Origin of the sequence: Pseudomonas sp. BNK-7, from assembly GCF_048072025.1 — a bacterium.
In the GTDB taxonomy this organism is placed as follows: domain Bacteria; phylum Pseudomonadota; class Gammaproteobacteria; order Pseudomonadales; family Pseudomonadaceae; genus Aquipseudomonas; species Aquipseudomonas danubii.
The window spans coordinates 6,558,811-6,783,543 of record NZ_CP182252.1 but is presented as its reverse complement, the minus strand read 5'-3'; the positions used below and the strand labels follow the sequence as shown (position 1 = coordinate 6,783,543).

The window sequence follows — 224,733 nt, the reverse complement described above, 5'->3', positions numbered from 1 at the left end:
CGGCTTTCCTTGCCGGGAATGTTGGAGGCGACGATCCGCCCGTGCACCCGGCTGGGCAGGCTGGCGGCCTCGACGATGATGGCGCGGGCCGCGCCCCATTCGATCTGCGCCTTGATCCGCGTGCTGCCGGATTCGCGGATCAGCCAACCGATGATTTCTTCACGGCGTTCATCGAAGATCCGCGCGGCGTTGAGCAATACCTCGCTGCGTTGCGCCGGGCTGCTGGCGGCCCATTGGCCCTGGGTCTGGCGGGCCTTGGCATAGGCCTGATCCAGGTCCTGGCGGTTGGCCAGGCTGATCTGCAGCAGGCATTGCCCGGTGAACGGGTCGTAGACGGGTAGCTCCCGGCCGCTGCTGCCGGCTCGCCAGTCTGCGGCGATGGGTTGCAGTTCCAGGTGTTGATAGGCAGGTCGAGTCGCAGTCATGGGGTTCTCTCTGGTTCGTGGCCATGGCTCGGCTGTCAGCAATCAAGCCGATGGCGCGTGAGGGTAGGGATGGGGGCCCGCTACGGCGGCGTTTCAGCCGAGGCGGGCAAGGTTGCGCAAGGAGCGCTCGTCCAGGGCAGAGGGGTAGGGCAGAGGAGGCGCAAGGCGGGCGGAAGGCATGGCAAGGTCACCTGTTGTGTTGTTATGGATGAGCATCTGCCTGTGCATAACAACTATCGTGCCACGCGCTTTGTTTTGAAAAATATCCTTTAAAAACAATTGGTTATTTGTTTGTTTCGGATTTTTTAGCGAGCCCGCCACGCGGCATCAGGCGCGGACTGCGGAAATTTATGCAGAGAAGTCGCGAGGTTGTCGAAAGCTCGGCACTCTGTGGGCGCTCGTGGAAACTGTGCGGTTATCGGCCAGAACTTGCGCAGCACCGACGGCGACGGGGGATGGCGATTGACCCGGAAAAGCGCCGGGGCATACTGCAAGGCCCCTGAACTGCCTGTTGATTGCCCATGACCCGTTCTCCTTCCAGCCAGCCCGGCCGTCCTGCGGATGAAGATTTCCTCAAGCAGATGCTGGGGCGGCACAAGCGCTTGATCGTCGATCGCGCCAGCCAGTTCGAGGCCAGCGGCCTGCCTTCGGCCGAGCAACTGGCCGAGACCGTGGCCTTTGCGCCCCAGGACGGCAGCATCTGGCTGTGCGGGCAGCGGATGATGCTGATGCAGGGTTCGGCGTTCGGCTCCATCCGGCGCGAATTGATCGAAGCCCTGGGCTTGGACAAAGCCCGTGGCCTTATCACCCGCATCGGCTGGCAGGCCGGCGCCCGGGACGCGGCCCAGGTCAGCGAGCAGTGGCCGGACGGCGACCACGCCAGCCTTTACAGCGCCGGGCCGCGTCTGCACATGCTCGAAGGCATGGTCAATGTCGAGGTGGTGCGCTTCGAGATCGACTCCAGCATCGGGCATTTCTATTCGGAGTTTCTGTGGCACAACTCGCTGGAGGATGACGAGCATATCGCCGCCTATGGCCTGGGCGGCGAGCCGGCATGCTGGATGGAGATCGGCTATGCCAGCGGCTACGCTTCGTCGCTGTTGGGGCGGCTGGTGGTGTTTCGCGAGCTGGAGTGCCGCTCGATGGGCCAGCCGGCCTGCCGGATTGTCGGCAAACCGGCCCAGCAGTGGGACGACATCGATATCGACCTGATGTACCTCGACCCTGGGGATTTTCTCAGCCGCAGTGCCTATGCCACAGGCCAGGAGACTCAGGTCGCCGAGCTGCCGGTACCGTTGGGCGAGGGGCAACGAGTGGGCATCTCGGCGGCGTTCGTGGCCGCCAGCCAGTTGTTGCAGCGGGTGGCGCCGACCCAGGCCACGGTGTTGCTGACCGGGGAGTCGGGGGTAGGCAAGGAGTTGTTCGCGCGCCATCTGCACCAGGCCAGCGCCCGCCGGCACAAGCCTCTGGTGGCGCTGAACTGCGCGACCCTGCCGGAAAACCTGGTGGAGGCCGAACTGTTCGGGGTGGAGCGGGGGGCCTTTACCGGTGCCGATCGTTCGCGGCCCGGACGTTTTGAGCGGGCCCATGGCGGCACCCTGTTCCTCGATGAGATCGCCACCCTCAGCCTCTCGGCCCAGAGCAAGATCCTGCGTGCCTTGCAGGAAGGCGAGATCGAGCGGGTGGGCGGTACTGAGCCGATGCAGGTGGATGTGCGGGTCATTGCCGCGACCAACCTCGACCTGCGGCGCGAGGTGGAAGCCGGACGCTTTCGTGAGGACCTGTTCTATCGGCTGAATGTGTTTCCCATTCACCTGCCACCCCTGCGTGAGCGACGCGAAGACATTCCGCTGTTGATGAGTTACTTCCTGCACCGCTTCAGCCAGCGTCACGGCCGTCAGTTGGCGGGTTTCAGCACGCGGCTGGTGAATGCGCTGCTGACCTACCGCTTCCCGGGCAATATCCGCGAGTTGCAGAACCTGATCGAGCGTGGCGTGATCGCCGCCAGCGACGGTGAAGTCATGGACGTGGTGCATCTGAGCGAGGCGGGGACGTCGCTGGCGGGCGCCGCCATCGGCCTCAACGCCGACGGCCGCCTGTCGCCAGCGGCGCTACGGGAGGCGGCCCAGCCCGAGGCCCCGGCCCGGGCAGATGAAGCCCCGGTCGACGAGCCGGAACTGGCCAGCCTGCACGCGTTTCTCACCGGGCGGGCGCCGGCCCTGGGCACTTCGCTGGAAGAGATCGAACGGCGCCTGGTGCGTCTGGCCCTGGAGCGCTCCGGGGGCAATATCACCGCGGCGGCGCAGATGCTCGGCATGAGCCGGGCCCAGGTCAGCTATCGCCTCAAGGGCCGTTGAGCGGGCCCTCTCCTGCGCTTGGGCACGAGTGGGCCCGCCCCTCGGCGGTTCAGAGTGCGCTGGTGAATTTCAGCCAGTAGGTCTGGCCTTCAGCGCGATTGCGCACCGCCGATTCATCCTGCCATTTGGCGCTCAGCGACCAGCCCTGTTTGCTGCTGAACTGCACTGCCGGACCGATGGAGAACGAGCGGCCGCGATGGCCGTCGCTGGCCTGCACCTGGGCCGCGGCGGCGCAATCGGTGACGTTGCACTTGTCGTCGCTGATCTGCTGATAGGCGTGCCCGCCGACGCCGATCACCCAGCCATTGCCCACGCCCCAGCCGAGGCTGTAGTCGGCGTGTAGCTCGCGCCCGGACTGATAGTGGGTGGCGCGGTTTTCGAAGTTGTAGTCGTGCATCAGGCGCACGTCGGCGTTGAACCCCTGCGGGTCGGTGTAGGTCATGGCATACACCGCCTGCACGGTGTAGTAGTGGTTACCCAGGTTGATCAGGTCGTTCTTGTCGTATTCGCCGCCGCTGGGCAGGACGAAATCGATCCCGAGGGCACTGTGGAATTTGTCGCTGTGATGAAAGCCCAGTACCGGGCCGAGGTGGGCGTCGCCGATGCCGCGCTTGTGATCGTGGGGGCCGTTCTGGATGTTCAGGCGCATGTCGTTCAGCGGCAGCAGGGCGTGGAAACCGAGTTGCGCCCCCAGCACCTGTTGCTCGGTGACCCAGACAAAGCGTGGCACCACGCTGGTGACCCGCAAATCGATGCGGGCGCTACGGCGGCCGGCATCGTCCCGCAGGCTGTCGGCCAGGTAGTTGCCGACGAAGACCTGGGCGTAGGTGCCGGGCGGCGGCAGGATGCCCATGCCGTAGAGTTCGATGCCCATGGGCCAGGAGGAAACGCCGCCCTCGCTGGCCTGGAGCCAGGGGGCGTGGGCGGTCAGCAGCAGGCTTGAAGTGAGTGCAAGGGCGCGCAGGCGCGAGGAGGTCGGGTGCATGAGAAGGTCTGCCTTATTGTTATGGGGGGCGCTGGCAGGAGGTGGCTCCTGGCGCGCCGGCTGAGCTTCTCAACTAGCGTGCCAAACCTTTTATTCGAAAATTTTCTTTTTGAATCAATAAGATGGATATGTGACGTGGCCCGCAAGACCGCCGCTCCGGCCAGCGCGTGGCGAGATTTGTTAAGAGAAATCGGCTACCTGCACAAAACTCGTGGCGCCTCAGGGGCTGTTGGCGTCTTGCCCGGCACTCTGGCGGAAGGCATTGGGCGACTGGCCGCTGAGGCGCTTGAAGAAGCGTGAGAAGTAGGTGGGGTCGCTGAACCCCAGGTTGTCCGACAGCTGGCTGATGCTGATGTTGGTGTAGATCAGGCCGCGCTTGGCTTCCAGCATCAGGCGCTGGTGCAGGATCTGCAGTGCGCTCTGCCCGGCCAGCTCCCGGCACAGGGTGTTGAGGTGCACGCTGGACAGGCCGATGCGGTGGGCCAGGGATTCCACCGTGGGGTGTTGCTGATAGTGGCGCTCCACCAGCTTGATGAAGTGCCCCAACAGTTGCTGATTGCGCTCGCCGCGATTGCTCGGCGGGGTGTTCTGCTGGCCGCGGCGACTGATCCACACCACCAGCACGTTGACCAGCGAGTGCAGCAACAAATCGCGAGCGGCGGCGCTGCCTTCGTATTCGTCCATCAGCGCCTTGAACAGGGTGTTGAGGCTGTGGCGGTCGCGGCCCACGGGGTAGCAGCCGGCGCTGGCCAGCACCGCCAGCGGCGCACCCAGTTGCGCTTCCAGCTGGGCTACCAGGGGCGCGCCCAGGGTCAGCACGTAACCCTGAATGTTTTCCGAGAACTGAAAGCCGTGGACCATCAGCGGCGGCACCACCTGGATCGTCGCCTCGCGCACGTCCTGGCGCCGTCCCTCGACCTCCACCAGGGCCTGGCCGCGTTGCACGTAGAGCAGTTGGTAGAGGTCGGCATGACGGTGTGGCTTGATCTCCCAGTGGTGCAGGCTGCTGCGCTTGGGGATGGATTCGCAGTGCAGCAGGTCCGGAGTCGGCCAGGCCTGGTTTTCCCCATAGAGCTTGAATACCGGGATGCTGGAGCGGCTGGCTTTCATCGGACGCGACCTTGGCAAGGGCTTGGCTGGAATGCTCGATAATCGAACGTTGTTTTCAAAAGTGCATTTTTAGCGTGGCTTATCACCATTTTTCCGCGTTTCTGTCGGCAAAAATGCAGGGGTACAACAATAACCATAAATTCCAGTCTGCGCCTGTCGGCCCACTGGAATGCCCTAATGAGACGACAATAATGAAAACTCAGGTTGCGATTATCGGTGCCGGACCTTCCGGCCTGCTGCTGGGCCAACTGCTGCACAAGGCCGGCATCGACACAGTGATTGTCGAGCGCCAGACCCCGGAATACGTACTCGGCCGCATCCGCGCCGGGGTGCTGGAACAGGGCACGGTGGACATGTTGCGCGAGGCTGGAGTGGCGCAGCGCATGGACGCCGAAGGCCTGGTCCACGAAGGGGTGGAACTGTTGATGGGCGGCAAGCGCGTGCGCATCGACCTCAAGGCCCTGACCGGGGGCAAGACGGTGATGGTCTACGGCCAGACCGAAGTCACCCGTGACCTGATGCAAGCCCGCGCGGCCTGCGGGGCACCGATCATCTACTCGGCGGACCAGGTGCAGCCCCACGACATGAAGGGCGCACGGCCCTACATCACCTATGAAAAGGACGGCCAGCAGCACCGCATCGATTGCGACTACATCGCCGGTTGCGACGGTTTTCATGGCGTGGCGCGCAAGAGCATTCCCGAGGCGGTGCTGACCCACTACGAGCGCGAGTACCCCTTCGGCTGGCTGGGGCTGTTGTCCGATACCCCGCCGGTCAACCACGAGCTGATCTATGGCCAGCATGAGCGCGGCTTTGTGCTGTGCAGCCAGCGCTCCCTGACTCGCAGCCGCTACTACCTGCAAGTGCCGCTGAGCGACCAGGTCGAGGACTGGCCCGACGAGCGCTTCTGGAACGAGCTCAAGGCCCGTCTGCCGGCGCAGGTGGCGGCGGATCTGGTCACCGGGCCGGCGCTGGAGAAAAGCATCGCGCCGCTGCGCAGCTATGTGGTCGAGCCCATGCAGTACGGCAAGCTGTTCCTGGTGGGGGACGCTGCGCACATTGTGCCGCCCACCGGGGCCAAGGGCCTGAATCTTGCGGCTTCAGACGTATGTTACCTGTACCGGATCCTGGTCAAGGTGTACCGCGAGGGGCGCAGCGATCTGTTGGAAAAATACTCCGAGCTAGCCTTGCGCCGGGTGTGGAAGGGCGAGCGTTTCAGCTGGTTCATGACCAACCTGCTGCACGATTTCGGCGAGCACCAGGACGCCTGGGAGCACAAGATGCAGCAGGCCGACCGCGAGTATTTCCTCAACTCCCACGCGGGACTGGTGAACATTGCCGAGAACTATGTGGGCCTGCCTTACGAAGACATCTGCTGAGCCTTCGGCATTGGAAGCATTGGCCCTGGAACCGCTCGCGAACGGGGGTGGTTACGGGGCCGTGTTTGCACATGGCATGGGCCGAAAGGTGCCTTTCGAGAAATATTCCTATTTATAAATGATATTTATTAGCATTACACTTCGATCCCCTCTCCCTTGATGCACCACCAAGGTGCATTGAATCGACAAGGATCGTTTGTCATGAAAGTCAGCTCCTGCCTGTTCCATTCGCTTCTGCTCAGCGCCGGTGTCGGCCTGCTGCCACCGCTGGCGCAGGCCGGCGCGACGCCAGAAGAGACCAAGCCGGCGCCGTTGGAACTGGACACCGCGTTTGTCACCGCTACCGGCGGCGCCACGGACCTCAAGGATGCCCCAGCCAGCGTTAGCGTCATCACCCGTGAGGAAATCGAGCGCCAGCCGGTCTACGACCTCAACACCCTGTTGCGTCGGGTGCCGGGGGTGACCGGTGGTTTCGGCCCGGTGGGCGAGCAGTCGAAGATCAAGCTGCGGGGCCTGGACGACAAGTACACGCTGATTCTGGTGGACGGCAAGCGCGTCGGTAGCTCCGCGGACCTGAGTTATCGTCGTGACCTGGCGCGTCAGGACTTGAACTGGATCTCGCCGAACATGATCGAGCGCATCGAGATCGTCCGTGGACCGATGTCGTCGCTCTACGGCTCGGACGCCATGGGCGGGGTGATCAACATTATCACCCGCAAGGTCTCACGGACCTGGACCGGTTCGGCCAGCACCCACATCACCGTGCCCAAGGACTCCGATCGCGGCCAGACCACCCAGTACAGTGCGAATGCCTCGGGGCCGTTGACCGAGTCCCTGGGATTGCGCCTGGGGGCCAACGTCACGCGTCGGGCGGCGGATGAAGTCGAGGCGCGGCGCGATGCCCAAGGCGATTTCATGTACGACGACGGTGCAGGCGGTTCCAAGAATCAGAGCGTAAATGCGCTGCTGGACTGGCAGATCAACGAAGAACAGAGCTTGTCCTTCGAGGCGGTACATGGCGTTGAGCGTTCCTGGGCATCAAAGAAAACCTTTGGTGATTGGGGCGATACCATTGGTGATGCCTTTGGCCCCAGCCGACTGACTCGCGATAGCTACATCCTGTCCCACACCGGTGACTGGAGCTTTGGTACCACGAAGCTCGATGCCTACCTGAACAAGTACCGCAACGACCTTGATACAGGCAAAGCCAACTCCGAAGAGAAGATCGTCGAGGGCAGTCTCAATCTGCCCTTCGAACTGCTGGTGGATCAGCGCCTGACGCTGGGTGGGCAATGGAAGCGCGAGGAGCTGACCAACACCAGTACCCTCGGCACCGTACCGGTGGATTACCAAGGTACGCCGGTTAGCGGCTCGACCTTGAAGGGCGATTACTCGGCGGCCTTTATCGAGGATGAACTGTTCCTGCTGGACAACCTGTCCCTGACCCTGGGCAACCGTTTCGACCACAGCGACAAGTACGGCAACCACAACAGTCCACGGGCTTATGTGGTCTATCACCCGCACCCGGACTGGACCGTGCGTGGGGGTGTTTCCAAGGGCTTTCGTGCGCCGAGCCTGAAGGAAGGCAGTGCGGGGGCGGCGACCGAGTCCGGAGGCCGTGGTTGTGGTTCGTTGCGTCCGTTGGGTTATGTCACCGGCAGTTGCTGGATGGCCGGCAATCCGAACCTGATGCCGGAAACCAGCACCAACAAGGAAATCGGCCTGTCCTTCGATCATGACGGCTGGGAAGCGGGCCTGACCTACTTCCACACCGACTTCACCGACAAGATCGAATACGGCCCGCTGGGCCAGTACCAGGGCCGCTGGTGGACCATGCTGGAAAACGTCGACAAGGCCCGCACCCGTGGTTGGGAAGGCACCGCCCGGGTGCCGCTGGGTGATTCGCTGACGTGGCGCACCAACGCCACCTACATGCTGGAAAGCCGGAACCTGAGCACGGGTGAAGATCTGATCAGCTCACCCAAACTGTCGGCATTCAGCGCGTTGGACTGGCAGATCAATGACCGTTTGAGCACCGAACTGTCGGCGCAGCACGTCGGCAAGCAGCGGGGCCTGGGCAATGATTTCGTGCAGTCCTACACCACCTATGACCTGACGGCGAACCTGGCGTTGACCAAATGGCTGACGTTGAACGGTGGGGTACAGAACCTGATGGACAAGGACCTGCGGGACGGATCGACCAACTTCTATGTGCCCGGACGGGCATTCTTCGCGGGGGCGACCACCTATTTCTAGGGGCGCTGGATAGAGCGGGGGAGGTCAGCCCCATTGCGCGGCAATGGGGCTGAAGGGGTTACACGTTGAAGCGGAAGTGCATCACGTCGCCGTCCTTGACGATGTATTCCTTGCCTTCCAGGCGCCATTTACCGGCTTCCTTGGCACCGGCTTCACCCTTGAACTGAATGAAGTCGTTGTAGGCGATGACCTCGGCACGGATGAAGCCTTTTTCGAAGTCGGTGTGGATCACTGCGGCCGCTTGAGGCGCGGTGGCGCCGACACGCACGGTCCAGGCGCGAACCTCCTTCACACCCGCAGTGAAGTAGGTTTGCAGGTTGAGCATTTCGTAGCCGGCGCGGATCACCCGGTTCAGGCCAGGTTCTTCCAGGCCCAGGGCCTCGAGGAACATGTCCTTTTCTTCGCCGTCTTCGAGCTCGGCGATTTCCGCTTCGATCTTGTTGCACACCGGCACCACGATCGCGCCTTCTTCTTCGGCGATGGCCTTGACCACGTCCAGCAGCGGGTTGTTCTCGAAGCCGTCTTCGGCAACGTTGGCGATGTACATCACCGGCTTGGTGGTCAGCAGGTGGAAGCCGCGGATGATCAGCTTCTCATCGCTGCTCATGTCCTTCATCAGGCTACGGGCCGGCTTGCCTTCGGTGAAGTGGGCGATCAACTGCTCCAGCAGGGCTTTCTGGGCCACGGCATCCTTGTCACCGCCCTTGGCGTTGCGGGCGACTTTCTGCAGCTGTTTTTCGCAGCTGTCGAGGTCGGCAAAGATCAGTTCCAGATCGATGATTTCGATGTCGCGCTTGGGGTCGACGCTGTTGGACACGTGGATCACGTTGTCGTCTTCGAAGCAGCGGACCACGTGGGCAATGGCATCGGTTTCGCGGATGTTGGCCAGGAACTTGTTACCCAGGCCTTCACCTTTCGAGGCACCGGCCACCAGGCCGGCGATGTCGACGAACTCCATGGTGGTCGGCAGCACGCGCTCCGGCACGACGATCGCCGCCAGGGCGTCCAGGCGCGGGTCGGGCATCGGCACGATACCGCTGTTGGGCTCGATGGTGCAGAAGGGGAAGTTCTCGGCCGCGATCCCGGACTTGGTCAGGGCGTTGAACAGGGTGGACTTGCCGACGTTAGGCAGGCCGACGATGCCGCAATTGAATCCCATGGTGTATTCCCCGAGGAGTAGAGTCAGGCCTTCTGGCTGTGCAGGTTTTTCATCGCGCGGTTCCATTCACCGGCGAAGATATCCGGCAGCACGCCGAGGGCAAAATCGATGCTGGCATCGAGTTTTTCCTGTTCGGCGCGTGGCGCACGACCCAGGACAAAGTTTGAAACCATACTGGCAACACCTGGGTGGCCGATGCCGAGCCGCAGGCGGTGAAAGGTATTCTGATTGCCGAGCTGCGCGATGATGTCCCGCAGTCCGTTGTGCCCGCCATGCCCGCCGCCGGTCTTGAGCTTGGCGACGCCGGGAGGCAAGTCGAGTTCGTCGTGGGCCACCAGGATTTCTTCCGGCTTGATGCGGAAGAAGCCGGCAAGCGCCGCCACGGCCTGGCCGCTGCGGTTCATGTAGGTGGTGGGAATCAACAGACGAATGTCCTGACCCTGGTGACTGAAGCGCCCGGTCAGGCCGAAATATTTGCGATCGGCGACAAGGTTGACACCTTGTTTCTCGGCGATGCGCTCAACAAAAAGGGCCCCTGCGTTATGCCGGGTCTGTTCGTATTCGGCGCCTGGATTACCCAGGCCAACGATCAGTTTGATGGCAGTCACGATAGGGGCCCTTCTTTGGAGTGGTGGATAACATCGCCGCAACCGGTGCTACGGCGAAAGGGGACGACAAAAGCTTGGTTGCCTTGCGGCAAACTTCGCGTTCTCGCCCGCTTTCTCGCTACGTTCCAGTCCGCGATGTGTTCCGCTCAACTCCGGCGTCAGAGTGAATTACTCTGCTGCGCCTTCTTCTTTCTCAGAAGCAACACGTGGTGCGTAGACGTTGGCTACTGCCAGGTCGTTGCCGTGTGCCAGAGCAACAAACTCAACGCCTTTAGGAGCGGTGAGGTTGGACAGGTGGATCACGGTGCCGATGTCGGTCTCGGTCATGTCGACTTCGATGAACTCAGGCAGGTCTTTTGGCAGGCAGGAAACTTCGATCTCGGTGGTAGCGCGGAAGATCTCGCCGCCTTTCTTGATCGGTGCAGCTTCGTTGATCAGGTGCACTGGAACCATGGCGGTCAGTTTCTGACCAGCAACTACGCGAACGAAGTCAGCGTGCAGCACGTGGCCTTTGGCCGGGTGACGTTGCAGGGCCTTGATCACGACGTTCTGCTTGGTGCCACCCACGTTCAGTTCGATGATGTGGCTGTAGGCAGCTTCGTTTTCCAGCAGCTTGGCCACTTCTTTGGCCAGCATGCTGATGGATTCAGGGGCTTTGTCGCCACCGTAGACTACAGCTGGAACCAGGCTTGCGAGACGACGCAGGCGGCGGCTCGCACCTTTCCCCAGGTCGGAACGCAGTTCAGCATTCAGAGTAAAATCGTTCATGTTGTATCTCCAAAATAACCACACTCGCCCCAGCGTTTGCGACCAGCGCTAAAGGCGATATGGGCAAAAAAGCCCCGTCCCAACAGAGGTTGGGACGGGGCGCTTTTCGTCATCGGGATGTTTTGCCAGGGACTAGCCCTTAGCGGAACATCGCGCTGATCGATTCTTCATTGCTGATGCGGCGGACCGCCTCGGCAACTACCGGTGCGATATCCAGTTGGCGGATACGCGCACAGGCTTGTGCTGCAGCGGACAGCGGGATGGTGTTGGTCACCACCAGCTCGTCCAGCATGGAATTTTCAATGTTCTCGATGGCCCGACCCGACAGCACAGGGTGTGTGCAGTAGGCAAAGACCTTGGCTGCGCCATGCTCTTTCAGGGCCTTGGCCGCGTGGCACAGAGTGCCGGCGGTATCGACCATGTCATCGACCAGAATGCAGGTGCGTCCTTCGACGTCGCCGATGATATGCATCACTTCGGAGTGATTGGCTTTCTCACGACGCTTGTCGATGATCCCGAGATCCACGCCCAGGGACTTGGCCACGGCACGTGCACGCACGACGCCGCCAATGTCCGGGGACACGATCATCAGGTTTTCGAAACGCTGGTCTTCGATGTCATCCACCAGAACCGGGGAGCCGTAGATGTTATCTACCGGGATATCGAAGAAACCCTGAATCTGGTCAGCATGCAGATCAACCGTGAGGACACGGTCGATGCCGACTACGGTGAGCATGTCAGCCACGACTTTCGCGCTGATAGCCACACGTGCGGAACGCGGACGGCGATCCTGACGGGCATAACCAAAATAAGGAATAACAGCAGTGATACGAGTCGCTGAGGAGCGGCGGAAGGCATCAGCCATCACGACGAGTTCCATCAGGTTGTCGTTGGTCGGAGCGCAAGTCGGCTGAATAATGAAGACGTCTTTACCGCGGACATTTTCATTGATCTCGGCAGTAATTTCGCCGTCGGAGAATTTTCCAACAGAGATGTCACCGAGAGGGATATGCAGCTGACGTACTACACGCCGAGCCAGATCGGGGTTAGCGTTCCCCGTAAAGACCATCATCTTGGACACGCGCAGTACCTGAAGGCTGAGGGTATACCTGGATGAGTATAAGGAAAATGGCAGGGGCGGCTGGATTCGAACCAACGCATGGCAGGATCAAAACCTGCTGCCTTACCGCTTGGCGACGCCCCTGTATCTGTTGCTTCGAGTACCTGATACTCGATTCCTTTAGAGCAGACCTTGCAGCTTGCGATGCAACATCGAAACGTTGCTTCCTTTTGCCACAAACCCTGTAAGGGTCTCTGTAAGAAGGGCCGAGACTTTATCAGCTTCAGCTTTGCTTGGGAAGCCCCCAAACACACAACTTCCAGTTCCAGTCAGTTTTGCTTCGGTAAATTTACCTAGCAAATTCAATGCGTTACGTACTTCTGGATAACGCCTTGCGACTACCGGAAGGCAGTCATTTCTGCTGTTTCCCTTGGGAACGGGGCGCACTTTAATGGGCGGAGTGTCACGTGTCAACAGCGGATCGGAAAAAATTTCTGCTGTACTTACAGACACTTGCGGAACCAGCACCAGGTACCAGGGTTCTTCGGGGTATTCGGGGGTGAGTTTTTCACCCACGCCCTCAGCGAACGCAGCGTGCCCGCGTACGAAAACTGGAACGTCAGCCCCCAGGGTCAGCCCCAATGCAGCCAGTCGATCTTCATCCCAGCCCAGTTGCCAGAGATGATTGAGGCCCAGCAGGGTAGTGGCGGCATTGGAACTGCCGCCGCCGATGCCGCCGCCCATGGGCAGGATCTTGTCGATCCAGATATCGATGCCCTGGGTGCAGTCGGACTGTTCCTGGAGTTTTTTCGCCGCCTTGACGATCAGATTGCTGTCGTGAGGCACGCCGTCGAACTCGGTGTGCAGGCAAATCTCTGCGTCATCGCGGAGAGCGAAGGTGATTTCATCGCCATAGTCGAGAAATTGAAACAGCGTCTGCAACTCGTGGTAGCCGTCTTCACGGCGACCCAGAATGTGCAGCATCAGATTAAGTTTGGCTGGGGAGGGCAGGGTCAGCTTTTCCATGGACATGTCATTGCCCCAGCTTGCGTGGCAGCCATTCCTTGATCACCAGGGTGACGTCAAGGTTGCTGCCATGCAGTTTGATGCGCTCGGGCAGCCAGTAGCCGTTCTGTTCGGAGTAATTGCTGTATTCCACTTGCCAGCCATCCTGTTCCAGGCTCGCCAGGTGGCTGTCGCCATCCAGGGTCAGGCGGCTTTTGCTGTCTGGGGCAGGCAGACCGCGAACCCACCAGGCCAGGTGGGAGACCGGCAGTTTCCAGCCCATTTGCTCTTCAAGCAGAGTTTCCGGGCTGGCCGCTTCGTAACGACCCTGATTGGCCACTTCCAGGCTGACCTGGCCGGGGCGGCCGGTCAGGCGTGCAGCACCACGACCCAGCGGACCGGACAGGCGAATGTCGTAATAGTCCTGGCGTTGCAGCCAGAACAGCGTGCCGCTGCCGGAATCCTTGGGCGCGCGAATACCGATTTTGCCGTTGATCTGCCAGCCATCGAGGCCGGTCAACTGGTCCTTGTGCTGACGCCATTGGGCAGGGTTGCCCTGGCCCTGGACTGACTCGCGGGCGCCAAAACCGGCACAGCCGGCAAGCAGGGCGATAAGGCTGAAAACAATTACGTGGCGCAAAAACATAGTCTTAAAGAGTCTCTGATCCGGTCAGGCGTTTGATGGTGTCGCGCAATACGGGGCTATCGGGCTGATCCTTGATGAACTTGCTCCAGATCTGTTTGGCCTCGCGCTGCTTGCCGTTGTTCCACAGCACTTCGCCCAGATGCGCCGCAACTTCCTGGTCGGGGAAGCGCTCAAGGGCCTGGCGCAGCAGGCGCTCGGCCTCGTCGAGGTTGCCCAGGCGGAAGTTTACCCAGCCCAGGCTGTCCAGCACCGCCGGGTCTTCCGGGGTCAGTTGGTGGGCTTGCTCGATCAGTGCCTTGGCTTCGGTGTAGCGGGTCGTGCGGTCCGACAAGGTGTAGCCCAGGGCATTCAAGGCCATGGCGTTATCCGGCTCGCGCTGGATGATCAGGCGCAGGTCTTTTTCCAGCTGTGCCAGGTCATTGCGTTTTTCCGCCTGCATGGCACGGGTATAGAGCAGGTTCACGTCATCGGGATACTGTTGCAGCGCCTGCTGAATAACGTTCCAGGCGCGATCGCCCTGATTGTTCGCCGACAGGGTTTCGACTTCGACCAGATACAGCTGGATGGCGTAGTCGGGCTGGGCATCGCGGGCTGCCACCAGGCGCTTTTGCGCCTCGTCGGTACGGCCGTTGTTCATCAGGATATCGGCCTGACGCAGTTGCGCTGGCAGGTAATCGTTACCCGGTCCGACTTGGGCGTATTCGATCAGGGCCCCTTGCGGATCATTGAGTTCTTCGGCGATTCGTCCCAGGTTCAGGTGTGCGGAGTCTTCGTGGCTTTCCCGGGCGATCAGGTCTTCCAGGTAACCCTTGGCCTCTTCCCAGGCCTTGGCCTCCAGGCACACCAGCGCCAGTGAATAGCGCAGTTCATCGTCTTCCGGGTACTGCTGGACCAGGCTGGAGAACTGGGTCTTGGCGTCCTCCATGCGGTCCTGTTCCACCAGCATGCGGGCGTAGGTCAGGCGCAGACGCTTGTCGTCCGGGTATTTGCGGATGCTTTTTTCCAGCAGCGGCAGGGCTTCCTTGCCGCGGTTCAGGCTCTGCAGCAGACGGGCGCGCAACAGCAGCGGCGCCACCTCGCCGTCTTCCGGCGGATTCTGCTCCAGCAAGCTCAGGGCATCCTTGGCGTCGCCATCCTGCTGCATCAACAGGGCCTTGCCGAAGATCAGTTGACTGTTGTGCGGGTGCTTTTGCAGCAGGCGATCGAAGCTTTTCATCAGGCCATTGCGGGTGTCCTGGTCGGTATCGGCAGCCGACAGCGCAAGAAAGTCGAAATGGGTGTCGCCCTTGCCCTGCAGAACTTTCTCCATATAGAGCATGGAGTCGTCATAACGACCGGCGCGGGCCAGCTGGATAGCGGCAGCCCGTTGTGCTTCCAGATCGTCTGGAGCGTTCTTGGCCCAGATCAGCGAAGTGTCCAGGGCTGCCTGGTCGGCTCCCAGGTACTCGGCAATGCGAAAGGCGCGCTCGGAGATGCCCGGATCCTGGGTGTTGATGGCCTGGGTCACGTAGTTGTCCAGGGCAATGTCGAAACGATTGCGCTGGCCCGCCAGTTCAGCGCTCAGCAGACTGAAGATGGTGTCTTCGCTGAACGATGAATAGACCTTGGGCTTTTCAGGGGCTGGGGTGCTGTCTTCCACCGGCGACGTAGCGTCCGATGAAACGGGGGCCAGTGACTGGCAACCACTGAGGAAGACAAAGGCGAGGAGCAACGCGGAAGATCTATTCATATAGGAAGAGGGCGACTAACCTGCGGTCGGATCATCATGACACAAGCCTTCGGTCAAACATAACCGAGACTCAACGGGATGCCAGAACAGAGGCAGTCTATTAGTTTCTGCGCGAAAACTGCCTGCGCTTCGATCATGCTGCGTTGAAAACAGGCTCGGAATGCTCATTTAGGCCCCTAAACTCCGCTTCCTCGCCTGTTTTCGCCTTGCCTGATCTTCGCTCGGCGAGTTTTGGCACAAAACTAGGACAATAGTCGGCGGTAGTTGTTCTGCGTCGGTCGAAGTAGGACAATTGCCGGCTTCTCGACATCATCAGCGACCTTGAATGGCCTTCCTTGCACTCGGTATTAACCACAAGACTGCTTCTGTAGACGTCCGCGAGCGCGTGGCCTTTACCCCTGAGCAGTTGGTTGAGGCCTTGCAGCAGCTCTGCCGACTCACCGACAGCCGCGAAGCTGCGATCCTCTCCACCTGCAATCGCAGTGAGCTCTATGTAGAACAGGATCATCTTTCTGCGGATGTGGTGCTGCGCTGGCTGGCGGAATATCACCACCTGAGCCTAGACGAGCTTCGTGCCAGTGCCTATGTGCATGAAGATGATGCGGCAGTTCGTCACATGATGCGGGTGGCGTCGGGGCTGGATTCGCTGGTGCTGGGCGAGCCGCAGATTCTCGGGCAGATGAAGTCCGCCTACGCCGTGGCCCGTGAGGCCGGCACTGTCGGCCCGCTGCTGGGTCGGCTGTTCCAGGCTACCTTCAGCGCCGCCAAGCAAGTACGCACCGATACCGCCATTGGCGAGAACCCGGTGTCCGTGGCCTTTGCTGCGGTGAGCCTGGCGAAACAGATTTTCAGCGATCTGCAGCGCAGTCAGGCGTTGCTGATCGGTGCCGGCGAGACCATTACCCTGGTGGCCCGCCATCTGCACGACCTTGGGGTCAAGCGCATCGTCGTGGCCAACCGCACCCTGGAGCGGGCCAGCCTCCTGGCCGAGCAGTTCGGCGCCCACGCCGTGCTGTTGTCGGATATTCCCCAGGAGCTGGTGCACAGCGATATCGTTATCAGTTCCACCGCCAGCCAGTTGCCGATCCTTGGCAAGGGGGCGGTGGAAAGCGCGCTGAAGCTGCGCAAGCACAAGCCGATTTTCATGGTGGATATCGCCGTTCCCCGGGATATCGAACCTGAAGTCGGCGAATTGGACGACGTTTACCTCTACACCGTCGATGACCTGCACGAAGTGGTCGCGGAAAACCTCAAGAGCCGTCAGGGCGCGGCCCAGGCAGCCGAGGAGCTGGTGAACATCGGCGCCGAGGATTTCATGGTGCGCCTGCGTGAGTTGGCGGCGGTGGACGTGCTCAAGGCCTATCGTCAGCAGAGCGAGCGCCTGCGTGATGAAGAACTGCAGAAGGCTCTGCGCCTGCTGAGCAATGGCTCCAGCGCCGAGGATGTACTGGCCCAACTGGCCCGTGGCCTGACCAACAAACTGCTGCACGCGCCGAGCGTACAGCTGAAAAAGCTGTCCGCCGAAGGCCGCCTCGATGCGTTGGCCATGGCTCAAGAACTCTTTGCCCTCGGTGAGGGCTCATCGGATAAAACCCCGTAATGAAAGCGTCACTGCTCAGTAAGCTGGACATTCTCCAGGATCGTTTCGAGGAACTGACCGCCTTGCTCGGCGATGCTGAGGTCATTTCCGATCAGGCCAAGTTCCGCGCCTATTCCAAGGAATACGCGGAGGTCGAGCCGATCGTCGCCTCCTACAAACAGGTGCTCAAGGTCCAGGCCGATCTCGAAGGTGCCCAGGCGCTGCTCAAGGACAATGACCCGGACCTGCGGGAAATGGCCGCCGAGGAAGTGCGCGAGGCCAAGGAGCAATTGGCCGAGCTGGAAAGCGCCTTGCAACGCATGTTGCTGCCCAAGGACCCCAACGACGGGCGCAACGTGTTCCTGGAAATCCGCGCCGGCACCGGCGGTGACGAAGCGGCGATCTTTTCCGGCGACCTGTTCCGCATGTATTCGCGCTACGCCGAGCGGCGTGGTTGGCGGCTGGAGATCCTCTCGGAAAACGAGGGTGAGCACGGCGGCTATAAAGAAGTCATTGCCCGGGTCGAAGGCGAGAACGTCTACGGCAAGCTCAAGTTCGAGTCCGGCGCGCACCGTGTGCAGCGGGTACCGGCCACCGAATCACAGGGTCGCATCCACACCTCTGCGTGCACCGTGGCGGTGCTGCCCGAGCCGGACGAACAGGAAGCCATCGAGATCAACCCGGCGGACCTGCGCATCGATACCTACCGCTCTTCGGGCGCCGGCGGCCAGCATGTGAACAAGACCGACTCGGCGATCCGCATCACCCACATTCCCTCGGGCATCGTGGTGGAGTGCCAGGAAGAGCGTTCCCAGCACAAGAACCGGGCCCGGGCCATGTCCTGGCTGTCGGCCAAGCTCAACGACCAGCAGACCAGCGCCGCGGCCAATGCCATCGCCAGCGAGCGCAAGCTGCTGGTGGGCTCGGGGGATCGCTCCGAGCGCATCCGCACCTACAACTTCCCCCAGGGCCGGGTCACCGATCACCGGATCAACCTGACCCTGTATTCCCTGGACGAAATCCTCGCCGGAGGCGTCGAGGCCGTGATTGAACCGCTGCTGGCTGAGTATCAGGCCGATCAACTTGCGGCATTGGGTGAGTAAATGACCATCATCGCCAGCCTGCTGCGCGCAGCTCAATTACCCGATTCGCCGACGCCGCGCCTGGATGCCGAACTGCTCCTGGCAGCGGCCCTGGGCAAGCCGCGGAGTTTTCTCCATACCTGGCCAGAGCGCATCGTGCCCAGCGAGGCGGTGTTGCTGTTCACTGAATACCTGCAACGGCGCCGTTCCGGCGAGCCGGTGGCCTACATCCTCGGGCAACAGGGCTTCTGGAAGCTGGATCTGGAAGTGGCACCGCACACCCTGATTCCGCGCCCCGACACGGAGCTGCTGGTGGAGGCGGCGTTGGAACTGTTGCCAGCGACCCCGGCCAAGGTCCTCGACCTAGGCACCGGTAGCGGCGCGATCGCCCTGGCCCTGGCCAGCGAGCGTCCGGCCTGGAAGGTCACTGCCGTGGATCGGGTGCTGGAAGCCGTGGCCCTGGCCGAGCGCAACCGCCAGCGCCTGCAACTGGACAACGTCACCGTGCTCAGCAGCCACTGGTTCAGCGCGGTCGAGTCCCAGCGCTTCCACTTGATCGTCAGTAATCCCCCCTACATCGCCGAGGCCGATCCTCATCTGGCGGCCGGCGATGTGCGTTTCGAACCCGAAAGCGCCCTGGTGGCGGGCAAGGACGGTCTGGACGACCTGCGCCTGATCGTCGACCAGGCCCCGCAGCACCTGGAAGCCGGTGGCTGGCTGATGCTCGAGCATGGCTACGATCAGGCTGGCGCGGTGCGCGAATTGTTGACAGCCCGGGGGTTCATCGAAGTCCACAGCCGCATCGACCTGGGTGGTCATGAACGCATCAGCCTCGGGTGCCTGCCGTGCTGACCGATCAGGAGCTGTTGCGCTATAGCCGGCAGATTCTGTTGCAGCACGTCGACATCGATGGCCAGTTGCGCCTCAAGCAGAGCCGGGTACTGATTGTCGGCCTCGGTGGCCTTGGTGCCCCGGCGGCGCTGTACCTGGCGGCGGCCGGGGTCGGCGAGCTGCACCTGGCCGACTTCGACAGCGTGGACCTGACCAACCTGCAGCGCCAGATCATCCACGACAGCCAGAGTGTCGGGGTCAGCAAGGTGGATTCGGCCATCGGCCGGCTGTCCGCCCTCAACCCGGAAATCCGCCTGGTGCCCCATCGCCAGGCGCTGGACGTCGACAGCCTGGCCGCCGCCGTGGCCGCGGTGGACCTGGTGCTTGATTGCTCCGACAACTTCAGTACCCGCGAGGCGGTGAACGCCGCGTGCGTGGCGGCTGGCAAGCCCCTGGTCAGCGGCGCGGCGATTCGCTTGGAAGGGCAGTTGTCGGTGTTCGACCCGCGCCGCCCGGAAAGCCCTTGCTACCACTGCCTGTACGGGCATGGCAGCGAAGCCGAGCTGACCTGCAGTGAAGCCGGGGTACTGGGTCCGCTGGTGGGCACCGTGGGCAGCCTGCAGGCGCTGGAAGCCCTGAAGCTGCTGGCCGGGTTTGGCGAGCCTCTGGTGGGTCGACTGTTATTGATCGATGCCCTGGGGACGCGCTTTCGTGAGCTGCGGGTCAAGCGTGATCCCGGTTGCAGCGTTTGCGGAGTTCAGCATGAGTGAAGCGCCCGTTGCGGTGTTCGATTCCGGTGTTGGCGGTCTGTCGGTACTGGCGGAAATACAGCGCCTGCTGCCCAACGAATCACTGCTGTACTTTGGCGATTGCGGGCATATTCCCTACGGCGAAAAGACCCCGGAGTTCATTCGCCAGCGTTGTGCCCTGATGGCGCGCTACTTCCGCGAACAGGGCGCCAAGGCCCTGGTCCTGGCCTGCAACACCGCCACCGTGGCTGGCGTGGCCGATCTGCGCCGCGATTACCCGGACTGGCCCATCGTCGGCATGGAGCCTGCGGTCAAGCCCGCCGCGGCGGCGACCCGCAGCGGGGTGGTCGGGGTGCTGGCCACCACCGGCACCTTGCAGAGTGCCAAGTTCGCTGCCCTGCTCGATCGCTTCGCCGCGGATGTGAAGGTGGTCACCCAGCCCTGTCCCGGCCTGGTGGAAATGATCGAAAACGGCGACCTCGACAGCAGCGCCCTACGGCAACTGTTGCAGGGCTATGTCGAACCGCTGCTGGCGGCCGGCTGCGACACCATCATCCTGGGGTGCACCCACTATCCGTTTCTCAAGCCGGTGCTGCTGCAGATGCTGCCGGCCCACATCAGCCTGATCGACACGGGCGGCGCCGTTGCCCGGCAGTTGCAACGCCTCTTGGACGAGGGCGAGCTACGGGCCCGGGGTCCGGCCCGGGAGACTCGTTTCTGGACCAGCGGCGACGTCCCGCACTTTGTTCAGGTGTTGCCGCTTTTGTGGAAAGGCCCTGCCAGCGTTCAGCGTTTCGAGTTGTGAAAAAACCTGAAAATCCCTCGACCGTAGCTGAACTTCCGAGCGCGCGCGGGCTTCTATAACTTTTCCAGAAGGTTGTACAAGACCATAGGTAACCGTTGAAAAAGGACGTTCCTGATGAAACGACTGTTGTGTTTGGCCGCGCTGGCGGCCGGGTTGTTGGGGCACAGTTTTTCCGCGCAGGCGGCCGGAGTCGAGTTCTCCGTGGGACAAACCGGCGATTCGACCCAGACCTACCGCCTGGGTATGCAATGGGATTGGGACAAGAGCTGGCTGCAGAGTGATGTCGGTCGCCTGACCGGGTACTGGAGCGGCGCCTACACCTATTGGGATGGCGACAAGAAATCGAGCAATCACAGCCTGTCGTTCTCGCCGGTGCTGGTCTATGAGTTCGCCGGGGCCAGCGTCAAGCCTTACATCGAGGCGGGGATCGGGGTGGCGGCCTTTGCCCACACCGAGGTCGAGGACAACAAGCTCGGCTCATCCTTCCAGTTCGAAGACCGCATCGGTTTCGGCCTGCGTTTCGCTGGCGGGCATGAAGTCGGGATCCGCGCCACCCATTACTCCAACGCCGGGATTCAAACCCCCAACGACGGTATCGAAAGCTACGCGCTGCATTACACGATGCCGCTCTGAGACCGGTATCAGCGATACGCCGTGGCGATTCCCCGGCGTTCGCTCAGGCAATCGGCCTCTCCCAGCTCGAACTCGCGACAGATCAGTGGCCGCAGCTCATAGATGCTGCAGCGCATGCTGTCGCGGTCCAGGGCCGCGCACCAGCCGTCGTCCAGGCGGCGCATGACCTCGCCGCCCCAGTCGTCGGTGTCGATGAAGCGTTCGGGCACCCCGGTGTCGGTGATCAGCATCACTTCCAGCTGGCAGCAGCAGGCGGCGCAGGTCGAGCAACTGATGGCCGGTTCGGGGATGGGGGTAACGGGGATGTTAGTCATAGGCGCGCAGTGTAAGGCAGTGGGCCAGGGCTGTGTGAGAGCCCTGACGGACGCTCAGTCCTGAGGGGCCGGTTGCGGTGCTTCTTCAGTGGGACGCGCAAGCACGTGAAACAGCGGTAGCAGTACTCCCCAGAGCAGGCCCAGCCCCAGCATGGTCGGCCACAGGCCATAGGCAAAGGTCACTCCGGCCAAGCGGCCGCCGGCGTAATAGGACAGTGGTCCGCACAGCGCCCCGAGCACACTGGCCAGCCACCAGGGACGTGCCGTCCATGCCAGGCAGTGGCGCAGGGTGGTGCCCAGCAAGATCCAGAGCAGCATCAGCCATAGGGGAATCAGCAGGCTTACTTGCTGGAACTGAAACACCCCCAGCCAGTGCAGGAAGCTGTCCAGCGTGATGCCGATCAGGGCGACGCCGACAATCATCCGACTTTCTCCGGCCCAACTGCCGATCCAGCGAAAATGCGCCAGCAGGATCGCCACCCCCAGCAGCAGCCAGGCGCTGTCGCCAGACAGCACGCAGATGAACCAGCCCAGCTGGAACAGCAGGGCGTTGGCCAGTTGCTTACGCATCGAAACGGCCCAGCAAAGGTTGTGGCACTGCCGAGGGTTTGGCCAGGAGCATCTGCGCGGTGCCGATGCTGCGCTCCAGGAAGCCGCCTTCGCAGTAGCACAGGTAGAACTCCCACAGGCGCAGGAAGTACGCGTCATAGCCCAGCTCGCTCAGGCGGCCGTGGGCGCGGCGGAAGTTCTCGTGCCACAGGCGCAGGGTGCGGGCGTAGTGCAGGCCGAAATCCTCCATGTGCAGCAGGTTCATGTCGGTGTCGCGGCTGACCACTTCGAGCATCTTGTGCACGCTGGGCAGGGCGCCGCCGGGGAAGATGTAGCGCTGGATGAAGTCCACGCCGTTCTTCGCCTGTTCATAGCGCTGGTCACGGATGGTGATGGCTTGCAGCAGCATCAGGCCGTTGCTTTTGAGCAACTTCGCGCACTGCTGGAAGTAGGTGGGCAGGAAGCGGTGGCCCACGGCTTCGATCATTTCGATGGACACCAGCTTGTCGTAATGCCCGTCCAGGTCGCGATAGTCCTCCAGCAACAGGGTCACCCGGTCCTGCAGGCCGGCGGCGTCGATGCGCTGGCGGGTATAGGCGAACTGTTCCTTGGACAAGGTGGTGGTGGTCACGCGGCACCCGTAGTTCTGCGCCGCATACAGCGCCATGCTGCCCCAGCCGGTGCCGATCTCCAGCAGGTGATCCTCGGGCTTGAGCGCGAGTTTCTGGCAGATGCGCTCCAGTTTGTTCAACTGGGCCTGCTCCAGGCTGTCGTCCTCGCTGCGAAATTGCGCGGCCGAATACATCATCGTGGGGTCGAGAAACTGCTCGAACAGCTCATTGCCGAGGTCGTAATGGGCGGCGATGTTCTTCTGCGAGCCCTTGCGCGTGTTGCGATTGAGCCAGTGCAGGCCGCGTACCAACGGCCGGCCGAGTCGCGCCAGGCCGCCTTCCATGGCATCCAGCACGTCCAGGTTGCTGACGAAGACGCGGATCACCGCCGTCAGGTCCGGGGTGCTCCAGTAGCCGTGGATGAACGCTTCGCCGGCACCTATCGAGCCGCTGCTGGCCACCAGGCCCCAGGCGCTGCTGTCGTGGATATGGATCTCACCCACCAAGGCTGCCGTGCGGTCGCCGAAGACCAGGCGCTCGGCGTTTTCGATGACCAGCAGTTGGCCGTGCTTGAGGTGCGCCAATTGCCGCAGCACGCCGCGACGCAACAGGTTGGCGGTCAGGCTGTGGGTGCTGAACAGGGTAGTTCTGGCCGATACGCTAGAGGATTTCATGGCGGCGATCCTTGGGTTGTACAGCGGCTGTGCGATAGGCGCCGTCGGCGGCCTCATGGGGAAAGAAGGTGATGCCCTTGGCGGTCAGGCGCAGGGCCTGCCAGTAGATGGCCAGGCAGGTCTTGGCGGTCATCCATGGAAAACTGCGCAGGTACTGGTGCAGGCTGCGGCGATCCAGGGCTTGGCGCTGTAGGCTGAGGGTGGCGTCGAATACCTTCAGATCGCCCTGCCAGTCGGCCATGTGCACCCCGAGCCGCTCGGCTGGTGGGCTGAAGCTCATGCGGTACTCAAGGTCCCGGGGCAGGAACGGTGACACGTGAAAGGCCTTGGCCACGGCGAAGTGCTGGTGCTCGGGCGCCGAGGCACTGTCTGGGCGGGCTGGCAGTACATAGTGGTAGCGCTCGCGCCAGGGGGTGTTGGTGACCTCGCAGAGAATCGCCGCCAGTTGCCCGTCGGCCTCGAAGCAGTAGAAGAAACTCACCGGATTGAACGCCAGGCCCCAGCTGCGCACCTGGGTCAACAGGCGCACCGCGCCGCCCGGCACATGGCCGATGGCCGCGGCCACTTGCTGGCGTACCGCGTCGATCAGGCGCATGCCCTGGCCGGTGAAGTCTTTCAGGTAATCGCTTTCGCGGAAGGCGAAGGGGGCGAAACGGCTGCGGCCCGCCAGGGGCGAGAGTCCCAGCACCGATTCCTGCTCGTCCAGGTCCAGGTACAAGAGGCCGATCCGATAGCGGAAGGCATGGCCCTTGGGGGCAAAGCGCCGGTGGCTGATCCAGCCGCTGTAAAGGGCACTGTTCACAGTTGTTCACCAAAGGCCTGGGCCACGCGCAAGGCGCTGACCACGCCGTCTTCGTGGAAGCCGTTGGCCCAGTAGGCGCCGCAGTAGAAGCTGTGCTGGGCGCCTTGCAGTTCATTCCAGCGGCCCTGGGCCGCCACCGCATCGAGGCTGTATTGCGGGTGGGCGTAAGTGAAGCGGGCCAGGATCTGCGTCGGATCGATGGCTGCGGTCTGGTTGAGGCTGACGCAGAAGGTGGTGTCGCTCTTCAGGCCTTGCAGGATGTTCATGTCGTAGGTCACGGCGGCGGCTTTCTCGCCGCTGGCGTCCAGGCGGTAGTTCCAGCTGGCCCAGGCCAGGCGCCGGCGGGGCAGCAGCCGGGTGTCGGTGTGCAGCACCACGTCGTTGTCGGCGTAGGGCAGGGCCTGGAGAATCTCTCGCTCGGCCTGGCTGGGGCTGGCCAGCAGTTGCAGGGCCTGGTCGCTGTGGCAGGCGAACACCACCTTGTCGAAGCGCTCGCTGCCGGCGGCGCTGTGGATCAGCACGCCAGCCTCGTCGCGCTCGACTCGTTGCACCGGGCAGTTGAGGCGGATGTGCTGGCGGAACGGGGCGGTCAGCGGTTCGATGTAGCGGCTTGAGCCACCTTCGATCACGCACCACTGCGGACGGTTATTCACCGACAGCAAGCCATGGTTCTTGAAGAAGCGCACAAAGAACTGCAGGGGAAAGCCCAACATCTGCACCCGTGACATCGACCAGATCGCCGAGCCCATGGGCACGATGTAGTGCTGGATGAAACGCTCGCCGTAGCCCTGGCTTTTCAGGTAGTCGCCGAGTGTGGTGTCGGCGGCGATCCGCTGTTGCTGCAAATCGAGCAGCGACGCTTTGTTAAAGCGCAGGATGTCCCGCAGCATGCCCCAGAACCCGGGCGATAGCAGATTGCGTCGCTGGGCGAACAGACTGTTGAGGTTGTTGCCGTTGTATTCCAGGCCCGAGGCGGGATCGCACACCGAGAAACTCATCTCGGTGGGTTTGAACTTGACCCCGATCTGTCCCAGCAGGCGGATGAAGTTGGGGTAAGTCCAGTCGTTGAAGACGATGAAACCGGTGTCCACAGACTGGGTCTCGCCGTTCAGGCTGACATCCACGGTGTGGGTGTGGCCGCCGATCCAGCTGCCGGCCTCATAAACCCGAATGTCATGGCGACGGTTCAGGACGTAGGCGCAGGTCAGGCCGGCAATGCCGCTACCGATAATGGCGATTTTCACGATGCACTCCCTGTGCGGGCCAGGCGTTTGGCGATGGCCAGTTGCAGGCGGCCGGGCAGCCAGGACAGCAGCTTGAGGCCGAAGATGAACGGGGCGGGGAAAGCGATCTCCAGATCCCGGTGTGACAGGCGTTTGTGGATATGCCGCGCAGCCTTGGCGGCGGGCCAGCTCATGGGCATGGCAAAGTCATTGCGCGCGGTGAGCGGGGTATCGACGAAGCCGGGACTGACCACGGTGACGTCAATGCCCTCGGCAGCCAGGTCGATGCGCAAGGATTGCAGCAGATAACGCAAGGCTGCCTTGGAAGCGCCATAGGCGCCGGCCCGAGGCAGCGGCAGGTAGGTCACGGAGCTGGCCACCCCTACCAGATGCGGGCGATTGCCGGCGCGCAACAGCGGTAGAGCAGCCTCGATGCAATAGCTGGCGGACAGCAGGTTGCTGCTCAGCACGCGCTCGATCAGCGTCGCGTCAAATTGCTGCACCTCGATGTATTCACAGGTCCCGGCATTGAGGATCGCGGTGTCCAGTGCGCCCCAGGCCTGGGCGATACGCTTGCCGATCTCGCGCACCTGCAGGGCGTCGGTGAGATCGCCGGGCACCACCAGCACCCGGCCCGGATAACGCAGGGCCAGCGCTTCCAGGGGCTCGCGCGAGCGAGCGCTGACGGCCACTTGGGCGCCAGTCTTGAGCAGTTCTTCGGCCAGCGCCGCACCGATGCCGCTGCTGGCGCCGGTGAGCCAGATCCGCCGTGGCATTGCAGGGTTCATCCGAGCCTCCTTTTCAACCAGGCAATCACCGCACCGAGTAGCGGCAGATGTTCATAGAGCAAGGCACCGGCGTCGAAATAGTCCCGATGACGGTAGACCTTGCCGTCGCGCCAGTGCAGGTGCGAGCAGCCGGGAACCCGGATCATCTGGCCGCCCTTGAGGCGCGGGTGGCGGTAGCTCATGGTCCAGCGCAGATAGCCTTGGCCTTCGGTGCAGGTGTCGACACCGTGGAATTCGAAACGCAGTTCGCTGACGTTGGCGTACAGCTCTGCAAAGTAATGCCGCAAGCGTGGCAGACCATTGACCTCGTGCAGCGGGTCGGTGAACTGGATGTCCTCGCTGTAGAGCTGGTCCAGGCGTTGCAGGCTGTGCTTGTCGAGGCTGGCGAAATCCCGGGCGAAGCGGTCGAGGAAGTCACTCATGGGCGCCTCCCGCATCCTGGCGCGAAGGCAGCGCCTTGAACGCCGCCAATGCCCGGTCCCGGGACATCGACAGGTTGACCATAGGCGCCGGGTAATCGGCGACAGCGAACAGGCCGCCCATGGCTCCGGGGTTGTGGATATCTTTTTTGTTCAACCCCGCCAGTTGTGGCAGCCAGTGCTTGATGAAGCGTCCTTCGGCGTCGAAGCGTTCCGACTGGCTTACAGGGTTGAAGATGCGGAAGTAGGGCGCGGCGTCGGTGCCGGTGGAGGAGCTCCACTGCCAGCCGCCATTGTTCGCTGCCAGGTCGCCGTCGATCAGGTGGCGCATGAAGAAGCGCTCGCCTTCACGCCAGTCGATCAGCAGGTTCTTGGTCAGGAACATCGCCACCACCATCCGCAGGCGATTGTGCATCCAGCCGGTTTCCAGCAGTTGGCGCATGGCGGCGTCGATGATCGGCAGGCCGGTGCGGCCTTCCTGCCAGGCGGCGAGTTCCTCTGGGGCGTCGCGCCAGGCCACCGCTTCGGTTTCCGGGCGAAAGGCACGGTGCCGGGAAACCCGTGGGTAGCCCACCAGGATGTGTTTGTAGAACTCGCGCCACAGCAGTTCGTTGATCCAGGTGACGGCCCCGGGATTACCGCTTTCGAACTCTCCCTGGTTACAGCGCAAGGCAGCGTGCAGGCACTGGCGGGGCGAGATCACCCCGGCGGCGAGGTAGGGTGAAAGCTGACTGGTGCCGGGCTTGGCCGGGAAGTCGCGTTCGCTCTGGTAGTAGTCGATCTGCTCGTCGGTGAACTGTTGCAGACGGCCCAGGGCTTGATCTTCACCTGCAGGCCACAGGTCACGCAGTGACTGGCTGGGGCGTGGGAAGCCATCGATATGGCGGGGTACAGGATCGGCCTGGATCGACAGCGGCGATTGCGCCTTGGGGCTGGCGACCAGGGCCGGCAGTGCGCTGTGCAGGCGGCTGTAGCAGACCTTGCGGAACTGGCTGAATACCTGGAAGTAGCCGCCGCTCTGGGTCAGCACGCTGCCGGGCTGGAACAGTAACTGATCGAGGTAACCCTGGACGCTGATGTCAGCTTCTTCCAGGACCCTGGTCACGGCGGCATCGCGGCGGCTCTCGTGAATGCCGTACTCCTGGTTGAAGTGCAGCATGCGTACCTGCAGTTGCCGGCACAGTTCCAGCAGGACGTGGGGCGCCTGGTCCCAGGTGGCTGCGCTGCGAATCAGCAGAGGAATGTTCAGCCGGCCCAGGGCAGTGCTCAGGTGCTGCAGGTTGCGCAGCCAGAAGTCGACCTTGCAGGGGGCATCGTCATGGACTTGCCATTGTTCCGGGCTCAGCAGGTACACGGCCACGGTGGGGCCACGCTGGGTGGCGGCGCAGAGGGCGGTGTTGTCATGTAGGCGCAGGTCGCTGCGCAGCCAGATCAATTGCATGCTGATTCCCGGTTCAAAAGAGTCCTCGCTCAAGCAGCGCCTGGCAGGCCGAGATCGGGTCCTGGGCCAGGTACAGATCAGCGATTTCAGTGATACATACGGACCAGTCGTCGGGGTGGATGCACACCGCGGGTCCGGCGATGATTTTTTTGCAGGCAATGCCGTTGAGCAGCCTGGGCAACAGCGCAGGATTGAGCGCCTTGCTGGAATACAGCAGCAGGCCGCGGGCTTGCAGGCGTTCGATGGCCAGGGCCAGTTCGGCGCCGGGCAGCGGCCAGTCGAAGACCTCCACCGGGCAATCGGCGCTGCTGGCCAGCCAGGCGGTCAGCCACAGATGGGGTTCCAGGGCCAGGTCCGACTGGTTGACCAGCAGCAGCGGTGGGCCCTGCAGTTGGCGGTTGTTGTGGTAGATCCGCGCGCCCAGCTTGCTGCGCAGCCAGGAGTAGAAAAACACCTGTTCCATCTGGCTGCCGAACTGGCCCTGCCAGTGTTGCTCCAGCTCCGCCAGCAGCGGCATCAGCAGGTGTTCGCACAGCGTGCGGGGTGGGTACAGCGCCATGGCCTGGTTGAAGGTGTCGTCGACCTTGCGTTCGGCCAATTGGCTGATGGCCAGGCTCAGGGTCTGACGCAGGCGCTGCCAGTCATTCTCGGCCGGTGCGCTGGCGGTGGGGGCACTGTCCAGCAGGTGCTTGACCTGGCTGACCGCGACCCCGCGATTGAGCCAGGTAAGGATGGTCTGGATCTCTAGCACCTGATCCTGGGAATACAGGCGATGACCCTTGGGCGTACGCAAGGGCACGATCAATCCGTAGCGGCGCTCCCAGGCCCGCAGGGTGACGGCGTTGACCCCGGTCTGGCGCGCCACTTCGCGAATCGGCAGCCAACCCTGATCCAGGGCGCGGCGGTACTGGGCGCTGTTGTCGGCTTCTTGAGCGGGTTGTTTCATGGCTCAGATCGCGTTGCGCAGGCTGAGGTTTTCCGGGTGTGGCTGCAGGTACAGCTGCTGGGCGATGTAGGGATCGGGGTGCTGGCGAAAGTGGTGCTTGAGCAGGGTCAGCGGCACGACTAGAGGCACGATGCCGTGGCGGTACTGGCCGATCACGTGTTGCACTTCCTGCTTGTCTTCGGCGCTGATGGACTGCTTGAGATAGCCGCTCAGGTGCTGCAGCACATTGCTGTGAGTGCCCCGGGTCGCGCATTTGCTCAAGGCCGCCATCAGTTCGCTGAAATAGCGCGGGCCGATCAGGTTCGGATCGCCCTTGCCCATGCTGCCCAGCAGATTGCCCAGGGTCTTGTACTGCACGGGATGGTGAGCCATCAGCAGATATTTGCAGCGCGAGTGGAAGTCGGTGAGGGCGCGGCGGGTCAGGCCTTGCTTGAGCAGTGCCTGCCAGTCGCGATAGACGTAGACCCGGGTCAGGAAGTTTTCCCGCAGGACCGGGTCGTTCAGGCGTCCGGCTTCTTCCACCGGCAGATCGGGGTGCTGTGCGCAGAATGCCTGGGCGTAGATGCCCCGGCCGCCGTTTCTATGGGGAATGCCATTGGCCTGGTACACCTTGACCCGCTCCAGACCACAGGATGGCGAGTTTTGCATGAAGATGTAGCCACAGATGTCATCTACCTGGGCCGCCATGCGCTCGCCGTATTCCGCCAGGGGCAAGGTGACATCCAGGCTGGCGTCCACGGTGCCCACGGCCCGAGGTTGCTCAGGGTCGCCGACCAGCCGAATAGGTTCGCGGGGGGTGCCCATGCCGATCGCGACTTCCGGGCACAGGGGCACGAAGTCAAAGTATTCGCTGAGTACTCGGCTGCACAGGCGAGACTCCTTGTGCCCACCGTTGTAGCGGACCTCGACGCCCATCAGGCAGGCGCTGATGGCAATTTTCGGCTTGGCGGACATGATGCAACCTCCGGGGTTTACCTGTACAAAAACGAAACGTTGTACAACTTGTCTTCATCATAGAATTAAAGTTGTACAAGTCAATTTATTTGTACAGGTATTGCCCGGCAGGTTGTCGAATTACTGCCAGCCCATTCGCCAGTCGCTGTCGTTGAGCAGGGTTTGCCAGCTCAGGCGCTGGCTGCGCCGGGTGAGTACGGCTTGCAGTTCGATGTCCAGCACGGTGCCTTCTTCGTCGCAGAAAAGCTCAGTGACCAGAAAGTGTTTCTCGCGGTGTTGCGGGTGGGCTGCTGTCCATTTCGACAGCAGCAGTTTGCGCGGGTTGAGTCGATTCACTGCAGGCTCTCGTGCAAACGGCGTGCGGCTTCCTGGCCACTGAGCCAAGCGCCTTCGACCCGGCCGGACAGGCACCAGTCGCCACATACGTACAGCCCCAGGTCGGCATCGGCCAGGGCACCCCATTCATGGCTGGCGGCCGGTCTGGCGTAGAGCCAGCGATGGGCCAGGCTAAAGGTTGGGGCGGGCATGACGCTGTGCAGCAATTCGGCGAAGGCCCCATGCAATTGCTCGATCACGGCCTCTTTGCTGAGGTCGATGTGTTGCCGGCTCCAGGCACTGGTGGCGTGCAGTATCCAGGTGTCGAGATGGCTGTCGCGTCCGGGCTTGCTGCGGTTGCGGGCCAGCCAGTCCAGCGGGCTGTCCTGGACGAAGCAGCCTTCCATGGGGGTTTCCAGGGGCGTATCGAAGGCCAGTGCGACAGCCCAGGTCGGGTCCATTTTCACCCCGGCGGCGACTCCGGCGAGCTTCGGTGCGGCGGCCAGCAAAGCGGTGGCTTGCGGTGCCGGCGTGGCGATCACTACGTGGCTGAAGGGGCCGTGGGTAAAGCCTTCGGCGTCCTGCAGGTGCCAGTGCTGTTCGCCACGGAAGACTTCAGTGATGCGGCAGGCGAAGTGCACTTCGAGGTCGCCGATCAGGGCGCGGGTGATGGCGCTCATGCGTGGCGTGCCGACCCAGCGGGTCTGTTCATCGGGAGAAGGGCTGAGTTGTCCGCCGTGGGAGTTGTAGAGTTGCGGCGCCCATTCGGCGACCCAGCCCTTGGCTTGCCAGCGCTGGACTTCGGTAACGAAACGGCGGTCGCGAGCGGTAAAATACTGGGCCCCCAGGTCCAGGCTGCCGGCATCGCTGCGTTTGCTCGACATGCGCCCACCGCTGCCGCGGCTCTTGTCGAAGAGTTGGACGCTGTGCCCGGCATCTCGAAGTGCCTGGGCGGCGGAGAGTCCGGCGATGCCGGTACCAATGATTGCGATGGGTACTGTCATAGGGGCCTCGTTTACCAGTCTGTACAGATTACGCCGCTACTAAAACCTGTACAATATTGTTTTTTGGTATAGCTTTCGGCGTCATCGGTTGTGCAAGTTGTCTATCGTTAAGTCACAGCCTGTCCGATTGAAAAGATCCCTGCCTATAAAAATAGACTAGTGATTCGGGTAAAACGCCACGCGAGGAAGATGTCATGCATATATTGCTGACCGGCGGTACTGGTTTGATCGGGCGTGCGCTGTGTCGTTACTGGCAGGCCCAGGGTCACCAATTGAGTGTATGGACGCGCCATCCCGAAAAAGTGGCCGCTCTGTGCGGTCCCCAAGTGCGGGCCATCAGAACTTTGCAAGAGCTGGACCAGGCGCCGCTGGATGCGGTGATCAATCTGGCCGGAGCCCCGATTGCCGATCGGCCCTGGACCCACAAGCGCAAGGCGCTGCTGTGGAGCAGCCGTATTGCCCTCACCGAAACCCTGTTGGCCTGGCTCGAAACTCGCGAGCATAAACCGCGGGTGCTGGTTTCTGGCTCGGCAGTAGGTTGGTATGGCGACGGTGGCGAGCGGGAGCTGAGCGAGGATTCACCTCCGGTCAGCGAGGATTTTGCCAGCCAGTTGTGCATTGCCTGGGAAGAAACCGCTCAGCGGGCCGAGGCCTTGGGCGTGCGCGTCGTGCTGGTGCGCACCGGTTTGGTGCTGTCGTCCGAGGGCGGCTTTTTGTCGCGCCTGCTGCTGCCGTTCAAGCTGGGGCTGGGCGGGCCGATCGGTAGCGGTCGGCAATGGATGCCGTGGATTCATATCGATGACCAAATCGCCCTGATTGATTTTCTTGTGCATCAGGATGAGGCACGGGGTCCTTATAATGCCTGCGCGCCGAAGCCGGTGCGCAACCGCGAGTTCGCCAAGAGCCTGGGGCGGGTGCTGCGCCGGCCGGCGTTGATACCGCTGCCGGCCTTTGTCTTGCGTCTGGCGCTGGGTGAACTGTCGTTGCTGTTGCTGGGCGGCCAGCGTGCCGTTCCCGCGCGTTTGCTGGAGACGGGATTCACTTTCCAGTTCACTGATTTGTCCGCGGCCCTGGACGATGTGTCCAGCCGCCTTTGAAATAGGACGTTGCATGACCGATCACGCGTTGCTCCTGGTCAATCTCGGTTCGCCGGCCTCCACTTCGGTGGCGGATGTGCGCAGCTACCTCAACCAATTTCTCATGGACCCTTATGTCATCGACCTGCCATGGCCGGTGCGGCGCTTGCTGGTGTCGCTGATCCTGATCAAGCGCCCGGAGCAGTCCGCCCACGCCTATGCATCGATCTGGTGGGAGGACGGTTCGCCGTTGGTGGTGCTCAGCCGCCGCTTGCAACAGGTGATGAGCGAGCAGTGGAAACAGGGGCCGGTGGAGCTGGCAATGCGTTATGGCCAGCCTTCGATCGAGTCGGCGCTGCTCAAGTTGGTGGCCCAGGGGCAGAAGAAAATCACCCTGGCACCGCTCTATCCACAGTTCGCCGACAGTACCGTGACCACGGTGATCGAAGAGGCCAAGCGTGTGGTGCGCGAGCACAAGCTGGATGTGCAGTTCAGCGTGCTGCAACCCTTCTACGATCAGCCGGAGTACATCGAGGCCCTGGCGGCCAGCGCCAGACCCTACCTGGCCCAGGAGCATGATCATCTGCTACTGAGCTTTCACGGTCTGCCGGAGCGGCACCTGACCAAACTGGACCCGACCGGCCAGCATTGTTTCAAGGATGCCGACTGTTGCCGCAACGCCTCTGCGCAGGTGCTGGCCACCTGTTACCGCGCTCAGTGCATGCGGACGGCCTCGGCCCTGGCCGAGCATCTGGGGTTGGCGCAAGGCTCCTGGTCGGTGTCGTTCCAGTCGCGTTTGGGGCGGGCCAAATGGATCGAGCCCTACACCGAGGCACGGCTTGATGAGTTGGCCAAGCAGGGGGTGAAGAAGGTCATGGTGATGTGCCCGGCTTTTGTTGCCGATTGCATCGAGACCCTGGAGGAAATTGGTGATCGCGGTCGTGAGCAGTTCCGCGAAGCCGGAGGTGAGGATCTGGTGTTGATCCCATGCCTGAATGACGACCCGCAATGGGCGCAGGCCTTGAACACCTTGTGCGCCAGGGCGCCGTTGGCGTTGTAAACAGCTTCGCCGGCAAGCCAGCTCCTGCGGAGCGGACTTGCCGGCGAACGCGTCTTCAGATCAGAGGCTCGTCGGCCTTCTTGTTCTTCCAGCCGTCATTACCCGGCAGCACCAGATTCAGCACGATGGCGACAATGGCGCATAGGGCGATGCCCTTGAGGCCGAAGTCGTCCGGACCGGTGCCGGTTCCTACCAGTACGCCGCCGATGCCGAACACCAGGGTCACCGAAACGATCACCAGGTTGCGGGCTTCGCCCAGATCGATCTTGTGACGGATCAGGGTGTTCATACCCACCGCTGCAATCGAACCGAACAGCAGGCAGAGAATCCCGCCCATGACTGGCACCGGGATGCTTTGCAGCAGCGCGCCGAACTTGCCGATAAAGGCCAGGGTGATGGCGAAGACCGCCGCCCAGGTCATGATTTTCGGGTTGTAGTTCTTGGTCAGCATCACCGCGCCAGTCACTTCGGCATAGGTGGTGTTGGGCGGACCGCCGAACAGGCCGGCAGCAGTGGTGGCGATGCCGTCACCGAACAGGGTGCGATGCAGGCCGGGCTTCTTCAGGTAGTCGCGACCGGTCACGCTGCCGACGGCAATCACCCCGCCGATGTGTTCAATGGCCGGCGCCAGGGCCACCGGGACAATGAACAGGATCGCCTGCCAGTTAAACTCCGGGGCGGTGAAGTGCGGCAGTGCCAGCCAGGGCGCGGCGGCGATCTTCGCGGTGTCCACCACGCCGAAGTAGAAGGACAGGGCAAAGCCCACCAGCACCCCGGAAATAATCGGCACCAGGCGGAAGATGCCTTTGCCGAACACCGCGACAATCAGCGTGGTGAGCAGCGCCGGCATCGAGATCATCATCGCCGTCTGGTAATGAATCAGCTCGCTGCCGTCGCCAGCCTTGCCCATGGCCATGTTGGCGGCGATCGGGGCCATGGCCAGGCCGATGGAGATGATCACCGGGCCGATGACCACGGGTGGCAGCAGGCGGTCGATGAAACCGGTGCCCTTGATCTTCACCGCCAGGCCCAGAAAGGTGTAGACGAAGCCTGCCGCCATCACCCCGCCCATGGTCGCCGCAAGGCCGAACTGGCCCTTGGCGAGAATGATCGGAGTGATGAAGGCAAAGCTTGACGCCAGGAAGACCGGCACCTGGCGGCCGGTCACTACCTGGAACAACAGAGTCCCGAGACCCGCCGTGAACAGCGCCACGTTCGGGTCAAGACCGGTAATCAGCGGCATCAACACCAGGGCGCCAAAGGCCACGAAGAGCATCTGCGCGCCAGACAGTACCTGGCGCCAGAGCGGATCGTTGAACTCATCCTGCATGATCAGGAGTCCTTCTGCTTGGTGCCGAAGATCTTGTCACCGGCATCACCCAGGCCAGGAATGATGTAGCCATGCTCGTTGAGCTTCTGATCGATGGAAGCGGTGTAGATGGTCACATCCGGGTGCGCCTGCTCGACGGCGGCGATGCCTTCGGGGGCGGCCACCAGGACCATGGCTCGGATGTCACGGCAGCCGGCTTTTTTCAGCAGGTCGATGGTGGCAACCATGGAACTGCCGGTGGCCAGCATCGGGTCAATGATCATCGCCAGACGTTCGTCGATTTCCGGAACCAGTTTTTCCAGGTAGGTGTGGGCCTGCAGGGTTTCTTCGTTGCGGGCCACGCCCACGGCGCTGACCTTGGCGCCTGGAATCAGGCTCAGCACGCCTTCGAGCATGCCGATACCGGCGCGCAGGATCGGCACCACGGTAATCTTCTTGCCGGCGATTTTCTCGACCTGGACAGGGCCGCACCAGCCTGGAATTTCATAGCTTTCCAGGGGCAGGTCTTTGGTGGCTTCGTACGTCAGCAGGGCACCGACTTCCTGAGCGAGCTCGCGAAAGTTCTTCGTGCTAATGTCTGCGCGGCGCATAAGGCCAAGTTTGTGTCGGATCAGCGGATGGCGGATCTCACGGATGGGCATAGGGAAAGGCTCCGGCGGCGGGCAAAAAAAACGGCCTAGATTAATCTATCCGGGGTTGTTGTCCTATAGACATAAAGTACGTTAGTCCAGAAACGCTTGATCTGATCGGGCCGGATGCGTACCTTTGCCCGCTTTTCCGAAACTGCCACCCCCTTGGAGAGCGCCATGTCCGCTGATCTCGAGCATATCCGTCAAATCATGCGCGAGGCTGACTGCCTGTACACCGAAGCTGAAGTCGAGGCGGCCATCGCCCGGGTCGGTGCACAAATCACTGAAGAACTGGCTGAGCGCAATCCGGTGGTGTTCTGCGTCATGAACGGCGGCCTGATCTTCGCTGGCAAGCTGCTGACCCACCTGCAGTTCCCCCTGGAAGCTTCCTACCTGCACGCCACGCGCTATCGCAACGAAACCAGCGGCGGCGAGCTGTTCTGGAAGTCCAAGCCGGAAGTCTCCTTTATCGACCGTGACGTGCTGATCATCGACGACATTCTCGATGAGGGGCACACCCTGGGCGCCATCATCGACTTCTGCAAACATGCCGGTGCCCGTGCGGTGCACACCGCGGTGCTGATCGACAAGGAGCACGATCGCAAGGCCCGTCCGGACCTCAAGGCTGACTACATGGGCCTGCCTTGCGTCGACCGTTACGTTTTCGGCTACGGCATGGACTACAAGGGCTACTGGCGTAACGCCGCCGGCATCTATGCCGTGAAGGGGATGTAAGACATGAGCGTGCCGAGCTTTCTCGATCAAGCCTTGTTCAGCGACCTGGCTGAGAAGGCGGCGGCCAATCCCCGTGGTCGTCAGCACCACAACTTCCACGCCATGGAAGAGCCTTGCCATCGCATGGCGGTGGCGCTGCAACCCTCGACCTATGTTCCCCCGCACCGGCACCTGAGCGCCGACAAGGCCGAGACCCTGTTGGTGCTCAAGGGGCGGTTGGGCGTGCTGATCTTCGATGAGGCGGGCCAGGTCCAGGGCAAGCGCGTCTTGCAGGCCGGTGGTGACTGCATCGGTGTCGATCTGCCGGCCGGGGTGTTCCATGGCTTGGTGGTGCTTGAAGCCGACAGCCTGATGTTCGAATGCAAGGCCGGTCCTTATCGTCCGGTGAGTGACGGCGAGCTGGCCGCTTGGGCGCCCCGGGAAGGTGAGCCCGGGGTCGCCGAATACCAGGCCTGGATGCGTGCTCAGTTCGACTGAGGGCCTGTGCGCTGCCTGTGGTTGCGATTGCAGGTGGTGAAGATCTGCGGCAAAAACCCATGCTAGAGTGCTCAGCCCTTGATTGGAGCCTGTCATGAGCCTGTTGATTCGCACTAGCGCGGCCCTTCTTCTGAGCTTGAGCCTGCCCCTGGCAGCCGCTCCGGCGCCTCTGCACGGGCAATTCTTGCCGCCTGACGACCTGACCCTGCGCGACTCGGTCCCTGAACAGCAGCAGCTGTTGCAGGTGACCGAGTATTCCGTGGTGATCGGCAGCCAGCGCCAATCCAATCAGCAGCCGATTCCGGTGACATCGCCGGTGTGGGTGCGCCTCAAGGGCAAGCCGCTGAACAAGGGGGCCACCATCAGCCAGGTACTGGTGAATTTCGACGGTGAAAGCAAAAGCCTGAAAAAGCCCCAGTACGACGCCAAGTCCAGGACCTTGACCCTGTATTACCCCCTGGCCCAGTACCGGGCAGTGATGGACCTGCTGCGTAACGACACGGTGTATTGCCAGTTTCTCAGTTATGCCAATGGTCATATCTGGGCTGACTTGCACACCGGCAGCGTGCGTCCGCGTTGAGGCCCGAGGTGGGCTGAGGGTAAACTGCCCGCCCCGTGAAATGTCTGCGAGCTGGAGTCGGCGATGCGTAAAGATAAGAAACAAGTGATTGGTGACGAGATCAGCGACGAGCAGATCAAGTTGTTCCTCGATTTCGAGCCGGTCGACGCCACTTCGCCGTCCCTGCACAAACTGATCAAGGCCTACCGTGGCCTGCGCATCGACGATTTCGAGCGCTTCCTGACCTTCTTCGTAGCAGCCGGTCTGGATCTGGATGGCAAGGATGAGCACGGCCAGACCTTTGTTGATCTGATCAAGGATCAGCGCAACGCCGCCGACTACATCGAGCTGATGGACAACGCCCGCGGCTGACCCGTTCGGAAGGCATAAAAAAACGCCCCGTCCTTTGCAGGCCGGGGCGTTTTTTATGGGCGTCAGATCAGGCGCAGCTTTCGGTTTCCTTGCTGGGCTCGACCAGTTCCAGGCTCAGGTTATTTTCGCTGTTGATCTTGTGATACAGCGCTGCGTCGGTTTCCAGGGCCTTCTCCCGCGCCGGGAAAATTTCCTTGAGCTTGGTAGCCCATTCGCCGCTGGCCTTGGCCGGGAAGCAGCGTTCGATCAGTTCCAGCATGATCGACACGGTCACCGATGCACCTGGCGAAGCGCCGAGCAGGGCGGCCAGAGAACCGTCCTTGGCCGCCACCAGCTCGGTACCGAACTGCAGGATGCCGCCTTTCTTCGGGTCTTTCTTGATGATCTGCACCCGTTGCCCAGCCACTTCCAGGCGCCAGTCTTCCGCCTTGGCTTGTGGATAGAAGCGGCGCAGGGACTCCAGGCGCTGCTCCATGGACTGCATGACTTCGCTGACCAGGTATTTGGTCAGGTCCATGTTGTCCCGGGCTACGGCCAGCATTGGACCGATGTTGCCGGCGCGAACCGACATTGGCAGGTCGAGGAACGAGCCGTGCTTGAGGAACTTGGTGGTGAAGCCGGCATAAGGCCCGAACAGCAGGGATTTCTTGCCGTCGACCACGCGGGTGTCCAGGTGCGGCACCGACATCGGTGGCGAACCCACGGCGGCCTGGCTGTAGACCTTGGCCTGGTGCTGCTTGACCACTTCCGGGTTGTCGCAACGCAGCCATTGGCCGCTCACCGGGAAGCCGCCGAAGCCCTTGCTTTCTTCAATGCCGGAAGCCTGCAGCAGCGGCAGGGCCGCGCCACCGGCACCGAGGAACACGAACTTGGCGTCGACTTCGCGGCTGTTGCCGCTGTTGACGTCCTTGATGCTCACAGTCCAGCCGTTGTCCTTGTTGCGCTTGAGACCGGTCACGCGCTTGCAGTACTTGACCTGGGCATCGGGTGCGCTGGTCAGGTGCTTGAGCAACTGGTTGGTCAGGGCGCCGAAGTTGACGTCGGTGCCGTTGATCACCCGGGTCGCGGCGATGGTTTCATCTGCAGGACGGCCCGGCATCATCAGCGGCATCCACTCGGCCATCTTGGCCTTGTCTTCGGTGTATTCCATGTCCGCGAAGGCATGGTGCTGGCTCAGCACTTCAAAACGCTTCTTGAGGAAGGACACACCCTTGTCGCCCTGCACGAAGCTCAGGTGCGGCACTGGGCTGATGAAGGACTTGGACGAGCCGAACGTGCCTTTCTTGGTCAGGTAGGACCAGAACTGTTTCGACACTTCGAACTGGGTATTGATGTGTACGGCTTTCTTGATGTCGATGCTGCCATCGGCGGCCTGTGGCGTGTAGTTCAGCTCACAGAGGCCAGCGTGGCCGGTACCGGCGTTGTTCCACGGGTTGGAACTCTCCGCGGCACCCGAATCCATCAGCTCGACGACTTCCAGCTTGATTGCGGGGTCGAGCTCCTTGAGCAGTACAGCGAGGGTGGCACTCATGATGCCGGCCCCAACCAATACGACGTCTACTGCTTCGTTATGCGCCATTAACGCGTCTCCAAAATCTGCAGCACCAAATTGACGGCATGGCTGCCAGGAGTGACGGGGCGGTTCACGTAATGCCCCAGGTTACCCATGGCCAGGATCGCCATGTCCGAATCTTCGCAATTCTTTGCAACTACTGCGGACGCTGCCAACCGGGCCTCAAGGTGCATATGAACGCATCTCGGGGCGCCTCAGGCAATTCGACTTATGGTCGATACATCCGCTCGTGCAACCAAATCCGTCAGCGGACAGGCTTCAAGCACCAGTTCTTGAGGAGTGCTCGGTCCTGTGTAATCGGGCTGTTGTAGAGGCCAATGGTGCCAGTTCAGACGCAAAACTATTCATTTGCTCGCCACACTCTTGTGAAGTTGTGAAAACCCGTTTTTTCACGCTCTTTTGAAGACGTGAACCTCAAAAAAGGGCTGCCTCGGCCTGGCACCTGGCCCGAGCGGTGTTGCCGGCATGCAAGGCACGCGGGCACAACGGGCAAAATTCAGTGGCCGAGCAATGGCAGCTCTGCAGATTCGCGAAAAGTGGAGGTTTGCAAGGTGGTACAGCAAGCACGCCAGCTTCACTCGATCTGTGTGGGCGGCTCTCTGTGGGCGGTGCGGGGTGCCAATGCAGTGGCGTTGGCGGTACTGCGAGGCCCGATCAGGAGACGTCCTTATAATCGGGGGGAGATTGTAACGAAGAAATGCGCAGAAATGATCCTGTTTCGTGACTTTTATTAGGCTGTTGGTCAGGTGGCCAGTATCGGTCGCACCAAGGAGCTGGCGCAGCGTGGGCTGATCCGGGCGCTGGCGGGTAATACCTGGTGCAACCAGTTCAGGCGAATCTCCTGGATTTCCACCCAACCGTCACCCACGGGAGCCGCCGGGCAGTGTTTGAAGGCGCGGCAACGGCCTTGGCCATCGAGCAGGGCAAAGCTGCGGAACTGCTGACGCGGGGCGAACAGGGAGCGAAGGAAGTTCATAACCGAACACCTGTGAGTGGGTCATTGACGATAAGAGTGCCCTTGAGCCGTTACATCATGATGTATTGCGAGTGAACGGCAGGTTACAGGAACCTGGTTGTACGGCACCTGTCTGAGACTTGACTAACTCTTGCCTGACGCTGGTTCGTCGCGGTTATGCACCGCTATACTGCGGCCCTGTTTGTGCCTGATTCCTGGAGAGATGAGCATGTTGCAACGCCTGTTGTTCGGTTTGATCACTGTGACCAGCCTGTCGCTGGTGGGTTGCGCCCACAGCCCGCAACAACTGAGCCCGGAGCCGAAGCTCACGACCCAGTTGGCCCCCGTCGGCCATGGCCAGCCGGTGGTGGTGAAAGTGGTTGATGGACGTCCATCGCCGACCCTGGGTACCCGTGGCGGTCTGTACCCGGAAACCAGCGCCATTACTGTGCAGAGCGCGCAGATCCTGCCGAAACTGCAGGCCCAGGCCGAAGCCGCGGTACGTCTGTTGGGCTTCACCCCGACCGCTGGCGGCAGCAATGCTCCGCAGTTGACCGTGACCCTGGCCGAGCTCAAGTACCAGTCGCCCAAAGAGGGCCTGTACGTGACCGAGGCCACCATTGGCGCCACTTTCCGTTCCGATGTGCAGAACGCCAACCGTCGCTACAGCGGTCGCTATGGCGCCTCCCTTGACCAGCGTTTCGGCATGGCGCCGAACCAGGACACCAATACCAAGCTGGTGAGCGACGTACTGAGCGATGCGCTGACCCGTCTGTTCAAGGACCCGACCGTCGGCCAGATCCTCGGCGAGTAAGGCGCCGCTGCGGCTTCATGCCCGCTACTGGCTCCGTCACTAAAAAGCCCGGCTGCCCATCAGGCAGCCGGGCTTTTTGCTGTTCGCGTGTCAGGCCGCCTCGACGTAGAAGTCCAGCATGCTGACGCCGGTCAGCAGATCGGTTTCCGGCAAGTCCGCATGCTGATGTCCGCCCAGGGCGCAATACACCAGCCAATGCCGGTCCTGAACGTTGAAGGCCAGGGCGCCCACTAGCGCTTGCTGTTCTTCACTGGGGGCTATCAGGTAAAGGCGATCCTGGTTTTCTGCGTGCAGCATGACAAGCTCCGTGGGGCATCGAGGGGCAACAGACTGGCTTGTTTAGATGACGAAAAGATGACGTTTCAAATTAATTGGTCGACACCTCGTTACTGGTCGGAAAGCCCCCGCGTTTATCCGGGGATTGAGTAGAATCCGCGCCGCGGGTGCACTCGACGACCCGAATACAGGTTTCATTCGAGGTTCATGATGTCGCTGCAACTGATCTGGTCGATGTTCAACGCCCACCCTGCCAAATTGATCAACCTGCTGGCCCTGCTGTTTGCTTGCCCGGGCAGTTGGCTGCTGCACGCCACTCGTTGCCGTGAACGGCGGGCCCTGGCCAACCTGGCCGTCCAGAGTGAAGACCGGGGGCTGGGTCAACCCATGCTGGACCCCGCTACTTTACGAATGAACCGATTCTTCTACCGCTTCGGTTTCGCTTGCCTGGGGCTGGCATTGCTGGTGTCCTGGATCAGTACGCGTTTCTGACCGATCCTTGAACCGCAGACATGACAACGGCGCCCGCGGGCGCCGTTGTGCGTTGCAGTGCCGCGATTACAGCGCCAGGCCTGCCTTGACCCGGTACTGATTGCGCACCGGATTGGCATATTGCAGCACCAGGTAAGGGCGGTGCTCCGGTGGGCAGGCGTCCAGCCGGCGCTGCCATTCTTCCTCGGCCTTGGCCAGTTCCTGTGGCGCGAAGACCTCGGCGGCGCTCGGTACCTGCAGTTGCGGGTCGGCATCGCTCCACTGGGCATACGCCAGGTAATGCACCGGGAACAGGCGGTAGCCGCCGAGAATCTGCCGGTCCATTTCCATGGCCAATTGCTTGGTGTCTTCGAACAGTTCGCTGATGGGGGCGGCGAAGTTCACGTGGACCCGGCCCTTATAGCCAGTGATGCCTTTGGCGATGCTCACGTCATCCTCCCCTGGCGCTTTGGTGTAGCTGCCGGTGGTGGCGCGGATGTACAGCTCCCGGGCCTTGGCCTGGTCGCAGGGGTCATATTCGTAGCTGATGGACACCGGGGTCAGGTTCAGCGATTGGATGACCTCGCCAAACGGCTCGTCCTTGCGGCTCATGTGGAACATCTTGAGGATCGCTGACTCGGTGCGGTCGTCGCCATCCTTGGCCCGGCCTTCGGCCTGGGCGATCCAGATCGACTGGACGTCGTTGCGGATCGAATGGTTGATATAGGCCGAGAGCAGTTGATAGGCCGCGAGTTTTTCCCGGCGCCCGCTGATGGAGCGATGGACGATGAAACTCTTGTTCAGGCGCATCAGGTCGCTGACGAACGGCTTCTGCAGCAGGTTGTCGCCAATGGCGATGCGCGGTGTCGGCAGTCCGGCGTGATACACCGCGTAATTGACGAAGGCCGGGTCCATGACGATGTCGCGATGGTTGGCCAGGAAGACATAGGCGGTGCCGGATTTGAACTGCTCGACGCCGGTATAGGTCACGCCGTCGGTGGCACGTTCAATGGTGTGGTCGACGTAGAACTCGACCTTGTCCTGCAGGGTCGCCACCGAAGTGACCCCGGCGAATTCGCGGCGCAGGCGATGGGCAATCAGGGGTTTGAGCAGCCAGCCGAACGTATTGGCAAAACGCGGGAAGCGGAAGTGGGTGAGGATATCTAGAAACGCCTTGTCGCTGAGCAGCCGGGCCAGCACCGCTGGTACTTCGCTGTCGTGGTAAGGTCGGATGGCATCGAATTCGCCCATCATGCTCTCTTGTTAGAAACGGCTAGGGTAAGAAAAGGTCTGTATCGAAAAAAGCCGGGCATGGTCTGAAAGTTCAGCTCAAACAAAAAAAGCCCTGCAAATAGACCGGCGATTATACGCATAAGTCACTCTGGAGACGGCGATGCTGGAAACCGACCATTATCAATGCCCTTACTGTGGCGAACAGGCAGAAGCTGTATTGGACCTGTCCGCCGGCGACCAGACCTATATCGAAGACTGCCCGGTGTGCTGCCGGCCCATTGTCTTCACGCTGCAAACCGATGGTCGGGAGTGGATGCTCGATGTCCACAGTGAAAATGACTGAGTGGGGCGTGGTTCTTATGCAGCGCATCTATGAGCCGGAAAATCTGATGGAAGGCGAGTTGCTCCAGTGCATGCTGGCGAGCGAGGGTATCGAGGCACACCTGCAAGGGCGCGATTTGTTGGGCGGGGCGGGGGAGTTACCGCTGTTCGGACTGCTGGGGCTGACGGTGGAGAATGATCAGGCGCAGCAGGCGCTGGAACTGATCGCTGCGTACAATGCGGCCCAGCCATTGCCCTTTGAAGAACCGGATAGTTTTACCGGGGTGCTGGTCTGTTAGGCTGAGCGCCGATTTGCCGAGAGTTGTATTGCCCCATGTGTGGACGTTATGCCCTGTTTCGTTGGAACCCCGCTTTTGCCGCCTTGCCGGGATTTCCCGAGGATCAGCGCGCGCAGTGGAATATATCGCCCAATGATTCGGTGCTGATCCAGCGGGTCGAAAACGGCCAGCGCATGCTGGCCCGGGCCCGTTGGGGGCTGACCCCGCCCTGGCTGACGGACCTGTCGCGTACCCCGGCTCATGCCCGGGCGGAAACCCTGGCGGAGCAGCCGATGTTTCGTCAGGCGTTCCGTGAACGCCGCTGTCTGTTACCGGCCAACGGCTTCTATGAATGGCGCGGCGGAAGTCGTAAACGGCCTTATTGGCTGACGCCGGGTGAGGGTTCGTCGATATTCTTTGCCGCGATCTGGGAGGCCTATCCGGTACAGGAACAGGTCTGGTTGAGTACTGCGGTGGTGACTCAGGCGGCTGCCAATCTGCGTCGTCCGTTGATCCTGGATGCCGCTGCCCAGGAAGTCTGGCTCGATCCCGAGACGCCGCTACCTGCCTTGCAAGCTTTGCTCGCTCAACCGCCCGCCGTGTTGCGCGAGCGGGTCCTGGCCAACCTGGTCAACGACCCCAAGCTCAACGGCCCCGAGTGCCTGACCCCCGCCTGATTGGCTGGCAATAGAAGCTGGCTTGCCGGCGCAAGGGCCTTGAGCCACCTTCGCCGAAAAGCCGGCTTCCAAGAGGGATGGAGCGGCGGCGTGCTGCCGGATTAAACCTTGAACTGATTGATCAGGCGCCGTTGCTGTTCGGCGAGCTTGGTCAGCCCGGCGCTGGCGGCGCTGGACTCATCGGCACCGCTTGCTACCTCGTTGGCCACCTGGCCGATGTTGATCACGTTGCGGTTGATGTCCTCGGCCACTGCGCTCTGCTCCTCGGCGGCGCTGGCGATCTGGGTGTTCATGTCGTTGATCACCGATACCGCCTGAGTGATGGTTTCCAGAGCCTGGGCTGCCTTGGCCGCATGCTCCACGCTTTGGTCGGTCTTGTGCTGGCTGTCTTCCATGACCCGCACCACTTCCCGGGTGCCCTGCTGCAGCTGCTGGATCATCGACTGGATTTCTTCCGTGGCCTGCTGGGTCTTCTGGGCCAGATTGCGCACTTCGTCGGCGACCACGGCAAAGCCGCGGCCCTGTTCGCCTGCTCGTGCTGCCTCGATCGCTGCGTTAAGGGCCAGAAGATTGGTCTGCTCGGCAATCCCACGGATGGCAATAAGAATCGCGTTGATGTTCTCGCTGTCCTTGGCCAGGGTCTGCACCACGCCCACTGCGCGACCGATTTCCTCGGCCAGGGCGCCAATCGAGCTGGAGGTGTCGCGCACGATCTGCATGCCCTGGCTGGCGGCCTGATCGGCATGACTGGCCGCTTGCGCGGCCTGTGTCGCATTGCGGGCCACGTCCTGGGCGGTGGCGGTCATTTCATGCACTGCCGTGGCCACTTGGTCGATTTCCACCATCTGTTTATGTACGCCCTGGTTGGTGCGAATGGCGATATCGGCGGTATGTTCCGAGGAATCGCTGACGCTCTGTACCGAGGTCACCACTTGGCTGATCATTGCCTGCAGCTTGGCCAGGAAGGTGTTGAACCCTTTGGCGATGGAGCCCAGCTCGTCGGCCCGGTCGCTGGTCAGGCGCCGAGTCAGGTCACCTTCGCCCTGGGCGATATCATCGAGCATGGCCACCATCTGCCGCAGTGGACGTGCGATGCCGTGCCCCACCAACCAGATCACCAGCAGGCCGAGGCCAGCAATCACCAAGCCGACCATGGCCATGCCGAAGGTGTCGGCCTTGCGCTGTTCGGCCAGGTCGCCTTGCAGCTTGTCCAGATCGGCCATCACCGCCCCCAGGGGCAGTTGCAGCATCAGTGTCCAGTTGGCATCGGTCTGACCGATACCGAACGGCAGGTACAGGGCAATCTGGCCGTTGGCCTGGTCGACGTTGTAGGTCACTTCGCCGCGCTTGAGGTTGGACAGTCTGGCCACGGTGTCTTGGCGCAGCACGTCGCTGACTTTCTCGCCGAACTTGCTCGAATCCTTGGTGTAGGCCACCAGACGGCCGTTGCCGCCGATCAGGGCCATTTCCCCGGCACCGTTGTAGAGCTTCTGATTGGCAGCGACCAGCATGTCCTGAATGAAGTTCACCGACAGGTCAGCGCCGACGATGCCCTGGAATTTGCCGTTGAGCAGGATGGGCTGGATAAAGGAGGCGAGCATCACCACCTTGTCGCCGACCTTGTACGGAGCGGGGTCGATGACGCAGGACTTGAGGCTGTCCTGGGAGCACAGGTAGTACTCGCTGGTACGCACGCCAGTGGAGAGCAGGGTCCGGTCGTTGACGTCGGCCAGCTTGTCCAGGCCCAGGCTGCCGTCTTCGTTGCGGAACCACCAGGGCAGGAAGCGCCCGTTGGCGGCGTCCATGCCTACCACCGAGGTGCCGATGTAGGCCGCGTCGTTGTGGTCGATGGCACCCGGCTCCCAGGCGATGTAGGCGCCGAGGATCTTCGGATTCTGGGTGACGTTCTCCTTGATCAGGGCGATCAGCTGTTCACGGTTCAGGCTGAGTCCGGCATGGCCTTGGGAGTCCTGGGTGCCCATCAGGGCATTGACCCGCACCAGGCCGCCGGCAATCAGCAGTGGCGCTTCCAGTTCCCGTTGGATCTGGCTGACCTGAGTCTGCGCCAGGCCGCTCAGGCGCTGTTCGATGACTTGCTCGAATTGGGCCTGGGTCCGCTCTTGCACCATTTGCTGGGTCTTGGCCCCGGAGAACAGGGCGTACAGCACCAGGGCTACAACCACGCTGAGGACAATGGCACCGGCCAGGGCGGCGACGGAAAACTGGATCGACTTGAACTTCATAGAGGCTCCGGGCGCAGGAATTTAGGTCTGCCGTGCTGTATCGGCCGCAGCCTCGCCGGTCATTAGCCTGGAGAGGAGAAATGACTGTTTCAGATGGTTAAAGGTCGTTATTGGCGGGGGCCTGTTGCAGGCCGTTGGCGGCCTCGGGCGAAATGTGAAGTTTTTTCGTCTGGATCTGGATGTATCTGAATTGCGACTGAATGCGTGTTTTGCATCTGGCGCGGACACAGTTCCGCCCTTAGGATACGCGCCATGTTTTCAGGGAGGTTTCATGATGAAGAAGTCGTTACTCGTATGTGCATTGAGCGCTGCTGTGCTGCTGACCGGCTGTGAAACGGTCAATACCACCAGCGGTGGCGTGGTGGGTGTGGATCGCAAGCAGTCGATGTTCAGCATGCTATCCAGTGCTGAAGTCAACCAGTCCTACGCCCAGTCTTATCAACAGACTCTGGGTGAGGCCAGCAGCCAAGGCGTACTGGACAAGACCAGTGCCAATGCCAAGCGCCTGCAGGTCATTGCCAATCGCCTGATTGCCCAGGCACCGACCTTCCGTCCCGACTGCGCGCAGTGGAAATGGGAAGTCAACCTGATCAAGAGCGACGAGCTCAACGCCAACTGCGGTCCTGGCGGCAAGATCATTTTCTACTCCGGGCTGATCGAAAAGCTGAAACTGACCGACGATGAAATCGCTGCGGTCATGGGTCATGAAATTGCCCACGCCCTGCGCGAGCATGGTCGTGAAGCGATGTCCAAGCAGTACGCGGTCGGTGCAGGCAAGCAGATCGCTACCCTGTTCGGTGTCTCGCAGGAAACCGTAGCCCTGGGCGACAACGGGGTGAGCCTGCTGATGACTCTGCCCAACAGCCGCGAGAATGAAAACGAAGCGGACCTGATTGGTCTGGAGCTGGCTGCCCGCGCCGGTTACAACCCGAACGCGGCCATCAGCTTGTGGAACAAGATGGGCCAGGCTGCCGGTGGTTCTGCGCCGCCCGAGTTCATGAGTACTCACCCGGCTTCCACCAGCCGTATCGCCTCCTTGCAGGCGGCGATTCCAAAGGTGATGCCGTTGTATGAGCAGGCCAAGAAGTCCTGATCCATTGCTTCATTTGCGCTGATGCTTTCGCCGGCAAGCCGGCTCCTGCAGGTTGTGTAGGAGTCGACTTGCCGGCGATTTCATTTACAGCCAGCCACTGATCTGCATGGCCTTGTACACCGCCACTACGGCGAGGATGAAGAAGGCCGTCGCCGCCAGGCGACGAATCAGGGTCAGGGGCAGCTTGTCCGCGGCGAAGTTACCCGCCAGAACCACCGGCACGTTGGCAATCAGCATGCCCAGGGTGGTGCCGATGATCACCAGCCACAGATCCGGATATTGCGCCGCCAGCATGACGGTAGCGACTTGGGTCTTGTCACCGATTTCAGCCAGGAAGAACGCGATCAGGGTCGTGAGGAAAGGCCCGAACTTGCGCGCGGTAGTGGCTTCATCGTCATCCATCTTGTCTGGAACCAGGGTCCACAGGGCGGTGGCGGTGAAGCTGGCGGCGAGAATCCAGTGCAGGGTCGCGTCCGAGAAGAAGCTGCCGAACCAGGCACCTACCGCGCCGGCGGCCGCATGGTTGGCCAGGGTCGCGGCGACGATGCCGGCGATGATGGGCCAGGGTTTGCGAAAGCGCGCGGCAAGAATCAGGGCGAGCAGTTGCGTCTTGTCGCCGATTTCGGCCAAGGCAACGATTGCGGTGGGAACGAGGAGAGAATCCAGCATCATCAGGGTTTTCCTAAGGGGCGGGTCGACACGGCTATGACACGTACAGCCTTCCCGCCCCGGGTAAGGTGTGCGTGTCATAGGTCTTGTCAAACCCTGCGGTCCGTCTGTGCGGACTCTTGGGTCGCATGCGCCATGGTCTGAGGACCAAGTATGTTGACGCATGCCGGACGAGCGTGGCGCTCGTGGGAGACTACTCCCCTAGGACGGAGCGGATTCTGCCTAGGCAAACTCCATTCGGCAAGCCTTGTTTGCGAAAAGAAGGTCAGCCGCGTTTGGCCCGATAAATCCGAAATCCCTGGCCTTCGGCCTTGATTGCGCAGGGTCCGAGGTGCTCTTCGATCAGGGGTTGGTAGCGCAGGAAACTGTTGGCCACTACCCGTAGTTCGCCGCCTTTTTGCAGATGTTTGGTCGCTTTTCGCAGCAGGTTTTCTGTGGCTTGGTAATCGGTGTGGACCCCGGTATGGAAGGGGGGGTTGGTCAGAATGCAGTTCAATTCCATGGGCGCGGCATCAATTCCGTCGCCGGTCAGCACCTCGGCTTCAAGACCGTTGGCGGCCAGGGTCAGGCGACTGCTGGCGGCGGCAAAGGCGTCCACATCCAGCAAGGTCACGCTGTTGTCCGGGTAGCGGCGCTTCACTGTGGCCCCCAGCACCCCGGCGCCACAGCCGAAGTCCAGCAGGTGGCCGGCGGGCAAGTGATCCAGATGCTCCAGCAACAGCGCGGTGCCGCGGTCCAGGCGCCCGTGGCTGAACACGCCCGGCAGGCTGACGACCGTCAATGGACCTTCGGCCAGGGGCAGTTCGTATTCCTGGGCCAGACTCTCCAGCGCCACCGGTTCGGGAGCGTTGGCGACCGTGACCTGCCACAGCTGGCAGTGGCGCGCGCTGTCGAGCTTGCGCGGTTTGCCGAAAGGGTTGAGTTGCTTGGCGGCGCTCTCCACGCCGCTGCGCTTCTCGCCCACCAGATACAGCTCGCGTCCGGCCAGGCGTGAGGCCAGGGCGTTGAGCAGGTAGTCGGTGAGGTCCTTGGACTTGGGCAGGAACAGCACGGCGCTGTCGAAGGGTTCTGCCGGTGCTTCTACGCCAAAGTGGCTGCGGCCTGGAAAGCGTGCCTCCAGGGCCGCGTGGTCACCGGCGTGCCAGCTCCAGCCACGGGCATTGGGCAGACGCCCGAGCAGGTCATCCGCGGTCAGGCCGGCCAGCAGCAGTGAGCCTTGAAACAATTGAGCCTGGCGTAACAGTACTTCACTGCGTGTGTCCATGATCCGCACCCGAAAAAAGTGGCGAAGTTTATCAACTCACGACATGCAGTGGGGCGCCACTGAAGAAGGCTTGGGCATTTTCCGTCAGTTGCCCGACGATTCGCTGGCGAGCTTCGCGGCTGCCCCAGGCATTGTGCGGCGTGACGATCAGGCGTGGGATATCACCGGCCAGCAGTGGATTGCCGTTCACCGGCGGCTCGACGCTCAGGACGTCGGTGGCCGCCCCACCCAGATGACCACTGCGCAGCGCATCGGCCAGGGCCTGTTCATCAATCAGGCCGCCGCGGGCGGTGTTGACCACCAGGGCGCCGGGCTTGAGCAGGGCCAGTTCCCGGGCACCGATGAAGTTTCGGGTGTGTTCGTTGAGTGGACAGTGCAGGGTCAGGGCATCCACTTGTGGCAGCAGTTCCTCCAGCGGCAGGCGATCGGCTCGAGCCGGGCGTCCGGGGATCTGCCCCAATACCACGCGCATGCCAAAGGCTTCGGCCAGGCGTGCCACGGCGCTGCCTAGCTCGCCATTGCCCAGCAGACCCAGGGTCTTGCCCGCCAGTTCGATGATGGGGAAGTCCAGCAGGCAGAACTGCTTGGCCTGTTGCCAGCGGCCGGCGGCTACGGCTTGTTGGTAGTCGGCAACCCGAGTGGCGAGATTGAGCAGCAGCATCAGGGTGTGCTGGGCCACCGACGGAGTGCCATAACCCTGGCAGTTGCTGACGCTGATGCCTTGTTGGCGGGCAGCGGCCAGATCGACATTGTTGGTGCCGGTGGCGGCCACCAGGATCAGTTGCAGATCAGGGCAGGCCGCCAGGGTCTCGGCGCTCAGGGCCACCTTGTTGCTGATGGCGACCTGGGCACCCTGCAAGCGCTCGGTCACTTGCTCCGCGGGGGTGTGGGCATGCACTTGCAGGGGGCTGAAGCACTCATGCAGCGCACTCAGATCCAGGTCGCCCAGGTCCAGTGAGCTGTGATCGAGGAAGACGGCGCGGCGATTGTTGATCATGAACTGTACCTTTTGCACGAGGGATCTAAGGCGTAATCTGCCGAGCCTAACAGATGAAATAATTAGACATACACAGGAGCCTGCATGTACCTCACCGAGTTCTTGACCGTTGCCCTGATCCACTTGCTGGCGGTGGCCAGCCCCGGCCCGGACTTTGCCGTGGTGGTGCGCGAAAGCGTCACCCACGGCCGTCGCGCCGGTACCTGGACTGCCCTGGGAGTGGGCTGTGCGATCTTCCTGCACGTGGGTTACTCGCTGCTGGGGATTGGCCTGATCGTTTCCCAGTCCATCGTGCTGTTCAACGCCCTGAAGTGGTTGGCGGCGGCGTATCTGCTGTACATCGGCTACAAGGCCCTGCGTGCTCAGCCGGCCAAGCCGGCGGCGGACGACCTGCACAAGGAAGCCGGAGAGCGTACCGCGCGCGGTGCCTTTACTTCCGGTTTTGTCACCAATGGCTTGAACCCCAAGGCGACCCTGTTCTTCCTCTCGCTGTTCACCGTGGTGATCAACCCGCACACGCCCCTGGCGATCCAGGCCGGTTATGGCGTGTATCTGGCGGCGGCCACAGCAGTCTGGTTCTGCCTGGTAGCCATGCTCTTCAGCCAGCAACGGGTGCGTGCCGGCTTCGCCCGCATGGGCCACTGGTTCGACCGCACCATGGGCGCGGTGCTGATCGCCATCGGCGTGAAACTGGCCTTCACCGAGATGCATTGAACACTCTCCCCGGACAGGGCACGCAGGATCTCCTGAACCGCGCGAATACTGGCCTGGAGCTAGTATTGGTGCGGCCCTGCAAATCATCCCTTTGGCTGATTTAGCCGGCGCACGGGAACTTTAGAGTGGTCATCCTCCAGTCACGACCGAGCCGTCAGAAAAGGGATTCTTATGTTGCAGACTCGTGTTATTCCCCCCGCCGAAGGTGCTTATCAATACCCGCTTCTGATCAAGCGGTTGCTGATGTCCGGCGCGCGCTACGAGAAAACCCGCGAAATCATCTATCGCGACCAGTTGCGCTACACCTATCCGACCCTGATCGAGCGGGTGGCGCGTCTGGCCAATGTGTTGACTGCGGCCGGGGTCAAGGCCGGAGATACCGTGGCGGTGATGGACTGGGACAGCCATCGCTACCTGGAGTGCATGTTCGCTATCCCGATGATCGGTGCGGTGATCCACACCATCAACGTGCGCCTGTCACCGGAGCAGATCCTCTACACCATGAACCACGCCGAGGACCGCTTCGTGCTGGTCAACAGCGAGTTCGTCGGTCTGTACCAGGCCATCGCCGGGCACTTGACCACGGTGGAGAAAACCCTGCTGCTCACCGACGCACCGCAGAAGACTGCCGAACTGCCGAATCTGGTGGGCGAGTATGAGACCTTGCTGGCCGCCGCCAGCCCCCAGTATCAGTTCGAGGACTTTGACGAGAATTCGGTGGCCACCACCTTTTACACCACCGGCACCACCGGCAATCCCAAGGGGGTGTATTTCACCCATCGGCAACTGGTGCTGCACACCATGGGCGTCTCCACCATCATGGGCTCCATCGATAGTGTGCGCCTGCTAGGCACCAACGATGTGTACATGCCCATTACGCCGATGTTCCATGTGCATGCCTGGGGGCTGCCTTATGTGGCCACCATGCTTGGGCTCAAGCAGGTCTATCCCGGGCGTTACGACCCGGAGTACCTGGTGGAGCTGTGGCGCCGGGAGAAGGTCACCTTCTCCCACTGTGTGCCGACCATCCTGCAGATGGTGCTCAATGCCAAGGCGGCCCAGAACACCGATTTCGGTGGCTGGAAGATCGTCATCGGCGGCAGTGCGCTGAACCGTGCGCTGTACGAGGCGGCCAAGGCCAAGGGGATTCAACTGACGGCCGCCTATGGCATGTCGGAGACTGGTCCGCTGGTGTCTTGTGCTCACCTCAACGATGAACTGATGGCGGGCAGCGAAGACGAGCGCACCACTTACCGGATCAAGGCCGGGGTGCCAGGGCCCTTGGTGGAGGCAGCGATCATCGATGCCGAGGGCAACTTCCTGCCGGCTGACGGTGAGTCCCAGGGCGAGCTGGTGCTGCGTGCGCCCTGGCTGACTGAAGGCTATTTCAACGAGCCGCAGAAGGGCGCCGAGCTCTGGGACGGCGGCTGGTTGCACACCGGCGACGTGGCGACCCTGGACAGCATGGGGGTGATCGACATCCGTGACCGGATCAAGGACGTGATCAAGACCGGTGGCGAGTGGATCTCCTCCCTGGACCTGGAAGACCTCATCAGTCGCCATGCGGCGGTACGTGAAGTAGCAGTGGTGGGCATCGCCGATCCACAGTGGGGCGAGCGCCCGTTTGCCTTGCTGGTGATCCGCGAAGGCCATGAGATTGGTGCCCGTGAGCTCAAGGAACACCTCAAGCCGTTCGTGGAGCTGGGGCACCTGAGCAAGTGGGCGATTCCCAGCCAGATCGCCCTTGTTACTGAAATTCCCAAGACCAGCGTTGGCAAGCTCGACAAGAAGCGCATCCGCGTCGACATCAGCGAATGGCAAGCCAGTAACAGCACCTTCCTCTCCACGCTTTGAGCGTCCTCTGCCGTGCCCGTCCGGGCACGGCATGCCCATCCGACAAGCCTTTGCCTTGTGCTCACGAGATTTTCAGCCATCCTTACCGCGCCGTCTTTCAACGGTTGTGGCAAAGGACTGTTCCAATGCGGTGGTCGGCTGCAAATCACACTTTAGAGGGATCAAGCAGTAATCCCTGCTGGATATAGTCCGCCTACGGATTTTTCTGAACAACGGAGCACTGTGGGGTGCTCGCGCCATGCAACTTCGGAATCGGGCAAGTGTTCATCCAACCGGTATTCGAAGCGTTTTCAGAAGAGCGTACTGCCATAAAAATAATGCACATGGAGTAGCGTCGATGACATCAGCAAACCAGTTCTGGCGCCGGGCGAAACTGCCCCTGGCCGTCGGTCTCGCCTCCACGCTCGCCGGGCCTGCATTCGGCGTCAGCTTCAATATCGGTGAAATCGAAGGCAGCTTCGATTCGTCCCTGTCGGTGGGGGCCAGTTGGTCGACCGCCGGACGCAACAAGGACCTGATCGGGGTCAACAATGGCGGCAAGGGGCTGTCCCAGACCACCGATGACGGCCACTTGAACTTCAACAAGGGGCAGACCTTCTCGAAGATCTTCAAGGGCATTCATGACCTGGAATTGAAGTACGGCGATACCGGTGTGTTTGTGCGGGGCAAGTACTGGTATGACTTCAAGCTCAAAGACGAAGACATGGACTTCAAGAACATCAGTGACAACAACCGCAAGGAAGGCGCCAAGTCCTCCGGCGGTCAGATCCTCGATGCCTTTGTCTATCACAACTACTCCATCGCCGATGAGCCGGGCTCGGTGCGTTTGGGCAAGCAGGTAGTGAGTTGGGGTGAAAGTACCTTCATTGGCGGCGGTATCAACTCGATCAACCCGATCGACGTGTCGGCGTTCCGCCGTCCCGGTGCCGAGGTCAAGGAAGGTCTGATCCCGGTCAACATGTTCTACATTTCCCAGAACCTGACCGAGAACCTGTCGGCCGAAGCTTTCTATCAATTGGAATGGGACCAGACCGTTACCGACAACTGCGGGACCTTCTTCTCGCAGCCGGACAACATTTCCGATGGCTGTGACGACAATCTGCGTCTGCTCGCCAAGCGTTCGACCATCACCGCCACGGCCCCGGGCCGGGCGGCCCTGGCGGCGATGCAGGCGCGTGGCGTCGATGTCAATGAAGAGGGTGCGCTGGTGCGTCGCAGTGGCGACCGCGATGCCCGTGACAGCGGCCAGTTCGGTGTGGCTTTCCGTTACAACTTCGAGCCGCTGGACACCGAGTTCGGCGCCTACTTCATGAACTATCACAGCCGTGCGCCGATCTTCAGCGCCACCGGTGCACCTCAGTCGGCCTATACCATCGCCCCGGGCTTTGGCACGTTGGCACCGGTGTGGATTGCCGGTAACTCGAAGTACTTTGTCGAGTATCCGGAAGACATCCGCCTGTACGGGCTGAGCTTCTCCACCACCTTGCCTACAGGGACCGCCTGGAGCGGCGAACTGAGTTATCGGCCGAATGCGCCGGTTCAGTTGAACAGCACCGATATCCTCTACTCCGCTGTCCGGCCTCTGGGAGGCAACTTCACCAATGCTTCCTTGCTCGATGGGATTCCTGGACAAGACCTTCATGGCTATCGCCGTAAAGAGATTACCCAGTTCCAGACCACCTTCACGCACTTCTTCGACCAGGTCATGGGTGCCAGCCGCCTGACCCTGGTAGGCGAACTCGGGATCACTCGTGTGGGTGGCCTGGAGAGCAAATCGGATGTGCGTTATGGCCGTGATCCCGTGTTCGGTCCTGGTGCCCTGCCTGCCACTCCCGGTGGACAGAACAGTTGCCGGGTGCTCAATGCCGCCACCATTGCCGGCGCAGGCCCAGGAGCCGATGCCAGTAACCTCACTTCCAACTGCAACAACGACGGCTTCACCACCGCCACCTCTTGGGGTTACCGCGGCCGGGCGATCTGGGAATACCCGGATGTATTCGCCGGTGTGAACCTCAAGCCGAACGTGGCCTGGTCCCATGACGTCAAGGGCTACTCGCCAGGTCCTGGCGCCAACTTCGAGGAAGGCCGCAAGGCCATCAGCCTGGGTCTGGATGCCGAGTACCAGAACACCTACACCGCGAGCCTGGCCTACACCAACTTCTTTGGTGGCGACTACAGCACCGTGGATGACCGGGACTTCCTCGCCTTGAGCGTTGGCGTGAACTTCTAAGCACACTGCATTTTCAGGAAGAACAACAATATGAACATCACCAAGAGTCTGTTGCACATCGGTGTGCTGGGACTGTCACTGCTGGCCACCGGGGTCATGGCCGCGGTCTCGGCCGATGAAGCGGCCAAGCTGGGCACCAGCCTGACGCCGATGGGCGCGGAGATGGCCGGTAACGCTGCCGGTACCATTCCCGCCTGGAAACCCCTGGCAACCAACGCCGGTACCGTGGACAGCAAGGGTTTCCTGTCCAACCCATACGGCAGCGAGCAGCCGCTGTTCACGATCACTGCGCAGAACGTCGAGCAGTACAAGGACAAGTTGGCCCCCGGGCAGTACGCGATGTTCAAGCGCTACCCGGAAACCTTCAAGATGCCGGTTTACCCGTCTCATCGCGGGGCCACGGTGCCTGCTGAGGTGTTCGCCGCCATCAAACGCAATGCCACCAGCACCAACCTGGTGTCCGGCGGCAACGGCCTGGAGAACTTCGAAACCGCGATTCCGTTCCCGATCCCGAAAAGCGGTGTGGAAGTCATCTGGAACCACATCACCCGCTATCGCGGTGGCAGCGTGACCCGTCTGGTTACCCAGGCCACGCCACAGGCCAACGGCTCCTACAGTCTGGTGTACTTCCAGGACCAGTTCGTGTTCCGCGACAAGATGAAGGACTACGACCCGAAAAACCCGGGCAACATCCTGTTCTACTTCAAGCAGAAGGTGACGGCCCCGGCGCGTCTGGCCGGTGGCGTGCTGCTGGTCCACGAGACCCTCGACCAAGTGAAGGAGCCGCGTTCGGCCTGGGTCTACAACGCTGGCCAGCGTCGTGTGCGCCGTGCCCCGCAAGTCTCCTATGACGGCCCGGGTACCGCCGCCGATGGCCTGCGGACTTCCGACAACCTGGACATGTACAACGGTGCGCCGGATCGCTACGACTGGAAACTGGAAGGCAAGAAGGAGATGTACATCGCCTCCGACAGCTACAAGCTCGACTCGCCGAGCCTGAAGTACGCCGACATCATCAAGGCCGGGCACATCAACCAGGACCTGGCTCGCTACGAGCTGCGTCGGGTCTGGCATGTGGTCGCCACCTTGAAGGAAGGTCAGCGGCACATCTATGCCAAACGTGACTTCTATATCGACGAAGACACCTGGCAGGCCGCGGTGATCGACCACTATGACGGTCGTGGTCAACTGTGGCGTGTGGCCGAGGCCCACGCCGAGAACTACTACGACAAGCAAGTGCCGTGGTATGCCCTGGAAACCCTCTACGACCTGCAGTCCGGCCGCTACCTGGCACTGGGCATGAAGAACGAAGAGAAGCAGGCGTATGACTTCGGCTTCACCGCGACCACCAGCGACTTCACTCCAGCCGCCTTGCGTCAGGACGGGGTTCGCTGATCCGCTGCAAATAGAGGCCGCATCCTCGGAAATTGCCCCGACTGGCTCGGGGCTTTTTTTTGCCTGGACGATTGTGGATTCGCAGATATGCACAACAATCTAGGCTGTTCCGGCAGGCTTTCTCCAGATGAATTAGTAGGTTGCCGGATAAACAACCGAAATAACGACTGATCAATCAGCTGTATCTGACCCATTTGGTCATAGTCTTTTTCACTCGAATGGTCGCAAAAATCTTCAACAGGTCGCTTTTTACCGCTAGTCTGCGGGCATCTGCTACGCCGACAACCCTACATCAATAAGAGTTGGCCATGACTGAGCTGTCCCCCCTTCAACGGTCTGCCAGCGCGGTGATTCCTGCGTTGGAAGGGCGTTTCTATCGACCCCCTCTGCCCGACGGATACGTGCAGCGGCCGCGTCTTTGCGAACGCTTGAGTGCCGGGTTGAAGGGCAGGCTGTTGCTGGTCAGTGCGCCGGCCGGGTTTGGTAAGAGCTCGTTGGCGGTGGAGTTTTGCCAGGGCTTGCCGGGCAACTGGCAGAGCCTATGGCTGGGGTTGAGCCGCCGGGACAGCGATCCCGGGCGTTTCCTCGAACGCTTGCTGGCCGGTTTGCAGCAGTACTTTCCCCAATTGGGCCGGCAGTCTCTCGGTCTGTTGAAAATGCGCCAGCGCCATCAGCCTTTCGCCTTTGAAGAGTGGCTGGATGGCTTGCTGGACGAGCTGGCGCTTCACCTGTCTAGCAGCAGGCCGTTGTTGCTGGTCCTGGACGACTATCACCTGGCCCAGGGGCCGGTGCTTGATCGTTGCTTGCAGTTTTTCCTCAATCACCTGCCCGACGGCCTGCTGGTGCTGGTCACCAGCCGCCAGCGTCCGGATTGGCATCTGGCGCGGCTGCGGCTTTCACGACAGTTGCTGGAGCTGCATGAGCAGGATTTGCGCCTGACCCATGACGAGTCCCTGAGCTTGTTGGACCGCCACAGCAGTTCCTTGCGCGGCGAGGCTCTGGAAAGCCTGATCCAGCGCAGCGAGGGCTGGGTTGCCGGGCTGCGTTTCTGGCTGTTGGCAGCGTCCGAGGCTGGTGCGCTGGGCACCTTGCCTCAGGGACTGCATGGGGGCGAAGGGCTGATCCGCGACTACCTGCTGGAAGAGGTCATCGACTGCCTGCCCGCCGAGGTCCAGGCTTTCCTCTATGACACGGCGCCCCAGGAGCGCTTCTGCGCCGAGCTCTGCGACGCCCTGCGCGAAGCGCATGACAGTGCCGAGATCCTGGGTTTCCTGCAGGCTCACCAAGTGTTCCTGGTGCCATTGGACGAACACGGGCACTGGTATCGCTATCACCATCTGTTTTCCGATCTGCTGCGTACCCGACCCACGGCCAATACCCTGGTGCCGGCCGCCAGCCTGCATTTGCGTGCCTGTCGTTGGTTCAACGCTCAGGGGCTGCTGGATGAAGCCGTGGAGCAGGCGCTGCGTGCCGGACACCTGGATGTGGCGGCCAACCTGGTGCAGAACCTGTCGGAGGAGCAACTGCTGGCGGAGCAGAATGTCGGCATGCTGCTGCGCTGGAAGATGGACCTGCCCGACAGCCTGCTGATCAGCACACCGCGGCTGATCGTGCTCTACAGCTGGGCCCTGGGCCTGGCCTGCCAGTTGGACGCGGCAGAGGAACTGGCGGATCACCTGAGTCGTTTCCTGCCGGCGCCTTCGGCTACTGCGCAAAAGTCGATGCTGGCGCAATGGCTGGCCTTGAGCGGGATCATCGCTCGTGGGCGGGGCCAGCGGGAACGGACCCTGGCCTACTGCGGCGAGGCTCTGGAAAGCCTGCCGCACAAGCGTTACGGACAGCGCCTGATGTGTCTGTCGACCTTGTCCAACCTGGCGATCACCGACGCCGACCTGTGGCGCGCCCGCAGTCTCAATCGCGAATCCCTGGAGTTGGCGCAGCGGGTCGGCAATCCGCTGTTCGAGGCCCTGGCCCATTACGATCGGGCCCGGGTTCTGCAGGCGCGGGGCGAGGTGCTCAGAGCGCTGGAGGAGGTGCACCAAGGGCTGCGACGGCTGCAGGGACTGTCGGCTCAGCGGCTGTACGCGGTGCGGGCCCGGCTGACCCTGTATGAAGGTTATCTGTTGACGCTGCGTGCCCAGCCTGAGGCCGGCCTGGTGCGTTTACAGGCCGGGTTGCTGGAGGCGCGGGCCTGTCGCGACATCAGCGTGTTGATCGCTCATTGCGTGATCGCCAAGCAGGAAGGCCTGCGGAGCGAGTTTTCCCGGGCCTTTGCCGAGTTGGCCGAGGCCGAGCGCCTGATGCATATCTGGGACGTGCCGCCGATCTACTACTTGGCGATGATCACTCTGGTGAAGTGCGAGCTCTGGCTGGCCCAGGGCCGCATCGACCTGGCCGAGGCCTGGCTGGCGCGTCTGGGCCAGACCTACACTGGAGAACAGGCTGCGGCGCCGCCGGAGTTCCATCCGCAGTTGCCCTTGCACATCGAATTGCAGCAAGCCCAACTGGAAACCATCAAGGGCGACTCCTCCCGGGCCGAACAGCGCTTGAGTCGATTGGTGGAGCATGGCCAGCAAAGCGGTCGGCAGTTGTTGAGCGTTATGGCCCTGACCCAGAAAACCCTGCTGTTGCTGGCGTCCGGGCGCGGCGCAGAGGCACGACGGGACTTTGCCCAGGCCCTGGAAGCAGCGGTGGGGGGCGCAGTGCAACCTTTCGAGAGCTTGATCCGCAGTCACCCCTGCTGGATGCGCGAGCAATTGCAGCACTGTGTGTCGACCGCTTTGACTCAGGCTCTGTTGCAGCGTTTGCCTGCTGCTCCCCGTGAGCTTCCCGAGGCGGCTCATAGTGAGTCGTTGAGTTCCCGGGAGCTGTCGGTGCTGCAATTGATTGCTCAGGGGTGTTCCAATCAGGAAATCAGCGAGCGCTTGTTCATTTCGCTGCATACGGTGAAAACCCACGCCAGCCATATCAACAGCAAACTGGGGGTTGAGCGACGTACACAGGCAGTGGCACGGGCCCAGGAGTTGGGGTTGCTGGGGTAGGCGCTACCCCGCCGGCCAGGGCTTTTGGCGGCCGCGTCGAGGTCGGCCGACCGGCTGCAGCTGCGCCGTGATACAGCGCCGGGCCCGGGGTTATCGGGCCAGGTGCTGTTTGCAGTAATCGGCGAACAGGCGCGCCGGCTTGGTCAACTGGCCACGCTTGAGCCAGGCCGCCACCAGGCCGGAGCCGGTCACGTCCTCGACAATATCCACGCACACCACCGGCTTGCCGTCGTAGGAGCACTGGGAGTGGGGGCGGGTTACCAGAATCGAAAAGCCGAAGCCCTGGCCCACCATGCCCCGCACCATCTCGATGGAGGGCGAGCTGAAGGCGATCTGTGGCGTCAATCCCAGTTCCTCGAACAGGCTGACGAAGTAGGTCCGGCTCGGTTGCACATCCAGCAGGATCATTGGTTCCAGGCTCAGGTCACGCAGTGAAACCTGGGCCTGCTGGGCGTAGCGGTGGTCGGCGGGAAGCAACGCATAGGGCCGTTGCGGTGGCATCAGTGGTTCGGTTTCGATGGTGCCGTCCAGTTCGTGCTCGTACAGGATCACCAAGTCGAACGCACCGCCGGTCAAGCCCTGTACCAGTTCCTGCTGTTCGCCATCGCGGATGCGGATTTCCACCCCGGGATACAGGGCACTGAAGCCGGCGATCAACTGCGGCAGGTACAGCGGTGCCACGGTTTCAAAGCAACCGATGTCGATCTGTCCGGCCACCACGTCGTTGTCCGCCAGGGCGTTCTGCTCGAACTCCTTGGCCATGCGCAGCAGTTCCTGAGCCTTGCGGTAGAAGCGTGCACCACTTGGGGTCAGGGACACCCCCAGGGCGTGGTGGCGGATCAGCAATTGCACGCCGAAGCTGTCCTCCAGGCCCTTGATGGCGGTGGAGATCGACGGCTGGGCGATATACAGCTTGCGTGACGCTTCAGCGACGCTGCCGCATTCGACGGTGGTGATGAAGTACTTGAGTTGACGCAGATTGTAGGCGGCCACAGCGAACCTCGTTCTGATTCGGCTCTAGAGTGCACTGCGAAAGATGCAGCCCGCTTCCTGCAAGCAAGTTATGCACCGACAAGCCTCCCGGGCTTGGTTTCTTGTCCGTCAACGATACTCACAAACGCTGTCGGAAAGGGCGGGGTCTAGGCAGTTTTTTCATCGCTTGTGAACAGGTATTTCCTGGCCTTGAGCGATCTCGACCAGGACGATGGTTTTCAACTTTACGCCTCTGGAGCGCTCTGCGGTGCAGGCAGCTCCTCGGCGGGCGGGGCGGCATTGAAGTCCAGGGTGACCGTGAAGAGTTGCTGTTCCATCAGCACCTCAATGCGCCAGCCGAGCCGGGCGCTGAGTTGCCGCATCAGTTCCAGGCCCAGGCCATAGCCAAAGTCGTTGGATGGCTCCAACTGCTTGGCTTCCCGGATGCGGTTGACGATGCGCAGTTGTGGGTAGTCGAAATTGATCTCGACACTGCCCTCATCGGCGTATTGCAAGGCATTGCGCAGGAAGTTGCCCACCACGATGCGGCAGGCGGTCAGAGGCAAGCGGCAAGGGGTGCTGCTGATGTCCAGCAGCAGTTCGATATCCCGTGTACCGATCAGGTAGCGGTGTTCCTCGATCAGTTCAGTGACCAGGCCGCTCATGTCGATGGGTTCCTCGGGCAAGGGTTCTGGCAGTTCCCGGCTCATCCACAGCAAGGTTTCGGCGATGCGCTGCATGTTCAATACCGAGCGCTCGATACGTTGCAGGGGCGGCGGCAGGACGCCGCCGGATTGCAAGGTCAGCAGTTCGATATTGGCCTTGAGCACCGCCAATGGGGTGCGCAGTTCATGGCTGGTGTAGCGCAGCAGGCGGCCTTCGCGCAGGCTGGCGGCCTGCACCTGCTGCACGCTTTGGGCCAGGGCATCGGCGAGCACGTTGAACTCCTTGAAACCAAAATTAGGTCGCTGGCCGGACACCGCGTCCGCATCCTTGAGGGTCGAGGACCACTGGGCCAGGCGCTCCAGGGGCCTTACCAGCCACCAGACCAGCAGGACAATGATGATCAGCGCCGGGACGAACACCGCCAGGCTGATGAGGTTGACGCCGCGCAACTGGCGCTCGATGTAGGCGTCGGACAGTGGCGTCTCCACTTCGCCGCCTTCTTCCTTGTCGTGGTCGACGTCGAACATGTACAGGGTCTTGCCGTCGCTAAGGGGCTGGGCCAGGACCGCCCGCCCTTCATCCTCGTCATCGGAGTCCAGGTCGCCGAAGGCCTGCAGCGCGCCGAAGGACAGGCTGGGCGGAGTGTCCAGCAACTGACGGATTTTCTCCGGCAGCGCCTCTTTGCCTATGACGCTGGTATAGAAGTAGTTGTGCGGCGGTGGGGTGTTTGGATCTTTCTTGTAATGCCTGGCGAAGTACTGGGCTTCCTCTTCCATCATGGCGCTGGCGGTATAGAGCAGGCCACGGATACTGTACTCGGGCAGCAGCAGGCTGTAGATCAGCAACACCACGGCAATCAGCAGCAGGAAGCTGCCGCTGATCACCCATTTCAGACCCAGACCGTTACGCATGTGACCTCATCTGAATGCCAATACCAGGGAGGGTGTGGATCAACGGTTGGCCGAAGGATTTGTCCACGGTCTTGCGCAATCGGTGCATGTGCACCTTGAGGGTATTGCTGTCCGGTGGCTCGTCGCCCCAGATCATGGTCTCCAGGCGTTCCCGGGTTACCGGTTCCGGACTGGCACGCATCAGGCATTCCAGCAGGGTCCAGCAAATGGGTGACAGATGCAGTTCTTGCCCGGCGCGGCTGACCTTGCGGGTAGACAGCTCCATCACCAGGTCGGCCACTTGCAGGCGGCTTGCCTGGCCGCTGCGGCGCATGCTCAGGGCTCGGATACGGGCCACCAGTTCCGCCATTTCAAAGGGCTTGACCAGATAGTCGTCAGCCCCGGCGGCGAAGCTGGCGAGTTTGTCGGAAAGGGCATCCAGCGAGGTGAGCATCAGGATCGGCGTCTGGCTGCCTTGCTGGCGCAACTGTTGGCACAGCTGCTGGCCGTCCAGTCGCGGCAACATGATGTCCAGCAGGATGACGTCGTAGTGCTGGCTTAAAGCCAGGTTAAGGCCGGTCTGGCCATTGCTGGCGTGGTCGCAGACGATGCCGCTGATTTCCAGGTACTCGATGACGGTGTTGGCCAGGTCGAGGTTGTCCTCGACCAATAGCAGTTGAATATGCACGGAAACGTCCCCTTGGACCCTTGGCGCTTGATGGGCCGAAGGATAGCGGAGTCAGGCCGGTTTCTGCCGATGTTTACCCGGTGTTAACCCGGCCGTCTCTAAGCTCGGGCTCTTCTTAACTCCAGAGCGTGGCACAGCCATGAACCTGATTTCGGTAGTCAAAGGAATCCTGCTGGTCCTGATACTTCTCGTCCTGATGGCCTGCGTCCTGCCTTCCCAGGCACCTTTGGGGCGCCTGGGAGGGGGCGGCCCCCTGAGTTGGTTACTGATTGGCCACAGTGTTGAGCGGGCGGGATCCGAGCATGTCATCAGTGCATGCTGATAAGACCGGCGCCAGCTACACCGATCAGTTGGTCCTGTGCCTGGTGCTGATTCTCTGTGTATCGATCTCCCTGGGGATCTACATCATGCGCTTCAATGCGCAGATCGACCGGCAGCGCGAATTGTCCCCGGTGCACTTGCTCGAATGCGGCCAGGGGCGCGGGGCCTTCATTGTCGACCCTCATGGACAGCGCAGTAGCAGTGACAACTGTTTCCTGGTGGATGAGGACAACTAGTTTCGGGTCTGCTCGGCACTCAGAACGATTCGCCGTCGAATTCAAGCACAAGAAACGTGGTTCTTGCGCTTGAATCTCGTTTTACAGTGTCGGCGTACTGAGAAGACGGCCATGGACCACTGGGTTCCGGGTCCGATTCCACTGGCGGATTGAAGGAGACCTGAGATGTCCTGCGTATTCAAACTGATGCCGTCCCCCGTTGGCCAACTGACCCTGGTGGCCAGAGGGACCAAGCTGGCGGCGATTCTCTGGGAGCACGAACGGCAGAACCGGGTACGTCTCGGGCCGTTGCAGGAGTCGGTTGATCATCCCCTGCTGCTGGAAGCCGAGCGCCAGCTTCGGGAATACTTTGCAGGCAGCCGTGAGCGCTTCGAGCTTGAGCTGGATTTCGTCGGTACCGAGTTTCAGTGCAAGGTCTGGCAGGCCTTGCTGACCATCCCTTTCGGTGAGACCCGCAGCTACAGCCAGATCGCCCAGCAGATTGGCAGTCCCAAGGCGGTGCGGGCGGTGGGTGCAGCCAATGGCCGGAACCCGATCTCGATTGTGGCCCCCTGTCATCGAGTGATCGGTGCATCGGGGAGCCTGACCGGCTTTGCCGGAGGGCTTGAAGCCAAGCAGTTCCTGCTGGCACTGGAGGGGGAGGAGACGCTGCAACTGGCGTTCTGAGTGAGTGTTGGCGGTGAGCTGTGCCAGAATGCGCCATCGATTTTTCTGGAACGCTTCCATGGACGCCGCCAAACCCAGCCTTATCCGCGAAACCTTCCCCGTCGGCCCTTTGCAGTGCAACTGCACCATCATTGGCGACCCGCTGACCAAGAAAGCCATAGTTGTCGATCCGGGAGGCAATCCCGATTTGATCATGGCTCGCCTCGATGCCCTCGGGTTGAAGGTGGTGAGCATCATTCATACCCATGCGCACCTGGATCATTTTCTTGCCTCCGGGCAGATGAAGGAAAAGACCGGCGCCACTTTGCATCTGCATAAGGACGACCAGTTCCTGTGGGACAACCTTGAGATGCAGTGCAGCATGTTCGGCGTGCCCTACACCCCGGTCCCGTCCCCGGACCGCTGGCTGGGCGACGATGAGGAACTGGCCTGCGGTTGCGGCGTGGCCCTGCATACTCCCGGGCACACTCCGGGTTCCATGAGTTTTTGGTTTTCCGAGGCTAAGCTTCTGATTGCCGGCGACACGCTGTTCAAGCGCGGGGTCGGGCGCACGGACTTGTGGGGCGGGGATCAGGCCACCCTGGTGCGTTCGATCAAGCAGCGTCTGTATACCCTTGATGAAGATGCCACAGTGGTTGCCGGGCACGGTCCAGACACTCGATTGGGCGATGAGATGCGCCAGAATCCGTTTGTGAGGGCCTGACTTTTAGCCAGGCTGCTGACGGAATTTTTGCCACTCTGTGTGTTCCAACGCTAGCTAAGGTCTGTTGCCAACGTCCGCTGCACCACAGAATGCAAAATGTAGGAGTTTTCCATGTTCACCTCGCGTCGTTTGATTGTTGTCGCTACTGCTGTGGCCTTGTTGTCCGGCTGCGCTTCGCCTAACCCCTATGACAATCAGGGGCAGGCCGACGGCGGCTCGTCGGGCATGAGCAAAACTGCAAAATACGGTGGCCTGGGTGCCCTGGCTGGTGCATTGGCCGGTGCTGCCATTGACCACAATAACCGTGGCAAGGGCGCGTTGATCGGTGCCGCGGTGGTGGGGGCATCCGCTGCCGGTTACGGTTACTACGCCGATCAGCAGGAGAAAAAACTGCGCGCCAGCATGGCCAATACCGGGGTTGAAGTGCAGCGTCAGGGTGATCAGATCAAGCTGATCATGCCGGGCAACATCACGTTTGCCACTGATTCGGCGAATATCGCCCCAAGCTTCTACCAACCGCTGAACAACCTGGCCAACTCCCTGCGCGAGTTCAACCAGAACCAGATCGAGATCGTCGGCTACACCGACAGCACTGGCAGCCGTCAGCACAACATGGACCTTTCCCAGCGTCGTGCCCAGAGCGTGGCGACCTACCTCACGTCCCAGGGGGTGAGCAGTGCCAACCTGTCCGCTCGCGGTGCTGGTCCGGACAATCCGATTGCCAGCAACGCCGACGTCAATGGCCGTGCGCAGAACCGTCGTGTAGAGGTCAACCTCAAGGCGATTCCGGGCCAGCAGTATCAGCAGCAAGGTCAGCAGTACCAGCAGCCCTACCAGCAGTACTGATCGACTCGACTGCAATCCCAGGTACAAAAAAGCCCGCCCGATGCAAATCGGGCGGGCTTTTTAATGACTGAAGCGGTTACTTCTTCAGGCCGTAGTGCTCGTCGAGCATACCCGGAGCGTTTGGCGTCTTCGGCGCGTAGTCCCGTGGTGGCTCCTGATCCCGCGGTGGAGTCAGGCGCTCCCGTGGAGTTTGTGCCGACTCGGAATGCAGTGCAGCCAGCAGGCGTTGCCGGGTCAGTTCGTCCAGGGCCAGGCGGTTGGCACCCTCGGCGAGATGGTCCTGCACTTCCTGATAGCTCTGGGTGAGCTTTTTCACCAGGGTGGCAGTGCTGTTGAAATGGGTGACCACTTCATTTTGATAATTGTCGAAACGTTCCTGAATATCGTCCAACTGACGCTGCGTGCGGTTAGGCGCGGCATTGGGCAGCAGGCGAGCAACCAGGAATCCAATGGCGACACCCGCGACCAGGGCAAGAGTCGGCAACAACCAAACTAAGAGCGAGTGTTCCACGAGTCCTTCCTCTATAAACGGCTTTGCTTTACGTTAACGGCTCGAACCTGCGCTGTATACCGCGATTCACTCGCAATAGATTGGCACAGACCATTTGCTAGACGAGTCGACCCCCTTCGAGGTCACGGAGTTCCTTCCTTGCTAATGCGTGAAACCCCTGTAGTGATTGCCGGCCCGGTGGGCCAATTGGAAGCCCTGTATCTGGAGGTGCCCGATCCTCGTGGCGTGGCACTGATCTGCCACCCCAACCCGGTGCAGGGCGGCACCATGCTCAACAAGGTGGTGTCCACCTTGCAGCGCACCGCGCGTGATGCCGGCCTGATCACCTTGCGCTTCAACTACCGGGGCGTTGGTGCCAGTGAAGGCAGTCACGACATGGGCAGTGGCGAAGTCGATGACGCCCAGGCTGCCGCCCAGTGGTTGCAGGCCAAACATCCTGAACTGCCATTGACCCTGCTGGGGTTCTCCTTCGGCGGTTTTGTCGCCGCCAGCCTTGGCGGGCGCCTGGAGGCCCAGGGCGTGCAGCTCAAGCACCTGTTCATGGTGGCGGCGGCGGTGACCCGTCTGCGGGATACCGACCAGTTGCCGGAAAACTGCCCGCTGACCCTGATCCAGCCGGAAACCGATGAAGTCATTGACCCTCAAGCGGTCTATGACTGGTCCGACGCGCTTGTTCGCCCCCATGAGCTGCTGAAAGTGGCAGAATGCGGGCACTTTTTTCATGGCAAGCTCACTGATCTCAAGGATCTGGTGCTGCCGCGACTTTCGAATTGATAGCAGTCTGATAAGCGATTACCCATGACTACTCGTACGCGTATCCTCACCGGCATCACCACCACCGGTACCCCGCACCTGGGCAACTACGCTGGCGCGATTCGCCCGGCGATCCTTGCCAGCCGTGACAGTAATGCCGATTCCTTCTACTTCCTGGCCGACTATCACGCGCTGATCAAATGCGATGACCCGTTGCGCATTCAGCGTTCGCGCCAGGAAATCGCGGCGACCTGGCTGGCGGGCGGCCTGGATGTGGAACGTGTGACCTTCTATCGTCAGTCGGACATTCCGGAGATTCCGGAACTGACCTGGCTGCTGACCTGCGTAGCCGCCAAGGGCCTGCTCAATCGTGCCCATGCGTACAAAGCATCGGTGGACAAGAATCTCGAGGCCGGTGAAGACCCGGATGCCGGCATCACCATGGGGCTCTACAGCTATCCGGTGCTGATGGCCGCAGACATCCTGATGTTCAACGCGCACAAGGTGCCGGTGGGCCGTGATCAGATCCAGCACGTGGAAATGGCTCGGGACATCGGCCAGCGTTTCAACCATCTGTTTGGCCAGGGCAAGGAGTTCTTCACCATGCCCGAGGCACTGATCGAGGAGAGTGTCGCGACCCTGCCTGGCCTGGACGGTCGCAAGATGTCCAAGAGCTACGACAACACCATCCCTTTGTTCACCAGTGCCAAGGACATGAAGGACGCGATCTCGCGGATCGTCACTGACTCCAAGGCGCCGGGTGAGGCCAAGGACCCGGACAACTCCCATCTGTTCACTCTGTTCCAGGCATTTTCTACTCCGGCACAGGCCGCCGAGTTCCGTACTGAGCTGTTGCAGGGGCTGGGCTGGGGCGAAGCCAAGAACCGCCTGTTCCAGTTGCTGGATGGTGAATTGGGCGAGGCTCGTGAGCGTTACCATCAGTTGATCGCCCGTCCCGGGGATCTTGAAGACATTCTGCGTGCCGGCGCCGCCAAAGCTCGGGCTGTGGCCACGCCGTTCCTTGCCGAGCTGCGTGAGGCCGTGGGCCTGCGCTCCTTTGCCAGTCAGGTGCAAGTTGCCGCCACGACCAAGAAAAAGGCCGCCAAGGCCGCGCGCTTCATCAGCTTCCGTGAAGACGATGGTAGTTTCCGTTTCCGCTTGCTGTCCGCCGATGGCGAGCAGTTGCTGCTGTCGCGTCACTTCGCCGATGGCAAGGCTGCTGGTGCGGTGACCAAACGACTGCAATCGGGGCAGGAGCTGGATCTGCGTAGCGAAGCCGGCAGTTTCAGTGTTTGGCTGGATGGTGCCTGCGTGGCTGACAGCCCAGCCTTCGCTGACGCTGCCGCGCGTGACGCAGCCATTGATGCGCTGCGGATTGCGCTGACCCCAGCGCAGGACTAATCGGAATCTTCCCGACCAAGGGCTGATTGCCATTCCCCAGGGCCGTCGCTAAAGTGACGGCCCGTTTTTGTTGCCTTGCTAACGAATTATGACGCCCCTAGAACGATACCAAGCAGATCTGAAACGCCCGGACTTCTTTCATGACGCGGCACAGGAAACCGCTGTGCGTCATTTGCAGCGCCTGTATGAGGATCTGATTGCAGCCGAGCAAAACAAGCCGGGCTTGCTCGGCAAGCTCTTTGGCAAGAAGGATCAGGCGCCGGTCAAGGGGCTGTACTTCTGGGGCGGAGTAGGGCGTGGAAAGACTTATCTGGTAGACACCTTCTTCGAAGCCTTGCCGTTCAAGGAAAAGGTTCGTACGCACTTTCACCGCTTTATGAAGCGCGTACACGAAGAAATGAAAACCCTGGGTGGCGAAAAGAATCCGCTGACCATCATTGCCAAGCGTTTCTCACAAGAGGCGCGGGTGATCTGCTTCGATGAATTCTTCGTGTCTGATATTACCGATGCGATGATTCTCGGCACCCTGATGGAAGAGTTGTTCAAGAACGGTGTGACCCTGGTGGCGACGTCGAACATCGTTCCGGATGGCTTGTACAAGGACGGTCTGCAGCGTGCGCGCTTCTTGCCGGCCATTGCCCTGATCAAGCAGAACACCGAGATCGTCAACGTCGACAGCGGCGTCGACTACCGTCTGCGGCATCTGGAGCAGGCGGAGCTGTTTCACTATCCATTGGATGAAGCTGCCCATGAAAGCCTGCGCAAGAGCTTCCGTGCGCTGACGCCAGAGTGCACTCAGGCGGTGGAAAACGATGTTTTGATCATCGAGAACCGAGAAATTCGTGCGCTGCGCACCTGTGATGATGTGGCCTGGTTCGACTTCCGTGAGCTGTGCGATGGCCCTCGTAGCCAGAACGACTACATCGAACTGGGCAAGATCTTTCATGCCGTGCTGCTCAGTGGCGTGGAGCAGATGAGTGTCACCACGGATGATATTGCTCGGCGTTTCATCAACATGGTCGACGAGTTCTATGACCGCAACGTCAAGCTGATCATCTCCGCCGAGGTCGAGCTCAAGGACCTCTATACCGGAGGGCGCTTGACGTTCGAGTTCCAGCGCACTCTCAGCCGGTTGCTGGAGATGCAGTCCCACGAGTTTCTGTCGCGGGCGCACAAGCCATAATCTCGAGTCGATGAAAAAGGGCCTGCATTGCAGGCCCTTTTTTTATGCCGCCTGCTGCTGGAACTGCTGGCGGTACTGATTGGGTGAGAGTTCGGTGTGTTGGCGGAACAGGCGGGCGAAGAAGCTGGCGTCGTCGTAGCCGACTTCATAGCTGATGGTCTTGATGCTCTTGCGCGTTCCCGAAAGCAGGCCCTTGGCGGTTTCGATGCGTAGACGCTGCAGGTAGTGCAGGGGCTTGTCGCCGGTAGCCGTCTGAAAGCGGCGCATGAAATTGCGAATGCTCATGCCATGTTCGCGAGCCACGTCCTCGAAGCGGAACTTGTCGGCGAAGTGCTCTTCAAGCCAATGCTGGATCTGCAGGATGATTACATCCTGATGCAGTTTCTGGCCGCCGAAGCCGATGCGTCCGGGGGCGTAGCTGCGCTGCACTTCATAGAGGATGTCCCGAGCCACGGCCTGGGCCACGTTGGCTCCACAGAAGCGTTCGATCAGGTAAATGTACAGGTCGCAGGCCGAGGTGGTGCCGCCGGCGCAATAGAGATTGTCGGCGTCTGTCAGGTGCTTGTCCTGGTTGAGCTGGACCTTGGGGAAGCGCTCGCTGAAGGCGTTGAAGAAGCGCCAGTAAGTGGTGGCTTCCTTGCCGTCGAGCAGTCCGGCTTCAGCCAGCCAGAAAACCCCGGTGGCTTCACCGCAAAGCACTGCACCGCGGGCGTGCTGGGCGCGCAGCCAGGGCAGTATCTGTGGGTAACGCTGGCACAGGGTGTCGAAGTCATCCCAGAAGGCCGGGAGAATGATCACATCGGTATCTTCCAGCGCACCGTCCACTGGCATGATCACATTGCTGAAGCTGCAGACTGGCTGGCCGTCGGGGCTGACCAGGCGAGTTTCGAATGCCGGAGTCAGGCCTTGGCCCAGCTGTTTGCCGTAACGCAGGCTGGCCAGATGGAAAAAATCCTTGGCCTGCATGAGGGTGGAAGCGAAAACCCGGTCGATAGCCAGGATGCTGACGCGCCGCAAGGGCGTGGAGGTTTGGTTAGACATAATTCAATTGTTCTTATAGGGGAAAGTGGTCACCAGACGGCTGGATCGTCTTATTTTTTGTCGGATGTGTCCAGTGTCCCGTGCAGGTGCCTGGGCTTAGGCTCTGGCAGCCAACCCATGATCAATCAACATCACAGGTGCCTGCATGATCCCTAGAACCTTGTTCAGTTCCGAGCATGAACTCTTTCGTGACAGCGTGCGTACGTTCCTTGAAAAAGAGGCTGTGCCTTTCCATGGTGAGTGGGAAAAACAGGGCTTCATCGACCGTCAGTTGTGGAGCAAGGCTGGGGAGGCGGGGATGCTGTGTTCGCACATTCCCGAGGAGTACGGCGGTCTGGGGGCGGATTTTCTCTACAGTGCGGTGGTGATCGAGGAGATCGGCCGTCTGGGGCTGACCGGCATTGGTTTTTCTCTGCATTCAGACATTGTTGCGCCCTACATCCTGCACTACGGCAGTGAGGCGCTGAAGCGCAAATACCTGCCCCGTCTGGTGTCGGGGGATATGGTCACGGCCATTGCCATGACCGAGCCGGGTGCGGGCTCTGACTTGCAAGGGGTGAAGACCACGGCAGTGCTCGACGGCGACGAGTATGTGATCAATGGGTCCAAGACCTTTATTACCAACGGCTACCTGGCGGACCTGGTGATAGTCGTGGCCAAGACCGATCCCAAGGCTGGAGCTAAGGGCACCAGCCTGTTTCTGGTTGAGGCCGATACTCCCGGGTTCTCCAAGGGCAAGCGCCTGGAAAAGGTTGGAATGAAGGCTCAGGACACCTCCGAGCTGTTCTTCCAGGATGTGCGAGTGCCCAAGGAAAATCTGCTGGGGCAGGCTGGGGCAGGCTTTGCCTACTTGATGCAGGAGTTGCCCCAGGAGCGCCTGACCGTGGCCATTGGTGGCCTGGCCAGTGCCGAGGCCGCGTTGCAGTGGACACTGGAATACACCCGCGAACGCAAGGCCTTTGGCAAGGCAATTGCCGATTTCCAGAATAGCCGCTTCAAGCTGGCTGAAATGGCCACGGAAATTCAGATCGGCCGGGTCTTTGTCGATCGCTGCCTGGAGTTGCATTTGCAGGACAAACTCGATGTGCCGACGGCGGCCATGGCCAAGTACTGGGGCACCGATCTGCAGTGCAAGGTACTCGATGAGTGCGTGCAACTGCACGGCGGCTACGGCTTCATGTGGGAGTACCCGGTGGCCCGGGCCTGGGCCGATGCGCGGGTGCAGCGCATTTATGCCGGGACCAACGAGATCATGAAGGAAATTATCGCCCGTTCACTGTAGGAACCGGCTTGCAGGCAAATGGTGCGACGTGTCCATTCGTTGGCAAGCCAGCTCCTGTAGACCAGTTAAGGCGCAGGGTTGGGGTGATCCTTGTGGATTGCCTCGATCCCGGCGAGGACTTCTTCCGACAACTTCAAGGTGGCGCTGGCGATGTTGCTGTCCAGCTGTTCCAGTGTGGTGGCGCCGATGATGTTGCTGGTCACGAACGGCTGTTGAGTGACGAAGGCCAAGGCCATCTGTGCCGGGTCCAGACCATGCTCGCGGGCCAGCGCCACATAACGGCTGCAGGCCGCTTCCGACTGAGGGTTGAAGTAGCGGCTGAAGCGGCTGTAGAGGCTCAGTCGAGCCTTGGCTGGTCGGGCGCCTCCCTCGTACTTGCCGGACAGGTAGCCAAAGGCTAATGGAGAGTAAGCCAGCAGGCCGCATTGTTCGCGAATGGCGATTTCCGCCAGGCCCACCTCAAAGCTGCGGTTGAGCAGGTTGTAGGGGTTCTGGATCGAAACTGCGCGAGGCCAGCCACGACTTTCGGCCAGGGCGAGGAACTTCATGGTGCCCCAGGGCGTTTCGTTGGACAGGCCGATATGGCGGATCTTGCCGGCCTTGACCTGTTCGTCCAGCGCTTCGAGGGTTTCTTCCAGCGGTGTGAAGTCTTCGTCGGCCTGGTGCCTGTAACCCAGTTGACCGAAGAAGTTGGTGCTGCGCTCGGGCCAGTGCAATTGATAAAGGTCGATCCAGTCGGTCTGCAGGCGCTTGAGGCTGGCATCCACGGCTTCGACTATGTGTTTGCGGTTGTGCTTGAGTTGTTTGTCGCGGATGTAATCGATGGTGTTGCCTGGGCCGGCGATCTTGCTGGCCAGGATCCAGTCGGCGCGATCGCCGTGTTGCTTGAACCAGTTGCCTATGTAGCGTTCGGTGGTGGCATAGGTTTCGGCCTTGGGTGGCACCGGGTACATTTCGGCGGTGTCGATAAAGTTGATTCCGGCGTTCTTGGCTCGCTCGATTTGAGCGAAGGCTTCAGCCTCGGTGTTCTGCTCGCCCCAAGTCATGGTGCCCAGGCAAATCGCACTCACATTCAGATCGGTTCGGCCCAGCTGGCGGTAGTCCATCGGGTACTCCCTTGGCAAAACAATCATAAAAGCAGGTTGAATTTTTTTTCGCAATCTGCATAATTCGGCAGCTCTTTCTGCAGTGGAAGTGATGCGCCGCCTGCCGAAGAATCTTGCCGTATATCAGACGCGCTGACCCGAGCCCCCGATAGCGTCTGTGTCCGGCTGCCTTTGACCTTGTCAAAGTACGCACTATTCAGTAAGATCCGCCGTCTATTTTGCTGGGCGGCCCCTGAGGCTATAAAGAATGAAAACTTTTACTGCTAAACCGGAAACAGTAAAGCGCGACTGGTTCGTCGTCGACGCTGCTGGTCAGACCCTGGGTCGTCTGGCCACCGAAATCGCGAGCCGTCTGCGTGGCAAGCACAAGCCTGAGTACACTCCTCACGTTGATACCGGCGACTACATCGTCGTAATCAATGCCGAGCAGGTACGTGTTACTGGCGCTAAAACCACTGACAAAATGTACTACTCCCACTCCGGTTTCCCGGGCGGCATCAAGTCGATCAACTTCGAAAAGCTGATCGCTAAAGCCCCTGAGCGCGTGATCGAGACCGCGGTAAAAGGCATGCTGCCTAAGAACCCGCTGGGTCGCGACATGTACCGTAAGCTGAAAGTCTATGCGGGCGCTGCTCACCCTCATACTGCTCAGCAGCCCCAAGAACTGAAGATTTAACGGAATAGTTCATTATGTCGGCGACTCAAAATTACGGCACTGGCCGTCGCAAGACTGCAACCGCACGCGTTTTCCTGCGTCCGGGCACTGGCAACATCTCGATCAACAACCGCTCCCTGGATAACTTCTTCGGTCGCGAAACTGCCCGCATGGTAGTTCGTCAGCCGCTGGAGCTGACCGAGACTGTTGAGAAGTTCGATATCTACGTTACCGTTATCGGCGGCGGTGTAAGTGGTCAAGCTGGCGCAATCCGCCACGGTATCACTCGCGCTCTGATGGATTACGACGAAACTCTGCGCAGCGCTCTGCGTAAAGCTGGCTTCGTAACCCGTGACGCACGTGAAGTTGAGCGTAAGAAAGTGGGTCTGCGTAAAGCGCGTAAGCGTCCGCAATACTCCAAGCGTTAATTCGCTACTGCGTTCAAAAGCGCCCAGTCTCCTCGCGGAGCTGGGCGTTTTTTATTGTCTGAAATTTGCGCTGTGACAACTTGCCACATCCACGCAGGCCCTATACTACAAGGCTTCGGGCTGGGTCGGCTTGGTAATTACCTTGTCAGAATAGGGGCTTTTCATTACCATTCGGCAAAATTTTTATAAGTTCAGATTTTTACTTAGTAGATGCCTGATTTAACAGGCCACAAAGCTGATGGGAGAGGACTGAATGAGCAATGACGGCGTGAATGCAGGCCGGCGTCGCTTCCTAGTAGCAGCCACATCCGTGGTGGGTGCTGCTGGAGCGGTGGGGGCTGCGGTCCCGTTCGTGGGGTCATGGTTTCCCAGTGCCAAGGCGAAAGCCGCAGGTGCACCGGTGAAAGTGAATATCAGCAAGATCGAACCAGGTCAGCAGATGATTGCTGAGTGGCGTGGTCAACCGGTATTCATCGTCCGCCGTACAGAGGAAATCCTGGGGAATCTTAAAAAGATCGAGGGCCAGCTGTCTGACCCTGACTCCAAGAACTCGGTACAACCAACCTACGTCGATCCGGAAGTGCGTTCGATCAAGCCAGAGATTTTGCTGCTGATCGGGATCTGTACTCACCTGGGTTGTTCTCCGACCTTCCGTCCTGAAGTGGCGCCCGCTGATTTGGGCAAGGACTGGGTAGGTGGCTATTTCTGCCCTTGCCACGGCTCCCACTACGACCTGGCTGGTCGCGTCTATAAAGCGCAGCCTGCGCCCCTGAACCTGCCAGTACCCCCGCATTCCTATGAGTCGGATGACATCATCGTCATTGGCGTCGACACGGAGAAAGCGTGATGAGCAAGTTCATGGATTGGGTTGATGCGCGCTTCCCGGCGACCAAGATGTGGGAAGACCATCTCAGCAAGTATTACGCTCCGAAGAACTTCAACTTCTTCTATTTCTTTGGCTCCCTGGCACTGCTGGTTCTGGTTAACCAGATCGTTACTGGTGTCTGGTTGACCATGAGCTACACCCCTTCGGCGGAAGAAGCCTTTGCTTCCGTTGAATACATCATGCGCGACGTCGAGTACGGCGCGATCCTGCGTTTGCTTCACTCCACCGGCGCTTCGGCGTTCTTCATCGTGGTCTATCTGCACATGTTCCGTGGCTTGCTCTACGGTTCCTACCAGAAGCCTCGTGAGCTGGTGTGGCTGTTCGGCATGCTGATCTACCTGGCGCTGATGGCCGAGGCCTTCATGGGCTATCTGCTGCCTTGGGGGCAGATGTCCTACTGGGGTGCCCAGGTGATCATCTCGCTGTTCGGTGCGATCCCCGTTATTGGTGACGACCTGACTCAGTGGATCCGTGGTGATTACCTGATTTCCGGGATTACCCTGAACCGCTTCTTCGCTCTGCACGTGGTAGCCCTGCCGATCGTGATTCTCGGTCTGGTGGTGCTGCACATTCTGGCGTTGCACGAGGTGGGTTCGAATAACCCGGATGGCGTAGACATCAAGAAGAACAAGGATGAGAACGGTATCCCGCTGGATGGCATTCCTTTCCACCCTTACTACACCGTGAAGGATATCGTCGGTGTAGTTGTGTTCCTGTTCATCTTCTGCTCGATCGTGTTTTTCTTCCCTGAGATGGGTGGTTACTTCCTCGAGAAGCCGAACTTCGAACCGGCCAACCCATTCAAGACACCTGAGCATATTGCTCCTGTTTGGTACTTCACTCCGTTCTACGCGATTCTGCGTGCGGTGCCGGACAAGCTCTTGGGTGTTATCGCCATGGGCGCTGCAATTGCGGTCCTGTTCGTGCTGCCTTGGCTCGACCGTAGTCCGGTCAAGTCCATGCGCTATAAAGGCTGGCTGAGCAAGATCTGGCTGCTGGTGTTCTGCGTCTCGTTCGTGATTCTGGGTGTGTTGGGTGTGTTGGCGCCGACTCCAGGCCGTACGCTGTTGTCGCAGGTGTGTACCTTCCTGTACTTCGCCTACTTCATTCTGATGCCGTTCTATACCAGGCTCGAGAAGACCAAACCGGTTCCGGAAAGGGTGACTGGCTGATGAAAAAGCTATTTGCTGTACTGATTCTTGCTGCTATGCCTGTGTTGTCTTTCGCGAATACCGCGGGTCCTGAGTTGGAGAAGGTTGATATCGACCTGTCCGACAAGGCTGCCCTGCAAGATGGTGCGCGTACTTTCGCCAACTACTGCATGGGTTGCCACAGCGCCAAGTTCCAGCGTTATGAGCGGGTCGCCGATGACCTGGGCATTCCTCACGACTTGATGTTGAGCAAGCTGGTTTTCACCGGTGCCAAGATCGGTGACCACATGAACATCGGCATGCAGCCGGCTGATGCCAAGACCTGGTTCGGCGCTGCGCCGCCAGACTTGACCCTGGTGGCTCGCGTTCGTGGTACCGATTGGCTTTATGGCTACCTCAAGTCCTTCTATGAAGATCCTGCGCGCCCTTGGGGCGTGAACAACAAGGTCTTCCCGAACGTTGGTATGCCTAACGTCCTGGTCGGTCTGCAAGGGCGTCAAGTTGTCGGTTGCAAGCAGGTGCAAATCGTTGAAGGCGGTAAGAAACAATACGATCCGCTGACTGGTACGCCCCTGACTCACGAGGCGTGCGACCAGCTGACAGTCAAAGAGGGTACCGGTACTCTCAATGAGGCTCAGTTCGACGAGAAGGTCAAGAATCTGGTGACCTTCCTGGCTTACTCGGCCAACCCTGTCAAACTGCAGCACCAGCGCATCGGTACTTACGTGCTCTTGTATCTGGCCTTCTTCTTCGTGTTCGCCTATCTGCTCAAGCGCGAATACTGGAAGGATGTGCATTAATAGCGTTTTAAGCATCAGTTGTTGAACATGCGCGCCTAGGGGCGTCTCTGAAACTGTAACAACCCTGTATCATTCGGGGGTTACCAGAGGCGCCCTGAGGGCGCGCTTGTTTTTTCTGCTTCCGATAATTTCAACAAGCGAGGAGGATCGCCATGGGCGTGACCAATCGGTTGGCCTGTTACTCCGACCCCGCCGACCACTATTCCCACCGGGTGCGCATTGTGCTTGCGGAGAAGGGTGTCAGCGCCGAGATCATCAGTGTGGAGGCGGGGCGTCAGCCGCCGAAACTGATCGAAGTGAACCCTTACGGGAGCTTGCCGACGCTGGTCGATCGGGACCTGGCGTTGTGGGAATCGACAGTGGTGATGGAATACCTGGATGAGCGTTACCCTCATCCTCCATTGCTGCCGGTTTACCCTGTTGCGCGTGCCAATAGTCGCTTGCTCATCCATCGGATCCAGCGTGATTGGTGCGGGCAGGTGGATCTGATTCTGGATTCGCGGACCAAGGAGGCGGTCCGGGTGCAGGCGCGTAAGGAGTTACGCGAAAGTCTGACAGGGGTTTCCCCGCTGTTCGCCGATAAGCCATTTTTCCTCAGTGAGGAACAAAGCCTGGTGGACTGCTGCCTACTGCCCATACTCTGGAGGTTGCCAATCCTGGGTATCGAACTGCCGCGGCAGGCCAAGCCGCTGCTTGATTATATGGACCGCCAATTTGCGCGTGAGGCTTTCCAGGCAAGTTTGTCTGGTGTCGAACGTGATATGCGCTGAGGCTTAAGGAGCCGCTATGAACTCCAGTCGACCTTATCTGGTCCGCGCGCTCTATGAGTGGATTGTGGACAACGATTGCACCCCGCACATGCTGGTCAACTCCGATTACCCGGCTGTACAGGTGCCTCAGGGTTTCGCCAGCGATGGGCAAATTGTTCTGAATATTTCTCCCAGTGCCGTGCGCCATCTGCATATGGATAACGATGCAGTAACTTTCGAGGGGCGCTTCGGCGGTGTGCCTCACAGCCTGCACGTACCGGTTGCTGCGATCCTTGGGATCTATGCGCGCGAGAATGGGCAGGGCATGGTCTTTGATCTGGAATCGCCTCTGGATGAGGAGGACGATATTGAGCCGGATGATGACCTGCCTCCACCGGGCAGTGAGCCGCCGCGACCTAGCGGCCGGCCGAGCCTGAAAGTGGTCAAGTAATAAAAAAGGCGATCCGGATGGATCGCCTTTTTTGTATCTGCTGCAGTGCTTTTTCAGTCGATGTATTCGAACAGCTTAACGATTTTCTGTACGCCAGAGACGCCCTGTACCAAATTGGTGGCTTGGGCGGCTTCCTGTTGGGTCAGCAAGCCCAGCAAGTAGACAATGCCGTTCTCGGTCACCACCTTGATCCGTGAAGCGGGAATGCTGGCGTCGGTGAGCATCTGTGTCTTGATCTTGGTGGTCAGCCAGCCATCGTTCTGCCGTGCCAGGAATCCTGATGGTGGCAGCACCTGTAGTTCGTTATGCACCTTCTTGACTCGTTGTACCTCGCTGGCGGCCTGTTCGGCTGTCGCCTTGAGGTCGGGGCGCGGTGTCTGGCCGGCCAACAGGACGATACCGTTGAAGCTGGTGACGACAATGTGCGAGTTGTTTTCCAGGTCCGGGTTGGCCTTGGCAACGTTGACGGCGACTTTGGTCTCTATCAGCGAATCGTCGATCTTGCTGCCGAAGGTGCGGGTGCCGCGATCGTCATCGATTGGTTTGTCGCGGGTGGCGGTAATCACCGAGCTGCAACCAGTGATGCCGAGGCACAAGGTCAAGGCCAGAAGGCCAAGGCGATTAAGGGTCATTCTTCACTCCCGAACAATTGGCTGTCGATCAAGTCGCAAAGGCAATGGATCGCCAGCAGGTGGACTTCTTGAATACGTGCAGTGACGGTGGCCGGTACGCGAATTTCCACGTCTTCAGGCAGTAGCAGTGAGGCCATGCCGCCGCCGTCGCGACCAGTCAATGCTACGACAATCATTTCACGATCATGTGCGGCCTGGATGGCTTGAATAATGTTCGCCGAGTTGCCGCTGGTGGAAATTGCCAGCAACACATCGCCAGGTTGGCCTAGAGCGCGAATCTGCTTGGAGAAGACTTCGTTGTAGCTGTAGTCGTTGGCAATCGACGTGATGGTCGAGCTGTCGGTGGTCAGGGCGATGGCGGGCAAGCTGGGGCGTTCACGCTCGAAGCGGTTGAGCAATTCGGAGGAGAAGTGCTGGGCGTCGCCGGCGGAGCCACCGTTGCCACAGGAGAGCATTTTGCCCTCATTGAGCAAGGCGTTGACCATGACCTGGCTGGCTTGCTCGATGTGCGGTGCAAGTACGTCCATCGCCTGTTGCTTGGTGTCGATGCTGGCCTGAAAAAGCTGGCGAATTCGGGATTGCATGTCCATCTGTGTGACCTTAAGTGGCGCGGCTTGGTGGCACGTGAATGTGCAGCCCGCAAAGCAAAGAGCAAAAAAGTTGAGTGAAAATGGGTGCGGCCTGAAGGCGTCTTTCAGCTATCAAAGGCATTGCGTAGCCAGTTCAAACGGGCTTCTGCACCCGGGGCGCCTTCAATGGCGACCACGTCGAAACGGCAGGGGTGGTTGGACCAGCATGATTCGCGTTGCAGGAAAATCTGCGCGGCAAGAATCAGTTTTTGACGCTTGCGTCCATCGATACTGCCCAGAGCTCCACCCCATTGCGTGTGTTGTCTGTAGCGGACTTCGACGAATACTACTGTATCGCCGTCAAGCATGACCAGATCAAGCTCGCCGCGTTTGCACAGCCAGTTCTGCGCCAATAGGCGCAGCCCGTGCTGTTGGAGATGCCGGAGTGCTTGGCTCTCGGCATCTCTTCCGCTTTGCTGGCGTGATCCTTGAGTCATTAGCGCGGTGTGTCGGGCAGGCGGGTGACCTGGCCGTTGACGAACTTGGCCCAGGGTAGCTGACGCTCAATGCGCTGACCGGCGGCCATGCCCAGGCTTCCGGATTCGCCTTCGATACGGCTGTCGGGCAGAGCCTTGAGCTGACCCAGGCGTGGCGCCAGGCGATAGGCGTCGACACCCATTGCGTACAGGCGACCGAGGCTGCCTCCAGCTTGTGGCCATTGTGCAGTGACCTGGCGACGCAGAAGGCCGTTGGCATCCAGCAGCCAAGGCGTTTCGCAGAACATTACACCGTTCATGTCGTTGTATTGATTCTGATCGCCGCTGGCGCTGAACACGTTGGAAGTTGCGTACACCGGAACATCGCCAGCGTACTGGAAGTTCAGGGTCGGCTTGATCTGCTGTGCTTGCTGTGGAGTGGAGGCGAGAAAAATGAACTCGATATCCTGGCGGCGCGACGGTTGTGCGGCGACTTGAGTACCTACAGTGCTCTGCAGGCTCTTGGCGCGGCTCTCGCTTTGGCGCAGTCGGAATAGGTCGGCAATTTGCTGAGCTAAGGCGACAGGCTGGTCAACGCGTTCGATGCCGATCACGCTGCCACCGTTGGCTTCCCAATCCTGGCGGAACGCCTTGAGCACGCGATCGCCCCACTCGCCCTTGGGGACCAGTACCGCGGCGCGATGCAGGCCATCGGCGCGGGCACGACGAGAGACTTCACGGGCTTCGTCCTCGGCAGCCAGGCCGAACTGGAACAGTTGCGCCGGGCCTTGTTCGCCTTCGCTGTAGTTCAGTGCGAGGGTGGTAATCGGCAGTTGCGAGCGTGTGGCCAGTTGCTTGACCAATGGTTTTTCCAGGGGGCCGACTACCAGTTGCACGCCTGCGGCCTGGGCTTTGCGGTAGAAGTCGTCCAGGGAGCTCAAGCGCGAGCTGTCGTAAAACTCAATGCTGGGCGGCTTTTGCCCTGCTTGCTGAGCCTGGTAGTGAGCGGCCATGAAGCCTTCACGCAGGGCCTTGGAAACCGAAGCCAAGGGACCATCTTGTGGCAGAAGCAGGGCGATTTTCGAAACGGGTTGGCTAGCCAGCTCTTTGAGCTGGGTCAGCGGTTGTGGCAGTTGAATGGCCGCAGGATGCTTTGGGTTCTGCGCGCGCCAGTTATCAATGGCCGACTGTTGCTGCTCCAGAGTGCCGGCGGTCTTGACTGCCAGGGCCAGGCTCAACCATCCGGCCAGGTCATCGTTGCCTGCAGGTTGCAGTTGGTCGGTGGGCAGGGCAGCAATCAGTGCCCAGATGGCCTCATGGTTTTTTGCCGCGGCATCATCTTTCAGCAGGGGGGCGATAAGAATTCGCTGCTTGGCGGCAGAGAGCGTTTGGCCGTCTGCTTCCAGGGCGCGAGCATAAACGGTGCCGGTGCGGATCTGCTGAGTTGCAGGTAGTTCGCTGAGATGCTGCAGGCTCTGATGGCTCAGCGCAGTCAGCGCGGCTTTCGGCTGATTGCGGATCATGGCCAGCTCTGCGGCCAGGGTGCTGGCGAAGATCTGCTGGGCAGGTTTGAGTTGATCCAGCGACACTTGCTGAAGGATTTGTCCGGCGCGTCCTGCGTTGCCCTGGCGATATGCCAGGTCTGCAGCGCTCAAGCGCAGCAGGGCTGCCTTGTCCGGGCTTTTGCTGGTGGCGGCCTGTTCGAGCAATTGCTCGATGCTGGCATCCGGTGTCCGTGGAAGTTCGCCAAGGCTGGAAGAGGGCGAGCTGGCGCAAGCCACCAAAAGGGTAGCCAGGCAGAGGGCAAGAAACAGCCGCAGGCAAGCGATCATGTAAGTGTTCCTGATACTCGATCAAATGAGCGTGGAATTGTACCCAAGCGCTGGCCGGGGCGCGATGTTGCTGGTGATAAACCGTCTATTTAGCTGGTGCAAATGTTGCCGTAGTGCCTAAAAGGCCCCAAAGGGCTGGGTTGTTGAGTGATCGTCAGGCGTATTGATAGGGCTTCAACGCGTTACAATGGTGCTTTTGTCGATCTCGAGGTGTGCCCTTTGACTGCTCCAGGTGCTTTGAATACCGCTGCTGGTTCGCTTTATGTGGTGGCGACGCCCATCGGCAACCTGGACGACATCAGTGCCCGGGCCCTTAAGTTGTTGCGCGAAGTGTCTTTGATCGCTGCCGAGGATACTCGGCACTCTCAGCGCCTCATGCAGCACTTTGGCATTTCCACGCCCTTGGCGGCTTGCCATGAGCATAACGAGCGTGATGAAGGCTCTCGTTTCATTACTCGTTTATTGGCAGGTGATGATGTCGCCTTGATTTCCGATGCCGGCACGCCGCTGATTTCCGACCCGGGTTATCACTTGGTACGGCAGGCTCGAGCTGCAGGCATCAATGTGGTTCCTGTGCCGGGGGCTTGTGCATTGATCGCGGCACTGTCGGCGGCAGGTTTGCCGTCGGATCGGTTTATCTTCGAGGGGTTTCTGCCGGCCAAGGCCGTTGGGCGGCGTGGGCGCCTGGAGTTGGTCAAGGAAGAGCCCCGCACGTTGATTTTTTATGAGGCGCCGCATCGCATTCTTGAGTGTCTGCAAGACATGGAAGCGGTATTCGGTGGTGAGCGGCCGGCACTGTTGGCTCGAGAGCTGACCAAGACCTTTGAGACCCTCAAGGGGCTGCCTCTTTCCGAGTTGCGCCAGTTCGTAGAGGCTGACAGCAACCAGCAGCGTGGTGAGTGCGTGGTGCTGGTGGCGGGATGGACTGCACCGGAAAGTGATGAAGCGATCAGTAGTGAGTCGATGCGCATTCTTGATCTGTTGCTTAAGGAGATGCCTCTCAAAAGGGCGGCGGCGCTGGCAGCCGAGATCACGGGTGAGCGCAAGAATATCCTGTATCAGGTAGCACTGAATAAGCAGAAAGAACAATAAATTGCGTGGCAGGGTGGCCAAAGGCTTTTAGCGCTTGTTCTTGGGGCGCTCTGCCGTTAACCTGCGCGGCGGAGAGTCGATTGGACAGTCGCTGCCCTCTATGAAAATTAGAGGGGGGAGGAAAGTCCGGGCTCCATAGGGCGGAGTGCCAGGTAATGCCTGGGGGGCGTGAGCCTACGGAAAGTGCCACAGAAAATAACCGCCTAAGCACTTCGGTGCCGGTAAGGGTGAAAAGGTGCGGTAAGAGCGCACCGCACGTCTGGTAACAGTTCGTGGCTAGGTAAACCCCACTCGGAGCAAGACCAAATAGGGTTCCAAGGCGTGGCCCGCGCTGGAACCGGGTAGGTTGCTAAAGATGTCCAGTGATGGCCATCGTAGAGGAATGACTGTCCTCGACAGAACCCGGCTTACAGATCGACTCTCCACCTTTTCCCTCCCTGCTTGAATCAATAGCAGAAGCGTTTCTGTAATACCGAAAAAATCTTACTCTTAATAAATTACTTTAACTTCATGCTGCAGCTTATTGAGCTGTTTGAAGTTGATGCCCTGGAATGCCCTCCGAATTCTCGTTATCTCTCCTCTTAGTCTCCTAAATCTCCGTTCTATAAGGCTTTTCCGTCGCTGCGCGCCTTGACGGTGGTGTGGGCGCATTCCTATAGTGTGCGCAAGTGGCAGAAAGTGGCATGAAGTGGGTTTTTTGAGAGCAAAACGCTAAAATTTGGAGAAACGCTGACGTGTTTCGCGGAGCTAACGCTATCAGTCTCGATGCGAAGGGCCGTCTCGCCATGCCGAGCCGGTATCGTGACGAGCTCGTTTCGCGAAGTTCCGGGCAATTAATCGTCACTATCGACGCTGTTGATCCTTGTTTGTGTGTTTACCCCCTCGATGAGTGGGAGCTGATAGAAACCAAACTGCGCGCATTGCCTTCGCTTCGCGAAGAAAACCGTCGTTTGCAGCGTTTGCTGATTGGTAATGCCGTCGATCTTGAACTCGATGGCAGTGGTCGTTTTCTGGTGCCGCCGCGCCTGCGTGAATATGCCAAGTTGGATAAGCGCGCGATGCTGGTGGGCCAACTGAACAAGTTCCAATTGTGGGACGAGGATGCCTGGGATGCTGTTTCGGCGGCTGACCTGGCGGCTATTCAACAACCGGGCGCGATGCCTGATGAACTGCGTGATTTGATCCTGTGACTATTGATAGCGGCTTTAACCACATCACCGTGCTGCTTGACGAAGCCGTCGAGGCTCTCGCCGTGCGCCCTGATGGCTGCTATCTGGATGGCACCTTCGGCCGTGGCGGGCATAGCCGCTTGATTCTCAGCAAGCTCGGAACGGAGGGCCGGCTCCTCGGATTCGATAAGGACCCCCAAGCGATTGCCACCGGGCAAGCGCTAGCGGCCGAAGACGGCCGCTTTGTCGTTGTACAGCGCAGTTTTGCCGAGTTGGGTTCGGAGGTCGCGGAGCGCGGCCTGGCAGGCAAGGTCAGTGGTGTTCTGCTGGATCTTGGTGTGTCTTCTCCACAGCTGGACGATCCTGAGCGCGGCTTCAGCTTTCTCAATGATGGCCCTCTGGACATGCGCATGGACCCGACTCGTGGCATCAGCGCTGCGCAGTTCATTGCCACCGCGCCCGTCGAGGAAATTGCCCGTGTGTTCAAGGAGTACGGCGAAGAGCGCTTCTCCGGGCGCATGGCGCGGGCCGTGGTCGAGCGTCGTGAAATCCAGCCCTTCGAACGCACCGCCGATCTGGCCGAAGTGTTGAAAGTCGCCAATCCTGCCTGGGAGAAGGGCAAGAATCCTGCTACCCGGGCTTTCCAGGGATTGCGCATCCATGTGAATAACGAACTGGGCGATCTTGAGGCCGGCCTTGAAGCGGCGCTGGAGTCGCTGGAAGTGGGTGGTCGCCTGGTGGTGATCAGCTTCCACTCCCTGGAAGATCGCATCGTCAAATTGTTCATGCGACGCCTGGTGAAGGGCGAGTCCGACAATCTGCCGCGCAACCTGCCGGTACGTTTCGAAGCCTTCGTGCCGAAAATCAAGATTCATGGCAAAGCGCAGTTCGCCTCCGAGGCCGAGCTCAAAGCCAATCCCCGTTCTCGTAGTGCGGTCATGCGTGTTGCGGAGAAGCTTCGGTGAGCAAGCTCTTCGCCAAGCCTCTTCCAGGCGGAAGCTTTTTCATGCTTCTGCTATTCGTTGGCGTTTTGGTCTCCGCGATTGCGGTTACCTACAGCGCCCACTGGAATCGTCAGTTACTCAATACGCTGTATGGCGAGTTGAGCGTACGCGACAAGGCCCAGGCCGAATGGGGACGGTTGATTCTCGAGCAAAGCACCTGGACCGCTCATAGCCGGATCGAAGTGCTGGCCACCGAACAGCTGAAGATGCATATCCCTGGCGCGGCTGAAGTCCGCATGGTGGCGCCATGAAACTTGAAGGCGCTCTCTACCCCTGGCGTTTCCGTGTGGTGCTGGGTCTGCTGGCGATCATGGTGTCGGCGATTGGCTGGCGCATTATCGATCTGCAGGTGGTCGACCGTGACTTCCTTAAGGGGCAGGGCGATGCGCGCAGTGTCCGGCACATCCCTATTCCAGCTCATCGTGGCCTGATCACCGACCGCAATGGCGAGCCTCTGGCCGTGAGTACGCCAGTGACCACGCTTTGGGCCAATGCCAAGGAAATGCAGTTGGCCAAGGACCGCTGGCCAGCATTGGCCATGGCCCTTGGTCAGGACCCCAAGGCGTTGGCCGAGCGTCTTGAAGCTCAGGCCAATAAAGAATTCATCTATCTGGTCCGGGGCCTGACTCCGGAGCAGGGCCAGGCGGTGCTCGATCTGAAGGTGCCGGGCGTCTATGGCATTGAGGAGTTCCGGCGCTTCTATCCGGCCGGCGAAGTGACCGCGCACATGGTTGGTTTTACCGACATTGACGACCGTGGCCGCGAAGGGGTCGAGCTGGCCTATGACGAATGGCTCGCCGGTGTTCCCGGCAAGCGCCAGGTGATCAAGGACCGGCGCGGCAGATTGATCAAGGATGTCCAGGTCACCAAGAACGCCAAGGCCGGCAAGCCCTTGGCGTTGTCGATTGATCTGCGCCTGCAGTACCTGGCCAACCGTGAGCTGCGCAATGCCATTGTCGAAAACGGCGCCAAGGCCGGCAGCCTGGTGATCATGGACGTGAAGACCGGCGAGATCCTGGCCATGGTCAACCAGCCGACCTACAACCCGAACAACCGCCGCAACTTGCAGCCGGCGATGATGCGTAACCGCGCGATGATCGACGTGTTCGAGCCTGGCTCGACCATGAAGGCGATCTCCATGAGTGCCGCTCTGGAAACCGGGCGCTGGAAGCCCAGCGATACTGTCGAGGTCTATCCGGGCACCCTGCAATTGGGTAAATACACCATTCGTGACGTGTCGAAGACCGAAGGGCCGGTGCTCGATCTGACCGGCATCCTGATCAACTCCAGTAACGTCGGCATGAGCAAGATCGCCTTCGATATCGGTGGTGAAGCCATTTTTCGTCTGGCACAGAAGATTGGCCTGGGTCAGGACACCGGCCTGGGCTTCCCTGGCGAGCGAGTCGGCAACCTGCCGAACTACCGTGAGTGGCGCAAGGCTGAAACCGCGACCCTGTCTTATGGCTACGGCCTCTCGGTGACCGCGATCCAGCTGGTCCACGCGTTTTCCGCGTTGGCCAACAATGGTCGGATCGCTCCACTGACGCTGATCAAATCCGACAAGACCCCGCAAACCGCCCAGGTGATTCCGGAAAACGTCGCCAAGACCATGCAGGGCATGCTGCAGCAGGTGATCGAGGCGCCCCGGGGCGTGTTCCGTGCCCAGGTTCCGGCCTATCACGTGGCTGGCAAGAGCGGTACCGCGCGCAAGACTTCGGTCGGCACCAAAGGCTATGCCGAGAATTCCTATCGTTCGCTGTTTGCCGGTTTCGGCCCGATGAGCGATCCGCGTTATGCCATCGTGGTGGTGATCGACGAGCCGAGCAAGGCCGGTTACTTCGGTGGTCTGGTATCGGCTCCGGTGTTCAGCAAAGTGATGTCCGGCACCCTGCGCCTGATGAACATCACTCCGGATAATCTGCCGGCCACGCAACAGGCCAATGCGGTGCCCGGTACCCCAGTACGAGCTAATGGAGGGCGCGGCTAATGTCTCTTAGCCTGAACAAGATTTTCGCCCACGCTGGTCGCGATCTGCTGATCCGCGAGTTGACGCTGGACAGCCGCAATGTACGTGCCGGTGATTTGTTCCTGGCGGTACCCGGCGCCAAGTTTGACGGCCGTGCGCATATTGCCGACGCCTTGCAGCGCGGTGCTGCTGCAGTGGCCTATGAGGTGGAAGGCGCAACCGTATTGCCGCTGACTGATGTGCCGCTGATTCCAGTCAAGGGCCTGGCGGCGCAGCTGTCGGATATTGCCGGACGCTTTTATGGTGATCCAAGCCGCCAGCTGAATCTGCTGGGCGTGACCGGTACCAACGGCAAGACCAGTGTTACCCAGTTGGTCGCCCAAGCGCTGGATCTGTTGGGCCAGCGTTGTGGTTTGGTGGGCACGCTGGGCACTGGTTTCTATGGCGCGCTGGAAAGTGGCTTGCACACCACGCCTAACCCTATCGCTGTGCAGGCGAGCCTGGCTGACCTGAAAAACGCCGGCGCCAAGGCGGTGGCCATGGAGGTCTCGTCCCATGGCCTGGATCAGGGGCGCGTGGCGGCCCTGGCATTCGATGTTGCGGTGCTGACCAATCTGTCCCGTGACCATCTGGATTACCACGGAACCATGCAAGCCTATGGCGCAGCCAAGGCGAAGCTCTTCAACTGGACTGACCTGCGTTGCCGGGTGATCAATCTCGATGATGAGTTCGGCCGGCAGCTGGCAGCGGACAAGCACGAGTCACGGCTGATTACCTACAGTCTCGAGGATGCCTCTGCTTATCTGTATTGCCGTGAGGCGACCTTCGACGACGACGGCGTTCGCGCAACCCTGGTGACTCCGCAGGGCGAGCACCATCTGCGCAGCGCTCTGCTCGGGCGCTTCAACCTGAGCAATGTGCTGGCTGCGGTCGGTGCTTTGTTGGGCCTGGAGTATGCGCTGGACGAAATTCTCGCCGTGCTGCCCAAGCTCGAAGGTCCTGCCGGACGCATGCAACGCCTGGGTGGTGGTACTCAGCCCCTGGTGGTCGTGGATTACGCCCACACTCCGGATGCCCTGGAAAAAGTATTGCTGGCCCTGCGCCCTCACGCCAAGGGGCGTCTGCTCTGCCTGTTCGGCTGCGGCGGTGACCGCGATCGTGGCAAGCGTCCGCTGATGGCCGAGGTGGTCGAGCGCCTGGCAGATGGTGTGCTGGTCACCGATGACAACCCACGCAGCGAAGACCCTGCGCAGATCTTCGACGACATCCGTGCTGGTTTCAGCGCGGTAGACAAGGTCGATTTTGTTGCCGGTCGTGGCCTCGCCATTGCTCGATTGATCGCCGCCGCATCGGCAGACGATGTGGTGGTTCTGGCGGGTAAGGGCCATGAGGATTATCAGGAGATCAATGGCCAGCGCCATGACTTCTCCGACCTTGCTGAAGCCGACAAGGCCTTGACCGCATGGGAGGTGGCACATGCTTAAAGCCTTGCTGCTCAGTGAAGTATCGGCCCCATTGGATGCCCGCTTGATCGCGGGCGACGTGCGTTTCAGTGGTGTCAGTATCGATAGTCGGGTGATTCAGGCGGGCCAGTTGTTCGTTGCCTTGACGGGCCCCCGTTTTGACGGCCATGACTACTTGAACGAAGTGGCAGGCAAAGGTGCCGTAGCCGCGTTGGTTGAACGTGAAGTTCCCGACAGCACCCTGCCTCAGTTGCTGGTCAAGGATACCCGTCTGGCCCTCGGCCAATTGGGCGCTCTGAATCGTGGCGCCTTTACCCAGCCTGTGGCTGCGGTGACGGGTTCCAGCGGCAAGACCACGGTCAAGGAGATGCTGGCCAGCATCCTGCGTACCCGTGGTCCAGTGCTGGCAACCCGGGGCAACCTGAACAATGATCTGGGCGCGCCGCTGACACTGCTGGAGCTGGCCCCCGAACATACCGCTGCGGTGATCGAGCTGGGTGCGTCACGCATCGGCGAAATCGCCTACACCGTAGCCATGACTCGCCCCCATGTGGCGATCATCAATAATGCAGGTACCGCTCACGTCGGTGAGTTCGGCGGGCCGGAGAAAATCGTCGAAGCCAAGGGCGAGATTCTCGAGGGGCTCGATAGCGCCGGGATCGCGGTGCTCAATCTGGACGACAAGGCCTTCCCAATCTGGAAGACCCGAGCCGCCGGTCGCCAGGTGCTGAGCTTTGCCCTGGACAACAGCGCAGCAGATTTCCATGCCTCGGATATCGGTCGTGATGCCCGTGGTTGCCCGTCCTTCACATTGCACAGCCCAAAGGGCGTGGATAGGGTGCAACTGAACCTGCTTGGCACCCATAACGTGGCCAACGCCCTGGCTGCTGCCGCCGCAGCCCATGCCATGGGCGTCTCGCTGTTCGGCATCGTCACTGGCCTGAACGCTGTGCAGCCGGTCAAGGGCCGCACCGTTGCCCAACTGGCCAAGAACGGCCTGCGGGTGATCGATGACACTTACAACGCAAACCCCACCTCAATGTGTGCCGCCGTTGATATACTCGCCGGCTTTTCCGGCCGCACCGTCCTGGTGCTCGGAGACATTGGCGAGTTGGGCGAGTGGGCGGAGCAGGGGCACCGCGAAGTAGGTGCATATGCCGCTGGCAAGGTTTCGGCCCTCTACGCCGTAGGCCCGATGATGGCTCATGCCGTTGCCGCCTTCGGCGAACACGCGCGCCACTTCGCCAGCCAGGCTGATCTGATTGCCGCCCTGAACGTCGAGCAAGACCCAAATACCACCATTTTGATCAAGGGATCGCGCAGCGCGGTGATGGAAAACATCGTCGCGGCTTTGTGCGGCTCGAGCACGGAGAAACATTGATGCTGCTGCTGCTAGCGGAGTACCTGCAACAGTTCTACAAAGGCTTCGCGGTCTTTCAGTACCTGACCCTGCGCGGGATTCTCGGGGTACTGACTGCGTTGTCTTTGGCGCTGTGCTTGGGTCCGTGGATGATCCGTACTCTGCAAAACCGGCAGATCGGCCAGGCCGTGCGTAATGACGGTCCGCAGTCCCACCTTTCCAAGTCCGGTACACCGACCATGGGGGGCGCGCTGATTCTTTCCGCCATCGGTATCAGCACCCTGCTCTGGGCCGACCTGCGCAACCACTATGTGTGGGTAGTGCTGGTGGTCACCCTGGCGTTTGGCGCCATCGGTTGGGTCGATGACTACCGCAAGGTGATCGAGAAGAACTCCCGTGGCCTGCCGAGTCGCTGGAAGTATTTCTGGCAGTCGGTGTTCGGCCTGGGCGCTGCGATCTTCCTTTATATGACCGCACAGAGTCCGGTGGAAACCACCCTGCTGATTCCGATGCTCAAGGACGTGAGTATTCCTCTGGGCATCGGTTTCGTGGTCCTGACCTACTTCGTCATCGTCGGTTCGAGTAACGCGGTCAACCTGACCGACGGCCTCGATGGCCTGGCGATCATGCCGACCGTGATGGTTGGCGGCGCGCTGGGGATCTTCTGCTACCTGTCGGGTAACGTGAAGTTCGCCGAATACCTGCTGATTCCTTACGTACCAGGAGCGGGCGAGCTGATCGTCTTCTGCGGTGCGCTGATCGGTGCCGGCCTGGGTTTCTTGTGGTTCAACACCTATCCGGCACAAGTCTTCATGGGCGACGTCGGCGCACTGGCGCTGGGCGCGGCCCTGGGCACCATTGCGGTGATCGTCCGTCAGGAAATCGTCCTGTTCATCATGGGCGGCGTGTTCGTGATGGAGACCCTGTCGGTGGTGATCCAGGTCGCTTCCTTCAAATTGACCGGTCGCCGTGTGTTCCGCATGGCACCGATCCACCACCACTTTGAACTCAAGGGCTGGCCCGAGCCTCGCGTGATTGTCCGCTTCTGGATCATCACCGTGATCCTCGTGTTGATCGGCCTTGCCACCCTGAAGCTGAGGTAGAACGAGTGTCTCTGATCGCTTCTGACCACTTCCGCATCGTTGTCGGCCTCGGCAAGAGCGGCATGTCCCTGGTTCGCTTCCTGGCGAACCGGGGCGTGGCTTTTGCGGTGGCCGATACGCGGGAGAATCCACCTGAGCTGGCCACGTTGCGTCGTGACTACCCGCAGGTGGAGGTGCGTTGTGGCGAGCTGGACGTCGAATTCCTGTGCCGTGCCGACGAGCTCTATGTGAGCCCCGGCCTGGCCCTAGCGACCCCGGCCCTGCAGGCCGCTGCTGCCCGTGGCGTGAAATTGTCCGGTGACATCGAGCTGTTCGCGCGTAACGCGAAGGCGCCGATTGTCGCCATCAGCGGTTCCAACGCGAAAAGCACCGTGACCACCCTGGTGGGCGAGATGGCCGCTGCGGCGGGCAAGCGGGTCGCCGTGGGCGGCAACCTGGGCACTCCGGCCCTGGATCTGCTCAGCGACGATGTCGAGCTGTACGTGATGGAACTGTCCAGCTTCCAGCTGGAAACCACCGACCAGCTGGGCGCTGAAGTGGCCACTGTGCTCAACATCAGCGAAGACCACATGGACCGTTACAGCGGTCTGCCGGCCTATCACCTGGCCAAGCACCGGATCTTCCGGGGCGCGCGGCAAGTGGTGGTCAATCGCCAGGATGCGCTGTCCCGGCCGTTGTTGAGCGAGAACCTGCCGTGCTGGACCTTTGGCCTGGGCAAGCCCGATTTCAAGGGCTTTGGCCTGCGGGAAGAGAACGGCGAGAAGTACCTGGCCTTCGAGTTCCAGAACCTGATGCCGGTGCGCGAACTGAAGATCCGCGGTGCCCATAACCAGTCCAACGCCCTGGCGGCATTGGCCCTGGGGCATGCAGTCGGCTTGCCGTTCGACGCGATGCTCTCGGCCCTGCGCACCTTCGCCGGCCTCGAGCACCGTTGCCAATGGGTTCGCGACGTGGATGGCGTGGGCTATTACAACGATTCCAAAGCCACCAACGTCGGCGCCGCACTGGCTGCCATCGAAGGCCTGGGTGCGGACATCGCTGGCAAGATCGTGCTGATCGCCGGTGGCGACGGCAAGGGCGCCGAGTTCAAGGATCTGCGGGACCCGGTGGCGGCCAACTGCCGCGCGGTGATCTTGATGGGCCGTGACTCCGACAAGATCGGTGAGGCCATCGGCGATGCCGTGCCGCTGATTCGTGCCGATTCGCTGGCCGACGCTGTGGCTCAATGCCGCGCAGCCGCGCAGCCTGGCGACGTGGTGTTGCTATCTCCCGCCTGTGCCAGTTTCGACATGTTCAAGAATTACGAAGACCGTGGTCACCAGTTCGTCCGTGTCGTGGAGGAGCTGGCATGAACCTGAGAAACATCATCAAGCCTTATCCGTCCCCGCTGATCACCGGGCGCGGCATCGACCTTGATTTCCCGATGCTCGCCGGCTGTCTGACCCTGCTGGGCCTGGGGCTGGTGATGATTGCCTCGGCCTCCACCGAAGTGGCGGCGGCGCAGTCGGGCAGTGCCCTGTACTACATGATTCGCCACCTGATCTACATCGTGCTGGGGCTGGGTGCCTGCATTGTCACCATGATGATTCCCATCGCCACCTGGCAGCGCCTGGGCTGGATGATGTTGATTGGTGCCTTCGGCTTGCTGGTGATGGTGATCATTCCGGGGATTGGCCGTGAAGTGAACGGTTCGATGCGCTGGATCGGTTTCAGCTTCTTTAACGTTCAGCCCTCCGAGATTGCCAAGGTGTTCGTGGTGATTTACCTCGCCGGCTACCTGGTGCGGCGGCAGAAGGAAGTGCGTGAAAGCTGGATGGGCTTCTTCAAGCCGTTCATCGTTCTGCTGCCAATGGCGGGCCTGCTACTGATGGAGCCGGACTTCGGTGCCACCGTGGTGATGATGGGCGCCGCGGCGGCGATGCTGTTCCTCGGCGGTGTCGGGCTGTTCCGGTTTTCCCTGATGGTGCTCCTGGCGGTGGCGGCGGTGGTCTTGCTGATTCAGATGCAGCCCTATCGAATGGCCCGTCTGACCAACTTTGCCGACCCCTGGGCGGACCAGTTCGGTGCCGGTTACCAGCTGTCCCAGGCCTTGATCGCCTTCGGTCGTGGCGAGTGGCTGGGCGTGGGCCTGGGCAACAGTGTGCAGAAACAGTTCTATCTGCCGGAGGCTCACACCGACTTCGTGTTCTCGGTGCTGGCCGAAGAGCTGGGTGCCGTGGGCTCCTTGTGCACAGTGGCGCTGTTCGTATTCGTCTGTATACGCGGCATGTACATCGGCCTGTGGGCCGAGAAAGCCAAGCAGTATTTTGCCGCTTATGTGGCTTATGGCTTGTCGTTCCTGTGGATTGGTCAGTTCTTGATCAATATCGGGGTGAACGTCGGTCTGCTGCCAACCAAGGGGCTGACCCTGCCGTTCCTCAGTTATGGCGGTAGTTCGTTGGTGATCTGCTGCGCCTGCCTCGGATTGTTGCTGCGTATCGAATGGGAGAGCAGGACCCACCTGGGCAGTGAAGAGATGGAGTTCAGTGAGAGTGACTTTGCCGAGGAGCCGATCCATGGGCGCTAACGTGCTGATCATGGCGGGCGGCACCGGTGGCCACGTGTTCCCGGCGCTGGCTTGTGCCCGCGAGTTCCAGGCCCGTGGCTACAGCGTGCACTGGCTGGGTACTCCCCGCGGGATCGAGAACGAATTGGTACCGGCGGCTGGCCTGCCGCTGCATTTGATCAACGTCACCGGGCTGCGGGGCAAGGGCAAGCTGTCCCTGCTCAAGGCGCCGTTCGTCCTGATCAAGGCGGTACTCCAGGCCCGGCGGATCATTCGGCAACTCAAGCCGGTGTGTGTGCTCGGTTTTGGTGGTTATGTGACCGGCCCTGGTGGTGTTGCCGCCAAGTTGTCGGGGGTGCCGGTGATCGTTCACGAGCAGAATGCTGTGGCCGGTACCGCCAATCGGCTGCTGGTGCCGTTGGCCGCCCGAGTCTGCGAAGCTTTCCCGGACACCTTCGGAGCCTCCGACAGCCGCCGCACCACGGGCAATCCGGTGCGCACCGAACTGTTCCTCGACACACCGCGCGAGGCCCTGGCCGGACGCAAGGCGCGTTTACTGATCCTGGGCGGAAGCCTGGGGGCAGAGCCGTTGAACAAGTTATTGCCGGAAGCCCTGGCACAGGTCGCCCCCGAGCTGCGTCCGGAGGTGTTCCATCAGGCTGGTAAAAACCACGATGAAGTCACTGCAGAGCGCTATCGCGCCGCCGGCGTCGAGGCGCAGGTGCAGCCCTTTATCAAAGACATGGCTCAAGCCTATGGCTGGGCCGACCTGGTGGTCTGTCGCGCAGGCGCGTTGACTGTCAGCGAACTGGCTGCTGCCGGTCTGCCTTCGATGCTGGTGCCTTTGCCCCATGCGATCGACGATCACCAGACCCGCAATGCCGAATATTTGGCTCGTGAAGGTGCTGCCTTCCTGATGCCGCAAAGAACGACTGGTGCAGCGGACCTTGCCGCTCGCCTGACAGAGGTTTTGATGCAACCAGAACGACTCGACAACATGGCCCAGGCTGCGCGCCGCCTGGCCAAACCCGATGCCACCCGCGATGTGGTGAATATCTGCCTGGAGGTGGCCCATGGTTGAGAATCAAAAAGCCATGCCGCAACCGGAAATGCGCCGTATCCGTCGTATCCATTTCGTTGGTATTGGCGGCGTGGGCATGTGCGGGATTGCCGAGGTGCTGCTGAACCTGGGTTACCAGGTCTCCGGTTCCGATCTCAAGGCGTCGCCGGTCACCGAGCGCCTGGAGTCGTTCGGTGCACAGATTTTTATCGGCCACCGCGCCGAGAACGCTGCGAACGCCGATGTACTGGTGGTTTCCAGCGCCGTGAACACCTCCAACCCGGAAGTCGCCACTGCACTGGAACGGCGCATTCCGGTGGTGCCGCGGGCGGAAATGCTCGCCGAGCTGATGCGCTACCGTCACGGTGTTGCCGTGGCTGGTACGCACGGCAAGACCACCACTACCAGCCTGCTGGCTTCGGTGTTCGCCGCGGGCGGTCTGGACCCGACCTTTGTCATCGGTGGTCGGCTCAATGCAGCGGGCACCAATGCCCAGCTGGGCACCAGCCGTTACCTGATTGCCGAAGCCGACGAAAGCGACGCCAGCTTCCTGCATCTGCAGCCGCTGGTGGCCGTGGTCACCAACATCGACGCCGACCATATGGCGACCTACGACGGTGACTTCAATAAACTGAAGAAAACCTTCGTCGACTTCCTGCATAACCTGCCGTTCTACGGGCTGGCGGTGATGTGCCTGGACGATCCGGTGGTGCGCGATATCCTGCCGCAGGTCAAGCGTCCGACCGTGACCTACGGCTTCAGCGAAGAAGCCGACGTGCGTGCCATCAATGTACGCCAGCAAGGCATGCAGACCTTCTTCACCGTGCTGCGTCGTGACCGCGAGCCGCTGGACGTGTCGGTGAACATGCCGGGCAACCACAACGTGCTGAACTCCCTGGCGACCATCTGCATCGCCACCGACGAAGGCATCAGCGACGAAGCCATTGTCCAGGGGCTGTCGGGCTTCCAGGGTGTGGGCCGGCGCTTCCAGGTCTACGGCGAACTGCCGGTGGAAGGCGGCAACGTCATGCTGGTGGACGACTACGGGCACCACCCGACCGAGGTCGCGGCAGTGATCAAGGCCGTGCGTGGCGGTTGGCCGGAGCGCCGCCTGGTGATGGTCTACCAGCCGCACCGTTTCAGCCGTACCCGCGATCTGTACGACGACTTCGTGCAGGTGCTGGCCGATGCCAACGTGCTGCTGTTGATGGAGGTCTACCCGGCCGGTGAAGAGCCGATTCCGGGCGCTGACAGCCGCCAGTTGTGCCACAGCATTCGGCAGCGGGGCCAGTTGGACCCGATCTACATCGAGCGAGGCGTCGACCTGGCACCGCTGGTCAAGCCACTGCTGCGTGCCGGTGACATCCTGTTGTGCCAAGGCGCCGGTGATATCGGTGGCCTGGCGCCAAAACTGCTCAACAGCCCGCTGTTCGCCGGTGCTGTGGCCGCTGGCAAGGGGGCGAAATGACGGCTGCCTACGCCAACCTGTTCTCCACCGTAAAGCCGAGCGATTTCGGTCGCGTTGCCGTGCTCTACGGCGGCAAGAGCGCCGAGCGCGAAGTGTCGCTGAAGTCCGGCAAGGCCGTGCTTGAAGCCTTGCAGAGTGGCGGTGTGAACGCCTTCGGCATTGATGTCGGTGACGACCTGCTGCAGCGCCTCTTGAGCGAGAAGATCGATCGCGCCTTCATCATTCTCCACGGCCGTGGCGGTGAAGACGGCAGCATGCAAGGCCTGCTGGAGTGCCTGGGGATTCCCTACACCGGTAGCGGCATCCTCGCTTCGGCCTTGGCCATGGACAAGCTGCGCACCAAGCAGGTCTGGCACAGCCTGGGTATTCCGACGCCGCGTCACGCGGTCCTGAGTTCGGAAGCCGACTGTATTTCCGCGGTGGCGGAACTGGGCCTGCCTTTGATCGTCAAACCGGCTCATGAAGGCTCCAGTATCGGTATGGCCAAGGTGACTTCCGCGCCCGAATTGATCGAGGCATGGAAGGCGGCCAGTACCTACGATTCGCAAGTGTTGGTCGAGCAATGGATCCAGGGTCCGGAGTTCACCATCGCAACCCTGCGTGGTCAGGTGCTGCCACCGATCGCGTTGGGCACTCCCCACACGTTTTACGACTACGACGCCAAGTACCTGGCTTCCGATACCCAGTACCGGATTCCATGCGGCCTCGATAGCGCCAAGGAACAGGAACTCATGGATCTCACGGCGAAAGCCTGTGAGGCGCTCGGTATCGCCGGTTGGGCGCGTGCCGATGTGATGCAGGATGCCCAGGGGCAGTTCTGGTTCCTGGAAGTGAACACCGCTCCCGGGATGACCGACCACAGCCTGGTGCCGATGGCCGCTCGTGCGGCCGGTCTGGATTTCCAGCAGTTGGTCCTGGCCATCCTGGCAGCCAGTCTTGAGGCGAGAGGTTAAGTCCATGCAAGGCGCGTCGCTTCGTCATCAGCAACCTGCACCCGGCCGCAAGCCGGTGCCGCGGGGTGCCAGCCGTATGGTGGCCAAAGAGCCGATGTCGGTGCGCCTGCCGAAAGCCAACTTTGGTTTTCTGAAAAGCCTGTTCTGGCCGGTGCTGCTGGTGGCGTTGGGCTTTGGCACCTATGAAGGTGCCCAGCGCTTGCTGCCATACGCCGACCGTCCGATCACCAAGATCGCGGTGCAGGGGGACTTGAGCTACATCAGCCAGCAGGCGGTGCAGCAGCGGATCGCGCCATATGTCGCGGCGAGCTTCTTCACCATCGACCTGGCGAGCATGCGCACCGAGCTGGAAAAGATGCCCTGGATCGCCCACGCCGAAGTTCGTCGGGTGTGGCCGGACCAAGTGGTGATTCGCCTGGAAGAACAACTGCCAGTGGCCCGCTGGGGCGACGAGGCACTGTTGAACAACCAGGGCCAGGCCTTCACTCCGCGTGAACTGGCGAACTATGAACACTTGCCGCAGTTGTTCGGGCCGCAGCGGGCCCAGCAGCAAGTGATGCAGCAGTATCAGGTGTTGAGCCAGATGCTGCGGCCGCTGGGCTTTTCGATAGCCCGTCTGGAGCTGCGTGAGCGCGGCAGCTGGTTCCTGACCACCGGTGCCGGCAGTGCCGGTCCCGGTATCGAGTTGCTCCTGGGTCGCGATCATCTGGTGGAGAAGATGCGCCGCTTCATTGCCATTTATGAAAAAACGCTGAAAGAACAGATCACGAACATCGCGCGCATCGATCTGCGCTACGCCAACGGCCTGGCCGTGGGCTGGCGCGATCCGGCGGCACCCACGACGGCGCAACCTGCCGTCGCGAAGAATTAAGAAGAGGCAGGACCATGGCAAATGTGCAAAGCGGCAAAATGATCGTCGGCCTGGATATCGGCACCTCCAAGGTGGTGGCGCTGGTGGGCGAAGTCGCGGCCGATGGCTCGCTGGAAATCGTCGGCATCGGCACCCATCCTTCCCGCGGCCTGAAGAAGGGCGTGGTGGTGAACATCGAGTCCACCGTGCAGTCGATCCAGCGCGCGGTGGAAGAGGCGCAACTGATGGCGGGTTGCCGTATTCACTCGGCCTTCGTCGGTGTGGCGGGCAATCACATCCGCAGCCTGAACTCCCACGGCATCGTGGCGATCCGCGACCGTGAAGTCAGCTCGGCGGACCTGGAGCGGGTATTGGATGCGGCCCAGGCCGTGGCAATCCCGGCTGACCAGCGGGTCCTGCACACCCTGCCACAGGATTACGTGATCGATAACCAGGAAGGCGTGCGTGAGCCTTTGGGCATGTCGGGCGTGCGTCTGGAAGCCAAGGTGCACGTAGTGACCTGTGCGGTGAATGCCGCTCAGAACATCGAGAAGTGCGTGCGTCGCTGCGGCCTGGAAATCGACGACATCATCCTCGAGCAACTGGCCTCGGCCTATTCGGTACTCACCGACGACGAGAAAGAGCTGGGCGTGTGCCTGGTGGACATCGGCGGCGGCACCACCGACATGGCGATCTTCACCGAAGGCGCGATCCGTCACACCGCGGTGATCCCGATTGCCGGCGATCAGGTGACCAACGACATCGCCATGGCCCTGCGCACGCCGACCCAGTACGCCGAGGAGATCAAGATCCGTTACGCCTGCGCCCTGGCCAAGCTGGCCGGTGCCGGCGAAACCATCAAGGTGCCGAGCGTTGGCGATCGTCCGCCGCGCGAGCTGTCGCGTCAGGCCCTGGCCGAAGTGGTCGAGCCGCGTTACGACGAACTGTTCACCCTGATCCAGGCCGAGCTGCGTCGCAGCGGCTATGAAGACCTGATCCCGGCCGGCATTGTCCTCACCGGTGGTACGTCGAAGATGGAAGGCGCGGTGGAACTGGCCGAGGAGATTTTCCACATGCCGGTTCGTCTGGGCGTGCCCCACAGTGTCAAGGGCCTGTCCGACGTGGTGCGCAACCCGATCTATTCCACCGGCGTCGGCCTGCTGCTGTACGGACTGCAGAAACAGTCCGATGGCATCTCGTTCTCCGGCATCGGCAGCCGCGACAGCTACAGCAGCGACGAGCCCAAGGCCGCGTTGCTGGACCGCATCAAGAGCTGGGTCCAGGGCAACTTCTAAAGATTTACCGCAACACCGTTTCAAAGCAGTAGGCAGTAGGCGAAAAACTAGAGAAATGAAAGGAGAGGGAAAATGTTCGAACTCGTAGACAACATCCCGCAGAGTCCGGTAATCAAGGTTATCGGTGTTGGCGGTGGCGGCGGCAACGCGGTCAATCACATGGTCAAGAGCAACATCGAAGGCGTCGAGTTCATCTGCGCCAACACTGATGCTCAAGCGCTGAAAAACATCGGCGCGCGGACCATCCTGCAACTGGGTACCGGCGTGACCAAGGGCCTGGGTGCTGGCGCCAATCCGGAAGTCGGCCGTCAAGCCGCTCTGGAAGACCGCGAGCGTATCGCCGAAGTACTGGCGGGCACCAACATGGTGTTCATCACCACCGGCATGGGCGGCGGTACCGGTACCGGTGCGGCGCCGATCATCGCTGAAGTGGCCAAGGAAATGGGCATCCTCACCGTTGCGGTGGTGACCCGTCCGTTCCCGTTCGAAGGCCGCAAGCGCATGCAGATCGCCGATGAGGGCATCCGCGCGCTGAGCGAAAGCGTCGACTCGTTGATCACCATCCCCAACGAGAAGCTGCTGACCATCCTCGGCAAGGACGCCAGCCTGCTGTCGGCTTTCGCCAAGGCTGACGACGTGCTGGCCGGTGCCGTTCGCGGTATCTCCGACATCATCAAGCGTCCGGGCATGATCAACGTCGACTTTGCCGACGTACGTACCGTGATGAGCGAAATGGGCATGGCGATGATGGGCACTGGCTGCGCCAGCGGTCCGAACCGTGCGCGTGAGGCCACTGAAGCGGCGATCCGCAACCCGCTGCTGGAAGACGTGAACCTGGAGGGTGCACGCGGCATCCTGGTGAACATCACCGCAGGTCCCGACCTGTCCCTGGGTGAGTACTCCGACGTGGGTAGCATCATCGAAGCCTTTGCTTCCGAACACGCCATGGTCAAGGTCGGTACTGTTATCGATCCGGACATGCGTGACGAGCTGCATGTAACCGTAGTGGCCACCGGTCTGGGCGCGAAAATCGAGAAACCTGTAAAGGTCATCGACAACACCGTTCAGACTTCCATGTCCGCGCAGTCGCAAGCGCCAGCCCCTGCTCGTCAGGAACTGCCGTCGGTGAACTACCGTGACCTGGACCGTCCGACCGTCATGCGCAATCAGGCGCAGTCGAACGCGGCGACCGCGGCGAAGCTGAATCCGCAAGATGATCTGGATTACCTGGACATCCCGGCATTCCTGCGTCGTCAGGCCGATTGATGGAATGTATCAGGGGTATTAGGGTGATTGGTGTTCAGCAAAGGCATGGTCTGCTATTATCGCCAGCCTTTGTTGATACCAGTTCGCAATTTGCGCTGAAGCGGCCCAAGCCATGATTAAACAACGCACCCTGAAGAATATTATCCGTGCCACAGGTGTAGGCCTGCATTCCGGGGAGAAGGTTTACCTGACCCTCAAGCCTGCGCCTGTCGACACCGGCATTGTGTTTTGTCGTGCCGACCTGGACCCTGTGGTGCAGATTCCTGCTCGCGCGGAAAATGTTGGCGAAACCACGATGTCGACCACGTTGGTCAACGGTGACGTCAAAGTGGACACGGTGGAGCACTTGCTCTCGGCCATGGCTGGCCTGGGCATCGATAACGCCTACGTCGAGCTCTCCGCGTCCGAAGTCCCGATCATGGATGGTAGCGCCGGACCCTTCGTATTCCTGATTCAATCTGCTGGCCTCGAAGAACAGGACGCAGCTAAAAAGTTCATCCGCATCCTTCGTGAAGTGACCGTGGAAGACGGCGACAAGCGCGCCACTTTCGTGCCTTTCGATGGTTTTAAAGTGAGCTTCGAGATCGATTTCGATCACCCGGTTTTCCGTGACCGCACCCAGAGTGCAAGCGTGGACTTCTCCAGCACTTCGTTTGTAAAAGAAGTCAGCCGCGCCCGTACCTTTGGTTTCATGAGTGATATCGAGTACCTGCGCAAGCACAACCTCGCACTCGGCGGCAGCGTGGAAAACGCCATTGTGGTCGATTCGGATGGCGTACTGAACGAAGACGGTCTTCGCTACGAAGACGAATTCGTCAAGCACAAGATCCTGGATGCAATTGGTGACCTCTACCTGCTAGGCAATAGCCTGATAGGCGAGTTCAAGGGCTTCAAATCGGGCCACGCACTGAACAACCAGCTACTGCGCAAGTTGATTGAGCAGAAAGATGCCTGGGAAGTCGTGACCTTCGAAGATGCCAGCACTGCACCGATCTCTTACATGCGTCCGGTCGCGGCCGTGTAATTACTCTCTCTTTCCTTTTGTTTTTGAAGGCCATCCCCCCGGATGGCCTTTTTTTATGCCCGAAGGTTCAGCTGCTGCGCCGTGACATGTTGGAAACCACTCGGTTGCGGCCGCTGTACTTGGCTTGATACAGGGCCTTGTCGGCGTCACTCACCCATTGCTCGAGGCTGATATCGGGATTGCCCGACCAGGTGTTGATGCCGATGCTCACCGTCAAGGGGGTGGCCTGCTCGCTGACAGTCGGCAAGGCGGCGATGCTGGCGCGGATTCGCTCGGCGAGTACGGCGGCACCGGCGCTGTCGGTCTCCGGCAGTACTACCGCGAACTCTTCGCCTCCGTAGCGCGCCGCCAGATCTGCCGGGCGTCCCGCGCAAGTGCCAATGTTCTGCGCCACTGCACGCAATGCCTGGTCCCCCAGTGGATGGCCAAAGCGGTCGTTGAACGACTTGAAGTGGTCGACATCGATCATCAGCAGCGACAGGGGCTGGTTGGCGCGCCGGGCCCGGGCCCACTCATTGTTCATGACCTGATCCAGGGTACGACGGTTGGCCAGGCCGGTGAGGGCATCGACAGCTGCCAGGCGCGCCAGCTCCTGCTCGGCATCCTGCCGACGCCGCAGTTCACGACACAGTTGCCAGGTCAGCCAGAACAGGGCGATGCACAGCGCCCCAGTGGCACCGCTGATCAGCAGTGCCGTGCGTTGCCAGGCAGCGAAGACTTCGTCGATGGACAGCGCCACAACCACGATCAGCGGCAGGTCGCCCACCTGGGAAAAGGTGTACAGCCGGTGCATCCGATCCACGCTGGACACGCTGCTGAAGCTGCCATTGCCTTCGCCCAGGATGCGCACGAAGTTGGGGCGGTTACTGAAACTCTTGCCAATCAGGTCGTCCGCCAGGGGCGGTTGTTGGGCCAGCAGAACCCCGTCGCGGCTGATCAGGTTGATCGAGCCGTTGCGCCCGATATCCAGATTCTTGAACAGCTCATTGAAGTAGCTCAGGCGCATGGCCGCTTCGGCGACACCGATGAACTCGCCATTCTCGTTGCTGAGCCGACGACTGAAGCTGATCCGCCAGTCATGCTCGGCGGTGCGGGCACGGAACGGGGGGCTGATCATCATCCCTGGATCTGGATTGTCGATATGGGCGAGGAAGTACTCGCGGTCGGCGTAGTTGCCCGTGCGCGGCACGACCGAAGCCGAGTCGGCAAGTACCTCGCCGTGCTTGTCCAGCAACAGAATATCGCCCTTGTAGGGCGCTGCGGTGGCCCGATCGAACAGCGCCAGGTGGCGGATGGGCGCCGATACGTCCTTCAGGTCGTCGCGTTGCGCCGCACTGATCAGCCCCTTGAGGGACAGGTCGTAGAGTTCGACGTTGCGCAACACATCCGCTTCGATCAGCTGCACGATGTTGTTCGCGGCACGGGTGGCAGCCTGTTCGGCAGCAGCGTGTTCACGGATCAACAGGTAGGTGACGATACTGAGAATGGCCACGACGATCAGCGAGCTGGCCAGGACCAACAGACGTTCCGGATTTGACGCGATTTTCCCTGTGCGGGGTGTCGCACGACTCACGCTCATGATTTTGATTTCTGCTACGTCGACATAGTTAAGTCTAGTGTGGACGTGGGCTACAGAAATCGGTCACGCCTTCGCGCCTGTATAAATCCCGAATAAAAAAAAGGCCAGCAAAACATGCTGGCCTTTTGCTCATATCGGCTTAGAACACGTTGATCGGATAGTCGACGATCACCCGGTACTCATCGGTGTCGTTGTCCAGTGCGCCGTAGCCGTTGCCGCCACGGTTGGTGGCCCATTGCAAGCGCACGGCCAGGTCCTTGGCGGTGCCGCCTTGCACCACGTACTTGAGGTCGAGGTCGCGCTCCCAGTGCTTGGCGTGCTTGCCGTCGGCGCTGTACCAGTTGGCATAGCCGCGGCTGGCCGGATCGACCTGGGTCAGGTCCAGCTCGCCCCGGGAGTAAGACAGTGCCGAGCTCAGGCCCGGCAGGCCGACGCCGGCGAAATCGTAGGCGTACTTGAGCTTCCAGGAGCGCTCGTTGGGACCGTTGAAGTCCGAGTACTGCTGGGAGTTGTCCAGGTAGATGCTGTCACCCTGGGCGATGTAGTCGAACGGCGTGTTGCCGTTGACTCGCTGGTAGGCCGCAGTGACGCTGTGGCTGCCTACGCCCACGGTGAAGTGCAGGCTGTAGGTGTTGTTGTCGATGTTGCCCAGCAGCGCCTGGCCGGTGTCCTGGGTGTGATAGAAGTGCAGGCCCGGATTGAGGCTGACCAGATCGTTGAGCGCGTAGGTGTAGTCCAGGTCGTAGTAGTACTGGTTCCAGATGTCCTTGAGTTCAGAGGCGTAGAGGCTGCTGGTCAGCCCCGGAATGCCACTCCAGGCGACCCCGGCCCAATCCAGGTGCAGGCTTTCGTCACCTTTTTGCAAGGTGCCGTAGGAGGTGCCGATGCGCTTGTGGCCACTCTGGTTGTAAGGCTTGGTGAAACTGGCTTGGCCGCCTTCGATCAACCAGCCGTCGAAGCTGTGGTTGGTCAGGCTGACGCCGCGAAAGGTCTGCGGCAGCATGCGGCTCATGCCCCCGGCGATCACCGGGTTGTTGAGAAACAGATCGCCGGCCTTGAGCTCGGTGTCGAAGGCTCGCATCTTCAAGGTGGCGCCAGCGGTGGAGAACGCTGTGGGCGCTTTTCCGTTGCCATCGCTGATGGGCAGGATGCTCGAACTGTCGGTGCCGCCACCGCCATCGAGCTTGAGGCCGAGCATGGCATTGGCATCCAGGCCGAAACCCACGGTGCCCTGGGTGTAGCCGGACTCGAAGACCCCCAGGAACCCCTGGCCCCATTCGATGTTGTCATCGGCTTGCTGATGCCGGTTGCGATTCATGTAGTAGTTGCGGGCGTTGAGCTTGAGGCTCGAGCCGGCGACGAAGCCCTGTTTGTCGCGCTCTTCGGCAGCTTGGCCCAAGGCGGGAATAGTTGCAGCGATTGCAATGAATAGTGGGCTGATTCTCAGCGTGGTCCTGAACAACGTGTAGCTCCTTTGGTGAATGAACATGATTTTTTATTGTGAATTCGGTTGTTTCTTGTTCTGTGCATGACGAATGTGCAGAGGGTTTCTCTACAGCAAAAAAAAGCCGCTGAAGTCAGCGGCTTTAAGACAACTTACTCCAGGGTTGAAAGCAGAGAAGTTGTCGAGGGAAACGAGTGGCTATCGCCGATCAACTGTCTTTGTGAGCGTCGGTCTTGCTGTGCTCAGCGGTGATCTTCTGGGCTTGCTGACTGTGTTGCTGCTGGGCGGCCTGGGCAATCTGTGCTTGTTCGAATGCGGCGGCGCGTGCGGCATTTCTCGCCACGAATCCTTGGGATTCTTCGGCCATGGCCATTGGCACCACGAACAGGGAAGACAAAACAAAGACGCTGGCCAAACCCATACTGTTGGACATTTCTGAAGACCTTCTTGCAGAGCAAGTTCAATTCGGTGCGACAAAAATATAACCATGGGGCTGCTGGAAAAAGAGCCGAACAAGATAAGGACTGTTACCAAAAACACAACAGTAGAGACTGGCCAGCAGGCGCCGGGTTGCCAGCGAAAGTGCCCCATAGTCCGCGCCGGATATGTTGAGGCGTGCGTCGGCCAGTCGGCGTCTGCAGAATCCGAGAATCCCGAGTCACAGAGGCAGATAAAGGCCGAAGGTGTTGATCCCCCGATCGCTGCGCACAAAGACGTCGCCGCCATGCATCAGGGCGATGGCCTTGACGATGGCCAGCCCCAGGCCGTGGTTGGCGCCGCTGTTGCTGCGCGAGGCATCGACCCGGTAGAAACGCTCGAACAAACGCGGCAAGTGTTCGCTGGCGATGTTTTGCCCCGGGTTGCTGACGGCGATCGCCACCTGCTGCGCCTGCACGTCAATCCGCACCCGGATCACTTCCCCTGCCGCCGTGTGCTGCACGGCATTGCTCAGCAGGTTGATCAGGGCCCGGCGCAGGTGGGCAATCTCGATCCGTACCTGGGCATCGCCCTGGACCTCGACCCTGACCTGGGCGTCTTCGAGGATGAAGTCCAGGTAGTCCAGGGTGGCAGCCACTTCCGTCGCCAGGGAGGTGCTGGTGAGCTTGGTGGCCTTGTTGCCCTGGTCGGCACTGGCCAGGAACAGCATGTCGTTGACGATGGAGCGCAGCCGTTCCAGTTCTTCAAGATTGGATTGCAGTACTTCGAAGTAATGCTCCGCCGAGCGGCCCCGGGTCAGGGCCACCTGGGTCTGGCCGATCAGGTTGGTCAGGGGCGAGCGCAGTTCATGGGCGACGTCGGCGTTGAACGACTCCAGGCGCGAATAGGCCTGTTCGACCCGTTCCAGCGTGGAGTTGAAGGAGCTGACGAACTGGCTCAGCTCCGGCGGCAGGGGCGAGAGCTGCAGGCGCCCGGAGAGCCGCGGCGGTGCCAGGCGCTGGGCCTCCTGGGACAGCTTGATCAGCGGCTTGAGGCCGATCCGCGCCACCCAGTAACCCAGGGCCGAGGCCAGCAGTACACCGACGATGGCCAGGCCGATCAGGGCTATCAGCAACTGCTGCTGGGTCTGGTGGAAAGTATCGGTGTCGATGGCAATCAGGAAGCGCAGGGCCGGGCGCTGTTCCTTGGCCGGCAGTTGGCTGACCAGTACCTTCAGTGGATAGGGATGAGCGCTCAGGATCAGGTCGCGCATGCCCAGCGGACCTTGGGCGAATGCTCGGATCTGTGGGTCCGGGTTGCCGTACTCATAAGCGGGATCGCCGCTCACTGCCCAGAAACGGATGCGCTTGTCCTCCTCGCTGAGCAGCTTGAGCTTGGCGTTGATCTTGGCCCAGTGTTCAGGCGTGCCATAACGGTTCAAGGCCGACTCCAGCACGCTGTAACGCGCGTCCAGCTCGGCTTCCGGCAGCAGGCCCAGGCCTTTGTCCACCTGTTGATAAAGGGCGCCACCAATCAGCAGGAAGATCAGCAGTGCCACCAGGGTGAACAGCCCGCTCAGGCGCAGGGCAATGGAGTTACTCGGCACTGCGGCTCTCCAGCACATAACCCATGCCGCGGATGGTGTGCAGCAGCTTGTGTTCGAAAGGGCCGTCGAGTTTGGCCCGCAGGCGCTTGATTGCCACTTCGACGACATTGGCGTCGCTGTCGAAGTTAATGTCCCAGACCATCTCGGCAATCGAGGTCTTGGACAGGATTTCGCCCTGGCGCCGGGCCAGCACGCTGAGCAGGGAAAACTCCTTGGCGGTCAGGTCCAGGCGCGTGCCGGCGCGGCTGGCCTTGCGGCTGATGAGATCGATCCACAGGTCGGCGATGCTGATCTGCACCGGTTCGTGACCACCACTGCGGCGGGTCAGGGCCTGCAGGCGGGCCACCAGTTCAAGGAAGGAAAAGGGCTTGCCCAGGTAGTCGTCGGCGCCATCGCGCAGGCCGCGAATCCGGTCCTCCACGCGCTCCCGGGCGGTGAGCATGATCACCGGGGTCTGCTTGCGCGCGCGCAGGGCCCGCAGCACGCCAAAGCCGTCCAGGCCGGGGAGCATCACATCCAGCACGATCACGGCGTAGTCGCTTTCCAGCGCCAGGTGCAGCCCCTCGACGCCATCCCGGGCCAGGTCGACGGTATAGCCCTGTTCGGTCAGTCCGCGATGCAGGTAGTCCGCAGTTTTTTCTTCGTCTTCGATAATCAGAACGCGCATGACCCGCCTCAGGTGTTGGTGGCCGGCGAAAAGGGCCGGCTGGGGCCGGTGGAACAGCCGCTCGAGCCACAAGTATATGACCGGCGTGGTGAACAGCGTCAGGGCCTGGCTCACCAGCAAACCGCCGACCACGGCGATGCCCAGGGGCTGGCGCAGTTCGGCTCCGGTGCCATAGCCGAGCATCAGCGGCAGGGCGCCGAGCAAGGCGGCGAGGGTGGTCATGATGATCGGCCGGAAGCGGGTGATACAGGCCTGGTAGATCGCTTCTTCAGGAGCCAGGCCACGGTTGCGCTGGGCCTCCAGGGCGAAGTCGATCATCAGGATGCCGTTTTTCTTGACGATGCCGATCAGCAGCACCAGGCCGATCAACGCCATGATGGAAAAGTCCTGGCCGCAGAGCCAGAGCATCAACAAGGCGCCGAGGCCCGCTGAAGGCAGGGTGGAAATGATGGTCAGCGGATGCACGAAGCTTTCGTACAGCACCCCGAGAATGATGTACACGGCCACCAGCGCGGCGAGGATCAGGTACGGCTGGCTGGCCAAGGAGTTTTGGAAGGCCTGGGCCGCGCCCTGGAAGTTGCCGCTGATGGCCGCCGGCATGCCGATCTCGCTCTTGGCCTGGTCAAGCAGGATCACCGCATCCCCCAGGGCCACGCCGGGGGCCAGGTTGAACGACAGATTGGCCGCCGGAAACATGCCGTCGTGGGCGATCGACAGCGGCCCGATGCTGGGCGCGTCGAAGCGGGCCAGGGCCGACAGCGGGACCATCTCCCCGGTCAGCGGCGAGCGCAGGTAGAAGTAGTTCAGGCTTTCGGCCTTGCCCCTTTGCTGAGTGTCGAGTTCGAGGATCACGTTGTACTGGTTGATCTCGGTCTGGAACTCGTTGATCTGACGCTGGCCGAAGGCGTCGTACAGCGCTTCGTCGACATCGCTGGCGGTGAGGCCGAAGCGCGCGGCGGCGGTGCGATCGATGTTGATGTGGGTGATGCTGCCGCCCAGTTGCAGGTCGTTGGAAACATCGCGGAACGCCGGGTTGCCGCGCAGTTTTTCAGTCAGGCGTTGGGTCCAGGTACTCAGGGTCGGGCCGTCGTTGCTTTTGAGCACATATTGATACTGGGCGCGGCTGGGGCCGGAACTGAGGTTGATGTCCTGGCCGGCCCGCAGGTAGAGAACGATGCCGGGCACCTGCATCAGTTGTGGGCGGATGCGGTCGATAAAGGCGCTGGCGGAGACATCCCGGTCGCCACGTTTTTTCAGCGAGATCCAGAAGCGGCCATTGGCGATGGTCTGGTTGCTGCCGGAGACGCCCACCGAATGGGAGAAGGCTTGCACCGCCGGGTCGGCAGCGACGATTTCTGCCAGGGCCTGATGTTTTTTCACCATGTCCGGGTAGGAGATGTCCGCCGCCGCCTCGGTAGTACCCAGCACGAAGCCGGTGTCCTGCACCGGGAAGAAGCCCTTGGGAATCAGAATGTAACCGGCGATGGCCATGCTCAAGGTCAGGCCGAAAATCCCCAGCATCAGTTGCTGATGGGCCAGGGCCTTGCGCAGGCCGCGTTCGTAGAAGGCCAGCAGGCGCTCGCCGAAACCCGGCTGGGCATGGGCCGGGTGCACCGGGGCACGCATGAACAGGGCAGCCAGGGTCGGGGCCAGGGTCAGCGAGACCACCACCGAAATCATGATGGTGGAGGTGGCGGTCAGGGCGAACTCCTTGAACAGCCGGCCCACCACGCCGCCCATGAACAGCAGGGGAATGAACGCCGCCACCAGGGAAAAGCTGATGGAGACCACGGTAAAGCCGATCTCTGCGGCGCCCTTGATCGCCGCCTCGCGCATGCCGTCGCCGGCCTCCAGGTGACGGTGGATGTTCTCCACCACCACGATGGCATCGTCCACCACAAAGCCCACGGCGATGACGATGGCCACCAGGGTCAGGTTGTTCAGGCTGAAGCCCATCACATACATGAGGGCGAAACTGGCGGTCAGCGATACCCCCAGCACTGCGGAGACGATCAGGGTCGCCGACCACTGGCGCAGGAACAGCGCCATCACCGCCACCACCAGCAGCACGGCGATCAGCAGCGTGATCTCTACTTCATGCAGCGAGGCGCGGATGGTCTGGGTGCGATCCACCAGCACCTTGACCTGCACCGACGCCGGCAGCATGGCCTCAAGGCCCGGCAGCGCAGCCTGGATGCGGTCCACGGTGTCGACGATATTGGCCCCCGGTTGGCGCGAGATCACCAGGTTGACCCCCGGCTGGTCGCCGGACCAGGCCTGGACGTAGGCGTTCTCCGAGCCGTTGACCACTCGCGCCACGTCCTGCAGGTGCACCGGTGCGCCGTCCTTGTAGGAAACGATCAACTGGCCGTATTCCTCGGGATGGAACAGCTGGTCGTTGGTGGACAGGGTGGAGATGCTCGACTCGCCATACAGCGCGCCCTTGGCCAGGTTGAGGCTGGTTTGCTGGATCGCCAGGCGAATGTCGGCCAGGGTCAGGCCGATGGCCGCCAGCTTGTCTGCTGAAGCCTGGACCCGGATCGCCGGGCGCTGCTGGCCGGTGATGTTGATCTGGCCAACACCGTCGATCTGGCTGATCTGCCGGGCCAGCAGGGTTTCCGCGTAGTCGCTGAGCTCGGTGCCGGGCATCTGCGTCGAGCTGATGCTGAGGATCAGCACCGGGCTGTCGGCGGGGTTGACCTTCCTCCAGGTGGGCAGGGTGGGCATGTCTTTGGGCAGTTTGCCGGCGGCGGTGTTGATGGCCGCCTGTACTTCCTGAGCGGCGGTGTCGATGCTCTTGTTCAAGGTGAATTGCAGGGTCAGCAGGGAGGAGCCCAGGGCGCTGCTGGAGGTCATCTGGGTCACGCCGGGGATGGCGCTGAACTGCACCTCAAGCGGCGTGGCTACCGAGGAGGCCATGGTGTCCGGGCTGGCCCCGGGCAGGGCGGCGGAAACCTGGATGGTGGGAAACTCGGCCTCCGGCAGCGGCGCCACCGGCAGGCGCGCAAAGGCGATCAGCCCCAGCAGCACCAGCGCGAACGTCAGCAACACGGTGGCGACCGGATGGTCGATGCACCAGGCGGATACCGAGCCACGGCCCTTCATGGCTTGGGCTCCGAGGCCTGCACCAGGGGCGGCGGGTCGCTCAGTACCTGGACCCTGGAGCCGGGTTTGAGCCGCGACTGGCCGTCACTGACCAGCACGTCCCCGGCCTGGACGCCGGAGATGATGTTCAGGCCACTGTCCTGATACAGCACCTGCACCGGCACGCTTTCCACGTGCTGGTCTTTGACCCTGAACACGAAGTGCTGATCCAGGCCGCGTTGGACCACGTTAGGCGGCACGGTGAGCGCGGCCTGGTCCAGCGCCGTCTGGATTTTCACCGTCACCAATTGTCCGGGCCAGAGCTTTTGCTGAGCGTTGTCGAACTCGGCCTTGACGCGAATGGTGCCGGTACCGGCATTGATCTGGTTGTCGATCAACGTCAGGTGTCCGGTGCCCAGCAGGGCATCGGGGCTGTTGCTGTCGGCGCCCAGGTAGGCCTGGACCGCCGCCGGCTCCGGGGCGCGGATCAACTGCTGCAAGGTCGGCAGCATTTGCTGGGGCAGGGAAAACTCCACGGCGATGGGGTCGATCTGGGTCACCGAAAACAGTCCCTGGGTGTCGGTCACGCGTAGGAAGTTGCCTTCATCCACGGTACGAATACCCACCCGGCCAGTGACGGGAGAGCGGATCTGGGTGTAGGAGAGTTGTACCTGGGTGGCGTCGATGGCGGCCTGGTTGCCCTGGGCCGTGGCATTGAGCTGATTGACCAGGGCCACTTGCTGGTCGTACGTCTGCTTCGAGACGCCGTCATCCACCGACAGCAGCTTGTAGCGCTTGAGATTGATCTGCGCCACCTGCAGTTGGGCCTGATTCTGTGCCAGCTGGGCCCGGGCCTGATCCAGGTTGGCGCGGATCGAGCGGTCATCGAGAGTGGCCAGCAGGTCGCCAGCTTTCACCCATTGCCCTTCCTTGACCCGCAATCGGGTGAGGATGCCGTCCACCTGGGGACGGATGGTCACACTGTGCAGCGACTGCACCGAGCCTATGCCGCTGGTGTAGCGCGCTACGTCCTGCTGGACCACCTGCACCACCCGCACCGGTATCGCCGAGGGCCCGGTCAGCCTGGGGCTTGTGGGTTTGTTGAGAAACCAGATCGCAGCGGCGGCGATGGCCAGGAGAAGCGTTGCGGTCACGACGGTTTTCTTGGCAATGGGCATGGGGGGAGGGCGCCGGGCAGTGATGTCGGAAGGATGGCCATGATCTGTGCACAGTTATAGTCCGCTAACCCGGTCAGCAGGGTGACGGCCAGCTGTCAGCCCTGTCAGAAAAGTACCTGCCAGCCCTTGCGACGCAGGTCAAAGATCGCAGGCACACAGGTATACTGCCGATCCCTGTGGCCCGTCCCTCGGCCCGGCTATTCTTTCTCTCCTGGAGCTTCCATGACTTCCCCTGCACAACCCGCTGCGGATGACGCCCTGAGCGTTGATCCTGCGGCCGAGCCGGCCACCCCTGAAACCGAGGGCAAGGCTGAGATACCGGCGTTCAAGTTTCCCTTCAAACCGTCCGAATTCGCCGCGGCCAAAAACGTTCAGCAGCCCTGGTACAAGAACGGCGCCAGCAATGGCCACACCAAGACCCCCGGCGCAGCGCCTCCCGGTACCCGGCGCTCCATGGGCAAACGTTGATATCGCCGACAATCGAAGACATTGCCTCTATTTGCGCTTTTTAATCGCAATGATGGCTAATTGCTTTAAACCTGAGCTGGATCAGTATTTGTGGCATCAGTGCGCTTAGAGTCAGCAGCCCTGCCGACTCCTCCTAACAATTACGAGCGCGCTTCCCATGAAGATCAACCTTCCGGTTACTGGGCGAAACGTGGACTTTGCCCCTGATGCGAACATCCTCTCGACCACCGATCTGACCAGCGCGATCACCTACGCCAATCCTGACTTCATCGAGATCAGCGGCTACAGCCGCGAGGAGTTGCTGGGCTCGCCGCATAACCTGCTGCGTCACCCGGACATGCCCTCCGCGGCCTTCGGCCATATGTGGCGCACCCTCAAGAGCGGCCGCTCGTGGATGGGCATGGTCAAGAACCGCTGCAAGAACGGCGACCACTACTGGGTCAGCGCCTACGTCACGCCGGTGACCCGCGACGGTCAGGCGGTGGAGTACCAATCGGTGCGCACCAAGCCCAGCGCGCAACAGATTGACGCCGCGGAGCGGGCTTATGCCCGGCTCAGGGAGGGCGGGCGTTCAGGCTGGAGCCTGCTGCCGGTGGTGAGCTTGCGCTTGCGCCTGTGGGTCGCCATCAGCGCCGGTTTTATCGGCAGTTTCGGGGTTTCAGCCTGGCTGCTGCCCGAGTCCTGGATGCTCCAGGGCACGGTGATGGCCATGGGCTGGTGCCTGAGTCTGGTGGCGGTCGGTATGCAAATGCGCCCGCTGGATCGCCTCGCCGAGCGTGCCCGGCAGATCGGCGACAACCCACTGAGCCAGGGCATCTACACCGGTCGTTCCGACGAGTTCGGGCGTATCGAGTTCGCCTTGCAGATGCTCGAGGCCCAAGTGGGGGCGGTGGTGGGGCGGATCGGCGATGCGTCCCAGCGCCTGGCCGGGCATGCCGCAGAGCTGGTGGAACACCTGCACAGCAGCCACAACAGCACCCTGGAGCAGCAGGCGGAAACCGATCAGGTGGCGGCCGCCATTCACCAGATGGCCGCCAGCGTGGCCGAGGTCGCCACCCATGCCCAGCAGGCATCGGTGGCGGCGGATCAGGCGGAAAGCGAAACCCGTGAAGGTCATCAACTGGTGGGCGAAAGCCGCAGCGCGGTGCTGCGCCTGGCCAGCGAGCTGGAGCGGGCCACCGAAGTCATTCATCAGCTGGAGGGCCACAGCACGGATATTTCCGGGGTGCTGGAGGTGATCCGCAGCATCGCCGAGCAAACCAACCTGCTGGCCCTGAACGCTGCCATCGAGGCGGCGCGGGCCGGTGAGCAGGGACGCGGCTTTGCCGTGGTGGCCGATGAGGTCCGTGGGCTGGCCCAGCGGACCCAGGATTCCACCAACGAAATCCAGCGCATGATCAGCACCCTGCAAAATGCGGCACGCCATGCCGTGGAGGCCATGCAGCACAGCAGTGCGCATGTGGAAAGCAGCGTCGACCAGGCCCAGCGCGCCGCGGTGGCCCTGGACGGCATCAGCCAGCGGGTCAATCAGATCACCGAAATGAGCCTGCAGATTGCCGCGGCGGTGGAGGAGCAGAGCGCGGTGAGCGAGGACATCAACCGCAACATCATGGGTATTCGCAATGCCTGTGAAGTGACGGTCAGTGCCGGCCAGCTCAGTCATGTCAATTCAGGCGACGTGGCCGGGCTGGCGGGGGATTTGCGGCAACTGGCCCAGGAGTTCTGGCATAAGCGCGGATAGGCCGGTTCGCCGGCCAGCCTGATCCTGCGGGGTCAGGCGGCGCGCAGCGAGATGAAGGCATAGTCCAGGGCCGCTTCGCTGACCACCTGGGCGCCGGCAGCCTGGACCTGGCCGGCGATGTCGTTTCCGGACAGGTGAAAGCGCCAGGGCTGGCTGGATGCCACGGGGGGCGCTGCCTGAACTTGATCGATGGCCTTGGCCAGGGCATTCATGTCGGGCAAGTAGGCGGTGAAGCCGTCGCCCTTGAGGGCCGTGGTGCGAATGCCGAGCAGGGCGCAAATGGCTTCCTTGGTGTGGATATCGTCGCGGTCGGCCTGGCGTGAGCGGCTGATCAGCTCGGCCAGTTCCCTATCCACCAGTGCTCCCCCCAGAATCAGTTGCGGTCCCTGTTCCCAGGATTCCGGCGGGCACTCCTTGGCCTGCGGGTTGAGGGGGATATGGGGATTGATCTCCATGGGGTAGATACGGCACACCAGGGGGCGACGCTCATAGATACGGCAGAGCTGGTCTTCGTCAAGATTCCGGCAGGGGCCGACGTTGTAGGCGGCAAAGGTGATCGCCACGTAGGCCTCGGTACTGCCACTTTTGACCCGGCAGGAACGGCGCTCGGCGTGCTCGCGCTGTTGCGCCGGCAGCCCCAGGCCATTGCCGAGGAAAGCCTCCACCAGGACGATCACCTGACCGCCGTCGACGGCCCAGGCCCGGGCTTCGGTGAGGGTCAGGGGCACATGGTGATCGTTGCAGCACTTGCCGCAACCAACGCAGGAAAACTGAGTATTCATGGAGCGAGTAAACCGTTCTGGGTCGACAGGGATAGCGCCATAAATGCTGTTATTGACGCGGCCAGGAGCCGTGTCGAAGCAAGTTGCACGCCAGCTGTCGGGTCTTGATGGCTGTCGCCTAGGGCAGGACTTCGCGACGCACGATATGCATGCCGGTGCTTTCATACAAGCGCCGCGCCCGCAGGTTGTCCTCCAGCACCCTGAGATCGACAAAGCCTTCCCGGCGTTCGGCGAACATCATGAAGGCTTGTAGCAGCAGGGCGCGGCCCAGTCCTTGACCACGGGCCCGAGGGTGCACCACCAGATCCTTGATATAGGCGCTGGTCCAGCACTGGGCCACCGCCACCACGCCCTGCGCATCCCGCACCACCAGACACAGTTGAGGGTCGTACTCGGCATCGGTTTCGAAGGCCCGGCGCCAGTTTTCCAGGTGCGGCACCTGGCCACCGCCGTCCTGGTAGCCCAGGTGCAGCAGTTGATGCACGGCTTCGGCCAGTTCCGGGCTGTAGTGCTGCAGGGTGATGCCCGCCGGCCACTGTGGCGTGGCCTGGAGGACACTGAGGTCACGACGCAGCAGCAGGCAGTGGACCTCGCTCATGGCTCAGGCTGCCTGGCTGGCGATGGTCTTGGCAGCGTCGATCAGGCAGCGGGTCAGTTCCGGCGAGGAGAATTTGGTGAGTACCGCATTGGCTCCGGCCTGGCGTGCTTTTTCGCTGTTCATGGCACTGTCCAGCGAGGTGTGCAGCAACACATACAGATGGGCGAAGTCCGGGGTTTCCCGCAGGGTCCGGGTCAGGGCGTAGCCATCCATTTCCGACATCTCGATGTCCGAAACGATCAGGTTGATCTCGTTGGCCGTGCCTTGCAGTTCCAGCAGGCAGTCGATGGCCTCTTTGGCGCTGCGGGCGGTGTGACATTGCAGGCCGAGGTTGCGCAGGGTGTGCACCGATTGCTGCAGCGCTACCTGGCTGTCGTCCACCACCAGGATGCGCGCATTGCCCAGGGCATCGGCGTCTTCCATGCTCAGTTCGGTGGGCGCCATCTCGATCTGCGCTGGGGCGATGCCGTGGATCACTTTCTCGATATCCAGCACTTGCACCAGCGTGCCGTCCACCTGGGTCACGCCGGTGATGTAGGACTTGATACCGCCGGAACCAAAGGGCGGTGGGCGGATATCGGTGGTCAGGCAGTGGACGATCTTGCTCACCGCCTGCACGTGCAGGCCCTGTTTGGAACGGCTGACGTCGGTGACGATCAGGCAACCGCTGTCCGGGTCGGCCAGGGGGCGCTCGCCGATGGCCCGGCTGAGGTCGATCACCGACAGCGAGTTGCCGCGCAAGGTGGCGATGCCTTTCACATGGGGGTGGGATTCCGGCAGCTTGGTCAGCGGCGGGCAGGGAATGATTTCACTGACTTTAAGCAGGTTGATTGCCATCAGCTTGCCGCTGCGCAAGGTAAACAGCAGAAGCGAAAGCGAGTCTGCGCGGGCTTTGTTGGAGGACATAAAAACCTTCTCTGGAAAAAATTGGCTTGTGGCTCGACCCACGGACAACCCTTGATAACGGGTTATCGACGTATTCAGGACGGGCTTTAGCGGCGAGGCTGCTTTCCGTCGGCCGCTGCGCGAGTCCCTGGATTTACGCCGTGCCCTTTGCTGGCACGCCCGCTCCAGCGAGCAGGCCCTTGGCCTCTACCGCAGGCCCAGGCGCTTGGCCAGGCGGCTGAGGTTGGCCCTGTCCAAGCCTAGCTCACGGGCGGCACTGGCCCAGTTGTGCTGGTGCCGTTCAAGGCAGGCGTTGATCAGTTGGCGTTGATAGTGCTCGGTGGCCTGGCGCAGATCGCCGTTGGTGAGGGCCAGAGGCGCGCTTTCAAGGGCTTGCTCGGGCACGGCAGGCGCCTTTTCACTGACCCGCGGCAGGTCCAGGTCCGTGGCATCCAGGCTGAGGATCTTCGGCCGTTCACGGCAGTTGCCCAAGGCCTTGAGGGCGCTGCGGCCGATCAAGTGCTCCAGTTCGCGGACGTTGCCCGGCCAGTTGTAGGCCAGCAGCGCCTGTTGCGCATCGGCGCTCAGGCGCAGGCTGCCCAGGCCCATGCGCGAGCGGTTCTGTTCCAGGAAGTAGCCGCTGAGCAGCAGCACGTCCCGGCCCCGGTCCCGCAGGGCCGGCACCCGCAGTGGATAAACGCTGAGGCGGTGGTAGAAGTCGGCGCGATAGCGACCGTTGCGCACCTCTTCTGCCAGATCGCGGTTGGTGGCGGCGATCAGGCGTACGTCCACCTGATGTTCCTTGTCCGAGCCCAGGCGTTGCAATTGGCCACTTTGCAGCACCCGCAGCAGCTTGGCTTGTACCGTCAGCGACAGTTCACCGACTTCATCGAGAAACAGGGTGCCGCCATTGGCCAGCTCGAATTTTCCCCGACGATCCTGGGTGGCTCCGGTAAAGGCGCCGCGCACATGGCCGAACAGCTCGCTCTCCACCAGGGTTTCGGGCAGGGCCGCGCAGTTGAGGCTGATGATCGGTTGCTCCGCCCGGGGCGAGGCCGCGTGAATGGCTTGGGCCACCAACTCCTTGCCAACGCCGGTTTCCCCGGTGATCAGCACGGTCAGGTCGCTGCCGCCAACCAGATTGATCTCTTCCAGCAAGCGCTTGTGGGCCTTGCTCTGGCCGATCATCTCGCGGTTCTGCCTGCTGGCCTGGCGGAAGACTTCGGCCCGTTGGTGCTCGTTTTCGGCGCGCAGTGCCAGGCGCTCGATGCGTTCGGCAGCGCTGACCGTGGCGGCAGCGAGGCTGGCGAAGGCTTGCAGGGCGTCCAGCTCGATAGGCTCGAAGCGTTGCGGGTCGAGGGCATCGAGGGTCAGCAGGCCCCAGGGGCGTTCATCGACGAACAGCGGACAGCCCATGCAGTCATGGACTTCCAGGTGATCATCGAGACCTTCCACCAGGCCGTCATAGGGATCGGGCAGTTCACTGTCGCTGGCAAAACGGGTCGGTCCCGGGCTGCTGAGCAGGGCGGCAAAGCGCGGGTGCTCGCTGACCTTGAAGCGCCGGCCCAGGGTATCGGTACTCAGGCCGTTGACCGCCAGCGGCACCAGCCATTCGCCATCCAGGCGCAGCAACGCGGCGGCATCGCAGGGCAGCAGGGCTCGCAGGGCCTCCAGCAGGCGGCGATATCGTTCGCCCTCAGGCAGTTCCCGAGACAGGTCTGTCACCAGTGGCAGTAGGGTCGTGAGTAGGGATTTTGCAGTCATAAGGACTCCGCGTTGTCTTAATGACTATAAAGGTCGGCGTGTCTTTATGACTATTTATATTTTAAGTTATTGATTTATAACGATTTAAATTCTGGCATGGAAACTGATTAGTTAAGGGCAACCTGCAAGCAGTCAAAAAGTCCAGGAGTTGTCCCTATGCTAAGCGTTCAAGATCGCGCCATCATCAAATCCACTGTGCCCCTGTTGGAAAACGGTGGCGAAGCCCTGATTACCCATTTCTACCGGATGATGCTGTCCGAGTACCCCCAGGTGCGTCCGCTGTTCAACCAGGCCCACCAGGCCAGCGGTGATCAGCCCCGGGCCCTGGCCAATGGCGTACTGATGTATGCCCGGCATATCGACCAGTTGGACCAACTGGGGGACCTGGTGGCCAAGATCATCAACAAGCATGTGGCCCTGCAGATCCTGCCGGAACATTACCCCATAGTTGGCGCCTGCCTGTTGCGGGCCATTTCCGAGGTGCTGGGCAGCGAGATCGCCACTCCTGAAGTGATCAATGCCTGGGGCGCGGCCTACAACCAGTTGGCGGATATCCTGATCGGCGCCGAGGCGGCCATCTACGACGAGAAGGCCCAGGCACCCGGCGGCTGGCGGGGTGCGCGGGAATTCACATTGGTGGATAAGGTCCAGGAGAGCGCGGAAATCACCTCCTTCTATTTCGAGCCATTGGACCGGGGGCCGATCCTCGCCGCCGAGCCTGGGCAGTACATTGGCTTGCAGCTCTTCATCGAAGGCCAGGAAGTGCGGCGCAATTATTCCCTGTCGGCGCTTACCAGCCAGGGCCAGTACCGCATCAGCGTCAAGCGCGAGGCCGGAGGTGTGGCGTCCAACTACCTGCATGACCAGTGCCCGGTGGGCGCGCGCATCATGCTGTTTCCGCCGGCGGGTGAGTTCACCCTGGAGGCCAGCGACAAGCCCCTGGTGCTGATCAGTGGCGGGGTTGGTATCACCCCGACCCTGCCGATGCTGGAGGCCGCGTTGGCGACCGAGCGCCCGGTGCATTTCATCCACTGTGCACGCAATGGCCAGGTGCATGCGTTTCGCCACTGGGTCGACGAGTTGGCGCAACGTTATCCACAGCTCAAGCGTTTCTACTGCTACGCCGAAGACGACGGCATCAGCCCTGCAGCAGACAAACTGGGGCTGCTGACCCGGGAGCAGTTGGCCGACTGGTTGCCGGAGCAGCGTGATCTGGATGCCTATTTCCTCGGGCCCAAGGGCTTCATGGCGGCCATCAAGCGCCATCTCAAGGCCCTGGGCATTCCCGAGCAACAAAGTCGCTACGAGTTCTTCGGCCCGGCGGCGGCCCTGGAATAACCCTCGCGACTCCTGCACAAGCCAGCCCTGCAATGGGGCTGGCTTGTTAATCCTTGCTTAACCTGCCTGTCGTTAATTCCCCACCATGCTGGGATGGCGCTGCCATGCCGGCCCTTTCATTGTGCGTCCCCCAGGCCCGTAAACCTTGGGTATTGCCTTCGATGCAATGCATTCAAAGGTCATGATCAGCGTGTAGACTTCCGGGCACCCGATGGCAATCAGATCAACTTCGCAATTCAACCGTGGGCTGCCGTGAGCAGCACAGGTGGCCCGGTTGGACAGACAACAGAAAAAAGGAAAAGGGATGAGTGACGACAGACTGCGTTTGGGACGTGAACGGCGCTTCCTGGTGCTGCTGGGGGTTATCTGCCTGGCGTTGATCGGCGGTGCCCTGTACATGCAGGTGGTATTGGGCGAGGCGCCTTGCCCTCTGTGCATCTTGCAGCGCTACGCCTTGCTGCTGATTGCACTGTTCGCCTTCATGGGCGCGGCCCTGAGTTCGCGGCGTGGTATCACCATCATGGAGACGTTGGTGGTGATCAGTGCCATCGCCGGCGTGGGAGTGGCCGGGCACCATGTGTACACCCAGTTCTATCCAGCAGTGAGCTGTGGCATTGACGTGCTGCAGCCGATTGTCGACAGCCTGCCCTTGGCGACGATCTTTCCCCTGGGCTTTCAGGTAGACGGCTTCTGCTCCACGCCGTATCCGCCGATCCTTGGGCTGTCCCTGGCCCAGTGGGCACTGTTGGCGTTCGTGCTGACGGTGATCCTGGTGCCCCTGGGCGTGGTGCGCAATCGCAAGAAAACCTACTGATTCACCCGGAAAAGCCCCGGTCCCTCAACAGGGGCCGGGGCTTTTTCATGTCGTTCATCCAGCCGTTGAAAAGTCCGTGATTTGCGGCAAGTGAGGGTGCGGCAAAAGTGCGACATGTTGTCACACTGTTACGGCCGCAGGCGGGCGGCCGGGGGCTGCCAACAGACTGCATTCCGGGCAACTGGTTCCATACAAGTCTGTCAGTTTATGTAAGCCGCGTTGTTGGGGAAAACCCATAGCCTGCTATCTATACAATTCTTCACAGACCCCGTTTTACAAGGGGTGAAGCCATATGAAAGGCGGCTTTCAGGGGTGGGTAGAGGTCCGGTGGCGGGGCTTTTTTAAGTCCTTTTTGGGGGTTTTTGTTGATAATGAAAATCGTTATGATTGCGATCCTTTGCAACAATCGTGAGCGATTGTTGCGACCAGCGATAAAAATTATTTCGGGATAAGACATGGTTTATAAAACGCGACATATCTACAATCGCCCGCACTGAATTTCCGACGCTGCTCATCCCTGAGCACACGAGGACGGTCGAGGGGCGGATTGAGCGCTCCATGCGACTGCGGGTGTCGGCGCCTTCCAAACTTCCGCACCAAATGGAATTGGTCTGTAACAAGGCCTTTGACCACGAGATCGAATAAGAACCACTGCTAGCCCGGGATGTGTCGTTGAGTGTTTAACGCAACGGGCAGGCCCTTATTCCATTGAAGAAAAATGCCAACCCTTGGCAGGGTGAAGTGTTGGCGATCAAAACCCAACTGCATTGCGCAAGCTGCTTTAGAGGTCGTGAGATGAGTAAAAACAGGTACCCCAGATTACTAGGCTTATTGCCGCTGCTCGGCATGTTGATGCTGGGAGGCTGCAAATGGACCTTGCTCGATCCTAAGGGTCAGGTCGGTCTGGATGAACGAAACCTGATCATCACGGCAACCATCCTGATGCTGCTGGTGGTTGTGCCGGTCATCATCATGACCTTCGCCTTCGCCTGGAAATACCGCGCCTCGAACACGGACGCGACCTACGCGCCGAAGTGGTCCCACTCCACCAAGATCGAAATCGCCGTATGGCTGGTTCCGGTGCTGATCATCATTGCCCTGGGTTATGTCACCTACAAGTCGACCCACGCCCTGGACCCGTACCGTCCGCTGGAATCCGACGTCAAGCCGGTGACCATCGAAGTGGTGGCAATGGACTGGAAGTGGCTGTTCATCTACCCCGAGCAAGGCATCGCCACCGTCAACAAGATCGTGTTCCCGGCCCATACCCCGGTGAACTTCCGCGTGACCTCCGACACCGTGATGAACTCGTTCTTCATCCCGGGCCTGGGCGGCCAGATCTACGCGATGGCGGGCATGACCACCAAGCTGCACCTGATTGCCAACCAGAACACCGAACTTGAAGGTATCTCCGCCAACTACAGCGGCGCGGGCTTTACCGGCATGAAATTCAAAGCGATCGCAACCAGTCAGGAAGATTTCGACGCCTGGGTAAACGAAGTCAAGAAGGCACCTAAACAGCTGGACACCGCTGAATACGAAGCCCTTTCCAAGGCGAGCCAGAACAATCCTGTAGAACTCTACTCCGCGTACGCGCCGAACCTGTTCCAGACCATCATCGACAAGTATGAAGGCATGAAACCGGGCCAGCCGCTCAAGCACGAGAAGAAAGAAAAGGAAGTGGCCGCAACCGAAGGGATGGACGTGAGTTCGCATTCAGCTGCCGGGGCAGAGGAGTAAACGATGTTTGGTAAATTAAGTCTGGAAGCGATTCCGTTCCACGAGCCGATTGTCATGGTGACCATTGCCATGATCGCGCTCGGCGGCGTGGCGCTGTTCGCGGCAATCACCTACTTCAAGAAGTGGACCTACCTGTGGACCGAGTGGCTGACGTCCGTCGACCACAAGAAAATCGGTGTGATGTACATCATCGTCGCCATGGTCATGCTCCTGCGTGGCTTCGCCGACGCCATCATGATGCGTACCCAGCTGGCCATGGCCACCGAGGGTTCGCCTGGCTACCTGCCACCTGAACACTATGACCAGATCTTCACCGCCCACGGTGTGATCATGATCATCTTCATGGCGATGCCTTTCTTCACCGGCCTGATGAACCTGGTCGTGCCGCTGCAGATCGGCGCGCGTGACGTGGCCTATCCGTTCCTCAACTCCCTGAGCTTCTGGCTGCTGGTATCGGGCGTGGTGCTGATCAACCTGTCCCTGGGCGTTGGCGAATTCGCCAAGACCGGCTGGGTTGCCTATCCGCCACTGTCGGGCCTGCAATACAGTCCGGGCGTGGGTGTCGACTACTACATCTGGGCGCTACAGCTATCAGGGCTGGGGACAACGCTGACGGGGGTCAACTTCCTGGCCACCGTGCTGAAAATGCGTACCCCGGGCATGAAGATGATGGACATGCCGATCTTCACCTGGACCTGCACCTGGGCCAACGTGCTGATCGTGGCTTCGTTCCCGATCCTCACCGCTACCCTGGCACTGCTGACGCTTGACCGTTACATGGATTTCCACATTTTCACCAATGAACTTGGTGGCAATCCAATGATGTACGTGAACCTGTTCTGGGCCTGGGGTCACCCCGAGGTGTACATCCTGATCCTGCCGGCGTTCGGTATCTTCTCCGAAGTCATCTCGACCTTCTCGGGCAAGCGCCTGTTCGGCCACCACTCGATGATCTACGCGTCCGGCGCGATCTCGATCCTGGGCTTCATGGTCTGGCTGCACCACTTCTTCACCATGGGTTCGGGGGCCAGCGTCAACGCCTTCTTCGGCCTGGCAACCATGCTGATCTCGATCCCGACGGGGGTGAAGCTGTTCAACTGGCTGTTCACCATCTACCACGGCCGTCTGCGCATCACCAGCCAGGTTCTGTGGACCCTGGGCTTCATGGTGACCTTCGCCATCGGCGGCATGACCGGCGTACTGCTGGCCATTCCGGGTGCGGACTTCGTCCTGCACAACAGCCTGTTCGTGATCGCTCACTTCCACAACGTGATCATCGGCGGCGCGGTATTCGGCTACATCGCCGGCTTCAGCTTCTACTTCCCGAAAGCCTTCGGCTTCAAGCTGCATGAAGGTTGGGGCAAGGCTGCCTTCTGGTTCTGGATCTCGGGCTTCTTCGTCGCGTTCATGCCGCTCTATGCACTGGGCTTCATGGGCATGACCCGTCGTCTGAACGCCACCACCAACCCTGAGTGGGTGCCATACCTGTACGTGGCCATGGTGGGTGCACTGATGATCGCTGTGGGTATCGCCTGCCAGCTGATCCAGCTGTACGTCAGCGTGCGTGACCGCAAGCAGAACATGTGTGTGTCCGGCGACCCATGGAACGCCCACACCCTGGAATGGTCGACCTCGTCGCCACCACCGTTCTACAACTTCGCGGTACTGCCCAAGGCCGACGGCATCGATCCGTTCACCGAAGCCAAGGAAGACGGTACCGCCTACGCGAAGCCAAGCCGCTACCAGCCGATCCACATGCCCAACAACACCGCTACCGGTGTGGTCATGGGGGCCCTGCTGACCGTGTTCGGTTTCGCCATGATCTGGCACATCTGGTGGCTGGCCATCGCAAGCCTGGCCGGCACCGTGATCTATTTCGCGATCCACGCTGCCCGTGATGATCAAGGCTACATGGTGCCGGTCGAGACGATCGAACGCATCGAAGCCGAGCAGCACAAGCGTCTGGTATCGGAGAACAAGATCCCGGCTACCCGTGTTGAAACCTCGTTGGAACAGGCTTAATCCATGTCGAACTTAGTGACCAATGCTGGACACGCCCATGTCGATGACCATGGGCACGATGACCATCACCACGACTCGGGCGAGATGACCGTATTCGGTTTCTGGCTCTACCTGATGACCGACTGCATTCTGTTTGCGTCGATCTTCGCGGTATACGCGGTACTGGTTAACAACGTAGCGGGTGGCCCGTCGGGCCACGACATCTTCGAACTGCCTTACGTACTGGGCGAAACCGCTCTGCTGCTGTTCAGTTCGATCACCTACGGCTTCGCCATGCTGGCGTTCTTCCGGGGCAACAAGAAGCAGGTACTGGGCTGGCTGGGCATGACCTTCCTGTTCGGCCTGGGCTTCATCGGCATGGAGATCAACGAGTTCCACCTGCTGATCTCCGAAGGCTACGGCCCTAGCCGTTCCGGCTTCCTGTCCGGGTTCTTCACCCTGGTCGGCACCCACGGTCTGCACGTGACCAGCGGTCTGATCTGGATGGCGATCATGATGTATCAGGTGCAGAAAAACGGCCTGACGGCGACCAACAAGACCCGTCTGAGCTGCCTGAGCCTGTTCTGGCACTTCCTGGACGTGGTGTGGATCTGCGTATTCACCGTTGTTTACCTGATGGGGACTATGTAAATGGCCAACACACACTCCCACGACGAAGCCGGTCACGGCAGCGTCAAGTCCTACGCCATCGGCTTCATCCTGTCGGTCATCCTGACACTGATCCCGTTCGGCCTGGTGATGTACCCGTCGCTGCCCAAAGACGTGACCCTGTGGATCGTCCTGGCGTTCGCGGTTATCCAGGTGATCGTTCACCTGGTGTACTTCCTGCACCTGGACCGTTCCGCGGCACAGCGCAACAACGTGGTGGCGTTCATCTTCGCCGCGCTGGTCATTGTTCTGCTGGTTGGTCTGTCGTTGTGGATCATGTTCAGCATCCACACCGTCATGATGGCCAAGTGAGGTAAACCCGATGTCGCTCAAGCACTTTATCCAAATCACCAAACCGGGGATCATTTTCGGTAACGTGCTTTCTGTGGCAGGCGGGTTTTTCCTGGCCTCGAAAGGGCATGTCGATCTGGCCATTTTCCTGGCCGCCATGATCGGCACCTCGCTGGTGGTAGCGTCCGGTTGCGTGTTCAACAACTGCATCGACCGTGACATCGACCTGAAGATGGAGCGCACCAAGAACCGGGTGCTGGTCCAGGGCCTGATCTCCCTGGAAGCGGCCCTGGTCTATGCCTCCCTCCTCGGGATCGCCGGCGTCGCCCTGCTGTACTACGTGGCCAACCCGTTGGCCGCGTTGTTCGCGGTCATCGGCTTTGTCATCTACGTCGGCCTCTATAGTCTGTACCTCAAGCGCAAGTCGGTTCACGGCACGCTGGTGGGCAGTCTGTCCGGGGCCATGCCGCCGGTGATCGGTTATGTGGCCGTGAGCAACAGCTTCGACATGGCCGCGCTGACCCTGCTGGTGATGTTCAGCCTGTGGCAGATGCCGCATTCCTACGCCATCGCGATCTTCCGCTTCAACGATTACCTGGCCGCATCGATTCCGGTGCTGCCGGTGAAGCGCGGTATTCGCGTGGCCAAGAAGCACATCCTGCTCTACATCCTGGCGTTCCTGGTGGCGACCCTGATGCTGACCTTCAGCGGTTACGCCGGCATGAGCTACCTGGCGGTAGCGGCGGCGATGGGCATGTACTGGCTGTACATGGCCTGGACCGGCTACAAGGCGGTGGATGACACCGTGTGGGCGCGCAAGCTGTTCGTGTTCTCGATCTTCACCATCACCGCGCTGAGCGTGATGATGTCGGTGGATTTCAAGGCCCCGACCGAGCTCTTGCTGACCTACGCGCACTAAGCTGTCCAGGCCACAGAAAAGCCCCGCCTTCGTAAGAAGCGCGGGGTTTTTTTTGCCGCGTCGTTACATCATTTAAAGTTTTTCGGCCCAGTACGATCCCCGGGCTGGGTAAAATTGCCGGTTCGTTGATTAAGCCTGAGTGGATGTCATGCAAAGCCGTATTGAAATGAACGACTCCAGGGCGCGCTACGGCGCGGTCAGTCGTGGGTTGCACTGGGCCATGGCGCTGGCTTTTGCCTGGATCTATTGCTCGACCGCCGCCCATTACCTGCTGGAGGATTCGGCACTGGACAAGTTCCTCTGGCCGACCCACAAACAAGTCGGGCTGCTATTGATGGGGCTGTTGCTGGTGCGGCTGCTCTGGAGCCTGCTGAACCGCCATCGTCGGCCGCCGAGCCTGAACCTGGCCGCGCGCCTGGGGCATGGGTTGCTGTATGCCGGCATGTTCGCCATCCCGTTTCTCGGCCTGCTGCGCCAGTACGGTTCCGGGCGAGCGTTTTCCGCCTTCGGGCTGCCGGTGATGAGCGGCTTCGAAGGGCCGAAGATCCAGTGGATGACCGACCTGGGCAACAGCTTCCACAGCCTGCTGGGCTGGACCTTGCTGGTACTGATCGTGGGCCATGTGGCGGCGGTGATCCTGCATTGTGTCAAAGGCCAGGGGCATGTACTGCGGCGCATGGCGGGTAGCACGACCTCGGCTTGATTGATCGTCCGAGCAGAGAAAACCCCGTCTTCGAGAGACGGGCGGGGTTGTTTATCCAGAGCCCGCCATTGGGCTGTTCAAACCATACAAATGACTCAACCTTTGCAGGAAGCAGAATGATGAAAAAAATAGCCGTTGTCGTTTTTAGTGGCGGGCAGGACTCAACAACCTGTTTGATCCATGCACTGCCGGCTTATGACGAAGTGCACTGTATTACGTTTGACTATGGTCAGCGTCATCACGCGGAAATCGAAACGGCACAGAGACTGTCCAAACAATTAGGAGCGACAGTTCACAAGGTACTGGACGCTTCGTTGTTGAATGAGCTGGCGATCAGTAGCCTCACTCGGGACAATATTCCCGTTCCGACGGTAAACAGTTCCGGTGAAAGCTTGCCGAGCACTTTTGTACCAGGAAGAAATATTCTGTTTTTAACGTTGGCTTCTATATATGCCTATCAAGTAAAGGCTGAGACTGTCATTACCGGGGTGTGTGAGACAGACTTTTCCGGTTACCCCGATTGTCGGGACGAGTTCGTGAAAGCCTTGAATAAGGCCCTTGAATTGGGAATGGAGTACCGGCTGCGTCTTGAAACCCCGTTGATGTGGCTAAACAAGGCAGAGACTTGGGCGCTGGCGGACTACCACAACCGTTTGGATCTGATTCGCGAGCAAACACTGACTTGCTATAACGGTGTCATCGGAAGTGGCTGTGCTAATTGTGATGCTTGCAACCTTCGTGCAAGAGGCTTGAGCAGTTACTTGGAGAATAGAGCTGAAGTGATGAATAGCTTGAAAAGCAAAATGGCTCTGAAATAATTTATAAGTGCTGACTCGCCATTGCTATTCAATACTGCACCTGTCTTTGAAACAGGTGAGTATTGAATTCAATGGCTTCCGCCTATTGTATGTCTATTTTCCTACCTGGTTATCTGTGACGTATCTCTTGAATAGTGATCGCGCACCATAGGCAGGTAGAATGTTGAAAAAAGCAAAGCATACTTTGATCGCGATCTGGACATAAATCATGCTCAGAATATCGTTGTTCTGCATTGCTCCATAAAAAGCAATGAAGCAGAACAGGAAGCTGTCGATGATTACTGCAAACAAGGTGCTCAGGAATATACGCAGGAAGAGGAATCTAGAGTTTGTCAGTTCCTTTATCTTGCATAGTAAGTATGAGTTTACGTTTTCCGAAACAAGGAAAGAAACGGAGGAGGCAATCAATACGGAGGTCACCTGAATGATGACGTCGTTATAGGGTTTGTCGAGCTTCCAGTCGGGCAGTCCAGGGAGAAAAGTCGAAGCATAAAGGAGGATGATGATCATTGCGTTGCTTGCAAAAGCAAAGAAAATGGCTTTTCTTGCAAGTCTGAGTCCGAAGTTTTCGTTCAGCAGGTCAACGATCAAAAATGTCAGGGGATAAAGAAAGGTGCCGGGAGTAATGATGATATTGAGCGACTCCAGATAAATTGGCTTTGTCGCAGCAATGCTGGTGAAAATATAGAATGTAAAGAGTAGTAGGTTCAGGATGATATAAATCATCCATGAGTTTTCATGGCGATCATTCAGGTCGTAGGCAGTAAGTGCTCCTCCTTGGGAATAGAATTTTTTATACAGGTTTCTGATTTCCATTTTGTTCAGGTTGTCCATTATTTCACTGTTCAATACTTCGTTCAGCTTTATTCTGATGACCTTGCCTGTGGCGATAATCATAATCACGGCCAGATTCTTATTGTTTTCAAAGCCTAGTAATTTATATTTGCTGTTCTCGATTTCACTTTCAAATGCTGTCATTGAATCGCTCCTCGATGATGTCTCCCACGATGCACATATCATCCGAGTTGGAGTACGGAGTGTTTACGATGAACAGTTTCTTTGTCAGCCTGTCGTAAACGAGTTTTTCCTTGTCGTCTGTCGATGACCCTTTTTGCACGATCAAAAGGTCGCCAGGTTCATTCATGTCACGTATTTCATTCTCAAGCAGTACCGCTATCAAGTTGTGAGATGTGCCGAAATAATAGGTCAGCGGATAAAGCGTGGCCAGTTCGCCGATGCGTCTATCGAGATTGGCGATCAGCAGGCTTTCCTTGATGATTGGCACAGCGGCGGGATTCATGTTGCCTTGAGGTGAAATACTGCTTTCGATGATCTCCTTTTCTTCAAAGTCGATGGTTTCTATTTCTTCGTAGGAAACACCGAAGAAGTCGGAAATCTTTCGAATGGTGGATTGCTGTACATTAGTAACCTTGCCTTCCAGTATGTTGTATATGGTCGTTCTGGTCAGGCCACTAGCGTTGCACAAAGATAATTGCGTTTCGCCGCGACTTTTTATCAAGTATTTGATATTGCTCTTCAAATACTCTGTTCTTTCTCTTCTGTGCATCAAATGCTCACCATTTCCTTATAGTCGTCAGGCATCGAGACGTTTATAGAAGTTATGCCGTATATGGCTCTCGGCATGTGTTATGCCAAGCGCTGGGCTACTGCAGCGAAAGTGGGCAGGTTAGTTTTTGATATTTACCAATTCGCTACTACTCCTTTAGTCAGCTTGCATCCGTCCTGGGTTGCTCTGCTGTTGGTATGTGGGGCGATCAAATCGTGGGAGAAATCGCGATTCGTAAGGGCGCCGCGGTGGGTAAGTGTTACATGCGTCAGTCCGGGGAATAAAGCCCCAAAAAAACCGTGGCCTGGCTCCTCGTTGCTGGGTATTGAGAAAAAGTACAGGGCTGTTGTTTTTATCTGGGCAGAAAAGCAGCATTTAATTTGGAAAATGTTTAATTCTTTGATTAATTTTGTTGCGCCTTATAGAGTCTGACGCCGAGGCTTGGATAAGCCCGATGCAGGCAAACGAACGTGATATCCAGGAAGCGTGCTGTCGTTCGTGGCGCGCAACATACAAGGAAGGGACACAGAACAATGGCAGCTGACACTGAACCACTCAGGACCCAGGCCGACCTGCTGCGACGTGGCTTGGCCGATCTGCGCGCTGAAGACACGGAACTGGCAAGCATCCTGGACGCGGAAGTCACGCGCCAACACCGCACACTGTCTTTGGTTTCATCTTCCTGCGCGGCCGGCCCCCGGAGCTTGGCGGCATCAGCCTCGGCGCTGGTCAACGTCACGGTCGAAGGCGCTCCCGGCCGGCGTCACTATAGTGGGTGTGAGAACGTCGATCGGGTTGAGGCTCTGGCGATCCGACGCGCTCGGGAGCTGTTCTCTGCCCAATACGCCTGTGTGCAATCACACTCGGCCTCGAATGCCATTTACCAGGTGCTGACGGCGCTGGCCGAGCCGGGGGATACGATCCTGGGCATGGCCCTCGAACAGGGTGGGCACCTTGCACATGGCCGAGTGGAAGCCTTCGCGGAGGCCAACTACAAGGCTGTTCGTTACGGCATCACATCCCAGGGGGAGATCGATTACGCAGAAGTGCGTCAACTGGCGATGGCCCATCGTCCGCGGATCATCATTTGCGGGGCGACGGCCCATTCTCGGGTCGTGGACTTCCAGCGCTTTCGTGCCATTGCCGATGAGGCCGGGGCCATCGTGCTTGCCGATATTTCCCATATCGCCGGGCTGGTGGCCACAGGGCGCCATCCGAGCCCGATCGATGCCGCGCACGTCACAATCACCTGCACCCACAAGCAGCTCGCCGGCCCGCGTGGAGGTCTGATTCTTTCCGGTCGTGATGCAGACACCAAAGTGCCTGGACTGAGGTCGAGTTTTCGCCGGGTTCTCGAACAAGCGGTTTCCCCCGGTATGCAAGGCGCGCCTGCCGTCAACGTGATTGCCGCCAAGGCGGCCGCGTTGGGCTATGCGATGTCCCCGCTGTTTGATGCCTACATGGAGCGGATTCGCGCCACGGCAGATGAAATGGCTTGCGCGTTCATGGAGCGGGACTACGAGGTTGTGGGGGGCGGAACGGAAAATCACACGATCCTGCTGCGCTTGCGTGGCGGCATCAGCGGCTCCATCGCCGAATCGGCGCTGGAGAAGTGTGGAATCATCGTCAGCAAAAAACGTGGTCCGAGGGAAAACCGATCATCATTTGCCGCCAATGGCTTGTGTATCGGCACCGGCTCCATCGCCCAGCGCCACGTGGACGCCCAAGGGTGTCGCCAGATTGTCGACCTGGTGTGCCGGATACTCGATCAGGTGCAGCCCCACGGCGAGCAGAAATACACCCTGGAGCCCGGATTGCAGGAGCAGTTCCTACAACAGACCGAAGCGTTGTGCGCGATGTACCCGATCCGTGAGTACGGGGATCGCTGAAAACAAAAAGCCCCGACTTCACACGCAAGTACGGGGCTTTTTCTCGGCGCTCAGGTCGGGCTGATGCCTTCGCGAGCAAGCTCGCTCCTACAGGGCCGGGTTACAGCTGTTGTTGCGCGCTGTAGCCTTCGAATGCGGTCTGCTGCTGGATCGCGGTGATGATGTTCTTGCGGGTCGCTTGCTGCTCGTTGCCGTTCTTGTCGAGGAACATTTCGCTTTCCAGTTCCGCCTCATCGCCTTCGCCGACAAAGCTGAAGCCGAGGAATTCGAAGGCTTCACGGTCGACGTTGGCCTTGGAGCGCGGGCGCATCGGCAGGGTGACGCTGATGCCGTCCTTGCTGATGGCGAACACTTCCATTTCCTTCTTCGGCCGCGCCTTGCTCTTGCCGCCGCTGGGGTTGCTGATGGCCTGGTGCGTCTGGTTCAGCACTTTCAGGGCCAGGCCGTAGACCAGCTCCTGGAAGTCCGGGTCGTCCTTGTAGCTGGAGAGAATCCGGCTGATGGGGAATTTCTTGCTCAGGTCTTCCAGGGCGGCCAGGTCGGCGGCCTCGGCGTCTTTGAGTTGCTTGAGCTGGCCCATGAGTTCATAGGCGGTGTCGTCGTCAAAGCGGTCGTGGGCCTGGCGAATCGCAGCACGCAGTTCGCGAATCTGGTCACTTTCTTTCGAGCTGTGGAAGGCGTCGAGCACCATCTCGCTGATGGTCTTGGCCTGGGACACGTGCTGGGAAAGATGAATGGCGTTTTCGTACTCGGCCTTGTTGGACAGGGCGATTACGGATTCTTCGGTGTTGGAATCAGGCATTGAACATCCACTACTTGGTTTAACAGGTTTGAGGCGCGAAAGGCCCAGGGGGATTTTCGGGGGCGCCTAATCTATTGGACCCGGACCCTAATGTCACGGACCAAGCGACCCGCGCAACAGGACCGTCCCTACAGACCGGTTTGCACGGCGAAGATTCCCCAGTGCTCCAAGGGCATGGCCGCACCGCTTTCAGGCGTTGAGCCGCAGTTGCCGGAAGTTGCGGAACAGCTTGAGTGCTCGCCCGCAGAACAGACCAACGGTAAAGCCTGCAGCGGCGCCACTGATAGCGAGCATCTGCACGCTGGCGGCCTGTTCGGGGTGCACGGCGGTTTGATAGCCGATCCAATACTTCACCGCGAAGAACAACAGCGAGATGGCGAGGATCTTCACGGTGCCAGGCACCAGGATCGCCTCGCCGCCGGACTCCAGTAGCACGCCGGCGCTGGAGAACAACAGCATCGCCAGCAGGCTGCCGAGTGCGGCACCACCGGCCCAGGCGCCCAGCGCCAGCAATGGGTGATCGCCAAGGTTCACCGAGCACAGCGACCAGACCAGCAGGATCACCGGTGTCAGCAGCAGCGAACGACGGCTTTCGCGAGTGATGGCGAGGGCGCGCAGGCCGTAGTAGCCGATCAGGGCGAAGACCGCGTACACCCACAGGGGCGTGCCTTGGAGGATATCGAGCATCTGTAGCGTCCTTGCTTCAGCGGAAAATGAGCGATCCATGGTGCGCTTTGTACCCGCCGACGTGAAGCCTTCGCCCTCGGCACAGCTCACCGCAGCCGCTAGCGGCTGAAAACGTGCCGCTTGAAGCTCAGTGCACTTGGGTATCGCTGACCCCAGCCTCCAGTTCCTGACGCAGATCACTGCCCCGACGGGCGATGAACACCAGTTGCGCGGCATGCTCGGTGGGCTGCCCTGTGGCGAGGGTGAACTGGCTGCGGTTGCCCACATGCTGCAACCAATAGGGTTGTTCATTGCCTTCCAGGCGCACCAGGCCCTTGAGGCGCAGCAGGTCGGCGGGCAGGCGCGCCAGCCAGTCGCGCAGGGCCTTGGGCTGCAGCGGCCGCGAGCTTTTCCACACCCAGCTTTCGAACAGTTCGTCGTGGGCCTGGGGCAGGGCCTTGAACAGCACTTCGGTGGAACGCACCGGCGGCGCCAGCAGCAGCTCGGGTGGCAGTTCGGCCTGCACCGTTTCGAATACCGGGGCGCGGCCGCCGAGGCTGGCGCGGATGCTCTGCAACTGCTCGGCGCTCACCAGGTCGGCCTTGTTCAGCAGCACCCAGTCGGCGCAGGCCACCTGGGCCCGTGACAGCCGGGCCATTTCACCTTCCAGGTCCTGGTAGCCGCTGGCATCCACCAGGGTGATCACCGCGTCCAGGTGCAGGCGGTTGCGCAGTTGCGGGTAGCCGATGGTCTGCACGATGCGCTGCGGGTCGGAGACGCCACTGCACTCGATGACGATCCGTTCCAGGGCCGGGCGCAGCTTGGACAGGCTCACCAGTTGCGCCAGCAGGTCCTCTTGCACGGTGCAGCAGATGCAGCCGTTCTGCAGGCTGTACACCGCGTCGGTGACCTCGGCGATGATCGCCGCATCGATGTTCAGCTCGCCGAAGTCGTTGACGATCACCGCCAATCGGCCGCTGTCGGCGCGCTGCACCATGCGGTTGAGCAGGGTGGTCTTGCCGGCGCCGAGAAAGCCTGCAACCACGGTCACCGGAATGCTCGGGGTGCTGTTCATTGTTCCTTGCCCTCGATCACCGGCGGCAGGCCTTCCCACACTGCCTGCAACGGCGTGTCGCTGAAGATGCCCTGGCGGTCGTAGACCAGTTGCCCTTCGACGAAGGTCAGTTGCACCTGGGTGTGGTGGATGTAGTTGCGCGCGCCCTGGGCGAACAGGTCGCGGTCGAGGACGATCAGGTCCGCCGACTTGCCCACCTGCAGGCTGCCGGTCAGGTGTTCCAGGCCCATGGCGTGGGCGCCGTTGAGGGTCGCCACTTGCAGCGCCTGCTCCAGGCTGATGGGGTCGCCGAAGGTGTCGGGTTCCTGGTTCCACGGGTTCTGCCGGGTGACCATGGTTTCCAGGGCCAGCCACGGGTCGATGGACGCCACCGGCCAGTCGGTGCCGAACACCGCGATGCCGCCGGCGGCCAGCACGCCCTTGAAGTCATAGATGCGCTTGAGACGCTCCTGGCCGTAGCCGGAGCGGGCACCGCTGGCGAACGGCGTCGGGTACCAGGCCGCCGGGGAGAACTCGGCGATCACGTCCAGGCTCTGGAAGCGCTTGAGGTTGCCCGGGTGCAGCAAGGTGCTGTGGGCGCATTGGTGGCGGATGCCGCTGTTGCCGTTGCGCCGCCGGGCTTCGGCCACGGCGTCGAGGAACACGTCGGAGGCGCCGTCGCCAGTGCAGTGGGCGATCACCCGCAGGCCGCGCTTGTCCATGTCCACCACCATGTCGGTGATGTGTTCCGGGGTCAGGTTGAGCTTGCCGCGCCAGCTCGACTCTTCCGGCCAGGGGGTCAGCAGGTAGGACGACTTGGGCTCCACGGTGCCGTCGAAGTGGAACTTCACCGCGTTGGCATTCAGGCGGGCGCTGCGATAGAAATGCCGCTCGCCGCTGAGCAGCTCCCAGCGCCGGCGCACCGGGAAGATATCGTCCTGCCAACTGATGGCCGCCTCCACCCGCAGGGTCAGCTCACCGGCATCGTCCAGTTCCTTGAGGGCCTGCAGACGGTTCTCGCAGACGTGCACGTACTTGGTGGCGGTGACCCCGCGCGAGGTCTGGAAGTGCACGCCATCACGGTAGGCGCGGCGCAGTACCGACACCGGAGTCGGAGGCATGGCGGCGTGGATCAGGGCGTAGGCGCCGTCGATCAGCAGGCCGTTGGGTTCGCCGGTCAGTTCATCGCGCTCCAGGTAGCCGTTGCGCGGGTCGCTGGTGTGGCGGTCGATGCCGGCCAGATCCAGGGCCTTGGAGTTGACCATCATGGTGCCCCACATGCGGTCCAGCAGGGCCACCGGACGGTCCGGCATGACGCTGTCGAGCCACTCGCGGCCCGGGGTCAGGCCGGCTTCGCGGAAGGTGTAGCGGACCCAGTACTGGCCGTAGATCCAGCCGTCGCCAGGGTGGCTGTCGGCGTAGGCGTGGATCGCCGCCGCCAGTTGCTCGGGAGTCGGATCTTCGATGCCCACGTCCAGGTCGTCGGCGTAGCGCGGGGCCAGGGCCAGGTCCGGGTGGGTGTGCATGTCGTGCAGGCCGGGCATGCAGAAGGCCCCGTCCAGGTCGTGCTGTCGGGTGTTGGGCCCGATCAGCGAAGCCAGGGAGGCGAGGCTGCCCACCGCGATCAGCTTGCCCTGGCGGATGGCCACGGCATCGGCCCAGGGTTGGGCCGGGTCGAGGGTGTACATCCGGCCGTTGTGCAGCACCAGTTCGGCGTATTGATCGACGGCGCTATGGGTGGAGTTGAATTGGTCGGAAGCGGTCACGGGGTCAACCTCTCAAGCAGGGGGCCCTTCAAAGGTGGGCGGAAAAATGGGCGACAAGCTCAAATGCATTCTTGTTGTGCGGGCTACTGTGGCGAGGGCTGTTGTTTAGCGTTGTGCGCCCAGGGTTTCGACAAAGCCGGCGATGCGCTGGCAGGCGTCCTTGAGCACCTCGTCGGCGACGGTGAAGGAGATCCGCACGAAGCCCTCGGCGCTGGCGCCAAAGGCCTGGGCGTCGAGCACCGAGACCCCGGTGGCGCGGAACAGCTGCCAGGCGAAATCCATGCTCGACAGCCCGGTGCGACGCACGTCCACCAGCATGAACATCCCGGCCTCGGGCTCGCGGCAATCGAGCAGGTGCACCGACTTGAGCCCGGCCACCACCAGATCGCGGCGCCGGCGATAGACCTCGCGGGCGCTGCCGATCACTTCTTCATCCAGCTCCAGGGCCTTGAGCGCGGCTTCCTGGATAAACCCGGGCAGGCCGTAGAGCATGCACAGCAGCAGGTTGTCCAGGTGCCCGACCAGGGCCGGCGGGGCGATCACCCAGCCCACGCGCCAGCCGGTCATGGCGTGGGTTTTCGACAGGCTGTTGAGGATCACCGTGCGCTCGGCCATGCCTGGCATTGAGGCGATGCTCAGGTGTTCGCGGTCATAGGTCAGTTGCCCGTAGACCTCGTCGGAGATCACCCACAGGTCATGCTTGCGCGCCACTTCGGCCACGGCTTCCAGCTCTTCGCGGCTGTAGACGTTGCCGGTGGGGTTGCACGGGGTGGCCAGGGCGATGCCCCGGGTCTTGTCGGTCAGCGCCGCTTCCAGGGCCGCGGCGGTCAAGCGGAAGCCGTTGGCTGCCGGCTGCTGCACGCAGGCGATCTGCGCCCCGGAGGCATGCACGCACGCCTCGTAGGTCAGGTACATGGGCTCGGGCACCAGCACTTCGTCGCCACTGCCGAACAGGCACAGGCAGGTGGCGAACAGACCGTTCTGTGCACCCGCCACCAGGGCCACGTTATCGGCACTGACATCGATGCCCAGCAGGCGCCGCTGCTTGGCGGCAATCGCTTCGCGCAGGGCCGGGCGACCCAGGACATGGGTGTAATGGGTGTCGCCTTGCTCCAGGGCAGTGCTGGCGGCGGCGCTGATGCGCGCATCGGTGGCGAAGTCCGGATCACCGACGCTGAGGACGATGACGTCCTCGCCGCGCCCCCGAGCCTCGATGGCTGCGTAGTGAATATCCCAGGCGCTGACGGATTCGCCGCTGATGCGCTGAACGAAAGGTGAGTAACGCATGTTGTTCTCCTCACGGGCTTGGTTGCCCGTGCAATCGAATGGGTTCAGGCCTGACGCTGGGGGGCCCGGTTTCGTTCGGGGTTGCCCAGGCGTGCGCACAGATGCTCAATGGCGAAGGCCAGGATGATGTAGATCAGCGCCACCGCCAGCAGTGGCTCGTAGACCTTCAGGGTTTGGGCGCGCACCAGGTTGGCGGCGCCGAGCAAATCAGTGACCGCCACGGTGGACGCCAGCGCCGTGGCCTTGAGCAGCAGCACGCATTCGCCCACCAGGGTCGGGCGCACCAGCTCCAGGGCCCGGGGCAGCCACACCCGGCGCAGGGTCAGCCAGTAACCCATGCCGTAGGCGCGGGCGGCTTCCAGTTCGCCCCGAGGCACGGCCCGCAGGCCACCGCGCAGCACTTCACCGACATAGGCGCCGACACTCAGGGTCAGGGCCAGGGCCACGTACCAGAAACCTTCACGCAGGTAGGGCCAGAGAAAGCTGCCGCGAATCGGCGGGTAGGCGGCGAACAGGCTGCCGACCCCGTAATAGAGGATGTAGATCTGCACCAGCAGCGGCGTACCGCGGAATACGCTGATATAGAACTGCATCGGTGCGCGAATCAGAGGGTTGCGCGACGCCCGGCCCAGGCCCACCACCACCGCCAGGGCAAAGCCGCAGATTCCGCTCAGCAGCAGGAGCTTGAGGGTGATGCCCAGGCCGCGCAGCAGCTCTGTGGAAAAACCGTTGATCCAGGAAAAGTCCATTCGAGTCTCCTAGTGCTGGGGCAGCCAGCGGTTGGTGCGACGCTCGAGCACACGGAACAGGCTGCCGGACACCAGGGTGATGACGAAGTAGAAAGCCGCGACCGCCAGGTAGAACACCAGGTAGTGCTTGGTGGAACCGGCCGCCTGTTTGCCGACTGAAAGCAGTTCGCTGTAACCGACGATGCTGATCAGCGCGCTGTCCTTGACCAGTACCAGCCACAGGTTCGACAGCCCGGCCATGGCGTAGGGCAGCATGCTCGGCAGCAGGATGCGCCGCACCAGCAGCCAGCGCTCGATGCCGTAGGCCCGCGCCGCTTCGATCTGGCCGTGGGGAATGGCCTGGATCGCGCCGCGGATGATCTCCGCCGAATAGGCGCCCTGGACAATCCCCAGCACCAGTACCGCCGCGATAAAGCCGTTGACCGTGACACTCGGACGGTCCATGGCGGCCATGGCCATGTTCAACAGGTCAGTGCCGGCGTAGTACAGCAGCAGAATCAGCAGCAGCTCGGGCATGGCCCGGTACAGGGTGGTGTAGACGTTGGCCAGTTTCACCAGCCAGCGCGGGCCCTTGAGCTTGATCATCGCCACCAGCAGGCCGATGCCCAGGCCGAGGACGAAGGCCCCGGCGGAAATCTGCAGGGACACCAGCGCGCCCTGGGCCAGGGCACCCAGCCAGCCGTCGGCGACGAACAGTTGGGAAAGGTCGGACAGAGAAATCATGACGTATCCAGTCAACGCCGGCGGCCCGCGCAAACGGGCGCGCCGGACGGCTTAGTTGGCAGAGATGTCGACGCTGAAGTAGCGGCTGCGGATCTTGTCGTAGGTGCCGTCGGCCTTGAGCGAGGCCAGGGCGGTGTTGATCCGCTGTTGCAGGACGCTGTCGCCCTTGCGCAGGCCGACGCCGATGCCCGAGCCGAACAGCGGGTCTTTCGGCGCCAGGCCCTTGTCCGCCAGGCCAGCACCGGCCGCGGTCTTGAGGATCGGCTCGATGGTCAGGGCGTCGGCCAGCATCACGTCGATGCGCCCGCTCTGCAGGTCGGCGATCATGTCGTCCTGGGTGGTGTAGTAGCGCAGGGTCGAGGTCTTGCCGTAGTAGGTCTTGGCGAAGGTGGCGTTGGAGGTCGAACCCTGCACGCCGATCAGCTTGCCCTTGAGGCCTTCGGGAGTGGTCGCAAGCTCCAGGCTCTGGTCGGCGACCCACATGGCCGGAGTCTGGTAGTAAGGCGCGGAGAAATCGATGACCTTCTCGCGCTCCTCGGTGATGCTCAGGGAATTGAGAATGGCGTCGATCTGGCTCGATTGCAGGGCCGGAATCAGCCCGTCCCAGGCCACTTCCTTGAGCGGGCACTGGGCCTGCATGCGTTCGCACAGGGCCTTGATCAGCTCCGGCTCGAAGCCGCTCCAGTTGCCGTTGCCGCTTTTCATCGAGAACGGCGGGTAGGGTTCCAGGGCGATGCCGAAGACGATCTTGTCGGCGGCCACGGCGTGGCTGGCCAATGCGCTGAACAGGCAACCGGTGGCGAGCACCTTGAGCAGGTTTTTCATGGCTTTACCCTTTATCGAAGTTGTTGTTTTCAAGGATTGAAGCGGGACGTCAGACGCGGTTTTCCTGGGCCATGACGAATTGCCGGCAGCGTTCGCTGACCGGGTTGAGGAACACTTGCTGCGGCGGACCTTCCTCTTCCACCAGCCCCTGGTGAAGGAACATCACCTTGCTCGACACATCCCGGGCGAAGGCCATTTCGTGGGTCACCAGGATCATGGTGCGGCCTTCCTCGGCGATGCCCTGGATGACCTTGAGCACTTCGCCCACCAGTTCCGGGTCCAGGGCCGAGGTCGGTTCGTCCATCAGCAGTACCTGGGGGCGCATGGCCAGGGCTCGGGCGATGGCCACACGCTGCTGCTGGCCACCGGAGAGAAAGGACGGGAAGGTGTCACGTTTGTTGGCCAGACCGACTTTTTCCAGCAGGTGCTCGGCGTGGGCGATGGCATCCTTGCGATCTTCACCGAGGACATACACCGGCGCCTCGATGACGTTTTCCAGCACGGTGCGATGGGGCCACAGGTTGAAGCTCTGGAACACCATGCTCAGTTGGGTGCGCAGGCGTGCCACCTGGGCCGGGTCGGCGACTTGAGGGTTGCCGGCGCGATCGGTCTTGATGCGCACCTCTTCGCCATTGATGCGCAAGCTGCCGCTGCAGGGAATTTCCAGCAGGTTGATGCAGCGCAGCAGGGTGCTTTTGCCCGAGCCGCTGGAGCCGATCAGCGACACCACTTCACCTTCATTGGCGCGCAGGGCAATGCCCTTGAGCACGTGGTGGTCGGCGTAGCTCTTGTGCAGATCATCGATCGCCACCACGGGATTGACGGAGTTGGGCTGCGATTGCAAGGGTCGACCCTCTTGTTATTGTGCGATGGCCGGGCAGTACCCGGCACAGGGTAGGGCTGGAGAATTAGCCATCGATGGCCTGGGGTCAATCGAGCATTTTTAGCCCGATGCGGTAATTTTTTTCAGCAGTCGGGGATTTTTTCGGCGACGGGCAAGGCTATTGCCGGATCGCGATTGCGGCTATGGTGCTGGCACTCGTTTTTTGCAGTCGAGGCCTGATCGGTATGCGTTATCCCTCCATGACCGCTCTGCGCGCGCTGGACGCGGTGGCCCGCCTGGGCAGTGTCGCCGAAGCCGCCAATGAGCTGAACCTGACCCCCAGCGCCATCAGCCACCAGATCAAGAGCCTGGAGCAGACCCTGGGGTTTGCCCTGACCGAGCGCCAGGGCCGCAGCATTCGCATCACCTACCAGGGCGAGCGCTATGCCCGGGACATTCACCTGCTGCTGGCCAATATCCTCGAGGCCGGCCAGCGCTCCGACGGCCAGCAGGTCAGCGGGCGGCTGTGCATCAGCAGCCCGCCGGGGTTCGCCACCTATTGGTTGTGCACCCATATCGCCGAGTTCCAGGCGCTGTATCCCCAGGTCGAATTGCAGCTGGTATCACCGCGCACCCCGGGCGACACCAGCGACAGCAGCGTCGATCTGTTCGTCGCCTACGGCATGGGCGACTGGCCCAACCAGCATGTGCAGAAGATCGTCTCCCTGCGCTATTTCCCGGTGTGCAGCCCGAGCCTGGTGAATGCCATGGGCGGTTTGAAAACCCTCGACAGCCTGGACCACGCCCTGCTGCTGCACATGATCGACTACTCCGATTGGCGGGTCTGGCTGGCGGCGGCCGGGGCGCCGAATGTCGATGTGCGCCGGGGCATCGTGTTTGCCGACGCGCACTTCGTGCAGTCGGCCTGCATCGCCGGCCAGGGCATCGCCATGGGCGACAACCTGATCAGCGGCGAGGCCCTGGCTCGGGGGCAACTGGTGCAGCCCTTCGGCACCGAAATCGAATCCAACCGCGGTTACTACCTGGTGGCCGACCTGCTCAAGGCCGAGCGCCCGGTGGTGCTGGCCTTCAGCGAATGGGTCAAATCCCAGTTGCAGGGCATCACCCGCTTGCACCCGGAACCCCGGCGCAATGGCAAAGCGTGAATTTTATTGAGCAATCGCGGCGATTTTTTTCGATTGTTGCCCCTCGGGTGCAGCGACTAATGTCCCTCGACATCAGCCGGGCGCAGGGTGTCGTCCGGACGCATAAGAACAAGAGGAGTAGTCGATGACCACCTGTGCCCAGTCCCTGGTTCGTTTGCTGGAAGGTTATGGCGTGGACACGGTGTTCGGGATTCCCGGCGTGCACACCGTCGAGCTGTATCGCGGCCTGCATGGCAGCCGCCTGCGCCATGTCAGCCCGCGGCATGAACAGGGCGCCGGGTTCATGGCCGACGGTTATGCCCGGGCCAGCGGCAAGCCGGGAGTGTGCTTCATCATCACCGGTCCGGGGATGACCAACATCCTCACCGCCATGGGCCAGGCCTACGCCGATTCGGTGCCGATGCTGGTGATTTCCACGGTCAACCGTCGCGAGCACCTGCGCCTGGGCCATGGCCACCTGCATGAACTGCCGGACCAGCGGGCGATGGTGGCCGGGGTCTGCGCCTTCAGTCATACCCTGCAATCGCCCGCGGAACTGCCGGAGCTCCTGGCCCGGGCCTTTGCCGTGTTCAAGTGCGCGCGACCACGGCCGGTGCACATCGAGATTCCCCTGGATGTGCTGGACATGCCCGCCACCGACCTCAACCTCATGCCCCGCAGCCTGCCCGGTGCTCCGGCCCCGGCCGGAGCCTCGATCGAAGCGGCCGCGACCTTGCTCAACAGTGCCCACCGGCCGCTGATCCTGGCCGGCGGCGGCGCCCGCGGTTGCGCCGAAGTCCTGCGGCAATTGGCCGAACGCCTGCAAGCGCCGGTGGCCCTGACCACCAACGCCCGGGGCCTATTGCCCTGCGCGCACCCGCTGTTGCTCGACGGCGTGCAGTCATCGGCCCATGGCCGGGCGCTGATCGACGAAGCCGACGTGGTGCTGGCCGTGGGCACCGAACTGGGGGAAACCGACTACGACTTCTTTGGCCTGGGCCCGCTGCGTTTCAAAGGCTCGTTGATCCGCCTGGACATCGACCCGATGCAGGTCATGGGCGTGCAACGGGCCCATGTCGGCCTGGTGGGCGATGCCCTGGAAGGCTTGCAAGCCTTGCTCAGTAAAGTGGCGCCACCCAGCGCTCGCGGTCGTTGGGCGCTGGACAGCGTGCAACGCGTGAACCAGGCCGAACGCACCGGCTGGACGCCCAAGCAACAAGGCTTGCAGGGCTTGCTCGACCTGCTGCGCGACACCCTGGGCAGCCCGATCCTGGTGGGCGACTCGACCCAACCGGTGTACCAGGGCGCCTGCGGCTACCAGGCACCGGCCCCGGCCAGCTGGTTCAACGCCGGCAGCGGTTACGGCACCCTGGGCTACGGCCTGCCGGCGGCCATGGGCGCCAAGCTGGCACAGCCCGAGCGTCCGGTGGTGGCGTTGGTGGGGGACGGCGGCCTGCAGTTCGCCAGCAGCGAACTGATCGCCGCCAAGGAAGCGCAGATCGGCGTGATCCTGCTGGTGTGGAACAACCAGTGCTACGGCGAGATCCGCGACTACATGCAGGCCCGGGACATCGCGCCGCTGGGGGTGGACATCCTCACCCCGGACTTCCGGGCCATGGCCCAGAGCTTCCATGTGGCGCACCATCGCGCCGACACCCCGGCGCAGTTGCAGGAACTGCTGCAGAGCCTCAGGGATATTCGCCAGCCGGTGATGATCGAGGTCGACGCCGGCGCCTATCTGGCTCTGGACTGATCTGCGGGCCTGTTCTGCGGACGGGCTCTCCAGGAATGAGTCTTCAAGGGACAGGCCTTCAAGGGATAAGGTGGGTTACATTGGCCTCGCTCGCCAGGACGCACCTTGTCACTTGAGGATTCAGGGATGAACTGCATTTTCTGCCAGATCGTCGCCGGCACCCTGCCGGCGGCCGTGGTTTACCGCGATGAACACTGCATGGCCTTCATGGACGTGCATCCGCTGGGGCGTGGCCATGTGCTGCTGATTCCCCAGCCCCACGTGGAAAAGCTCGATCAATTGCCCAGTTTCGTCCGTCAGCATCTGTATCAGGTGTTCGATGGATTGCTGGCCGCGCAGCGGCGTGCCGGCTACGGCGTCGAAGGCACCCACCTGCTGGTCAATGATGGTCGGGCCACCAACCAGCACATCCCCCATGCCCATCTGCACCTGATCCCGCGCAAGCGTGGCGATGCCCTGGGCTTTGCCGGGCGCCTGCTGCTGCACTTCAGCGGGTTGTTTGGGCGTCGCGCCAAACTCGAGGTCCTGCAGCAGCAGGCTGCCAGCATCGCCGAACAAGTGCGCGTGCCCTGGGTCAGTGAAACCCCGATGGGCGGTCGCTGATATGGAACGCCGCCGCGCCCTGGCGCTTGAATACGCAGAGCACCAATACCTGCGGGCCCGGGTCCAGGGCGTGGCGAGTTTGCCGGGAAACCCTTATCAGGCGCAGCTCTATGGTGATCAGGATGGCGGAGCCTTTGTCGTGGGCGGCAATCCCAGTCCGATGATGAACCGGGTGCACGGCGACAGTGCGCAACAAGCCCGCAATCTTGCCGATCTGCTACAGACCTGCGTGGCTTACGCCCCGGCGATCGCCTTGATCGCCGAGTCAGCCAAGGTGGCACCCACTCTGGAGCTGGAGGGGCAGCAGCTGCAGCGCCTCAGGGGCTGGACCCACGGACAGCTGTTCGCCTCGGTGGACGAACTGGTGGCGCCGCCTTCGGCGCTGGATATCGAGCCGGTGCTCGCCTCGACCCTGGAAAGCTTCTGTGCTCTGCACCGCGAAGGCTTCAATACCCCTGCGGCCGCCCGGCCAGTCAACCAGGCAGCCTTCGGCGGCTTGCTCAACGATGGCCGTGGGCATCTGTACCTGCTTCGGGACCAGGGCGTAGCGGTGGCCGGTGCGGCGCTATTCGTCGCCGACAATGGCGTGGCCTACCTGGGCACCGCCTTTACCACCAAGGCCGCCCGGGGCCAGGGCTATCACCGGGCCCTGATCGCCCATCGCTTGCAGCAGGCCGCCGCCCTCGGCGCCCAGAGTGTGGCGGCCACCGCCCTGCTGAACTCGCAAAGCCGGCGCAACCTGGAGCACTACGGCTTGCGCCTGTCCCACCTGCAAACCCTGTATCGGGCCGTGCCTTAGTGCGGGTTCTGTTGCGCCGCTGGCAGCGGGTCGAAGCGGATCGAGTGCAGGATCGCGTTCAGGGTCGCGAAGTCCTGGAAGAACCCCACGCTGTCAGCCACCACCTGACGCCGACCACTGTCGAGCAACGCCATCAGGCAGGTGCCACCATAGGCGTGAAAGCCGGTGTCCCCATCGCTGATGCCGCAGGTTTGATAGGCCCGCAAGCCTTTCCAGCCGGGGCCTGAGATGTCCTGCACCGGGCTGGGCGCATCCCTTCCGGCGCTGCGCATCCAGATGCCGTTTTCCTGATAGAAAAACAGCTCTTCGGCGGCCTGTTCCAGGCTGCCCTGCCGCAGGCACAGGTGCAGGGTGTACTCCTCGTTTGGGCGTTTTTTCGGATGGTCCAGGGTGAGGCAGTTCTGCGTCTGGCTGAGCTTCCAGCCTTTGGGGTACTGCAGGCTGAATCCCGGTCCGTTGAAGCGTGGCGAATCCTCGGGCAATACCGGTATCCCGTCTTCCTCCCGCAAGGGTTCGTACAGCCTGGGATCGTTGCGACAGGCGGACAGCGGGCGGGCCTGGGCCTTGTGCAACTGGTCGAGGCGATGAGTCCGTGGATCAGCGCTGGCGCTGACACAGGCACAACCGTAGCCGTAATGATTGTTGGTGCGTACCCATTGCTGGTCGTTGAAGGTGGGCCAGTCGCCTTCGGCCTGATAACCGCCCTGGCTGGCAATTTCCCAGACGCCGTCGCGGTCGGTCAGGGTGGCGTTGGCCGGGGTCGGGTTCTCGAACCAGCCGCATCGGCGTTCGACCTTGGCCGGAGCGGCGCTGGCGGGTAAGGCAATCAGTGTCAGGAGTGTGCAGATCAGGGCACGCTGAAACATGGAGCATCCTTGTTCGGGGTTAAGAACCGCAGATTGTGCGCCGGCATTGGCGTTAGTAGAGATCGAGGTCCTTGTTCTTCAGTAGCGCCACTTGCGCACCAAGTCGTCGCCGTAACGCTGGCTGATCAGCGCTTCGGCGCCGTCGTCGTCCTCGTACACCTCGGCCAGGCACAGCAGCATCAGCGCATCCAGGTACTCCTCGGGGGAGTCGAAGAAGCGTGTCAGCGCTACGCCGGTGTCGTGATCGAAGTAGTAGACCGCGCCGCTGTCCCGGTGGAAACAGAACAGGTTGCCGTTGCCCAGGTAGTCGCCAAAGGCAACCAGCTGGTGCGCCAGTGTCAGGTCCAGATCGCTCTCGGGGATATCGACAATGCCAGGGTAGGCCTCCAGCAGAGGCTGGATCGGGGTATGGCCGGGGCCTACGCTGCAAAGGATCTCCGCCAGGGACAGGACCCCCAGCTGCCGATGATAGTCGCGCAGAGAGGGCGGCAAGGTACAGCCCAGTCGCTGCTCAAGGGCCACCAGCGCTTCTTCGCTGACAGGGGTTAATTCAGGCTCGTTGACGTGCCCTTCCCACAGCGCGCCGTAGGCACCGATGACCGCCAGGTACCAGCTCAGCCGCGCGGCTTGATCAGGCAGATCCGGCCAGGCCAGGGGCGGGCAGCCGGCGGGTGGCCATTGTTCGGGGGTGGTTTGATCGGTCATGGAGCGTCCTTGCGAGGGGGCGAAAAGGGGAAAGCTTTATCCATGGCTTGAACACATGGGTCAAGCCTGATGAGCTCTGCGGACATTGTTGGCGGCAAGGTCCGGATCTAGCCTGTGGTTTCGATCATGAATACATCAGGGAGGACCACCCAATGACCTTGAAATTCTCAGCCATCGATGCCTGGGCACAACCGGCCAACGGCCGTGCCCGGGCGCTGTTGCCGGAAGTGGCGCGGTTGTTCGAGAAGTCCGGGTCCGCGCATTTGCTGGACCAGGCCCTGAGCATTGAACAGACCGTGGAACTGATGGATCAGGCTGGGGTGGAGAAACTCATGCTCTCGGCCTGGTGCCGGCCCGAGGGCTGGGTGTTCAGCAACGATGAGATTGCGGCTTATACCCGGGCCTTTCCCGAACGTTTCGTCGGCGTGGCTACGGTGGACCTGAGCCGGCCCGTGGCGGCGGTGGCCGAGTTGGAGCGAGCCGTCAAGGAACTGGGCTGCAAGGCTCTGCGCATCGTGCCCTGGTTATGGAAACTGCCACCCAATCACCGCTGGTATTACCCGCTGTATGTGAAGTGCATCGAATTGGGCATTCCCTTTTGTACCCAAGTCGGTCATACGGGGCCGCTGATGCCCTCGGAAACCGGACGGCCCGTGCCGTACCTGGACGAGGTGGCTCTGGATTTTCCCGAACTGGTGATTGTTGGGGGACACATCGGGCATCCCTGGACCGACGAGATGATCGGCCTGGCCTGGAAACACGACAACATCCACATCGATACCTCCGCCTACCTGCCGGCCTATTACCCCCCGCAGTTGCTGCACTTCATGCGCACTTATGGCCAGGACAAGGTGTTGTTCGGCAGCAACTTCCCCCAGCTGTCGCTGAAAAAATGCCTGGAACAGGTGCGAGCCCTGGAACTTCCGCCGGCCATTGCGGACAAATTCCTCCAGGGCAATGCCCGTCGGGTATTCGGTTTGTAAGCGCTGGCAGCGGCGCTCAAGCGGAACTCCTGGGCGCCTGAACGCCGCTGCGGCGGTTTTTCTGGGGGTAGGTTTCTTGCTATCGTGGCCTCCCTCTTTCACGGACGAATATCGAGACAGCCCATGGCTAACTCCACCCCGTCACGCCTCGGCAAGATCCTCCAGGGTCTGCTGTTTGTTCTGATCGGCATTGGCCTGTTGGCCATTGCTGTCAATCTCACCCTCGATCGTCGCGAATTCATTGCCAGCGCCCAGACCGCCGACGGTGTCGTCAGCGACCTGAACGCCGGTGGTTCGCACCCCGAGATCGCCTTTACCACCGGCAGCGGTGAGAAAATTTCCTACCCCCAGGGCGGCTTTATCTTCGGCTACCAGAAGGATCAGCCCGTGCGGGTGTACTACCAGCCTGAGCGGCCGGCCAACAGCGCGGTCATCGATGACCCGGCGGCACTCTGGGGCACTCCCGGTGTGCTGGGCCTGATCGGTTTGGTATTCACCCTGGCCGGCTTGGTGGGTGTCATCAGCCAGCGCGGAAGAGCCGCACAAAAAGCAAAAGGACTTTGACCCCATGAACCTCAGCATTCCGATTCCGGTCAACGAAAGTAAATGGCTCTACCAGACCGCCAGCGGTGGCGGCCTGACCATCGCCCTCGTGGCCGGCGGTGGTGGATCGATCACCCTGCGTTCGCCCCAGGGCAAGGACGTCAGCTATCGCTACGGCGGTCTGGGGGTAGGCGCCGGCTTTGGTGGACGCCTGCCGCGTTTCGGCAAGGTCAATATCCAGGTCAAGGGCAAGAGCGTCAGTGGTGCCGGTGCGGCGGAGGCTTTTCCCAGCACCGGCAAGGTCTTTGTCAGCGATGCCCTTCGCAGCCGGGACCTGACCGAGGACGACATCACCGGGCCGTGTTTCTATACCGAAGTCGGTGGCGGACTGGTGGTGGGCGGTTCGGCCACGGCCCTGCTGTTCGGCCTGGACCCCAAGCTACTGGCCCTGGCGGTCGTTTTGGGAAGCAACCCGGCGACCATGATGGCTTCGATCAAGGTCAACGAGCAGTTGCTGCGTTCGGCCAAGGGCGCCGTGGTCATGGCGGGTATGAACGTCGGACCACAGGCCGGTGGCGGCATTGCCACCTACATGGGCTACCTGTTCTAGCCTCGTCCTGAGGCGCGCCGGGAATCACAGGCGCGCCAGGCACTCCTGGAGAATATCCAGGCCTTCCTCGAAGATTTCAGGCTCGGTGGTCAAGGGCGCCAGCAGGCGAATGATGTGCCGCGACTTGCCGCTGGGCATCAGCAGCAGCCCGGCCTCTCGGGCGTTGCCGAGCAGGGCACTCAACTGTTCTGGCGCCGACTCGCCCTGGGCATTGACCAACTCGATGCCGCGCATCGCGCCGACGCCGGTCAAGCGTCCCAGATACGGGCTCAGGCGATCGGCTTTCCAGCCCTCATAACGTTGCACGATGGCCTGTTCCTGGCGTTCGCCCCAGGCTTGCAGATGTGCATCGGTCATTTCCTCCAGGGTGGCAAGAGCGGCCGCGCAAGCAATCGGGTTGCCGGAATAGGTACCGCCCAGGCCGCCCTTGGGCAGCACGTCCAGCAACTCCCTGCGACCTACCACCGCGCCCAGCGGAAGCCCACCGCCAATGCTCTTGCCCAGCAGGATCAGGTCGGGCTCGATGCCCAGCCGTGAGAAGGCGAAACGCTGCCCGGTGCGGCCGAAGCCGGACTGGATTTCATCGGCGATCAGCAGTATTCCGTGTTCGTCACAGAAGCTGCGTAACGCCTGGGCGAAGGTGGCGTCCAGGGCCAGGAAGCCGCCTTCGCCCTGCACCGGTTCGAGGATGAAACAGGCCACTTCCTCGACATCGATTTCCACACTGAACAGACGCTGCATGGCCTTCAGGGCTTCGTCGCAGCTGACGCCGTTGTCGGCGCTGGGGTAGGGCAGGTGATACACCGGCCCCGGCAGCAGGCCGACCTTCTGCTTGTAGGGCGCTACCTTGCCGTTAAGATTGAGGGTGGCCAGGGTGCGCCCGTGAAAGCCGCCGTCGAAGGCGATGACCGCGCTGCGCCCAGTGGCTGCGCGCACGATCTTCAGGGCATTTTCCGCGGCTTCGGCGCCGCTGTTGGTAAGCATGCCGCTGACCGGGTAACGCACCGGGATGAAGTCCGCCAGGCGCTGCATGAGCTCGATGTAGGGCTCGTGGTGTGCGGCGTTGAAGGCGTAGTGGGTGAGTCGGGTGGCCTGCTGCTGGATGGCCGCGACGATCCGCGGATGGCAATGCCCAAGGTTGAGCACGCCGATACCGCCGACAAAGTCGATGTAGCGCTTGCCGTCGCTGTCCCAGACTTCGGCGTTGCGCCCGTGGCTGAGGCGGATCGGGTGGACGGTGGAAAGCGAACGGCTGATGTTCTCGTGGCTCATGGATGCGGGCTCTGGGTGCCGGAAACGAGCCGTTATCTAAGCCGGGGCCGGGGGGCTGGGACAAACGAAATAAAGTCGTCGGGTCAGTATGAAAATTCCCGATGTGCTGCGGCCTCTATCTCACTCCTGTTGCACCTTGCACTGGTTGAGCAGATGCCGCACCAGCGCCGCCAGGGCCACCAGTGCTAGCACCCCGAGGAAGATCGGCAGGCGATAGGGTTTCAGGTCGCCGAGGATCAGCACGGTTTCGCCTTCCAGCAGGCAGCCGATAAAGATCACTCATTAGCCGGAGGCGGCGATCAGGGCATTGAGGTCGAGGTGTTCGAGCATGGTGATCGCTGTTCTGTCTATGAAGTCCGCCATGACTTCGAGTGCTCATCCTGGCTTGAGTGCCCTTTTTTCTCGCACAACTGAGGGGCAGCAAAGTCTTGTGAGGGATATGCCTTTGACATATCCCTTTGTCTCACTAGACTCATTGCACCTTTGGCCTATTCAACAGGTGACTCCATGGAAACCGGCTCTGTGTTCAAAAGTAATCGCAGCCAGGCCATTCGCATGCCTAAAGCTGTGGCGCTGCCGGATGATGTCACACGGGTAGACATCGTCGCGATTGGTCGCACCCGTATCATTACCCCGGCGGGGGAGTCCTGGGACAGTTGGTTCGACGAGGACGACCGTGTAAGCGCTGACTTCATGAATGAACGGGACCAGCCAGCCGAGCAAGTGCGTGAGGAGTTCTGATGCTCAAGTACATGCTGGATACCAATATCTGCATCTTTACCATCAAGAACAAACCTGAACAGGTTCGCGACGCGTTCAGGCGTCATCAGGGGCGTTTGTGCATCAGCACCATCACCTTGATGGAGCTGATTTACGGTGCGGAAAAATCTGCCATCCCCGAAAGGAATCTCAGCCGCGTCGAGAGTTTTGTGGCGCGGTTGCAGGTGCTTGATTATGACGATGTCGCCGCCATCCACAGCGGCCAGTTGCATGCTGAGCTGGCCCGACAGGGCAAGCAGATAGGTCCTTACGATCAATTGATAGCTGGCCACGCTCGATCTTTGGGGTTGACGCTGATTACCAACAACCTTCGGGAATTTGAACGTGTTCCTGGCTTGCGGGTTGAGGATTGGGTCTAGTCGACATTGACTGAATAGCCGGTCACGCAGCCTGCCCCAGTAACTTCACCCAGAACATCCCCGCGCCATACAACCCGAACACCGAATGCGCAATCAGGCTGCGCAGCCGGACCACATTCGGTTTGGGCATCTTGTTCGCTGCGGCCCCTATTGCGTGCTGTCACAGAAACGCGCCAAGGGCTTCAAGGTGCGGCGTCTGGAGCAGGGATTCACCGATTGGCAAGCGGCGGGACTGGGGGTGGAAACCAGCGAGTAAAAGCGCCACCTGGGCCGGCATACAGGACATTGCCTAGGGCGCCATGATCCATATCAACAGGGCTTTCAGAAAAATCCGATACAAGGGCACCAGGCTCGGACTCACGAGGTATCGAGCCCCTGGCCTGCACCGTGAAGGTCGGGATAACCAATAAAAACCTTTGTGGATATCGGCCGAGGGGACCACCCCAGGCGGATTTTAAAGGAATAACCTGATGGCTTTTTCTCTGTCGCGCCTGTGCCTGCTAGGCGCTGCGTTGCTCTGCGTACCCCCTCTGCAAGCCAGTGAGCCGACCCCGGCAACGGCGGTTACCCCACCCGACTCCGAGCTGATCCAGCGTGGCCTGTACGTGGCCCAGCTGGGTGACTGCATCGCCTGTCACACCGCCAAGGGCGGTGCCACCATGGCCGGTGGCCTGGAGCTGAAGACGCCCATGGGCACCATCTACTCCAGCAACATCACCCCGGATAAAAACACCGGTATCGGCCGCTACAGTTTTGAAGAATTCGATCGCGCCATGCGCGAAGGCGTCACCCCTGACGGCAGTCATCTTTACCCGGCCATGCCCTATCCGTCCTACGCCAAGATGACCGAAGAGGACATGCGCGCTCTCTACGCCTACCTGATGCACGGCGTGGAACCGGTGGCCCAGGGCAATCTGGAAGCCGACATGGGCTTCCCCTTCAACCAGCGCTGGGGCCTGTGGTTCTGGAACCTGGCCTTCGTCGACAAGCAGCCGTTCAAGCCCGATCCAGCCAAGGACGAGCAACTCAATCGCGGCGCCTACCTGGTCCAGGGGTTGGGGCACTGCGGTTCCTGCCATACGCCACGGGGCATTGCCTTCCAGGAGAAGGCCATGAGCGACACCGAGTCCGGCGGCCAGCACTACCTGGCCGGCGAGACGGTGGAAGAGTGGCGCGCCCTGAGCCTGCGCAACCTGTGGACCGTGGAAGACACGGTGCAACTGCTCAAGACCGGGCAGAACCGCTTCGCCACGGTGTCCGGCAACATGGCCGACGTGATCCACCACAGCACTCAGCACTTCACCGACGCCGACCTGACCGCCATTGCCGCCTACCTCAAGTCCCTGCCGGCCGGTAAAGACGATCTGCCCATGCCTTCGGTGGCCCTGACTCCGGTGGCCCCGCCGAGCAACCTGTTCACCTCTCGCGGTGGCCTGGGCTACGCGCAGTTCTGTTCCGACTGCCACCGCCAGGACGGCGCCGGCGTGCCGCAGATGTTCCCGTCCCTGGCGGGCAACCCCAGTGTCGCCTCGGCCAATCCGACTTCCTTGCTGCACATCACCCTGACCGGCTGGCAGACCGCGCAGACCGCCGCTCATCCGCGGGTCTACACCATGCCCGGGTTCGCCCAGCTGGCGGATGGCGAGATTGCCGAAATCCTCAGTTTTATCCGCAGCAGTTGGGGCAACAACGGCTCGGCCATCAGCGCCGAACAAGTGAAAAAGATGCGTGCGCAACTGAGCCCGCAAGTGGAAAGCACTCTGTTCGAAACCCCGCGCCTGGCCAATCTGCTGGCGGCGCCGAATGCCGAGCAAGTGGTGCGTGGCATGCGCCTGCATCTGGAAACCAAGGCCCTGTTGCCGGACAACGTCGGCAACTCGCTGAACTGCACCAGTTGCCACCTCAACGCCGGCACCGTGGCTGACGGTTCTCCCTTTGTCGGTGTCTCGGCGTTCTTCCCCGGCTACGCGCCGCGGGCGGGCAAGACCATCACCCTGGAAGAGCGCATCAACGGCTGCTTCCGCCGTTCCATGCACGGCAAGCCGCTGCCGGTGAACGGTGCCGACATGCAAGCCATGGTGGCTTATTTCGAATGGATGAAAATGAACACTCGCCCCGAAGACAAGGTGGCCGGGCGCGGTGTCGGCAAGATCGACCCGGCCCTCAAGCCTGACGCCGACAATGGCAAGCAGGTCTATGCCAAGCAATGCGCGGTGTGCCACGGCGCCGACGGCGAAGGTCTGAAACGGGCCGACGGCAGCCTGATCTTCCCGCCGTTGTGGGGCGATCAATCCTTCAACATCGGCGCCGGCATGGCCCGCACCTACACCGCGGCGGCCTTCGTCAAACGCAACATGCCCATCGGCTTCCACGAGAAATTCCCCCTGGGCCAGGGTGGCCTCTCGGATCAGGAAGCCCTGGACGTGGCCGAGTACTTCTCCCACCAACCGCGTCCGGACTTCCCGGACAAGGTCAAGGACTGGCCCAACGGTGGCCGTCCGGTGGACGCTCGTTACTGAGGGCTTGACCCTGTAGCCGCCGCCTTGAGCCGCGGCTACAGGCCCCGCAGAAAAATCTGCCGACGCTCCCTGGCGTCGAGGTAAGATCGCCATCCTTTGCCTCAGCCTTCGCTGGCGGTCCCATCAAGGATGAATCATGCGGCTGTATTCGATCCTGTTGCTGAGCCTGTCACTGGGGCTCGGCGGCTGTACCTTTGTCTCCACCCTCAAAGCCACCACCGTGAGCTACCGGGTGCCGGCCGATGCCGGTGACACCGCGCTGATCCGCATCGTTGCTCAGGGGCTGGTGCGTGGCGTGCCCTACAGCGATTGCATCGACTGGCGTAAACCGAGCTCCGGGCTGATGGTTCGCCCCCATCGTGGTATTGCCAATCCCAACTTCCGCAACCTGGGCATTCCCATGACGGCCGCCACCGACCGCATGCGCCGTCAGGAAGGCTTTGGCGCCAACGAGCTGAAGATCCCGGCCAATCGTCCGTTCGCCTTCATGTTCTACAACACCGAGCCCGGTATGGATAAGGACTACCGCTTTGTCTGCGAACAAAGCGTGACCTTCGTGCCTGAGGCCGGTGCGACCTATCAGATGGTCTTTCTCCAGGACCAGATGTGCACAGCGATGCTGCGCAAGATCGACGCACAGGGCGAAATGCTGCCGGAACGGGTGGCGCTGCGGCCTACCGATTACTGCAGCGCTGATGCGCGTTAGGGCTCGAACCTAGGGCGCATAGTGCTTGCAGATTTCCTCCCAGATATAGGCCCCGCGAAAGCGGATCCAACGGATGAACAAGCGCACGCGAAACGCCTGCCAGCGGTTGCTGCGCCGAAGCGCCAGGCTTGCCTCGATCTCCTCCAGCAAGGGCTCGCGAGCAAAGCCCATCCAGATTTCCGGGATCACTGCCATCAGGTTGATGTAGCACACCGGCGCCACCTCTTCGTAGAGAATGCGCTCCACCTCAGCCCGGTCATAAGCCTGGGTTTCGCGGGCGATATAGGCGTAGTCCACCTCGTTGTCCACAAAGGCGTCGGATAACACGTAGCGAATATCGTCCCGCTGTTGCGGGGTGATCTCTGATGACACGCGGTGCTCCTTCCTTGGGCTTTCGGGGATCTGGCTGGCGCGGTGGCGGATTCTATCTTGGGGCGATCATCCGGGTTGGCGCCGCGCCATTGGCATTGTGCTGGAGGATGGTCACCGGCTGGCCCTGCTGATTGAAAAACACCTGACCGATCCCCGACGAATTCCACAGCCGCTCCCCGGCTTCGGCATGCTCGGGCACGTGGGGTATCACCTTCATCCGCCGGCGCTTGGTGAACCAGTTCAACGGCGAGCGCGGCGAGTAGAGCCAGCGGTTGAGGCGGTCGAACCATTCCAGCAGGGTGTCGGGGAATTCGTTCTTGATGCCGCTGCTGGTGATCTGCCAGATGCGCGGGCCGCCCTGGCGGTGACGGATCAGCACTTCGTAGACGAAGGAATAGTGCACATCGCCGGAGAGAATCACGTAGCTGCCCGGGGTTCGCGAGTGGCGGAAGATGTTCAGGATCACCTGGGCCGAACCGCGATGGGCCATCCAGTTTTCCGCGTCCACCAGCAGCGGGTAGCCGCACCAGCTGAAGACCTTCTGCACCGTCTCGATCAGCTTGACGCCGAAGATCGGCGCCGGTGAAACGATGATCGCCGAGGGGTGATCCAGCAGTTCGTGTTGCAGTTCGCACAGGGCCTCCCAGTCCAGCAGGCCCGAGGGCTGGCCCAGGTTGGACTCGCTGCGCCAGCGCCGGGTGCGGGTGTCCAGCACCACCAGGGCCGGGGTGCTGGGCAAGACGTACTGCCACTGCGCAAAACGCAGCAACTGGTCGATCAAATCGTCCTGGGCCTGACGTTGCAGCAGGTGTTTCGGGCCTTGTGGCGTGGCACTCAAGGCGCGGGTGTGGTCCAGCAGTTGGGTGAAGGCGTCCGGGTTGTTGCCCCAGCCCTGGCACAGCATGTAAGCCAGCAGCGCGTTGCCGATGATGCGTTTGGAGAAGGGATGACCGTAGGCGGTTTCTTCCCACTGGGCGCTGAGGTTCCAGTCGTCGGTGATGTCGTGGTCGTCGAAGATCATCAGGCACGACAGGTGGGCGAAGACCCGCGCGGCACCCTTCAGGCCCTGGACAAAATCATCGATGCGCTGCTGTTCCCGGGTGTAGCGCGTTTGCTGTTCCGGCGTCAGTTGCGGTGGCAGTGGCGCGATCAGGGTCCAGGGCACCGGTGACCACACCAGCAGGTACATGGCCAGCACCTCGGCGAAGGTCACCAGGTGGTTGTCGGCATTGCTGCTGGTGAAGATCGGCTTTTTCACCCCGCCGAAAAACCGCTCGCGCAGGGTTTCATTGCTCTTCAGCGCCGGGAGCAATTCGGCCCGCTGGTAGTAGCTGGCGCCATGGCGGTACAGCGCCTGGCTGTCGGCCACCACCGCGCCCTCCAACTCTTCATCGAACAGCCCGAGGCGCTCGATCAGGGCGTGAACTGCCCGCAACATGGGGCCGGCCACATCGTCGGCGTACACCTGATCGCCGCTCATCATCAACAAGGCGGGGCGCTGTGCGGGCTCGGGCTGTTGCGCTAGCAGGCGGTCGACGCAGAGCAGGCCATCAGTGGACGGGTGATGGGGCTTGCGGCAGGAGCCGTGGAGCAGGTTGTCGATGCGGCTGTGGAGCACGAACTCCGGAGTCCTGGCATCGCCATACAGCAGGTGCGGCGCCCAGTCGGCAATGGATCGGGCGCCGTCCTCGGCGTCGTTGATCAAGAGGTCATAGGCAATCGTCACGTCCTGGGGCAGGGCGTCGTCCAGGGGCACGTCGATCAGATGGATAAAGGCCTGGCGCCCGACGGGGATGACCTGGCAGTGCTGCTGATCGAGGGGCCGTTCCAGGGCCGTGCCGCCCGTGGGTTGCAGGCGCAGGGTCAGCGGCAACGCCCTTGAACCCACCAGCCACAGCACCAGCCGTGTTGGCTCCAGGCGGCGCAGCAGCGGGCCGGCAAGAACGGGGGGCAGGGCTGGGGCGGGCTTAGTCAGTGGCATCTGCAGCGGGGTCTCTAGCGGTAGCAAAGGGGGCGCAATGGTAGCGCAGCCGATGTCGAAGAAACGTCGGCTGCGGGCGCCGGGTCAAGGCTTTTGTATCCGATTATTTATGGGCGCTGGCCAGCATCACACCGAATCCGAGAAAGGTCATCCCCGACAGTTTGCCGACGATCCTGGCCCCTCGGCTACTGGACAGCCAGCCCCTGGCGCCGTTGGCCATCAGCGCGTAACCGCTGTGCAGCGCAATCACCAATAGGCTGTAGGACGCCACCAGCACAAAGAACTGGCTGTAGTAATCGCCTTGCGGCTGGATGAACTGCGGGAACACCGCGAGAAAGAAAAACCCGGCCTTGGGGTTGAGCAACTGGATCGACAGGGCCTCGACAAAGCGCCGTGCGGGGCGGCTTTTAGTGTCCTGGAGTGGCGGAATGAAACTCTGCGTGCGCCACATCTTCACCCCCAGATACAGCAAGTACAGGGCGCCGATGTACTTGAGCAGGGTAAAGGCGGTGGTTGAGGCCGCCAGGACCAGACCCAGGCTGCTGGCGGAAATCCCCGCCACCACAAAGGCGCCCAGGGCGATACCGAGAATGCCCGGCAGTGCCCCGCTCCAGCCGTGGCGCAGGGCGTTGGACAGGGTCAGCACCACCCCGGGGCCGGGGCTGAGGATGGTCAGGGTGGCCAGCAGTAAAAACAGTCCATAACTTGCCATGCAGCACTCCAGAAATGAGCCATTGAAGGGGCGCAGCCTGCTCCGCGGTTGGCGGCCTGACAAACGCTTTAATTGCACGGCTGCTGTGCCTAAATCAGATCCATGCGCAGGCTCTACAAAGCGTCTCAGGCGCCGCTGGCCCGGGCGGGCACCTGGGTCCGATTAGTCATCGCGTCCTGCTGAATCTGCGCCAGCATCCACTCGATAAACACCTGGGCTTCGGGGGCGGCATCGGCGGCGAGCGCGTAGTAATAGCGGGTCAGCGGCTGGTGCAGTTCCGGCAACGGGCAGACCAGCCGGCCGCTGCTCAGATCCTTGGCCAGCAACGAGGCCGGGCACAGCGCCAGCCCCAGGCCGTCGACACAGGCCTGGAGCACGAAGTGCAGATGGTCGAAATGCAAGGTCGGTGGCTGGCGCAGTGGCTTCAGACCGCAGTGTTCCAGCCATTTTTGCCAGTCGTTGGCGCGGCTACGACTGACCAGCAGGGTATGGCGTCCCAGATCCTTGGGGCTGTTCAGTGCTGTGCTCTGCAACAGCGATGGCGCGGCCACCACCAGGATTTCATCCTCCAGCAAGCGCTGAGGCTGCAGCGATGGCGCCCAGCCCGAACGACCGCGACGAATCACCAGATCGAAGGTTTCCTTGGCCGGGTCGGGGAGCAGGGTGCTGGTCACCACTTCCGGCTGGATCTGCGGGTACAGCGCCATGAACTGCGGCAAGCGCGGAATCAGCCAGCGCACCGCGAAGGACGGCCGCACATTGACCGTCACCTTGCGCAGGGCCGCGCCGCTGCGCAGTGAAACCGCGGCCGCGGCGATCTGGGTCAGGGCCACGCTGACCTGTTCATAGAAGGCTTGCCCGGCGGGGGTCAGCACCGACTGGCGAATGCGCCGTTCGAACAGCAACACACCCAGGTGCTCTTCCAGCAGTTTGATATGGCGGCTCACTGCGCTGTGGCTCACGTGCAGTTCTTCAGCAGCGCGGCTGAAACTCTCGTGGCGAGCGGCGGCGGCAAAGGCGCGGACGGCGTTCAGGGGCGGCAGGTCAGTGATCATGTGTCTAATTTAGTCACCTATGCGGCGCAATAAAAGCGTTTGTCAGTGCCACGTCGTTGACGTCCATCGCGAGCAAGCTCGCTGCTACAGGCCTCAGGCCGAGGCCTTGTGCGTTTCACCGCGTTCAATGCTCTGCGGCTGGCCCTGTTCGATCACCCAGCGCAGCAGCTCGGTCACCGACACCCGGTGCTTGCGTTCGACCCATTCCATGCCTTCGGGGCTGTAGTGCTCGCTGTAGCGGGTCAGCACCAGGTAGTGCTGGTCTTCGGACAGGCCCAGGCTGACTTCGCGGCAATGCAGGCTGGCGTCATCGAGTCTGGTCACCCGTTGCAGCAGCATCAGGGCGTGTTGATCGGAGGTGGGCATGGACAGCTCCTTCGCGACGAGAGGGGCCGGGGCGGGGTTGATCAGGCGCATGGTCAGGGTTCTCCAGCAAGGGGAGGCCGATGCTGGCAGCTGAACCTTGCGCAAAGATGTCTGCTTTATTGCGTCGCTGAAGGTTTGTTGCGGCGTTGAAATAAATGACGCCGGGCGGCGAATGGTTTTAGATAACGGCTCATTCCGACTTGAAGTGATCTCCGCCGGTGAGCCGTCTCTTGATCGTGGACGACGACATTGAAGTCCTCGCGCTGCTGAAGAAATTCTTTGTCCAACAGGGTTATCAGGTGGCGGTGGCCACCGATGGCGCGTCGCTGTGGGCGGCGCTGGAGCGCGAGGTGCCGGACCTGATCATCCTCGACCTGATGCTCCCCGGCGACAACGGCCTGACCCTGTGCCAGCGCCTGCGCCAGTTGCATGCCACGCCGGTGATCATGCTCACCGCCATGGGCGAGTTGAGCGATCGGGTGGTGGGCCTGGAGATGGGCGCCGACGATTACCTGAGCAAGCCCTTCGATGCCCGTGAGCTGCTGGCCCGGGTGCGGGCGGTGCTGCGCCGGGCTGGGGAGAGCCGGCCGGTGAGCGGCGAGGTGCCGCGGCCCTTGATCAAGTTTGCCGACTGGCAACTGGACCTGACCCGCCGCGAGCTGCGCTCGCCGGATCAGGTGATGATTCCGTTGTCGGCGGGGGAGTTCGACCTGCTGCTGGTGTTTGTCGAGCATCCGCAACGCATCCTCACCCGCGAGCAGTTGCTGGACCTGGCCCGGGGTCAGGCCCATGACGCTTTCGATCGCAGCATCGATGTCCAGGTCAGCCGCCTGCGGCGCAAGCTGGAGTTCGACACCAAGCGCCCGGCGATGATTCGCACCGTGCGCAACGGCGGTTATCTGTTCACCCCCAGCGTGACCCGTCAGTGAAGCTGATCAAGCCGTTGTGGCGCTATCGGCTGCGGGACACCGTGGCGCGCTGGATCGCCCTGACCATCATCATGGCCATGCTCACCGCCCTGGCCTTCAATGCGCTGTTCGTGCAACTGGCCGGGGTCTGGGCCTATCCGCCGCTGGCGGAAACCGGGTTGCTGGAAAAGTCCGCGGCCATCGTGCGCATGATCGAAGCCTCGGAGCCGGGCCAGCGCCCGCAACTGGCGGCGGCGGTCAGCAGTGATCACCTGAGTATCCGCTGGCAGCCGACGCGCCAGGGCTTTGCCCTGCCTGAGCTGGACGACCCGGAGTACCGGGTCGGCTCGGAAGGCATCCGCGCCATGCTGCAACCGCCCCAGCGACATATCGAGGCCTACCAGCCCAGTGACTGGCCGGGCCCGGATGGGCGCTACGCGCTGCTGGTGCAATTGACTGATCAGAGTTGGGTGATGTTTTCCTCGGCGTCGCGCAGTTGGGGCCTGGAGGAGGGCACGCGCAATCTGATCGTGATCGCCCTGGTGCTGATCTCCACTGGCCTTGTGGCCTTGATCGCCACGCGCCGGCTGGCCAAGCCGCTGCAGCAGTTCGCCCAGGGGGCGCGGCGCTTTGCCGTGGACTTTCGCGCGCCGCCCATCGAGCCGGTGGGGCCCCACGAGATCCGTCAGGCGATTCTCGCCTTCAACGCCATGCAGGCGCAGTTGCAGCACTTCATCAAGGACCGCACGCAGATGCTCGCGGCCATTTCCCATGACCTGCGCACGCCGCTGACCCGCATGCGCCTGCGCGGCGAGTTCATCGAAGATGCCGACCAGCAGCAGCGCCTGTTTCGTGATGTGGACGAGATGCAGGCGATGATCAATTCGGCCCTGGAGTTCTTTCGCGACGATGCGCGGTTGGAACAGGCCACCCATTTCGATCTGGCCGAGCTGCTGCAGACCCTGGTGGACGACTATCGCGACCAGTCCATGGAGATCCTGTTCAGCGGCCCGCCGCGCCTGGTGTATTGCGGCCGGCCCCTGGGGCTCAAGCGGGTGATGACCAACCTGCTGGATAACGCGATCAAGTACGGGGGCGAGCCGGCCATCGTGCTGGAGCAGGGCGCCGACCAATTGCGGGTGCGGGTGCTGGACCGAGGCCCGGGAATTGCGCCCGATTCTCTGGAACAGGTGTTCCAGCCGTTTTTCCGCCTGGAGAGTTCGCGCAACAAGAGCACCGGCGGCGTGGGCCTGGGGCTGTCGGCAGCGCGGGCCATCGTGCGTGAGCATGGCGGCGAGTTGCGTCTGTTCAACCGTGACGGCGGTGGCTTGGAAGCGCGGGTGGAGTTGCCGCTGTAGCCGTTGCCGCAGGCTGCGACAAGGCCTGAAGGGCCTTGCGAAGTCCTTCGAGCGCCCAGGCCGGCCGATCCCGGCCTGGGCTCACTGAATCCGTTGCGGCTCAGGACCAGTCGAAGCAGAACAGCACCAGGCCTTCCACCGGTTCATAGAACATTACGATCAGGTCGGCGCCGCTGATTCCGTAGTGGCTGGCCGGAACGCTGAGTGCGTGCTGGAAGCGCCGGCCCGCGGGGCTCAAAGGCCAGACGTCGATGTCGCCGCTGTCATCGGTGGCTTCCACGATATCCATGGGGAACTCCACGGTTTCCACCCAGTTGCCATAGCCTTCGGCTACCCCACCGATTTCGTCGATGAAGGTCCAGCGCTGTTCGCGATCGTTCGGCCAGGTCAGGTAGCCCAGTTCCTGAAAACGCTGACGCGAGGCCTGGTAGTCGGCGTGCTCCTTGGCATAGTGGCGTTGCAGGCTGGCTCGCACGTTGCGCCGTGGTTCCGGCAGTTCGGCATTTTCCGGGTGCAGAAAGAAGTAGCGTGGATCACCGCACAGGCGGTAGCGACCGTTCTCGATCTTTAAGCCGATCCAGTTGGTCTTCAGCAGCTCGCTGCCAAATCCCTCATCCTGAGTGAGTTCGCCCACCAGCCCCTCGTCGGGCTCGATAGGGCTCAGCAGGTGCAGGCGCCCGGACCATTCGGGGTTGATCAGGCTGGCGTCTATGGAGAGCAGCGGCAGCAGGTGCTCGGCCAGCTCCTGCTGGTCGGCGACGAACACGTCCTTGGCGTCGGGAAAGGCCATGGCGCCGGGAGGCAGTTGGGTGTAGTGCGCGGTGGCAACGGTGGGCATTGATCGAGTCCTTGATGATTGGGCATCTATGGCGCGCAAGCGCGGTCGCGATTTTGCGGGGTTGCTGACGAATGAACAATCCGTGGCGGCGCGCAAGGATGGCATTTGTCTGCACGGCTCGGTCATGGAGGCCGTGGTGTGTAGGCGGTTTCAGTGGCGGCGGGTGATCAAACCGTTTGAAAGAGGGCAGGTGGCGAGACGTTGCGGTGGCGAACGGGGCGTAAACCTCAAGGTCGGCGCCCCGTAGCGTGTTGCAGTGATGCTCAGGCCGATAGGGCCAGTTTTGTAGCGCCCGCGTCCGCCGTCGCCTGGGCCTGGGTGCGCTCATCTTCTTCCAGCCCCCGCGAGGCGCGACCCACCAGCAACGGATCAGGGGCGTGGGCGACTTTCAGGTCCTTGCCCGGGTAGTCCAGCTCATGCAGGAAATGGCGGATGCAGTTGATCCGCGCGCGTTTCTTGTCGTCGGACTTGATCACCGTCCACGGTGCATCGGCGGTGTCGGTGTGGAAGAACATCGCCTGCTTGGCGGCGGTGTATTCGTCCCACTTGTCCAGGGACTTGATGTCGATGGGTGAGAGCTTCCAGTGCTTGAGCGGGTCGTCCCGGCGTGAGATGAAGCGTCGCAACTGTTCTTCGCGGTTCACCGAGAACCAGAACTTGAACATCAGGATGCCGCTGTTGCACAACATGCGTTCCAGCTCCGGGGTCTGGCGCATGAACTCCAGGTATTGCAGGGGCGAGCAGAACTCCATCACCCGCTCGACCCCGGCGCGGTTGTACCAGGAGCGGTCGAAGAAGACCATTTCCCCGGCGGTGGGCAAATGCTGGATGTAGCGCTGGAAGTACCACTGGCCCTTTTCCTGTTCCGAGGGCTTTTCCAGGGCCACGATCCGCGCGCCACGGGGGTTGAGGTGTTCCATGAAGCGCTTGATGGTGCCGCCTTTACCGGCCGCATCACGGCCTTCGAACAGCACCACGATGCGCTGCCCGGTTTCCTTGACCCAGCTCTGCACCTTGAGCAGCTCGATCTGCAGCTCGCTCTTGGCCTTTTCGTACTCGGCGCGGCGCATGCGGTTGCGATACGGATAGTTGCCCGGCAGCGCAGCGGACACGCTGTCTTCATTGGAACCGCGCGGCGCGCTGGCCACTTGCAGGGCCATGGGCTTCTGGCTGATGGCGCTGATTTCGGCTTCGGCGGCTTTCACCGGGGCGGCCTTGGTTGTGCGTGGGCGGCGAGGGCGTGGCGTAGCCGCTTTGCGTGGAGCAGCCTTGGTGCTGGCAGGGCTGGTGGTGGCCGGAGCGTTTTGCGCTGGGGCGGGAGGCACGGGCAGGGCGGTGGATTCTTCACTCATGGGAGGGGGGCCTGTAATTGCGTTCAATGTCCTCCGGTCATTTTTAGGGCTGGGCAGTTGGCGGCCGTTGATCTCGATCAAGTTTGTAATAAGGAAAAGTCGGTAATCAGTTGAGATTTTTTCGGCGGCTCATTCGGGAGCTATCTGACCTGGGGCGCTGGCCATACGGCTGACGATGGCGCCACAGGATCTTTATGCGCGCAGCGCTGAAAGGACGGCGGATATCAATCCGCCTCCTGTCGTTTTCAGTGAGCCAGAGCCGGTCGCCGGTCCGCCGGATCGCGCTGGCCGGGCTTGGAGGCTGCCGAGGTGGCGGCACTGTGTCGGGTTTGCAGGGCGCCGAACGAGGTGATGTAACCGGCAATGGCGCTGGCGACCACGGTCGGCGGGCTGGCCAGCCAGACCTGACCTGGACCGGAGCGCCCCGGAAAATTCCGGTTGATGGCGCTGACGGTGACCTGCTCTTGGTGGGTCGATGAACCAGGGCCGCAGTTCGCACAGGCGCCGCAGGCCGGCTGCAGCAGTTGCGCGCCAAAGGTTTCGAAGGCCGGCAGGTAACCCTGCTCCTCGCAGTAGTCGCGAACATCCACGGTGCCGAACTGCAAATAGAGTTTGACCTCGGGATGCAGCCGCAGGTCGTTCTCCAGCGCCCAGTTGATCACCTCGAAATAATGATCGAAGTCATCGCGCTTGCCGGCGGTGCAGGAACCGCCATAGGCGATATCGACCCTGACCCGCTCGGTCAGGTCGGTGAGGCGCTGTCCGTTGCCGGGGTCGCCCGGAGCGGCAATCATCGGCAGGATCTGATCGCAGTCCAGGACAATCGTGTCGGCGTAGTTCGCCTCGGGGTCGCTGGTCATCCAGGGTTCGAGCACGAAGTCGAGCTGGCGTCGCTCCTTGAGAAAACGAACGGTCTCCTGATCGGGCACGACGATCCCGCTGAAACCACCCAGCTCCGCTGTCATGTTGGTGAGGGTGGTGCGTTCGTCGGTGGACAGGAACGCCAGGGCCGGGCCACCGAATTCGAAGATCTTGCCGACGCCGTGGCCGGCTTTGATCCGGCTATCGGCCAGCAGGGCCAGCACCAGATCCTTGGCGGTCACGCCGGCGGACAAGCGGCCGACCAGAGAAATGCGCAGCACCTGTGGATACACGGTCCTGACCGAGCCGGTCATGAAGGCATTGGCCATGTCGGTGGTGCCCACGCCAAACGCCAGGCAGCCGAGTGCGCCGCTGTGGGGGGTATGGGAGTCGGTGCCGACCACGACTTGTCCGGGCAGGGCATAGTGCTCGGCCATCATCGCGTGGGAGATGCCCTCGCTGCCTTCGGCCGGCAGATAGCCGTGGGCGCTGAGTCGATGCTTGGCGACGAAGTCCCGATGGGCTTGAGACAAGCCATCGAGTTCGCCCACCAGGCTCTGTTGCAGGTGCGCCGGGCTGCGGTGCTTGTAGGACAAGTGGTCCTCAAACGCCAGAATCGATTCCGGCTGGTACACAGAGAAGTTTTCGCCGAAGGCATCGTCGAGCAAATGGGCGCAAAGCCCGGTGTAGTACTCGTGGATAAAGCGCCAGTCGGCCTTCAGCAGAATGCCGGCGCCCTGCTCGATGCGTTCGGCGCCGGGGGCCTTGAGCAAATGCCGATGAATGATCTTCTCGGCAAAAGTCAGGGGCCCGGTGGGCTGCTGCGGCGATGCTTCTGCGGGCTGGTCCGGCTGCTGACGCAAATGTTCGCGCCCGTAGTTGAGCAGCCCGCCGCTGCGCAGAATGGCCGTGGACAGCGCATCCCTGTTGCCGATCAGCTCCTCCAGCGACAGCTCCTCGCCAGCCTGCAAGCGTGGCACCAAGGACAAGTCGGTGGAGGTCAGCAGCCCGATGTTGTCGGCGTTCTGTCGGTAGATGCGCTCGAAGCCTTCGGCGATGACCAGGCGGATGCCGGCTTTTTTCTCCGCCAGCGGGCTGTGCTCGCGGGAAGAACCTTTGCCGTAGCGGGTGCCCGCCACGCTCACTGTAAAGCCTGCGGAGGCGACATCGTCCTTGCCGATAGGCAGCACCGGGCCCGTCTTGAGGCCCACATAAGGGTATGAACCCAGCCGCTGGTCAAAGAAAGCCAGCACCGGAATCGGCGTTATTTCATCCGTTGAAATGTCATCGCGCAGGGGCTGTGCCTCCTCGAGGGTCAGTGTTTGCCCCCCCAACTGCCGTGACACTTTCAAAGGATCACTGCTTAGAAAAAGCAGCTTTGCGTCAAGCTTGAAACCCATGATTTACCCCAAAAGAAATGGCCGACGGTTTCAGATCAAGTGCCGACCGTCATAGACGCTGTTGTCGTAGGCGGCATGCTTGGCGGCCTCGGCGGCTGGCGCTGGTTTCGCGGTCACGGTGCCTCCCCAGGTGGCATAGATCAACGCGCCCTTGGAGGACTTCCAGGCGTGGGTGCTGCCTGGCGGGTAAATCACCAGATCGCCCTTGAGGTAAATCCCGTTTTCATCCTCAAAGTCACCGTCGAGGATCAGAAAGGTTTCATGGCCGTGGTGGTGGTGAGATTGGGCGCTGGCGCCGGCTTCGCAACGGATCAGGGCAATGCGCTGGGCGCTCTCCTGGCACTCGAACAGCGTGTGAATGCTGGCGCCGCTGCGACCCAGTTGTTGATGAGTCGACCATTGGATCGAATCCGGCTCGCTGGATACATTCAGCAGATTGAAAACTGTCGGGTTCATGGATATGCGCCTGTTATAGAGAAGAGGTGATGAAGCTGAAGGTCGAGCTGATGTTCGCCGTGCGGGAGATTCTTTCTATCGCCGCCAGGTGACGCTCCTGGGTCACCGCCGCGCAGGCATCTTCGAGCACGGTGATCTTGAAGTCTCTGTCATGCCCGTCGAGGGTGGTGGCGAGGATGACGTGTTCGGTCGACACCCCTGTCAGAACCAACTCTTCAATACCTTGGGTACGGAGTATCAATTCCAGGTTGGTTTGATAGAACGGGCTGACCCGGCTCTTGGCGATCACGATTTCGTCCTCGCGGGGGCGCAGGTCGTCGTGCACCTGGGTCGACCAGGTCTGCAACTTCAAGACGCCATGCTCCTTGGCGGGAGCGAAGACTCGGGAGTGCGGGGGGAAGCCTTCATAGTGGGCGTTGAAACCAACGACGATAAAGATGATCGGCAGGTGATTGCTGCGGGCGTAGTTCAGGGCCGATGCGGCCTTTTCCAGCACCCGACGTTCCTGGGTCTGTTGGTAATAGCCTTCACGGGCGTAAACCCCTTCGGGATGGACAATTTCATTGATGAAGTCCATGACCAGCAGTGCTTTGTTTGCAGACATCATTCATTCCTTTAAATGAGGGGCTGATCAGGCCACTTCAGTGATTGCCACAGGCGCTTGGGCGTAGGCCAACTGCAGTGCATCGGACGCCACGTAGTGGGCATCCTGGGCAAAGTCGGTCCAGAACCCCGGGCGGCTACTGCCGGCCTGCATGAACCAGCGGGTGTGCTCGGAAGGCAGGCCCAGGACGTAGAGCCCCTTGATGGGCTGGCCCGCGCGGTCGATCGGGTGATAAGGGCCGGGGGTGACGGCAACGCCGCCGGTGACGAAGGCCTCGTCGATCCCCTGGTTGATGTAGTTGGTCCAGTACCCGCGCCGCACCAGGTTTCTGGTCAGCGGTGACGGGTCTCGGAGCAAGTCCGGCGAAGGGATTCGGCCGTCGATGACCACATCGATCAATTGCCTGGAGTGACGGACCCGAGGGGATTCGATGCTGAACTTGCGGTGCTGGGTATCGATGCCATAGACCGTTTCAGGTCCCACCAGCGTCAGTACCCCCGCAGCGATCAGGGCGCGGATTTGCTCGGTGCGGTAAAGGGGCGGCCCCGCGGTGAGAAACAGGCTGGTAGGGGCGTAGTACTGCAGGAAGTCTTCTTGATGCGAGCGGGGAGTCAGCCGGCCGAAATCCACCACGCTCCTGATCAGGGCGCGGGTATCGCGAATGGTATCCAGGGCGGCTTTCATCGGGTTGTCGACGTTGCCCTCGCGGGCGCTGCACAAGTCGTCTTCCAGCACCCGATCAAGGGCTCGGGCAAAGTCTGCCGGGCTGTGGAACTCTTGGGCGCGGAACGGCCTGGCCAGTCGGTCCAGTTCCAGGACCGGAAGGTCGCTCACGCCGAAATCGGCAGCCGCGGCGACCAGGGCTGGCAACGAGAACAGTTGCTGTTGCACCACGCGATGCTTGAACTGCTGTTCGGCTGCCTGCCCCGCCTGGGCCCGTATGGCGGTGGCGAAGTAGACGATGTTGATTTCCACCAGCAGCAGTGGGAGCACTTCGGTAGCAAACTCGATGTGACCGCGTTTTTGCAGCGCGTCGATCTTGTCGCGGGTGATGCACAGCGGTTGGTATTGAAAGTTCGGGCCTTTCTGGTTGCGGCCCCTGGCGGGGATCAGCATGCCGCTGCGGGAGCCGGCGAACAGCTTGGGTTCACGGTGCGACGGGATGTAGGTGGTGACACCGTCGACAACGCTGAAGCGGCCTCCACGACCGACCGTCAGGGCGGCGACGATGTCGTGGAACGCCAGGCCCAGGCCGACGATTCCCACCTGCTGCTCAGACTGGATTCGCGACAGCGGCATGTCGGCTGCGGAGTCGCCGCGAAAGAACTCCAGCCCGGCCGTCTGCTGGGCGAACTGTTGCAGCTCCCTTTCCCAGCCGATCAACTCGGGGGTTGGGTGCCCGGTGGCGATGACCACCTTGTCGACCTGGAGAAAAGCCCCGTTATCCAATTCCAGGGTTTGCACGTTTTCCTCGTTGAGCAGATCGACGACCACCGCCGGTACGCGCTGCAGCGAAATGTTCGGCGTGAAGCTGGCCTCGATGGTCGACAGGACGAATTGCATGTACTCGCCATGTACCGCGCGCGGCGCATAGGCGTTGGGGCCCGGGTAGGCCGGGTCCACGGAGCTCCACCACTGTGCCAGCGACGGCCCGGCGCCCGGCCTGATCGGACCGTCGTCCAAGGGCCCGGAGAAGGACGAAACCTCCTCGGCGACGGTATTCATCACGTAGTGGCGTGGTTGATCGGTGCGCCAAACCCGGCCGGAGCCCATTTGCGCGCTGTCGATCAGATAGACCATGACTTGTTTGAGCGGGGCGTCCATGAGCATGAGCGCGGCCAGGCGCTCCAGCACAGACAGACCACGGGGGCCGCTGCCGATGATAGCGATACGGTGTGCAGGCGACGAAGGCGTGATGTGTCGCAGAGACATACTGACTCCTGTTTGTATGTGATGACGGTTCAAAGGGGCGGGCAATTATCTGAAGGCTTGATGAAAGCGCCTGATGGCTTCGTCTATGGCTTCATCGCTACCGGCGAAGGACAGTCGGATATAGCCTTCGCCCCCCTCACCAAAGGCCGTGCCTGGCGTGACCGCGACTTTCGCGGTGCTGAGCAACCAGCGGGTAAACGCCAGGGAGTTTTCAAAGCCCAGGTCGGCGATGGAGGCAAACAGATACAGTGCGCCCTCGGGGGCTATGCACTGGATGCCGGCAATGCTCTGAAGGCCTTCAATCAGTCGGTCGCGGCGCTTTTGATAGGAGGTCACCATGTCGGCTATCCGGTGTTGGCAACCTTTGAGGGCCGCAACGCCGCCGCGTTGAATGAAGGAGCCCGCACAGCCGACGGTATGCTGATGGACTTTGAGCAGCTCATTGGAAATGCGCTCGCAACTGACGACGTACCCCAGGCGCCATCCAGTCATCGCGTAGGCTTTGGAAAAGCCGCTGATGGTAACGGTGATGTCCTGGGCGCCTTCGATGCTGGCAATGCTGATATGGCGGGCCTGGCCGTAGATGACCTTTTCGTAGATCTCATCGGAAATGATGTACAGCCCGTGTTTCAACGCCACCTGCACCACCCCGGTGACCTCTTCGCGGGTCAGCACGCGGCCGGTGGGGTTGTTGGGGTTGTTGATCAGAATGGCTTTGGTGCGTGGCGTGATCGCCTGTTCCAGGGCGTCGGCTTCGAGCGTGAAGCCGTTTTTGCCGTCCAGCGGCACGGCCTTGACGGTGGCACCGGCCATGGCCGCCATGGCCTTGTAGCTCACCCAGCTGGGGGTTGGGATGATGATTTCATCGCCCTGGTCCAGCAAGGTCATCAATGTGATGAACAGCGCGTGCTTTGCCGATGGCGTGACAATGATGTTCTTGTCGGCGGCCAGATCGAGCCCATGTTCGGTCTTGTATTTATGGGCCACGGCGTCCAGCAGTGCCTTGGTGCCACGGCTGGGTGTGTAATGAGTGTCACCGTCCGACAGTGCTTCAACGGCAGCATCTACGACATGATTGGGCGTCCTGAAGTCAGGTTCACCACCGCCGAGATCGACGATATCTTCCCCCTGCTCACGCAGGCTGCGCACCATATCCAAAATGGCGTAAGTTTCCGAAAGCTCAAGGTTTTCAACCCGTTTGGAGAATGCGTGTAGGCGCATTTAAATCACCCTGACTGGTCATGCTGATAATGAAGTTATTGTTTTAGCGGTGAACTTAGTCGATGACGCAGCCGGCCCGGTTATTGGCCCAGTACGCTTCGTAACTTTTTGCAGTGCGGGAGTCTTTGAAGGCATAGGTCTTCAACAGCCAGCGCGCAGCGGCACTCTCAGGATTGAGGATGTCGATCTTTTCCCGGTTATGCAGGCCATCCTGATTGGCGAACGTCAGCAGGTCGCCGGTGAGAATGCGGTGGCGCTTGCATTGAGAGCGGGTCATCGCACTTTTGAAAGCAATGAAGGCATCCCGCGCTTCGAGCGGTGCTTCTTCAGCCACGCAGGTCATGGTGTCAAGGAAGCGAATGGAGTGAACGTTACTCAGGATCGGGTGTTTCTCGGAGGTGCTCAGTTGTTTGTTCATGTCCCGTGAGAAGACATCGAAAACCGTATAGAAGTGTGGTTCACGCAAGTAGGCGATGTGCTTGGGTTCAAGATTGTTCACGATATCCGCGCCGTCGATGTAGCCGGTGTAGATCAGGTCATCATCGGGGCAGCGCATGCCCAGCAGGGTGATGTAGTCGGCCCGGACTTTATGGGCGGTGCGGTCATTGTGAAACACCAGTTCGCTGTCGCTGAAGCCGGTGAGTTGTCCGCTGTATTTCTTGATTGCGATGACATCGGTAAAGAAGTCACCCTGGTTTCTGGTTTCGTAGGACAGCAGCGGAGTGCCTGTTAGTTGGGCGAACAGTTCGAGAAAGGCTTCGCTGATGAACTTGTTCTTTTTCAGGTGTTTGTCACTGACTGGGTCTTCGGGGTCCAATTCGGGGATGACTGGGTCCATGGGGCAGTTGCGGATCACGTGGATCTTCTGCTGATGGCGAGCGCGTTCATCGCTGATGATTTGGCAGGCCTTTACAAAACGCTGTGGAACCTGGGAGTGCAGCTCTCTTATTTCTTCTGAGAAGTCGCCGTAGTTCTTGTAGGGCGATAGCTGGATTTGTTCAAGAAGACTCAGTAGTTGTGACTTTTCACCGGCTTCAAAAATAAATAGCGGGATCATTGGTTTCCTCCATGGAATAAGATCGGACTAGTTAATCGAATGGTTAGGCAGTTGGCGTATATAAGTCAGTGTGCGACGCGTGCCGTTCTTAAAGTTGTATGGCACGCGTTATAGTTGTGAAACTTCTATGAACAGCAACTTCAAGCCGAGCCAAGTTCCAGCGCGTAGTTTTTTTCAACACGAGGAAACAGCGGTACGGTCAACAGGGCGCAGAAGGCGGCTGCCAACCACACCAGGCTCCAGGAAAAATGAGTCATCAGGGCGGAGGCCGCGATGGGGGTCGCGAACAGCACCACAAACACGCAGGTATTGCCCATGGCCAGGGCGGTACCGGCGCGACTGGCGCCGGCCAGTGTGGCCAGTTCGGTGTAGGCAACACCGTGCCAGGCGGACACGCTGATCCCGGCGACGACCATCACACCGATGATCACGGCGCTGGCCAGCGGGGTTTGGCTGATGCCATAGAAGCTGGCGGCCGACACCGTCCCGCTCAAGGCCAGGAAGGTCAGGGTGCTCAACCAGGCGCAGGCCTTGAGGTAGCTGCGGCGGTTCTTGTTTTTGTCGGTCCAGCGTCCGCTCCAGATCCTGCTGACGATCGCGCCAATCTGGATCACCGCCAGAGTCGCGGAAACCAGGGTGATGTTGATGTTGCCGAAGTCATGAAAGAACACCGCCGCATAAGTGAGAATGGCAAATTGCGGGGCGCAGAGCAGGCCGATGGCCAGGACGATTCGCCAGATCCTCGGATCTTTCAATGGGCTGTTGCTGCTCTCCAGGCTCAGTTTTTTTGCTGCGCTGCTGGAGAAGTCCGGCTCATACAGCCACAACCAGGCAAACAGGGCGGCCACCAGGCAGAACAGCGCCGATGCCGTGAATACTTCGATAAAACCGTAGGTATGAGCCAGGTAGGGCAACACCACCGCGCCCAAGGCATAACCCCCGGGTACAGCGGTTTGCCGGATGCTCATGGCCAGCCCGCGCTCGCCTTCCTTGAACCAGGCCATGATGGCCCGGCCGCTGGCGCCGTTGACGCTGCTGCCCAGCAGGCCCACGGTGAACAGCCCCGCCGCCAGCAGGACCACCGTGGGGGCATAAAAGGCCAGCATGGCCAGGATCAGCAAGGCGATGCCGGAGGTCAAAAGCCCGGTCAGCAGAACCGGACGATCCCCCCAGCGATCGGTGAGCAGCCCCCAGGGAATTTCGCTGATGGCGATGCCCAGTCCGAGCACCCCCAGGACCAGCCCCAGCTCAGCGTTGTCCAGCTGATAGGTCGCGCGCATATAGACCGCTGTAGCGGGCAGTCCACCCACCACACTGGAAAAGCTGGCGTTGGCCGCAACCCCGACGCCGAGCACTTTCCAACGGTGACCGTTATCTACAGGCATAAGAATCCCACTAGTTAAATAGTTGTGGGTTAAAAGACTCTCATGGGAGTATCGTCTCGAATATCAAATAATTTTGCGTGTTAGTCCCAAAAAACAGGATTGTCATGAGACCAGTAAATTTCGATTTGGATGTCATGCGCAGTTTCGTCACAGGGGTCGAATTGGGCAGTTTTGCCAAGGCGGCGCAAAAGCTCGCTCGTTCGACATCGGCCATCAGCGCCCAGTTGAAGAAACTCGAAGCCCAGGCGGGTTCGCCCTTGTTCAAGAAGGCCGGTCGCAGGCTGGCCCTGACGGACACCGGGGAAGTGCTACTGAATTACTCCCGGCGGCTTTTAAGCCTCAACGACGAAACCATCACCGCGGTATCCGAGCTCAAGCTCAAAGGCTGGGTGCGCCTGGGGCTTCAGGAAGACCTGGGCAGCTTCCTGCCCACGGTGCTGGGCCGCTTCGCCAGGGCCCATCCCGATGTTCGGGTCGAAGCCCGCATCGCGCGCAATGGCGATCTGCTCAGCCGCATCGAAAACGGCTCCCTGGATCTTGCCGTGGCCTGGGGGGCAGAGCGGACCACCGGGTATCAGGAAGTGGTGGCGGACCTGCCCATGCAATGGATCGGCTCATCGCACCAGTACCTCGACTGGCGCGCCGAGTCGGGAACACCGTTGCCGATCATCGCGTTCGACGCGCCTTGTCCTTTTCATTCGATGGCCACCGAAGCGCTCAACCGCGAAGGGATTCCCTGGTTGCTGTCGTTCACCAGCTCCAGCCTCAATGGCCTATCCGCGGCGACCGAGGCCGGCCTGGGCTACACCATTCGCACGGCCCTGGGCCTGCAGCCAGGTACCGAGCTTCTGCAGGCCGGCGACCGCGGCTTGCCAGCCTTGCCCTCAATCGCCTTGACGTTGCATCGCCGAGAGGCAACCCCGGACCCGCTGACCGAACGGCTGTCGAACATCGTGATACAGGCCATCCGCAGTGAGATTGTTTACTGACGAGAGACGGCTTGAGCACAAGCCTTGCCAGCCCGATTCCGCCCAGCACGTGTTTGCAGTCGGGCTATTGTTGAGCACAGAGATTTGATCAGAAGAGAGCGCACAATGAACAAGTTCGTTTGGCCGGCACTGGTGGCTTTGCTGTTTGTCCAGTCCCCGGCCCATGCCATCAATGAAAAGTATCGTCAGCAGCTTGAGCAATCGGGCTGTACCCAAATGACCGAGCTTCAGGGATGCGACATCCACAAGAGCAAGGCGGAAAACGCCAAGGCCGGATTTGCCGACCCTTACACACCCGCCGCTGCTGCTGACAGCGCCAAGGAACAGACCCCCTACGCCGGACAATGGACGGCCAAAAGCGATACTGGCGCGACAGTCGCCACCATTCGTATCGATGCCAAAGAGCATGTGTGGGTGAACGGCAAAGAGGTCAAAGCCAAGCGCACGGATGGCGCCCTGCAATTTCGTCAGGGCACGCTGCTGTTCACCATTCAAGGTGATCGACGCCTGAAGAATGAAGATGTGTGGATGGATACCGATGCCGGAACCAAGGGGCCGATTCAGAGCGAATAGGTATTCGGACAGGCACAAAAAAACCGGCTCAGGTGGCCGGTTTTTTTGGATTCAAGATGCATTGAGCGGCATCTTGAGATATGTACTTGGTGCCCGAGGGAGACTGGAATTTTCTATAGGAACAAAGGTCTTCAGAGCTATTTTAGTAATAGGGATACAGATGGGGATACAAGCATTGGCGTGCTAAGCGAAATTCTACTGTGCATTACCTTGCTTATACTGCTCGGATGCCGCTTCAACGGCCCGGTTTTTTGCGACTATATTTTTTTCAGCAGTAGAGAGCGATTTCATGACCGTAGAGAAAAAGAGCAAGCAGGAATCCATGGATAGGACATGTGTTGATGATTCCGAAGATCGGAGCGTGTCGACTCCAATCCATTTGGACGCCTCAAACCCCGCGCTTTATTCCGCACCAGGTCAGAAGTTTTCCGCCTCGTTCCCTAACCAATCGATAACCTCCTCACTCGATGAGTATCTGCGCCAGTCCAGCTCCGTCCAAAAGCTGATTGATGCTACAGACAGACTGTTACGGCCATCCGCAGCTATCCAAGCGGTGATCAATGCCACTCAAAAGATGATGCGTCCCTCTCGCGAAATAGAGGCATTTTTGCATGCCACAGATCTAGCTCTTCAGCCGTCACGCGAAATTTACGCGGCGATAACAGCTACTCAAAGGATGCTTAAACCATCTCCTGAAATCCAAGCTCTAGTAGCGTCTACAGGGAAGTGGCTTCAACCATCACGCGAAATGCAAGACCTAGTGAGTTGGACTGAAAAACTTACTCGGACTTACAGTCAGCACTATGGGGCTTCTTTTGATGCTGTTGAGAAGGCATTGCACCAATCAGACTCACTGAAAGCAATGATCGCGGCGATGGATACTCACCGCTCTACGGGGTCACTAAGATCCCTCTTAAGTAACTTCGAGACCCTCCAGGCGTCCCCCGTTTTTGATTTGCTGGTCTCAACCGATACGACGAGACTTCAGTCACTTATTGAGGGTTATCAGGAGGGCGAGCAACGCTCAAGCTTCGTTGACGCTCCTCCGATTTCACAGGATGTGGAAGCCGAGATTGTTCGGGCTTTAAATACTAGTTCCAGCCCACAGGGACTCACAGCTCCAGCATTGGTTTTCTTGATGTTGTTCATTACCGCGGTGCACACATTCTATGACGATCTCAGTAAGTGGAATGACTTCCGTGAGTCAGTTTGCGATATACAGGAACGACTCACAGCTTTTGATTCTCTAGCGCATGCGCGAAAACTTGTTCGCACTACTCTATGCGATGCACCAAAAGGATTAACCGAGAGCTTTCGGCTGACCAAGAAAGAAGGGGTCAATCTGCGTGAAGATCCAGGGATGAAATCGGAGGTGATCATGACCTTACCGAAATATGCACCCTTGGAGGTGATTGAGACCACTAATCGTGATTGGCTGCTGGTTAGCTACAAACACGAGGGTCTAGAGATAGAAGGTTGGGTTTCTCGGAAGTACGTCCGACCAGCATCGCGTTGACTGACCCTAGTCGTAGGGGCAGAAATTGCTGGGGCCCCTGAGGTTTTGCAGACTACACGGGGTCGGAAACCCGCGTGATCGTGTCAGCGAAAGTTTTCACAGCTTACTAAAATTTCAACGTTGAAATTGAAAGGATGCTCAGTGGGAAAGGGCATCGTTACCTGATCGGTAAAGGTGAGCAGTGGTGTTGTGCATACCGAACGTTTGGACACCGTCAACCTGAGTGAGTGTGTCAACCACCTCAACCTGTCAACCAACGTAGAAAACCCAGCCGCTAACCAAGTGCGGCGGGTTATCTGCCCCGTGTCTTTCAGATTTGCTCAGGGGCCCCGGCAACCTCTCAAGACCTTGTGCATTTGCACTGGTGAACTGTGTGTTCACCTGGTTCACCAGTTCACTAAGCTGGGCACTCTGCCGCTAACACAGTCCCGCGGGTTTCCGACCCCCGTGTGTGCCTCATTGCCCCAGGGGCCCCCGCTACCTGTTGGTAGCTCGTCGCTGATGGAGCTCATTGCTTATGGGGAGCGTTTTGACGGAGGGCTAGCTGAGTCAACAAAGATTAGGAAATTCCGTATATACGGGCTCTCCGAGTAAATGCTTCTTTAGCCCCTTCTAGAATCTTGCAGGCTGCATCACGGGCATTGATATCATCAATTGACCCTCTAGCAACAATTTTACTTGTTTCACTATTGCTCTTGAAGACTATGAGCTGCTCTGCGTCACCAAGAACAGCAATATTGGCGTTGTGAGTAACAATTATAACCTGTCGACGTTCTTTAGCCCGACGGAGCACTGGAACAAATGTATGGAAGATGAATTCGCTGTCTAGGTTGTCTTCTGGTTGGTCAATTATCAATGGTCGTTTGCTATCAGATGAAAGTATTAATGCGAGCAATACGGATTGTTGCTGGCCTAACGATAAGCGAGAAAAGTCTCTTTGAATATATTTCGGACTTGGTCCCTCGTCAATGCGTCGAGTTACCATTAACTTTGGAAGGTCGTCGACGTGACATGTTTCTAACGCCGCGCGAACTGATTGATCTCCCAGCTGTGCAATGATGTCTTTGGCGTCTCCAGTTGTGAAGAGCTTTACATCTTTCTCAATTTCGATATCTGATATCGAGCTGTATTGCGTCTTGGTTATTGCATTCAGTAATCCGGGAATAGTTAGTTTTTCTACAATTGCTCGGGCCTTAACATAGTTTGATGTACGCCATGTCATCGCTGTAGCAATTATTGAAACGGCTTCTTCAGAGTAACCGCTGTCTATATATTGCAGTTTGACCTGAAGGTCTGATAGGACTTCAGCTAAAGCTTTAGAGGCTTTAATTGCATAGGCCTGTCTCAGTGAAGAAACTTTTCTCCGTGCAGTCCATCTTCGCGCCAAGGCCTCTGAATAATCTTTGTGTAAAGCTTTTAAATGAGGTTCCCAAGCTCTTAAGCTAATTAGTGTTTTTTGATGGGTTGCCTCATCACTAGCTAGCTTAGTGATGTGAGACATGTCTAATCTTACGCCATTTTGTTCAAGTTGTTTTCTCTTTTCTTCAACTTCATTTCGGATTGGTTGTTCTTTTGCAGTCCAATTTTCGATTGCTGCTAATGTCGTCTTGTGTAGTTGGGTGTATGCGCTTTTTATGGCAGTCTTGGCCAGATTTGCCGCTTCGGAAAAAACATCCATCTGAGCAATGATTTCAGCTGCTTCGGCCTTTCCGGTCTCAATGCCGTCAGTATCAACAAGAGTCCGCAGCGCAGTAAGACTTTCATTAAGGTTGTCGCTTTCAACGAGCAACTTCAGTTCCTTTAGTTTCTCTTGGAGGCTCGTTTTTAGAGCCTTTTCAGTGGCTAGACTCCGTTGAAGCTTAATTATTTCAGAGCCTTTTGCCGCTTCGAACGCTTGAAGCTGTTGCTGCAGGACAGTTAGAGCCCGCTGAGTTTGAGGAATTGCATCTACGTTCTTTCTCGCCTTAATTATATCGCCTTGTATCTTCAGTAAGTTATCCAGCTCAGCCTGTTCTTCCTGTATCGCTTCACCCACGTGAGTGAAAGTGTCCAAATACTTCATCAGGGCTAAGGGGTCTCCCTTCGCCTGTTCTCGCACCCGAGCGGCCTCCCCTTGTCCAAAACAATCGATTTCAAAAGCTATAGGTCCATCTAGAGGGTCATCGATATTGACGAGATCACCGCGCATCGGGCGAGAAAGGGTATGCATTTCTCCAGCTTCGTCTTGCCAGAATAAATCTAATCTCTGCGGCCATACCTCAGAATCTACAACATCAGCATCTGAAGGGGATCCAGTAAGGCAGCGCACTGCTTCGAAGGTAGTGGATTTACCAGTTCCGCGGCCTCCGATAATGCAGTTTAAGTTGCTATTGAAGTGAATACTTTGGTTGTTCAGAAAGCCACCACCAATCGATACCCCGAGTATGAAAGGGGTGCTCGTTGGGATCTCGTCTTCTAGGCGTATACGGGAGTCGCCTTCTTCAAGCGCTAGCTGTAAACCACCAAAGGATGGCTTTGCCATCTTATAACGAGTCAGTCTTCTGTCCTGTGCCGCATTGCGTCCCAAGGCATTAAGAGTATGAGAGTCGGAGTTTAAAACTCTTGCCAGGTATTGGCGCTCGCCAAGTCCTAACCGTGCAGTACGCTCCTTTCCTATTTGAGTTCTAACTGGATCAACGTCTTCAGGAGAGTAGCGAACAACTGATGCTGTGTTCTTTAACTCAATGGCTAGGAGTGCGGGATGACAGATGATGTCTACTTTGTGAGGAGACCCGCCTGGATCATTTGTTTCTAAGCCATTCCCACCATCTACATGCGCAAGAATACCAAAGCCACCAAGAGCTTTGGTTATTTCTAAGCAAGCATGCATCGAAGTTCGGCATCGGCTATTTGGCAGTCCTCGGTCTGCCAATTCTAATCGTCCGTGAAAACTAGCGAGTGCGTCGTAGGTGGGGAAATAACAAAGCAAATGCCCTTCTGGTGTTGAAAGCTCAACAGCCGGGATTACCAAAATTCCGGCATCACTCCCAGCCTTCAATGCAGCTTGGATGTTAGTTATTTCGTTGTGGTCAGCGATAGCGATAATGCTTAAGTTTTCGCGGACTGCAGTGGCAACGATGGCTTGGGGTGTCATTTCAATGTCGGTCACATCGTGAGATGCTGAATGAGAATGAATATGAAGGTCTCCGCGATAAAATCGAGAACCACTTTCAAGATCAATGCATTGGCTCAGTGCTTCCGACATTCTTGGCCATCCTTGTCGTCTTCGTTTTTGTACTGGCGGCTGTACCGAAAACAATTTAGCTCAAAAATGTCATGTCCGTGGTTTTCTAAATTTTTTGTGAACGTATCCGTTTGATAGCTGCAGCTTGTGTCTGAACGCGGTTTGCTAGGCTTCACACGGCTGAGGAATGTACCGATCACGGTTTACGATGAGGATAAGCTGCTGTGCCTTCTCGAGGCGTGTGAGCCGTTGAGCGCCGGCATCAGCTACGTGCATTTAGCGCTCAGCTCCTTGGGCCTTAGCGGATTGTTAGGAGGGGATTTCTCTTTAGGATTATCAGATCTTGGACCTGACTACCGGGCTGCCGCATACCATATGCGGTAAGAACTAATGAGTTCACTGACTATCTCTATTCAAGATTCAAGATTAGTCGTGTTTAATAATTTTATCGGTCTGGGAGGTGGTTTTTTCTTTTGCCAAATTCATAAGGTTCTCATCTGCGTCAATCAATAGGATTCGGGAATTAAGTTTTTCTACAATGGCGGCGCTACACATTTGGCGCAGCGAAGAATTAGGCTCCGATAAGTCTAAGAGCCAGTCGCTAGGGATTTCTAGAAAGTAGTCGTTGCAAGCCTTGGTGATTTCAGCTGTGCTGGCTTGGATGAACGCCGGCAGGTGGTCTCTTTTTTGTCCCTCAATTATCTCATTTATAACTGTGGCGTTAAATACGATGCCTAGCTGTGCATCAATGTCTACGCGGGGTTTTGTGGGTTTATTGATTTTATATGGAGTGCTAATTCCATTTCCAATCCTTCCTACATAAATTCCAGCAAGAATTGCAGCCGGCTTTCCAAGCTGGCAACTGTGGTTTCCATAACGTACTAGCCCAGAGCTATTGTAATAAAGAACAGGTGCGCCGGACATTCCGCTTCGGGAAGCACTGTCCACTAAGAATTTTCTTTCCCGATTCCAGCCGGTTTGTACAGATGAAGCGACCGTAGCTCTTTTCCATACGGGTTCATAGGTTTGGTCCTGAACATTCATGGGGTAGCCAGGAATAAATAGCTCGTCAGTTACATCGACTTTTTCGAACCACTCCTTTACTACGCTGTTGTTTTCTATTAAGTAGTTTTGTATCGGGAATAGCTCGGAGTTTACGTAAGCAGGATTGCCGGCTAGATAAAGGCGAAGCGGATCAGGGATTCCGTTCTCGTTCGGTAAATTTGCAATGTGTTCCTCTTTTGGGTCGAATGGGATTGCTACTACATCTATCCTTGGATAATTAATTGGGTGTATAAAATAGTTAGAGGTTTCCTCTCCAAGGAGCGGCAGTATTAGTCGTTCGCGTAAAACTACTCCGCCTCCTTTTACCGAGATGTTCACAGCCAGATAATCAGGTACGGCACCCATGTGGCTAAGGGTTTTAAGAGTTTCTGGGTGTCTGCCGGTCACATTGTGCCAAGCGGTAATAATGTAATGCTGAGCTTTGTGTAAATAAATAAAGCCGGTTCCAATTGCAAGCTCCATGTTTCTGAAGTACATGGTGAGATGAACGACTGAATGGTTTAACTTTGACATGAGATTATCCAGTGCATGTAATTGGTCAGCGTATCGCACGCATCACTTTGAATGGAGAGTATGCATCTCTAAGCTGACATGCAATGGATCCACGGAATAAGCCAAGAACAATAAAGACGGACAACGCTGAAAAAAGCTCAGCTAGAGGAAAGCCGCGAGTACGGTGACCCGTATAGGGGGGCCCCCTTTAGGAGGACCCACAATTTTCCTGGGAGGAGAGGCATACTCCGACAAATCAGGGCATGATCTTGCCTGTGTCGGAGCGATCTACCGCGCTTTCTTTCGCTGATGGTTTACCCCTCAAAAGGGGCTCGGGGAGCGCTAACCTACTGATAGGGAAATATAGGTGTTCCATGTGTTCCATGTGTTCCAGAACAGCTAGAGGCCAAGCAATACAAGGCTTTCAGAGGTGGAACACAAGAAAAGAAGAACCGGAACACCGCCTGCACGGAACACGTTTGGTGTTCCGCGAGTGTTGTTCCGGTTTGATGTAGATCACCACCTATGGCGATGACAGGTGCATGAATTACGCTGCTAGGATTTGCTCTACAGCGATCCCTGATGCTTTGTCACTTACTGTACGTTCGCTGATGAACTTAGGGCCTATGGGAGCCTGTAGAGGCACATATAGATCATGCAGTGAGCTATTCCACCCCAGCGCTTTCCGAGTGGCGTGTAGCTGTGCTGCGACATTTACAAGTTCCTGTGCGGTTTTGTCCAGGCGGTCGGCCAGCAGGAAGCGAGCTGCTCTTAGTTGATCCTTGTGGAGATTGGTTAAAAGCTGCGTGGTTTCGGCTACTGCTTCATCAAGCTTTTCGATTTCAACTGTCAGCGCGTTCACAACGGTCGCGGCTCCGCGTTTGCCTTTTGTTGTCAGCGCCACTTCCTCAGACGCGATTTTGAGCGCCTTCTCAGCGCGTTTTTCTGCTGCATCGTCTCCATTGCTCAATGCGTTCGCATACTCCGCTGCGGCCTGCTGCTCCGCAAATTGCGCTTTTTCAATTTGGTCTTTTCTGTCTTTTTCCAGCCTCTCCAGCTTGCTTAAAACCTTTGCGCGTTTGTCCTGTAGTTTTCGAAGCTCGGCTTGAGCTTGCCGGCTATCCTTTTGTGCTGTTTTGATATTTTCAGTTGCGAATTGAACACCGTCTTCCCACTCAATCAGCACCTGTAAACGTTTGATTTCGGCGACGTGCCCTTCGATCTTCGATTTCACGTTGTTGTGAGCACTAGTCGGCTCATATGGATATTGGGCCCGATTGAGGCGAGACATTTCAAACCGCTCTATGGACTCCTTGGCCGCGGTGGCGAGAGCCGGGAGCTGCTTTTTGAGTTGTTCCACTTCGGTTTGGTGCTGCTTGAGTTGCTTCTTGTATTCGCTCATTGATCGTTTTCCATTGGAGAATTGGAGGGTTCATTCGAGTTGGTGTGGGCAGGCCAGGCCCAAATCTGCCGGCTGTTCCTCTCTATGTTCCTAAGCATCAAGCTGCTTCGGTTTCAGAGGAGAGGAGTGCATTGGCATGCACCACATAGGCTCTCGTTTTTGATAGGCCGGGAAGGCGTACAGACTGCGCTGCGCGTCCCTCTGCGCTTGCCTCCAATATTCCGCGTGCAATCAGTTCACGATTCACTAGGGTGAGGCTCATCCCTTTAAAGACCTCAGCCCTCCAGGCTGTGGGTAAGAAGTAGTAGGTGACTAGTGTGTAAATGCCGTCTCCCATGCCGTGTTCGACGGTGCGTCGGAAGCCTAGGCGGTCAGCAGTTCGAGGTGCGTGATCGTCCGTCTTGGCTGCGATGCCGTCCCAGCGTGTAAAGCGACTTTCACCGAATCGCTCTATCACCTGGCGCAGGCGATTGACGATGGCATCACCTTCCATGTTCCCGGCGCCGCCGCGCTCCTCCAGCCACGCGTTAAGGCACACTTGTGCCGCTGTCGTAGCTGTACCTTCTGGCCAGCCTGTAATGCCAAGCGCAGTGGCCAGCTCTCCAGCTGCCGCTGCTAACCCAAAACGAGCAGCCGCTCGGTGCGCTTGGCCACTGGCCGTAGCAGGTAATGACTTGCTGATGAAACCCTCAAGGGACCTGCGCAAAATTGCAGTCCACCCAAGTATCTCCCCGGGCTTGCACAGAGCTTTCAGAAACGCGGTGAGCGGTGTTCCGTAATACTTGGCCACGCGAGCTTTGAGTGCGTCTGAAAGGGTGGCGGCATCTTCGAACCCACTCAATATGTCGAACATACCAAAGCCCTTGCTTGCGTCCGCAGGCACGGCCAGCATGCGTATTTCCATGCCAGCCTTTAGCTCCTTGTTTGCATCAGCCATGTGTTGTGCAAGTGTTTTCTCTCCAGTTGAGAGGAACAACAAACGCCACTCTTGTACTTGTCGGCCTGCTTGGCCTCGATCGTTGGCCCGAGCCTTGCCCGTACCGTTGCCGAGCATGTAAACCGTCTCGCCAACTATGCGCGGGTCGCACATGCCAATTTCATCAAGCACCAGAACACCGTCTGAGTGAGCTGCGGCAATGGACTCCAGGGCGTTGTCCGTCGAGCGCCAAGAGCGTACCAATCGCGGGCCTCCGTAGACCGAGGCCGCTACCTGAAGGTGGGTGGTCTTACCGCCTGAACTGTCACCGTACAAGTGAAAGCCGCCCGACTCATGCCCTAGTAGATGGAGCAACGGACCAGCAAATGCCACGCTAACCACGAACGCTAGTCGGTGATTACCTACGCATAATGCTCCGATCTGCTGCTGCCATTGCGTCAGTGTCCCGCACTCGCTAATGGGAGGTAGTTGCGCTCCTGCATCACAGAAAAATAGGTGCTCATGGCTATTGCCAATTTGTTGATCGGGTAGCAAATAGGCTGGTCCATGCCATCCTAGCCGGGTAACGAGTCGAGCCCTTTCCGTGCTGTCGAAGCCTTGGAGGTAGCTTTGAAGGTCGTTGCGGGCATTGCGTCCTGAGCGAGTGCCAGCCAAGCGCAGCCCCATATCCACCAAGGGGCCCAAAACATCCTTGCCGAAGTCTCCAGTCATGTTTCGGGCAGGAATGTTCCAGCGTTTCTTCGCGCCATCAGGATCATCGAACTCGACCAGCAAGCCCCAGTTATGTCCTTTGTCGTCACGAGTGCGAGCCAGGATATCTAAGGGGGAACAGACAGGTCGGGACTCGCCGTCGTCTCCGGTGTAAAACACGCCCTCTGGAGTTACACGGAAGCCACTGGGTAATAGGTCGTTTTTTGATTTCGTCGTGGGTTTGACCGCTGGTATTTCTTTTGCTAGTTGATTGGTTTTTCCATTCGGAGATGTATTGAAAAACTCACCGCTGCGCACCAGCTCGGCAACGTGGTCAGCGGTCCAGCCCTTGGTCAGTGCGTCGGCAGCGTCGTCGCCCTCTGCCCACTTGCCGCCTTTTGCAAGCGAGAGCTTTCCATCCTTGGTCGTGGGCTTGCGCTTGAATACCTCAAGCTCCACTCGCTGTACTGACTCTGCACCCAGCTCAAGCAGCCTCGATTCGATGGCTTCCATGCACGCTTTACCGCTGGCATCGTTGTCTGGCCAGAGCAGCACCGACCGCCCTTTGAGCGGCAGCAGGTCGGCCTTGTGCCAGGAGTTCGAACCGTTCGGCCAGCAGGTGGCCACGTACTCAGGCATCAACTCAGCCGCGGCGTCTGCGGCCTTCTCGCCTTCACACAGCACCACCGGGGCGTCGATACGCTGGGCCAACTCATCCAGGCGCAGCAAGGGGCGTGGTTCAGGCAGTCCCTGCCAGCGCCATTGAGTTGTTTGGCCATCGGAGCGTTTGCACCAAGTCAGCGGGGCAAAGACCTTTCTTGGCTTGCCGTCTTCATCCGGACCCAGGTCGAAGCGATACAGTGCCATGACCGGCTGACCTTGAGCATCGCGGTAGATCCAAACCTTGGACGGTTCGCCGTGTTGTCGGTGTTTGGCCGGGCATTTACTCATAGCCTCCGCTGGGATTGGCTGGATGGCGATCCACTCGGGCGACTTGCTTTTGGTCGGTGTGGGTTTGGCCTGAGCTGTAGCTGTTCCAGCAGAAACGCTCAGCAGATCCGCGAGCTTGTTGCAGGCTTCCACATCTGTGCCGCCGTCGAGGTAGCGCACCAGGTCAATCAGGTCACCGCCCTTGTCGCCAGTGGCGAAGTCCGACCAGGTGCCTTTGCTCAAGCTGACCTTGAGCGAGCCTGCGCGTTTGTCGGTGCGGGTGGGATTGGGTGCTGTGTATTCCTTGCCTCCGTCCACGCGCTTGCCGTGGGGCAGCCAATGAGCCAGAACGCGGTCGATGTTCTTTAGGGCAGCGCTTTTCACATCTGCAAAGCTGGGCCGTTTTGAGGTACTGCCAGTGCGTTGAGTCATGGCGTGGCTCTCTTCGCAAATAGCGAATCGTTCACGTCATCGAGCAGCGCTTTAGCCATTTCACCGAGGTAAAGCGCGCACCAGCTGTAGCGCTCACTTTTTTCAGTCATGGCAGCGTCTAGGGTCAGTTGGTTGGCGTAGAACTGGAGGAGCGAAACCGTTTCGAGTGCATCCTCGATCGACACCCCGGCGTTGACTCGAAAGAGGGATTGGCCGTTGGTGCTGTCAAAAAATGAAGCCCGGCCCAACGTGGTCTGAGTGGTCATAGAGCACCGCCTTTCTGATCCAGCGGAACGGACGTAACGTCAGCGTGTAAGGCGAGTGTCTTGATCAGGCCGAGGGTGCCGCGAACGTCCCAAAGAATGGCGGCGATGACGTGGTTAGCGAGACGCGAAGATTCGCTTTCGAAATGATCCTCGAGCAGAGTCAGCACGGAATCGGCGCGTGTAATAGCGCAGGTGATGGCGTCAATGGGAACACCGGCTTCGGCGTTCAAGCTGACGCAAAGAAGATCTTCGGGCAGGGCGCAACTCAGGGTGTTGTTCATTGGACACCCCCTGTGGTTTCCAGAGCGCGAGCCTTGGTCATGTGGGCGTTGTAACGGGAGAGGCGTGTAGCGAGGCTGGAATTGGCGTGTAAAGCGGCGAGAGCCATAGCCCTGTGGGCAGCGGCGCGAATTTTGGACGGATTGAGGGCGTGCATGGGTGTAGCTCCTGTATGTGAGGAGCTGCCACGATTCGTCGCCAAACGAATAAGGGTGGCAGCTGTGCGCGGGTTGGCGAACCGGGCATACAGGACCCCGGCAGACCCGAAGGTCTCCCACGCACAGCCGCCATAACATGGATATGCGGGCACAAAAAAAGCGCCTGCAATCGTAATGGGGGCGCCTGTGCGCCTGTATGGATTCGGGTCGCCAAACCCGTTCGCTGATTCTGCAGCGACAGCCAGAGAGTAGCGTCCGTTTTTTGAAAGTGCAACTGCAGTGATGGCTTGCAGATTTTTCAGGTGCGGCATAAATTGCTCGTGCATGTAGATTTACCTCAACGCCTCCGGATCGCCCCCGGGGGCGTTTTCATTTCAGGCATGAACTTCCCGGCGCAGGGAAAGCAGAGGAAGGAAGTCGCCCTCGATGCAGGAGCGTGCGTCTTCGTAGGCGTCGAGCTGCTGGCCCTCGTCGACGATGACGGCGTGAGGCGGCATGCAGGGCAACGCGAGCGCGCACCAGGTGCCATCAGCCCAACTCATCACGGCCACTACGTGGTCTCGTCTGGCCTGTTCGGTTCGGTAGCGCTCCAGGCGTTGCATGCATCGCGATGAAAAGCCGATTTTTCGAAGAACGGAGAAGGGCTGCAGGACGGCTAGGTGAGCTATATGCTTTTTCATGCGGCCACCTGATCGCGTGCTGCGATGCGGGCTCGTGCCCAGGCTTGTACCTCGGAGAGAACCCAGGCAACTGGCGCTCCGCGAGCATTACTGTTAGTTAGCTTTACGGCCTTCGGGAAACCACTTTCTGGCTGGTTCATGAGCTTGTATATGGTGGGGCGTGCAAGGCCGACAATGTCCATCACTTCAGCTATTCGGATGAGTGTTACAGCTGGGTCACTTGGCTTGGAGTCGCCTGCGGCAGAATGGGTGCGAGACGTCTTCACTTTTCGCTCCTCATGCTTACGGAGTGAGCATGCGTCTGACTTTCGAGCCATGCAGACACGTCCTGAGAGCGATAGCGCACACGACTGCCCACTTTGAGGTAGGGAAGCGGATTGCGGCGAGAGCTCCGCCATGCAGCCAGTGTGCGATGCGACAGGCCGAGGGTGGTTGCTACTTGAGCGGGTGTGAGCAGGTCCTCGGAACAACGCAAAAATAAGGGGGGGAGGTGTGACGTTATCGTAGTCATATAGCGCTTCCTGTAGTCGTGGAACGATTCAGGGCTAACGCTACGAGGAGGGAGAGAAACGAACGGCAGTTCATTTCCCTTTTAGATGAGCACTCCGCCTGTGACCAAAATGTTGCGAAGTTGTTTTTTTGAAAGTTTGACGCTTCCACCGGGCTGTTTCAGCGCAGCGTCAGTGCCAGCGATGATGCCAACGAGCTCTCTTCGAGAGCGTCCATCATTGAGTAGGCGCTTCCCGTGGGAACATATACTTCGATCTCGGTCAGCAGTGTTCTCTTTGCGTATCTTCGCGGAGCTCCTACCAGCCTTACTCGTAGCAGCGCTGATTCTAATTTTTTCGCTACTGCTCAGCAGGGGAGATGCATATACGCTTGCGAGGGTCATGTAGTAACGGGCAACACCCATCAAGTCAGCGACGTTTTCTCGTACTTCGATTTCCTGTTGAGCTTGCTCGTGGCGAACCTCATTTAGAAACATGTTGAAGCTCTTCGGTTTATTTTTAGCCAAGGTCGCCAGCGCGTCACGTCCTACGGTGTAAAGCTCGGTATCGAAGTCAGCCATCCAGCGCGCTAGCAGTTCAATAGCGCGGCATGCCCGATCTATTGCAAATGCCGCGACGCATTGGCAGTCAGTTACAGCTGACTCGGATAACTCTCCAATCGTCCAGCGAATACAGCGAGGCAAATCATCTTGCGAGCGGTTGAAGCTTTGCCGAATGTTGTACGAGAGGCGCCGGACCTCAGTCATGACTCGCTTAGATTCAGCTGACCAAGCACCGTCCTCTTGATGACTCGCCCAGTAATGCTGTCCCTCGCGTATGAGTTCCAAAGCATCATCGATGCGCTCGGCAAACTCCTCGTAAAGCTCGAGGTTCTCCAGGGGCTCAACGATCTCCCAACCGTCGATGTCGAGAGGTGCATTAAGGTACAGATGATTATTCATCTTTCCTCCCCGCGCCCCGTATGTGTGACCGAGAAAACGCGGGCGGCAGCGCTTGGCGAGGCGAAAATGCCACCAGTGTGGAGGGTGAGGTTTTGTCTGGAGGCGCGTGTGAATCTGGAACACCGTTGGTGTTCCCGTAGCAAAGTGTTCCACCCAAATACGTATGGTGTTCCCGTGCTGGAGATCCCGCATTTATTGAGCTTGAGCGGATCTGGAACACATGGAACACGCGGAACACACGTTTTTTGAATAGTTAACGAGTGCATGCTCAGAGGGCCTTTCCGAATTGACCCTGAACAACGTTCCCCCGCTCCAGGGCGTCCAGGCGATCGGCGTACCACTGCATCATCGTTATGCGTTGTTCGAGATATTGAGCCTTGTTGTAAACCCCTGAAATTCCTTCCTCTTTGTGGGCGAGTTGGGCTTCAACGTGTTCCTTAGGCCAGCCATGCTCTCGAAGCAATGTACTTGCAGTATGTCGGGTGCCGTGGCCCACAAGGCGCCCCTTATAACCGATGGTGGCAAAGACTTTGTTGATCGTATTTTCACTGATGGTTGGGTTCTTGGCGCCCACTCCGGGAAACAGCCAGCGACTGCGGCCAGTCAGGCACTGAAGTTCTTTTAATGCGGCAATAGCTTGATGGGGGAGAGGGCACACGAAGTCCCGGCGCATTTTCATCTTTGCGGCTGGTGTCGTCCAAGTGGCCTTATCGAGGTCGAACTCTTTCCATTCGGCCAAACGAACCATGCCCGGTCGTGAAGCAGTCCAGATGCAAAGCCATGCAGCAGTTCGGGCCGTCAGTCTGCTGGGTGTATGTTTAAGCGCGGTGAGGAACTCACCTAGCTCTGGTTCGAGTAGGTGTGGGTGCTGTTGAGTCTTGGGCGCTTGAGCAGCTATATCCCGAAGGCGACTTCCCGGGTCATTCTCTGTGAGCCCTAGGCCGATAGCCCGCCCAAATATCTGGTTGATCCAGGTGCGGCACTTTTCCGCCACGTTGTGTGCATCTCGGGCTTCGATGGATGCTTGGAGTTCGGCGCAATCGGTGCGGGTAATTTCGTCGAGAGGTTTGTCTCCCAGTGCCGGGAGAATGTCCTTGTCGAGGTAGGTGCGGATTTTGTTGAGTGTAGAGAGGGCCAGTCCCTTTTCTTCTTTTGCCTTTAGCCAGGCGTCAGCAGCTGCTCTAAATGTTCGTGTCTTGGCTGCATCTATGGCGGCCTTGGCAGATCGCTTTTGCTCAAGGGGGTCAGCTCCGCTGCTTATGGTCTTGCGCAGGTCGGTAGCTTTTTCCCGGGCCAGTGCACCACTCACCTCGGGGTAACCCCCTAGACCCATCCAGGCCCAATTGCCCGTAGGGCGCTTGTAGCGTAGCTGCCACGATTTCCCCCCCATCAGGCTTAACCCTGAAGTACAGGCCGTTTCCGTCCAGCTCACGGTACTCTTTTGCTTCAGGTTCCAGCCCTGCAAGCGTGGTGTCTGCCAGAGGGCGGCGCTTGATGTCTGCGCGCTTCATCCTTGTATCCCAAAGTTCGGTATTTTTCTCAGGATACAAGCAGGGATACAGGGATACAACGGATAAGGGGAGACAGGGGTAGATAGGCAGGCACAAAAAAACCGGCCAAGTGGCCGGTTTCTCTGGGTCTGAGAGGCTGGTAGAGACTCTCAGATACTGCTATGTGGTGCCCCGAGGGAGACTCGAACTCCCACTTCTTGCGAAAACGGATTTTGAATCCGCCGCGTCTACCAATTCCGCCATCAGGGCTCAATGGCGGCGAAGTATAGAGAGGCAGTTACCGTTGGTCAATCGGCTTTCGTGGTCAATTTTTAGTTATTCCGCTAAACTTTCCGGCCCTGCTAGACGAACCCCATCATGCGCGTTGCTGACTTTACCTTCGAGCTTCCTGATTCGCTGATCGCCCGCCATCCTTTGGCCGAGCGTCGCGGCAGCCGTCTGTTGACCCTGGATGGGCCAACCGGCGCCTTGGCCCACCGTCAATTCACCGATCTGCTGGAGCATTTGCGTCCGGGCGATCTGATGGTGTTCAACAATACCCGGGTGATTCCGGCCCGTCTGTTTGGCCAGAAGGCCTCCGGCGGCAAGCTGGAGATCCTCATCGAGCGGGTGCTGGACAGCCATCGTGTGCTGGCCCATGTGCGCTCCAGCAAGTCGCCCAAGCCGGGGTCGAAGATCCTGATCGACGGCGGTGGCGAGGCCGAGATGCTGGCGCGTCACGACACGCTGTTCGAGCTGGGTTTTGCCGAGGAGGTGCTGCCGCTGCTGGATCGGGTCGGGCACATGCCGTTGCCTCCTTATATAGACCGCCCGGATGAAGGCGCGGACCGTGAGCGTTATCAGACCGTGTACGCCCAGCGTCTGGGGGCTGTTGCGGCGCCTACGGCGGGGCTGCATTTCGACCAGCCGCTGCTGGAGGCCATTGCCGCCAAGGGCGTGGAGACTGCGTTCGTGACCCTGCATGTCGGCGCCGGCACTTTCCAGCCGGTGCGGGTCGAGCGTATTGAAGATCACCATATGCACCACGAGTGGCTGGAAGTCGGCCAGGACGTGGTGGATGCGGTTGCCGCATGCCGTGCTCGCGGTGGTCGGGTGGTGGCGGTGGGCACCACCAGTGTGCGCTCCCTGGAAAGTGCCGCGCGCGATGGTGTGCTCAAGCCGTTCAGCGGCGATACCGATATCTTTATCTACCCGGGCCGGCCGTTCCATGTGGTCGATGCCCTGGTGACCAACTTCCATCTGCCGGAATCCACGCTGTTGATGCTGGTTTCGGCGTTCGCCGGTTATCCCGAGACCATGGCCGCCTATCGCGCCGCGGTGGAAAATGGATACCGCTTTTTCAGCTACGGTGATGCGATGTTCATCACCCGTAATCCTGCGCCGACCGCTCCCAAGGATCTGGCCCCCGAGGAAACTGTATGAGTCGCACTTGTCGTATGTCCTTCGAGCTTCTGGCCACTGATGGCAAGGCTCGTCGCGGTCGCCTGACCTTCCCCCGCGGTACGGTGGAAACCCCGGCCTTCATGCCGGTGGGCACCTACGGCACGGTCAAGGGCATGCTGCCACGGGATATCGTCGCCACCGGCGCCGAGATCATCCTCGGCAACACCTTCCACCTGTGGCTGCGCCCGGGTACGGAAGTGATCAAGGCCCACGGTGACCTGCATGATTTCATGCAGTGGAATGGCCCGATCCTCACCGACTCCGGTGGTTTCCAGGTGTTTAGCCTGGGGGCGATGCGCAAGATCAAGGAAGAGGGCGTGACCTTCGCCTCGCCGGTGGACGGCGCCAAGGTGTTCATGGGCCCGGAAGAGTCGATGCAAGTGCAGCGCGACCTGGGTTCGGACATCGTGATGATCTTCGACGAGTGCACCCCGTACCCGGCCGATGAAGATGTGGCGCGGATTTCCATGGAGCTGTCCCTGCGCTGGGCCCAGCGTTCCAAGAATGCTCACGGTGACAACACGGCGGCGCTGTTTGGCATCGTCCAGGGTGGCATGCACCAGGACCTGCGCATGCGTTCCCTGGAAGGCCTGGACAAGATCGGTTTCGACGGCCTGGCTATCGGCGGCCTGTCGGTGGGCGAGCCCAAGCATGAAATGATCAAGGTCCTGGACTACCTGCCGGGCCAGATGCCTGCCGACAAACCTCGTTACCTTATGGGAGTTGGCAAGCCGGAAGATCTGGTTGAGGGTGTGCGCCGCGGTGTGGACATGTTCGATTGCGTGATGCCAACCCGCAATGCCCGCAATGGGCATCTGTTCATCGATACAGGCGTGCTGAAAATCCGTAACGCGTTCCATCGCCATGATGATTCGCCGCTGGACCCAACTTGTGATTGCTACACCTGCCAGAACTTCTCCCGTGCCTATCTGCATCACTTGGACAAGTGTGGGGAAATGCTCGGGAGTATGCTCAATACCATCCATAATTTGCGCCATTACCAGCGTCTTATGGCTGGTTTGCGCGAGGCTATTCAACAAGGTACATTGGCCGCCTTTGTCGATTCCTTCTATGCCAAACGCGGGTTACCCGTGCCGCCTTTAGAATAAGTTCTAAAGACGTTAAGCCACTAATTTTGCAATTATCGGAGTGTTAAATGAGCTTTTTGATCCCTGCCGCGTATGCGGACGCCGCTGCACCTGCCGCTGCCGGTCCTGCTGGCACTGGTTTCGAGTGGATTTTCCTGGTTGGCTTCCTGGTCATCTTCTATCTGATGATCTGGCGCCCGCAGGCCAAGCGCGCCAAAGAGCAGAAGAACCTGCTCGGCAGCCTGCAGAAAGGCGACGAAGTTGTGACCACTGGCGGTATCGCCGGCAAGATCAACAAGGTGACCGACGACTTCGTGGTTCTGGAAGTGTCGGACTCCGTTGAGCTGAAGTTCCAGAAGGGCGCGATCGCTGCCACGCTGCCAAAAGGCACGCTGAAAGCCATCTAAGTTTCATCTTTTACCAATCGACGGGGCGCGCAAGGCGCCCCGCGTCATAAACGGGCGGCGTGATGCTGAACAAATACCCTCTGTGGAAGTACCTACTGATCCTGGCGGTGCTGGCGATCGGTTTTATTTATTCCGCTCCCAATCTATACCCTGATGATCCGGCCATTCAGGTCAGCGGTGCGAGCACTGCGTTGCAGGTCACTCAGGCGGATCTGGATCGTGCGAGCAAAGCGCTCACCGACGCCGGTATCAAGGTCAAGGCTGCTTCCATTGCTGCCAACGGCAAGGGCGGCCTGCTGCGCTTGACCAACAAGGAAGACCAGCTTCCGGCCAAGGATGTAGTGCGCAAGGCGCTGGGCGATGACTATGTGGTGGCGTTGAACCTGGCGCAAACCACTCCGCAATGGCTGCGCAACCTGGGTGCGCACCCGATGAAACTGGGTCTGGACTTGTCCGGTGGTGTGCACTTCCTGCTGGAAGTGGACATGGACAAAGCCCTCGACGCGCGCCTGAAAGTCTATGAAGGCGACGTCAAGAGCCTGCTGCGCAAAGAGCGTCTGCGCTATCGCAGCCTGCCGCAGCTCAATGGCGCCATCCAGCTGGGCTTCAGCGATGAAGACAGCCGTGAACAGGCCCGTTCGCTGATCCGCAAGAACTTCAACGATTTCGATATCGTACCGGCCGACCTCAATGGCCAACCGGTGCTGCGTCTGGCGATGACCCCGGCCAAGCTGGCGGAAATCCGTGAATACTCCATCAAGCAGAACTTGACCACCGTGCGTAACCGGGTCAACGAGCTGGGTGTGGCCGAGCCTCTGGTTCAGCGTCAGGGTGCCAACCGTATCGTGGTTGAGCTGCCGGGCGTGCAGGACACCGCTGAAGCCAAGCGGATCCTGGGCAAGACCGCCAACCTGGAATTCCGTCTGGCCGCCGAGCCGGGTGCTTCCAAGGCAACTTCCGAGTCCTTCGAATTCCGTGAGGGCAACCGTCCTCCTGCTCTGATCGAGCGTGGCCTGATCATCACTGGTGACCAGGTGACCGATGCCCAGGCCGGTTACGACGAACACGGCCGTCCACAGGTGAACATCAAGCTTGATGGTCACGGTGGCGAGCTGATGAACCGTTCGACTCGCAGCAATGTCGGTCGCAGCATGGCGGTGATCTTCATCGAGCAGAAGCCGACCACCACCTACACCAAGCAAGTGGTGAACGGTGTCGAGAAAGACGTGGCGGTGCAGACCTTCAAGGAAGAGAAGAAGATCATCAGCCTGGCGACCATCCAGTCGCCACTGGGCAGCCAGTTCCGCATCACCGGCCTGAACGGTCAGGGCGAGTCTTCCGAGCTGGCGCTGTTGCTGCGTGCCGGTGGTCTGGCGGCGCCGATGTACTTCGCCGAAGAGCGCACAATCGGTCCAAGCCTGGGTGCTGACAACATCACCAAGGGTATCGATGCGTCCCTGTGGGGCATGCTGTTCGTGTCGCTGTTCATTATCGCCATCTACCGTTTCTTCGGTGTCATCGCTACTGTGGCGCTGGCATTGAACATGGTGCTGCTGCTGGCCCTGATGTCCCTGCTGGGGGCGACGCTGACCCTGCCGGGTATCGCCGGTATCGTCTTGACCATGGGTATGGCGGTGGACGCCAACGTACTGATCTTCTCGCGGATACGTGAAGAGCTCGCCGCCGGCATGAGTGTGCAGCGGGCAATCAACGAAGGCTTCGGCCGGGCATTCACCGCGATCCTGGACTCCAACCTGACCACCTTGCTGGTGGGCGGCATTCTGTTCGCCATGGGTACCGGTCCGGTGAAAGGCTTTGCGGTGACCATGTCCCTCGGGATCTTTACCTCGATGTTCACGGCCATCTGGCTGACCCGTGCGATGGTCAACCTGATCTTCGGCGGTCGTGACTTCAAGAAGTTGTGGATTTAAGGGGCTGCCATGTTACGTACTATTAACTTCATGGGCGTGCGCAACGTTGCGTTCGGCGTCACTGTGCTGCTCACCATCCTGGCGTTGTTCAGCTGGTTCCACAAAGGCTTGAACTACGGTCTGGACTTCACCGGCGGTACGCTCATCGAGCTGACCTACGAGCGTCCCGCGGATGTGATGAAGGTGCGTTCGCAACTGAACGATGCCGGTTATCACGAAGCCATCGTGCAGAGCTTCGGTGCGACCACTGATCTGCTGGTGCGGATGCCGGGTGAAGACCCGCAACTGGGCCACCAGGTGGCCGAGGCGCTGCAGAAGGTTGGCGGTGACAACCCGGCGCAGGTCAAGCGCGTCGAGTTTGTCGGTCCGCAAGTGGGTGAAGAGCTGCGGGACCAGGGCGGCCTCGGCATGCTCATGGCCCTGGGCGGTATCCTGATCTACCTGGCCTTCCGCTTTCAGTGGAAGTTCGCGGTGGGCGCGATCGTTTCGCTGATCCACGACGTGATCGTGACGGTGGGTATCCTCTCGTTCTTCCAGATCACCTTTGACCTGACGGTGCTGGCGGCGGTGCTGGCGATCATCGGTTACTCCCTCAACGACACCATCGTGGTGTTCGACCGGGTGCGTGAGAACTTCCGTGTGCTGCGCAAGGCCAGCCTGATCGAGAACATCAACATCTCGACCACTCAGACCCTGCTACGGACCATGGCGACTTCGATCTCCACCTTGCTGGCGATCATCGCGCTGCTGTTCTTTGGTGGCGATAACCTGTGGGGCTTCTCCATCGCCCTGTTTGTCGGTGTTCTGGCGGGTACCTACTCGTCGATCTACATCGCCAACGTGGTGCTGATCTGGCTGAACCTGAACAGCGAGGACCTGATTCCTCCGGCCAATACCGAGAAGGAAGTGGACGACCGTCCATGAGGATCTAGCCCTTTTCCGGCTGTCAGTTAAAAAGGCGCGAGTGTTGAACTCGCGCCTTTTTTATTGCTCCAACGCTGGGAGAAGCGCGGGCCAAGTCCCGTTTGTATGGTCAGGAGGTTCACGTGAACAAGTCGTTGCTGGTTGGTGCGGTATTGGGTGCTGTCGGTGTCACCGCCGGGGGTGCTGTTGCCACCTACAGCCTGGTTAAAAGCGGCCCTGAGTATGCGCAAGTGCTGGCCGTACAGCCGGTCAAACAACAGATCAAGACCCCTCGTGAAGTCTGTAAGGACGTCGCCGTGACTCGTCAGCGCCCGGTCAAGGATGAACATCAGATCCTGGGTACCGTGGCGGGAGCGGTGGGCGGTGGTCTGCTGGGTAGCATGATTGGTGGTGGTAATGGCAAGAAGATCGCCACTGTGGCGGGTGCGGTTGGCGGTGGCTATGCCGGCAACAAGGTGCAGGAAGGCATGCAGGAACGTGACACCTACACCACCACCCAGACTCGCTGTAATACAGTCAATGACATCAGTGAGAAGGTCGTGGGTTATGACGTGAAGTACGACCTGGGCGGCAAGCAAGGTCAGGTGCGCATGGATCGTGATCCGGGCAACCAGATTCCGGTGGATAAAGAGGGGCGTCTGATTCTGGGTCAAAACCAGAATCAACCCGGCCAATAACCCCGGCCTGTAGGCGTCTGCTTGCCGGCGAAGGTGATCTCAAGATCCGATTCGCCGGCAAGCCGGCTCCTGCGGGAATTGCAGGCATAAAAAAAGCACCCCTCGGGGTGCTTTTTTTGTCGCTGGCGCTTAGCGCTTCAGCGAGGCCGGCAGGTGCGGCTGGATGGCGGTCAGGACCGCTTTGAAGCATTTGGTGTTGCCAGCTACCACGTGGCCTTTTTCCAGGAAGTCGTGACCGCCGGTGAAGTCGCTCACCAGGCCGCCGGCTTCTTGAATCAGCAGGGCGCCTGCGGCCATGTCCCATTCGGACAGGCCCGACTCCCAGAAGGCGTCGAAACGACCGGCGGCCACGTAGGCCAGGTCCAGGCTTGCAGCACCAGCGCGGCGGATGCCGGCGGTCTGGCCAACCAGGGCGCGGAACATGCCCAGGTAGTTGTCCAGGTTGTCCATCTGGTCGTCACGGAATGGGAAGCCGGTGCCCAGCAGGGCGCCGTCGAGGCTGGTGCGGCCGCTGACACGCAGGCGGCGACCGTTCAGTTGGGCACCACGGCCACGGCTGGCGGTGAATTCTTCCTGGCGAACCGGGTCCAGGACCACGGCGTGTTCCAGGCGGCCACGGTATTTGCAGGCGATGCTCACGGCAAAGTGCGGGATGCCGCGCAGGAAGTTGGTGGTGCCGTCCAGTGGGTCGATGATCCACAGGTAGTCTTCGCCTTCGCCGCTGCCAGCGTGCAGGCCGGTCTCTTCGCCGAGGATGGCGTGGGTCGGGTAGGCCTTGCGCAGCGCGTCGATGATCTTCTGCTCGGCAGCGCGATCAACTTCGGATACGTAGTCTTTGGCGTCTTTTTCGTCGACCTTGATGGTATCCAGGCGCTCGATGGAGCGGAAAATCAATTCACTGGCGCTGCGGGCGGCGCGCAGCGCGATATTCAGCATTGGCTGCATGGATAGGTCACCTAAGGTTGTTAAAGAAAGCCGAGCATTCTAGCAGAAAACTTTTGCAGATGAAGGCTGGTGTTCGCTTTGATTGCATTGATCCGCTGTGTGGCGTTCTCCGGTGGCGAGTGTTTGTGCCGGTTGCTGGGCGCCTTTCTGGAGCGCTGGAATCTGTCGGGTGGTTATTTTTGAGGCGGGAGTCTTGCCTGTTCGGTAAGATTTGCTCCCCCTTATCGTGTCCGAGAGCGCATCCCTTGCTGCAGAACATTCGTGTCGTCCTGGTCAATACCAGTCATCCGGGCAATATCGGCGGGGCTGCGCGTGCCATGAAGAACATGGGCTTGTCGCGGCTGGTGCTGGTGGAGCCCCGGGTATTTCCGTCTCACGAGGCGGATGCGCGTGCCTCCGGTGCCACCGATATCCTGGCCAATGCCCAGGTAGTCGCCACCCTTGAGGAGGCATTGGCGGGTTGCACGCTGGTGTTTGGTACCAGTGCTCGTGACCGGCGCATTCCCTGGCCCTTGCTTGATCCGCGTGAGTCCGGTCTCAAGGTGGTCGAGGAAGCCGGGCAGGGTGCGCAGATCGCCCTGGTGTTCGGTCGTGAAGATTCCGGCCTGACCAATGATGAGCTGCAGCGATGTCATTTCCACGTGCATATCCCGTCGGACCCGGAGTTCAGCTCGCTGAACCTGGCCACGGCGGTGCAGGTGCTGACTTATGAAGTGCGCATGTCCTGGCTGGCGGCCCAAGGCCGGCCAACCAAGGTAGAGAAGGATGAAGTGGCTTCGCCGCGCAGTGAAGAGCTGGCGACCATGGATGAGTTGGAGCGGTTCTACGAGCATCTGCAGCAGACGCTGGTGGCCATCGACTTCCTCGATCCGGAAAAGCCGCGGCACTTGATGGCACGCCTGCGTCGGTTATACGGTCGCAGCTCGGTCAGCCGGGCGGAAATGAACATATTGCGTGGCATTCTCACGGAAACCCAGAAAGCGGCCCGTGGAGAGCTACAAAAGCGGAAGGATCAGTGATGTTCGAGCGTCTGCGTGAAGATATCCAAAGCGTGTTTCATCGTGACCCGGCGGCGCGCAATGCCTTTGAGGTGTTGACCTGCTACCCAGGCATGCACGCGATCTGGATTCATCGTTTGTCCGGCGCCTTGTGGGGCATGGGTTGGAAATGGCTGGCGCGGCTGGTGTCGAACTTCGGTCGTTGGTTGACCGGGATCGAAATTCACCCGGGAGCCAAAGTCGGCCGCCGCTTCTTTATCGACCATGGCATGGGCATTGTCATTGGCGAGACCGCCGAGATCGGTGATGACGTGACCCTCTATCAAGGGGTGACCCTGGGTGGCACCAGTTGGAACAAGGGCAAGCGCCATCCGACCCTGGAAGACGGTGTGGTGGTGGGGGCGGGCGCCAAGGTGCTGGGTCCCTTTATTGTGGGGGCGGGGGCCAAGGTTGGTTCCAATGCGGTGGTGACCAAGGCGGTGCCGGCCGGAGCGACGGTGGTGGGCATTCCTGGGCGGATCATCATGAAGTCCAGCGACGAGCAGACGGCCAAGCGCAAGGCCATGGCGGAGAAACTCGGTTTCGATGCCTACGGTGTCGGCGAGGATATGCCGGATCCGGTGGCTCGGGCTATCGGGCAGTTGCTGGATCACCTGCAGGCAGTCGACGGTCGTCTGGAGGATATGTGTGGAGCTCTGAAGGATCTGGGCAGTGATTACTGTGCCAAGGATCTGCCTCAATTGCGTGAAGAAGACTTCGCTGAAGTCAAAGGCAAGGACGGCAGTCAGGTCGGCTGATGGCGCAAAACCGGCCCCCTCTGTGGGCCGGCTTGCTAGCGAAAGGATCTAATACCCTTTGAGTGACCCGCAGGTCAGGTGTTGCCATCCTGCTGTGCCATTACGTCGCGGACTTTGCTATGATTCGCGCGCTCTTTTGCGGGTAAACCCGACTAAAGTAGTTGGTCTTATAGTTGACTCGATTACTCGGGTATTGCATACTCGCGTCCATTCCGAAACTCCGTGGTACTTGTCCATGCGACTGACTACTAAAGGCCGATACGCCGTGACCGCCATGCTTGATCTGGCGTTGCACGCGCAACATGGCCCGGTCTCCCTGGCCGATATCTCTGAGCGCCAAGGCATCTCCCTGTCCTACCTCGAACAGCTTTTCGCCAAACTGCGCCGCAGTAACCTGGTGTCCAGCGTCCGGGGGCCTGGTGGCGGCTACCAGCTGTCCCGTGACATGCAGGGGATTCAGGTGGCTCAGGTGATCGATGCGGTGAATGAATCGGTCGATGCAACCAAATGCCAGGGGCTGGGTGATTGCCATGCCGGCGACACCTGCCTGACCCATCACCTGTGGTGCGACTTGAGCCTGCAGATTCACGAATTTCTGAGCGGTATCAGCTTGGCTGATCTTGTTACTCGCCGTGAGGTACAAGAAGTAGCCCAGCGTCAGGACCAGCGCCGTTGTAATGGCAAGGCGCCGCGCCTGGACAAGATTGAAGCGTCCGCCGTCGAATGACAGCCAAAGAGCTAGCGGCACGCCAGCCAGCCTGATTTAGGAGAGAGTCCATGAAATTGCCGATTTACCTTGATTACTCAGCGACCACGCCGGTCGATCCGCGTGTTGCGCAAAAAATGAGTGAATGCCTGCTGGTCGACGGAAACTTCGGTAACCCGGCGTCCCGCTCTCACGTGTTCGGCTGGAAGGCCGAAGAGTCGGTGGAGAATGCCCGTCGCCAAGTGGCCGACCTGGTTAACGCTGATCCGCGTGAAATCGTCTGGACCTCCGGTGCAACCGAGTCCGACAACCTGGCCATCAAGGGGGTCGCGCATTTCTATCACACCAAGGGCAAGCACCTGATTACCTCGAAAATCGAGCACAAGGCTGTCCTGGACACCATGCGCCAACTCGAGCGTGAAGGCTTTGAAGTGACTTACATCGAGCCAGGCGAAGATGGCTTGATCACTCCGGCCATGGTTGAAGCGGCCCTGCGTGACGACACCATCCTGGTTTCGATCATGCATGTGAACAACGAAATCGGCACCATCAACGACATTGCCGCCATCGGCGAGTTGACCCGCTCCAAAGGTATTCTGTTCCACGTCGACGGCGCTCAGTCCACCGGCAAGGTCGAAATCGACCTGCAGGCCCTGAAAGTCGACCTGATGTCCTTCTCTGCCCACAAGACCTACGGCCCTAAAGGCATTGGCGCGCTGTACGTCAGCCGCAAGCCTCGCGTGCGCCTGGAGGCCACCATGCACGGCGGCGGTCACGAACGCGGCATGCGTTCCGGCACCCTGGCCACTCACCAGATCGTCGGCATGGGCGAAGCCTTCCGCGTCGCCAAGGAAGACATGGTCGCCGAAAATGCGCGCATCAAGGCCCTGAGCGATCGTTTCTACAAGCAGGTTGAACACCTGGAAGAGCTGTACATCAATGGCAGCATGACGGCTCGTGTACCGCACAACCTGAACCTGAGCTTCAACTACGTTGAAGGCGAGTCGCTGATCATGGCCCTCAAGGATCTGGCAGTGTCTTCCGGTTCGGCCTGTACTTCGGCTTCGCTCGAGCCTTCGTACGTGCTGCGTGCCCTGGGCCGTAACGACGAGTTGGCTCACAGCTCGATCCGCTTCACCTTCGGCCGCTTCACCACCGAGGAAGAAATCGATTACGCGGCGCAGAAAGTCTGCGAAGCCGTTACCAAGCTGCGCGCTCTGTCGCCGCTGTGGGACATGTACAAAGATGGCGTCGATATCTCGAAGATCGAGTGGGCGGCGCACTGAATATAAGTCGCCGCACAGGGTTCTGTAGAGCGTCCCGATAACGGCGATTTGCAGAACCCAAGAGCGACTCTCTGATGAGTGAGGATTAAGAATCATGGCTTACAGCGAAAAGGTCATCGACCACTACGAGAACCCGCGCAACGTCGGCAAGATGAACGCGGAAGATCCGGATGTCGGCACCGGCATGGTCGGCGCTCCAGCCTGCGGCGACGTGATGCGCCTGCAGATCAAGGTCAACGAGCAGGGCATCATTGAAGACGCCAAGTTCAAGACTTATGGCTGCGGTTCCGCCATTGCTTCCAGCTCCCTGGCCACTGAGTGGATGAAGGGCAAGACGCTGGATGAAGCCGAAACCATCAAGAACACTCAGCTGGCTGAAGAGCTGGCCCTGCCTCCAGTGAAGATCCACTGCTCGGTTCTCGCCGAAGACGCCATCAAGGCCGCCGTTCGCGACTACAAGCAGAAGAAAGGCCTGATCTGATCGATCGGCTTTCACAGATTTGGCGACAAGTAAGGAGTCACGATGGCTATCAGCATGACAGAAGCGGCTGCTCAACACGTGCGACGCTCCCTCAATGGGCGCGGCAAGGGTGATGGGATTCGTCTGGGTGTTCGCACCACAGGCTGTTCCGGCCTTGCCTATGTGCTGGAGTTCGTCGACGAGATCGGCGAGGACGATCAGGTGTTCGAAAGTCACGGCGAGAAAGTGATCATCGACCCAAAGAGCCTGACCTATCTGGACGGCACCGAGCTTGATTTCGTCAAGGAAGGGTTGAACGAAGGCTTCAAGTTCAACAACCCCAACGTGCGCGGTGAATGTGGCTGCGGCGAAAGCTTCAACATCTGAGGCTTCTTGTGGGTACTCCTTGTCATTTCGCTTTATTTGAACTGCAACCGAGCTTCCGTCTGGATCTCGAGCAGTTGGCTGCGCGCTACCGTGAGTTGGCGCGTGGGGTTCATCCAGACCGTTTTGCCGATGCTTCCGAGCGCGAGCAACGTCTGGCCCTGGAGCAGTCGGCAAGCCTCAACGAGGCTTACCAGACCCTCAAGAGTCCGCCAAAGCGTGCTCGTTATCTTCTGGCCTTGAATGGCGGTGAGTTGCCGCTGGAAGTCACGGTGCATGATCCGGAGTTTCTTCTGCAGCAGATGCAATGGCGCGAAGAACTCGAAGACTTGCAGGACAGCGCCGACCTGGCTGGAGTGGCAGCATTCAAGCGTCGACTCAAGACTGCGCAGGATGAACTGAACGAAAGCTTCGCAGCCTGTTGGGATGATGCAGCGCAACGCGAGCAGGCCGAACGCCTGATGCGGCGCATGCAGTTCCTCGACAAGCTCACCTACGAAGTGCGCCAGTTAGAAGAGCGCCTCGACGATTAACCCAGTGCCGCTCCGGTCGCACGCCTGATATACAGATAAGTCCAGATAAGCATGGCCCTACTGCAGATCGCCGAACCCGGCCAAAGTCCTCAACCGCACCAGCGTCGCCTGGCTGTGGGGATCGACTTGGGCACTACCAATTCGCTGGTCGCTGCCTTGCGCAGTGGTCTTTCCGAGCCTCTGGCTGACGCGCAGGGTCAGGTGATTCTGCCGTCGGCCGTGCGTTATCACGCCGACCGCGTCGAAGTGGGTGAATCCGCCCGCCTGGCTGCGTCCAGCGATCCCCTGAACACCGTGCTCTCGGTCAAACGCCTGATGGGGCGCGGCCTGTCCGACGTCAAGCAATTGGGTGAGCAACTGCCTTATCGCTTCGTTGATGGTGAGTCGCATATGCCGTTCATCGAGACCATCCAGGGGCCGAAAAGCCCGGTGGAGGTATCGGCTGAAGTGCTCAAGGTCTTGCGTCAGCGTGCTGAGGCGGCCCTGGGGGGCGAGCTGGTAGGTGCGGTGATTACCGTTCCGGCCTATTTCGATGATGCCCAGCGTCAAGCCACCAAGGATGCGGCCAAACTGGCTGGCCTGAATGTGCTGCGCCTGCTCAACGAGCCGACCGCAGCTGCCGTGGCTTACGGTCTGGATCAGCACGCCGAGGGTGTGGTGGCGATCTATGACCTGGGCGGCGGTACCTTCGATATTTCCATCCTGCGCCTGACCGGCGGTGTCTTCGAGGTGCTGGCTACTGGTGGCGATACGGCCCTGGGTGGCGACGACTTCGATCACGCCATTGCCGGCTGGATCATCGAGGGCGCGGGCCTGTCCGCCGACCTGGACCCAGGCACCCAGCGCAATCTGTTGCAAACCGCCTGTGCGGCCAAGGAAGCCCTGACCAGTGCGGCATCCGTGGAAGTGGTGCATGGCGATTGGCGCGCCGCCCTGACTCGCGAGGCCTTCGACGCCCTGATCGAGCCTATGGTTGCCCGCAGCCTCAAGGCCTGCCGTCGTGCCGTTCGCGACTCCAATGTCGAGCTGGACGAAGTGCAGGCAGTGGTCATGGTGGGCGGTTCGACCCGCGTGCCGCGTGTGCGTGAAGCGGTGGCTGAAATGTTTGGTCGCCAGCCGTTGACCGAGATCGATCCGGATCAAGTGGTGGCCATTGGTGCCGCGATCCAGGCCGATACCCTCGCTGGCAACAAGCGCGAAGGGGGTGAATTGCTGCTGCTGGACGTGATTCCGCTGTCGTTGGGGTTGGAAACCATGGGCGGGCTGATGGAGAAGGTGATTCCGCGTAACACCACCATCCCGGTTGCCCGTGCCCAGGACTTCACCACCTATAAGGATGGCCAGACGGCCATGATGATTCATGTGCTGCAGGGCGAGCGCGAGCTGATCAGTGACTGCCGCTCCCTGGCGCGCTTCGAGCTGCGTGGCATCCCGCCGATGGTGGCCGGTGCCGCGAAGATTCGCGTGACCTTCCAGGTCGACGCCGATGGCCTGCTCAGTGTCTCTGCCCGAGAGCTGGGTTCGGGTGTTGAAGCCAGCATTCAGGTCAAGCCGTCCTACGGCCTGACCGACGGCGAAATCGCCAAGATGCTCAAGGACTCCTTCCAGTACGCCGGTGACGACAAGGTGGCCCGCGTGCTGCGTGAGCAGCAGGTTGATGCCCAGCGCCTGATCGAGGCTGTGCAGGGCGCCCTGGATGCTGACGGTGACCGCCTGCTGGACGCTGAAGAGCGCATGGTCATCGAGCTGCAGATGCAGGAGCTGAGTGAATTGATGCGTGGTACCGATGGTTACGCCATCGAGCAGCAGACCAAGCGTCTGTCGCAAGTGACCGATGCCTTTGCTGCCCGCCGCCTGGATTCGACGGTGAAAGCCGCGTTGGCGGGGCGCAACCTGAATGAAATCGAGGAATAACTGATGCCGCAGATCATTTTTCTGCCACACGCCGTGTTCTGCCCGGACGGTCTGGTTGTCGAGGTCGAGCCTGGTGTTTCGGTACTCGACGTGGCCCACGACAACCACATCGAGATCGAGAGCGCCTGCGGCGGCGTCTGCGCCTGCACTACCTGCCACTGCATCATTCGTGAAGGGTTTGACTCGCTGAACGAAGCCGACGAGCTGGAAGAAGACTTGCTGGACAAGGCCTGGGGCCTGGAAGCACAGTCGCGCCTGTCGTGCCAGGCCATCGTTGGCGATGAAGACCTGACCGTTGAAATTCCCAAGTACTCACTCAACCATGCCGCCGAAGCGCCGCACTGATTCAAGGAGTCGTCATGAGTCTGAAGTGGGTTGATGTACTGGAAATCGCGATCCAGCTGGCTGATTCCAAGCCGGATGTGGATCCGCGTTATGTGAACTTTGTCGACTTGCACCAATGGGTTCTGGCACTGCCAGAGTTCAGCGACGATCCGGCTCGCGGAGGCGAGAAGGTTCTTGAAGCAATTCAGGCCGCCTGGATCGACGAAGCGGACTGAATCCGCGGGCTACGCAGTTAGGCAATCCCTATAAACCCGCGTATAATTCGCGGGTTTAATTTTTCGCTTTAATCACCGTTTCTGGAGTTACACCATGGCTGTTCAACGTACTTTCTCCATCATCAAGCCTGACGCTGTTGCAAAAAACGTTATCGGCAAGATCGTTTCCCGTTTTGAAGAAGCCGGCCTGCGCGTTGTAGCTTCGAAAATGAAGCAACTGTCCAAGGCTGAAGCTGAAGGCTTCTACGCTGAGCACAGCGAGCGTGGCTTCTTCGGCGAACTGGTTGCCTTCATGACTTCCGGCCCAGTTGTTGTTCAGGTTCTGGAAGGCGAAAACGCCATTGCTCGCAACCGTGAGCTGATGGGCGCTACCAACCCTAAAGAAGCTGCTGCCGGCACCATCCGTGCTGACTTCGCCGAGTCCATCGACGCCAACGCCGTTCACGGTTCGGACTCCGAAGCTGCCGCTGCTCGCGAAATCGCTTACTTCTTCGCAGCTACTGAAGTAACCGCTCGCTGAGTAAGGCTGGCGAGTGAGGGGTGAGACCATGACTACATCGATCGGCAAAACTAACCTGTTGGGGTTGACTCAACCGGAAATGGAGAAATTCTTCGACTCAATCGGGGAGAAGCGTTTCCGTGCCGGTCAGGTAATGAAATGGATTCACCACTTTGGCGTCGATGATTTCGACGCCATGACGAATGTCGGCAAGGCCTTGCGCGAGAAGCTCAAGGCCGTTGCCGAGATTCGCGGTCCGGAAGTGGTCAGCGAGGACATCTCCAGCGACGGCACCCGCAAATGGGTGGTGCGCGTGGCGTCCGGCAGCTGCGTCGAGACCGTGTACATTCCCCAGGGCAAGCGCGGCACTCTGTGCGTTTCGTCCCAGGCAGGCTGTGCCCTGGATTGCAGTTTCTGCTCCACCGGCAAGCAAGGCTTCAATAGCAACCTCACCGCCGCCGAAGTCATCGGCCAGGTGTGGATTGCCAACAAATCCTTTGGCAGCGTCCCGGCAACCGTCGACCGTGCCATCACCAACGTGGTGATGATGGGCATGGGTGAGCCGCTGCTGAACTTCGACAACGTCATCGCCGCCATGCACCTGATGATGGACGACCTGGGCTACGGCATTTCCAAGCGCCGTGTGACCCTGTCCACCTCCGGCGTGGTGCCGATGATCGATGAACTGGCCAAGCACATCGACGTGTCCCTGGCGTTGTCCCTGCACGCACCCAACGATGCGTTGCGCAACCAGTTGGTGCCGATCAACAAGAAGTACCCGCTGAAGATGCTCCTGGAGTCCTGCCAGCGCTACATGTCCTCCCTGGGCGAGAAGCGCGTGCTGACTATCGAGTACACCCTGCTCAAGGACGTCAACGACAAGCTGGAACACGCGGTTGAGATGATCGAGTTGCTCAAGGACATTCCTTGCAAGATCAATCTGATCCCGTTCAACCCGTTCCCTCATTCCGGTTACGAGCGTCCGAGCAACAACGCCATTCGTCGTTTCCAGGACCAACTGCATCATGCCGGTTTCAATGTCACCGTGCGTACGACTCGTGGTGAAGACATCGATGCCGCCTGCGGTCAGTTGGTCGGGCAGGTGCTGGACCGCACCCGCCGTAGCGAACGCTATATCGCCGTGCGTGAGCTGAGCGCCGACGCCGATATGCCGCAAAGCGCCGCGACCCGTACCTGAGAGAGGATCTCCATGACCCTGCGCTTCGCGCTGCTCCTGCTTGTTGCCAGTCTCTGTGCTGGCTGTGTTCTGTCGGGTGATTCCAGTCCGATGAACACCAGCAAGGGCCGTGATGAGGCGCGCGAGGCCTACGTACAGCTGGGCCTGGGGTATCTGCAGCAGGGGATGAGCGAAAGGGCCAAGGTGCCGTTGAAAAAGGCCCTGGAGCTGGCGCCTGCCGATGCTGATGCCAACGCCGCTCTGGCGCTGGTGTTCCAGGCCGAGATGGAGCCTGCGCTGGCCGATGAGCACTTTCGCCAAGCCCTGGCGGCCCGTCCGGACAGTGCGCGTATCCTCAACAACTACGGCAGCTTCCTGTTCGAAGAAAAACGTTACAAAGAGGCTTATCAGCGCTTCGAGCAGGCCGCTGCTGATACTCTGTACCCCGAGCGTTCCCGGGTGTTCGAAAACCTCGGTATGACCGCTTCCAAGCTGGGCCAGCGTGAGCTGGCCCAACTGCAACTGGAAAAAGCCCTGCGCCTGAATCACCAACAGCCCCGCGCATTGCTGGAAATGGCTGAGTTGTCTTACGAAGACAGGCATTATGTGCCCGCGCGCGACTATTACGATCGTTTTAGCCTGCTCGGCGAGCAAAATGCACGTAGTCTATTGCTCGGCGTTCGGCTGGCAACGGTGTTCGAAGATCGCGACAAGGCCGCCAGTTACGGCCTGCAACTAAAACGACTTTATCCCGGTACGCCGGAATATCAGCAATACCTGTCGGAGCAATGATGAAAGCGGCGCATCCCGAAGTTCAAGCAGTGACTCGCGTAAACCCCGGTGAGACCCTGCGTCAGGCCCGCGAAAGCAATGGTTGGTCGCTGGCTGAAGTGGCCCACAAGCTCAACCTCACCGTGAGCTCCCTGAGCAATCTGGAAGCCGGCGCGTTCGACAAACTGCCAGGGCATACCTTTGCTCGCGGCTATATCCGTGCCTACGCCAAATTGCTGGGCATGGACCAGGCCATCCTGGTACAGGAATTCGATCAATACACCGGTACCGACTCCCAAGGCAGCAGCGTTCATGCCCTGGGTCGTATCGAAGAGCCGGTACGGGTTTCCCACACCATCCTGCGCATCGTCAGCTTGCTGCTGTTGGTGGCCGTGGTGGGTGGCGGTTTCATCTGGTGGCAGGATCAGTCCTCCTTGCGCGGCAAGGAGCCGATCTCCTTGAGTCCCGAGCACGTTGAGGTTGAGGGGGCCGACGGCACCACGCAAATCCATCCAATCGACGAACCGGAAGACCAGGCCGTCGCCGAAGGTCAGAGCGAAGCCCAGGACAACGCCGCGCAAACTCAGAGCCTGGCTGCCGCTGAGGCGCCTGCCAATCCAGTGGCGCCTGCAACGTCGGCTCCGATTGCGACCCCTGCGACTCCGACCGCTCCTGCGCATGCTGCCCCGGCTGTTGCGCCGGTTGTCAGCGCACCTGCAGTTCAGGCGCCGGTTCCGCCTGTCGTACCCGCTACGCCAGCGAATCCTGCCACTGCAGCGGCGCCTACCTCTCCGGTTGCCGGGGCGGGCCAGGTGCAGATCCAGTTCAGTGCCGATTGCTGGGCCCAGGTCATCGATGGCAATGGCAAAATTCTGCTCAGTGCCCTGAAGCGCAAGGGTGAAACGGTCGATGTTAGCGGCAAGCCGCCTTTTGCCGTACGTCTGGGGTATGCCCGTGGCGCACAAATTTCTTACAACGGTCAGGCGGTGGATATCGCCCCGTTCACCAGTGGCGAGACCGCTCGCCTGAAGTTAGGTCAATAAGTCATGCACGGCGAATCTCCAATCAAACGTCGCGAGTCCCGCAAGATCTGGGTCGGCTCGGTACCGGTCGGTGGCGATGCCCCGATTGCGGTGCAGAGCATGACCAACAGCGACACCAACGACGTGGCCGCAACCGTCGCCCAGATCAACCGCCTTGAAGCTGCCGGTGTCGACATCGTGCGGGTCTCGGTGCCGGACATGGACGCCGCCGAAGCGTTCGGCCGCATCAAGCAGCAGGTCAAGGTGCCGCTGGTGGCCGACATTCACTTCGACTACAAGATCGCCCTGCGCGTAGCCGAGCTGGGTGTGGATTGCCTGCGGATCAACCCCGGCAACATCGGTCGCGAAGACCGGGTGCGTGCGGTGGTGGATGCCGCCCGTGACCGTGGAATCCCGATCCGTATCGGGGTCAACGCCGGCTCCCTGGAAAAAGATCTGCAGAAAAAGTACGGCGAACCGACTCCAGCAGCGCTGGTTGAGTCGGCACTGCGCCACGTCGAGCACCTTGAGCGCCTGAATTTCCAGGACTTCAAGGTCAGCGTGAAGGCGTCCGACGTGTTTATGGCCGTCGAAGCCTATCGCTTGCTGGCCAAGGAAATCATCCAGCCTCTGCACCTGGGGATCACCGAAGCCGGCGGATTGCGTTCAGGCACGGTGAAATCCGCCGTCGGCCTCGGTATGCTGCTGGCCGAAGGCATTGGCGATACCATTCGCATCTCGTTGGCGGCCGACCCGGTCGAGGAAGTGAAGGTCGGCTACGACATTCTCAAGTCCCTGCACCTGCGTTCCCGTGGCATCAACTTCATCGCTTGCCCGAGCTGCTCGCGGCAGAATTTCGATGTGGTGAAAACCATGAACGAACTGGAAGGGCGCCTGGAAGACTTGCTGGTGCCGTTGGATGTCGCGGTGATCGGTTGTGTGGTCAACGGCCCGGGTGAAGCCAAAGAGGCGCATATCGGCCTGACCGGTGGTACGCCGAATCTGATCTACATCGACGGCAAGCCTGCGCAGAAACTGACCAATGACAATCTGGTGGACGAGCTTGAAAAGCTGATCCGGCAGAAGGCGGCCGAAAAGGTCGAAGCCGACGCAGCGCTTATCGCTCGCGGCTAACCGAACGTATTTAAGGATTTTTTGTGAGCAAGTCTCTGCAAGCCATTCGTGGCATGAATGACATCCTGCCCGAGCAGACCCCCCTGTGGCGTTATTTCGAGGGCACTGTGGCGCGTCTGCTGGATAACTACGGTTACAAGCAGATCCGCATGCCGATCGTCGAGTTCACCGAGCTGTTCAAGCGCTCCATCGGCGAAGTGACCGACATCGTCGAAAAAGAGATGTACACCTTCGAAGACCGCAACGGTGATTCCCTGACCCTGCGTCCGGAAGGCACTGCGGCGTGCGTCCGCGCTGTACTCGAGCACGGCATCACTGGCGGTGGCCAGGTGCAGAAGCTCTGGTACATCGGCCCGATGTTCCGTCACGAGCGCCCTCAGAAAGGCCGTTATCGCCAGTTCCACCAGATTGGTTGCGAGGTTTTCAACCTCGTCGGTCCGGACATTGACGCTGAACTGATCGTGCTGACCTGGCGCCTGTGGGGCGAGCTGGGCATCCGTGATGCGGTCAAGCTCGAACTCAACAGCCTGGGCACTGCTGAGGCCCGCGCACGTTATCGCGACGCGCTGGTGGCGTTCCTGTCGGCGCGCATGGACAAGCTGGACGAAGACAGCCAGCGTCGCCTGAAGACCAACCCTCTGCGCGTGCTCGATACCAAGAATCCGGACACTCAAGCCGTACTGGTGGACGCGCCCAAGCTGGCCGACTACCTGGATGAAGAGTCCCGTGTGCACTTCGAGGGGCTCAAGGCCCGTCTGGACGCCGCGGGTATCCCTTATGTGATCAACCCGAAGCTGGTGCGCGGGCTGGATTACTACAGCAAGACCGTTTTCGAATGGGTCACCGACAAACTCGGCGCCCAGGGTACTGTGTGTGCCGGCGGCCGTTACGACGGTCTGGTCGAGCAAATGGGTGGCAAACCTACACCGGGTGTTGGCTTCGCCATGGGGATCGAACGCCTGGTGCTGCTGCTGGAAACCCTGGAGCAGATCCCGCAAGAAATCTCGCGCCAGGTCGACGTTTACCTCTGCGCCTTCGGGGAGGCTGCCGAACTGGCCGCACTGGCGCTGAGTGAGCGCGTTCGAGACCAATTGCCGAACCTGCGTCTGCAGATCAATGCCGGTGCCGGCAGCTTCAAGAGCCAATTCAAGAAGGCCGACAAGAGCGGTGCGCTGTACGCGCTGATCCTTGGTGACGACGAACTGGCCCAGCAAGTGGTAGGTTTCAAACCCCTGCGTGGCCAGGGTGAACAACAAAGCATTGCCTGGGATGCGCTCGCCGCGCACCTGGCCACCTGCATCGTGCAGGGTTGAAGCTGTCAAACAGCCGATTTAGCGAATAAGGAGTATTGGGGTGTCGAGTACCGAAGATGAACAGCTGGCGGAATTGAAAGACTGGTGGCAGCGCAACGGCAAACCCCTGGTGACTGGCGGCCTGCTGGCCTTGGTTATCGTGTTCGGCTGGCAGGCCTGGCACAAGTATCAGAACAATCAGTCGCAAGGTGCTTCGGTGCTCTATCAGCAACTGCTGGAAACCACCCTGACGCCAGATGGCAAGCCTGACGCCGCCCGGGTTGCAGACCTGGCCGGCAAGCTCAACAGCGAGTTCGGCGGTACTGCCTACGCGCAATACGGCAACCTGTTCGTGGCCAAGGTAGCCGTGGACACCGGCAAGCTGGACGACGCAGCGGCGCAGCTCAAAGCAGTGCTCGACAAGCCGGCGAGCCCGGCTCTGGGTGAAGTGGCGCGCCAGCGTCTGGCCCAGGTGCTGGCGGCGCAGAACAAGGCTGACGAGGCCTTGAAGCTGCTCGAGGGTGATGCCGACAAGGCGTTCCTGGCGACTCGCGAAGAACTCAAGGGTGATCTGCTGGTCCAGTTGGGCCGTGTGGATGAGGCCCATGCGGCATACCAAAAAGCCAAGGCGGCGCTCTCGGATGAGGCGGCGGTCGGTGGCTTACAAATCAAGCTGGACGACCTGGCCAAAGGGGATGCATGACGTGATCCGTTGGAAACATGCAGCATTGCTGGCTCTGGCCTTGTTGGCCGCGGGTTGCAGCAGCAACAGCAAGAAAGAACTGCCGCCGGCTGAACTGGTCGACTTCAAAGAAGAAGTGGTCCTGCAGAAGCAGTGGAGCCGTTCGATCGGTGACGGTCAGGGCGAAACCTACAACATGCTGGTGCCGGCGATCGATGGTGACACCATCTATGCCGCCGACGTCACTGGCGTTGTGGTTTCCATGGATCGCATGAATGGCGACGTCAAATGGAAGAAAGATCTCGAACTGCCTGTTTCCGGCGCCGTCGGCGTGGGTTACGGCTTGGTCATGATCGGCACTCTGAAAGGCGAAGTGGTTGCCCTGGATGCTTCCAGCGGTGAAGAGAAGTGGCGCTCCCGGGTCACCAGTGAAGTGCTGGCTCCGCCGGCGACCAACGGTGACGTGGTCGTGGTCCAGACTCAGGATGACCGGGTGATTGGCCTCGATGCCAGCACTGGCAACCAGCTCTGGCTCTACGACAGCACTCCAGCGGTACTGACCCTGCGGGGCACCAGTGCGCCGTTGGCCACCAACCGTCTGGCCCTGGCCGGTCTCTCCACTGGCAAGGTGGTGGCGCTGGATATCCGCAACGGCGTGCCGGTGTGGGAGCAGCGTGTCGCTATTCCACAAGGCCGTTCCGAGCTGGATCGGGTAGTGGACATCGACGGCGGCTTGCTGCTGTCCGGCGGTACCCTGTACGTCGCCAGCTATCAGGGACGTGTGGTTGCCCTGGACCTGGAGAGCGGTCGTCCGCTGTGGCAGCGTGACGCTTCCAGCTATGCCGGTGTGGCGCAAGGTTTTGGCAGCGTCTATGTCAGCCTGTCGTCGGGCACCGTGGAAGGCGTGGACGAGCGTTCGACTACGGCCCTGTGGAGCAACGACTCCTTGGCCCGTCGTCAACTGTCGGCCCCGGAAGTCTTCTCCAGCTACGTAGCGGTGGGCGACCTGGAAGGTTACCTGCACCTGCTGAGTCAGGTGGACGGTCGTTTCGTCGGCCGTACCCGCATCGATAGCGACGGCCTGCGCGCTCGTCCGCTGGTGGTGGGCGACATGATTTATGTGTATGGCAACAGCGGCAAACTGGAAGCCCTGACCATCAAGTAATGGTTTGACTATGCTTGGGGTTGATTCCCCAAGCGGCCTTGTCTCGACAAGGTTCGCAGCACTTCAAGGTGCTGCCCCGAGCACCAGCCGCTGCCTCGCAGCGGCTTTTGTATTTTCGCAATTAACGTAGTGGAGAGCCGCATGGTTCCCGTAATCGCCCTGGTGGGCCGACCTAACGTCGGCAAGTCCACCTTGTTCAACCGCCTGACTCGGACTCGCGACGCCATTGTTGGCGACCTGTCCGGTCTGACCCGTGATCGCCAATACGGTGAGGCCAAGTGGCAAGGGCGTACCTATATTCTGATCGACACCGGTGGTATTTCCGGTGACGAACATGGCATGGATGAAAAGATGGCCGAGCAGTCGCTGCTGGCCATCGAAGAAGCTGATGTGGTGTTGTTCCTGGTGGACGCCAAGGCCGGGTTTACCGCGGCCGACCAGATGATTGGCGAACACCTGCGCAAACGTAACAAGACCTCCTATGTGATCGCCAACAAGGTCGATAACATCGACCCGGACATGGCCCGCGCCGAGTTCGCGCCACTGGGTATGGGCGACGCGATTCCAATCGCTGGTGCTCATGGCCGCGGCATCACCCAGATGCTGGAAATCGCCCTGAGCGAGTTCCCCAAGGATGACGCCGACGAGCCGGAAGAAGGCGAGGAAGAGATCGTCGCCGAAGGCGAGGAAGCCAAGCGCATTCCTGGTCCGAGCGAGAAAGACGGGATCAAGATCGCCATCATCGGCCGCCCCAACGTGGGTAAATCCACGCTGGTCAACCGCATGCTCGGTGAAGACCGGGTCATCGTCTACGACCAGCCCGGCACCACCCGCGACAGTATCTACATCCCGTTCGAGCGTAACGACGAGAAGTACACGCTGATCGACACCGCCGGTGTGCGCAAGCGCGGCAAGATCCACGAGGAAGTTGAAAAGTTCTCGGTGGTCAAAACCCTGCAAGCGATCAAAGACGCCAACGTGGTGATCTTTGTCATGGACGCCCGGGAAGGGGTGGTGGACCACGACTTGAACCTGCTGGGCTTCGCCCTGGAAGCCGGTCGGGCCCTGGTGATCGCCCTGAACAAGTGGGACGGCATGCAGCCAAGCGAGCGCGACTATGTGAAGACCGAGCTGCAGCGCCGGTTGTTCTTCGTCGACTTCGCCGATATCCACTTCATCTCGGCCTTGCACGGAACCGGCGTGGGCAACCTCTACCAGTCGGTGCAGAACTCCTTCAAGTCGGCGGTGACCCGCTGGCCGACCAGCCGCCTGACGCAGATTCTCGAAGACGCCGTTGGCGAGCACGCGCCGCCCATGGTCAACAACCGTCGGATCAAGCTGCGCTACGCCCACTTGGGTGGTGCCAACCCGCCGCTGATCGTGATCCACGGCAACCAGGTGGAGAAGGTGCCCAAGTCCTACGTGCGTTATCTGGAAAACACCTACCGTCGTGTACTGAAGTTGGTGGGCACGCCAATTCGCATCGAGTTCAAGGGTGGCGAGAACCCGTACGAGGGCAACAAGAACACGCTGACCGACCGCCAGGTCAACAAGAAGCGTCGCTTGATGTCGCACCACAAGAAGGCCGACAAGAAGCGCCGCGACAAGCGCTGAGCGACCGGGATTTGTGTGGGTAAGAGGGCGCTTTATGCGCCCTTTTTCATGCCCGGTGTTTGGGCTATTCTCGGGACCTCCCGCGCCGTCGTAGAGCCGGGTGTTCAGCAGGGAATCCTCATGATCACCAGTAAGCTGCCGAATGTCGGCACCACCATCTTCACGCAGATGTCCCAGCTCGCGGTTGAAACCGGAGCGCTCAATCTGTCCCAGGGCTTCCCTGATTTCGAGGGTCCCCAAGCCTTGCGTGACGCTGTTGGACGGCATATCGCCAATGGCCACAACCAATACGCCCCCATGACCGGATTGCCGGCCTTGCGCCAACAGGTGGCGGCGAAAATCGCTCGCAGCTATGGCGTCGAGGTCAATGCCGACAGCGAAGTGACCATCACCCCGGGCGCCACCCAGGCCATTTTCTGTGCCATCCAGGCGGTGATTCAGCGCGGTGACGAGGTCATCGTTTTCGATCCCTGTTACGACAGTTATGAGCCGGCAGTGGAACTGGCCGGCGGCCGTTGTGTGCATGTGCAACTGGGCCTTGATGACTTTGCCATCGACTGGCAGAAACTTGGCGAAGCCCTGAGTCCGCGTACACGGATGATCATTCTCAACACGCCGCACAACCCCAGTGGAGCCTTGATCAGCCGTGCCGAACTGGATCAACTGGCAGCGCTGATCCGTGATCGCGACATCTACCTGGTCAGCGATGAGGTTTATGAGCATCTGGTGTTTGACGGTGTCCCCCATGTCAGCGTTTTGGCCCACGAGGAGCTGTATCCGCGGGCTTTCGTCGTCAGCTCCTTCGGCAAGACCTATCACGTGACCGGCTGGAAGACCGGTTATGTCGTAGCGCCACCGGCCTTGAGTGCCGAGCTGCGCAAGGTGCATCAATATGTCAGCTTCTGCGGCGTGACCCCTTTGCAGTACGCTCTGGCGGACTTCATGGCCGAATGCCCGGAACATGTCGAGCAGCTACCGGCCTTCTACCAGGCCAAGCGTGATCTGTTCTGCGACTTGCTGAGCCCTTCGCGCTTCAGCTTTAACCGGGTGGCCGGCACCTACTTTCAACTGGTGGACTATTCGCAGATTCGTCCAGACTTGAATGACGTCGACATGGCAACCTGGATGACCCGCGAACACGGCGTGGCAGCCATTCCGGTGTCGGTGTTCTATCAGCAGCCGCCCCAGGGGCAGCGTCTGGTACGTCTGTGTTTTGCCAAGCGCGAGGAGACGCTGCGTCAGGCAGCGGAGAAACTATGCGTGATCTGAGTGCGTTACCCGATCTGAATCTGGCATTGATCCAGACCACCCTGGCCTGGCATGACCGCCAGGCCAATTTCGAGCATTTCGAGCAGTTGCTGGAGCAGGCCCGCGGTGCGGACCTGATCATCCTCCCGGAAATGTTCACCACCGGTTTCTCCATGGAGTCCAGCACCCTGGCTGAGGCGGAGAACGGCCCCACCAGCAAATGGCTGCGCTGCCAGGCGAAGAAGCTCGATGCGGTGATCACTGGCAGTGTGATCATCCAGGCGGCAGACGGCAGCCATCGCAACCGCCTGTTGTGGGCGCGTCCCGACGGTGAAGTCTGGCATTACGACAAGCGCCACCTGTTCCGCATGGCCGGCGAGCACAATCACTTCACCCCAGGTGAGCGCCAGGTACAGTTCGAACTCAAGGGGTGGCGGATTCGTCCGCTGATCTGCTACGACCTGCGTTTTCCGGTGTGGAGCCGCGATGCCCAGGACACTGATCTGCTGCTGTACACCGCCAACTGGCCCGGGGCTCGGCGGCTGCACTGGAACCGCTTGTTGCCGGCCCGAGCCATTGAAAACCTGTGTTATGTCGCTGCGGTGAACCGGGTAGGTACCGACGGCAAGGGCTTTGCGTATACCGGTGACAGCCAGGTGTTGGACTACCAGGGCGAGACCCTGCTCAGTGCCGGTGAGGCGGATGGGGTGTTCCAGGTACGTTTGAGCGCCGGCGAGTTGGCGGCCTATCGAGCACGCTTTCCCGCGAATCTCGACGCCGATACCTTCATGTTCACCTAGAAGGATTGGGCGCGGCAGCACACTTTTTTACAGGTTGCCGATATCAAGCTTCAGGGATGAAAGCCGATAGGACGGACATTCAGGAGGAATCACTCATGACTACCATCAATGCCAATGTCGTCAATCCTTACCCGCTGTCCGCGCCGAAAGCCAAGATGGGGGAAGCCGAAGACACCAGCACCAGCCCGCTGGCGCCAGTGGCTGAAAACAAGGACGCCGAAGACCAGGAGCTGCGAGTCAACTCTGCGGATGCCAGTATCGATGCGGTGAAAGGCGGAGGCGATCCGGTCAAGCAGTTGCAGAAGCAGATCGAACAGACCCAGAAGATACTGGCACAGCAACAGGCGCAATTGGCCAGTGTCGAGAAGGGGCAGGCCAGCGATGAGCAGAAAGTCCAGCAAGTGATGGAGATCCAGACCCAGATCGCCGTAACCAACAGCACCTTGCAAGTGTTGCAGGCAGCCTTGTTGCAGGCCATGTTCAGCGTCGATGTGCATGCCTGAGTTAGCTCAAGGCCAGATACAAAAAGGCCCCGAGGAGCAGAACTCCCCGGGGCCTTTTTTATCAGGGCTGCTTAAGCGGCCTTGGCTTCCTGCTCGCTCAGGGAGCGGTTCAGGGCACTGAACAGCGCCTTGAAGCTGGCAGTGGTGATGTTTTCGTCGATACCAACACCGTGGACCGCACGTTCACCGTTGACCCGCAGTTCGATGTAGGCCGCCGCCTTGGCGTTGGTGCCCGCACCAATGGCGTGTTCGTTGTAGTCCATGATCTCTACAGGAATCGGCAGACCGGCCACCAGGGCTTCCAGGGCGCCATTGCCCTTGCCGCGCCAGCTCAGGTTGGTTTCGCCCTGGCCCTTGCTCGACACTTCCACTTCCACGGCGCTGTGGCCGTTTTCTTCCTGCAGGCGATGGCTGACCAGCGCGTACGGAGTGTTGGCCTGCAAGTATTCGCTGTGCAAAAGCGCGTGGATTTGCTGGGCGGTCATCTCCAGACCCAGGCGGTCGGTTTCACGTTGTACCACCTGGCTGAACTCGATCTGCATGCGGCGCGGCAAGCTGATGCCGTATTCCTGTTCCAACAGGTAGGCGATACCGCCTTTGCCCGACTGACTGTTGACGCGGATGACCGCCTCGTAGCTGCGACCGATGTCGGCCGGGTCGATCGGCAAGTACGGTACTTCCCACAAGCCGTCGGCTTTCTGCTGGGCGAAGCCCTTGCGGATCGCGTCCTGGTGGGAGCCGGAGAAGGCGGTGTGGACCAGGTCACCGACATATGGGTGACGTGGGTGCACGGCAATCTGGTTGCACTCTTCCACCACTTTGCGTACGCCGTCGATATCGGAAAAGTCCAGCTCCGGATCGACGCCCTGGGTATAGAGGTTCAAGGCCACGGTGACCAGGTCGACGTTGCCGGTACGTTCGCCGTTGCCGAACAGGCAGCCTTCGACACGGTCGGCGCCCGCCATCAGGCCCAACTCGGTGGCGGCTACGCCAGTGCCACGGTCGTTGTGGGTGTGCAGGCTGATGAGCACGCTGTCACGACGGTTGATGTGGCGGCAGAACCACTCGATCTGGTCGGCATAGATATTGGGTGTCGCCACTTCAACGGTGGCCGGCAGGTTGAGGATCACCTTGTTGGTCGGCGTCGCGTTCCAGACTTCCACCACGGCGTCGCAGACTTCCTTGGCGAACTCCAGTTCGGTGGCGCTGAAGGTTTCTGGGGAGTATTCGAACTGCCATTGGGTTTCCGGCTGCTGGGCGGCGTATTTGACGAACAGCTTGGCCGCGTTCACCGCGATTTCTTTCACACCGGCCTTGTCCTGGTTGAAGACAATGCGGCGGAACGAAGGGCTGGTGGCGTTGTACAGGTGGACGATGGCTTTCTTGGCACCACGCAAGGATTCGAAGGTGCGGGCGATCAGGTCTTCACGGGCCTGGGTCAGCACCTGGATGGTGGTGTCGTCCGGGATGTGGCCGCCTTCGATCAGGGTGCGCACGAAGTCGAAGTCGGTTTGCGAGGCGGCAGGGAACGAAGCCTCGATCTCTTTTACGCCAACGGCCACCAGGGTCTTCCAGAAACGCAGCTTCTTGACCGCATCCATCGGCTCGATCAGCGACTGGTTGCCATCACGCAAGTCCGAGCTGCACCAGATCGGCGCGCGGGTGATGGTTTTCGACGGCCAGGTGCGGTCCGGCAAGTTGATGGTCGGGAACGCGCGGTACTTGGAGGAGGGGTCTTTGAGCATGGTCATGGAGAGATCCTTATGGTCCGGGCCGAAAAGAGGCGGCCTGCCGGTGAGTCAAGAGTGCAGTGTTGACGCAGGGGGATGAGGCACCGCGATTCAGCCTGGCAGTCGTGCGCTGACGAGGCAGAGGCTCCGGTGTTGACGACGCTGAATGAGGGTGTGAGAGGTTTTCATGTGCTCAACCCTAACCACTGAGGTGAGAGATGGCAAGCAGTCGAAAAAAATTGAGAGGAATACTCGAAATCGAATCTATATCGAGATTTTATGCTGCCTATTCTTTGAAAGAATACTAACGATTGCGCAGTCGTGATGGGCTGCGCAATTCTCAGGGGAGGCCGGCTTGCCGGCGACGAGGGCTCGGGATCAGGGCTGAAACGCCCCGATAAAGATTGCCGGATCGACCCGGGCATCGTTCAGGCTGATATTCCAGTGCATGTGTGGGCCGGTAGCGCGTCCGGTCGCCCCCACCTTGCCGACGACTGCCCCGCGAGCCAGGGACTGACCCACCTTCACGTCAATCTTCGACATGTGGCAGAACATGCTGATAAAGCCCTGGCCGTGGTCGACGAACACCGTGTTGCCATTGAAAAAGTAGTTGCCGGTCAGGATCACCTTGCCGGCTGCCGGAGTCTTGATCGGTGTGCCTGCCGGCACTGCGAAGTCCAGGCCGGCGTGGGGATTGCGCTCCTCGCCGTTGAAGAACCGGCGCACTCCGAACCTGCTCGACAGCGGCCCGTTCACTGGCTTGTCCAGCAGTAGATTGCTCGGGGTGTTGGGGCTGAAACTGCGATAGGCACGGAGTTGCTCTGCCAGTTCTCCATCGATGCGTTTCAGGTCTGCCGGGTTTGGATTGACCTGGCGCTGGTTCTTCAGGGTGATGTGCTGCTCGGGGTATTTTTTACTGCCCACCACGAAGTTCAGGCTGCGGTTGCCGGCGCTGATCTGCTGGGTGCCTGGCTTGACCGTCAACGGGATACCGACAATGGCCAGCCAGTTGTTCTGCTCCTTCACCACCAGCACGGGTTTACCCTGGTAGCTGACCTTGGGCGCCTGGGCTGCGCTGCCCAGGTCCACCACCGCCACGCCACCAGGCACGGGTTTGTTCAACAGGCGAGTGATGTAGCTGTCGGCGTTGGCGTTGAAGGCCAGGCACAGCAACAGCAGGGAAGTGAGAAAGCGCGGCATGGATCAGTCCAGTAGAGAAAGAGTGACAGGCGTCAGGTGGTTGTCTTCGACTCGCACCTGCAGTTCACCTTCGCCCAGGCGGGCGGTAAGGCGCTGGCCATTGCGGGTCTGTGCGGCAGTGCGGATGGCGTGGCCGCGGTCGTCCAGAAGAATGCTATAGCCGCGTCCCAGGGTGGCCAGGGGGCTGACCACATGCAGGGTTTGCATCTGACTGTGCAACTGCAGGCGTCGTGCTTTCAGGCCTTCGCGCATGGCTCGGGGCAGGCGTTCGGCGAGGCTGTCCAGGCGCTGGCGCAATAGGGCCAGTTGTCGTCCCGGATGCTGGGCGCCGAGGCGGGTTTCCAGGCGGATCAGGCGCTCGCGACGGGTATTGAGGTTGCGCTCGAAGGCCCTGCGCATGCGCATATCCAGGTCATCCAGGCGTTGTGCCTGCTGGCGCAGGCGTTCGCCGGGATGGCGCAGGCGGCGGGCCAGACCGTCGAGGCGCAAGCGGTCGCGCATCAGCCGGTCGCGGATGCGCATCACCAGGCGGCGATGCAGGCTGTCGACCCGGTGTTGCAGATCGCTGGCGTCGGGTGCCAGCAGTTCAGCGGCGGCGGAAGGGGTGGGGGCCCGTACGTCAGCGACGAAATCGCTGATGGATACGTCGGTTTCATGGCCGACGGCGCTGACGATCGGCGTCACGCAGGCATCCACCGCCCGAGCTACCGCCTCTTCGTTGAAGCACCAGAGGTCTTCCAGAGAGCCGCCGCCCCGAGCCAGGATCAAGGCATCGAAGCCTCGGGCATCGGCCAGTTGCAGGGCCCGGACGATCTGCGCCGTGGCCTCGCGACCTTGCACGGCAGTGGGGATCAGCGTCAGTGCCACCTGGGGCGCACGGCGGCGGAACACGCTGATGATGTCGCGGATCACCGCGCCAGTGGGGGAGCTGATAATGCCGATGCGTTGCGGATGGGCCGGTAACGGCACTTTGCGTTCGGCACTGAACAGCCCCTCGGCGCTGAGCTTTTCCTTGAGTGCATCGAAAGCCAGGCGCAGGGCACCATCACCGGCGGGCTCCACGGTGTCGAGAATCAGTTGGTAGTCGCCGCGCCCCTCGAACAGCGAAACCTTGCCCCGGACCTTGACCGCCAGGCCGTCCTTCAGCGCCTGGCGGACCCGCGCGGCGTTCTGCCGGAACAGCGCGCAACGCACCTGGGCGCCGCTGTCCTTGAGGGTGAAGTAGACATGGCCGGAAGCCGGGCGAGCGAGGTTGGAGATCTCGCCTTCGACCCAGATGTTGCTGAACACGTCCTCGAGCAGCACCCGGGCGCGGCCGTTGAGCTGGGTGACAGTGAGGACCTCGCGGTCCAGGCCGAGTCGTGCAAAGGGATCTTTAATCATGGGGCGCAGTTTAAGGGGCTGTCAGTCCATGGAACAACGCAATTCGATTGCCAATGATTGCGCAGCTGTTCGACAAACTGCGCCACCAGCGGTGTGGTGTCTTGCCGATAGGCGAGGGCGACGGTGCTCTGGCAATCGCTATCGGCCAGAGGCAGGAAACGCACGTTGGCCGGGGCGATGTCCTGCATCGATTCGGGCAGCAGGGCAACGCCGAAACCGGCCTGGATCAACTGCAGTTGAGTGGTCTTGCGTGACATCACTCGCGCCGCTTTGGGAAAGAATCCCTGGCGCATGCACAGCTGCGCCGACAGATAGCTCAAACCCCCACGCTGGGGATGGGGGATGGAGATAAAGGCTTCGTTACGCAGTTGTGCAAGCTCCACGCCGTGGGCCGGTGGATCAAGGGCCAGGGGATGCTGCGGTGGCAATGCCAGCAGCAGGGGTTCGCTGAACAAGGGCACGATTTGCACTCCCTCGCATTGGCGCAGTACCGGCAGGCGCAGCAGGCCAGCATCCAGCCGGCCTTCGGCGAGTTCTTGCAACTGCGCCTCGGACGACAGCTTGACGATGTCCATCGAAGCGCCGGGGCACGCCTGTAGATACTCGCTGATGCCTCCAAGCAGACGGCCGCTCATGGGCACGGTGCTTGAGTGACTGAGGCGCAGAGTACCCAGTTGCCCCTGGCCGACCTGGGTGGCCAGCTCGGCGGCCTTGTGCAGTTCGCTCAGCAGGTTGCGTGCCTTGGGCAGGAAGGCTTCACCGGCGGCGGTCAGCCGAGGCTGGCGGGCAGTGCGTTGGAACAGTGGGGTTTGCAGCTGGCTTTCCAGTTCCTTGATCTGCCGGCTAAGGGCTGATTGGGCGACAAACAGGCGTTCTGCCGCAGCGCTGAAGCTGCCGCATTCGGCGATTTCCACGAAATAGCGCAGTTGACGGGTTGAAATCACAAGGCATGCCTTTTTGCGATGGGTTGAAGGCTTTGATGATATTAGTCGCAAGGCTCGCCGCTGGCTAAAGTCATTGCTGATCCGCTTGGGGAAGTCGCAGTGATGAGCGTGGTAATCGAAGGTTTGAACCAGTGGTCTTTCGGCCCGGGTGGTTGGTTGGCGATCGGCCTGGGCATCGCGCTGGCGTACATCGTGTTTGGCATCGCCGGTTTCGGCACGGCGCTGGTGGCGGGACCGGTCCTGATCCTGTTCATGCCGTTGTCGAAAATCGTGCCGCTGTTGGTGCTGCTCGACTTTGTCGCAGCCTTCGGCAACCTGCTGCCATCGCGCAAGGACGTGGTCAAGCCGGAGCTGTTGCGCCTGCTGCCCTGCATGGCGCTGGGCTGCACCTTGGGGGTGATCTTTCTGCTCAACCTCAAGTCCGATCTGCTGCTTCTATTAATGGGGCTGTTTATCAGTGCCTATGCCATCTACAGCTTGTGGGTGAGGGTACGCCCGGCTCAGTTGGCGGCCGGCTGGTCGGTGCCGATGGGAATAGTGGGAGGAATGTTTGGCGCCTTGTTCGGTAGTGGCGGCTTTTTATATGCCATTTACCTGAACAGTCGTTTGCCCAAGGACCCGGCACGGGCCACTCAAAGTGCGTTGATCAGTTGCAGTACCGTGGTGCGCTTGAGTCTGTTTGCCTTGGCCGGGGTCTATGCCGAGTTGCCGCTGTTGCTGTTGGCGGTGTGCTTGTTGCCGGCGATGGCGTTGGGTCTATGGGGGGGACGGCGCTTGACCATGAGGTTGTCCCGGGAGGCCTTTGTGCGCCTGGTGACCTGGCTGGTGCTGGCCAGTGGTGTTGCCTTGATCGGGCGCTTTCTGAGCACTTGACCTGCGGGGTTCAGGGATTAAGCTGCGGGCCTTTAAATTCGTTCGCCGGCACGCCGGCTCCTACAATTGATGCCAGGAGCCGGTTTGCCGGCGAACGCGTTCGTACTGTCCCGCACGTTTCAGGCTTATCCATGAACTCGCAAAGCATCCTCGTCCCGAAAATATCCACCCTGCCGGTGCACGAGCCCCGGGCTCGGGCCATTGTGCGCTGGCTGGTGCGCAAGAACATCGTCGAGGAAACCCTGAGCACGTGCGGGCGCACCGGCAATCGTATGGGCCATGCGATTGCGCCGGGGGCACGGGAGGTGGTGCTGCGGCCGCAGGCGCTGCCTTTCGGCGAGCCGATCAATGGTCTGGAGATCATCACCAAACGCTGCATCTATACCCCGGCCAAGGGCTTTCTCGAAGAAGCCGGCTGTGCCGAATGCCGCCAGGAAGTGGGTGAAGCGCTGTTCGAGAGCCTGGAAGACTGGATGCCGGGGCGCACCGATAACTTCACCTGTCCCGAGTGCGGTCATGAAGATGACATCAACGGCTTTCTGTTTCTTCAGGAATGCGGCTTTTCCAACTTGGGCTTTATCTTCAACAACTGGGCCGAAGCGGGTTTCAAACAGAGTTTTATCGACGAGTTTGCCGACTGGCTGGATCAACCGATAAGTTGGGTCAAGGTCGAGTTGTAGCGCGCTGATATCTCCATCTATCACTCCAGTGATATTAGACAGAGTTTTACATTGAGCCCGGGTAGGTGTCTGAGTATAATGGCGCGCTTCCATTTTCCCGCCCGGGAGCCCCCGCGATGCTGCGTATCAGCCAAGAAGCCCTCACCTTCGACGACATCCTCTTAGTGCCCGGTTATTCCGAAGTACTGCCTAATGAAGTCAGTCTAAAGACCCGTTTGACCCGTGGCATCGAGCTGAATATTCCACTGGTTTCCGCCGCCATGGACACCGTCACTGAAGCCCGTCTGGCAATCGCCATGGCTCAGGAAGGCGGCATCGGCATCATCCACAAGAACATGACCATCGAGCAGCAAGCTGCCGAAGTGCGCAAGGTCAAGCGTTTCGAAGCCGGTGTGGTCAAAGACCCCATCACCATCGAAGCCGACGCCACCGTGCGTGACCTGCTCGAACTGACCAACATGCACAACATCTCCGGTGTGCCCGTGCTGCACAACGGCGATCTGGTGGGCATCGTGACTTCCCGCGACGTGCGTTTCGAAAGCCGTCTGGAAGCCAGTGTCCGCGAAGTGATGACGCCTAAAGAGCGCCTGGTCACTGTCAAGGAAGGCGCCGACAAGACCGCCGTCCGTGAGCTGCTGCACAAGCACCGTATCGAACGCGTGCTGATCGTCGATGACGCCTTTGCCCTCAAGGGCATGATGACCGTCAACGACATCGAAAAAGCCAAGGCCTACCCGCTGGCCAGCAAGGACGATCAAGGTCGTCTGCGTGTCGGCGCTGCGGTCGGTACCGGCAAAGACACGGGCGATCGCGTTGCTGCGCTGGTCAATGCCGGTGTCGACGTGGTGGTGGTCGACACCGCCCACGGTCACTCCAAGGGCGTGATCGACCGCGTTCGCTGGGTCAAAGAGAACTTCCCGCAAGTGCAGGTGATCGGCGGCAACATCGCCACTGGCGCTGCAGCCAAGGCCCTGGCCGAAGCCGGCGCCGACGCGGTCAAGGTCGGTATCGGCCCTGGCTCGATCTGCACCACCCGCATCGTTGCCGGTGTCGGCGTGCCGCAAATCAGCGCGATCGCCAATGTTGCAGCGGCACTGGTCGGCACGGGCGTTCCGCTGATCGCCGACGGCGGTATCCGTTTCTCCGGTGACCTGTCCAAGGCCATCGTGGCCGGTGCCTCCTGCGTGATGATGGGCTCGATGTTCGCCGGTACCGAAGAGGCGCCGGGCGAGATCGAACTGTTCCAGGGTCGTTCCTACAAGGCTTACCGTGGCATGGGTTCCCTGGGCGCCATGTCCCAGGCCCAGGGCTCTTCCGACCGCTACTTCCAGGACTCCTCCGCGGGTGCCGAGAAGCTGGTGCCGGAAGGGATCGAAGGTCGCGTGCCGTACAAGGGCTCCCTGACTGCGATCATCCATCAGCTGATGGGCGGCCTGCGTTCTTCCATGGGCTACACCGGTAGCGCCAACATCGAAGAAATGCGCACCAAGCCGGAGTTTGTCCGCATCACCGGCGCCGGCATGGCTGAATCCCACGTCCACGACGTGCAGATCACCAAGGAAGCGCCAAACTATCGCGTAGGTTGATAGTGATCGCCTCCAGGCCCAGGCCCGGAGGCGATTGACGAATTTAGTAACCGGGGCTGTGTTTTTCAGCCCCGTGTCGTTTCTGAAATTAGACGAGACTGACCATGGCCCTCGACATTCACGCCCACCGCATTCTGATCCTCGACTTCGGTTCCCAGTACACCCAACTGATCGCCCGCCGCGTGCGCGAGATCGGGGTCTACTGCGAACTGCATCCGTTCGACATGGACGACGAAGCGATCCGCGAATTCGCTCCCAAAGGCGTCATCCTCGCCGGCGGTCCCGAGTCCGTGCACGAAGCCAACAGCCCTCGCTGCCCACAAGCGGTGTTCGACCTGGGCGTTCCGGTCTTCGGCATCTGCTACGGCATGCAGACCATGGCCGAGCAAATGGGCGGCAAGGTCGAAGGTTCCGAGCTGCGCGAATTCGGTTATGCCCGGGTTGATGTGGTGGGCAAGAGCCGCCTGCTGGACGGCATCGAAGACCACGTCGACGCCGACGGCCTGTTCGGTCTCGACGTGTGGATGAGCCACGGTGACAAGGTCACCAAGATGCCAAAGGATTTCCACATCCTGGCCAGCACCCCGAGCTGCCCGATTGCCGGCATGTTCAACGATGACCTGCGCTACTACGGCGTGCAGTTCCACCCGGAAGTGACCCACACCAAGCAGGGCGGCCGCATCCTGTCGCGCTTCATCCTCGACATCTGCGGCTGTGAAGCGCTGTGGACCCCGTCGAAGATCGCCGAAGACGCCATTGCCCAGATCCGTGCCCAGGTTGGCACCGACAACGTCCTGCTGGGCCTGTCCGGCGGTGTCGACTCCTCGGTGGTGGCGGCCCTGCTGCACAAGGCCATCGGCGACCAGCTGACCTGCGTTTTCGTCGACAACGGCCTGCTGCGCCTGCACGAAGGCGAGCAAGTGATGGCCATGTTCGCCGAGAACATGGGCGTCAAGGTGATCCGCGCCAACGCCGAGGAGCAGTTCCTCAACAACCTGGCCGGCGAGTCGGACCCTGAGAAGAAGCGCAAGATCATCGGCCGTACCTTCATCGACGTGTTCGATGCCGAATCCTGCAAGCTGGAAAACATCAAGTACCTGGCCCAGGGCACCATCTACCCGGACGTGATCGAGTCGGCTGGCGCGAAAAGCGGCAAGGCCCACGTGATCAAGTCGCACCACAACGTGGGCGGCCTGCCAGAAGAAATGAACCTCAAGCTGGTTGAACCGCTGCGCGAGCTGTTCAAGGACGAAGTCCGCCGTCTGGGCCTGGAGCTGGGCCTGCCGTACGACATGGTCTACCGTCACCCGTTCCCGGGCCCGGGCCTGGGGGTGCGCATCCTGGGTGAAGTGAAGAAGGAATACGCCGACCTGCTGCGTCGCGCCGACCACATCTTCATCGAAGAACTGCGCAAGGCCGACTGGTACCACAAGGTCAGCCAGGCATTCGTCGTGTTCCAGCCAGTGAAATCCGTCGGTGTGGTCGGCGATGGCCGCCGTTACGCCTGGGTCGTGGCCCTGCGCGCGGTGGAAACCATCGACTTCATGACCGCCCGTTGGGCACACCTGCCTTACGAGCTGCTGGAAACCGTCAGCGGCCGGATCATCAACGAAATCGAAGGCATCTCCCGCGTCACTTACGACGTGTCGAGCAAGCCGCCGGCAACGATCGAGTGGGAATGATTGGGGCCGAGTGATCGGCGCTTGATCCACTGGCTTTAACCAATGGCGATCGGGACCTTCGGGGATCGATCGCCATTGTCGTTTCTGCGGAGATTGAATCCGTTACACATCGGCATTTGTGTTGCAGAACCTTTAGAAACGCTGCTTTTTCACCTTCCGGCAATATCACGTAAGACATGTTCGGCGCTCTGCCCCGGGCTTCTCTCTACCCTTGGGTCTCCCCCCGCTGTTTTTGCTGCGGCTTGTTCGTGGCGCGGGTTTGATCGGATTGCACAAGGTTGTCAGTTGACAACCCTGCATGACTGGCGATACTGGAGGCTATGGATGGCTCGTGCAACTCATCCCAAGAAGGACATTGAAATGGCTCTGCGCTACGCCGAATGGCAGAGCTGGCGAATCGAGGTCGGTGCTGGCCATGCGTGGGGGCGGATCTACTGCCCGTATAACAACGAAGTGTGCCGCTGCGGCGAGTTCTGCATCACCAGTGTCTGGCGTACGCCGAAGAACCCGACCCAGCACGCCCGGGCAATATGCCGGGTGATCGACAACTGCACTGTGAATCAGCTGCGTGGGGCCAAGGCGCCGGCAGCCCGTCAGGAGTAAGCACCATGGAATACCTGTTCACCCTCAACTATCTGCTGCCGCTGGAGGGCTGCGATCCGCTGCAACTGGTGGAGCGCCTCGGTGCGGCGGGCTGCACCGACGCCCTGGTGGGCACCGGTCTGGCCGGGCGCCTGGCCCTGGAGTTCAGTCGCGAGGCCGAGAGTGCCGAAGCGGCGCTGCTCAGTGCCCTGGGGGATATCAAGCGCATCATCCCCGAGGCGCGGCTGGTGGAGGCCAGCCCGGACTTTGTCGGCCTCAGCGAGATCGCCGAGATCGTCGGCGTGTCC

General features: G+C 60.5%; 216 protein-coding genes, 2 tRNA genes, 1 other RNA gene, 4 pseudogenes and 1 riboswitch (2 of these 224 cut by a window edge). Of the genes and pseudogenes, 122 read left to right on the top strand and 101 right to left on the bottom strand.

Annotated features, from left to right (window positions below; genetic code table 11):
- Positions 1–425 carry the beginning of an aldehyde dehydrogenase family protein gene (locus ACMGF8_RS30680; RefSeq protein ID WP_416758257.1) on the bottom strand. Its footprint begins 1,051 nt before the window's first position, so only the first 425 of its 1,476 coding nucleotides appear in the window; it begins with the start codon at positions 423–425; the stop codon falls past the left edge of the window.
- A 521-nt stretch (positions 426–946) separates the two neighbouring features.
- On the opposite strand from ACMGF8_RS30680, the gene ACMGF8_RS30675 reads away from it, so the two are divergent.
- On the top strand, positions 947–2,782 hold the full coding sequence (locus ACMGF8_RS30675) for a sigma-54-dependent Fis family transcriptional regulator (RefSeq protein ID WP_102860246.1): 1,836 nt from the start codon (positions 947–949) through the stop codon (positions 2,780–2,782).
- Positions 2,783–2,831: 49 nt separating this feature from the next.
- Here ACMGF8_RS30675 and ACMGF8_RS30670 read toward each other — a convergent pair whose 3' ends face one another.
- Together ACMGF8_RS30670 and ACMGF8_RS30665 are read right to left on the bottom strand one after the other, a co-directional pair.
- Entirely contained in the window at positions 2,832–3,767 is a 936-nt protein-coding gene (locus tag ACMGF8_RS30670; protein WP_102860247.1) for a SphA family protein, read from the bottom strand.
- A gap of 219 nt (positions 3,768–3,986) precedes the next feature.
- Complete coding sequence (locus ACMGF8_RS30665; protein ID WP_102860248.1) at positions 3,987–4,877, bottom strand: helix-turn-helix domain-containing protein; 891 nt, start codon at positions 4,875–4,877, stop codon at positions 3,987–3,989.
- A gap of 191 nt (positions 4,878–5,068) precedes the next feature.
- Between ACMGF8_RS30665 and pobA the strand changes: the two genes are divergently transcribed.
- Both pobA and ACMGF8_RS30655 read left to right on the top strand, forming a co-directional pair.
- Positions 5,069–6,256, top strand: coding sequence for a 4-hydroxybenzoate 3-monooxygenase (pobA, locus tag ACMGF8_RS30660; protein WP_416758254.1), 1,188 nt, complete (start codon positions 5,069–5,071; stop codon positions 6,254–6,256).
- A gap of 201 nt (positions 6,257–6,457) precedes the next feature.
- A complete protein-coding gene (locus ACMGF8_RS30655; protein WP_416758252.1) occupies positions 6,458–8,512 on the top strand; it encodes a TonB-dependent receptor domain-containing protein in 2,055 nt (684 codons plus the stop codon).
- A gap of 58 nt (positions 8,513–8,570) precedes the next feature.
- On the opposite strand, the gene ychF is transcribed toward ACMGF8_RS30655, so the two are convergent.
- The 8 genes from ychF to ACMGF8_RS30615 all read right to left on the bottom strand — a co-directional run bounded on the left by ychF (position 8,571) and on the right by ACMGF8_RS30615 (position 15,487).
- The gene (ychF, locus tag ACMGF8_RS30650; RefSeq protein WP_053153762.1) at positions 8,571–9,671 is read right to left on the bottom strand and encodes a redox-regulated ATPase YchF; all 1,101 of its coding nucleotides are present in this window, start codon (positions 9,669–9,671) and stop codon (positions 8,571–8,573) included.
- A 23-nt stretch (positions 9,672–9,694) separates the two neighbouring features.
- A complete protein-coding gene (pth, locus tag ACMGF8_RS30645; protein WP_060841030.1) occupies positions 9,695–10,279 on the bottom strand; it encodes an aminoacyl-tRNA hydrolase in 585 nt (194 codons plus the stop codon).
- Between the two features lie 168 nt (positions 10,280–10,447).
- Positions 10,448–11,047 (bottom strand): 50S ribosomal protein L25/general stress protein Ctc, encoded by a 600-nt coding sequence (locus tag ACMGF8_RS30640; RefSeq protein WP_060841029.1) that lies wholly within the window; start codon positions 11,045–11,047, stop codon positions 10,448–10,450.
- Between the two features lie 139 nt (positions 11,048–11,186).
- Positions 11,187–12,128 carry a ribose-phosphate pyrophosphokinase gene (locus ACMGF8_RS30635; RefSeq protein WP_161756807.1) on the bottom strand — a complete coding sequence of 314 codons (942 nt, stop codon included), beginning with the start codon at positions 12,126–12,128 and terminating at the stop codon, positions 11,187–11,189.
- Positions 12,129–12,176: 48 nt separating this feature from the next.
- Positions 12,177–12,251: transfer RNA gene (locus tag ACMGF8_RS30630), tRNA-Gln, on the bottom strand.
- A 36-nt stretch (positions 12,252–12,287) separates the two neighbouring features.
- Complete coding sequence (gene ispE, locus ACMGF8_RS30625) at positions 12,288–13,139, bottom strand: 4-(cytidine 5'-diphospho)-2-C-methyl-D-erythritol kinase (RefSeq protein WP_207166533.1); 852 nt, start codon at positions 13,137–13,139, stop codon at positions 12,288–12,290.
- 1 nt (position 13,140) lies between these two features.
- Entirely contained in the window at positions 13,141–13,758 is a 618-nt protein-coding gene (gene lolB / locus ACMGF8_RS30620) for a lipoprotein insertase outer membrane protein LolB (protein ID WP_102860253.1), read from the bottom strand.
- Positions 13,759–13,762: 4 nt separating this feature from the next.
- Positions 13,763–15,487, bottom strand: a complete 1,725-nt coding sequence (locus ACMGF8_RS30615; RefSeq protein ID WP_102860254.1) for a tetratricopeptide repeat protein — start codon at positions 15,485–15,487, stop codon at positions 13,763–13,765.
- 325 nt (positions 15,488–15,812) lie between these two features.
- Here ACMGF8_RS30615 and hemA point away from each other — a divergent pair, with 325 nt between their 5' ends.
- From hemA to ACMGF8_RS30585, 6 genes are all read left to right on the top strand, one after another.
- Positions 15,813–17,087, top strand: a complete 1,275-nt coding sequence (gene hemA / locus ACMGF8_RS30610) for a glutamyl-tRNA reductase (RefSeq protein WP_102880910.1) — start codon at positions 15,813–15,815, stop codon at positions 17,085–17,087.
- The gene (gene prfA / locus ACMGF8_RS30605; RefSeq protein WP_102860257.1) at positions 17,087–18,169 is read left to right on the top strand and encodes a peptide chain release factor 1; all 1,083 of its coding nucleotides are present in this window, start codon (positions 17,087–17,089) and stop codon (positions 18,167–18,169) included. Before hemA ends, prfA begins: the two co-directional genes overlap by 1 nt.
- Positions 18,170–19,000 carry a peptide chain release factor N(5)-glutamine methyltransferase gene (gene prmC / locus ACMGF8_RS30600; protein ID WP_102860258.1) on the top strand — a complete coding sequence of 277 codons (831 nt, stop codon included), beginning with the start codon at positions 18,170–18,172 and terminating at the stop codon, positions 18,998–19,000.
- Positions 18,994–19,749, top strand: coding sequence for a molybdopterin-synthase adenylyltransferase MoeB (locus ACMGF8_RS30595; protein ID WP_115582436.1), 756 nt, complete (start codon positions 18,994–18,996; stop codon positions 19,747–19,749). The genes prmC and ACMGF8_RS30595 overlap by 7 nt, the downstream gene beginning before the upstream one ends.
- Positions 19,742–20,533 carry a glutamate racemase gene (gene murI, locus ACMGF8_RS30590; RefSeq protein ID WP_102860259.1) on the top strand — a complete coding sequence of 264 codons (792 nt, stop codon included), beginning with the start codon at positions 19,742–19,744 and terminating at the stop codon, positions 20,531–20,533. Before ACMGF8_RS30595 ends, murI begins: the two co-directional genes overlap by 8 nt.
- A 114-nt stretch (positions 20,534–20,647) precedes the next feature.
- On the top strand, positions 20,648–21,166 hold the full coding sequence (locus tag ACMGF8_RS30585; RefSeq protein WP_060844598.1) for an acyloxyacyl hydrolase: 519 nt from the start codon (positions 20,648–20,650) through the stop codon (positions 21,164–21,166).
- Between the two features lie 8 nt (positions 21,167–21,174).
- On the opposite strand, the gene ACMGF8_RS30580 is transcribed toward ACMGF8_RS30585, so the two are convergent.
- The 12 genes from ACMGF8_RS30580 to ACMGF8_RS30525 form a co-directional block, all read right to left on the bottom strand.
- A complete protein-coding gene (locus ACMGF8_RS30580) occupies positions 21,175–21,480 on the bottom strand; it encodes a YkgJ family cysteine cluster protein (RefSeq protein ID WP_102860260.1) in 306 nt (101 codons plus the stop codon).
- A 54-nt stretch (positions 21,481–21,534) separates the two neighbouring features.
- Entirely contained in the window at positions 21,535–22,050 is a 516-nt protein-coding gene (locus ACMGF8_RS30575; protein WP_102860261.1) for a DUF2878 domain-containing protein, read from the bottom strand.
- A complete protein-coding gene (locus ACMGF8_RS30570; RefSeq protein ID WP_102860262.1) occupies positions 22,043–23,314 on the bottom strand; it encodes an SAM-dependent methyltransferase in 1,272 nt (423 codons plus the stop codon). The genes ACMGF8_RS30575 and ACMGF8_RS30570 overlap by 8 nt, the downstream gene beginning before the upstream one ends.
- Positions 23,301–24,116, bottom strand: coding sequence for a DUF1365 domain-containing protein (locus ACMGF8_RS30565; RefSeq protein ID WP_102860263.1), 816 nt, complete (start codon positions 24,114–24,116; stop codon positions 23,301–23,303). Before ACMGF8_RS30565 ends, ACMGF8_RS30570 begins: the two co-directional genes overlap by 14 nt.
- Entirely contained in the window at positions 24,113–25,360 is a 1,248-nt protein-coding gene (locus tag ACMGF8_RS30560) for an NAD(P)/FAD-dependent oxidoreductase (protein WP_207166530.1), read from the bottom strand. The genes ACMGF8_RS30565 and ACMGF8_RS30560 overlap by 4 nt, the downstream gene beginning before the upstream one ends.
- A complete protein-coding gene (locus tag ACMGF8_RS30555; RefSeq protein ID WP_207166529.1) occupies positions 25,357–26,127 on the bottom strand; it encodes an SDR family NAD(P)-dependent oxidoreductase in 771 nt (256 codons plus the stop codon). The genes ACMGF8_RS30560 and ACMGF8_RS30555 overlap by 4 nt, the downstream gene beginning before the upstream one ends.
- Positions 26,124–26,549, bottom strand: a complete 426-nt coding sequence (locus ACMGF8_RS30550) for a nuclear transport factor 2 family protein (protein ID WP_102860266.1) — start codon at positions 26,547–26,549, stop codon at positions 26,124–26,126. Before ACMGF8_RS30550 ends, ACMGF8_RS30555 begins: the two co-directional genes overlap by 4 nt.
- Positions 26,542–27,987 (bottom strand): deoxyribodipyrimidine photo-lyase, encoded by a 1,446-nt coding sequence (gene phrB, locus ACMGF8_RS30545; RefSeq protein ID WP_102860267.1) that lies wholly within the window; start codon positions 27,985–27,987, stop codon positions 26,542–26,544. Before phrB ends, ACMGF8_RS30550 begins: the two co-directional genes overlap by 8 nt.
- Positions 27,988–28,000: 13 nt before the next feature.
- On the bottom strand, positions 28,001–28,933 hold the full coding sequence (locus ACMGF8_RS30540) for a MerR family transcriptional regulator (protein WP_102860268.1): 933 nt from the start codon (positions 28,931–28,933) through the stop codon (positions 28,001–28,003).
- A gap of 3 nt (positions 28,934–28,936) precedes the next feature.
- Complete coding sequence (locus tag ACMGF8_RS30535; RefSeq protein ID WP_115580898.1) at positions 28,937–29,887, bottom strand: YbgA family protein; 951 nt, start codon at positions 29,885–29,887, stop codon at positions 28,937–28,939.
- A gap of 120 nt (positions 29,888–30,007) precedes the next feature.
- Complete coding sequence (locus ACMGF8_RS30530; RefSeq protein WP_102860270.1) at positions 30,008–30,223, bottom strand: TIGR02450 family Trp-rich protein; 216 nt, start codon at positions 30,221–30,223, stop codon at positions 30,008–30,010.
- Complete coding sequence (locus tag ACMGF8_RS30525; protein ID WP_102860271.1) at positions 30,220–31,206, bottom strand: NAD(P)/FAD-dependent oxidoreductase; 987 nt, start codon at positions 31,204–31,206, stop codon at positions 30,220–30,222. The genes ACMGF8_RS30530 and ACMGF8_RS30525 overlap by 4 nt, the downstream gene beginning before the upstream one ends.
- Positions 31,207–31,400: 194 nt before the next feature.
- Here ACMGF8_RS30525 and ACMGF8_RS30520 point away from each other — a divergent pair, with 194 nt between their 5' ends.
- Positions 31,401–32,303, top strand: a complete 903-nt coding sequence (locus ACMGF8_RS30520) for a TIGR01777 family oxidoreductase (RefSeq protein WP_123393980.1) — start codon at positions 31,401–31,403, stop codon at positions 32,301–32,303.
- Between the two features lie 13 nt (positions 32,304–32,316).
- A complete protein-coding gene (gene hemH, locus ACMGF8_RS30515) occupies positions 32,317–33,342 on the top strand; it encodes a ferrochelatase (protein ID WP_102860273.1) in 1,026 nt (341 codons plus the stop codon).
- A gap of 55 nt (positions 33,343–33,397) precedes the next feature.
- Here the strand turns inward: hemH and ACMGF8_RS30510 are convergent, their stop codons facing one another.
- Both ACMGF8_RS30510 and upp read right to left on the bottom strand, forming a co-directional pair.
- Positions 33,398–34,672, bottom strand: coding sequence for a uracil-xanthine permease family protein (locus ACMGF8_RS30510; protein ID WP_016965962.1), 1,275 nt, complete (start codon positions 34,670–34,672; stop codon positions 33,398–33,400).
- 2 nt (positions 34,673–34,674) lie between these two features.
- The gene (gene upp / locus ACMGF8_RS30505; protein WP_011063386.1) at positions 34,675–35,313 is read right to left on the bottom strand and encodes a uracil phosphoribosyltransferase; all 639 of its coding nucleotides are present in this window, start codon (positions 35,311–35,313) and stop codon (positions 34,675–34,677) included.
- Between the two features lie 165 nt (positions 35,314–35,478).
- On the opposite strand from upp, the gene ACMGF8_RS30500 reads away from it, so the two are divergent.
- The 4 genes from ACMGF8_RS30500 to ACMGF8_RS30485 all read left to right on the top strand — a co-directional run bounded on the left by ACMGF8_RS30500 (position 35,479) and on the right by ACMGF8_RS30485 (position 37,444).
- On the top strand, positions 35,479–36,036 hold the full coding sequence (locus tag ACMGF8_RS30500) for a hypoxanthine-guanine phosphoribosyltransferase (RefSeq protein WP_042941423.1): 558 nt from the start codon (positions 35,479–35,481) through the stop codon (positions 36,034–36,036).
- A gap of 3 nt (positions 36,037–36,039) precedes the next feature.
- Entirely contained in the window at positions 36,040–36,513 is a 474-nt protein-coding gene (locus ACMGF8_RS30495) for a WbuC family cupin fold metalloprotein (protein WP_115580896.1), read from the top strand.
- 94 nt (positions 36,514–36,607) lie between these two features.
- A complete protein-coding gene (locus ACMGF8_RS30490; RefSeq protein ID WP_102860276.1) occupies positions 36,608–37,093 on the top strand; it encodes a hypothetical protein in 486 nt (161 codons plus the stop codon).
- 63 nt (positions 37,094–37,156) lie between these two features.
- Positions 37,157–37,444 carry a PA4642 family protein gene (locus ACMGF8_RS30485; RefSeq protein ID WP_102860277.1) on the top strand — a complete coding sequence of 96 codons (288 nt, stop codon included), beginning with the start codon at positions 37,157–37,159 and terminating at the stop codon, positions 37,442–37,444.
- Between the two features lie 67 nt (positions 37,445–37,511).
- On the opposite strand, the gene mqo is transcribed toward ACMGF8_RS30485, so the two are convergent.
- Both mqo and ACMGF8_RS30475 read right to left on the bottom strand, forming a co-directional pair.
- Positions 37,512–39,023 carry a malate dehydrogenase (quinone) gene (mqo, locus tag ACMGF8_RS30480; RefSeq protein ID WP_102860278.1) on the bottom strand — a complete coding sequence of 504 codons (1,512 nt, stop codon included), beginning with the start codon at positions 39,021–39,023 and terminating at the stop codon, positions 37,512–37,514.
- 736 nt (positions 39,024–39,759) lie between these two features.
- On the bottom strand, positions 39,760–39,993 hold the full coding sequence (locus tag ACMGF8_RS30475) for a hypothetical protein (protein ID WP_102860279.1): 234 nt from the start codon (positions 39,991–39,993) through the stop codon (positions 39,760–39,762).
- 208 nt (positions 39,994–40,201) lie between these two features.
- On the opposite strand from ACMGF8_RS30475, the gene ACMGF8_RS30470 reads away from it, so the two are divergent.
- A complete protein-coding gene (locus ACMGF8_RS30470) occupies positions 40,202–40,786 on the top strand; it encodes a YajG family lipoprotein (protein WP_102860280.1) in 585 nt (194 codons plus the stop codon).
- A gap of 90 nt (positions 40,787–40,876) precedes the next feature.
- Here the strand turns inward: ACMGF8_RS30470 and ACMGF8_RS30465 are convergent, their stop codons facing one another.
- On the bottom strand, positions 40,877–41,083 hold the full coding sequence (locus ACMGF8_RS30465) for a hypothetical protein (protein WP_011063378.1): 207 nt from the start codon (positions 41,081–41,083) through the stop codon (positions 40,877–40,879).
- A 189-nt stretch (positions 41,084–41,272) separates the two neighbouring features.
- Here ACMGF8_RS30465 and ACMGF8_RS30460 point away from each other — a divergent pair, with 189 nt between their 5' ends.
- Positions 41,273–41,554, top strand: a complete 282-nt coding sequence (locus ACMGF8_RS30460) for a hypothetical protein (protein WP_162884090.1) — start codon at positions 41,273–41,275, stop codon at positions 41,552–41,554.
- 66 nt (positions 41,555–41,620) lie between these two features.
- Here the strand turns inward: ACMGF8_RS30460 and ACMGF8_RS30455 are convergent, their stop codons facing one another.
- Complete coding sequence (locus tag ACMGF8_RS30455; protein WP_102860282.1) at positions 41,621–42,787, bottom strand: 1-acyl-sn-glycerol-3-phosphate acyltransferase; 1,167 nt, start codon at positions 42,785–42,787, stop codon at positions 41,621–41,623.
- Between the two features lie 139 nt (positions 42,788–42,926).
- Here ACMGF8_RS30455 and ACMGF8_RS30450 point away from each other — a divergent pair, with 139 nt between their 5' ends.
- Genes ACMGF8_RS30450 through ACMGF8_RS30440 form a run of 3 tightly spaced genes read left to right on the top strand, consistent with a single transcriptional unit; the run spans position 42,927 to position 44,042 of the window.
- Positions 42,927–43,109, top strand: coding sequence for a CPXCG motif-containing cysteine-rich protein (locus ACMGF8_RS30450; protein ID WP_016967048.1), 183 nt, complete (start codon positions 42,927–42,929; stop codon positions 43,107–43,109).
- Positions 43,110–43,125: 16 nt separating this feature from the next.
- Positions 43,126–43,386 (top strand): putative signal transducing protein, encoded by a 261-nt coding sequence (locus tag ACMGF8_RS30445; RefSeq protein ID WP_102860283.1) that lies wholly within the window; start codon positions 43,126–43,128, stop codon positions 43,384–43,386.
- A 35-nt stretch (positions 43,387–43,421) separates the two neighbouring features.
- Positions 43,422–44,042, top strand: a complete 621-nt coding sequence (locus tag ACMGF8_RS30440) for an SOS response-associated peptidase (RefSeq protein WP_102860284.1) — start codon at positions 43,422–43,424, stop codon at positions 44,040–44,042.
- Positions 44,043–44,143: 101 nt separating this feature from the next.
- On the opposite strand, the gene ACMGF8_RS30435 is transcribed toward ACMGF8_RS30440, so the two are convergent.
- Entirely contained in the window at positions 44,144–44,887 is a 744-nt protein-coding gene (locus ACMGF8_RS30435) for a methyl-accepting chemotaxis protein (RefSeq protein ID WP_372820917.1), read from the bottom strand.
- Between the two features lie 111 nt (positions 44,888–44,998).
- A pseudogene (locus ACMGF8_RS30430) lies at positions 44,999–45,196 on the bottom strand (HAMP domain-containing protein); the annotation flags it as partial.
- A gap of 1,363 nt (positions 45,197–46,559) precedes the next feature.
- On the opposite strand from ACMGF8_RS30430, the gene ACMGF8_RS30425 reads away from it, so the two are divergent.
- On the top strand, positions 46,560–47,378 hold the full coding sequence (locus ACMGF8_RS30425; protein WP_102860286.1) for a M48 family metallopeptidase: 819 nt from the start codon (positions 46,560–46,562) through the stop codon (positions 47,376–47,378).
- Between the two features lie 84 nt (positions 47,379–47,462).
- Here ACMGF8_RS30425 and ACMGF8_RS30420 read toward each other — a convergent pair whose 3' ends face one another.
- From ACMGF8_RS30420 to ACMGF8_RS30410, 3 genes are all read right to left on the bottom strand, one after another.
- Positions 47,463–48,047 (bottom strand): TMEM165/GDT1 family protein, encoded by a 585-nt coding sequence (locus ACMGF8_RS30420; RefSeq protein WP_102860988.1) that lies wholly within the window; start codon positions 48,045–48,047, stop codon positions 47,463–47,465.
- Positions 48,048–48,139: 92 nt separating this feature from the next.
- Positions 48,140–48,261, bottom strand: a riboswitch (yybP-ykoY riboswitch).
- A gap of 51 nt (positions 48,262–48,312) precedes the next feature.
- Entirely contained in the window at positions 48,313–49,311 is a 999-nt protein-coding gene (locus ACMGF8_RS30415) for a class I SAM-dependent methyltransferase (protein ID WP_250329620.1), read from the bottom strand.
- Between the two features lie 31 nt (positions 49,312–49,342).
- Positions 49,343–50,308, bottom strand: a complete 966-nt coding sequence (locus tag ACMGF8_RS30410; protein ID WP_416758235.1) for a 2-hydroxyacid dehydrogenase — start codon at positions 50,306–50,308, stop codon at positions 49,343–49,345.
- 84 nt (positions 50,309–50,392) lie between these two features.
- Between ACMGF8_RS30410 and ACMGF8_RS30405 the strand changes: the two genes are divergently transcribed.
- The 5 genes from ACMGF8_RS30405 (at position 50,393) to ACMGF8_RS30385 (ending at position 59,542) form a co-directional block, all read left to right on the top strand.
- On the top strand, positions 50,393–51,022 hold the full coding sequence (locus ACMGF8_RS30405) for a LysE family translocator (RefSeq protein WP_102860289.1): 630 nt from the start codon (positions 50,393–50,395) through the stop codon (positions 51,020–51,022).
- 171 nt (positions 51,023–51,193) lie between these two features.
- Positions 51,194–52,876, top strand: coding sequence for a fatty acid--CoA ligase (locus ACMGF8_RS30400; RefSeq protein ID WP_102860290.1), 1,683 nt, complete (start codon positions 51,194–51,196; stop codon positions 52,874–52,876).
- A gap of 337 nt (positions 52,877–53,213) precedes the next feature.
- The gene (locus ACMGF8_RS30395) at positions 53,214–55,106 is read left to right on the top strand and encodes a DUF1302 domain-containing protein (RefSeq protein ID WP_102860291.1); all 1,893 of its coding nucleotides are present in this window, start codon (positions 53,214–53,216) and stop codon (positions 55,104–55,106) included.
- A 30-nt stretch (positions 55,107–55,136) separates the two neighbouring features.
- On the top strand, positions 55,137–56,501 hold the full coding sequence (locus tag ACMGF8_RS30390; protein ID WP_102860292.1) for a DUF1329 domain-containing protein: 1,365 nt from the start codon (positions 55,137–55,139) through the stop codon (positions 56,499–56,501).
- Between the two features lie 308 nt (positions 56,502–56,809).
- Entirely contained in the window at positions 56,810–59,542 is a 2,733-nt protein-coding gene (locus ACMGF8_RS30385) for a LuxR C-terminal-related transcriptional regulator (RefSeq protein WP_416758232.1), read from the top strand.
- Positions 59,543–59,632: 90 nt separating this feature from the next.
- Here ACMGF8_RS30385 and ACMGF8_RS30380 read toward each other — a convergent pair whose 3' ends face one another.
- From ACMGF8_RS30380 to ACMGF8_RS30370, 3 genes are all read right to left on the bottom strand, one after another.
- Positions 59,633–60,535 (bottom strand): LysR family transcriptional regulator, encoded by a 903-nt coding sequence (locus ACMGF8_RS30380; protein ID WP_102860294.1) that lies wholly within the window; start codon positions 60,533–60,535, stop codon positions 59,633–59,635.
- A gap of 224 nt (positions 60,536–60,759) precedes the next feature.
- Positions 60,760–62,091 (bottom strand): sensor histidine kinase, encoded by a 1,332-nt coding sequence (locus ACMGF8_RS30375; RefSeq protein ID WP_102860295.1) that lies wholly within the window; start codon positions 62,089–62,091, stop codon positions 60,760–60,762.
- Positions 62,084–62,758 carry a response regulator transcription factor gene (locus ACMGF8_RS30370; RefSeq protein ID WP_102860296.1) on the bottom strand — a complete coding sequence of 225 codons (675 nt, stop codon included), beginning with the start codon at positions 62,756–62,758 and terminating at the stop codon, positions 62,084–62,086. The genes ACMGF8_RS30375 and ACMGF8_RS30370 overlap by 8 nt, the downstream gene beginning before the upstream one ends.
- Before the next feature lie 302 nt (positions 62,759–63,060).
- Here ACMGF8_RS30370 and ACMGF8_RS30365 point away from each other — a divergent pair, with 302 nt between their 5' ends.
- The 4 genes from ACMGF8_RS30365 to ACMGF8_RS30350 all read left to right on the top strand — a co-directional run bounded on the left by ACMGF8_RS30365 (position 63,061) and on the right by ACMGF8_RS30350 (position 65,530).
- Positions 63,061–63,315, top strand: coding sequence for a hypothetical protein (locus tag ACMGF8_RS30365; protein ID WP_102860298.1), 255 nt, complete (start codon positions 63,061–63,063; stop codon positions 63,313–63,315).
- A gap of 165 nt (positions 63,316–63,480) precedes the next feature.
- Positions 63,481–63,981 carry a methylated-DNA--[protein]-cysteine S-methyltransferase gene (locus ACMGF8_RS30360; protein WP_102860299.1) on the top strand — a complete coding sequence of 167 codons (501 nt, stop codon included), beginning with the start codon at positions 63,481–63,483 and terminating at the stop codon, positions 63,979–63,981.
- A gap of 58 nt (positions 63,982–64,039) precedes the next feature.
- Positions 64,040–64,684 (top strand): MBL fold metallo-hydrolase, encoded by a 645-nt coding sequence (locus ACMGF8_RS30355; protein WP_015636939.1) that lies wholly within the window; start codon positions 64,040–64,042, stop codon positions 64,682–64,684.
- Between the two features lie 111 nt (positions 64,685–64,795).
- Positions 64,796–65,530 (top strand): OmpA family protein, encoded by a 735-nt coding sequence (locus ACMGF8_RS30350; protein ID WP_102860300.1) that lies wholly within the window; start codon positions 64,796–64,798, stop codon positions 65,528–65,530.
- A 76-nt stretch (positions 65,531–65,606) separates the two neighbouring features.
- Here the strand turns inward: ACMGF8_RS30350 and ACMGF8_RS30345 are convergent, their stop codons facing one another.
- Positions 65,607–66,041 carry a YhcB family protein gene (locus ACMGF8_RS30345; RefSeq protein ID WP_102860301.1) on the bottom strand — a complete coding sequence of 145 codons (435 nt, stop codon included), beginning with the start codon at positions 66,039–66,041 and terminating at the stop codon, positions 65,607–65,609.
- A gap of 144 nt (positions 66,042–66,185) precedes the next feature.
- Between ACMGF8_RS30345 and ACMGF8_RS30340 the strand changes: the two genes are divergently transcribed.
- The 3 genes from ACMGF8_RS30340 (at position 66,186) to zapE (ending at position 69,378) form a co-directional block, all read left to right on the top strand.
- Positions 66,186–66,815: an alpha/beta hydrolase gene (locus tag ACMGF8_RS30340; protein WP_102860302.1), complete on the top strand. Its 630-nt coding sequence runs from the start codon at positions 66,186–66,188 to the stop codon at positions 66,813–66,815.
- Positions 66,816–66,839: 24 nt separating this feature from the next.
- Entirely contained in the window at positions 66,840–68,195 is a 1,356-nt protein-coding gene (locus tag ACMGF8_RS30335) for a tryptophan--tRNA ligase (protein ID WP_416758225.1), read from the top strand.
- An 88-nt stretch (positions 68,196–68,283) separates the two neighbouring features.
- Positions 68,284–69,378 carry a cell division protein ZapE gene (gene zapE / locus ACMGF8_RS30330; protein WP_102860304.1) on the top strand — a complete coding sequence of 365 codons (1,095 nt, stop codon included), beginning with the start codon at positions 68,284–68,286 and terminating at the stop codon, positions 69,376–69,378.
- 42 nt (positions 69,379–69,420) lie between these two features.
- Here the strand turns inward: zapE and ACMGF8_RS30325 are convergent, their stop codons facing one another.
- Positions 69,421–70,320 (bottom strand): GlxA family transcriptional regulator, encoded by a 900-nt coding sequence (locus tag ACMGF8_RS30325; RefSeq protein ID WP_170001537.1) that lies wholly within the window; start codon positions 70,318–70,320, stop codon positions 69,421–69,423.
- A 244-nt stretch (positions 70,321–70,564) separates the two neighbouring features.
- Here ACMGF8_RS30325 and ACMGF8_RS30320 point away from each other — a divergent pair, with 244 nt between their 5' ends.
- The gene (locus tag ACMGF8_RS30320) at positions 70,565–71,701 is read left to right on the top strand and encodes an acyl-CoA dehydrogenase family protein (protein WP_416758223.1); all 1,137 of its coding nucleotides are present in this window, start codon (positions 70,565–70,567) and stop codon (positions 71,699–71,701) included.
- Between the two features lie 65 nt (positions 71,702–71,766).
- Here the strand turns inward: ACMGF8_RS30320 and ACMGF8_RS30315 are convergent, their stop codons facing one another.
- On the bottom strand, positions 71,767–72,807 hold the full coding sequence (locus ACMGF8_RS30315) for an NADP(H)-dependent aldo-keto reductase (RefSeq protein ID WP_102860307.1): 1,041 nt from the start codon (positions 72,805–72,807) through the stop codon (positions 71,767–71,769).
- A gap of 247 nt (positions 72,808–73,054) precedes the next feature.
- Between ACMGF8_RS30315 and rplM the strand changes: the two genes are divergently transcribed.
- The 7 genes from rplM (at position 73,055) to ACMGF8_RS30280 (ending at position 77,927) form a co-directional block, all read left to right on the top strand.
- Positions 73,055–73,483 carry a 50S ribosomal protein L13 gene (gene rplM, locus ACMGF8_RS30310; RefSeq protein WP_007928449.1) on the top strand — a complete coding sequence of 143 codons (429 nt, stop codon included), beginning with the start codon at positions 73,055–73,057 and terminating at the stop codon, positions 73,481–73,483.
- Between the two features lie 14 nt (positions 73,484–73,497).
- Entirely contained in the window at positions 73,498–73,890 is a 393-nt protein-coding gene (gene rpsI, locus ACMGF8_RS30305) for a 30S ribosomal protein S9 (protein ID WP_003228056.1), read from the top strand.
- Positions 73,891–74,143: 253 nt separating this feature from the next.
- Positions 74,144–74,737: a ubiquinol-cytochrome c reductase iron-sulfur subunit gene (gene petA, locus ACMGF8_RS30300; protein WP_102860308.1), complete on the top strand. Its 594-nt coding sequence runs from the start codon at positions 74,144–74,146 to the stop codon at positions 74,735–74,737.
- Complete coding sequence (locus ACMGF8_RS30295) at positions 74,737–75,948, top strand: cytochrome b (RefSeq protein ID WP_102860309.1); 1,212 nt, start codon at positions 74,737–74,739, stop codon at positions 75,946–75,948. Before petA ends, ACMGF8_RS30295 begins: the two co-directional genes overlap by 1 nt.
- Positions 75,948–76,727, top strand: a complete 780-nt coding sequence (locus ACMGF8_RS30290) for a cytochrome c1 (RefSeq protein WP_115580890.1) — start codon at positions 75,948–75,950, stop codon at positions 76,725–76,727. The genes ACMGF8_RS30295 and ACMGF8_RS30290 overlap by 1 nt, the downstream gene beginning before the upstream one ends.
- Before the next feature lie 152 nt (positions 76,728–76,879).
- Entirely contained in the window at positions 76,880–77,497 is a 618-nt protein-coding gene (locus ACMGF8_RS30285; RefSeq protein ID WP_102860311.1) for a glutathione S-transferase N-terminal domain-containing protein, read from the top strand.
- A 16-nt stretch (positions 77,498–77,513) separates the two neighbouring features.
- Positions 77,514–77,927 carry a ClpXP protease specificity-enhancing factor gene (locus ACMGF8_RS30280; protein WP_102860312.1) on the top strand — a complete coding sequence of 138 codons (414 nt, stop codon included), beginning with the start codon at positions 77,514–77,516 and terminating at the stop codon, positions 77,925–77,927.
- Positions 77,928–77,980: 53 nt separating this feature from the next.
- On the opposite strand, the gene ACMGF8_RS30275 is transcribed toward ACMGF8_RS30280, so the two are convergent.
- The 4 genes from ACMGF8_RS30275 to ACMGF8_RS30260 form a co-directional block, all read right to left on the bottom strand.
- On the bottom strand, positions 77,981–78,559 hold the full coding sequence (locus ACMGF8_RS30275; RefSeq protein WP_102860313.1) for a BON domain-containing protein: 579 nt from the start codon (positions 78,557–78,559) through the stop codon (positions 77,981–77,983).
- Positions 78,556–79,149, bottom strand: coding sequence for a phosphoheptose isomerase (locus ACMGF8_RS30270; RefSeq protein WP_015636934.1), 594 nt, complete (start codon positions 79,147–79,149; stop codon positions 78,556–78,558). Before ACMGF8_RS30270 ends, ACMGF8_RS30275 begins: the two co-directional genes overlap by 4 nt.
- A 104-nt stretch (positions 79,150–79,253) precedes the next feature.
- Positions 79,254–79,625 carry a YraN family protein gene (locus tag ACMGF8_RS30265; RefSeq protein ID WP_102860314.1) on the bottom strand — a complete coding sequence of 124 codons (372 nt, stop codon included), beginning with the start codon at positions 79,623–79,625 and terminating at the stop codon, positions 79,254–79,256.
- The gene (locus ACMGF8_RS30260) at positions 79,625–81,436 is read right to left on the bottom strand and encodes a penicillin-binding protein activator (protein ID WP_115580887.1); all 1,812 of its coding nucleotides are present in this window, start codon (positions 81,434–81,436) and stop codon (positions 79,625–79,627) included. Before ACMGF8_RS30260 ends, ACMGF8_RS30265 begins: the two co-directional genes overlap by 1 nt.
- A gap of 237 nt (positions 81,437–81,673) precedes the next feature.
- Here ACMGF8_RS30260 and rsmI point away from each other — a divergent pair, with 237 nt between their 5' ends.
- The 18 genes from rsmI (at position 81,674) to lpxC (ending at position 101,054) form a co-directional block, all read left to right on the top strand.
- The gene (gene rsmI, locus ACMGF8_RS30255) at positions 81,674–82,528 is read left to right on the top strand and encodes a 16S rRNA (cytidine(1402)-2'-O)-methyltransferase (protein ID WP_416760406.1); all 855 of its coding nucleotides are present in this window, start codon (positions 81,674–81,676) and stop codon (positions 82,526–82,528) included.
- 72 nt (positions 82,529–82,600) lie between these two features.
- Positions 82,601–82,954, top strand: an RNA gene (rnpB, locus tag ACMGF8_RS30250) — RNase P RNA component class A.
- A 308-nt stretch (positions 82,955–83,262) separates the two neighbouring features.
- Positions 83,263–83,718, top strand: a complete 456-nt coding sequence (gene mraZ, locus ACMGF8_RS30245; RefSeq protein WP_019693566.1) for a division/cell wall cluster transcriptional repressor MraZ — start codon at positions 83,263–83,265, stop codon at positions 83,716–83,718.
- Entirely contained in the window at positions 83,715–84,662 is a 948-nt protein-coding gene (rsmH, locus tag ACMGF8_RS30240) for a 16S rRNA (cytosine(1402)-N(4))-methyltransferase RsmH (RefSeq protein ID WP_162884089.1), read from the top strand. The genes mraZ and rsmH overlap by 4 nt, the downstream gene beginning before the upstream one ends.
- A complete protein-coding gene (gene ftsL, locus ACMGF8_RS30235; protein ID WP_102860317.1) occupies positions 84,659–84,952 on the top strand; it encodes a cell division protein FtsL in 294 nt (97 codons plus the stop codon). Before rsmH ends, ftsL begins: the two co-directional genes overlap by 4 nt.
- Entirely contained in the window at positions 84,949–86,688 is a 1,740-nt protein-coding gene (locus tag ACMGF8_RS30230) for a peptidoglycan D,D-transpeptidase FtsI family protein (protein WP_102860318.1), read from the top strand. Before ftsL ends, ACMGF8_RS30230 begins: the two co-directional genes overlap by 4 nt.
- Positions 86,688–88,151, top strand: a complete 1,464-nt coding sequence (locus ACMGF8_RS30225; RefSeq protein ID WP_115580886.1) for a UDP-N-acetylmuramoyl-L-alanyl-D-glutamate--2,6-diaminopimelate ligase — start codon at positions 86,688–86,690, stop codon at positions 88,149–88,151. The genes ACMGF8_RS30230 and ACMGF8_RS30225 overlap by 1 nt, the downstream gene beginning before the upstream one ends.
- Entirely contained in the window at positions 88,144–89,511 is a 1,368-nt protein-coding gene (locus ACMGF8_RS30220; protein WP_416758212.1) for a UDP-N-acetylmuramoyl-tripeptide--D-alanyl-D-alanine ligase, read from the top strand. The genes ACMGF8_RS30225 and ACMGF8_RS30220 overlap by 8 nt, the downstream gene beginning before the upstream one ends.
- Positions 89,511–90,593, top strand: a complete 1,083-nt coding sequence (mraY, locus tag ACMGF8_RS30215; protein WP_102860321.1) for a phospho-N-acetylmuramoyl-pentapeptide-transferase — start codon at positions 89,511–89,513, stop codon at positions 90,591–90,593. The genes ACMGF8_RS30220 and mraY overlap by 1 nt, the downstream gene beginning before the upstream one ends.
- Positions 90,594–90,598: 5 nt before the next feature.
- Positions 90,599–91,945 carry a UDP-N-acetylmuramoyl-L-alanine--D-glutamate ligase gene (gene murD, locus ACMGF8_RS30210; RefSeq protein ID WP_305948558.1) on the top strand — a complete coding sequence of 449 codons (1,347 nt, stop codon included), beginning with the start codon at positions 90,599–90,601 and terminating at the stop codon, positions 91,943–91,945.
- A complete protein-coding gene (gene ftsW, locus ACMGF8_RS30205) occupies positions 91,942–93,159 on the top strand; it encodes a putative lipid II flippase FtsW (protein ID WP_102860323.1) in 1,218 nt (405 codons plus the stop codon). The genes murD and ftsW overlap by 4 nt, the downstream gene beginning before the upstream one ends.
- A complete protein-coding gene (gene murG / locus ACMGF8_RS30200; protein WP_250329613.1) occupies positions 93,149–94,219 on the top strand; it encodes an undecaprenyldiphospho-muramoylpentapeptide beta-N-acetylglucosaminyltransferase in 1,071 nt (356 codons plus the stop codon). The genes ftsW and murG overlap by 11 nt, the downstream gene beginning before the upstream one ends.
- Positions 94,212–95,666 carry a UDP-N-acetylmuramate--L-alanine ligase gene (murC, locus tag ACMGF8_RS30195; protein WP_102860325.1) on the top strand — a complete coding sequence of 485 codons (1,455 nt, stop codon included), beginning with the start codon at positions 94,212–94,214 and terminating at the stop codon, positions 95,664–95,666. Before murG ends, murC begins: the two co-directional genes overlap by 8 nt.
- A complete protein-coding gene (locus ACMGF8_RS30190) occupies positions 95,663–96,619 on the top strand; it encodes a D-alanine--D-alanine ligase (RefSeq protein ID WP_102860326.1) in 957 nt (318 codons plus the stop codon). Before murC ends, ACMGF8_RS30190 begins: the two co-directional genes overlap by 4 nt.
- A 4-nt stretch (positions 96,620–96,623) precedes the next feature.
- Positions 96,624–97,490: a cell division protein FtsQ/DivIB gene (locus ACMGF8_RS30185; RefSeq protein ID WP_102860327.1), complete on the top strand. Its 867-nt coding sequence runs from the start codon at positions 96,624–96,626 to the stop codon at positions 97,488–97,490.
- Positions 97,491–97,504: 14 nt separating this feature from the next.
- Positions 97,505–98,764: a cell division protein FtsA gene (ftsA, locus tag ACMGF8_RS30180; RefSeq protein ID WP_011063306.1), complete on the top strand. Its 1,260-nt coding sequence runs from the start codon at positions 97,505–97,507 to the stop codon at positions 98,762–98,764.
- A 72-nt stretch (positions 98,765–98,836) separates the two neighbouring features.
- A complete protein-coding gene (ftsZ, locus tag ACMGF8_RS30175; protein WP_011063305.1) occupies positions 98,837–100,030 on the top strand; it encodes a cell division protein FtsZ in 1,194 nt (397 codons plus the stop codon).
- Between the two features lie 112 nt (positions 100,031–100,142).
- Positions 100,143–101,054: a UDP-3-O-acyl-N-acetylglucosamine deacetylase gene (lpxC, locus tag ACMGF8_RS30170; protein WP_011063304.1), complete on the top strand. Its 912-nt coding sequence runs from the start codon at positions 100,143–100,145 to the stop codon at positions 101,052–101,054.
- Between the two features lie 67 nt (positions 101,055–101,121).
- Here lpxC and ACMGF8_RS30165 read toward each other — a convergent pair whose 3' ends face one another.
- The 7 genes and pseudogenes from ACMGF8_RS30165 to ACMGF8_RS30135 all read right to left on the bottom strand — a co-directional run bounded on the left by ACMGF8_RS30165 (position 101,122) and on the right by ACMGF8_RS30135 (position 111,029).
- Positions 101,122–102,633, bottom strand: coding sequence for a sensor domain-containing diguanylate cyclase (locus ACMGF8_RS30165; RefSeq protein ID WP_207166522.1), 1,512 nt, complete (start codon positions 102,631–102,633; stop codon positions 101,122–101,124).
- A 139-nt stretch (positions 102,634–102,772) separates the two neighbouring features.
- On the bottom strand, positions 102,773–104,122 hold the full coding sequence (locus ACMGF8_RS30160; RefSeq protein ID WP_102860329.1) for an OprD family porin: 1,350 nt from the start codon (positions 104,120–104,122) through the stop codon (positions 102,773–102,775).
- A 163-nt stretch (positions 104,123–104,285) separates the two neighbouring features.
- Positions 104,286–104,510 (bottom strand): hypothetical protein, encoded by a 225-nt coding sequence (locus ACMGF8_RS30155; protein ID WP_102860330.1) that lies wholly within the window; start codon positions 104,508–104,510, stop codon positions 104,286–104,288.
- A 225-nt stretch (positions 104,511–104,735) separates the two neighbouring features.
- Entirely contained in the window at positions 104,736–106,100 is a 1,365-nt protein-coding gene (locus tag ACMGF8_RS30150; protein WP_102860331.1) for a heavy metal sensor histidine kinase, read from the bottom strand.
- Positions 106,090–106,767, bottom strand: coding sequence for a heavy metal response regulator transcription factor (locus ACMGF8_RS30145; RefSeq protein WP_102860332.1), 678 nt, complete (start codon positions 106,765–106,767; stop codon positions 106,090–106,092). The genes ACMGF8_RS30150 and ACMGF8_RS30145 overlap by 11 nt, the downstream gene beginning before the upstream one ends.
- 8 nt (positions 106,768–106,775) lie before the next feature.
- Positions 106,776–109,872, bottom strand: a pseudogene (locus tag ACMGF8_RS30140) (multidrug efflux RND transporter permease subunit).
- On the bottom strand, positions 109,869–111,029 hold the full coding sequence (locus ACMGF8_RS30135) for an efflux RND transporter periplasmic adaptor subunit (protein WP_102860334.1): 1,161 nt from the start codon (positions 111,027–111,029) through the stop codon (positions 109,869–109,871). Before ACMGF8_RS30135 ends, ACMGF8_RS30140 begins: the two are co-directional and overlap by 4 nt.
- A 222-nt stretch (positions 111,030–111,251) precedes the next feature.
- Between ACMGF8_RS30135 and ACMGF8_RS30130 the strand changes: the two genes are divergently transcribed.
- The 3 genes and pseudogenes from ACMGF8_RS30130 (at position 111,252) to ACMGF8_RS30120 (ending at position 113,238) form a co-directional block, all read left to right on the top strand.
- Complete coding sequence (locus ACMGF8_RS30130; protein ID WP_102860335.1) at positions 111,252–111,497, top strand: hypothetical protein; 246 nt, start codon at positions 111,252–111,254, stop codon at positions 111,495–111,497.
- A 157-nt stretch (positions 111,498–111,654) separates the two neighbouring features.
- A pseudogene (locus ACMGF8_RS30125) lies at positions 111,655–111,936 on the top strand (PAS domain-containing protein); the annotation flags it as partial.
- Positions 111,937–112,182: 246 nt separating this feature from the next.
- Positions 112,183–113,238 (top strand): methyl-accepting chemotaxis protein, encoded by a 1,056-nt coding sequence (locus ACMGF8_RS30120; protein WP_374704509.1) that lies wholly within the window; start codon positions 112,183–112,185, stop codon positions 113,236–113,238.
- A 32-nt stretch (positions 113,239–113,270) separates the two neighbouring features.
- Here the strand turns inward: ACMGF8_RS30120 and ACMGF8_RS30115 are convergent, their stop codons facing one another.
- From ACMGF8_RS30115 to norR, 4 genes are all read right to left on the bottom strand, one after another.
- Complete coding sequence (locus ACMGF8_RS30115) at positions 113,271–114,020, bottom strand: YkgJ family cysteine cluster protein (protein WP_102860337.1); 750 nt, start codon at positions 114,018–114,020, stop codon at positions 113,271–113,273.
- Between the two features lie 118 nt (positions 114,021–114,138).
- Entirely contained in the window at positions 114,139–114,618 is a 480-nt protein-coding gene (locus tag ACMGF8_RS30110; RefSeq protein WP_102860338.1) for a GNAT family N-acetyltransferase, read from the bottom strand.
- Between the two features lie 3 nt (positions 114,619–114,621).
- Positions 114,622–115,524 carry a chemotaxis protein CheV gene (locus ACMGF8_RS30105; RefSeq protein WP_102860339.1) on the bottom strand — a complete coding sequence of 301 codons (903 nt, stop codon included), beginning with the start codon at positions 115,522–115,524 and terminating at the stop codon, positions 114,622–114,624.
- 186 nt (positions 115,525–115,710) lie between these two features.
- Positions 115,711–117,267, bottom strand: a complete 1,557-nt coding sequence (gene norR, locus ACMGF8_RS30100; RefSeq protein WP_207815973.1) for a nitric oxide reductase transcriptional regulator NorR — start codon at positions 117,265–117,267, stop codon at positions 115,711–115,713.
- Positions 117,268–117,423: 156 nt separating this feature from the next.
- Here norR and hmpA point away from each other — a divergent pair, with 156 nt between their 5' ends.
- From hmpA to queC, 9 genes are all read left to right on the top strand, one after another.
- Complete coding sequence (gene hmpA, locus ACMGF8_RS30095) at positions 117,424–118,605, top strand: NO-inducible flavohemoprotein (RefSeq protein WP_102860341.1); 1,182 nt, start codon at positions 117,424–117,426, stop codon at positions 118,603–118,605.
- Between the two features lie 304 nt (positions 118,606–118,909).
- Entirely contained in the window at positions 118,910–119,419 is a 510-nt protein-coding gene (locus ACMGF8_RS30090) for a disulfide bond formation protein B (RefSeq protein WP_102860342.1), read from the top strand.
- Between the two features lie 795 nt (positions 119,420–120,214).
- A complete protein-coding gene (gene cyoA, locus ACMGF8_RS30085; protein ID WP_102860343.1) occupies positions 120,215–121,159 on the top strand; it encodes a ubiquinol oxidase subunit II in 945 nt (314 codons plus the stop codon).
- Positions 121,160–121,162: 3 nt separating this feature from the next.
- Positions 121,163–123,181, top strand: coding sequence for a cytochrome o ubiquinol oxidase subunit I (gene cyoB / locus ACMGF8_RS30080; protein WP_102860344.1), 2,019 nt, complete (start codon positions 121,163–121,165; stop codon positions 123,179–123,181).
- Between the two features lie 3 nt (positions 123,182–123,184).
- Positions 123,185–123,811, top strand: a complete 627-nt coding sequence (locus tag ACMGF8_RS30075; protein ID WP_025129487.1) for a cytochrome o ubiquinol oxidase subunit III — start codon at positions 123,185–123,187, stop codon at positions 123,809–123,811.
- A complete protein-coding gene (cyoD, locus tag ACMGF8_RS30070; protein ID WP_102860345.1) occupies positions 123,812–124,141 on the top strand; it encodes a cytochrome o ubiquinol oxidase subunit IV in 330 nt (109 codons plus the stop codon).
- Between the two features lie 10 nt (positions 124,142–124,151).
- Complete coding sequence (cyoE, locus tag ACMGF8_RS30065) at positions 124,152–125,039, top strand: heme o synthase (RefSeq protein ID WP_102860346.1); 888 nt, start codon at positions 124,152–124,154, stop codon at positions 125,037–125,039.
- 148 nt (positions 125,040–125,187) lie between these two features.
- Positions 125,188–125,742, top strand: a complete 555-nt coding sequence (locus tag ACMGF8_RS30060; RefSeq protein ID WP_102860347.1) for a cytochrome b — start codon at positions 125,188–125,190, stop codon at positions 125,740–125,742.
- A gap of 119 nt (positions 125,743–125,861) precedes the next feature.
- The gene (gene queC, locus ACMGF8_RS30055) at positions 125,862–126,560 is read left to right on the top strand and encodes a 7-cyano-7-deazaguanine synthase QueC (protein ID WP_102860990.1); all 699 of its coding nucleotides are present in this window, start codon (positions 125,862–125,864) and stop codon (positions 126,558–126,560) included.
- Between the two features lie 93 nt (positions 126,561–126,653).
- Here queC and ACMGF8_RS30050 read toward each other — a convergent pair whose 3' ends face one another.
- Both ACMGF8_RS30050 and ACMGF8_RS30045 read right to left on the bottom strand, forming a co-directional pair.
- Positions 126,654–127,538: a queuosine precursor transporter gene (locus tag ACMGF8_RS30050; protein WP_102860348.1), complete on the bottom strand. Its 885-nt coding sequence runs from the start codon at positions 127,536–127,538 to the stop codon at positions 126,654–126,656.
- On the bottom strand, positions 127,525–128,127 hold the full coding sequence (locus ACMGF8_RS30045; RefSeq protein ID WP_115580867.1) for a helix-turn-helix transcriptional regulator: 603 nt from the start codon (positions 128,125–128,127) through the stop codon (positions 127,525–127,527). The genes ACMGF8_RS30050 and ACMGF8_RS30045 overlap by 14 nt, the downstream gene beginning before the upstream one ends.
- Positions 128,128–128,660: 533 nt before the next feature.
- Here ACMGF8_RS30045 and glyA point away from each other — a divergent pair.
- Complete coding sequence (gene glyA, locus ACMGF8_RS30040) at positions 128,661–130,016, top strand: serine hydroxymethyltransferase (protein ID WP_416758198.1); 1,356 nt, start codon at positions 128,661–128,663, stop codon at positions 130,014–130,016.
- A gap of 100 nt (positions 130,017–130,116) precedes the next feature.
- Here the strand turns inward: glyA and ACMGF8_RS30035 are convergent, their stop codons facing one another.
- The 9 genes from ACMGF8_RS30035 to ACMGF8_RS29995 all read right to left on the bottom strand — a co-directional run bounded on the left by ACMGF8_RS30035 (position 130,117) and on the right by ACMGF8_RS29995 (position 138,732).
- Entirely contained in the window at positions 130,117–130,818 is a 702-nt protein-coding gene (locus tag ACMGF8_RS30035) for a hypothetical protein (protein ID WP_047305989.1), read from the bottom strand.
- Positions 130,819–131,007: 189 nt separating this feature from the next.
- Positions 131,008–131,505 (bottom strand): DUF6622 family protein, encoded by a 498-nt coding sequence (locus ACMGF8_RS30030; RefSeq protein WP_221810934.1) that lies wholly within the window; start codon positions 131,503–131,505, stop codon positions 131,008–131,010.
- A 127-nt stretch (positions 131,506–131,632) separates the two neighbouring features.
- Positions 131,633–132,559 carry a CobW family GTP-binding protein gene (locus ACMGF8_RS30025; protein WP_250329609.1) on the bottom strand — a complete coding sequence of 309 codons (927 nt, stop codon included), beginning with the start codon at positions 132,557–132,559 and terminating at the stop codon, positions 131,633–131,635.
- Positions 132,556–134,304: an amidohydrolase gene (locus ACMGF8_RS30020; protein WP_250329608.1), complete on the bottom strand. Its 1,749-nt coding sequence runs from the start codon at positions 134,302–134,304 to the stop codon at positions 132,556–132,558. Before ACMGF8_RS30020 ends, ACMGF8_RS30025 begins: the two co-directional genes overlap by 4 nt.
- A 105-nt stretch (positions 134,305–134,409) precedes the next feature.
- Positions 134,410–135,591 (bottom strand): pyridoxal phosphate-dependent aminotransferase, encoded by a 1,182-nt coding sequence (locus ACMGF8_RS30015; RefSeq protein WP_416758194.1) that lies wholly within the window; start codon positions 135,589–135,591, stop codon positions 134,410–134,412.
- A 44-nt stretch (positions 135,592–135,635) separates the two neighbouring features.
- Positions 135,636–136,340 carry an ABC transporter permease gene (locus tag ACMGF8_RS30010; protein WP_102860356.1) on the bottom strand — a complete coding sequence of 235 codons (705 nt, stop codon included), beginning with the start codon at positions 136,338–136,340 and terminating at the stop codon, positions 135,636–135,638.
- A gap of 9 nt (positions 136,341–136,349) precedes the next feature.
- A complete protein-coding gene (locus ACMGF8_RS30005) occupies positions 136,350–137,063 on the bottom strand; it encodes an ABC transporter permease (RefSeq protein ID WP_047305985.1) in 714 nt (237 codons plus the stop codon).
- A gap of 51 nt (positions 137,064–137,114) precedes the next feature.
- A complete protein-coding gene (locus ACMGF8_RS30000; protein WP_416758192.1) occupies positions 137,115–137,888 on the bottom strand; it encodes a transporter substrate-binding domain-containing protein in 774 nt (257 codons plus the stop codon).
- 49 nt (positions 137,889–137,937) lie between these two features.
- Positions 137,938–138,732 (bottom strand): ABC transporter ATP-binding protein, encoded by a 795-nt coding sequence (locus tag ACMGF8_RS29995; protein WP_102860358.1) that lies wholly within the window; start codon positions 138,730–138,732, stop codon positions 137,938–137,940.
- Between the two features lie 224 nt (positions 138,733–138,956).
- On the opposite strand from ACMGF8_RS29995, the gene ACMGF8_RS29990 reads away from it, so the two are divergent.
- The 4 genes from ACMGF8_RS29990 (at position 138,957) to ACMGF8_RS29975 (ending at position 143,011) form a co-directional block, all read left to right on the top strand.
- The gene (locus tag ACMGF8_RS29990; protein ID WP_060842013.1) at positions 138,957–139,877 is read left to right on the top strand and encodes a LysR substrate-binding domain-containing protein; all 921 of its coding nucleotides are present in this window, start codon (positions 138,957–138,959) and stop codon (positions 139,875–139,877) included.
- Between the two features lie 124 nt (positions 139,878–140,001).
- A complete protein-coding gene (locus ACMGF8_RS29985) occupies positions 140,002–141,609 on the top strand; it encodes a 5-guanidino-2-oxopentanoate decarboxylase (protein ID WP_250329606.1) in 1,608 nt (535 codons plus the stop codon).
- A 126-nt stretch (positions 141,610–141,735) separates the two neighbouring features.
- Entirely contained in the window at positions 141,736–142,212 is a 477-nt protein-coding gene (locus tag ACMGF8_RS29980) for an HIT family protein (protein WP_250329605.1), read from the top strand.
- Position 142,213: 1 nt separating this feature from the next.
- Positions 142,214–143,011: a GNAT family N-acetyltransferase gene (locus ACMGF8_RS29975; protein ID WP_250329604.1), complete on the top strand. Its 798-nt coding sequence runs from the start codon at positions 142,214–142,216 to the stop codon at positions 143,009–143,011.
- Here the strand turns inward: ACMGF8_RS29975 and ACMGF8_RS29970 are convergent.
- Together ACMGF8_RS29970 and ACMGF8_RS29965 are read right to left on the bottom strand one after the other, a co-directional pair.
- Positions 143,008–143,877, bottom strand: a complete 870-nt coding sequence (locus ACMGF8_RS29970; protein ID WP_207166504.1) for a DUF4087 domain-containing protein — start codon at positions 143,875–143,877, stop codon at positions 143,008–143,010. The genes ACMGF8_RS29975 and ACMGF8_RS29970 overlap by 4 nt on opposite strands.
- Positions 143,878–143,955: 78 nt before the next feature.
- Positions 143,956–144,582, bottom strand: coding sequence for an SMI1/KNR4 family protein (locus ACMGF8_RS29965; protein ID WP_102860363.1), 627 nt, complete (start codon positions 144,580–144,582; stop codon positions 143,956–143,958).
- A 152-nt stretch (positions 144,583–144,734) separates the two neighbouring features.
- Between ACMGF8_RS29965 and ACMGF8_RS29960 the strand changes: the two genes are divergently transcribed.
- The 3 genes from ACMGF8_RS29960 to ACMGF8_RS29950 all read left to right on the top strand — a co-directional run bounded on the left by ACMGF8_RS29960 (position 144,735) and on the right by ACMGF8_RS29950 (position 146,718).
- Positions 144,735–145,565 carry an amidohydrolase family protein gene (locus ACMGF8_RS29960; protein ID WP_250329603.1) on the top strand — a complete coding sequence of 277 codons (831 nt, stop codon included), beginning with the start codon at positions 144,735–144,737 and terminating at the stop codon, positions 145,563–145,565.
- A gap of 123 nt (positions 145,566–145,688) precedes the next feature.
- Entirely contained in the window at positions 145,689–146,129 is a 441-nt protein-coding gene (locus ACMGF8_RS29955) for a DUF3592 domain-containing protein (RefSeq protein ID WP_180988506.1), read from the top strand.
- Positions 146,130–146,133: 4 nt separating this feature from the next.
- Positions 146,134–146,718 (top strand): hypothetical protein, encoded by a 585-nt coding sequence (locus ACMGF8_RS29950; protein WP_102860366.1) that lies wholly within the window; start codon positions 146,134–146,136, stop codon positions 146,716–146,718.
- Between the two features lie 24 nt (positions 146,719–146,742).
- On the opposite strand, the gene ACMGF8_RS29945 is transcribed toward ACMGF8_RS29950, so the two are convergent.
- Positions 146,743–147,990 (bottom strand): aspartate aminotransferase family protein, encoded by a 1,248-nt coding sequence (locus ACMGF8_RS29945; protein WP_207166501.1) that lies wholly within the window; start codon positions 147,988–147,990, stop codon positions 146,743–146,745.
- 120 nt (positions 147,991–148,110) lie between these two features.
- Positions 148,111–148,269, bottom strand: coding sequence for a hypothetical protein (locus ACMGF8_RS29940; RefSeq protein ID WP_242553885.1), 159 nt, complete (start codon positions 148,267–148,269; stop codon positions 148,111–148,113).
- A gap of 228 nt (positions 148,270–148,497) precedes the next feature.
- Here ACMGF8_RS29940 and vapB point away from each other — a divergent pair, with 228 nt between their 5' ends.
- From vapB to ACMGF8_RS29920, 4 genes are all read left to right on the top strand, one after another.
- Positions 148,498–148,731, top strand: coding sequence for a type II toxin-antitoxin system VapB family antitoxin (gene vapB / locus ACMGF8_RS29935; RefSeq protein WP_102860368.1), 234 nt, complete (start codon positions 148,498–148,500; stop codon positions 148,729–148,731).
- Positions 148,731–149,129, top strand: coding sequence for a type II toxin-antitoxin system tRNA(fMet)-specific endonuclease VapC (vapC, locus tag ACMGF8_RS29930; protein ID WP_102860369.1), 399 nt, complete (start codon positions 148,731–148,733; stop codon positions 149,127–149,129). The genes vapB and vapC overlap by 1 nt, the downstream gene beginning before the upstream one ends.
- A gap of 470 nt (positions 149,130–149,599) precedes the next feature.
- A complete protein-coding gene (locus ACMGF8_RS29925; RefSeq protein ID WP_207166500.1) occupies positions 149,600–151,648 on the top strand; it encodes a c-type cytochrome in 2,049 nt (682 codons plus the stop codon).
- Positions 151,649–151,784: 136 nt separating this feature from the next.
- Positions 151,785–152,354 carry a hypothetical protein gene (locus ACMGF8_RS29920; RefSeq protein ID WP_115580841.1) on the top strand — a complete coding sequence of 190 codons (570 nt, stop codon included), beginning with the start codon at positions 151,785–151,787 and terminating at the stop codon, positions 152,352–152,354.
- 9 nt (positions 152,355–152,363) lie between these two features.
- Here the strand turns inward: ACMGF8_RS29920 and ACMGF8_RS29915 are convergent, their stop codons facing one another.
- The 5 genes from ACMGF8_RS29915 to ACMGF8_RS29895 all read right to left on the bottom strand — a co-directional run bounded on the left by ACMGF8_RS29915 (position 152,364) and on the right by ACMGF8_RS29895 (position 156,840).
- Positions 152,364–152,726: a DUF7079 family protein gene (locus tag ACMGF8_RS29915; protein ID WP_205413487.1), complete on the bottom strand. Its 363-nt coding sequence runs from the start codon at positions 152,724–152,726 to the stop codon at positions 152,364–152,366.
- A gap of 52 nt (positions 152,727–152,778) precedes the next feature.
- The gene (locus ACMGF8_RS29910) at positions 152,779–154,707 is read right to left on the bottom strand and encodes an alkaline phosphatase D family protein (protein ID WP_207166499.1); all 1,929 of its coding nucleotides are present in this window, start codon (positions 154,705–154,707) and stop codon (positions 152,779–152,781) included.
- Positions 154,708–154,810: 103 nt separating this feature from the next.
- The gene (locus ACMGF8_RS29905) at positions 154,811–155,419 is read right to left on the bottom strand and encodes a LysE family translocator (RefSeq protein ID WP_250329601.1); all 609 of its coding nucleotides are present in this window, start codon (positions 155,417–155,419) and stop codon (positions 154,811–154,813) included.
- A gap of 125 nt (positions 155,420–155,544) precedes the next feature.
- Positions 155,545–156,474: a transcriptional regulator GcvA gene (gene gcvA / locus ACMGF8_RS29900; protein WP_250329600.1), complete on the bottom strand. Its 930-nt coding sequence runs from the start codon at positions 156,472–156,474 to the stop codon at positions 155,545–155,547.
- A 93-nt stretch (positions 156,475–156,567) separates the two neighbouring features.
- A complete protein-coding gene (locus ACMGF8_RS29895; RefSeq protein ID WP_232513178.1) occupies positions 156,568–156,840 on the bottom strand; it encodes a hypothetical protein in 273 nt (90 codons plus the stop codon).
- 218 nt (positions 156,841–157,058) lie between these two features.
- Between ACMGF8_RS29895 and ACMGF8_RS29890 the strand changes: the two genes are divergently transcribed.
- Entirely contained in the window at positions 157,059–157,769 is a 711-nt protein-coding gene (locus ACMGF8_RS29890) for a response regulator (RefSeq protein ID WP_060840896.1), read from the top strand.
- Positions 157,766–159,106, top strand: coding sequence for an ATP-binding protein (locus ACMGF8_RS29885; RefSeq protein WP_115580835.1), 1,341 nt, complete (start codon positions 157,766–157,768; stop codon positions 159,104–159,106). Before ACMGF8_RS29890 ends, ACMGF8_RS29885 begins: the two co-directional genes overlap by 4 nt.
- 100 nt (positions 159,107–159,206) lie before the next feature.
- Here the strand turns inward: ACMGF8_RS29885 and ACMGF8_RS29880 are convergent, their stop codons facing one another.
- From ACMGF8_RS29880 to ACMGF8_RS29840, 9 genes are all read right to left on the bottom strand, one after another.
- Entirely contained in the window at positions 159,207–159,944 is a 738-nt protein-coding gene (locus ACMGF8_RS29880; protein ID WP_102860378.1) for a hypothetical protein, read from the bottom strand.
- Between the two features lie 263 nt (positions 159,945–160,207).
- Entirely contained in the window at positions 160,208–161,104 is an 897-nt protein-coding gene (ppk2, locus tag ACMGF8_RS29875; RefSeq protein WP_162884156.1) for a polyphosphate kinase 2, read from the bottom strand.
- Positions 161,105–161,541: 437 nt separating this feature from the next.
- Positions 161,542–163,503: an aconitase family protein gene (locus ACMGF8_RS29870; protein ID WP_416760403.1), complete on the bottom strand. Its 1,962-nt coding sequence runs from the start codon at positions 163,501–163,503 to the stop codon at positions 161,542–161,544.
- An 84-nt stretch (positions 163,504–163,587) separates the two neighbouring features.
- The gene (locus ACMGF8_RS29865) at positions 163,588–164,013 is read right to left on the bottom strand and encodes a cupin domain-containing protein (RefSeq protein WP_416758181.1); all 426 of its coding nucleotides are present in this window, start codon (positions 164,011–164,013) and stop codon (positions 163,588–163,590) included.
- 13 nt (positions 164,014–164,026) lie between these two features.
- Positions 164,027–164,617, bottom strand: a complete 591-nt coding sequence (locus ACMGF8_RS29860; RefSeq protein ID WP_162884085.1) for a cysteine hydrolase family protein — start codon at positions 164,615–164,617, stop codon at positions 164,027–164,029.
- Positions 164,618–164,644: 27 nt separating this feature from the next.
- Positions 164,645–166,549, bottom strand: coding sequence for an FAD/NAD(P)-binding protein (locus ACMGF8_RS29855; RefSeq protein WP_207166492.1), 1,905 nt, complete (start codon positions 166,547–166,549; stop codon positions 164,645–164,647).
- Between the two features lie 45 nt (positions 166,550–166,594).
- Positions 166,595–167,770 (bottom strand): pyridoxal phosphate-dependent aminotransferase, encoded by a 1,176-nt coding sequence (locus ACMGF8_RS29850; RefSeq protein ID WP_102860384.1) that lies wholly within the window; start codon positions 167,768–167,770, stop codon positions 166,595–166,597.
- A 55-nt stretch (positions 167,771–167,825) separates the two neighbouring features.
- Entirely contained in the window at positions 167,826–168,827 is a 1,002-nt protein-coding gene (locus ACMGF8_RS29845; protein ID WP_240322042.1) for a taurine catabolism dioxygenase TauD, read from the bottom strand.
- Positions 168,828–168,967: 140 nt separating this feature from the next.
- Positions 168,968–170,212, bottom strand: coding sequence for an MFS transporter (locus tag ACMGF8_RS29840; protein ID WP_102860385.1), 1,245 nt, complete (start codon positions 170,210–170,212; stop codon positions 168,968–168,970).
- Between the two features lie 104 nt (positions 170,213–170,316).
- Between ACMGF8_RS29840 and ACMGF8_RS29835 the strand changes: the two genes are divergently transcribed.
- From ACMGF8_RS29835 to ACMGF8_RS29825, 3 genes are all read left to right on the top strand, one after another.
- Positions 170,317–171,201 carry a LysR substrate-binding domain-containing protein gene (locus ACMGF8_RS29835; RefSeq protein ID WP_102860386.1) on the top strand — a complete coding sequence of 295 codons (885 nt, stop codon included), beginning with the start codon at positions 170,317–170,319 and terminating at the stop codon, positions 171,199–171,201.
- 105 nt (positions 171,202–171,306) lie between these two features.
- A complete protein-coding gene (locus tag ACMGF8_RS29830; RefSeq protein WP_102860387.1) occupies positions 171,307–171,774 on the top strand; it encodes a hypothetical protein in 468 nt (155 codons plus the stop codon).
- A 289-nt stretch (positions 171,775–172,063) separates the two neighbouring features.
- Positions 172,064–173,290: an SH3 domain-containing protein gene (locus ACMGF8_RS29825; protein WP_210458135.1), complete on the top strand. Its 1,227-nt coding sequence runs from the start codon at positions 172,064–172,066 to the stop codon at positions 173,288–173,290.
- 559 nt (positions 173,291–173,849) lie between these two features.
- Here ACMGF8_RS29825 and ACMGF8_RS29820 read toward each other — a convergent pair.
- From ACMGF8_RS29820 to ACMGF8_RS29765, 12 genes and pseudogenes are all read right to left on the bottom strand, one after another.
- Positions 173,850–176,534 (bottom strand): TrlF family AAA-like ATPase, encoded by a 2,685-nt coding sequence (locus ACMGF8_RS29820; RefSeq protein WP_416758176.1) that lies wholly within the window; start codon positions 176,532–176,534, stop codon positions 173,850–173,852.
- Between the two features lie 405 nt (positions 176,535–176,939).
- Positions 176,940–178,091, bottom strand: a complete 1,152-nt coding sequence (locus tag ACMGF8_RS29815; RefSeq protein WP_416758174.1) for a hypothetical protein — start codon at positions 178,089–178,091, stop codon at positions 176,940–176,942.
- A gap of 526 nt (positions 178,092–178,617) precedes the next feature.
- Positions 178,618–179,472, bottom strand: a complete 855-nt coding sequence (locus tag ACMGF8_RS29810; protein ID WP_416758173.1) for a hypothetical protein — start codon at positions 179,470–179,472, stop codon at positions 178,618–178,620.
- Positions 179,473–179,569: 97 nt separating this feature from the next.
- Positions 179,570–182,461 carry a DUF927 domain-containing protein gene (locus ACMGF8_RS29805; RefSeq protein WP_416758171.1) on the bottom strand — a complete coding sequence of 964 codons (2,892 nt, stop codon included), beginning with the start codon at positions 182,459–182,461 and terminating at the stop codon, positions 179,570–179,572.
- Complete coding sequence (locus ACMGF8_RS29800) at positions 182,458–182,727, bottom strand: DUF3077 domain-containing protein (protein WP_305948579.1); 270 nt, start codon at positions 182,725–182,727, stop codon at positions 182,458–182,460. Before ACMGF8_RS29800 ends, ACMGF8_RS29805 begins: the two co-directional genes overlap by 4 nt.
- Positions 182,724–183,008 carry a hypothetical protein gene (locus ACMGF8_RS29795; protein WP_416758168.1) on the bottom strand — a complete coding sequence of 95 codons (285 nt, stop codon included), beginning with the start codon at positions 183,006–183,008 and terminating at the stop codon, positions 182,724–182,726. The genes ACMGF8_RS29800 and ACMGF8_RS29795 overlap by 4 nt, the downstream gene beginning before the upstream one ends.
- 530 nt (positions 183,009–183,538) lie before the next feature.
- On the bottom strand, positions 183,539–183,844 hold the full coding sequence (locus ACMGF8_RS29790) for a hypothetical protein (protein ID WP_416758166.1): 306 nt from the start codon (positions 183,842–183,844) through the stop codon (positions 183,539–183,541).
- The gene (locus tag ACMGF8_RS29785; protein WP_371826165.1) at positions 183,841–184,161 is read right to left on the bottom strand and encodes a helix-turn-helix transcriptional regulator; all 321 of its coding nucleotides are present in this window, start codon (positions 184,159–184,161) and stop codon (positions 183,841–183,843) included. The genes ACMGF8_RS29790 and ACMGF8_RS29785 overlap by 4 nt, the downstream gene beginning before the upstream one ends.
- A complete protein-coding gene (locus ACMGF8_RS29780) occupies positions 184,107–184,355 on the bottom strand; it encodes a helix-turn-helix domain-containing protein (protein ID WP_305948582.1) in 249 nt (82 codons plus the stop codon). Before ACMGF8_RS29780 ends, ACMGF8_RS29785 begins: the two co-directional genes overlap by 55 nt.
- A gap of 81 nt (positions 184,356–184,436) precedes the next feature.
- A complete protein-coding gene (locus tag ACMGF8_RS29775; RefSeq protein WP_416758163.1) occupies positions 184,437–185,294 on the bottom strand; it encodes a hypothetical protein in 858 nt (285 codons plus the stop codon).
- A gap of 268 nt (positions 185,295–185,562) precedes the next feature.
- Positions 185,563–186,805: pseudogene (locus tag ACMGF8_RS29770) on the bottom strand (tyrosine-type recombinase/integrase).
- Positions 186,806–186,969: 164 nt separating this feature from the next.
- A tRNA-Leu gene (locus tag ACMGF8_RS29765) sits at positions 186,970–187,054 on the bottom strand.
- A 108-nt stretch (positions 187,055–187,162) separates the two neighbouring features.
- Here ACMGF8_RS29765 and queA point away from each other — a divergent pair.
- From queA to ACMGF8_RS29735, 6 genes are all read left to right on the top strand, one after another.
- The gene (queA, locus tag ACMGF8_RS29760; protein ID WP_102860388.1) at positions 187,163–188,227 is read left to right on the top strand and encodes a tRNA preQ1(34) S-adenosylmethionine ribosyltransferase-isomerase QueA; all 1,065 of its coding nucleotides are present in this window, start codon (positions 187,163–187,165) and stop codon (positions 188,225–188,227) included.
- Between the two features lie 14 nt (positions 188,228–188,241).
- The gene (gene tgt, locus ACMGF8_RS29755) at positions 188,242–189,357 is read left to right on the top strand and encodes a tRNA guanosine(34) transglycosylase Tgt (protein WP_161799191.1); all 1,116 of its coding nucleotides are present in this window, start codon (positions 188,242–188,244) and stop codon (positions 189,355–189,357) included.
- Positions 189,358–189,404: 47 nt separating this feature from the next.
- Entirely contained in the window at positions 189,405–189,743 is a 339-nt protein-coding gene (gene yajC, locus ACMGF8_RS29750) for a preprotein translocase subunit YajC (RefSeq protein ID WP_011063224.1), read from the top strand.
- A 62-nt stretch (positions 189,744–189,805) separates the two neighbouring features.
- Entirely contained in the window at positions 189,806–191,674 is a 1,869-nt protein-coding gene (secD, locus tag ACMGF8_RS29745) for a protein translocase subunit SecD (protein WP_102860389.1), read from the top strand.
- A gap of 9 nt (positions 191,675–191,683) precedes the next feature.
- Positions 191,684–192,598 carry a protein translocase subunit SecF gene (gene secF / locus ACMGF8_RS29740; RefSeq protein WP_102860390.1) on the top strand — a complete coding sequence of 305 codons (915 nt, stop codon included), beginning with the start codon at positions 191,684–191,686 and terminating at the stop codon, positions 192,596–192,598.
- Between the two features lie 122 nt (positions 192,599–192,720).
- Positions 192,721–193,275, top strand: a complete 555-nt coding sequence (locus ACMGF8_RS29735) for a glycine zipper 2TM domain-containing protein (protein ID WP_102880808.1) — start codon at positions 192,721–192,723, stop codon at positions 193,273–193,275.
- 129 nt (positions 193,276–193,404) lie between these two features.
- Here the strand turns inward: ACMGF8_RS29735 and suhB are convergent, their stop codons facing one another.
- Positions 193,405–194,220: an inositol-phosphate phosphatase gene (suhB, locus tag ACMGF8_RS29730; protein WP_011063220.1), complete on the bottom strand. Its 816-nt coding sequence runs from the start codon at positions 194,218–194,220 to the stop codon at positions 193,405–193,407.
- A gap of 245 nt (positions 194,221–194,465) precedes the next feature.
- On the opposite strand from suhB, the gene trmJ reads away from it, so the two are divergent.
- From trmJ to ACMGF8_RS29620, 22 genes are all read left to right on the top strand, one after another.
- On the top strand, positions 194,466–195,239 hold the full coding sequence (gene trmJ / locus ACMGF8_RS29725; protein ID WP_102860392.1) for a tRNA (cytosine(32)/uridine(32)-2'-O)-methyltransferase TrmJ: 774 nt from the start codon (positions 194,466–194,468) through the stop codon (positions 195,237–195,239).
- Complete coding sequence (gene cysE / locus ACMGF8_RS29720; RefSeq protein WP_102860393.1) at positions 195,239–196,015, top strand: serine O-acetyltransferase; 777 nt, start codon at positions 195,239–195,241, stop codon at positions 196,013–196,015. Before trmJ ends, cysE begins: the two co-directional genes overlap by 1 nt.
- Before the next feature lie 235 nt (positions 196,016–196,250).
- A complete protein-coding gene (iscR, locus tag ACMGF8_RS29715) occupies positions 196,251–196,742 on the top strand; it encodes a Fe-S cluster assembly transcriptional regulator IscR (protein WP_011063217.1) in 492 nt (163 codons plus the stop codon).
- 50 nt (positions 196,743–196,792) lie between these two features.
- Positions 196,793–198,007 carry an IscS subfamily cysteine desulfurase gene (locus ACMGF8_RS29710; RefSeq protein WP_102860394.1) on the top strand — a complete coding sequence of 405 codons (1,215 nt, stop codon included), beginning with the start codon at positions 196,793–196,795 and terminating at the stop codon, positions 198,005–198,007.
- A gap of 94 nt (positions 198,008–198,101) precedes the next feature.
- The gene (iscU, locus tag ACMGF8_RS29705) at positions 198,102–198,488 is read left to right on the top strand and encodes a Fe-S cluster assembly scaffold IscU (RefSeq protein ID WP_007929523.1); all 387 of its coding nucleotides are present in this window, start codon (positions 198,102–198,104) and stop codon (positions 198,486–198,488) included.
- A gap of 42 nt (positions 198,489–198,530) precedes the next feature.
- Positions 198,531–198,854 (top strand): iron-sulfur cluster assembly protein IscA, encoded by a 324-nt coding sequence (gene iscA, locus ACMGF8_RS29700; protein WP_007929524.1) that lies wholly within the window; start codon positions 198,531–198,533, stop codon positions 198,852–198,854.
- 8 nt (positions 198,855–198,862) lie between these two features.
- Complete coding sequence (gene hscB / locus ACMGF8_RS29695) at positions 198,863–199,384, top strand: co-chaperone HscB (protein ID WP_011063215.1); 522 nt, start codon at positions 198,863–198,865, stop codon at positions 199,382–199,384.
- Between the two features lie 51 nt (positions 199,385–199,435).
- Positions 199,436–201,298 carry a Fe-S protein assembly chaperone HscA gene (gene hscA / locus ACMGF8_RS29690; protein WP_102860396.1) on the top strand — a complete coding sequence of 621 codons (1,863 nt, stop codon included), beginning with the start codon at positions 199,436–199,438 and terminating at the stop codon, positions 201,296–201,298.
- A gap of 3 nt (positions 201,299–201,301) precedes the next feature.
- Positions 201,302–201,643: an ISC system 2Fe-2S type ferredoxin gene (gene fdx, locus ACMGF8_RS29685; protein ID WP_025129554.1), complete on the top strand. Its 342-nt coding sequence runs from the start codon at positions 201,302–201,304 to the stop codon at positions 201,641–201,643.
- Between the two features lie 14 nt (positions 201,644–201,657).
- A complete protein-coding gene (gene iscX / locus ACMGF8_RS29680) occupies positions 201,658–201,858 on the top strand; it encodes a Fe-S cluster assembly protein IscX (RefSeq protein ID WP_102860397.1) in 201 nt (66 codons plus the stop codon).
- A gap of 94 nt (positions 201,859–201,952) precedes the next feature.
- On the top strand, positions 201,953–202,378 hold the full coding sequence (gene ndk / locus ACMGF8_RS29675) for a nucleoside-diphosphate kinase (protein ID WP_025129556.1): 426 nt from the start codon (positions 201,953–201,955) through the stop codon (positions 202,376–202,378).
- A gap of 28 nt (positions 202,379–202,406) precedes the next feature.
- On the top strand, positions 202,407–203,555 hold the full coding sequence (gene rlmN / locus ACMGF8_RS29670; protein WP_102860398.1) for a 23S rRNA (adenine(2503)-C(2))-methyltransferase RlmN: 1,149 nt from the start codon (positions 202,407–202,409) through the stop codon (positions 203,553–203,555).
- A gap of 12 nt (positions 203,556–203,567) precedes the next feature.
- Complete coding sequence (gene pilW / locus ACMGF8_RS29665) at positions 203,568–204,326, top strand: type IV pilus biogenesis/stability protein PilW (protein WP_102860399.1); 759 nt, start codon at positions 203,568–203,570, stop codon at positions 204,324–204,326.
- On the top strand, positions 204,326–205,348 hold the full coding sequence (locus ACMGF8_RS29660) for a RodZ domain-containing protein (protein ID WP_207166488.1): 1,023 nt from the start codon (positions 204,326–204,328) through the stop codon (positions 205,346–205,348). Before pilW ends, ACMGF8_RS29660 begins: the two co-directional genes overlap by 1 nt.
- Before the next feature lie 3 nt (positions 205,349–205,351).
- Complete coding sequence (ispG, locus tag ACMGF8_RS29655) at positions 205,352–206,461, top strand: flavodoxin-dependent (E)-4-hydroxy-3-methylbut-2-enyl-diphosphate synthase (protein WP_016968333.1); 1,110 nt, start codon at positions 205,352–205,354, stop codon at positions 206,459–206,461.
- A gap of 23 nt (positions 206,462–206,484) precedes the next feature.
- A complete protein-coding gene (hisS, locus tag ACMGF8_RS29650) occupies positions 206,485–207,774 on the top strand; it encodes a histidine--tRNA ligase (RefSeq protein WP_416758152.1) in 1,290 nt (429 codons plus the stop codon).
- A 40-nt stretch (positions 207,775–207,814) separates the two neighbouring features.
- Positions 207,815–208,456: a tetratricopeptide repeat protein gene (locus ACMGF8_RS29645; RefSeq protein WP_102860402.1), complete on the top strand. Its 642-nt coding sequence runs from the start codon at positions 207,815–207,817 to the stop codon at positions 208,454–208,456.
- Positions 208,449–209,600, top strand: coding sequence for an outer membrane protein assembly factor BamB (gene bamB, locus ACMGF8_RS29640; protein WP_102860403.1), 1,152 nt, complete (start codon positions 208,449–208,451; stop codon positions 209,598–209,600). Before ACMGF8_RS29645 ends, bamB begins: the two co-directional genes overlap by 8 nt.
- Positions 209,601–209,741: 141 nt before the next feature.
- A complete protein-coding gene (der, locus tag ACMGF8_RS29635) occupies positions 209,742–211,214 on the top strand; it encodes a ribosome biogenesis GTPase Der (protein WP_011063203.1) in 1,473 nt (490 codons plus the stop codon).
- A 120-nt stretch (positions 211,215–211,334) separates the two neighbouring features.
- Complete coding sequence (locus tag ACMGF8_RS29630) at positions 211,335–212,483, top strand: pyridoxal phosphate-dependent aminotransferase (protein WP_416758148.1); 1,149 nt, start codon at positions 211,335–211,337, stop codon at positions 212,481–212,483.
- On the top strand, positions 212,471–213,262 hold the full coding sequence (locus tag ACMGF8_RS29625) for an amidohydrolase (protein ID WP_115580826.1): 792 nt from the start codon (positions 212,471–212,473) through the stop codon (positions 213,260–213,262). Before ACMGF8_RS29630 ends, ACMGF8_RS29625 begins: the two co-directional genes overlap by 13 nt.
- Before the next feature lie 95 nt (positions 213,263–213,357).
- Complete coding sequence (locus tag ACMGF8_RS29620) at positions 213,358–213,765, top strand: hypothetical protein (protein WP_102860406.1); 408 nt, start codon at positions 213,358–213,360, stop codon at positions 213,763–213,765.
- Positions 213,766–213,836: 71 nt separating this feature from the next.
- Here ACMGF8_RS29620 and leuA read toward each other — a convergent pair whose 3' ends face one another.
- The 4 genes from leuA to ACMGF8_RS29600 form a co-directional block, all read right to left on the bottom strand.
- Entirely contained in the window at positions 213,837–215,516 is a 1,680-nt protein-coding gene (gene leuA / locus ACMGF8_RS29615) for a 2-isopropylmalate synthase (RefSeq protein WP_102860407.1), read from the bottom strand.
- 357 nt (positions 215,517–215,873) lie between these two features.
- Positions 215,874–216,695 (bottom strand): peptidoglycan DD-metalloendopeptidase family protein, encoded by an 822-nt coding sequence (locus ACMGF8_RS29610; RefSeq protein WP_416758145.1) that lies wholly within the window; start codon positions 216,693–216,695, stop codon positions 215,874–215,876.
- A gap of 3 nt (positions 216,696–216,698) precedes the next feature.
- Positions 216,699–218,078 (bottom strand): exodeoxyribonuclease VII large subunit, encoded by a 1,380-nt coding sequence (gene xseA, locus ACMGF8_RS29605; RefSeq protein WP_102860409.1) that lies wholly within the window; start codon positions 218,076–218,078, stop codon positions 216,699–216,701.
- On the bottom strand, positions 218,075–219,022 hold the full coding sequence (locus tag ACMGF8_RS29600; RefSeq protein WP_102860410.1) for a LysR family transcriptional regulator: 948 nt from the start codon (positions 219,020–219,022) through the stop codon (positions 218,075–218,077). The genes xseA and ACMGF8_RS29600 overlap by 4 nt, the downstream gene beginning before the upstream one ends.
- 102 nt (positions 219,023–219,124) lie before the next feature.
- On the opposite strand from ACMGF8_RS29600, the gene ACMGF8_RS29595 reads away from it, so the two are divergent.
- The 6 genes from ACMGF8_RS29595 to ACMGF8_RS29570 all read left to right on the top strand — a co-directional run.
- On the top strand, positions 219,125–219,895 hold the full coding sequence (locus tag ACMGF8_RS29595) for a sulfite exporter TauE/SafE family protein (protein ID WP_416758142.1): 771 nt from the start codon (positions 219,125–219,127) through the stop codon (positions 219,893–219,895).
- 131 nt (positions 219,896–220,026) lie between these two features.
- The gene (locus ACMGF8_RS29590; RefSeq protein ID WP_102860412.1) at positions 220,027–220,575 is read left to right on the top strand and encodes a sugar ABC transporter ATPase; all 549 of its coding nucleotides are present in this window, start codon (positions 220,027–220,029) and stop codon (positions 220,573–220,575) included.
- Positions 220,576–220,691: 116 nt separating this feature from the next.
- The gene (gene guaB, locus ACMGF8_RS29585) at positions 220,692–222,161 is read left to right on the top strand and encodes an IMP dehydrogenase (protein WP_102860413.1); all 1,470 of its coding nucleotides are present in this window, start codon (positions 220,692–220,694) and stop codon (positions 222,159–222,161) included.
- Positions 222,162–222,265: 104 nt separating this feature from the next.
- Positions 222,266–223,843, top strand: coding sequence for a glutamine-hydrolyzing GMP synthase (gene guaA / locus ACMGF8_RS29580; protein WP_102860414.1), 1,578 nt, complete (start codon positions 222,266–222,268; stop codon positions 223,841–223,843).
- 324 nt (positions 223,844–224,167) lie between these two features.
- Positions 224,168–224,446 (top strand): hypothetical protein, encoded by a 279-nt coding sequence (locus ACMGF8_RS29575; protein ID WP_102860415.1) that lies wholly within the window; start codon positions 224,168–224,170, stop codon positions 224,444–224,446.
- 5 nt (positions 224,447–224,451) lie between these two features.
- Positions 224,452–224,733: the 5' portion of a helix-turn-helix transcriptional regulator gene (locus tag ACMGF8_RS29570; RefSeq protein WP_102860416.1), read on the top strand. Its footprint extends 240 nt past the window's final position; only the first 282 of its 522 coding nucleotides appear in the window; its start codon is at positions 224,452–224,454; the stop codon falls past the right edge of the window.

Excerpts from the sequence above, each read along its gene's own strand:
- ACMGF8_RS30335 (WP_416758225.1), top strand. The coding sequence starts at position 66,840 with ATGACTACTCGTACGCGTATCCTCACCGGCATCACCACCACCGGTACC.
- ACMGF8_RS30060 (WP_102860347.1), top strand. The coding sequence starts at position 125,188 with ATGCAAAGCCGTATTGAAATGAACGACTCCAGGGCGCGCTACGGCGCG.
- leuA (WP_102860407.1), bottom strand. The coding sequence starts at position 215,516 with ATGACCATGCTCAAAGACCCCTCCTCCAAGTACCGCGCGTTCCCGACC.
- ACMGF8_RS29795 (WP_416758168.1), bottom strand. The coding sequence starts at position 183,008 with ATGAACAACACCCTGAGTTGCGCCCTGCCCGAAGATCTTCTTTGCGTC.
- ACMGF8_RS30580 (WP_102860260.1), bottom strand. The coding sequence starts at position 21,480 with ATGACTAACATCCCCGTTACCCCCATCCCCGAACCGGCCATCAGTTGC.
- ftsA (WP_011063306.1), top strand. The coding sequence starts at position 97,505 with ATGGCAAATGTGCAAAGCGGCAAAATGATCGTCGGCCTGGATATCGGC.
- ACMGF8_RS29845 (WP_240322042.1), bottom strand. The coding sequence starts at position 168,827 with ATGATCCCGCTATTTATTTTTGAAGCCGGTGAAAAGTCACAACTACTG.
- ACMGF8_RS29800 (WP_305948579.1), bottom strand. The coding sequence starts at position 182,727 with ATGACCACTCAGACCACGTTGGGCCGGGCTTCATTTTTTGACAGCACC.
- ACMGF8_RS30435 (WP_372820917.1), bottom strand. The coding sequence starts at position 44,887 with ATGGTGGAAATCGACCAAGTGGCCACGGCAGTGCATGAAATGACCGCC.
- ACMGF8_RS30485 (WP_102860277.1), top strand. The coding sequence starts at position 37,157 with ATGCGTAAAGATAAGAAACAAGTGATTGGTGACGAGATCAGCGACGAG.
- gcvA (WP_250329600.1), bottom strand. The coding sequence starts at position 156,474 with ATGATCACTGACCTGCCGCCCCTGAACGCCGTCCGCGCCTTTGCCGCC.
- pilW (WP_102860399.1), top strand. The coding sequence starts at position 203,568 with ATGACCCTGCGCTTCGCGCTGCTCCTGCTTGTTGCCAGTCTCTGTGCT.
- ACMGF8_RS29925 (WP_207166500.1), top strand. The coding sequence starts at position 149,600 with ATGGCTTTTTCTCTGTCGCGCCTGTGCCTGCTAGGCGCTGCGTTGCTC.
- queC (WP_102860990.1), top strand. The coding sequence starts at position 125,862 with ATGAAAAAAATAGCCGTTGTCGTTTTTAGTGGCGGGCAGGACTCAACA.
- ACMGF8_RS30075 (WP_025129487.1), top strand. The coding sequence starts at position 123,185 with ATGTCGAACTTAGTGACCAATGCTGGACACGCCCATGTCGATGACCAT.
- ACMGF8_RS30385 (WP_416758232.1), top strand. The coding sequence starts at position 56,810 with ATGACTGAGCTGTCCCCCCTTCAACGGTCTGCCAGCGCGGTGATTCCT.
- ACMGF8_RS29830 (WP_102860387.1), top strand. The coding sequence starts at position 171,307 with ATGAACAAGTTCGTTTGGCCGGCACTGGTGGCTTTGCTGTTTGTCCAG.
- ACMGF8_RS29850 (WP_102860384.1), bottom strand. The coding sequence starts at position 167,770 with ATGCGCCTACACGCATTCTCCAAACGGGTTGAAAACCTTGAGCTTTCG.
- ACMGF8_RS30155 (WP_102860330.1), bottom strand. The coding sequence starts at position 104,510 with ATGTCCAACAGTATGGGTTTGGCCAGCGTCTTTGTTTTGTCTTCCCTG.
- ACMGF8_RS30025 (WP_250329609.1), bottom strand. The coding sequence starts at position 132,559 with ATGAACAGCACCCCGAGCATTCCGGTGACCGTGGTTGCAGGCTTTCTC.
- ACMGF8_RS29965 (WP_102860363.1), bottom strand. The coding sequence starts at position 144,582 with ATGACCGATCAAACCACCCCCGAACAATGGCCACCCGCCGGCTGCCCG.
- hmpA (WP_102860341.1), top strand. The coding sequence starts at position 117,424 with ATGCTAAGCGTTCAAGATCGCGCCATCATCAAATCCACTGTGCCCCTG.
- ACMGF8_RS30420 (WP_102860988.1), bottom strand. The coding sequence starts at position 48,047 with ATGCTGGATTCTCTCCTCGTTCCCACCGCAATCGTTGCCTTGGCCGAA.
- ndk (WP_025129556.1), top strand. The coding sequence starts at position 201,953 with ATGGCTGTTCAACGTACTTTCTCCATCATCAAGCCTGACGCTGTTGCA.
- pobA (WP_416758254.1), top strand. The coding sequence starts at position 5,069 with ATGAAAACTCAGGTTGCGATTATCGGTGCCGGACCTTCCGGCCTGCTG.
- ACMGF8_RS29955 (WP_180988506.1), top strand. The coding sequence starts at position 145,689 with ATGGCTAACTCCACCCCGTCACGCCTCGGCAAGATCCTCCAGGGTCTG.
- bamB (WP_102860403.1), top strand. The coding sequence starts at position 208,449 with ATGCATGACGTGATCCGTTGGAAACATGCAGCATTGCTGGCTCTGGCC.
- lpxC (WP_011063304.1), top strand. The coding sequence starts at position 100,143 with ATGATTAAACAACGCACCCTGAAGAATATTATCCGTGCCACAGGTGTA.
- ACMGF8_RS30015 (WP_416758194.1), bottom strand. The coding sequence starts at position 135,591 with ATGCGTTACTCACCTTTCGTTCAGCGCATCAGCGGCGAATCCGTCAGC.
- ACMGF8_RS30490 (WP_102860276.1), top strand. The coding sequence starts at position 36,608 with ATGAGCCTGTTGATTCGCACTAGCGCGGCCCTTCTTCTGAGCTTGAGC.
- ychF (WP_053153762.1), bottom strand. The coding sequence starts at position 9,671 with ATGGGATTCAATTGCGGCATCGTCGGCCTGCCTAACGTCGGCAAGTCC.
- ACMGF8_RS29950 (WP_102860366.1), top strand. The coding sequence starts at position 146,134 with ATGAACCTCAGCATTCCGATTCCGGTCAACGAAAGTAAATGGCTCTAC.
- yajC (WP_011063224.1), top strand. The coding sequence starts at position 189,405 with ATGAGCTTTTTGATCCCTGCCGCGTATGCGGACGCCGCTGCACCTGCC.
- ACMGF8_RS29625 (WP_115580826.1), top strand. The coding sequence starts at position 212,471 with ATGCGTGATCTGAGTGCGTTACCCGATCTGAATCTGGCATTGATCCAG.
- der (WP_011063203.1), top strand. The coding sequence starts at position 209,742 with ATGGTTCCCGTAATCGCCCTGGTGGGCCGACCTAACGTCGGCAAGTCC.
- mqo (WP_102860278.1), bottom strand. The coding sequence starts at position 39,023 with ATGGCGCATAACGAAGCAGTAGACGTCGTATTGGTTGGGGCCGGCATC.
- norR (WP_207815973.1), bottom strand. The coding sequence starts at position 117,267 with ATGACTGCAAAATCCCTACTCACGACCCTACTGCCACTGGTGACAGAC.
- ACMGF8_RS29920 (WP_115580841.1), top strand. The coding sequence starts at position 151,785 with ATGCGGCTGTATTCGATCCTGTTGCTGAGCCTGTCACTGGGGCTCGGC.
- ACMGF8_RS30270 (WP_015636934.1), bottom strand. The coding sequence starts at position 79,149 with ATGGACATGCAATCCCGAATTCGCCAGCTTTTTCAGGCCAGCATCGAC.
- ACMGF8_RS30670 (WP_102860247.1), bottom strand. The coding sequence starts at position 3,767 with ATGCACCCGACCTCCTCGCGCCTGCGCGCCCTTGCACTCACTTCAAGC.
- ACMGF8_RS30615 (WP_102860254.1), bottom strand. The coding sequence starts at position 15,487 with ATGAATAGATCTTCCGCGTTGCTCCTCGCCTTTGTCTTCCTCAGTGGT.
- iscR (WP_011063217.1), top strand. The coding sequence starts at position 196,251 with ATGCGACTGACTACTAAAGGCCGATACGCCGTGACCGCCATGCTTGAT.
- ACMGF8_RS30115 (WP_102860337.1), bottom strand. The coding sequence starts at position 114,020 with ATGAATACTCAGTTTTCCTGCGTTGGTTGCGGCAAGTGCTGCAACGAT.
- ACMGF8_RS30350 (WP_102860300.1), top strand. The coding sequence starts at position 64,796 with ATGTTCACCTCGCGTCGTTTGATTGTTGTCGCTACTGCTGTGGCCTTG.
- ACMGF8_RS30280 (WP_102860312.1), top strand. The coding sequence starts at position 77,514 with ATGAACTCCAGTCGACCTTATCTGGTCCGCGCGCTCTATGAGTGGATT.
- ACMGF8_RS29595 (WP_416758142.1), top strand. The coding sequence starts at position 219,125 with ATGAGCGTGGTAATCGAAGGTTTGAACCAGTGGTCTTTCGGCCCGGGT.
- ACMGF8_RS30120 (WP_374704509.1), top strand. The coding sequence starts at position 112,183 with ATGCTCCAGGGCACGGTGATGGCCATGGGCTGGTGCCTGAGTCTGGTG.
- queA (WP_102860388.1), top strand. The coding sequence starts at position 187,163 with ATGCGCGTTGCTGACTTTACCTTCGAGCTTCCTGATTCGCTGATCGCC.
- ACMGF8_RS30555 (WP_207166529.1), bottom strand. The coding sequence starts at position 26,127 with ATGAACCCTGCAATGCCACGGCGGATCTGGCTCACCGGCGCCAGCAGC.
- ACMGF8_RS30340 (WP_102860302.1), top strand. The coding sequence starts at position 66,186 with ATGCGTGAAACCCCTGTAGTGATTGCCGGCCCGGTGGGCCAATTGGAA.
- ACMGF8_RS29815 (WP_416758174.1), bottom strand. The coding sequence starts at position 178,091 with ATGTCAAAGTTAAACCATTCAGTCGTTCATCTCACCATGTACTTCAGA.
- ACMGF8_RS29590 (WP_102860412.1), top strand. The coding sequence starts at position 220,027 with ATGAACTCGCAAAGCATCCTCGTCCCGAAAATATCCACCCTGCCGGTG.
- ACMGF8_RS29960 (WP_250329603.1), top strand. The coding sequence starts at position 144,735 with ATGACCTTGAAATTCTCAGCCATCGATGCCTGGGCACAACCGGCCAAC.
- ACMGF8_RS30295 (WP_102860309.1), top strand. The coding sequence starts at position 74,737 with ATGAGCAAGTTCATGGATTGGGTTGATGCGCGCTTCCCGGCGACCAAG.
- ACMGF8_RS30495 (WP_115580896.1), top strand. The coding sequence starts at position 36,040 with ATGAGCGTGCCGAGCTTTCTCGATCAAGCCTTGTTCAGCGACCTGGCT.
- cyoD (WP_102860345.1), top strand. The coding sequence starts at position 123,812 with ATGGCCAACACACACTCCCACGACGAAGCCGGTCACGGCAGCGTCAAG.
- ACMGF8_RS30260 (WP_115580887.1), bottom strand. The coding sequence starts at position 81,436 with ATGATCGCTTGCCTGCGGCTGTTTCTTGCCCTCTGCCTGGCTACCCTT.
- ACMGF8_RS30365 (WP_102860298.1), top strand. The coding sequence starts at position 63,061 with ATGTCATCAGTGCATGCTGATAAGACCGGCGCCAGCTACACCGATCAG.
- ACMGF8_RS30090 (WP_102860342.1), top strand. The coding sequence starts at position 118,910 with ATGAGTGACGACAGACTGCGTTTGGGACGTGAACGGCGCTTCCTGGTG.
- ACMGF8_RS29780 (WP_305948582.1), bottom strand. The coding sequence starts at position 184,355 with ATGACTACGATAACGTCACACCTCCCCCCCTTATTTTTGCGTTGTTCC.
- mraY (WP_102860321.1), top strand. The coding sequence starts at position 89,511 with ATGCTGCTGCTGCTAGCGGAGTACCTGCAACAGTTCTACAAAGGCTTC.
- ACMGF8_RS30640 (WP_060841029.1), bottom strand. The coding sequence starts at position 11,047 with ATGAACGATTTTACTCTGAATGCTGAACTGCGTTCCGACCTGGGGAAA.
- cyoE (WP_102860346.1), top strand. The coding sequence starts at position 124,152 with ATGTCGCTCAAGCACTTTATCCAAATCACCAAACCGGGGATCATTTTC.
- ACMGF8_RS30135 (WP_102860334.1), bottom strand. The coding sequence starts at position 111,029 with ATGCCCATTGCCAAGAAAACCGTCGTGACCGCAACGCTTCTCCTGGCC.
- ACMGF8_RS29990 (WP_060842013.1), top strand. The coding sequence starts at position 138,957 with ATGCGTTATCCCTCCATGACCGCTCTGCGCGCGCTGGACGCGGTGGCC.
- ACMGF8_RS30585 (WP_060844598.1), top strand. The coding sequence starts at position 20,648 with ATGAAACGACTGTTGTGTTTGGCCGCGCTGGCGGCCGGGTTGTTGGGG.
- ACMGF8_RS30665 (WP_102860248.1), bottom strand. The coding sequence starts at position 4,877 with ATGAAAGCCAGCCGCTCCAGCATCCCGGTATTCAAGCTCTATGGGGAA.
- ACMGF8_RS30275 (WP_102860313.1), bottom strand. The coding sequence starts at position 78,559 with ATGACCCTTAATCGCCTTGGCCTTCTGGCCTTGACCTTGTGCCTCGGC.
- ACMGF8_RS30190 (WP_102860326.1), top strand. The coding sequence starts at position 95,663 with ATGACGGCTGCCTACGCCAACCTGTTCTCCACCGTAAAGCCGAGCGAT.
- ACMGF8_RS30160 (WP_102860329.1), bottom strand. The coding sequence starts at position 104,122 with ATGTTCATTCACCAAAGGAGCTACACGTTGTTCAGGACCACGCTGAGA.
- ACMGF8_RS30320 (WP_416758223.1), top strand. The coding sequence starts at position 70,565 with ATGATCCCTAGAACCTTGTTCAGTTCCGAGCATGAACTCTTTCGTGAC.
- ACMGF8_RS30465 (WP_011063378.1), bottom strand. The coding sequence starts at position 41,083 with ATGCTGCACGCAGAAAACCAGGATCGCCTTTACCTGATAGCCCCCAGT.
- ACMGF8_RS30675 (WP_102860246.1), top strand. The coding sequence starts at position 947 with ATGACCCGTTCTCCTTCCAGCCAGCCCGGCCGTCCTGCGGATGAAGAT.
- suhB (WP_011063220.1), bottom strand. The coding sequence starts at position 194,220 with ATGCAGCCAATGCTGAATATCGCGCTGCGCGCCGCCCGCAGCGCCAGT.
- ACMGF8_RS29970 (WP_207166504.1), bottom strand. The coding sequence starts at position 143,877 with ATGTTTCAGCGTGCCCTGATCTGCACACTCCTGACACTGATTGCCTTA.
- ACMGF8_RS30315 (WP_102860307.1), bottom strand. The coding sequence starts at position 72,807 with ATGGACTACCGCCAGCTGGGCCGAACCGATCTGAATGTGAGTGCGATT.
- ACMGF8_RS30400 (WP_102860290.1), top strand. The coding sequence starts at position 51,194 with ATGTTGCAGACTCGTGTTATTCCCCCCGCCGAAGGTGCTTATCAATAC.
- ACMGF8_RS29835 (WP_102860386.1), top strand. The coding sequence starts at position 170,317 with ATGAGACCAGTAAATTTCGATTTGGATGTCATGCGCAGTTTCGTCACA.
- ACMGF8_RS29840 (WP_102860385.1), bottom strand. The coding sequence starts at position 170,212 with ATGCCTGTAGATAACGGTCACCGTTGGAAAGTGCTCGGCGTCGGGGTT.
- ACMGF8_RS30425 (WP_102860286.1), top strand. The coding sequence starts at position 46,560 with ATGAAGAAGTCGTTACTCGTATGTGCATTGAGCGCTGCTGTGCTGCTG.
- ACMGF8_RS30475 (WP_102860279.1), bottom strand. The coding sequence starts at position 39,993 with ATGAACTTCCTTCGCTCCCTGTTCGCCCCGCGTCAGCAGTTCCGCAGC.
- ACMGF8_RS30510 (WP_016965962.1), bottom strand. The coding sequence starts at position 34,672 with ATGCAGGATGAGTTCAACGATCCGCTCTGGCGCCAGGTACTGTCTGGC.
- ACMGF8_RS29860 (WP_162884085.1), bottom strand. The coding sequence starts at position 164,617 with ATGTCTGCAAACAAAGCACTGCTGGTCATGGACTTCATCAATGAAATT.
- ACMGF8_RS30500 (WP_042941423.1), top strand. The coding sequence starts at position 35,479 with ATGTCCGCTGATCTCGAGCATATCCGTCAAATCATGCGCGAGGCTGAC.
- glyA (WP_416758198.1), top strand. The coding sequence starts at position 128,661 with ATGGCAGCTGACACTGAACCACTCAGGACCCAGGCCGACCTGCTGCGA.
- phrB (WP_102860267.1), bottom strand. The coding sequence starts at position 27,987 with ATGCAATTGATCTGGCTGCGCAGCGACCTGCGCCTACATGACAACACC.
- ACMGF8_RS30655 (WP_416758252.1), top strand. The coding sequence starts at position 6,458 with ATGAAAGTCAGCTCCTGCCTGTTCCATTCGCTTCTGCTCAGCGCCGGT.
- rplM (WP_007928449.1), top strand. The coding sequence starts at position 73,055 with ATGAAAACTTTTACTGCTAAACCGGAAACAGTAAAGCGCGACTGGTTC.
- hemH (WP_102860273.1), top strand. The coding sequence starts at position 32,317 with ATGACCGATCACGCGTTGCTCCTGGTCAATCTCGGTTCGCCGGCCTCC.
- murG (WP_250329613.1), top strand. The coding sequence starts at position 93,149 with ATGGGCGCTAACGTGCTGATCATGGCGGGCGGCACCGGTGGCCACGTG.
- murI (WP_102860259.1), top strand. The coding sequence starts at position 19,742 with ATGAGTGAAGCGCCCGTTGCGGTGTTCGATTCCGGTGTTGGCGGTCTG.
- petA (WP_102860308.1), top strand. The coding sequence starts at position 74,144 with ATGAGCAATGACGGCGTGAATGCAGGCCGGCGTCGCTTCCTAGTAGCA.
- ACMGF8_RS30165 (WP_207166522.1), bottom strand. The coding sequence starts at position 102,633 with ATGAGCGTGAGTCGTGCGACACCCCGCACAGGGAAAATCGCGTCAAAT.
- prfA (WP_102860257.1), top strand. The coding sequence starts at position 17,087 with ATGAAAGCGTCACTGCTCAGTAAGCTGGACATTCTCCAGGATCGTTTC.
- ACMGF8_RS30290 (WP_115580890.1), top strand. The coding sequence starts at position 75,948 with ATGAAAAAGCTATTTGCTGTACTGATTCTTGCTGCTATGCCTGTGTTG.
- ACMGF8_RS30450 (WP_016967048.1), top strand. The coding sequence starts at position 42,927 with ATGCTGGAAACCGACCATTATCAATGCCCTTACTGTGGCGAACAGGCA.
- ACMGF8_RS29975 (WP_250329604.1), top strand. The coding sequence starts at position 142,214 with ATGGAACGCCGCCGCGCCCTGGCGCTTGAATACGCAGAGCACCAATAC.
- ACMGF8_RS29895 (WP_232513178.1), bottom strand. The coding sequence starts at position 156,840 with ATGCCCACCTCCGATCAACACGCCCTGATGCTGCTGCAACGGGTGACC.
- ftsW (WP_102860323.1), top strand. The coding sequence starts at position 91,942 with ATGAACCTGAGAAACATCATCAAGCCTTATCCGTCCCCGCTGATCACC.
- ACMGF8_RS29660 (WP_207166488.1), top strand. The coding sequence starts at position 204,326 with ATGAAAGCGGCGCATCCCGAAGTTCAAGCAGTGACTCGCGTAAACCCC.
- ACMGF8_RS30230 (WP_102860318.1), top strand. The coding sequence starts at position 84,949 with ATGAAACTTGAAGGCGCTCTCTACCCCTGGCGTTTCCGTGTGGTGCTG.
- ACMGF8_RS30395 (WP_102860291.1), top strand. The coding sequence starts at position 53,214 with ATGACATCAGCAAACCAGTTCTGGCGCCGGGCGAAACTGCCCCTGGCC.
- secF (WP_102860390.1), top strand. The coding sequence starts at position 191,684 with ATGTTACGTACTATTAACTTCATGGGCGTGCGCAACGTTGCGTTCGGC.
- ACMGF8_RS29775 (WP_416758163.1), bottom strand. The coding sequence starts at position 185,294 with ATGAATAATCATCTGTACCTTAATGCACCTCTCGACATCGACGGTTGG.
- ACMGF8_RS30455 (WP_102860282.1), bottom strand. The coding sequence starts at position 42,787 with ATGATGGGCGAATTCGATGCCATCCGACCTTACCACGACAGCGAAGTA.
- rpsI (WP_003228056.1), top strand. The coding sequence starts at position 73,498 with ATGTCGGCGACTCAAAATTACGGCACTGGCCGTCGCAAGACTGCAACC.
- ACMGF8_RS30105 (WP_102860339.1), bottom strand. The coding sequence starts at position 115,524 with ATGTCCTCCAACAAAGCCCGCGCAGACTCGCTTTCGCTTCTGCTGTTT.
- ACMGF8_RS30050 (WP_102860348.1), bottom strand. The coding sequence starts at position 127,538 with ATGACAGCATTTGAAAGTGAAATCGAGAACAGCAAATATAAATTACTA.
- ACMGF8_RS29785 (WP_371826165.1), bottom strand. The coding sequence starts at position 184,161 with ATGGCTCGAAAGTCAGACGCATGCTCACTCCGTAAGCATGAGGAGCGA.
- fdx (WP_025129554.1), top strand. The coding sequence starts at position 201,302 with ATGCCGCAGATCATTTTTCTGCCACACGCCGTGTTCTGCCCGGACGGT.
- ACMGF8_RS30110 (WP_102860338.1), bottom strand. The coding sequence starts at position 114,618 with ATGAGCGAGGTCCACTGCCTGCTGCTGCGTCGTGACCTCAGTGTCCTC.
- cyoB (WP_102860344.1), top strand. The coding sequence starts at position 121,163 with ATGTTTGGTAAATTAAGTCTGGAAGCGATTCCGTTCCACGAGCCGATT.
- ppk2 (WP_162884156.1), bottom strand. The coding sequence starts at position 161,104 with ATGGCCCTGCAAGTGGCCAGCGCGCCGCGCGGTTCCAATGAAGACAGC.
- ACMGF8_RS29805 (WP_416758171.1), bottom strand. The coding sequence starts at position 182,461 with ATGACTCAACGCACTGGCAGTACCTCAAAACGGCCCAGCTTTGCAGAT.
- ACMGF8_RS30005 (WP_047305985.1), bottom strand. The coding sequence starts at position 137,063 with ATGATTTCTCTGTCCGACCTTTCCCAACTGTTCGTCGCCGACGGCTGG.
- lolB (WP_102860253.1), bottom strand. The coding sequence starts at position 13,758 with ATGTTTTTGCGCCACGTAATTGTTTTCAGCCTTATCGCCCTGCTTGCC.
- ACMGF8_RS29620 (WP_102860406.1), top strand. The coding sequence starts at position 213,358 with ATGACTACCATCAATGCCAATGTCGTCAATCCTTACCCGCTGTCCGCG.
- upp (WP_011063386.1), bottom strand. The coding sequence starts at position 35,313 with ATGCCCATCCGTGAGATCCGCCATCCGCTGATCCGACACAAACTTGGC.
- ACMGF8_RS29880 (WP_102860378.1), bottom strand. The coding sequence starts at position 159,944 with ATGCCCACCGTTGCCACCGCGCACTACACCCAACTGCCTCCCGGCGCC.
- ACMGF8_RS30265 (WP_102860314.1), bottom strand. The coding sequence starts at position 79,625 with ATGACTCAAGGATCACGCCAGCAAAGCGGAAGAGATGCCGAGAGCCAA.
- zapE (WP_102860304.1), top strand. The coding sequence starts at position 68,284 with ATGACGCCCCTAGAACGATACCAAGCAGATCTGAAACGCCCGGACTTC.
- ACMGF8_RS30405 (WP_102860289.1), top strand. The coding sequence starts at position 50,393 with ATGTACCTCACCGAGTTCTTGACCGTTGCCCTGATCCACTTGCTGGCG.
- ACMGF8_RS30460 (WP_162884090.1), top strand. The coding sequence starts at position 41,273 with ATGTCGCTGCAACTGATCTGGTCGATGTTCAACGCCCACCCTGCCAAA.
- ACMGF8_RS30030 (WP_221810934.1), bottom strand. The coding sequence starts at position 131,505 with ATGCTCGATATCCTCCAAGGCACGCCCCTGTGGGTGTACGCGGTCTTC.
- ACMGF8_RS30225 (WP_115580886.1), top strand. The coding sequence starts at position 86,688 with ATGTCTCTTAGCCTGAACAAGATTTTCGCCCACGCTGGTCGCGATCTG.
- ACMGF8_RS30285 (WP_102860311.1), top strand. The coding sequence starts at position 76,880 with ATGGGCGTGACCAATCGGTTGGCCTGTTACTCCGACCCCGCCGACCAC.
- guaB (WP_102860413.1), top strand. The coding sequence starts at position 220,692 with ATGCTGCGTATCAGCCAAGAAGCCCTCACCTTCGACGACATCCTCTTA.
- ACMGF8_RS29865 (WP_416758181.1), bottom strand. The coding sequence starts at position 164,013 with ATGAACCCGACAGTTTTCAATCTGCTGAATGTATCCAGCGAGCCGGAT.
- ACMGF8_RS29820 (WP_416758176.1), bottom strand. The coding sequence starts at position 176,534 with ATGTCGGAAGCACTGAGCCAATGCATTGATCTTGAAAGTGGTTCTCGA.
- iscA (WP_007929524.1), top strand. The coding sequence starts at position 198,531 with ATGGCTATCAGCATGACAGAAGCGGCTGCTCAACACGTGCGACGCTCC.
- vapC (WP_102860369.1), top strand. The coding sequence starts at position 148,731 with ATGCTCAAGTACATGCTGGATACCAATATCTGCATCTTTACCATCAAG.
- secD (WP_102860389.1), top strand. The coding sequence starts at position 189,806 with ATGCTGAACAAATACCCTCTGTGGAAGTACCTACTGATCCTGGCGGTG.
- ACMGF8_RS30540 (WP_102860268.1), bottom strand. The coding sequence starts at position 28,933 with ATGAAACAACCCGCTCAAGAAGCCGACAACAGCGCCCAGTACCGCCGC.
- ACMGF8_RS30185 (WP_102860327.1), top strand. The coding sequence starts at position 96,624 with ATGCAAGGCGCGTCGCTTCGTCATCAGCAACCTGCACCCGGCCGCAAG.
- cysE (WP_102860393.1), top strand. The coding sequence starts at position 195,239 with ATGTTCGAGCGTCTGCGTGAAGATATCCAAAGCGTGTTTCATCGTGAC.
- ftsZ (WP_011063305.1), top strand. The coding sequence starts at position 98,837 with ATGTTCGAACTCGTAGACAACATCCCGCAGAGTCCGGTAATCAAGGTT.
- ispE (WP_207166533.1), bottom strand. The coding sequence starts at position 13,139 with ATGTCCATGGAAAAGCTGACCCTGCCCTCCCCAGCCAAACTTAATCTG.
- guaA (WP_102860414.1), top strand. The coding sequence starts at position 222,266 with ATGGCCCTCGACATTCACGCCCACCGCATTCTGATCCTCGACTTCGGT.
- cyoA (WP_102860343.1), top strand. The coding sequence starts at position 120,215 with ATGAGTAAAAACAGGTACCCCAGATTACTAGGCTTATTGCCGCTGCTC.
- ACMGF8_RS30130 (WP_102860335.1), top strand. The coding sequence starts at position 111,252 with ATGACTTCCCCTGCACAACCCGCTGCGGATGACGCCCTGAGCGTTGAT.
- ispG (WP_016968333.1), top strand. The coding sequence starts at position 205,352 with ATGCACGGCGAATCTCCAATCAAACGTCGCGAGTCCCGCAAGATCTGG.
- iscX (WP_102860397.1), top strand. The coding sequence starts at position 201,658 with ATGAGTCTGAAGTGGGTTGATGTACTGGAAATCGCGATCCAGCTGGCT.
- ACMGF8_RS30220 (WP_416758212.1), top strand. The coding sequence starts at position 88,144 with ATGCTTAAAGCCTTGCTGCTCAGTGAAGTATCGGCCCCATTGGATGCC.
- ACMGF8_RS29790 (WP_416758166.1), bottom strand. The coding sequence starts at position 183,844 with ATGAAAAAGCATATAGCTCACCTAGCCGTCCTGCAGCCCTTCTCCGTT.
- prmC (WP_102860258.1), top strand. The coding sequence starts at position 18,170 with ATGACCATCATCGCCAGCCTGCTGCGCGCAGCTCAATTACCCGATTCG.
- ACMGF8_RS30535 (WP_115580898.1), bottom strand. The coding sequence starts at position 29,887 with ATGTCCGCCAAGCCGAAAATTGCCATCAGCGCCTGCCTGATGGGCGTC.
- ACMGF8_RS29575 (WP_102860415.1), top strand. The coding sequence starts at position 224,168 with ATGGCTCGTGCAACTCATCCCAAGAAGGACATTGAAATGGCTCTGCGC.
- ACMGF8_RS30415 (WP_250329620.1), bottom strand. The coding sequence starts at position 49,311 with ATGGACACACGCAGTGAAGTACTGTTACGCCAGGCTCAATTGTTTCAA.
- hemA (WP_102880910.1), top strand. The coding sequence starts at position 15,813 with ATGGCCTTCCTTGCACTCGGTATTAACCACAAGACTGCTTCTGTAGAC.
- ACMGF8_RS29810 (WP_416758173.1), bottom strand. The coding sequence starts at position 179,472 with ATGAGCGAATACAAGAAGCAACTCAAGCAGCACCAAACCGAAGTGGAA.
- ACMGF8_RS29980 (WP_250329605.1), top strand. The coding sequence starts at position 141,736 with ATGAACTGCATTTTCTGCCAGATCGTCGCCGGCACCCTGCCGGCGGCC.
- ACMGF8_RS30045 (WP_115580867.1), bottom strand. The coding sequence starts at position 128,127 with ATGCACAGAAGAGAAAGAACAGAGTATTTGAAGAGCAATATCAAATAC.
- ACMGF8_RS30520 (WP_123393980.1), top strand. The coding sequence starts at position 31,401 with ATGCATATATTGCTGACCGGCGGTACTGGTTTGATCGGGCGTGCGCTG.
- ACMGF8_RS30575 (WP_102860261.1), bottom strand. The coding sequence starts at position 22,050 with ATGCGTAAGCAACTGGCCAACGCCCTGCTGTTCCAGCTGGGCTGGTTC.
- ACMGF8_RS30000 (WP_416758192.1), bottom strand. The coding sequence starts at position 137,888 with ATGAAAAACCTGCTCAAGGTGCTCGCCACCGGTTGCCTGTTCAGCGCA.
- ACMGF8_RS30145 (WP_102860332.1), bottom strand. The coding sequence starts at position 106,767 with ATGCGCGTTCTGATTATCGAAGACGAAGAAAAAACTGCGGACTACCTG.
- ACMGF8_RS29825 (WP_210458135.1), top strand. The coding sequence starts at position 172,064 with ATGACCGTAGAGAAAAAGAGCAAGCAGGAATCCATGGATAGGACATGT.
- ACMGF8_RS30440 (WP_102860284.1), top strand. The coding sequence starts at position 43,422 with ATGTGTGGACGTTATGCCCTGTTTCGTTGGAACCCCGCTTTTGCCGCC.
- ACMGF8_RS30355 (WP_015636939.1), top strand. The coding sequence starts at position 64,040 with ATGGACGCCGCCAAACCCAGCCTTATCCGCGAAACCTTCCCCGTCGGC.
- ACMGF8_RS29855 (WP_207166492.1), bottom strand. The coding sequence starts at position 166,549 with ATGTCTCTGCGACACATCACGCCTTCGTCGCCTGCACACCGTATCGCT.
- rlmN (WP_102860398.1), top strand. The coding sequence starts at position 202,407 with ATGACTACATCGATCGGCAAAACTAACCTGTTGGGGTTGACTCAACCG.
- ACMGF8_RS29985 (WP_250329606.1), top strand. The coding sequence starts at position 140,002 with ATGACCACCTGTGCCCAGTCCCTGGTTCGTTTGCTGGAAGGTTATGGC.
- ACMGF8_RS29610 (WP_416758145.1), bottom strand. The coding sequence starts at position 216,695 with ATGCCGCGCTTTCTCACTTCCCTGCTGTTGCTGTGCCTGGCCTTCAAC.
- ACMGF8_RS30360 (WP_102860299.1), top strand. The coding sequence starts at position 63,481 with ATGTCCTGCGTATTCAAACTGATGCCGTCCCCCGTTGGCCAACTGACC.
- ACMGF8_RS30445 (WP_102860283.1), top strand. The coding sequence starts at position 43,126 with ATGCAGCGCATCTATGAGCCGGAAAATCTGATGGAAGGCGAGTTGCTC.
- ACMGF8_RS30410 (WP_416758235.1), bottom strand. The coding sequence starts at position 50,308 with ATGATCAACAATCGCCGCGCCGTCTTCCTCGATCACAGCTCACTGGAC.
- ACMGF8_RS29945 (WP_207166501.1), bottom strand. The coding sequence starts at position 147,990 with ATGAGCCACGAGAACATCAGCCGTTCGCTTTCCACCGTCCACCCGATC.
- ACMGF8_RS30550 (WP_102860266.1), bottom strand. The coding sequence starts at position 26,549 with ATGAGTGACTTCCTCGACCGCTTCGCCCGGGATTTCGCCAGCCTCGAC.
- ACMGF8_RS30035 (WP_047305989.1), bottom strand. The coding sequence starts at position 130,818 with ATGCCTGATTCCAACACCGAAGAATCCGTAATCGCCCTGTCCAACAAG.
- iscU (WP_007929523.1), top strand. The coding sequence starts at position 198,102 with ATGGCTTACAGCGAAAAGGTCATCGACCACTACGAGAACCCGCGCAAC.
- ACMGF8_RS30470 (WP_102860280.1), top strand. The coding sequence starts at position 40,202 with ATGTTGCAACGCCTGTTGTTCGGTTTGATCACTGTGACCAGCCTGTCG.
- ACMGF8_RS30570 (WP_102860262.1), bottom strand. The coding sequence starts at position 23,314 with ATGAAATCCTCTAGCGTATCGGCCAGAACTACCCTGTTCAGCACCCAC.
- ACMGF8_RS29710 (WP_102860394.1), top strand. The coding sequence starts at position 196,793 with ATGAAATTGCCGATTTACCTTGATTACTCAGCGACCACGCCGGTCGAT.
- ACMGF8_RS30390 (WP_102860292.1), top strand. The coding sequence starts at position 55,137 with ATGAACATCACCAAGAGTCTGTTGCACATCGGTGTGCTGGGACTGTCA.
- ACMGF8_RS29630 (WP_416758148.1), top strand. The coding sequence starts at position 211,335 with ATGATCACCAGTAAGCTGCCGAATGTCGGCACCACCATCTTCACGCAG.
- ACMGF8_RS30375 (WP_102860295.1), bottom strand. The coding sequence starts at position 62,091 with ATGCGTAACGGTCTGGGTCTGAAATGGGTGATCAGCGGCAGCTTCCTG.
- ACMGF8_RS30525 (WP_102860271.1), bottom strand. The coding sequence starts at position 31,206 with ATGACAGTACCCATCGCAATCATTGGTACCGGCATCGCCGGACTCTCC.
- murC (WP_102860325.1), top strand. The coding sequence starts at position 94,212 with ATGGTTGAGAATCAAAAAGCCATGCCGCAACCGGAAATGCGCCGTATC.
- ACMGF8_RS29905 (WP_250329601.1), bottom strand. The coding sequence starts at position 155,419 with ATGGCAAGTTATGGACTGTTTTTACTGCTGGCCACCCTGACCATCCTC.
- hscA (WP_102860396.1), top strand. The coding sequence starts at position 199,436 with ATGGCCCTACTGCAGATCGCCGAACCCGGCCAAAGTCCTCAACCGCAC.
- tgt (WP_161799191.1), top strand. The coding sequence starts at position 188,242 with ATGTCCTTCGAGCTTCTGGCCACTGATGGCAAGGCTCGTCGCGGTCGC.
- vapB (WP_102860368.1), top strand. The coding sequence starts at position 148,498 with ATGGAAACCGGCTCTGTGTTCAAAAGTAATCGCAGCCAGGCCATTCGC.
- ACMGF8_RS29910 (WP_207166499.1), bottom strand. The coding sequence starts at position 154,707 with ATGCCACTGACTAAGCCCGCCCCAGCCCTGCCCCCCGTTCTTGCCGGC.
- ACMGF8_RS30010 (WP_102860356.1), bottom strand. The coding sequence starts at position 136,340 with ATGGACTTTTCCTGGATCAACGGTTTTTCCACAGAGCTGCTGCGCGGC.
- xseA (WP_102860409.1), bottom strand. The coding sequence starts at position 218,078 with ATGATTAAAGATCCCTTTGCACGACTCGGCCTGGACCGCGAGGTCCTC.